At 66.2% G+C, this 228335-nt stretch carries 199 protein-coding genes, 5 tRNA genes and 2 riboswitches (2 of these 206 only partly in view); of the genes, 98 read left to right on the top strand and 106 right to left on the bottom strand.

Translation table 11 applies throughout. The features are described from left to right. The 3 genes from ABIE04_RS01540 to gyrA all read left to right on the top strand — a co-directional run. On the top strand, window positions 1–882 hold the 3' portion of the coding sequence (locus tag ABIE04_RS01540; RefSeq protein ID WP_354546832.1) for a class III poly(R)-hydroxyalkanoic acid synthase subunit PhaC. 186 nt of this gene lie to the left of the window's left edge; the window shows 882 of its 1068 coding nt (coding positions 187–1068); the start codon falls outside the window, past its left edge; the stop codon is at window positions 880–882. 63 nt (window positions 883–945) lie between these two features. Beyond that, the gene (gene mtnA, locus ABIE04_RS01535) at window positions 946–1965 is read left to right on the top strand and encodes an S-methyl-5-thioribose-1-phosphate isomerase (protein ID WP_354546831.1); all 1020 of its coding nucleotides are present in this window, start codon (window positions 946–948) and stop codon (window positions 1963–1965) included. Between the two features lie 323 nt (window positions 1966–2288). Continuing rightward, window positions 2289–4904: a DNA gyrase subunit A gene (gene gyrA / locus ABIE04_RS01530; RefSeq protein WP_354546830.1), complete on the top strand. Its 2616-nt coding sequence runs from the start codon at window positions 2289–2291 to the stop codon at window positions 4902–4904. A gap of 69 nt (window positions 4905–4973) precedes the next feature. Here the strand turns inward: gyrA and ABIE04_RS01525 are convergent, their stop codons facing one another. Then, window positions 4974–5456 (bottom strand): peroxiredoxin, encoded by a 483-nt coding sequence (locus ABIE04_RS01525; protein ID WP_354546829.1) that lies wholly within the window; start codon window positions 5454–5456, stop codon window positions 4974–4976. Between the two features lie 136 nt (window positions 5457–5592). Here ABIE04_RS01525 and ABIE04_RS01520 point away from each other — a divergent pair, with 136 nt between their 5' ends. Together ABIE04_RS01520 and ABIE04_RS01515 are read left to right on the top strand one after the other, a co-directional pair. After that, on the top strand, window positions 5593–6045 hold the full coding sequence (locus tag ABIE04_RS01520; RefSeq protein ID WP_354546828.1) for an Hsp20/alpha crystallin family protein: 453 nt from the start codon (window positions 5593–5595) through the stop codon (window positions 6043–6045). Between the two features lie 75 nt (window positions 6046–6120). Next, entirely contained in the window at window positions 6121–7017 is an 897-nt protein-coding gene (locus ABIE04_RS01515; protein WP_354546827.1) for a DnaJ C-terminal domain-containing protein, read from the top strand. A gap of 79 nt (window positions 7018–7096) precedes the next feature. Here the strand turns inward: ABIE04_RS01515 and pilH are convergent, their stop codons facing one another. The 8 genes from pilH to ABIE04_RS01475 all read right to left on the bottom strand — a co-directional run bounded on the left by pilH (window position 7097) and on the right by ABIE04_RS01475 (window position 17378). Further along, window positions 7097–7462, bottom strand: coding sequence for a twitching motility response regulator PilH (gene pilH / locus ABIE04_RS01510; RefSeq protein ID WP_354546826.1), 366 nt, complete (start codon window positions 7460–7462; stop codon window positions 7097–7099). Window positions 7463–7531: 69 nt separating this feature from the next. Continuing rightward, complete coding sequence (locus ABIE04_RS01505) at window positions 7532–8530, bottom strand: YhdH/YhfP family quinone oxidoreductase (protein WP_354546825.1); 999 nt, start codon at window positions 8528–8530, stop codon at window positions 7532–7534. Between the two features lie 22 nt (window positions 8531–8552). Continuing rightward, complete coding sequence (locus tag ABIE04_RS01500; protein ID WP_354546824.1) at window positions 8553–9149, bottom strand: TIGR00730 family Rossman fold protein; 597 nt, start codon at window positions 9147–9149, stop codon at window positions 8553–8555. A gap of 153 nt (window positions 9150–9302) precedes the next feature. Then, window positions 9303–10727: a dihydrolipoyl dehydrogenase gene (gene lpdA, locus ABIE04_RS01495; protein WP_354546823.1), complete on the bottom strand. Its 1425-nt coding sequence runs from the start codon at window positions 10725–10727 to the stop codon at window positions 9303–9305. 144 nt (window positions 10728–10871) lie between these two features. Continuing rightward, a complete protein-coding gene (sucB, locus tag ABIE04_RS01490) occupies window positions 10872–12080 on the bottom strand; it encodes a dihydrolipoyllysine-residue succinyltransferase (RefSeq protein ID WP_354546822.1) in 1209 nt (402 codons plus the stop codon). Window positions 12081–12087: 7 nt separating this feature from the next. Then, window positions 12088–14928, bottom strand: coding sequence for a 2-oxoglutarate dehydrogenase E1 component (locus tag ABIE04_RS01485; protein WP_354546821.1), 2841 nt, complete (start codon window positions 14926–14928; stop codon window positions 12088–12090). A 306-nt stretch (window positions 14929–15234) separates the two neighbouring features. Beyond that, window positions 15235–16185: a GNAT family N-acetyltransferase gene (locus ABIE04_RS01480; protein ID WP_354546820.1), complete on the bottom strand. Its 951-nt coding sequence runs from the start codon at window positions 16183–16185 to the stop codon at window positions 15235–15237. After that, window positions 16182–17378 carry a cupin domain-containing protein gene (locus tag ABIE04_RS01475; protein WP_354546819.1) on the bottom strand — a complete coding sequence of 399 codons (1197 nt, stop codon included), beginning with the start codon at window positions 17376–17378 and terminating at the stop codon, window positions 16182–16184. The genes ABIE04_RS01480 and ABIE04_RS01475 overlap by 4 nt, the downstream gene beginning before the upstream one ends. Window positions 17379–17581: 203 nt before the next feature. On the opposite strand from ABIE04_RS01475, the gene ABIE04_RS01470 reads away from it, so the two are divergent. The 4 genes from ABIE04_RS01470 (at window position 17582) to ABIE04_RS01455 (ending at window position 23685) form a co-directional block, all read left to right on the top strand. Further along, a complete protein-coding gene (locus ABIE04_RS01470; protein WP_354546818.1) occupies window positions 17582–19387 on the top strand; it encodes an assimilatory sulfite reductase (NADPH) flavoprotein subunit in 1806 nt (601 codons plus the stop codon). An 84-nt stretch (window positions 19388–19471) separates the two neighbouring features. Next, a complete protein-coding gene (cysI, locus tag ABIE04_RS01465; RefSeq protein WP_354546817.1) occupies window positions 19472–21154 on the top strand; it encodes an assimilatory sulfite reductase (NADPH) hemoprotein subunit in 1683 nt (560 codons plus the stop codon). Continuing rightward, window positions 21151–21873 (top strand): phosphoadenylyl-sulfate reductase, encoded by a 723-nt coding sequence (locus ABIE04_RS01460; RefSeq protein ID WP_354546816.1) that lies wholly within the window; start codon window positions 21151–21153, stop codon window positions 21871–21873. The genes cysI and ABIE04_RS01460 overlap by 4 nt, the downstream gene beginning before the upstream one ends. A gap of 54 nt (window positions 21874–21927) precedes the next feature. Continuing rightward, window positions 21928–23685 carry a bifunctional sulfate adenylyltransferase/adenylylsulfate kinase gene (locus ABIE04_RS01455; protein ID WP_354546815.1) on the top strand — a complete coding sequence of 586 codons (1758 nt, stop codon included), beginning with the start codon at window positions 21928–21930 and terminating at the stop codon, window positions 23683–23685. On the opposite strand, the gene ABIE04_RS01450 is transcribed toward ABIE04_RS01455, so the two are convergent. Beyond that, window positions 23653–24687 (bottom strand): LysR substrate-binding domain-containing protein, encoded by a 1035-nt coding sequence (locus ABIE04_RS01450; protein ID WP_354549746.1) that lies wholly within the window; start codon window positions 24685–24687, stop codon window positions 23653–23655. The genes ABIE04_RS01455 and ABIE04_RS01450 overlap by 33 nt on opposite strands. Before the next feature lie 322 nt (window positions 24688–25009). Between ABIE04_RS01450 and cysG the strand changes: the two genes are divergently transcribed. Next, on the top strand, window positions 25010–26479 hold the full coding sequence (cysG, locus tag ABIE04_RS01445) for a siroheme synthase CysG (RefSeq protein ID WP_354546814.1): 1470 nt from the start codon (window positions 25010–25012) through the stop codon (window positions 26477–26479). A 69-nt stretch (window positions 26480–26548) separates the two neighbouring features. Further along, entirely contained in the window at window positions 26549–27487 is a 939-nt protein-coding gene (gene cysK / locus ABIE04_RS01440; protein ID WP_354546813.1) for a cysteine synthase A, read from the top strand. Between the two features lie 37 nt (window positions 27488–27524). On the opposite strand, the gene ABIE04_RS01435 is transcribed toward cysK, so the two are convergent. After that, window positions 27525–27923, bottom strand: a complete 399-nt coding sequence (locus tag ABIE04_RS01435) for a winged helix-turn-helix transcriptional regulator (RefSeq protein WP_354546812.1) — start codon at window positions 27921–27923, stop codon at window positions 27525–27527. A 186-nt stretch (window positions 27924–28109) separates the two neighbouring features. On the opposite strand from ABIE04_RS01435, the gene gstA reads away from it, so the two are divergent. Next, the gene (gene gstA, locus ABIE04_RS01430) at window positions 28110–28727 is read left to right on the top strand and encodes a glutathione transferase GstA (protein ID WP_354546811.1); all 618 of its coding nucleotides are present in this window, start codon (window positions 28110–28112) and stop codon (window positions 28725–28727) included. A gap of 202 nt (window positions 28728–28929) precedes the next feature. Here gstA and ABIE04_RS01425 read toward each other — a convergent pair whose 3' ends face one another. Together ABIE04_RS01425 and purB are read right to left on the bottom strand one after the other, a co-directional pair. Next, window positions 28930–29730 (bottom strand): methyltransferase domain-containing protein, encoded by an 801-nt coding sequence (locus ABIE04_RS01425; RefSeq protein WP_354546810.1) that lies wholly within the window; start codon window positions 29728–29730, stop codon window positions 28930–28932. 199 nt (window positions 29731–29929) lie between these two features. Beyond that, window positions 29930–31297, bottom strand: coding sequence for an adenylosuccinate lyase (purB, locus tag ABIE04_RS01420; protein WP_354546809.1), 1368 nt, complete (start codon window positions 31295–31297; stop codon window positions 29930–29932). 159 nt (window positions 31298–31456) lie between these two features. On the opposite strand from purB, the gene ABIE04_RS01415 reads away from it, so the two are divergent. Further along, window positions 31457–32836, top strand: coding sequence for a class II fumarate hydratase (locus tag ABIE04_RS01415; RefSeq protein WP_354546808.1), 1380 nt, complete (start codon window positions 31457–31459; stop codon window positions 32834–32836). A gap of 48 nt (window positions 32837–32884) precedes the next feature. Here the strand turns inward: ABIE04_RS01415 and ABIE04_RS01410 are convergent, their stop codons facing one another. Genes ABIE04_RS01410 through ABIE04_RS01390 form a run of 5 tightly spaced genes read right to left on the bottom strand, consistent with a single transcriptional unit; the run spans window position 32885 to window position 36153 of the window. Further along, the gene (locus tag ABIE04_RS01410) at window positions 32885–33589 is read right to left on the bottom strand and encodes a hypothetical protein (RefSeq protein WP_354546807.1); all 705 of its coding nucleotides are present in this window, start codon (window positions 33587–33589) and stop codon (window positions 32885–32887) included. A gap of 32 nt (window positions 33590–33621) precedes the next feature. Next, window positions 33622–34584 (bottom strand): hypothetical protein, encoded by a 963-nt coding sequence (locus ABIE04_RS01405; RefSeq protein ID WP_354546806.1) that lies wholly within the window; start codon window positions 34582–34584, stop codon window positions 33622–33624. Continuing rightward, complete coding sequence (locus ABIE04_RS01400; RefSeq protein WP_354546805.1) at window positions 34581–35438, bottom strand: ABC transporter ATP-binding protein; 858 nt, start codon at window positions 35436–35438, stop codon at window positions 34581–34583. Before ABIE04_RS01400 ends, ABIE04_RS01405 begins: the two co-directional genes overlap by 4 nt. Then, window positions 35435–35809, bottom strand: coding sequence for a GntR family transcriptional regulator (locus ABIE04_RS01395; RefSeq protein WP_354546804.1), 375 nt, complete (start codon window positions 35807–35809; stop codon window positions 35435–35437). Before ABIE04_RS01395 ends, ABIE04_RS01400 begins: the two co-directional genes overlap by 4 nt. Before the next feature lie 2 nt (window positions 35810–35811). Then, complete coding sequence (locus tag ABIE04_RS01390) at window positions 35812–36153, bottom strand: hypothetical protein (protein ID WP_354546803.1); 342 nt, start codon at window positions 36151–36153, stop codon at window positions 35812–35814. Between the two features lie 204 nt (window positions 36154–36357). Between ABIE04_RS01390 and ABIE04_RS01385 the strand changes: the two genes are divergently transcribed. Next, window positions 36358–37143 carry an SDR family NAD(P)-dependent oxidoreductase gene (locus ABIE04_RS01385; RefSeq protein WP_354546802.1) on the top strand — a complete coding sequence of 262 codons (786 nt, stop codon included), beginning with the start codon at window positions 36358–36360 and terminating at the stop codon, window positions 37141–37143. 55 nt (window positions 37144–37198) lie between these two features. Here ABIE04_RS01385 and ABIE04_RS01380 read toward each other — a convergent pair whose 3' ends face one another. Then, window positions 37199–38866: an amidohydrolase gene (locus ABIE04_RS01380; RefSeq protein ID WP_354546801.1), complete on the bottom strand. Its 1668-nt coding sequence runs from the start codon at window positions 38864–38866 to the stop codon at window positions 37199–37201. A gap of 142 nt (window positions 38867–39008) precedes the next feature. Then, window positions 39009–39593, bottom strand: coding sequence for an FMN-dependent NADH-azoreductase (locus tag ABIE04_RS01375; protein ID WP_354546800.1), 585 nt, complete (start codon window positions 39591–39593; stop codon window positions 39009–39011). A 111-nt stretch (window positions 39594–39704) separates the two neighbouring features. On the opposite strand from ABIE04_RS01375, the gene ABIE04_RS01370 reads away from it, so the two are divergent. The 3 genes from ABIE04_RS01370 to ABIE04_RS01360 all read left to right on the top strand — a co-directional run bounded on the left by ABIE04_RS01370 (window position 39705) and on the right by ABIE04_RS01360 (window position 42686). After that, the gene (locus ABIE04_RS01370; protein WP_354546799.1) at window positions 39705–40679 is read left to right on the top strand and encodes a LysR substrate-binding domain-containing protein; all 975 of its coding nucleotides are present in this window, start codon (window positions 39705–39707) and stop codon (window positions 40677–40679) included. 61 nt (window positions 40680–40740) lie between these two features. Further along, the gene (locus tag ABIE04_RS01365) at window positions 40741–41883 is read left to right on the top strand and encodes a pyridoxal phosphate-dependent aminotransferase (protein WP_354549744.1); all 1143 of its coding nucleotides are present in this window, start codon (window positions 40741–40743) and stop codon (window positions 41881–41883) included. A gap of 2 nt (window positions 41884–41885) precedes the next feature. After that, complete coding sequence (locus tag ABIE04_RS01360) at window positions 41886–42686, top strand: amidohydrolase (RefSeq protein ID WP_354546798.1); 801 nt, start codon at window positions 41886–41888, stop codon at window positions 42684–42686. 69 nt (window positions 42687–42755) lie between these two features. Here ABIE04_RS01360 and arsC read toward each other — a convergent pair whose 3' ends face one another. From arsC to ABIE04_RS01340, 4 genes are read right to left on the bottom strand one after another with little or no spacing between them, the layout of a single operon-like run. Continuing rightward, window positions 42756–43100 (bottom strand): arsenate reductase (glutaredoxin), encoded by a 345-nt coding sequence (arsC, locus tag ABIE04_RS01355; protein WP_354546797.1) that lies wholly within the window; start codon window positions 43098–43100, stop codon window positions 42756–42758. A gap of 33 nt (window positions 43101–43133) precedes the next feature. Next, window positions 43134–44663 carry a pseudouridine synthase gene (locus ABIE04_RS01350; protein WP_354546796.1) on the bottom strand — a complete coding sequence of 510 codons (1530 nt, stop codon included), beginning with the start codon at window positions 44661–44663 and terminating at the stop codon, window positions 43134–43136. Next, the gene (gene scpB, locus ABIE04_RS01345) at window positions 44660–45523 is read right to left on the bottom strand and encodes an SMC-Scp complex subunit ScpB (protein WP_354546795.1); all 864 of its coding nucleotides are present in this window, start codon (window positions 45521–45523) and stop codon (window positions 44660–44662) included. The genes ABIE04_RS01350 and scpB overlap by 4 nt, the downstream gene beginning before the upstream one ends. Window positions 45524–45573: 50 nt before the next feature. Then, complete coding sequence (locus ABIE04_RS01340; protein ID WP_354546794.1) at window positions 45574–46506, bottom strand: segregation and condensation protein A; 933 nt, start codon at window positions 46504–46506, stop codon at window positions 45574–45576. Window positions 46507–47394: 888 nt separating this feature from the next. Here ABIE04_RS01340 and ABIE04_RS01335 point away from each other — a divergent pair. Further along, complete coding sequence (locus ABIE04_RS01335) at window positions 47395–47760, top strand: PilZ domain-containing protein (protein ID WP_354549742.1); 366 nt, start codon at window positions 47395–47397, stop codon at window positions 47758–47760. Between the two features lie 57 nt (window positions 47761–47817). On the opposite strand, the gene ABIE04_RS01330 is transcribed toward ABIE04_RS01335, so the two are convergent. Next, window positions 47818–49503: a long-chain-fatty-acid--CoA ligase gene (locus ABIE04_RS01330; protein ID WP_354546793.1), complete on the bottom strand. Its 1686-nt coding sequence runs from the start codon at window positions 49501–49503 to the stop codon at window positions 47818–47820. A gap of 143 nt (window positions 49504–49646) precedes the next feature. Here ABIE04_RS01330 and ABIE04_RS01325 point away from each other — a divergent pair, with 143 nt between their 5' ends. Then, on the top strand, window positions 49647–50093 hold the full coding sequence (locus tag ABIE04_RS01325) for a hypothetical protein (RefSeq protein ID WP_354546792.1): 447 nt from the start codon (window positions 49647–49649) through the stop codon (window positions 50091–50093). A 76-nt stretch (window positions 50094–50169) separates the two neighbouring features. Here ABIE04_RS01325 and acnA read toward each other — a convergent pair whose 3' ends face one another. Then, window positions 50170–52911 (bottom strand): aconitate hydratase AcnA, encoded by a 2742-nt coding sequence (gene acnA / locus ABIE04_RS01320; protein ID WP_354546791.1) that lies wholly within the window; start codon window positions 52909–52911, stop codon window positions 50170–50172. A 255-nt stretch (window positions 52912–53166) separates the two neighbouring features. On the opposite strand from acnA, the gene ABIE04_RS01315 reads away from it, so the two are divergent. Continuing rightward, entirely contained in the window at window positions 53167–54117 is a 951-nt protein-coding gene (locus ABIE04_RS01315; RefSeq protein WP_354546790.1) for a LysR family transcriptional regulator, read from the top strand. A gap of 53 nt (window positions 54118–54170) precedes the next feature. On the opposite strand, the gene typA is transcribed toward ABIE04_RS01315, so the two are convergent. Both typA and ABIE04_RS01305 read right to left on the bottom strand, forming a co-directional pair. Continuing rightward, window positions 54171–55997, bottom strand: coding sequence for a translational GTPase TypA (gene typA / locus ABIE04_RS01310; protein WP_354546789.1), 1827 nt, complete (start codon window positions 55995–55997; stop codon window positions 54171–54173). Window positions 55998–56148: 151 nt separating this feature from the next. Beyond that, a complete protein-coding gene (locus ABIE04_RS01305) occupies window positions 56149–57546 on the bottom strand; it encodes a GntP family permease (protein ID WP_354546788.1) in 1398 nt (465 codons plus the stop codon). A 154-nt stretch (window positions 57547–57700) separates the two neighbouring features. On the opposite strand from ABIE04_RS01305, the gene ABIE04_RS01300 reads away from it, so the two are divergent. The 3 genes from ABIE04_RS01300 (at window position 57701) to ABIE04_RS01290 (ending at window position 64571) form a co-directional block, all read left to right on the top strand. Continuing rightward, window positions 57701–59986, top strand: coding sequence for a TonB-dependent receptor (locus tag ABIE04_RS01300; protein ID WP_354546787.1), 2286 nt, complete (start codon window positions 57701–57703; stop codon window positions 59984–59986). A gap of 75 nt (window positions 59987–60061) precedes the next feature. After that, complete coding sequence (locus ABIE04_RS01295; RefSeq protein WP_354546786.1) at window positions 60062–61099, top strand: extracellular catalytic domain type 2 short-chain-length polyhydroxyalkanoate depolymerase; 1038 nt, start codon at window positions 60062–60064, stop codon at window positions 61097–61099. Between the two features lie 163 nt (window positions 61100–61262). Next, window positions 61263–64571 (top strand): hybrid sensor histidine kinase/response regulator, encoded by a 3309-nt coding sequence (locus ABIE04_RS01290; protein ID WP_354546785.1) that lies wholly within the window; start codon window positions 61263–61265, stop codon window positions 64569–64571. Between the two features lie 39 nt (window positions 64572–64610). Here the strand turns inward: ABIE04_RS01290 and ABIE04_RS01285 are convergent, their stop codons facing one another. After that, window positions 64611–65270: a response regulator transcription factor gene (locus ABIE04_RS01285; RefSeq protein WP_354546784.1), complete on the bottom strand. Its 660-nt coding sequence runs from the start codon at window positions 65268–65270 to the stop codon at window positions 64611–64613. A 197-nt stretch (window positions 65271–65467) separates the two neighbouring features. On the opposite strand from ABIE04_RS01285, the gene ABIE04_RS01280 reads away from it, so the two are divergent. The 3 genes from ABIE04_RS01280 to ABIE04_RS01270 all read left to right on the top strand — a co-directional run bounded on the left by ABIE04_RS01280 (window position 65468) and on the right by ABIE04_RS01270 (window position 68393). Beyond that, a complete protein-coding gene (locus tag ABIE04_RS01280; protein WP_354546783.1) occupies window positions 65468–67213 on the top strand; it encodes a 3-hydroxybutyrate oligomer hydrolase family protein in 1746 nt (581 codons plus the stop codon). 77 nt (window positions 67214–67290) lie between these two features. Then, window positions 67291–67800, top strand: a complete 510-nt coding sequence (locus ABIE04_RS01275) for a peptidylprolyl isomerase (protein ID WP_354546782.1) — start codon at window positions 67291–67293, stop codon at window positions 67798–67800. Between the two features lie 164 nt (window positions 67801–67964). Then, window positions 67965–68393, top strand: coding sequence for a YidB family protein (locus tag ABIE04_RS01270; RefSeq protein ID WP_354546781.1), 429 nt, complete (start codon window positions 67965–67967; stop codon window positions 68391–68393). A 39-nt stretch (window positions 68394–68432) separates the two neighbouring features. On the opposite strand, the gene ABIE04_RS01265 is transcribed toward ABIE04_RS01270, so the two are convergent. Next, a complete protein-coding gene (locus tag ABIE04_RS01265; protein WP_354546780.1) occupies window positions 68433–68687 on the bottom strand; it encodes a GlsB/YeaQ/YmgE family stress response membrane protein in 255 nt (84 codons plus the stop codon). A gap of 159 nt (window positions 68688–68846) precedes the next feature. Between ABIE04_RS01265 and ABIE04_RS01260 the strand changes: the two genes are divergently transcribed. The 3 genes from ABIE04_RS01260 (at window position 68847) to prpE (ending at window position 73170) form a co-directional block, all read left to right on the top strand. Further along, complete coding sequence (locus ABIE04_RS01260) at window positions 68847–70046, top strand: aminotransferase class I/II-fold pyridoxal phosphate-dependent enzyme (RefSeq protein ID WP_354546779.1); 1200 nt, start codon at window positions 68847–68849, stop codon at window positions 70044–70046. Window positions 70047–70112: 66 nt separating this feature from the next. After that, window positions 70113–71096: a malate dehydrogenase gene (locus tag ABIE04_RS01255; protein WP_354546778.1), complete on the top strand. Its 984-nt coding sequence runs from the start codon at window positions 70113–70115 to the stop codon at window positions 71094–71096. Between the two features lie 178 nt (window positions 71097–71274). Beyond that, window positions 71275–73170 (top strand): propionate--CoA ligase, encoded by a 1896-nt coding sequence (prpE, locus tag ABIE04_RS01250; protein ID WP_354546777.1) that lies wholly within the window; start codon window positions 71275–71277, stop codon window positions 73168–73170. Between the two features lie 71 nt (window positions 73171–73241). On the opposite strand, the gene ahpF is transcribed toward prpE, so the two are convergent. From ahpF to ABIE04_RS01235, 3 genes are all read right to left on the bottom strand, one after another. Then, on the bottom strand, window positions 73242–74837 hold the full coding sequence (ahpF, locus tag ABIE04_RS01245; protein ID WP_354546776.1) for an alkyl hydroperoxide reductase subunit F: 1596 nt from the start codon (window positions 74835–74837) through the stop codon (window positions 73242–73244). A 132-nt stretch (window positions 74838–74969) separates the two neighbouring features. Continuing rightward, window positions 74970–75533, bottom strand: coding sequence for an alkyl hydroperoxide reductase subunit C (gene ahpC / locus ABIE04_RS01240; protein ID WP_354546775.1), 564 nt, complete (start codon window positions 75531–75533; stop codon window positions 74970–74972). Between the two features lie 180 nt (window positions 75534–75713). Further along, the gene (locus tag ABIE04_RS01235) at window positions 75714–77027 is read right to left on the bottom strand and encodes a dicarboxylate/amino acid:cation symporter (RefSeq protein ID WP_354546774.1); all 1314 of its coding nucleotides are present in this window, start codon (window positions 77025–77027) and stop codon (window positions 75714–75716) included. Between the two features lie 163 nt (window positions 77028–77190). Here ABIE04_RS01235 and prpB point away from each other — a divergent pair, with 163 nt between their 5' ends. From prpB to ABIE04_RS01200, 7 genes are all read left to right on the top strand, one after another. After that, window positions 77191–78075, top strand: a complete 885-nt coding sequence (prpB, locus tag ABIE04_RS01230) for a methylisocitrate lyase (RefSeq protein ID WP_354546773.1) — start codon at window positions 77191–77193, stop codon at window positions 78073–78075. A gap of 79 nt (window positions 78076–78154) precedes the next feature. Then, on the top strand, window positions 78155–79300 hold the full coding sequence (gene prpC, locus ABIE04_RS01225) for a bifunctional 2-methylcitrate synthase/citrate synthase (RefSeq protein ID WP_354546772.1): 1146 nt from the start codon (window positions 78155–78157) through the stop codon (window positions 79298–79300). Window positions 79301–79733: 433 nt separating this feature from the next. Continuing rightward, a complete protein-coding gene (locus ABIE04_RS01220) occupies window positions 79734–80693 on the top strand; it encodes a hypothetical protein (protein WP_354546771.1) in 960 nt (319 codons plus the stop codon). A 130-nt stretch (window positions 80694–80823) separates the two neighbouring features. Continuing rightward, window positions 80824–81210, top strand: coding sequence for a hypothetical protein (locus ABIE04_RS01215; RefSeq protein WP_354546770.1), 387 nt, complete (start codon window positions 80824–80826; stop codon window positions 81208–81210). Beyond that, window positions 81207–81914 (top strand): C39 family peptidase, encoded by a 708-nt coding sequence (locus ABIE04_RS01210; RefSeq protein WP_354546769.1) that lies wholly within the window; start codon window positions 81207–81209, stop codon window positions 81912–81914. The genes ABIE04_RS01215 and ABIE04_RS01210 overlap by 4 nt, the downstream gene beginning before the upstream one ends. An 8-nt stretch (window positions 81915–81922) precedes the next feature. Then, window positions 81923–82441 (top strand): hypothetical protein, encoded by a 519-nt coding sequence (locus tag ABIE04_RS01205; protein WP_354546768.1) that lies wholly within the window; start codon window positions 81923–81925, stop codon window positions 82439–82441. A 64-nt stretch (window positions 82442–82505) separates the two neighbouring features. After that, complete coding sequence (locus ABIE04_RS01200; RefSeq protein WP_354546767.1) at window positions 82506–83897, top strand: autotransporter outer membrane beta-barrel domain-containing protein; 1392 nt, start codon at window positions 82506–82508, stop codon at window positions 83895–83897. Between the two features lie 57 nt (window positions 83898–83954). Here ABIE04_RS01200 and ABIE04_RS01195 read toward each other — a convergent pair whose 3' ends face one another. Further along, the gene (locus tag ABIE04_RS01195) at window positions 83955–84641 is read right to left on the bottom strand and encodes a TerC family protein (RefSeq protein ID WP_354546766.1); all 687 of its coding nucleotides are present in this window, start codon (window positions 84639–84641) and stop codon (window positions 83955–83957) included. 284 nt (window positions 84642–84925) lie between these two features. Here ABIE04_RS01195 and ABIE04_RS01190 point away from each other — a divergent pair, with 284 nt between their 5' ends. From ABIE04_RS01190 to ABIE04_RS01180, 3 genes are all read left to right on the top strand, one after another. Continuing rightward, window positions 84926–86377 carry a bifunctional 2-methylcitrate dehydratase/aconitate hydratase gene (locus ABIE04_RS01190; RefSeq protein WP_354546765.1) on the top strand — a complete coding sequence of 484 codons (1452 nt, stop codon included), beginning with the start codon at window positions 84926–84928 and terminating at the stop codon, window positions 86375–86377. 351 nt (window positions 86378–86728) lie between these two features. Next, window positions 86729–87838: an OmpA family protein gene (locus tag ABIE04_RS01185; RefSeq protein WP_354546764.1), complete on the top strand. Its 1110-nt coding sequence runs from the start codon at window positions 86729–86731 to the stop codon at window positions 87836–87838. 124 nt (window positions 87839–87962) lie between these two features. Further along, a complete protein-coding gene (locus tag ABIE04_RS01180) occupies window positions 87963–88736 on the top strand; it encodes a pseudouridine synthase (protein WP_354546763.1) in 774 nt (257 codons plus the stop codon). A 6-nt stretch (window positions 88737–88742) separates the two neighbouring features. Here the strand turns inward: ABIE04_RS01180 and kbl are convergent, their stop codons facing one another. The 3 genes from kbl to tdh form a co-directional block, all read right to left on the bottom strand. Then, a complete protein-coding gene (kbl, locus tag ABIE04_RS01175; protein WP_354546762.1) occupies window positions 88743–89942 on the bottom strand; it encodes a glycine C-acetyltransferase in 1200 nt (399 codons plus the stop codon). Between the two features lie 79 nt (window positions 89943–90021). Next, window positions 90022–93645 carry a DUF748 domain-containing protein gene (locus ABIE04_RS01170; protein ID WP_354546761.1) on the bottom strand — a complete coding sequence of 1208 codons (3624 nt, stop codon included), beginning with the start codon at window positions 93643–93645 and terminating at the stop codon, window positions 90022–90024. Between the two features lie 185 nt (window positions 93646–93830). Next, window positions 93831–94865, bottom strand: coding sequence for an L-threonine 3-dehydrogenase (tdh, locus tag ABIE04_RS01165; protein ID WP_200935589.1), 1035 nt, complete (start codon window positions 94863–94865; stop codon window positions 93831–93833). 152 nt (window positions 94866–95017) lie between these two features. Here tdh and ABIE04_RS01160 point away from each other — a divergent pair, with 152 nt between their 5' ends. From ABIE04_RS01160 to ABIE04_RS01120, 9 genes are all read left to right on the top strand, one after another. Beyond that, entirely contained in the window at window positions 95018–97177 is a 2160-nt protein-coding gene (locus tag ABIE04_RS01160) for a S46 family peptidase (protein ID WP_354546760.1), read from the top strand. 117 nt (window positions 97178–97294) lie between these two features. Next, complete coding sequence (locus ABIE04_RS01155) at window positions 97295–99457, top strand: S46 family peptidase (RefSeq protein ID WP_354546759.1); 2163 nt, start codon at window positions 97295–97297, stop codon at window positions 99455–99457. Window positions 99458–99825: 368 nt separating this feature from the next. After that, window positions 99826–100794 carry a tRNA (adenosine(37)-N6)-dimethylallyltransferase MiaA gene (gene miaA / locus ABIE04_RS01150; protein ID WP_354546758.1) on the top strand — a complete coding sequence of 323 codons (969 nt, stop codon included), beginning with the start codon at window positions 99826–99828 and terminating at the stop codon, window positions 100792–100794. 132 nt (window positions 100795–100926) lie between these two features. Next, the gene (hfq, locus tag ABIE04_RS01145; RefSeq protein ID WP_343851191.1) at window positions 100927–101214 is read left to right on the top strand and encodes an RNA chaperone Hfq; all 288 of its coding nucleotides are present in this window, start codon (window positions 100927–100929) and stop codon (window positions 101212–101214) included. Between the two features lie 56 nt (window positions 101215–101270). Then, a complete protein-coding gene (hflX, locus tag ABIE04_RS01140; protein WP_354546757.1) occupies window positions 101271–102572 on the top strand; it encodes a ribosome rescue GTPase HflX in 1302 nt (433 codons plus the stop codon). 180 nt (window positions 102573–102752) lie between these two features. Further along, window positions 102753–103823, top strand: coding sequence for an FtsH protease activity modulator HflK (gene hflK, locus ABIE04_RS01135; protein ID WP_354546756.1), 1071 nt, complete (start codon window positions 102753–102755; stop codon window positions 103821–103823). Beyond that, a complete protein-coding gene (gene hflC / locus ABIE04_RS01130; protein WP_354549740.1) occupies window positions 103823–104689 on the top strand; it encodes a protease modulator HflC in 867 nt (288 codons plus the stop codon). The genes hflK and hflC overlap by 1 nt, the downstream gene beginning before the upstream one ends. 10 nt (window positions 104690–104699) lie before the next feature. Beyond that, window positions 104700–104882 carry a DUF2065 domain-containing protein gene (locus ABIE04_RS01125; RefSeq protein ID WP_354546755.1) on the top strand — a complete coding sequence of 61 codons (183 nt, stop codon included), beginning with the start codon at window positions 104700–104702 and terminating at the stop codon, window positions 104880–104882. Between the two features lie 48 nt (window positions 104883–104930). After that, window positions 104931–106223 (top strand): adenylosuccinate synthase, encoded by a 1293-nt coding sequence (locus ABIE04_RS01120; protein ID WP_354546754.1) that lies wholly within the window; start codon window positions 104931–104933, stop codon window positions 106221–106223. Window positions 106224–106307: 84 nt separating this feature from the next. Here the strand turns inward: ABIE04_RS01120 and ABIE04_RS01115 are convergent, their stop codons facing one another. Further along, a complete protein-coding gene (locus ABIE04_RS01115) occupies window positions 106308–106820 on the bottom strand; it encodes a winged helix-turn-helix transcriptional regulator (protein ID WP_354546753.1) in 513 nt (170 codons plus the stop codon). Between the two features lie 145 nt (window positions 106821–106965). Here ABIE04_RS01115 and ABIE04_RS01110 point away from each other — a divergent pair, with 145 nt between their 5' ends. Next, window positions 106966–108246: a D-amino acid dehydrogenase gene (locus ABIE04_RS01110; protein WP_354546752.1), complete on the top strand. Its 1281-nt coding sequence runs from the start codon at window positions 106966–106968 to the stop codon at window positions 108244–108246. After that, a complete protein-coding gene (alr, locus tag ABIE04_RS01105; RefSeq protein ID WP_354546751.1) occupies window positions 108246–109319 on the top strand; it encodes an alanine racemase in 1074 nt (357 codons plus the stop codon). The genes ABIE04_RS01110 and alr overlap by 1 nt, the downstream gene beginning before the upstream one ends. Before the next feature lie 98 nt (window positions 109320–109417). Here alr and ABIE04_RS01100 read toward each other — a convergent pair whose 3' ends face one another. Both ABIE04_RS01100 and ABIE04_RS01095 read right to left on the bottom strand, forming a co-directional pair. Further along, entirely contained in the window at window positions 109418–110464 is a 1047-nt protein-coding gene (locus ABIE04_RS01100) for a hypothetical protein (protein ID WP_354546750.1), read from the bottom strand. A gap of 106 nt (window positions 110465–110570) precedes the next feature. Continuing rightward, window positions 110571–111818 carry a S8 family serine peptidase gene (locus ABIE04_RS01095; RefSeq protein WP_354546749.1) on the bottom strand — a complete coding sequence of 416 codons (1248 nt, stop codon included), beginning with the start codon at window positions 111816–111818 and terminating at the stop codon, window positions 110571–110573. Between the two features lie 120 nt (window positions 111819–111938). On the opposite strand from ABIE04_RS01095, the gene ABIE04_RS01090 reads away from it, so the two are divergent. From ABIE04_RS01090 to ABIE04_RS01080, 3 genes are all read left to right on the top strand, one after another. After that, entirely contained in the window at window positions 111939–112430 is a 492-nt protein-coding gene (locus tag ABIE04_RS01090; protein WP_214554567.1) for an RNA polymerase sigma factor, read from the top strand. Continuing rightward, a complete protein-coding gene (locus ABIE04_RS01085; protein WP_354546748.1) occupies window positions 112427–113188 on the top strand; it encodes an anti-sigma factor family protein in 762 nt (253 codons plus the stop codon). The genes ABIE04_RS01090 and ABIE04_RS01085 overlap by 4 nt, the downstream gene beginning before the upstream one ends. 191 nt (window positions 113189–113379) lie before the next feature. Beyond that, window positions 113380–113646, top strand: coding sequence for a hypothetical protein (locus ABIE04_RS01080; protein WP_354546747.1), 267 nt, complete (start codon window positions 113380–113382; stop codon window positions 113644–113646). Between the two features lie 23 nt (window positions 113647–113669). Here the strand turns inward: ABIE04_RS01080 and ABIE04_RS01075 are convergent, their stop codons facing one another. Both ABIE04_RS01075 and ABIE04_RS01070 read right to left on the bottom strand, forming a co-directional pair. Then, window positions 113670–114854, bottom strand: coding sequence for an eCIS core domain-containing protein (locus tag ABIE04_RS01075; RefSeq protein ID WP_354546746.1), 1185 nt, complete (start codon window positions 114852–114854; stop codon window positions 113670–113672). A gap of 102 nt (window positions 114855–114956) precedes the next feature. Continuing rightward, a complete protein-coding gene (locus tag ABIE04_RS01070) occupies window positions 114957–116405 on the bottom strand; it encodes an adenylate/guanylate cyclase domain-containing protein (RefSeq protein ID WP_354546745.1) in 1449 nt (482 codons plus the stop codon). 251 nt (window positions 116406–116656) lie between these two features. Between ABIE04_RS01070 and ABIE04_RS01065 the strand changes: the two genes are divergently transcribed. Further along, window positions 116657–119314, top strand: a complete 2658-nt coding sequence (locus tag ABIE04_RS01065; protein WP_354549738.1) for a M1 family metallopeptidase — start codon at window positions 116657–116659, stop codon at window positions 119312–119314. 140 nt (window positions 119315–119454) lie between these two features. Continuing rightward, window positions 119455–120393 (top strand): GGDEF domain-containing protein, encoded by a 939-nt coding sequence (locus ABIE04_RS01060; RefSeq protein WP_354546744.1) that lies wholly within the window; start codon window positions 119455–119457, stop codon window positions 120391–120393. A 56-nt stretch (window positions 120394–120449) separates the two neighbouring features. Here ABIE04_RS01060 and gcvP read toward each other — a convergent pair whose 3' ends face one another. Beyond that, entirely contained in the window at window positions 120450–123317 is a 2868-nt protein-coding gene (gcvP, locus tag ABIE04_RS01055) for an aminomethyl-transferring glycine dehydrogenase (RefSeq protein WP_354546743.1), read from the bottom strand. Window positions 123318–123362: 45 nt separating this feature from the next. Continuing rightward, a riboswitch (glycine riboswitch) is annotated at window positions 123363–123451 on the bottom strand. A gap of 1 nt (window position 123452) precedes the next feature. Further along, a riboswitch (glycine riboswitch) is annotated at window positions 123453–123553 on the bottom strand. 112 nt (window positions 123554–123665) lie between these two features. Between gcvP and ABIE04_RS01050 the strand changes: the two genes are divergently transcribed. Continuing rightward, a complete protein-coding gene (locus ABIE04_RS01050; protein ID WP_354546742.1) occupies window positions 123666–124073 on the top strand; it encodes a VOC family protein in 408 nt (135 codons plus the stop codon). A 194-nt stretch (window positions 124074–124267) separates the two neighbouring features. On the opposite strand, the gene ABIE04_RS01045 is transcribed toward ABIE04_RS01050, so the two are convergent. Then, window positions 124268–124354: transfer RNA gene (locus ABIE04_RS01045), tRNA-Leu, on the bottom strand. Window positions 124355–124611: 257 nt separating this feature from the next. Between ABIE04_RS01045 and rnr the strand changes: the two genes are divergently transcribed. The 4 genes from rnr to sugE all read left to right on the top strand — a co-directional run bounded on the left by rnr (window position 124612) and on the right by sugE (window position 128584). Beyond that, window positions 124612–127179, top strand: coding sequence for a ribonuclease R (gene rnr, locus ABIE04_RS01040; RefSeq protein ID WP_354546741.1), 2568 nt, complete (start codon window positions 124612–124614; stop codon window positions 127177–127179). Next, window positions 127176–127922, top strand: coding sequence for a 23S rRNA (guanosine(2251)-2'-O)-methyltransferase RlmB (gene rlmB / locus ABIE04_RS01035; protein ID WP_354546740.1), 747 nt, complete (start codon window positions 127176–127178; stop codon window positions 127920–127922). The genes rnr and rlmB overlap by 4 nt, the downstream gene beginning before the upstream one ends. Next, entirely contained in the window at window positions 127919–128188 is a 270-nt protein-coding gene (locus ABIE04_RS01030) for a CBU_0592 family membrane protein (RefSeq protein WP_354546739.1), read from the top strand. The genes rlmB and ABIE04_RS01030 overlap by 4 nt, the downstream gene beginning before the upstream one ends. 78 nt (window positions 128189–128266) lie before the next feature. After that, window positions 128267–128584 carry a quaternary ammonium compound efflux SMR transporter SugE gene (gene sugE / locus ABIE04_RS01025; protein WP_354546738.1) on the top strand — a complete coding sequence of 106 codons (318 nt, stop codon included), beginning with the start codon at window positions 128267–128269 and terminating at the stop codon, window positions 128582–128584. Between the two features lie 17 nt (window positions 128585–128601). On the opposite strand, the gene phoU is transcribed toward sugE, so the two are convergent. From phoU to rnt, 6 genes are all read right to left on the bottom strand, one after another. Next, entirely contained in the window at window positions 128602–129324 is a 723-nt protein-coding gene (gene phoU / locus ABIE04_RS01020; RefSeq protein WP_354546737.1) for a phosphate signaling complex protein PhoU, read from the bottom strand. Between the two features lie 169 nt (window positions 129325–129493). Next, window positions 129494–130303, bottom strand: a complete 810-nt coding sequence (gene pstB, locus ABIE04_RS01015) for a phosphate ABC transporter ATP-binding protein PstB (protein WP_354546736.1) — start codon at window positions 130301–130303, stop codon at window positions 129494–129496. Continuing rightward, window positions 130296–131162, bottom strand: a complete 867-nt coding sequence (pstA, locus tag ABIE04_RS01010; protein WP_354546735.1) for a phosphate ABC transporter permease PstA — start codon at window positions 131160–131162, stop codon at window positions 130296–130298. Before pstA ends, pstB begins: the two co-directional genes overlap by 8 nt. Then, window positions 131162–132181 carry a phosphate ABC transporter permease subunit PstC gene (pstC, locus tag ABIE04_RS01005; protein ID WP_354546734.1) on the bottom strand — a complete coding sequence of 340 codons (1020 nt, stop codon included), beginning with the start codon at window positions 132179–132181 and terminating at the stop codon, window positions 131162–131164. Before pstC ends, pstA begins: the two co-directional genes overlap by 1 nt. 75 nt (window positions 132182–132256) lie before the next feature. Next, complete coding sequence (gene pstS / locus ABIE04_RS01000) at window positions 132257–133288, bottom strand: phosphate ABC transporter substrate-binding protein PstS (protein ID WP_354549736.1); 1032 nt, start codon at window positions 133286–133288, stop codon at window positions 132257–132259. Window positions 133289–133482: 194 nt separating this feature from the next. Continuing rightward, window positions 133483–134142, bottom strand: a complete 660-nt coding sequence (gene rnt / locus ABIE04_RS00995; protein WP_354546733.1) for a ribonuclease T — start codon at window positions 134140–134142, stop codon at window positions 133483–133485. A gap of 196 nt (window positions 134143–134338) precedes the next feature. On the opposite strand from rnt, the gene ABIE04_RS00990 reads away from it, so the two are divergent. Further along, entirely contained in the window at window positions 134339–135595 is a 1257-nt protein-coding gene (locus tag ABIE04_RS00990) for a porin (protein ID WP_354546732.1), read from the top strand. 121 nt (window positions 135596–135716) lie between these two features. Here ABIE04_RS00990 and hflD read toward each other — a convergent pair whose 3' ends face one another. From hflD to ABIE04_RS00975, 3 genes are read right to left on the bottom strand one after another with little or no spacing between them, the layout of a single operon-like run. After that, the gene (gene hflD / locus ABIE04_RS00985) at window positions 135717–136340 is read right to left on the bottom strand and encodes a high frequency lysogenization protein HflD (RefSeq protein ID WP_354546731.1); all 624 of its coding nucleotides are present in this window, start codon (window positions 136338–136340) and stop codon (window positions 135717–135719) included. Window positions 136341–136350: 10 nt separating this feature from the next. Then, on the bottom strand, window positions 136351–137499 hold the full coding sequence (gene mnmA / locus ABIE04_RS00980) for a tRNA 2-thiouridine(34) synthase MnmA (RefSeq protein WP_354546730.1): 1149 nt from the start codon (window positions 137497–137499) through the stop codon (window positions 136351–136353). Next, window positions 137496–137981, bottom strand: coding sequence for an NUDIX hydrolase (locus ABIE04_RS00975; RefSeq protein WP_354546729.1), 486 nt, complete (start codon window positions 137979–137981; stop codon window positions 137496–137498). The genes mnmA and ABIE04_RS00975 overlap by 4 nt, the downstream gene beginning before the upstream one ends. Before the next feature lie 123 nt (window positions 137982–138104). Between ABIE04_RS00975 and clpS the strand changes: the two genes are divergently transcribed. After that, a complete protein-coding gene (gene clpS / locus ABIE04_RS00970; RefSeq protein WP_056385807.1) occupies window positions 138105–138431 on the top strand; it encodes an ATP-dependent Clp protease adapter ClpS in 327 nt (108 codons plus the stop codon). 66 nt (window positions 138432–138497) lie between these two features. After that, complete coding sequence (gene clpA / locus ABIE04_RS00965; RefSeq protein WP_354546728.1) at window positions 138498–140768, top strand: ATP-dependent Clp protease ATP-binding subunit ClpA; 2271 nt, start codon at window positions 138498–138500, stop codon at window positions 140766–140768. A 115-nt stretch (window positions 140769–140883) separates the two neighbouring features. Here the strand turns inward: clpA and infA are convergent, their stop codons facing one another. Beyond that, a complete protein-coding gene (gene infA, locus ABIE04_RS00960) occupies window positions 140884–141102 on the bottom strand; it encodes a translation initiation factor IF-1 (RefSeq protein WP_007508585.1) in 219 nt (72 codons plus the stop codon). A 107-nt stretch (window positions 141103–141209) separates the two neighbouring features. Continuing rightward, complete coding sequence (locus ABIE04_RS00955; RefSeq protein WP_354546727.1) at window positions 141210–141485, bottom strand: polyhydroxyalkanoic acid system family protein; 276 nt, start codon at window positions 141483–141485, stop codon at window positions 141210–141212. A gap of 81 nt (window positions 141486–141566) precedes the next feature. On the opposite strand from ABIE04_RS00955, the gene ABIE04_RS00950 reads away from it, so the two are divergent. From ABIE04_RS00950 to ABIE04_RS00905, 10 genes are all read left to right on the top strand, one after another. Beyond that, the gene (locus ABIE04_RS00950) at window positions 141567–142334 is read left to right on the top strand and encodes an FHA domain-containing protein (RefSeq protein ID WP_354546726.1); all 768 of its coding nucleotides are present in this window, start codon (window positions 141567–141569) and stop codon (window positions 142332–142334) included. A 106-nt stretch (window positions 142335–142440) separates the two neighbouring features. After that, window positions 142441–143526, top strand: coding sequence for a 3-phosphoserine/phosphohydroxythreonine transaminase (serC, locus tag ABIE04_RS00945; protein WP_354546725.1), 1086 nt, complete (start codon window positions 142441–142443; stop codon window positions 143524–143526). Window positions 143527–143601: 75 nt separating this feature from the next. Continuing rightward, window positions 143602–144690: a prephenate dehydratase gene (pheA, locus tag ABIE04_RS00940; protein ID WP_354546724.1), complete on the top strand. Its 1089-nt coding sequence runs from the start codon at window positions 143602–143604 to the stop codon at window positions 144688–144690. Further along, entirely contained in the window at window positions 144687–145997 is a 1311-nt protein-coding gene (gene aroA, locus ABIE04_RS00935; protein ID WP_354546723.1) for a 3-phosphoshikimate 1-carboxyvinyltransferase, read from the top strand. Before pheA ends, aroA begins: the two co-directional genes overlap by 4 nt. A gap of 62 nt (window positions 145998–146059) precedes the next feature. Further along, window positions 146060–146839 (top strand): 3-deoxy-manno-octulosonate cytidylyltransferase, encoded by a 780-nt coding sequence (kdsB, locus tag ABIE04_RS00930; protein ID WP_354546722.1) that lies wholly within the window; start codon window positions 146060–146062, stop codon window positions 146837–146839. 38 nt (window positions 146840–146877) lie between these two features. Continuing rightward, window positions 146878–148719 carry an excinuclease ABC subunit UvrC gene (gene uvrC, locus ABIE04_RS00925; RefSeq protein WP_354546721.1) on the top strand — a complete coding sequence of 614 codons (1842 nt, stop codon included), beginning with the start codon at window positions 146878–146880 and terminating at the stop codon, window positions 148717–148719. Window positions 148720–148791: 72 nt separating this feature from the next. Then, window positions 148792–149403, top strand: a complete 612-nt coding sequence (gene pgsA / locus ABIE04_RS00920; RefSeq protein WP_354546720.1) for a CDP-diacylglycerol--glycerol-3-phosphate 3-phosphatidyltransferase — start codon at window positions 148792–148794, stop codon at window positions 149401–149403. A 71-nt stretch (window positions 149404–149474) separates the two neighbouring features. Then, window positions 149475–149550 (top strand) — tRNA-Gly (locus tag ABIE04_RS00915). 145 nt (window positions 149551–149695) lie between these two features. After that, a tRNA-Gly gene (locus ABIE04_RS00910) sits at window positions 149696–149771 on the top strand. A gap of 84 nt (window positions 149772–149855) precedes the next feature. Then, window positions 149856–149929 (top strand) — tRNA-Cys (locus ABIE04_RS00905). Window positions 149930–149987: 58 nt separating this feature from the next. Here the strand turns inward: ABIE04_RS00905 and ABIE04_RS00900 are convergent. After that, the gene (locus ABIE04_RS00900; RefSeq protein WP_354546719.1) at window positions 149988–152129 is read right to left on the bottom strand and encodes a putative bifunctional diguanylate cyclase/phosphodiesterase; all 2142 of its coding nucleotides are present in this window, start codon (window positions 152127–152129) and stop codon (window positions 149988–149990) included. 232 nt (window positions 152130–152361) lie between these two features. On the opposite strand from ABIE04_RS00900, the gene ABIE04_RS00895 reads away from it, so the two are divergent. Beyond that, the gene (locus ABIE04_RS00895) at window positions 152362–152748 is read left to right on the top strand and encodes an HU family DNA-binding protein (protein WP_354546718.1); all 387 of its coding nucleotides are present in this window, start codon (window positions 152362–152364) and stop codon (window positions 152746–152748) included. Between the two features lie 75 nt (window positions 152749–152823). On the opposite strand, the gene ABIE04_RS00890 is transcribed toward ABIE04_RS00895, so the two are convergent. The 5 genes from ABIE04_RS00890 to ABIE04_RS00870 form a co-directional block, all read right to left on the bottom strand. After that, window positions 152824–152910 (bottom strand) — tRNA-Leu (locus ABIE04_RS00890). Window positions 152911–152995: 85 nt separating this feature from the next. Continuing rightward, complete coding sequence (locus ABIE04_RS00885) at window positions 152996–154231, bottom strand: TraB/GumN family protein (protein WP_354546717.1); 1236 nt, start codon at window positions 154229–154231, stop codon at window positions 152996–152998. Between the two features lie 77 nt (window positions 154232–154308). Further along, entirely contained in the window at window positions 154309–155199 is an 891-nt protein-coding gene (locus tag ABIE04_RS00880; RefSeq protein WP_354546716.1) for a carbon-nitrogen hydrolase, read from the bottom strand. A 57-nt stretch (window positions 155200–155256) separates the two neighbouring features. Beyond that, window positions 155257–156306 (bottom strand): agmatine deiminase family protein, encoded by a 1050-nt coding sequence (locus tag ABIE04_RS00875; protein ID WP_354546715.1) that lies wholly within the window; start codon window positions 156304–156306, stop codon window positions 155257–155259. 107 nt (window positions 156307–156413) lie between these two features. After that, window positions 156414–156779: a hypothetical protein gene (locus tag ABIE04_RS00870; protein WP_354546714.1), complete on the bottom strand. Its 366-nt coding sequence runs from the start codon at window positions 156777–156779 to the stop codon at window positions 156414–156416. Window positions 156780–156982: 203 nt separating this feature from the next. Between ABIE04_RS00870 and ABIE04_RS00865 the strand changes: the two genes are divergently transcribed. The 4 genes from ABIE04_RS00865 (at window position 156983) to ABIE04_RS00850 (ending at window position 161984) form a co-directional block, all read left to right on the top strand. After that, window positions 156983–158917 carry an ABC-F family ATP-binding cassette domain-containing protein gene (locus ABIE04_RS00865; RefSeq protein ID WP_354546713.1) on the top strand — a complete coding sequence of 645 codons (1935 nt, stop codon included), beginning with the start codon at window positions 156983–156985 and terminating at the stop codon, window positions 158915–158917. Between the two features lie 2 nt (window positions 158918–158919). Then, window positions 158920–159840, top strand: a complete 921-nt coding sequence (locus ABIE04_RS00860; protein WP_354546712.1) for a phosphoglycerate mutase — start codon at window positions 158920–158922, stop codon at window positions 159838–159840. Further along, on the top strand, window positions 159837–161549 hold the full coding sequence (gene recJ, locus ABIE04_RS00855) for a single-stranded-DNA-specific exonuclease RecJ (protein WP_354546711.1): 1713 nt from the start codon (window positions 159837–159839) through the stop codon (window positions 161547–161549). The genes ABIE04_RS00860 and recJ overlap by 4 nt, the downstream gene beginning before the upstream one ends. Window positions 161550–161615: 66 nt before the next feature. After that, window positions 161616–161984: an STAS/SEC14 domain-containing protein gene (locus tag ABIE04_RS00850; protein ID WP_354546710.1), complete on the top strand. Its 369-nt coding sequence runs from the start codon at window positions 161616–161618 to the stop codon at window positions 161982–161984. Between the two features lie 6 nt (window positions 161985–161990). On the opposite strand, the gene ABIE04_RS00845 is transcribed toward ABIE04_RS00850, so the two are convergent. The 4 genes from ABIE04_RS00845 to ABIE04_RS00830 all read right to left on the bottom strand — a co-directional run bounded on the left by ABIE04_RS00845 (window position 161991) and on the right by ABIE04_RS00830 (window position 166777). Beyond that, the gene (locus ABIE04_RS00845; protein WP_354546709.1) at window positions 161991–164486 is read right to left on the bottom strand and encodes a PEP/pyruvate-binding domain-containing protein; all 2496 of its coding nucleotides are present in this window, start codon (window positions 164484–164486) and stop codon (window positions 161991–161993) included. After that, a complete protein-coding gene (locus ABIE04_RS00840; RefSeq protein WP_354546708.1) occupies window positions 164483–165346 on the bottom strand; it encodes a phosphatase PAP2 family protein in 864 nt (287 codons plus the stop codon). Before ABIE04_RS00840 ends, ABIE04_RS00845 begins: the two co-directional genes overlap by 4 nt. Further along, on the bottom strand, window positions 165343–166446 hold the full coding sequence (locus ABIE04_RS00835; RefSeq protein ID WP_354546707.1) for a 1-acyl-sn-glycerol-3-phosphate acyltransferase: 1104 nt from the start codon (window positions 166444–166446) through the stop codon (window positions 165343–165345). Before ABIE04_RS00835 ends, ABIE04_RS00840 begins: the two co-directional genes overlap by 4 nt. Window positions 166447–166543: 97 nt before the next feature. After that, on the bottom strand, window positions 166544–166777 hold the full coding sequence (locus ABIE04_RS00830) for a hypothetical protein (RefSeq protein WP_354546706.1): 234 nt from the start codon (window positions 166775–166777) through the stop codon (window positions 166544–166546). On the opposite strand from ABIE04_RS00830, the gene asnB reads away from it, so the two are divergent. Next, window positions 166776–168443, top strand: coding sequence for an asparagine synthase B (gene asnB / locus ABIE04_RS00825; RefSeq protein WP_354546705.1), 1668 nt, complete (start codon window positions 166776–166778; stop codon window positions 168441–168443). The two genes, ABIE04_RS00830 and asnB, sit on opposite strands and share 2 nt — an antisense overlap. Window positions 168444–168447: 4 nt before the next feature. Here the strand turns inward: asnB and chrA are convergent, their stop codons facing one another. Beyond that, window positions 168448–169647, bottom strand: a complete 1200-nt coding sequence (gene chrA / locus ABIE04_RS00820) for a chromate efflux transporter (protein ID WP_354546704.1) — start codon at window positions 169645–169647, stop codon at window positions 168448–168450. After that, entirely contained in the window at window positions 169644–171125 is a 1482-nt protein-coding gene (locus tag ABIE04_RS00815) for a multicopper oxidase family protein (protein ID WP_354546703.1), read from the bottom strand. The genes chrA and ABIE04_RS00815 overlap by 4 nt, the downstream gene beginning before the upstream one ends. 105 nt (window positions 171126–171230) lie before the next feature. Between ABIE04_RS00815 and prfB the strand changes: the two genes are divergently transcribed. The 7 genes from prfB to zipA all read left to right on the top strand — a co-directional run bounded on the left by prfB (window position 171231) and on the right by zipA (window position 179573). Continuing rightward, a protein-coding gene (prfB, locus tag ABIE04_RS00810) for a peptide chain release factor 2 (protein WP_354546702.1) occupies window positions 171231–172356 on the top strand; the annotation gives its coding sequence in 2 pieces (ribosomal slippage) (window positions 171231–171305 and window positions 171307–172356; 1125 coding nt in all). A gap of 42 nt (window positions 172357–172398) precedes the next feature. Beyond that, window positions 172399–172725: a hypothetical protein gene (locus tag ABIE04_RS00805; protein ID WP_354546701.1), complete on the top strand. Its 327-nt coding sequence runs from the start codon at window positions 172399–172401 to the stop codon at window positions 172723–172725. Between the two features lie 118 nt (window positions 172726–172843). Further along, a complete protein-coding gene (lysS, locus tag ABIE04_RS00800; RefSeq protein ID WP_354546700.1) occupies window positions 172844–174367 on the top strand; it encodes a lysine--tRNA ligase in 1524 nt (507 codons plus the stop codon). Between the two features lie 3 nt (window positions 174368–174370). Further along, window positions 174371–174670, top strand: coding sequence for a YciI family protein (locus ABIE04_RS00795; protein ID WP_354546699.1), 300 nt, complete (start codon window positions 174371–174373; stop codon window positions 174668–174670). Continuing rightward, on the top strand, window positions 174667–174924 hold the full coding sequence (locus ABIE04_RS00790) for a BolA family protein (RefSeq protein ID WP_354546698.1): 258 nt from the start codon (window positions 174667–174669) through the stop codon (window positions 174922–174924). Before ABIE04_RS00795 ends, ABIE04_RS00790 begins: the two co-directional genes overlap by 4 nt. 142 nt (window positions 174925–175066) lie before the next feature. Then, window positions 175067–178576: a chromosome segregation protein SMC gene (gene smc / locus ABIE04_RS00785; protein ID WP_354546697.1), complete on the top strand. Its 3510-nt coding sequence runs from the start codon at window positions 175067–175069 to the stop codon at window positions 178574–178576. A 10-nt stretch (window positions 178577–178586) separates the two neighbouring features. Next, a complete protein-coding gene (zipA, locus tag ABIE04_RS00780) occupies window positions 178587–179573 on the top strand; it encodes a cell division protein ZipA (protein WP_354546696.1) in 987 nt (328 codons plus the stop codon). A gap of 25 nt (window positions 179574–179598) precedes the next feature. Here the strand turns inward: zipA and msrA are convergent, their stop codons facing one another. From msrA to ABIE04_RS00765, 3 genes are read right to left on the bottom strand one after another with little or no spacing between them, the layout of a single operon-like run. Continuing rightward, on the bottom strand, window positions 179599–180108 hold the full coding sequence (gene msrA, locus ABIE04_RS00775; RefSeq protein WP_354546695.1) for a peptide-methionine (S)-S-oxide reductase MsrA: 510 nt from the start codon (window positions 180106–180108) through the stop codon (window positions 179599–179601). Continuing rightward, on the bottom strand, window positions 180105–180554 hold the full coding sequence (gene msrB, locus ABIE04_RS00770) for a peptide-methionine (R)-S-oxide reductase MsrB (protein WP_354549734.1): 450 nt from the start codon (window positions 180552–180554) through the stop codon (window positions 180105–180107). Before msrB ends, msrA begins: the two co-directional genes overlap by 4 nt. 58 nt (window positions 180555–180612) lie before the next feature. Continuing rightward, window positions 180613–180843: a helix-turn-helix domain-containing protein gene (locus ABIE04_RS00765; RefSeq protein WP_354546694.1), complete on the bottom strand. Its 231-nt coding sequence runs from the start codon at window positions 180841–180843 to the stop codon at window positions 180613–180615. A 105-nt stretch (window positions 180844–180948) separates the two neighbouring features. On the opposite strand from ABIE04_RS00765, the gene ABIE04_RS00760 reads away from it, so the two are divergent. Continuing rightward, window positions 180949–181242, top strand: a complete 294-nt coding sequence (locus ABIE04_RS00760; RefSeq protein ID WP_354546693.1) for a hypothetical protein — start codon at window positions 180949–180951, stop codon at window positions 181240–181242. Between the two features lie 36 nt (window positions 181243–181278). Here ABIE04_RS00760 and ABIE04_RS00755 read toward each other — a convergent pair whose 3' ends face one another. The 4 genes from ABIE04_RS00755 to ABIE04_RS00740 all read right to left on the bottom strand — a co-directional run bounded on the left by ABIE04_RS00755 (window position 181279) and on the right by ABIE04_RS00740 (window position 184055). Next, complete coding sequence (locus ABIE04_RS00755) at window positions 181279–181683, bottom strand: hypothetical protein (protein WP_354546692.1); 405 nt, start codon at window positions 181681–181683, stop codon at window positions 181279–181281. A gap of 183 nt (window positions 181684–181866) precedes the next feature. After that, entirely contained in the window at window positions 181867–183159 is a 1293-nt protein-coding gene (locus ABIE04_RS00750; RefSeq protein ID WP_354546691.1) for a zonular occludens toxin domain-containing protein, read from the bottom strand. Between the two features lie 4 nt (window positions 183160–183163). Continuing rightward, window positions 183164–183757, bottom strand: coding sequence for a hypothetical protein (locus ABIE04_RS00745; RefSeq protein ID WP_354546690.1), 594 nt, complete (start codon window positions 183755–183757; stop codon window positions 183164–183166). A gap of 7 nt (window positions 183758–183764) precedes the next feature. Then, the gene (locus ABIE04_RS00740) at window positions 183765–184055 is read right to left on the bottom strand and encodes a hypothetical protein (protein ID WP_354546689.1); all 291 of its coding nucleotides are present in this window, start codon (window positions 184053–184055) and stop codon (window positions 183765–183767) included. 37 nt (window positions 184056–184092) lie between these two features. On the opposite strand from ABIE04_RS00740, the gene ABIE04_RS00735 reads away from it, so the two are divergent. Then, entirely contained in the window at window positions 184093–184569 is a 477-nt protein-coding gene (locus tag ABIE04_RS00735; protein ID WP_354546688.1) for a hypothetical protein, read from the top strand. A gap of 383 nt (window positions 184570–184952) precedes the next feature. Here the strand turns inward: ABIE04_RS00735 and ABIE04_RS00730 are convergent, their stop codons facing one another. The 12 genes from ABIE04_RS00730 to ABIE04_RS00675 all read right to left on the bottom strand — a co-directional run bounded on the left by ABIE04_RS00730 (window position 184953) and on the right by ABIE04_RS00675 (window position 193522). Then, entirely contained in the window at window positions 184953–185477 is a 525-nt protein-coding gene (locus tag ABIE04_RS00730) for a hypothetical protein (protein ID WP_354546687.1), read from the bottom strand. A 63-nt stretch (window positions 185478–185540) separates the two neighbouring features. Then, the gene (locus ABIE04_RS17740; protein ID WP_436410346.1) at window positions 185541–185753 is read right to left on the bottom strand and encodes a hypothetical protein; all 213 of its coding nucleotides are present in this window, start codon (window positions 185751–185753) and stop codon (window positions 185541–185543) included. Window positions 185754–185786: 33 nt separating this feature from the next. Continuing rightward, window positions 185787–186038, bottom strand: coding sequence for a hypothetical protein (locus tag ABIE04_RS00720; protein WP_354546686.1), 252 nt, complete (start codon window positions 186036–186038; stop codon window positions 185787–185789). Window positions 186039–186071: 33 nt separating this feature from the next. Next, complete coding sequence (locus ABIE04_RS00715) at window positions 186072–186353, bottom strand: hypothetical protein (protein ID WP_354546685.1); 282 nt, start codon at window positions 186351–186353, stop codon at window positions 186072–186074. Next, the gene (locus ABIE04_RS00710) at window positions 186350–187177 is read right to left on the bottom strand and encodes a rolling circle replication-associated protein (RefSeq protein ID WP_354546684.1); all 828 of its coding nucleotides are present in this window, start codon (window positions 187175–187177) and stop codon (window positions 186350–186352) included. Before ABIE04_RS00710 ends, ABIE04_RS00715 begins: the two co-directional genes overlap by 4 nt. Continuing rightward, a complete protein-coding gene (locus ABIE04_RS00705) occupies window positions 187170–187439 on the bottom strand; it encodes a hypothetical protein (protein WP_354546683.1) in 270 nt (89 codons plus the stop codon). Before ABIE04_RS00705 ends, ABIE04_RS00710 begins: the two co-directional genes overlap by 8 nt. Then, window positions 187432–187620 carry a hypothetical protein gene (locus tag ABIE04_RS00700; RefSeq protein ID WP_354546682.1) on the bottom strand — a complete coding sequence of 63 codons (189 nt, stop codon included), beginning with the start codon at window positions 187618–187620 and terminating at the stop codon, window positions 187432–187434. Before ABIE04_RS00700 ends, ABIE04_RS00705 begins: the two co-directional genes overlap by 8 nt. After that, window positions 187607–187894 carry a hypothetical protein gene (locus ABIE04_RS00695; RefSeq protein WP_354546681.1) on the bottom strand — a complete coding sequence of 96 codons (288 nt, stop codon included), beginning with the start codon at window positions 187892–187894 and terminating at the stop codon, window positions 187607–187609. Before ABIE04_RS00695 ends, ABIE04_RS00700 begins: the two co-directional genes overlap by 14 nt. 309 nt (window positions 187895–188203) lie before the next feature. Beyond that, the gene (locus ABIE04_RS00690) at window positions 188204–188389 is read right to left on the bottom strand and encodes a hypothetical protein (protein ID WP_354546680.1); all 186 of its coding nucleotides are present in this window, start codon (window positions 188387–188389) and stop codon (window positions 188204–188206) included. Window positions 188390–189839: 1450 nt separating this feature from the next. After that, complete coding sequence (locus ABIE04_RS00685; RefSeq protein WP_354546679.1) at window positions 189840–191807, bottom strand: M61 family metallopeptidase; 1968 nt, start codon at window positions 191805–191807, stop codon at window positions 189840–189842. Window positions 191808–192169: 362 nt separating this feature from the next. After that, on the bottom strand, window positions 192170–192559 hold the full coding sequence (locus tag ABIE04_RS00680; RefSeq protein WP_354546678.1) for a DoxX family protein: 390 nt from the start codon (window positions 192557–192559) through the stop codon (window positions 192170–192172). A gap of 90 nt (window positions 192560–192649) precedes the next feature. Beyond that, entirely contained in the window at window positions 192650–193522 is an 873-nt protein-coding gene (locus ABIE04_RS00675) for an NmrA family NAD(P)-binding protein (protein WP_354546677.1), read from the bottom strand. Window positions 193523–193837: 315 nt separating this feature from the next. Here ABIE04_RS00675 and ABIE04_RS00670 point away from each other — a divergent pair, with 315 nt between their 5' ends. Beyond that, window positions 193838–194296: a winged helix-turn-helix transcriptional regulator gene (locus ABIE04_RS00670; RefSeq protein ID WP_354546676.1), complete on the top strand. Its 459-nt coding sequence runs from the start codon at window positions 193838–193840 to the stop codon at window positions 194294–194296. Between the two features lie 233 nt (window positions 194297–194529). Here the strand turns inward: ABIE04_RS00670 and ABIE04_RS00665 are convergent, their stop codons facing one another. The 4 genes from ABIE04_RS00665 to ABIE04_RS00650 form a co-directional block, all read right to left on the bottom strand. Next, window positions 194530–196398 (bottom strand): glycoside hydrolase family 2 protein, encoded by a 1869-nt coding sequence (locus tag ABIE04_RS00665; RefSeq protein WP_354546675.1) that lies wholly within the window; start codon window positions 196396–196398, stop codon window positions 194530–194532. A 95-nt stretch (window positions 196399–196493) separates the two neighbouring features. Further along, a complete protein-coding gene (locus ABIE04_RS00660; RefSeq protein ID WP_354546674.1) occupies window positions 196494–198794 on the bottom strand; it encodes a GH92 family glycosyl hydrolase in 2301 nt (766 codons plus the stop codon). Between the two features lie 252 nt (window positions 198795–199046). Further along, window positions 199047–202241, bottom strand: coding sequence for a TonB-dependent receptor (locus ABIE04_RS00655; RefSeq protein ID WP_354546673.1), 3195 nt, complete (start codon window positions 202239–202241; stop codon window positions 199047–199049). Window positions 202242–203261: 1020 nt separating this feature from the next. Then, on the bottom strand, window positions 203262–204407 hold the full coding sequence (locus ABIE04_RS00650; RefSeq protein ID WP_354546672.1) for a carboxylate-amine ligase: 1146 nt from the start codon (window positions 204405–204407) through the stop codon (window positions 203262–203264). 162 nt (window positions 204408–204569) lie between these two features. On the opposite strand from ABIE04_RS00650, the gene ABIE04_RS00645 reads away from it, so the two are divergent. Beyond that, window positions 204570–205442, top strand: a complete 873-nt coding sequence (locus ABIE04_RS00645) for a DUF72 domain-containing protein (RefSeq protein ID WP_354546671.1) — start codon at window positions 204570–204572, stop codon at window positions 205440–205442. Here ABIE04_RS00645 and ABIE04_RS00640 read toward each other — a convergent pair. Together ABIE04_RS00640 and ABIE04_RS00635 are read right to left on the bottom strand one after the other, a co-directional pair. Continuing rightward, window positions 205419–205715 carry a hypothetical protein gene (locus tag ABIE04_RS00640; protein WP_354549859.1) on the bottom strand — a complete coding sequence of 99 codons (297 nt, stop codon included), beginning with the start codon at window positions 205713–205715 and terminating at the stop codon, window positions 205419–205421. The genes ABIE04_RS00645 and ABIE04_RS00640 overlap by 24 nt on opposite strands. Window positions 205716–206201: 486 nt before the next feature. After that, window positions 206202–206699 carry a hypothetical protein gene (locus ABIE04_RS00635; protein WP_354546670.1) on the bottom strand — a complete coding sequence of 166 codons (498 nt, stop codon included), beginning with the start codon at window positions 206697–206699 and terminating at the stop codon, window positions 206202–206204. Between the two features lie 218 nt (window positions 206700–206917). Between ABIE04_RS00635 and ABIE04_RS00630 the strand changes: the two genes are divergently transcribed. Further along, on the top strand, window positions 206918–207367 hold the full coding sequence (locus tag ABIE04_RS00630) for a PA2169 family four-helix-bundle protein (protein ID WP_354546669.1): 450 nt from the start codon (window positions 206918–206920) through the stop codon (window positions 207365–207367). 137 nt (window positions 207368–207504) lie between these two features. On the opposite strand, the gene ABIE04_RS00625 is transcribed toward ABIE04_RS00630, so the two are convergent. Continuing rightward, entirely contained in the window at window positions 207505–208443 is a 939-nt protein-coding gene (locus ABIE04_RS00625) for a Ku protein (protein ID WP_354546668.1), read from the bottom strand. A gap of 28 nt (window positions 208444–208471) precedes the next feature. Beyond that, window positions 208472–208963, bottom strand: coding sequence for a DUF6496 domain-containing protein (locus ABIE04_RS00620; protein ID WP_354546667.1), 492 nt, complete (start codon window positions 208961–208963; stop codon window positions 208472–208474). A gap of 153 nt (window positions 208964–209116) precedes the next feature. Between ABIE04_RS00620 and ABIE04_RS00615 the strand changes: the two genes are divergently transcribed. From ABIE04_RS00615 to ABIE04_RS00605, 3 genes are all read left to right on the top strand, one after another. Next, the gene (locus tag ABIE04_RS00615) at window positions 209117–210106 is read left to right on the top strand and encodes an SDR family oxidoreductase (RefSeq protein WP_354549731.1); all 990 of its coding nucleotides are present in this window, start codon (window positions 209117–209119) and stop codon (window positions 210104–210106) included. Window positions 210107–210145: 39 nt separating this feature from the next. Beyond that, window positions 210146–212692, top strand: coding sequence for a DNA ligase D (gene ligD / locus ABIE04_RS00610; protein WP_354546666.1), 2547 nt, complete (start codon window positions 210146–210148; stop codon window positions 212690–212692). Between the two features lie 109 nt (window positions 212693–212801). Further along, complete coding sequence (locus tag ABIE04_RS00605) at window positions 212802–213953, top strand: mechanosensitive ion channel family protein (RefSeq protein WP_354546665.1); 1152 nt, start codon at window positions 212802–212804, stop codon at window positions 213951–213953. A gap of 90 nt (window positions 213954–214043) precedes the next feature. On the opposite strand, the gene ABIE04_RS00600 is transcribed toward ABIE04_RS00605, so the two are convergent. Continuing rightward, window positions 214044–214226 (bottom strand): hypothetical protein, encoded by a 183-nt coding sequence (locus ABIE04_RS00600; RefSeq protein WP_354546664.1) that lies wholly within the window; start codon window positions 214224–214226, stop codon window positions 214044–214046. 251 nt (window positions 214227–214477) lie between these two features. On the opposite strand from ABIE04_RS00600, the gene ABIE04_RS00595 reads away from it, so the two are divergent. Continuing rightward, a complete protein-coding gene (locus ABIE04_RS00595) occupies window positions 214478–215002 on the top strand; it encodes a VOC family protein (RefSeq protein WP_354546663.1) in 525 nt (174 codons plus the stop codon). Window positions 215003–215005: 3 nt separating this feature from the next. On the opposite strand, the gene tadA is transcribed toward ABIE04_RS00595, so the two are convergent. The 4 genes from tadA to folD all read right to left on the bottom strand — a co-directional run bounded on the left by tadA (window position 215006) and on the right by folD (window position 219701). Continuing rightward, the gene (gene tadA / locus ABIE04_RS00590) at window positions 215006–215494 is read right to left on the bottom strand and encodes a tRNA adenosine(34) deaminase TadA (RefSeq protein WP_354546662.1); all 489 of its coding nucleotides are present in this window, start codon (window positions 215492–215494) and stop codon (window positions 215006–215008) included. A 78-nt stretch (window positions 215495–215572) separates the two neighbouring features. After that, window positions 215573–217150, bottom strand: a complete 1578-nt coding sequence (gene guaA, locus ABIE04_RS00585; protein ID WP_354546661.1) for a glutamine-hydrolyzing GMP synthase — start codon at window positions 217148–217150, stop codon at window positions 215573–215575. A 131-nt stretch (window positions 217151–217281) separates the two neighbouring features. Beyond that, entirely contained in the window at window positions 217282–218739 is a 1458-nt protein-coding gene (guaB, locus tag ABIE04_RS00580) for an IMP dehydrogenase (RefSeq protein ID WP_354546660.1), read from the bottom strand. Between the two features lie 92 nt (window positions 218740–218831). Further along, window positions 218832–219701, bottom strand: a complete 870-nt coding sequence (gene folD, locus ABIE04_RS00575; protein ID WP_354546659.1) for a bifunctional methylenetetrahydrofolate dehydrogenase/methenyltetrahydrofolate cyclohydrolase FolD — start codon at window positions 219699–219701, stop codon at window positions 218832–218834. A gap of 67 nt (window positions 219702–219768) precedes the next feature. Between folD and ABIE04_RS00570 the strand changes: the two genes are divergently transcribed. Beyond that, window positions 219769–220338: a GNAT family N-acetyltransferase gene (locus tag ABIE04_RS00570; protein WP_354546658.1), complete on the top strand. Its 570-nt coding sequence runs from the start codon at window positions 219769–219771 to the stop codon at window positions 220336–220338. A 45-nt stretch (window positions 220339–220383) separates the two neighbouring features. On the opposite strand, the gene der is transcribed toward ABIE04_RS00570, so the two are convergent. From der to ndk, 7 genes are all read right to left on the bottom strand, one after another. Next, on the bottom strand, window positions 220384–221787 hold the full coding sequence (der, locus tag ABIE04_RS00565) for a ribosome biogenesis GTPase Der (protein WP_354546657.1): 1404 nt from the start codon (window positions 221785–221787) through the stop codon (window positions 220384–220386). Window positions 221788–221809: 22 nt separating this feature from the next. Next, complete coding sequence (gene bamB, locus ABIE04_RS00560; RefSeq protein ID WP_354546656.1) at window positions 221810–223006, bottom strand: outer membrane protein assembly factor BamB; 1197 nt, start codon at window positions 223004–223006, stop codon at window positions 221810–221812. Continuing rightward, complete coding sequence (locus ABIE04_RS00555) at window positions 223003–223653, bottom strand: YfgM family protein (RefSeq protein WP_354546655.1); 651 nt, start codon at window positions 223651–223653, stop codon at window positions 223003–223005. The genes bamB and ABIE04_RS00555 overlap by 4 nt, the downstream gene beginning before the upstream one ends. Window positions 223654–223807: 154 nt before the next feature. Next, window positions 223808–224800: a helix-turn-helix domain-containing protein gene (locus ABIE04_RS00550; RefSeq protein ID WP_354546654.1), complete on the bottom strand. Its 993-nt coding sequence runs from the start codon at window positions 224798–224800 to the stop codon at window positions 223808–223810. Next, on the bottom strand, window positions 224797–225585 hold the full coding sequence (gene pilW / locus ABIE04_RS00545) for a type IV pilus biogenesis/stability protein PilW (RefSeq protein WP_354546653.1): 789 nt from the start codon (window positions 225583–225585) through the stop codon (window positions 224797–224799). The genes ABIE04_RS00550 and pilW overlap by 4 nt, the downstream gene beginning before the upstream one ends. Next, window positions 225575–226708 (bottom strand): 23S rRNA (adenine(2503)-C(2))-methyltransferase RlmN, encoded by a 1134-nt coding sequence (rlmN, locus tag ABIE04_RS00540; protein ID WP_354546652.1) that lies wholly within the window; start codon window positions 226706–226708, stop codon window positions 225575–225577. The genes pilW and rlmN overlap by 11 nt, the downstream gene beginning before the upstream one ends. 27 nt (window positions 226709–226735) lie before the next feature. Beyond that, a complete protein-coding gene (gene ndk / locus ABIE04_RS00535) occupies window positions 226736–227161 on the bottom strand; it encodes a nucleoside-diphosphate kinase (RefSeq protein ID WP_214554453.1) in 426 nt (141 codons plus the stop codon). Between the two features lie 189 nt (window positions 227162–227350). On the opposite strand from ndk, the gene ABIE04_RS00530 reads away from it, so the two are divergent. After that, on the top strand, window positions 227351–228016 hold the full coding sequence (locus ABIE04_RS00530; RefSeq protein WP_436410345.1) for a TetR/AcrR family transcriptional regulator: 666 nt from the start codon (window positions 227351–227353) through the stop codon (window positions 228014–228016). 40 nt (window positions 228017–228056) lie between these two features. Then, a protein-coding gene (locus ABIE04_RS00525; RefSeq protein ID WP_354546650.1) for a 3-hydroxyacyl-CoA dehydrogenase/enoyl-CoA hydratase family protein crosses the window boundary here: on the top strand, window positions 228057–228335 show its 5' end (the start). The gene runs 2109 nt beyond the window's last position; 279 of the gene's 2388 nt are visible here — the first part of the coding sequence; the start codon lies at window positions 228057–228059; the stop codon falls past the right edge of the window.

The raw sequence follows: 228335 nt of genomic DNA, 5'->3' as shown, positions 1-228335 counted from the left end.
ACCACCTCGAAGACCCCGCTGCTGATCGTCTACGCGCTGGTCAACACGGTGTGGATGACCGACCTGCAGGCCGACCGTTCGATGGTGCGCAACCTGCTCGAGCAGGGCGAGGATGTCTACCTGATCGACTGGGGCTACCCCGACGGCGCCGACCGTTGGCTGACCCTGGACGACTACATCAACGGCTACCTCGACCGCTGCGTCGACGTGGTACGCGAACGCCACGGTCTCGACGCGATCAACCTGCTCGGCATCTGCCAGGGCGGCGCGTTCTCGCTGTGCTACACCGCGCTGCATCCGGACAAGGTGAAGAACCTGATCACCATGGTCACCCCGGTGGATTTCCATACGCCGGACAACATGCTGTCGCACTGGTGCCGCAGCATGGACGTGGACCTGTTTGTCGACACCATGGGCAACATTCCTGCCGGGCTGATGAACTACGTCTATCTCACGCTCAAGCCGCTGCGGCTGAACCAGCAGAAGTACATCGGCATGGTCGACATCCTCGACAACCCGGCCGAGCTGGAAAATTTCCTGCGCATGGAGCGCTGGATCTTCGATTCGCCGGACCAGGCCGGCGAGGCATTCCGCCAGTTCATCAAGGATTTCTACCAGGGCAACAAGCTGGTCAGGGGCACGCTCGAGATCGGTGGCCGGCCGGTGGACCTTGGCATGATCGCCCAGCCGGTGCTGAATATTTTCGCCGAGCAGGATCACCTGGTGCCGCCGGATGCCTCGCGTGCGCTGGGCAAGCATGTTGGCACCACCGACTACACCCAGCTTGCGTTCAAGGGCGGCCACATCGGCATCTACGTATCCGGCCGTGCCCAGCGCGAGGTGCCGCCGGCGATCCATCAGTGGTTGCGCCAGCGCGCATAACAGCGCACTGGCATGCGCTCGCCTGTTGTGTGAAATACATGCATGGCAGGCGATAATGAATAAATGAGCGCACCCATCGAAACCCACGATTCCATCCGCGCCGTGCAATGGCAGGGCGATCACCTGCGCCTGCTCGATCAGCGTCTCCTGCCGAATGCGGAACGCTGGATCGATTGCCGCGATGCGGCCCAGGTGACCCAGGCGATCCGCGACCTCGCCGTGCGCGGCGCACCGGCGATCGGCATTGCCGCGGCGTGGGGCGTGGCGATGGCCGCGCAGCAGGGCACACCGCTGGAGCCGGTGCTGACGACGTTGCGCGCGGCGCGGCCCACCGCAGTGAACCTGATGTGGGCGCTGGATCGGATGAAGAAGCGCATCGCGGCCGGCGCCGACGCCGACGCGCTGCTGCGTGAAGCGCAGGCGATCCAGGACGAAGACCTGGCCGCGAACCGCCGCATGGGCGAGCTGGGTGCCGCGTTGATCGCCCCCGGCTCGGGCGTGCTGACCCACTGCAACACCGGCTCGCTGGCTACCGCCGGCTACGGCACCGCGTTGGGCGTGATCCGTGCCGGCGTCGCGGCGGAGCGCATCGCGCGGGTCTACGCCGGCGAGACCCGGCCATGGCAGCAAGGTGCCCGGTTGACCATGTGGGAGCTGGTGCGCGACGGCATCCCGGCCCAGCTGATCGCCGACTCCGCCGCGGCGCACCTGATGAAATCCGGTGCCGTGCAATGGGTGATCGTGGGCGCCGACCGCATCGCCGCGAATGGCGATACCGCGAACAAGATCGGCACCTACCAGCTGGCGATCGCGGCGAAGTACCACGGCGTGAAGTTCATGGTGGTGGCGCCGTCCTCCACCGTCGACATGGCCACCGGCAGCGGCGAGGAAATCGAGATCGAGTTGCGCGATCCGGCCGAGTTGCTCAGCACCGCCGGCCACCGTACCGTGGTCGAGGGGGCGCAGGCGTGGAACCCCGTGTTCGACGTGGCGCCGGCGGAACTGATCGATGCGATCGTCACCGAGCGTGGCGTGATCGAGCGACCGAACAGCATCGCCATGCAGGCAATGTTTGGATGCTGAAACTGTCGCGTTTTTGCGGCCGGTGGCGCGCCTGGCCTGCTGGTCGACATGCAGATTCTGATGAGCTTTCCGGGGCTGCGCCGGTAGTCGGCGCTGGCCGTGGCGCCGGTTCGGCGACTGCAGCGCTGGTCAATTTTTCGACAGCCCGCGGAATGCTTTTCGAACGCTCCGGGACGGTTGCGTAAGTTATTGATTTTTAATAGTTAAATCCTGTCTTTTTGATGCCGTTCGTGATACACTCACGGGGTTGATTTCGGGTCGCTTGCGCACGCGCTTGAGGCGCGGTGCCAGCGTCCTTTTTTCGTTATCAGGGAAGCCGATTGATGGCAGAGCTCGCCAAAGAAGTGATTCGCGTCAACATCGAAGACGAGATGCGCCAGAGCTATCTCGATTACGCCATGAGCGTGATCGTGGGCCGCGCCCTCCCGGATGTCCGTGATGGCCTGAAACCCGTGCACCGCCGCGTATTGTTCGCGATGAACGAGTTGGGCAATGCATGGAACAAGCCGTACAAGAAGTCGGCCCGCGTGGTCGGTGACGTGATCGGTAAATACCATCCGCATGGCGACCAGTCGGTCTACGACGCGATCGTGCGCATGGCCCAGCCGTTCTCGCTGCGCTACATGCTGGTCGACGGCCAGGGCAACTTCGGTTCGGTCGATGGCGACAATGCTGCCGCGATGCGTTACACCGAGGTGCGCATGTCGCGCCTCACCCACGAGATGCTGGCCGACATCGACAAGGAAACCGTCGACTTCGGTTTCAACTACGACGAAAGCGAGCGCGAACCGCTGGTGCTTCCCGCCCGCGTACCCAGTCTGCTGATCAACGGCTCCGCCGGCATCGCAGTGGGCATGGCCACCAACATCCCACCGCACAATCTCAACGAGGTGATTGCGGCGACGATGGCATTGATCGACGAGCCGTCGTTGTCGATCGACGATCTGATGCACTACATCCCGGGGCCGGATTTTCCGACCTACGGCATCATCAACGGCTCGTCCGGCATCATCGAGGCGTATCGCACCGGCCGCGGCCGCATCCTGGTGCGCGCGAAGGCCGAGGTCGAGACCGAGAAGAACGGTCGCGAGACGATCATCGTCCACGAGTTGCCGTACCAGGTGAACAAGGCGCGGCTGATCGAGAAGATCGCCGAGCTGGTCAAGGAAAAGAAGCTCGAAGGCATCAGCGAACTGCGTGACGAGTCCGACAAGGACGGCATGCGCATCGTCATCGAGATCCGCAAGGATGCGATGGGCGACGTGGTGCTGAACAACCTGTTCCAGCAAACCCAGCTGCAGGTCACCTTCGGCATCAACATGGTGGCGCTGCTGGATGGCCAGCCGAAGCTGCTGAACCTCAAGGACATCCTCGAGGCATTCATCCGCCATCGTCGCGAAGTGGTCACCCGCCGCACGATCTTCGAACTGCGCAAAGCACGCGCCCGCGCGCATATCCTCGAGGGCCTGACGGTCGCGCTGGCCAACATCGACGAGATGATCGAGCTGATCAAGACCTCGTCGTCGCCGGCCGAGGCGCGCGAGCGCATGACGGCGCGGCGCTGGGAAGCGGGCCTGGTGCGTGCGCTGCTTTCGGCCACGGGTGCCGAGGCATCGCGACCGGAAGAGATGGATCCGCGCGATGGCCTGAAGGCCGACGGCTACCAGTTGTCCGAGGCGCAGGCACTGGAAATCCTGGCGATGCGGCTGCACCGCCTGACCGGGCTGGAGCAGGAGAAGCTTTCCGACGAATACCGGCAGATCCTGGAGACCATCCGCGGCCTGATCGAGATCCTGGAGAACCCCGACCGTTTGCTGGAAGTGATCCGCGAGGAACTGGAGGCGGTCAAGGCCGAGTTCGGCGATGCTCGCCGCACCGAGATCCAGCATTCGCAGGAAGACCTCAACGTACTCGACCTGATCGCGCCGGAAGACGTCGTGGTCACGCTGTCGCATACGGGCTACATCAAGCGCCAGCCGGCCAGCACGTACCGCGCGCAGAAGCGCGGCGGCAAGGGGCGTTCGGCCTCGGCGCTGAAGGACGAGGACGTTGTCGAGCAGTTGTGGGTGGTCAATACGCACGACACCCTGCTGACCTTCACCAGCACCGGCCGCGTCTACTGGCTCAAGGCCTACCAGATGCCGGAAGCGGGCCCCGGCGCGCGCGGCAAGCCGATCATCAACCTGCTGCCGCTGGGCGAGGGCGAGAAGGTGCAGGCGGTGCTGCCGGTGCGCGAATACACCGACGATCGCTTCGTGTTCTTCGCGACGAGGCACGGCACGGTCAAGAAGACCCCGCTGACCGAGTTCGCGTTCCAGCTGCAGAAGGGCAAGCTGGCGATCAAGCTGCATGACGGCGACGCGCTGGTCAACGTCGAAATGACCGACGGCAACAGCGATATCCTACTGTTCGCCTCCAACGGCAAGGTCAATCGTTTCGACGAGAACACCGTGCGCTCAATGGGCCGCACCGCCGCCGGCGTGCGCGGCATGAAGCTGGCCAAGGACGCCCATGTGGTATCGCTGATCGTGGCCGCCGAGGGTGACATCCTCACCGCGACCGAGCGTGGCTACGGCAAGCGTACCCAACTGGTCGAGTTCACCAAGAAGGGCCGCGGTACCCAAGGCGTGATCGGCATCCAGTGCTCCGAGCGCAATGGCGCGCTGGTCGGTGCCGTGCAGGTCACCGAGGCGCACGAGCTGATGCTGATCTCCGACCAGGGCACCCTGGTGCGCACGCGCGTGGCGGAAGTCTCGCAGCTCGGCCGCAACACCCAGGGCGTCACCCTGATCCGCTTGCCCGCCGACGAAACCCTGGTCAGCGTGATGCGGCTGGAGGCCGAAGAGGACAACGGCGAGGATGCCGGCGTCGTCGACGCCGATGCACCGGCCGGTGACGACGGTTCCAGTGAGGTCGAGCCGGCAGGCACCGACGAGTGAGCCTGATACACGTTTGAATCGAAAAACCCCGGCGATGCCGGGGTTTTTCGTTGCCGGACCCGGATCGCCTCAGTGGGCGATGGCCGCCAGCATCGCCTCGGCACTGGAAAGGCGCAGCTCGCCGGGTGCCTCGACCTGCAGCAGGCGCACCACGCCGTCTTCCGCGTACAGCGCAAAGCGGCGCGTGCGCAGGCCCATGCCGAAGGCGGTGCCGTCCAGCTCCAGTCCCAGCGCGCGGGTGAAGCTCGCGTTGCCGTCGGCCAGCATCAGCAGGCCTGCGGGGACCTTCTGCGAAGCAGCCCAGGCCTGCATCACGTAACCGTCGTTGACCGCCAGGCACATCACGCTGATGCCGCGTTGCTGGAACTCGGCGAAGTGCGCCGAATAGCCGGGCAGGTGCTTGTTCGAGCAGGTCGGGGTGAATGCGCCAGGTACGCCGAACAGCAGCGCTTTTCGTCCGGCGAACAAGGCGGCGGACTGGGCTGGGCGGATGTCGCCGTCGATGACCTGGATGGTGGTATCGGGAATCGTGTCGCCGGGCTGGATGCTCATGCGGGTCTCGGAATGGGGAGGGGCTCCGCCATGCTAATCGCGCGGCGCTGGGCTGTCGCCTTGAATCGTCCGCCGCAGCACCTATTTTCTCGGGCAGGCGGTGATTGACCGCAAGTCCAACCCGAGGAGGCATACGATGAATCTGGTTCGTCATGGTATCTGGAACACGGGCAACACCCTGCCCGAGGAAATCCGGCAGGCGTTCGACCGCTTCCTGCAGCCGGAGGATGGCGACGCGTCCAACGTCGTCACCAGTCAGTGGGCGCCGCGCGTGGACATCCGCGAGGACGAGCAGCGCTTCGTGATCCTGGCCGACATTCCCGGCGTGGATCCGGCGCAGATCGAGGTGAGCATGGACAAGGGCATCCTCACCATCAAGGGTGAGCGCGAGACAGGCAATGCCGAGCAGAACGGCAAGTTCACGCGGGTCGAGCGCGCCCGCGGCGCGTTCCATCGCCGCTTCGCACTGCCCGACAGTGCCGATGCCGAAGGCGTTACCGCGAACGGCAAGTTCGGCGTGCTGGAGATCGTGATACCGAAGAAGGCCCAGGCAACGCCGCGACGCATTACCATCAACGCGAGCCACTGAGGCAAGGCGGGCTGCGAGGTACCCCGCGGCGGAGTCGATCCGCCGCGGGTTTTTGCGTGAGTCGGGGAGTGGCAGGTGGAATTCAAAGACTATTACGAGATCCTGGGTGTGAAGCCCGATGCGAGCGAGGCCGAGATCAAGGCGGCGTATCGCAAGCTGGCGCGCAAATACCATCCGGACAAGAACAAGGAAGCCGGCGCCGAGGAGAGGTTCAAGGCGGTCAACGAGGCCAACGAAGTACTCAAGGACGCCGAGAAGCGGCGTTCGTATGACCAGTTGCGCGCCGGCGGCTATCGGCAGGGCGAGCAGTTCCGCCCGCCGCCGGGCTGGCAGGGACAGCAGGGCTTTGGCGGCGGCGACGATGGCGACTTCAGCGATTTCTTCGAGAGCCTGTTCGGCCGCGGTGCGGCCGGCGGCCCTCGGGGCCAGCCGCGGCCGCGTCGCGGTCGCGACGTGCAGGCCTCGGTGCAGATCGACCTGCAGACGGCGTTCGACGGCGGCCGCACGCGGCTGGCGATGCACGACCCGGCCGGCGGCGAGCGCGTGCTGGAAGTGAAGATCCCGGCCGGGATACAGCCGGGCCAGGTGATCCGCCTGTCCGGCCAGGGACAGGCCGGCATGGCCGGCGGACCGAACGGCGATCTGCTGCTGGAAGTGGGTATCCGCGAGGATGCGCGCTTCCGCCTGGACGGCCGCAACGTGGTGCATGTGTTGCCGATCACGCCGTGGGAGGCGGCACTGGGCGCCACCGTGCCGGTGCCGACGTTGGCCGGTACGGTCGACCTGCGCGTTCCGGCCGGCTCGCAGTCGGGGCGCAAGCTTCGGCTGAAGGGGCGTGGCATGCCAGGCGCAAATCCGGGCGACCAGCTGGTGGAGCTGTCGATCCGTGCGCCGGCGGCCGACAACGACAGTCAGCGGGCCGCCTACGAGGCATTGCACAAGGAGTTCGGGGACTTCGACCCGCGCCGCTGAGTCGCCGCGGCCGGTGCAAACGAAAACGGCGCCTGCGGGCGCCGTTTTTTGCGAAGCTGAGAACCTGGGTCGGCAACGATCAGCCCGGCAGGAATTCCTGCAGCGCCTTGACCAGTTCCTCTTCCTTGATCGGCTTCGTCACATAGGCCTTGGCGCCCTGGCGCATGCCCCAGACCTTGTCGGTTTCCTGATCCTTGGTGGTCACCAGGATGATCGGGATATGCGCCGTTTCGGCGTTCTTGCTGATCGTGCGGGTGGCCTGGAAGCCGTTGAGGTTGGGCATCACCACATCCATCAGGATCAGGTCGGGCATTTCCTGCTTGGCCACTTCCACGCCGGCGGCGCCGTCTTCGGCCGAGAGGGTTTCATGCCCGAGTTTTTCGACGATCCGCTTGATACCCAGCAATTGCGACGGGGAGTCGTCGACGATCAGGATGCGTGCCATAAGGTGTTAGTCCCCTGCGAGTTTCGTTGATTCTAAGCCGTGGTGATGGTACTTCCAAGCGCGGTTTCGTCAAACCGTGCCTTCGATGCGCACCAGTGTGCGCCCGAACGAGTCGCCAGCGAGCATACGCGCAAACACGCCGGGCAGTTCGTCGAGGCCCGCTTCACGCGTGGCGATGCGATCCAGGTGCTTGGGTTTCCAGTCGTTGGCGAGGTGCCGCCAGATGCGGTCGCGGAGATCGCGCGCGGTGCCGGCCGAGGCGATCCCGAGCAGGCTGGCGCCGCGGATGATGAACGGCATCACCGTGCTGTCGAAGGCGATGCCGCCGGCGTTGCCGCAGATCGCCACGTTGCCGTACGGATGAATCAGCGGCAGCAGGCCGCTCAGCATGGCGCCGCCGACGTTGTCCAGCGCGCCGCCGAAGCGGGCCGAGTCCATCGGCTTGCCGCTGAAGGCGAGCTGGTGGCGGTCGATGCACTCGCTGGCGCCAAGGCTGCGCAGGACATCGAAGTGATCGGCCTTGCCGCTGATGGCGTGCACTTCGTAGCCGGCACGGCTGAAGATGTCGATCGCCAGCATGCCGACGCCACCGCTGGCGCCGGTCACCGCGATCGGCCCCAGTGCCGGCCTCTGCCGGTTGTCCTGCATGCGCAGCAGGGCCAGCGCGGCGGTGAATCCGGCGGTGCCGATGATCATGCTGTCGCGCAGGCTCAGGCCCGCCGGCAGCGGGATCGTCCAGCGCGCGTCGAGGCGCGCGTATTCACCGTAGCCGCCGTCGCGCGTTTCGGACAGGCCGCTGCCGGTGCACAGCACCGCGTCGCCTTCCCTGAATGCGGGATCGGTCGAGGCGACCACGTGACCGGCCACGTCGATGCCGCCATTGAGCGGGTAGGTGCGCAGGATGCGGCCCTTGCCGGTGCCGGCCAGCGCATCCTTATAGTTGACCGAGGAGTACGCAACCTTGATCAGCACTTCGCCGGGCGACAGTGCGCCGGTATGCATGGTCTCGATGCCGGCGCGGTAGCCGGCGTCGTCATTGTGGATGCGGAACGCGCGGAAGCTGGTCATCTCGATGTCCCTCGGCGGTCGTTCAGGCGCTGACGCTGCTGGTGTCGATCCACTTGGGAATGTAGCTGCCCTGGTAGGCCTGCATCCAGTCGAACAGGGTGGGCATGTCGTCGCCGAACCAGATGCTGTCGCGCTGCTCGGGACGCACGAAGTTCTCCTCGACCATGTGCTCCATCATCGTGCGCAGGTCGCGGTAGTAGCCGCGCACGTCGAGGAAGGCGCAGGGATAGCGGTGCAGGCCCAGTTGCGCCCAGGTCAGCATCTCGAACATCTCGTCCATCGTGCCGAAGCCGCCGGGCAGGGCCACGAAGGCGTCGGACAGTTCGTACATGCGCGTCTTGCGCTGGTGCATGGTCTCGACCACGACCAGCTCGCTCAGGCCAGGATGGGCCACCTCGAGTTCCACCAGTTGGCGCGGGATCACCCCGACCACCTTGCCGCCGCCGGCGAGCACCGCGTCGGCCACCACGCCCATCAGGCCGACCTTGCCGCCGCCGTAGACCAGCGCGATGCCGCGCCGGGCCATTTCCGTACCGAAGGCGCGTGCCTGCTCGGCGTACTCGGGATGCCTGCCGCTGCTGGAGCCGCAGTAGACGCAGATGGCGGTAGGTTGGGGCATGGGCTTACCTGAGTGGAGAGTGGAGAGGAGTGAGAAAAGAGTGTGCGCTTGCATGCTCTCTCTCGTTTCTCACTCCTCTCCATTCGTTTCTTTCAAAGAAAACGGCCCGCCTGTGTTGCCACGAGCGGGCCGTCGCCAACCGGCTTGCGCCGGTCAATTGCCCTTGTGGATGGCGCGCTTGTCGACCGACAACGCGGCCTCATGCACGGCTTCGGAGAGCGTCGGGTGAGCGTGGACGATGCGCGCCAGATCCTCGGACGAGCCCTTGAACTCCATCGCCACCACGCACTCTGCGATGAGCTCGGATACGCCCGGTCCGACCATGTGCACGCCGAGGATGCGGTCGGTTTCGGCGTGCGCGATCATCTTCACTTGGCCGACGGCCTCGTTCATCGCGACGGCGCGGCCGATCGCGGCGAACGGGAAGCTGCCGACCTTGTACGGCACGCCCTCGTCCTTCAGCTGCTTCTCGGTCTTGCCGGCCCAGGCGATTTCCGGCTCGGTGTAGATCACCCACGGCACGGTGTCGAGGTTGACGTGGCCGGCCTTGCCGGCGATCCACTCGGCCACCGCCACGCCTTCCTCGGAACCCTTGTGCGCCAGCATGGGGCCGCGCACGGCGTCGCCGATCGCCCACACACCGTCGACGCCGGTGTGGTTGTGCTCGTCGACCACGATGCGGCCACGCTCGTCCAGCTTCACGCCGGTGTCCTCGGCCAGCAGGCCGGTCGTATAGGCGCGGCGGCCCACGGCGACCAGCAGCTTATCGACGACGAGTTCATGCGCACCGTCCTTGTCCTCGTAGGTGAGGGCAACTTCCTTCTTCTTGATCTCGGCCTTGGTCAGCTTGGCACCGAGCTTGATGGTCAGGCCCTGCTTGGCGAACTCACGGGCGGCTACCTTGGCCACGTCGGCATCGGCGACGGAGAGGAAATCCGGCAGCGCTTCGAGGATGGTGACGTCGGCGCCGAGGCGTTTCCACACGCTGCCGAGCTCCAGGCCGATCACGCCGGCTCCGATCACGCCGAGGCGTTTGGGCACTTCGGCGAGGTCGAGCGCGCCGGCGTTGTCGAGGATCATCTTGTTGTCGAACTTCGCGAACGGCAGCTCGATCGGCACCGAGCCGGAGGCGAGGATCACGTTGGTCGCGCTGATCGTCTGCTTGGTGCCGTCGGGGCCGGTGATCTCGACGCTGTTGCCTTTCAGCAGCTTGCCGGTACCGAAGTACGGCGTGACCTTGTTCGCCTTGAACAGCTGGGCCACGCCGCCGGTGAACTGCTTGACGATCTTGTCCTTGCGGCCGATGAAGGTCGGCACGTCGATCTTCGCGTTGTCGGCCGTGATGCCGTGCACGCCGAAGTTGTGCGTGAGATTGTGGAACTGGCGCGAGGAATCCAGCAGCGCCTTGGACGGGATGCAGCCCACGTTGAGGCAGGTGCCGCCGAGCGCCTGCTTGCCGTCCTTGCCGGCGAACGCGTCGACGCAGGCGGTCTTCAGACCCAGCTGTGCGGCGCGGATCGCGGCCACATAGCCGGCCGGGCCGGCGCCGATGACGATGACATCGTATTTTTCGCTCATGGTTTTTCTCTTTGCTTTTTTTCTTCTCCCGTCGGGAGAAGGTGGCGCGAAGCGCCGGATGAGGGTTCGGGTGTGGTGTGAAGTGTTCGACGCAACCGAACCCTCACCCCAACCCCTCTCCCGGCGGGAGAGGGGCTCAAGCGTTTACAGGCCCAGCAACATCCGCTGCGGATTCTCCAGCTGGTTCTTGATGTCGACCAGGAACAGCACCGCGTCCTTGCCGTCGATGATGCGGTGGTCGTAGCTGAGCGCGATGTACATCATCGGCGCGGCGACGATCTGGCCGTTCTCGACGATGGGGCGTTCCTTGATCGTGTGCATGCCCAGGATCGCGCTCTGCGGCGGGTTCACGATCGGGGTGGAGAGCAACGATCCGAAAGTCCCACCATTCGTGATGGTGAACGTGCCGCCCTGCAGGTCGTCCAGCGACAGCTTGTTCGCGCGCGCCTTGACGGCGTAGTCGGCGATGCCCTTCTCGACATCGGCGAAGCTCATGTCCTGCACGTCGCGCAGCACCGGCGTGACCAGGCCCTTGTCGGTGGACACCGCGATCGAGATGTCCTGGTAGCCGTGGTAGATCACGTCGTTGCCGTCGACCGACGCGTTGACGAACGGATAGCGCTTCAGCGCCTCGGCGGCGGCCTTGACGAAGAAGCTCATGAAGCCGAGCTTGATGCCGTGCTCCTTCTGGAACGCTTCGCCCAGCGTCTTGCGCATCTTCGTGACTTCGCTCAGGTTCACTTCGTTGAACGAGGTGAGCATGGCGATCGAGTTCTTCGACTGCATCAGGCGCTCGGCGATGCGCGCACGCATGCGGGTCATCGGCACGCGCTCTTCCGGACGCGAACCCGGGGTCGGCTTCGCTGCCGGCGCTGCAGCGGCGGCTGGGGCGCTGCCGCCCTTGCCGTAGTTGACCAGGTCTTCCTTGGTCACGCGGCCGTCGCGGCCGGTGCCGGCGACCTTGGACGGGTCGATCTTCTCTTCGGTGGCGACGCGCAGGCCGGCCGGCGAGAGGTCCTCGGTGCCCTTGGCGGCGGCCTTCGGCGCGGCCGTCGCGGACGCGGCGGGGGCAGGTGCGGGCGCTGCAGCGGCCGGTGCCGGTGCCGCAGCTGCGGCGCCTTCCTCGATGATCGCGATGATCTGCTCGCTGTTCACCGTGTCGCCGACCTGGTGCTTGATCTCCTTCAGCACGCCGTCGACCGGCGAGGGCACTTCCAGCACCACCTTGTCGGTTTCGAGGTCGACCAGATTCTCGTCGCGCTTCACCGCGTCGCCGGCCTTCTTGTGCCAGCTGGCGATGGTGGCGTCGGAGACGGACTCGGGCAGGACGGGGACTTTGAGTTCGATGGACATGCTTGTCTTACTCCGCGGAGTGGTCGGTGCCGACCGGCGCGCTGAGCGCCTGTTCGACGAGTGCTGCCTGTTCGGCGACGTGGGTATTGTGGTGGCCGGCGGCCGGCGCCGGCGAGCGTGCGCGTCCCGCGTACGAGAGACTGTGCTTGCTGCCGATGCAGGCCTGCAGGTGGTGACGGATCTGGAACCAGGCACCCTGGTTCATCGGTTCTTCCTGGCACCAGATCACTTCCTTCGCGGAAGGATACTTGTCCAGTTCGGCGCTGACTTCGGCGCGCGGGAACGGGTACAGCTGCTCGACGCGCACGATCGCCACGTCGGCCAGCCCGCGCTTCTCGGCTTCCTCCAGCAGGTCGTAGTAGACCTTGCCGGAGCACAGCACGACGCGCTTGACCTTCTTCGCCGCCAGCTCGCGATGCTCGCCGATCACCAGCTGGAAGCTGCCGTTGGCCAGCTCGTCGAGCGTGGACACCGCCAGCTTGTGGCGCAGCAGCGATTTCGGCGTCATCACGATCAGCGGCTTGCGCGCGGCGCGCAGCATCTGCCGGCGGATCATGTGGAAATCCTGCGCCGGCGTGGTCGGCACGCAGACCTGCATGTTGTCCATCGCGCACAGCTGCAGGAAGCGTTCGAGGCGCGCGGAGGAGTGCTCCGGACCCTGGCCCTCGTAGCCGTGCGGCAACAGCAGCACCAGGCCGCACAGGCGGTTCCACTTCGCTTCGCCGGAACTGATGAACTGGTCGATCACCACCTGCGCGCCGTTTGCGAAGTCGCCGAACTGGGCCTCCCAGATGTTGAGCGTATCGGGGTCGGTGGTGGAGTGGCCGTACTCGAACGCCATCACCGCCTCTTCGCTGAGCAGCGAGTCGATCACCTCGACATCGGCGCCCGCGCGCACGGTGGCCAGCGGCATGTACGTGTGGCCGTCCTTCTGATCATGCAGTACCGCATGGCGGTGGAAGAACGTGCCGCGGCCGGAATCCTGCCCGACCAGGCGCATGTCGTAGCCGCCGTCGACGAGGGTGGCGTAGGCCAGGTTCTCGGCGAAGCCCCAGTCGGACGGCAGCTCGCCCGCGGCCATCTTGCGGCGATCGTCGTAGATCTTCGCCACGCGCGCCTGCAGGGTGAGGTCGGCCGGCAGGGTGAGGATCTGGCCGGAGAGTTCCTGCAGCTTCTGTTTCGGCACCGTGGTGTCGGTTGGCGCAGACAGCTTGCCGCCGAGGAAACGGGCCCAGTCGACGTGGCCGTCGCGGACCGGCGCGGTGTCCAGCTCGGTCATCGGCGCGCCGGCTTCCAGGCGATCGCGGTAGGCCTCGAACTGCTTCTGTGCGTCGCCATCGGCCAGCACGCCTTCCTTCACCAGCTGCTGCTGATACAGGTCGCGCGCGGTCGGGCGCTTGCGGATGATCTGGTACATCACCGGCTGCGTGGCGGCCGGCTCGTCGGCCTCGTTGTGGCCGTGGCGGCGGTAGCAGACCAGGTCGATCACCACGTCCTTGCGGAACGTCTTGCGGAATTCATACGCAAGCCGGGTCACCAGGATCACCGCCTCCGGATCGTCGCCGTTCACGTGCAGCACCGGCGCATTGACCATCTTGGCCAGGTCGGTGCAGTACATGGTGGAACGGGCGTCCTGCGGATTGGAGGTGGTGAAGCCGACCTGGTTGTTGATGACGATGTGCAGGCTGCCGCCGATCTTGAAGCCGCGCGCCTGCGACATGTTGAACAGTTCCATGTTCACGCCCTGGCCGGCCAGCGCGGCGTCGCCGTGGATCAGCACGGCCATCGACTGCGTGTGCATCGTGTCGCGGCGGCGGGTCTGGCGCGCGTGCACCGAGCCGGTGACCACCGGGTTGACGATCTCCAGGTGCGATGGGTTGAACGCCAGCGCCACGTGCACGCCGCCCTTGGGCGTCTTCACGTCGGCGGAAAAGCCCATGTGGTACTTCACGTCGCCGGAGTGCGCCGGGTCGTCGGGATGCTCGAACTTGCCCTCGAACTCGTCGAACAGGGTCTTCGGCGGCTTGCCCAGGATGTTGACCAGCACGTTAAGGCGGCCACGATGGGCCATGCCGATCACCAGCTCCTTGATGCCGTTGTCGCCGGCGGCGCGCACCACGTCGTCGATCATCGGGATCAGGCTGTCGCCGCCTTCCAGCGAGAAGCGCTTCTGGCCCACGTATTTCGTGTGGAGGTAGCGCTCCAGGCCCTCGGCGGCGGTGAGGCCGTCCAGCACGCGCTGCTTGCCGGCCTTGTCCAGGCCGCTCTGGCCGGCGGCCTGCTCGAGCCGGCTGTAGATCCAGTTGCGCTGCTCGTGGTTGCTGATGTGCATGAACTCGGCGCCGATCGTGCTGGCGTAGGTCTTCTGCAGGCGGCTCAGCAGCTCGCGCAGTTTCAGGCGCTGGCCGCCGCCGGCGTAGTTGCCGGTGTCGAATTCGGTGTCCAGGTCGGCGTCGGAGAGGCCGTGGAAGGCGAGGCCGAGATCCGGCGCCGGCATCTTCTCGGTCAGGCCGAGCGGGTCGAGCTCGGCGGCGAGGTGGCCGCGCGAACGGTAGGCGGTGAGCAGGCGCAGCACGCCGGCCTGCTTGCGCGCGTGCTCGTCGCTCATCGGCACGGTGGCGACGCCGTTGTGGCGCTGCTTCTGTGCGGCCTCGATACGCGCAATGGCCGCGGTGTGGGAGACGTCTCCCGACTCGCGGCCCTTGAAGGTTGCAAAGTAATTGGCCCATTCGGCAGGTACTGCCGAGGTATCGGCCAGCCAGGCGTCGTAGAGCGATTCGACGTAATCGGCGTTGCCGCCAGCGAGTTGGGAGGATTCGAAGAACTCGCGGATCAGGTTTGTAGTCACGTCACCACCGGCAGGGAAGGGATGCTTGCAGCGATCCGTGTGACCTTTGAAGTCGCGGTTTCCGGTCGGTTTTCAAGCCCGACAGGCCGTTTGTACGGATGGCTGGGGAGAATCCGGACAATTATAGCCTTTGCCTGCTGCGACGCGGCAACCCGCGACCCGGCTGGAATGCCCCTTTGGCCGGTCCATCCGACGATGGTCTAACGGGCATTTCGTCCCAGGCCGCGGGTTTCATGCGCTTTTGTCCTGACCGTGGGCAAATGGGTGGCGCGGATGCCGGGCCAGCCAGTGTTCAGCTGGTGTCGACTAAATGCCCAGCGCCTGCAGTTCGCTGGCCGGTTCGGCGCGCTCCCACACCTCGTCGAAGTGCTGCTGCAGCGGCGCCTGGCTGGCGCGGTCGTGGCGGGCGGCGCGGCCCTGGGCGCGATCCGCCTCGGGCAGGAACAGATAGCCGCCGGCGTCGTTGAGCAGGTAGGCCGAGATGTAGGCCAGGTCGGCCTCCTCCACCGGCGTGCGGATCTGGATCGCACTGGACAGGCGCTGCGCCAGCGCGACCAGCCGATGGTCGTTGCGCAGCGCGGCGGCCGGGTCGTGCAGCAGGACGCGGATCTGCGCGCCGCGGCCGGAGATCGCGATGCGCCGCAGTTCGGCCAGCTCTTCCGCGCTGGCGTAGTTGTCGTTGCCCAGCAGCGGCAGATAGATCGACAGCCGGTGCCGCGCGTCGCCCAGCAGTTGCCGGCGCGCTTCGGCCGTCTCGCCGCGCGTGCCGGCGGGCAGCACGCCGAGGTCGCGCAGCGGCTTCGTTTCGTCGGTATCCGCGAGCAGGCCCAGACGCATCGCCCGGTGCGGCAGGCCGGCGTCCTCGAACTCCTCGCCGTACGCGACGAAATCCTCGCGCTCGTAGAAGCCGATGGCGCTGACCTGGGCGTCCAGCGCCACTTCCGGCCAGCCCTGCGCGCGGGCACGGGCGACCAGTTCGCGCAACAACGCCGCGCCGACGCCGCGACTGCGCCACTCCCGCAGCACGGCCATGCGGCCGATCTTGTGCGCCGGCGTGAGCCGGCCGCAACCGATCGGCCGGCCGGCGTCGTCGCGCGCCAGCACGTGCCAGCAATCCCCATCGAGCCCGTCGCGCTCGCGCTGCTCGGGCACGCCCTGTTCCTGGATGAACACGGTGCCGCGCAGGTCGAGCAGGGCGGTGCGCTGGTCCTCGCGTGACCAGTCGGCGATCTCGACGTGGAAGTCCTGCAGCTTCATCGGCGTCGGCGTGACTTGCGTGGCAGCAGGTGGCCGTCGTTGACCAGGGCCAGCAGCAGGTCGCGTTCGACGGCGTCGAGCTTGCGGTCGACGGTGAGTGCGCGCTGCTCGCACAACTGCTGTGCCAGCGCGGGCGTGGCAGGGTAGGCGTGGCCGCTGGCGTACAGCGTGCAGGCGGACTTGCCGCGGCTCCACGCCAGCCGCGACCAGGGGTGGCGCAGCAACTGCGCGCCGGCGTCGAGCTGTTTGGCCAGCGCGGCCTCGCCCAGCGGTTTTTCCAGCGGCGCCGGTGTCTGCGCGTTGCGGTAGCGCGTGATGAAGCGGCCGAACCAGTCGTGCAGCATGTCGTCGCGCAGGGCGGCGGCGAACGGCAGCGCGTCCTTCAGGCGCTCGATCGCGGCGCGGTCGATCTCGCCGGTGGCGGTGGCCGGCTTCAGGTCCGGGTCGGCGTAGCGCAATTCTTCGGGCAGGTGCTCGGCGATGAAGTCGGCCAGGTCGCCGGTCAGCTCGGCCTGCGACGGCGCGCGCATGCCGATTGAGAACGTCATGCACGGGCCGCCGAACGCCACGCCATCGTGCGGCACGCCCGGCGGCAGGTACAGCATGTCGCCCGGTTCCAGCAGCCATTCGTGGGTCGGCTCGAAGTGCACCAGCTGCTTGAGTTCGACGTCGTGGCGGAATGCCTTCGGCGCCAGCGGATCGTCGCTGATCGCCCAGTGGCGCTGGCCCAGGCCCTGCAGCAGGAACACGTCGTACTGGTCGACATGGGCGCCGACGCCGCCACCGGGCTCGGCGTAGGAGACCATCACGTCGTCCACGCGCCAGCTCGGCAGGAAGCCGAAGTGCTGCAGCAGGCCGGCGACGTCCGCGTCCCACTTGTCGACATCCTGCACCAGCAGGGTCCAGTGGCTGTCCGGGGTCTTGGCGAAGTCGGCTTCGCTCAGCGGGCCGGGGTTGACGTGCCAGCGGTCTCGTTTCTCGTCGTGCACGATCAGCCGGGCCAGCGCGGCCGGTTCGCAGGCCAGGCCGGCCAGATCGTCCGGCTGCAGCGGCGGCTGAAAGCCGGGGAAGGCGCTGCGGATCAGCAACGGGCGCTTCTGCCAGTAGTCGCGCAGGAAACGGGCGGGCGACATGCCCAGCGGCTGCCTGGCGGAGCCGCGGACTTCGATCGGAAAGGGGGCTGGTTTGGTCATCCGCGCATTGTAGCCGCGCCAGGTGGCGGCGGTGTCGACAGACGAGCCTTGCCGCGGTGGTCGGGCCGGCCGGGACGTCGACCCACGCCGGCAGCCGGAACATAAGGCGGCGGCATAAGCACATGCCGACAGATCCTTTCCCATGTGGCGCGTTAAAAAATAATTTGGACGTCAAACCGTATAGACGTCCAAACGGAGATAACGTGAATTCTGTCGTTGCAACGGACCTTTCCGCGACTGCGCCAGGCGCGGAGAAGCTTGCCAGGCTGGCCCGGGACCTGGAGGGGTTGACCGCGGCGCAGCTGTACTGGGTCGCCGCCTGGAGTGCGGCGCAGGCCGGGCAGGCGCAGCGAAGCGGCCCGGTGGCCGCGGCGCCGGCGGGCAAGGTGGCCGAGCGTCTGAGCATCGTCTACGGTAGCCAGACCGGCAACGCGAAGCGCGTCGCCGCGCAACTGGCCAGTCGCAGCGAAGCGGCCGGCCTGCCGGTGCGGCTGCTGCGTGCCGATGCTTACCCGCAGCGCGAGCTGGCGCAGGAGCGCCACCTGTTGCTGGTGATCAGCACCCAGGGCGACGGCGAGCCGCCGGACGATGCACGCGGCCTGTTCGAGTTCATCACCGGCAAGCGTGCGCCGAAGCTGCCGGCGTTGCAGTTCGCCGTGCTGGGCCTGGGCGATTCCAGCTATCCGCAGTTCTGCACGATCGGGCGCCGGCTCGATGCGCGGCTGGCCGAACTGGGCGCCACCCGCTTCAGCGCATTCGGCGAAGCGGACGTGGAGATCGAGGCGGTCGCGACGCCGTGGACGGAGCAGGCGCTGGATCGGGTCCGCGAATTGTTGAAGCAGGTCGGCCCGCCGGCGCGGGCAACGCCGTTGCATGCCGTGCCGAGCCGCAGTGCGTATTCCCGCGAGCAGCCGTTCGCCGCCACCGTGCTGGCCAACCAACGCATCGTCGGGCGCGACAGCGGGCGCGACGTGCGCCACGTCGAGTTGTCGCTGGAAGGCTCCGGCCTGCATTACCAGCCCGGCGATGCGCTGGGCGTATGGCCGCGCAACCCGCCGGCGCTGGTCGGGCAGTGGCTGGAGGTTCTGCAGCTGGACGGCGCGCAGGAGGTGGCCCACCAGGGCCGCACGCTGCCACTGCGGCAATGGCTGGATCGCGAGCGCGAGATCACCCGGCTGCACCGCGGCTTCATCGCTGCGTTGGCGGCCGCCGGTGGCCACGATGCGCTGGCCCGGCTGCTGCAGCCGGAACAGTCGACGCAGCTCGCCGCCATGCTGGCCGACGACCAGCCGATCGACCTGCTGCGCCGCTACCCGGCGGCATGGCGGCCCGAGGCCATGCTGGCCGCGCTGCGGCCGCTGGCGCCGCGGCTGTATTCGATTGCCTCCAGCCCGAAGGCGGTGGGCGAGGAAGTGCACCTGACGGTGGCCGTGGTCGACTACGAGGCGCACGGCAGCGCGCATTGGGGTGCGGCGTCGAGCTTGCTGGCCGCGACCGCCGAAGACGGTCGGTTGCCGGTGTTCATCGAGCCGAACGAACGCTTTCGCCTGCCCGCCGACGACTCGCGCGACATCATCATGATCGGCCCGGGCACCGGCGTGGCGCCGTTCCGTGCGTTCGTGCAGGAGCGCCGCGAGAGCGCCGCCACGGGCCGCAACTGGCTGTTCTTCGGCAACCGCCATTTCGCCAGCGACTTCCTCTATCAGGTGGAGTGGCAGCAGGCGCTGCAGGACGGCTCGCTGCACCGGCTGGACCTGGCGTTCTCGAGAGACTCCGAGCAAAAAACCTACATACAGCAGCGCCTGCGCGAGCGGGGCGCCGAACTGCACGCGTGGCTGGAAGGCGGCGCACACATCTATGTCTGCGGCGATTCAAAACACATGGCGCGCGATGTCCACGCCACCTTGGTCGACGTGATCGCAGCCCACGGCGGCCACTCTGCCGAGGCGGCGCAAGCCTGGCTCGGCGAACTCCTGCAGCAGGGCCGCTACGCCCGCGACGTGTACTGACCTTCATTCCTGCGTTCGTCCGTGAACGCGAAAGTCAAGAAGCGGCCATCCCTGGCCGCACTTTCAGAGAAAGCAATTATCCCCATGACCTCTCATCTCGAACACGTCAAGGCGGCCAGCCGCTTCCTGCGCGGCGGCATCGCCGAAGGCCTGGCCGATCCGGTCACCGGCGCGATCGGCGACGACGACACCAAGCTGCTGAAGTTCCACGGCAGCTACCAGCAGGACGACCGCGACCTGCGCGAGGAGCGCCGCCGGCAGAAACTGGAGCCGGCCTACGCCTTCATGCTGCGCGCACGCCTGCCCGGCGGCGTGGTGACGCCAGCGCAGTGGCTGGTGTTCGACCGCATCGCCCGCGACTACGCCAGTGGTTCGCTGCGCATCACCACGCGGCAGACGTTCCAGTGGCACGGCATCATCAAGCGCCGGCTCAAACCCACCATCGCGGCGATCCATGAGGCGCTGGCCACGACCGTCGCTGCCTGCGGCGACGTGGTGCGCAACGTGGTCAGCACGGCGAACCCGGTCGAGTCGGCCGCGCATGCCGAGGCGTATGCCTGGGCCGCCCGCCTGTCCGCCGAACTGGCGCCGAAGACCCGTGCCTACCACGAGATCTGGCTGGACGGCGAGAAGCTTGTCGCTGAGGACGTCGAATCGCTGTATGGCGCCACCTACCTGCCGCGCAAGTTCAAGATCGGCCTGGCGATCCCGCCGCTCAACGACATCGACGTGTTCGCGCAGGACCTGGGCTTGGTCGCGATCATCGAGCAGGGCGAACTGCGCGGTTTCAACATCGCCGTCGGCGGCGGCATGGGCGCCACCCACGGCGACCCCAGCACCTATCCGCGGCTGGCCAGCGTGATCGGCTTCGTGACGCCGGAGCAACTGTTCGGCGTGGCAGAGACGGTGATCGCCGTGCAGCGCGACTGGGGCGATCGCGCCGAACGCCAACACGCGCGGCTGAAGTACACGCTCGACCATCGCGGTCTGGATGTGTTCAAGGCGGAGCTGGAATCGCGCCTCGGCTACACGCTGGCACCGGCGCGCGACTACCACTTCGAACACAACGGCGACCGTTACGGCTGGGTCGAGGGCCACGACCGTCGTTGGCATCTCACCCTGCATATCGAATCCGGCCGGCTCGCCGACGTGGGCGAGCGGCGCTGGCTCAGCGGCTTGCGCGAGCTGGCCGGGGTACATGCCGGCGACTTCCGCCTGACCTGCAACCAGAACGTGATCGTGGCGAACGTCGCCGCGCCCGATCGCGGGCGCATCGACGCGATCGTGCGCGAGTACGGGCTGGACGGCTACACGAGACAGAGCGCGATCCGCCGCCACGCGATTGCCTGCGTCGCGCTGCCCACCTGCGGCCTGGCGATGGCCGAAAGCGAGCGTTACCTGCCGTCATTGCTGCCGAAGCTCGAGGCGCGGCTCCAGCACCATGGCCTGGCTGACGCGCCGATGCTGCTGCGCCTATCCGGTTGCCCGAACGGCTGCTCGCGGCCGTACCTGGGCGAGATCGCCCTGGTCGGGCGCGGACCGGGTCGTTACGACCTGCGCCTCGGCGCGGACTTCAGCGGCCAGCGGCTGAATCAGGTGTATCGCGAGAACGTGGACGAGGCGGCGATCCTTGCCGCACTCGACCCGCTGTTCGCGCGATACGCCGCCGAACGTGCGGACGGCGAGGGCTTCGGCGATTTCCTGCTGCGCGCCGGCATCCTCGCGCCGCTGCCGTCGCGGCGCATTCCCGCCGAGCTGGTTGCATGAGCGCGGCGCTGCTCGAACAGGCGCCGCACGAGCCGCAGGCGCTGGCCGAGTTGAACGCCATGCTGGCCCGGCTCACCGCCGAACGCCGGGTGGCCTGGGCGCTGGAACACGTCGCCGGCGAGCACGTGTTGTCGTCCAGCTTCGGCGCGCAATCGGCGGTATCGCTGCACCTGGTGACACGCCAGCGGCCGTCATTGCCGGTGGTGTTGATCGACACCGGCTACCTGTTTCCCGAGACCTACCGCTTTGTCGACGAGTTGACCGAACGCCTCGCGCTGAACCTCAAGGTGTATCGCGCGCCGCTCAGCCCGGCCTGGATGGAAGCGCGCCATGGACGACTGTGGGAGCAGGGCGTGGCCGGGCTAGATCGCTATAACCGGTTGCGCAAGGTCGAGCCGATGCAGCGTGCGCTGGCCGAGCTGGATGCGGTGGGTTGGCTCGCCGGCCTGCGCCGCGGGCAGTCGCGCAGCCGTGCCGCGATCGAGTTCGCCGAGCACCGCGGCGGTCGCTGGAAGTTCCATCCGCTGGCCGACTGGAACGATCGCGACGTCGGCCATTACCTCGCACGCCATGGCCTGCCGTACCACCCGCTGTGGCAGCAAGGCTACGTCTCGATCGGCGACAGCCATACCAGCCGGCGCTGGGAGCCGGGCATGGACGCCGAGGACACCCGCTTCTTCGGGCTCAAACGCGAATGCGGACTGCACAGCATCGCGTAGCCCAACGGCCATCGCGCCGCGATGGCTTTCTCCCCCGACCGGACTACCGACACCATGAGTCACACCGCACTTGCTCCGAACCATGACCTTGCCGCCGACGACGCCCTGATTGCTCCGCACGGCGGGGTGCTGAAGGAACTTTATCTGCCGCCCGCCGAAGCCGAGGCGCTCAAGCTGCGCAGCGCCCGGCTGCCCGGCGTGGACCTCGATACGCGCCAGCTGTGCGACCTGGAGTTGCTGCTGAGCGGTGCGTTCTCGCCGCTGGAAGGTTTCCTCGGCCGCCGCGACTACGATCGCGTGGTGGAAGAACTGCGCCTCGCCGACGGCACACTGTGGCCGATCCCGATCACCCTGGACGTGGACGAGGATTTCGCCGCGCAGCTGTCCACCGGCAGCGAGGTCGCCCTGCGCGACAGCCAGGGTGTGCCGCTGGCGGTACTGGAAGTGCACGATGTCTATTGGCCGGACCGCCTGCACGAGGCGAAGCGCGTGTTCGGCAGCACCGACCGCCTGCACCCCGGCGTGGCCGAACTGCTCGATCGCACCAAGCCGGTGGCGCTGGGCGGCCGCGTGCGCGGCATCCAGCGGCCGGCGCACTACGATTTCGGCGAACTGCGCGATACGCCGCGCAGCCTGCGCGAATGGTTCGCGGCGAACGGCTGGAGCCGCATCGTGGCGTTCCAGACGCGCAACCCGATGCACCGCGCGCACCGCGAACTGACCCTGCGCGCGGCGCAGCAGGTCGGCGCCAAGCTGCTGATCCAGCCGTCGGTGGGACGCACCAAGCCGGGTGACGTCGACCACTACACCCGCGTGCGCTGCATCCGCGCGCTGCTGCCGCAGTACCCGGCCGACAGCGTGAAGCTGTCGCTGCTGCCGCTGGCGATGCGCATGGGCGGCCCGCGCGAGGCGCTATGGCACGCGATCATCCGCAAGAATTACGGCGCCAGCCATTTCATCGTGGGCCGCGATCATGCCGGCCCCGGCAAGGATTCGCACGGCCAGCCGTTCTACGGCCCGTTCGAGGCGCAGCAGTTGCTGGAAAGGCACCAGGACGAGCTGGGCATCCGGATCGTGCCATTCCCGGCGATGGTGTACGCGGCGAACCGCGACGCCTATCTGCCGTCGACCGAGGTGACCGCGGAAGACGAGGTGCGCGACATCTCCGGCACCCAGCTGCGCCGGCATCTGCACGAGGGCAGCGAGATCCCGGCCTGGTACAGCTTTCCCGACGTGGTGAAGATCCTGCGCGAGCGCCACCCGGTGCACGCGCCACGCGGCTTCGCGCTGTTCTTCACCGGACTGTCCGGCGCCGGCAAGTCGACCATCGCGCAGGCGGTGATCGCGCAGCTGCTGGAACACACCAGCCGCCCGGTGACCGTGCTGGACGGCGACGAAGTGCGCAAGCACCTGTCGCGCGGCCTCGGCTTTTCGCGCGAGGACCGCGCCGCCAACGTCACCCGCATCGGCTACGTCGCCAGCGAGATCGTGCGCCACGGCGGCATCGCGGTGTGCGCGCCGATCGCGCCGTATGCCGACGCCCGCGCGGAGTCCCGCGCGCTGGTCGAGGCGCATGGCGACTTCATCGAAGTCCACGTCGCCACCTCGCTCGAAGTGTGCGAGGCGCGCGACCGCAAGGGGCTCTACGCGCAGGCGCGCGCCGGCAAGATCGCCCGGTTCACCGGCATCAGCGATCCGTACGAGGTGCCCGAGCAGCCGGAACTTCGCATCGACGGCGATGCCGCCGAGCCGGTCGTGCTGGCTCGGCAGGTGCTGGCGCTATTGCGTAACCGCGGCCTGATCGACGGCTGAGACGGTGGCGCGGCGGTCAGGCTGCGTGACGACCGGGCGCTCCCGCCAGTGCGGCACTGCCGACCACTCGACCGGCGCCGTGTCGGCGGCGAGCGCGCGTACTACGTCGCGGCGGTCCAGGTGCGGCGCGAACTGCGCGATGAACTCCAGCACGTACTCGCGCAGCACGCTTTCCCGGCGCAGCACGATCCAGGTCGTGCATTGCGGAAACAGGTGGTCGGCCGCCAGCGCCTGCAGGTCGGTATCGCCGTCCAGCATCGCCATCTCGGCCAGCACGCCGATGCCGAGGCCGGTGCGCACGTAGGTCTTGATCAGGTCGGCGTCGCCGGCCGTCATCGCGATCTGCGGGCGCAGGCCGGCCGCCTCGAACGCGCGGCGCAGCGACGAGTCGGCCTTCAGCGAGGAGTCGTAGCTGACCAGCGGCAGCGTGGCCAGTTCGTCGAGCGAGGGCGGCTGTCCCTTCGCCGCCAGCGGATGCTCTTGCGGCGTCACGATCACCCGGTGCCAGCGATAAGCCGGCAGCGCGATGCCGACGGACGGCGGCGCACCGGCGCTGCTGATCACCGCAAGGTCGACGCGGCCGGCCTCCAACTGCGCCAGCACTTCGCCGTCGCGGCCCGGCTGCAGGTGCACGCTGACCTGCGGGTAGCTCTGGCTCAGCGCGCCGATCGCGGCGGGCAGGGCGAAGCGCGCCTGGGTGTGGGTGGTGGCGATGCGCAGCTCGCCGCGCGCCTCGTTGCGCAGGTTGGCGGCGATCGAGCGGATGTTGGCCGCCTCGGCGAGGATCGTGCGGGCGCGTTCCAGCACGTGCCGGCCGGCGTGGGTCACCGCGTCGAGGCTCTTGCCCTTGCGCACGAACAGCTGGAAGCCCAGCTCGTCCTCAAGCTGGCGCAGCTGCTTGCTCAGGCCGGGCTGGGTGGCGTGGACGCGCTCGGCGGCCAGCGTGATGTTGAGGCCGGAGTCGGCGATGGCAATCAGGTAGCGCAACTGGATCAAGGTCATGGCGATGGTCTCGTGGGCAGTCGGGATCGCGGGATCGGGGCGCGGACGGAACACGGATACATCGCATGGAATGCACCGGCATCGTGCATGGTGCATGGGCGCAGGCGGCCAGCTGGACGCTGCGGACGGATTCCTTGTGGTCTGGATGTGCATGCATGATCAGACGTCTATACGTCCATTTGATAAAATGGTCAAGCGTGGCGTCGTCCGGCATGGGTTATGCCGGTGCGGCATATGCACGGCCATACAAGTCATTTGTCGCGCCGGCATTGGCTGCGTAGCGTGGTTTCATCTCCCCCGTACGCGAAACGGCCTCGCCCGAATGAAGCTCTATCCGTTGTTTGCCGACCTGTCCCGCCGCGCCGTGCTGGTGGTGGGCGGCGGCGCGGTGGCCGAGCGGAAAGTGGCGGCCTTGCTTGGTGCGCAGGCGCAGGTCACGGTGAACGCGCCCACGCTCACGCCGCAGCTGCTGCGCTGGGCGGCGGCGGGGCGCATCGCGCATCGCCGCGATGCGTTCCAGGAGGCCTGGCTGGAGCGGGTCTGGCTGGTGGTGGCGGCGACTTCCGACGCCGAATTGAACCGGCTGATCGCCACGTTCGCCGAGCTGCGGCGGGTCTTCGTCAACGTGGTCGACGATGCAGCCCTGTCGAGCTTCCATGTACCTGCGGTGGTGGACCGCGCGCCGCTGACCATTGCGATCTCCAGCGGCGGCGAGGCGCCGATGCTGGCGCGGCTGCTGCGCGAACGATTGGAGACGCTGCTGGACCATTCGCTGGGCGCGCTGGCCACGCTGGCGGCGCGCCTGCGCCGGCGCATCCGCCTGCGCCATCCGGACCTCGCGGCACGGCGGCGCTTCTACGAGAGCCTGTTCACCGGTCCGGTGGCGACCTTGCTGCGCCAGGGCCGGCCGGATGAGGCGCGGCAGGTGGCGGAACACGCGCTGGCCGCGGCGCCGGCGCTATCGGCAGGCTCGGTGGTACTGGTGGGTGCCGGCCCCGGCGATCCGGGCCTGCTGACCTTGCGTGCGCTGCGTGCGCTGAACGAGGCCGACGTGATCCTGCACGACCGGCTGGTCAGCGCCGGGGTGCTGGAACTGGCGCGGCGCGACGCCGAACGCATCGAGGTCGGCAAGCAGGCGGGCCACCACCACACCACCCAGGACGGCATCCATGCGCTTTTGTTGCAGCATGCGCAGGCAGGGCGGCGGGTGGTGCGGCTGAAAGGCGGCGACCCGTTCGTGTTCGGCCGTGGCGGCGAGGAACTGGAGTTCCTGCGCACCCATGGCATTCCCTACGAAGTGGTGCCCGGCATCACCGCGGCGGTGGCCTGCGCGGCCTATGCCGGCGTGCCGCTGACCCATCGCGACCACGCGCAGTCGGTGCGTTTCGTCACCGCGCACTGCCAGTCCTCGCGCGACACCCTGGACTGGGCGGCGCTGGCGCAGGAGCGGCAGACGCTGGCGGTCTACATGGGCGTCGCCGAGCTGGGCGTGCTGCAGGCGCAGTTGATCGGGCACGGCCGGGCGGCGTCGACGCCGTTCGCGCTGGTCGAGAACGGCTCGTGCGCGGAGCAGCGGGTGATCACCGGCAGCCTGGCCAACCTGGCCGAGCGCGCGGCGTTCCACGCGGTGCGCTCCCCGGCGCTGCTGATCCTGGGCGAGGTGGCGGCGCTGGCACCGTCGCTGGCCTGGTTCGGAGAGCCGCCGCTGGGGGCCACGGTGCACGACATCCGTACGCCGCAGGCGGAAAATCCGGCGGCACCCGACGTGCTGACGGCGGTCCACCGCGCCTGACGAAAATCTTTACCTGGGCGGGCGCATGATCGCGCGACGGTTTTTCCCCCACGCCTGCCGGAGCGCCTCATGATCCACGACAGTATTCTCGACACCATCGGCAACACGCCGATCATTAAGCTTCACCGCCTCGCCCCGAAGCACGTCGAACTCTACGTGAAGGTGGAGGCGTTCAACCCGGCCGGTTCGGTGAAGGACCGGCTCGCCCTGGCGATCATCCTGGACGCCGAGCAGCGCGGCACGCTGAAGCCCGGCCAGACCGTGATCGAGGCCACCTCGGGCAACACCGGCGTGGCGCTGGCCGCGATCTGCGCGGCGCGCGGCTACCCCTTCGTGGCGGTGATGTCGGATACGTTCTCGCTCGAGCGGCGCAAGCTGATCCGCGCCTACGGCGGCAAAGTGCTGCTGACGCCGGGCGCCGCACGCGGCAGCGGCATGGTGGCGAAGGCGGTGGAGCTGGCGCAGAAGCATGGCTGGTTCTTCACCAACCAGTTCGAAAACCCTGCCAATCCGGCGTATCACCGGCAGACCACCGCGCCGGAAATCCTGCGCGACTTCGCCGGCCGCCGGCTGGATTACTTCGTCACCGGCTGGGGCACCGGCGGCACGCTGACCGGTGTCGGCGAGGTGCTCAAGGTGGCGCGTCCGGAAGTGCAGATCATCGCCAGCGAGCCGACCGGCGCGGCGCTGCTCTCCGGCAAGGAATGGCAGCCGCACAAGATCCAGGGCTGGACGCCGGATTTCGTGCCGGCCGTGCTCAACCGCGAGGTGGTCGATCGGATCGTGTTGATCGACGACGTACTGGCCCGCGACACCTCGCGCGAGCTGGCGCAGCAGGAAGGCATCTTCACCGGCATCTCCTCCGGCGCCACCCTGGCTGCCGCCGTACAGGTGGCGGCCGATGCGCCGCCGGGCTCGGTGCTGCTGGCGATGCTGCCGGATACCGGCGAGCGCTACCTGTCGACCTTCCTGTTCGAGGGCGTCAACGAGGGCTCGGACGAAGTCTGAGCGGGGCAACGGGCCGGTCGCCGCAGGCGGCGGCCGGTCACGACTGTTTCGCGCGTTGGCGGGCGGTTCCGGATGCGCGTTTCGACGCACCCGCTTCCCATTCCGCGATCAGCTTCTTGCCCACGCTGGCCAGTGCCTGGATCGCCGGCAGCAGTTCGCGGCCGAGCGGCGTGAGTGCGTACTCGGCCGACGGCGGCGAGGTAGCCAGCACGCGCCGCGTCACCAGCCCGCGCGATTCCAGCTCGCGCAGCCGCGCGCTCAGCACGCGCGCGGAGATGCGTGGGATGTCGTGGCGCAACTCGCCGAAACGGCGCGGTTCGGCGCTCAGGAACCAGACCACGTTCGGCGCCCACGCGCCGCGCAACAGCGCCAGGCTTTCGGTGAGCGGGCAGGCCGGCGGTGCAGCGACCTTGCTCTTGCGTACGGGCAGGCCCATCGGAATTCCATCGGGAGAGTTCGGTAACCGGGCGGATACTACATTTTTCCGCTAACCAAAGGTTAGGTGGTATCCATAAGTAACCATGATGGCTAGGATGCCACCATCGTTGCGGTGCACGCAGGCAGTCGCTTCGCGTGTGGCCGCGGCGGTGGTCTTCCCCACGTCCCCATCACGGAGAAACTCATGAAACTCTATTACTCGTCGGGCGCCTGCTCGCTGTCGCCGCACATCGTGGCGCTGGAAGCCGGCATCGCGCTGCCGCTGGAAAAGGTCGACGGCAAGGCCAAGCGCACCGAGGGCGGTGCGGATTTCTGGCAGATCAACCCGAAGGGCTACGTGCCGGCGCTGGCGCTGGACAATGGCGAACTGCTGACCGAAGGCCCGGCGATCGTGCAGTACCTGGCCGACCTCAAGCCTGAAAGCAACCTGGCACCGACCAACGGCACGCTGGCGCGCTACCGCCTGCAGGAAATGCTGGGCTACATCAACTCCGAGATCCACAAGACCTACAGCCCGCTGTTCAAGCCGGATACGCCGGAACCCACCCGCGCCGAGCGCAAGGCATACCTGCTCAAGCGCTACCAGTTGATCGAAGACGTGCTGGCAAAGCAGCCGTGGCTGCTCGGCGACCATTTCACCGCGGCCGACGCCTACCTGTTCACCGTCACCAACTGGGCGAAACACGTCGATCTGGACCTGTCCGGCTTCCCGGCGTTGCTGGCCTTCCAGAAGCGCGTGGCCGAGCGGCCGGCGGTGCAGAAGGCGATGCAGGAGGAAGGGTTGATCAAGGCGGCTGCCTGATCGGTCGCCGCTCAAACGCAAACGGCCGGCATCGCGAGGTGCCGGCCGTTTGCGTTTGATGAGGTGGGACAGGTTGCGCGGGTGAGCTTTTTGCGAGCAGGGCCGGGTTCACGGTCAGCGCAAGCCTTCTGTTATGCAGTGAGTGAACCTGAGCAGATGACCCGCGACACCTCGCGTCCGCTGGCACAGCAGAAAGGTATCTTCACCGGTATCGTGGCTTGCGTCCGCGAACAGAAATCATCGGTGGCTGCGAGAGATCCAGCACACCCGCTCGCACGTTCGCGAGGTGCTGCTCGATTTCGTCATCGGTGGCTATGCCATGGCTCAGCAGATCGTTTCGAATCATCGCTATCGTGGCAATTTCCAATGGCGCGCATTCCGGTAAGGTGATCGGGAAATAAGCCTCGGCCGCGATGTCTTCCATACCCGCGCTGCGGAACATTCGCGGCAGCTTTCGGCCGAAGGACAAATCAGCTCCCCGGTTCGACAGCAGCGCCCTGAATCCCACCCTGATCCTGTTGGCCAGCTCTTGCTCGGGGCCGTAGGCGTCAATGCAGCTCAAAGGCTGGAGCGCAGGATCGGCGTCCTCGATCACCAGCCAGCCGCCGGGCTTCAGTGCGGAAATCATGTTACGGAATGCGCGTTCCCGCTCGGGAACGTGGACCAGGACCAGCCGGGCATGCACCAGATCAAATAATTCACCGGGCGGAGCATCGCGCGCTACGTCATGGTTGCGTACTTCCACGTTTGGGGACGTCGCCTCCTTCGTCCAGGAGGCGTCGATGTCAGTTGCCAGTACGTGGCCGGCATGTCCAACGCGCTTCGCGATCATTCGGACGAGTGCAGGTCCTCCAGCGCCCACTTCCCAGCAGCGCCATCCATCAGCCATGCCGCAAGCATCGAACTGCCGAAGCGTGACCGGGTCGAACAGGGCGGACAGCGAGGCGAAGCGCTGAGCCGCCTCTGCCTTCCGATTTTCCAGGAGGTAGTCAGTGTCGGACATCAATTCCTCCGATCCCATCGCGTTGACAAGGACTTGCCAGATGGTTGCTGTGGTGCTGAGGCGCGAGGATGACCTTTGCATATCCCACAAATCGAGGCGCGATCTTTATAACCCCGGAAGTGCGGGAATAAACCGCATGGTCAGCGCATACACGCATCCTCGCCGCTGGGGCGACAGTGCACCAGGCGAGCAACCGCGCTCAGATGTCCTTCGCCAGCCCCTCAGCCAAGCCGATGTAGCCGCTCGGCGTCAGCTCCAGCAACCGCTGCTTCGCCTCGGCCGGCAGGTCGAGGCTGCCGATGAATTCGCGCATGGATTCGCGCGTAATGCCATGCCCACGAGTCAGCGCCTTGAGCTGTTCGTACGGCTGCGGCAGGCCGTAGCGGCGCATCACGGTCTGCACGGCTTCGGCCAGCACTTCCCAGCTGGCGTCGAGGTCGGCGGCGATGCGTTCGGCGTTGACGTTGAGTTTGCCCAGGCCTTTCTTCAGCGATTCCAGCGCGACCAGGGTGTGGCCGAAGGCGGTGCCCAGTGCGCGCAGCACGGTGGAGTCGGTGAGGTCGCGCTGCCAGCGGCTGATCGGCAGCTTCTCGGCGAAATGACCAAGCAAGGCGTTGGCGAGGCCGAAGTTGCCTTCGGCATTTTCGAAGTCGATCGGGTTGACCTTGTGCGGCATGGTCGAGGAGCCCACTTCGCCGGCCTTCAGGGTCTGCTTGAAGTAGCCCAGCGAGATGTAGCCCCAGATGTCGCGGGCCAGGTCGATCAGGATGATGTTGGCGCGGCGCACGGCGTCGCAGTATTCGGCCACACCGTCGTGCGGCTCGATCTGGGTGGTGTAGGCGTTGAAGTCGAGGCCGAGGCTTTCCACGAAGCGTTGCGAGAACGCGCGCCAGTCGACTTCCGGGTAGGTGATGGAATGGGCGTTGTAGTTGCCCACCGCGCCGTTGATCTTGCCGGAGATTTCCACCGCGGCGAGCTGCCGGCGCTGGCGTTCCAGTCGCGCCACCACGTTGGCGATTTCCTTGCCCAGCGTGCTGGGCGAAGCGGTCTGGCCATGCGTGCGCGACAGCAGCGGCAGGGCGGCGTTGGCGTGCGCGATCTCGCGCAGTTGGGCGATCACCTCGTCCAGCTGCGGCAGCAGCACCTGGCTGCGCGCGTCGCGCAGCATCAGCGCGTAGGACAGGTTGTTGATGTCCTCGCTGGTGCAGGCGAAGTGCACGAATTCCTTCGCCTGGGCCAGGCCGGCGTCGGCGCCGATCTTTTCCTTGATGAAGTACTCGACCGCCTTGACGTCGTGGTTGGTGGTGGCCTCGATCGCCTTGATCCGTTCGCCGTCGGCCTCGCTGAAATCATCCGCGATGGCCTTCAACGTGGCGACCTGGCTGGCGTGGAAGGGCTGCAGCTCGGCGATCTTCGGCTCGGCGGCCAGCGCGAGCAGCCATTCGATCTCCACCTGCACGCGGCGATGCATCAGGCCGAACTCACTGAAGATCGGGCGCAGCGCCTCGACCTTGCTGGCATAGCGGCCGTCCAGCGGCGACAGGGCGGTGAGGGCATGGGAGGACATCGAGGGTTTCCGGCAGGGCAGGGAAACGCGCATTCTACAACCTGCGCGCTGACTGTCGGCCCGGCCGGCGCCGGCCCGGACTCTTGATATGGTGCGAATCATTCCTATCGTGGAGTGGCACTCCATCCCCGACCTTCCCCCTGACTCCAAGGACCGAGCATGACCACGTTCCGCATCGAACACGACAGCATGGGCGAGTTGAAAGTCCCCGCCGACGCGCTGTATGGCGCGCAGACCCAGCGCGCGATCGACAACTTCCCGATCTCAGGCCTGCACCTGCCGCGCCCGTTCATCCGGGCGCTGGGGCTGATCAAGGCCGCTGCGGCCGAGGTCAATCTGGCGATGGGGCACCTGAAGAAGAACCAAGCCGCGGCGATCCGCAAGGCGGCGCTGGCGGTGGCGGGCGGCCAGTACGACGCGCAGTTCCCGATCGACATCTTCCAGACCGGCTCGGGCACCAGCACCAACATGAATGCGAACGAGGTGATCGCGCACCTGGCGGTGCAAGGCGGCGCCAAGGTGCATCCGAACGATCACGTCAATTACGGGCAGAGCTCGAACGACGTGATCCCCACCGCGATCCACGTCAGCGCCACGCTGACCGCCAGCGAGCAGTTGCTGCCGGCGCTGAAGCACCTGAAGAAAGCCATCGACAAGCGCGCGCGTGAACTGCGCAATACGCCGAAGACCGGCCGCACCCACCTGATGGACGCGATGCCGATCACCTTCGGGCAGGAGTTGTCCGGCTGGTCGGCGCAGATCGGTTCCGCCATCGAACGGATCGGGGATGCCTTGAAGCGCATGCGCCGGCTGCCGCAGGGCGGCACGGCGGTGGGCACCGGCATCAACGCCGATCCGAAGTTCGGCCCGGCGATGGCGGCGCAGCTGAAGAAGCTGACCGGGGTGAAGTTCGAGTCGGCGCCGAATTATTTCGAGGGCATGGCCGCGCAGGACGCCGCGGTGGAGTTGTCCGGTGCGCTGAAAACACTGGCGGTGGCGCTGATGAAGATCGCCAACGACCTGCGCTGGATGAATTCGGGCCCCCTGGCCGGCCTGGGCGAGATCGAACTGCCGGCGTTGCAGCCGGGTTCGTCGATCATGCCGGGCAAGGTCAATCCGGTGATCCCCGAGGCCGTGGCGATGGTCGCCGCGCAGGTGATCGGCAACGACGCCTCGATCACCATCGCCGGCCAGTCCGGCAACTTCCAGCTCAACGTGATGCTGCCGCTGATCGCGCACAACCTGCTGCAGTCGATCGGGATCCTGGCCAACGTCAGCGTGCTGCTGGCCGACAAATCCATCGCCGGCTTCAAGGTCAACAAGGCGCGGGTGAATCAGGCGCTGGCGATGAACCCGATCCTGGTCACCGCACTGAACCCGGTGATCGGCTACGAGAAGGGCGCGGCCACCGCCAAGCTGGCGTACAAGCAGCACCGGCCGATCATGGAGGTGGCGCTGGAAACCACCGGGCTGTCGAAGGATGAATTGAAGAAGTTGCTCGACCCGATGGCGCTGACCCGCGGCGGCATCCACGGTTGACCTTGAAAGACGTCCTGCAGGCGCCCGCGAGCGGGCGCCTGCCTCGGGTCAGTCGGAGAATACGGCGAAGCCTTTCTTGCCGTCCTTGTCTTTCATGTCCCTGCCGCAATCATCAATGTCCTCCTGGGTCATCGTGGCGTAGGGCCTGAATGCGGGCAGGGCGGCGGCCAGCTTCTGCTGCGAGGTGAGCAGGCCGGGCATGCGCTTGCACAGTTGCATGGCGGCGGCCTGGATCTGGTCGGTCTGCGGCTTGATGCTCGCCTCGATCTCCTTGTCGCTCTTGCCGGTGAACGCGCCCCAGATCGCCTGCTTCGCTGCCGTGACGCCGATGTCCGCACCGCTTGCGCCGATGTCCATGCCGGCCTCGGCGATGCCGATGATCTGCTGGCGGTAATCCACCAGCATGGCGTGCTGTTCCGGCGTGGCCGATACCGGCTTGCCTGCGATCACCAGCTCGCCTTGCGGGGTGATCACTGCCTTGGGCCGGGAGTCGTCGTGGTGGCGCGGACCGTTGCCGATGTGGACGCCACCCACGTCGATGTCCTGGGTAACCAGTTCCTTCTTGGCCTGCTCGATGCCCTTGCGGACCTCGGAGGCGATCATCGAGGAAGAGGTCTGCTCGCGAACTTCCTTTGCGGCCTGGGCCATGTCGCTGGCGGCGCCCGGTTGGGTGGTGTCCTGGCCGGATTGGCTGCAGGCGGCCAGCGGCAGCAGCAGGAGCAAGGCGAGTGCGCTGAAAGTGACGGGTTTCATGAATGTTCTCCTTTCTCGAGTTCGGCCGGAAGTCAGCTGTCGTCGCGCCAGCGGCGGAACCAGACTGCACCGGCGAGCAGGCCCAGGCCGACCACCACACCGATCCACAGGTTGGCGGACGCCAGCAGCTGGTAGGTGTTGGTCAGATCCATGAAGCTCAGGTCGGAATTGCCGGCGACATGATGTGTGATGGATGTTTCGTCTGCCAGACTACCGGTGATGGGAAACACGCTGAGCAAGCTGCGCTGCACGATATTTTTCCAGAACCAAACGGTGGGCAGATCGAACAGTCCCATCAGGCCGAACCAGCTGACCACCAGACCGGTAGCCACCGGCAACGCCACCGCCCACAGGAACGGCTTGTTGCGACTCCAAGCCGAGCAAAGCAGCAGCCAGCCCGCCGAGGGCAACGCCAGCAGGGCATACAGCGGGATGTAACCGATCAGGTTGAGCATCACGCGGAACGGGTGCGCCAGCACCAGCAGGTGCCACACATTCACGCCGTGGAACGACAGCGTCGTCGCTACGATCAGTAACTGCAGCATGCCGACGACAATACCCACGACGACGGCGATGATCGGTGCCAGAACAGTCGCGCTGACCACCTTGGACAACACGGTACTGGTATCCGAAATTGGCAGGGACTTCCAGAACAGGATGCTGCGGTCGCGACGGTCATCGTACAGTGCGCCGAGGTAATAGAAGAACACCACGAAACCGAGTACCACCGCGATCAGCATCGTTGCAGAAAACATCGCGATGTCCATGGTCAGAGCGACTCTGCTCATGTCGCCGGCGTCCATCTGCGTTCCGACCCTATGTAAAACGCTGCTGGCGCCAAAGTCGAAGCCATGTCGCGCGCCGACGACCTCGGCGGTGATGATGCCCATGATATTCAGCAGCAGGAACACGCCGCCGGTGATGATGGGTGCCCAGAAGAAGCCGCCCCGGTGTTCCCAGAATTCGCGCTTCACCAGCCAGTAGAAGGTTTTCATGCGTAGGTTCCCTTCATGGTGGCGACGAACAGGTCGCTGATGGAGGGCCGGCGGGTTTCGCCCAGTTCCTCCAGCACCGCGCGGTTCGCGCCGTCAAACAGAAAAATGCTCTTGCCGAAGACCTGCCGCTCGTCCAGCGGCTTCAGTGCGCGGGCCGCGTCGGCCCTGTCGGCGCCGACCATCACCTCGATGAAGCGATCGCCGACCGCGTCCATGTCGGCATCCAGCACGATCTTGCCGTCGCGGATGAACATCAGGTCGGTGAGGATGTGCTCGACTTCCTCCACTTGATGCGTGGTGACGATGATCGTCTTGTTCTCGTCGAAGTAGTCTTCCAGCAGGTTCTGGTAGAACTGCTTGCGGTAGAGGATGTCCAGGCCCAGGGTGGGTTCGTCCAGGATCAGCAGCTTGGCGTCGATGGCCATCACCAGCGCCAGGTGCAGCTGCACGATCATGCCCTTGGACATCTGCCGCACGCGCTGGTCGGGCTGCAGCTTGGTGCGGGCCAGGAACGCCTCGCACTTGGCGCGATCGAAGCGCGGGTGCACGTTGGCGACGAAGTCCACCGCCTGGCGCACCTTGATCCAGCGCGGCAGCACGGCCACGTCGGCGATGAAGCACACCTCGCCCATCAGCTTGTCACGCTGTTTGCGCGGGTCGAAGCCCAGCACGTTCAGCTCGCCGGTGAAGTCGGTGAGGCCCAGGATCGCCTTCAGCGCGGTGGTCTTGCCGGCACCGTTGGGGCCGATCAGGCCGACGATGCGGCCGGGTTCGATCCGGAAACTGGCGTTGTCCAGTGCCAGCGCCGACTTGTATCGCTTGGTCAGGCCACTGGCCGTGATCACCGCGCTCATGATTTCTCCTCCTTGTCGGTGCCGGCTTCGCGCAGCAGCGTCTTCAGATCCAGTCCCAGCCGCTGCAGCCGGGCAAACAGTACCGGCCACTCTTCGCGCAAGAACCGCTCGCGTTCGGATTTCAGCAGCGCTTCGCGAGCGCCTTCGATGACGAACATGCCCAGACCCCTCCGTTTTTCCACCAGTTGTTCGTCGACCAGTTCCTGGTACGCCTTCGACACGGTCAGCGGATTGATTTGGTAGTCCGCAGCCACCTGGCGTACCGACGGCAGCGGGTCGCCCTCGTTCAAGGCGCCGTCCAGGATCATCGCCACCACGCGTTGCTGCAGCTGGCGATAGATCGGGACGCTGTCGTTCCAGGTAATGGTCATATTTATTCCTTGCTGATGCGGCCGAACTTGTTGCCAAACGAATAGTAGGGCATGACCAACTGCGACCCGAGCAGGCTGAACTGCTCCGTGTCGCTGGCGCCGTCCAGGTGCCCGATGGCCGGGATCGTGGCGACGCCCGCGACGCCGATGTCGTTCAGCAGGGCAGCGGTGCGCATTTCGGCGGCGCTGGGTCGAACCTGGACCGGGGCCAGGTCGATGACGGGGGTGGCGCTGGTCTTGCTGGCCGGGGCCGGCTGGCTGTCGACGTTGTAGTTGACGGCGCTCAGGCTGGCGAAGGTGAACAGGACGGCGGCGACGCTGGCGATCAGGTTCTGCGCTTTCATGACGGGCCTCCTTAGTGACCTCGTTGAGTGGTGTTGTAGTGAACTATAACACTGAACTTTGAGCCGTCAATAGGCCAAATGCGATTTCGCAACATGACTGATGGCCTATATGCCTGGACGGCGGCCCGCCCGTTGCCCGCCGTCATCCCGCGGTATTCGGCGAACATGGTTCAATGCGCCGATATCAGTCACGCGGAGGCAGGCATGGATCTCGAATTGCTCGACCGGGTCGTGGTGGTCACCGGCGCCAGCAAGGGCATCGGCCTGGCCTGTGCGATCGCGTTTGCATGCGAAGGGGCGAAGGTGGTCGGCGTTTCGCGCGATCCGGCGAACCTGCGCGCCGCGCAGCAGCAGCTCGAGTCGCTCGGCCTGGCGATGGCGGTGCAGCCAGCCGACCTGAAGGACAGCGTGGCGGCACAACGGGTCGTGGAGCGCATCGAGCACGACCATGGTCCGGTCGACGTGCTGGTCAACTGCGCCGGAGCCGCGCGCCGTGCGCCGCCGGATGAGCTGGATGTCGCCGCGATGCAGGCGGCGATGCAGGCGAAGTACTTCAGCTACATGCACGTGATCGACCCGGTGATCCGTCGCATGAGTGCGCGCGGCCGCGGCAGCATCGTCAACGTGATCGGGCAGGGCGGACGCCAGGCCAATCCGCAGCATATCGGTGGCGGTGCGGCGAATGCCGCCCTGATGCTGGCCACCGTGGGCTATGCGAATGCCTATGCCGGCAAGGGCGTGCGGGTGAATGCGATCAATCCCGGCATCACCCGCACCGGTCGGGTCGATGAGGGTCTGGATGCGGCGGTCCGCGCCAGCGGGCGACCGCGCGAGGAACTGCTGGCCGCACAGCTCGCCGACATTCCGCTGGGCCGCATGGCCGAACCGGCGGAGATCGCCGACGTGGCGGTTTTCCTGGCCTCGGCACGCGCCAGCTATGTCACTGGCGCCATCATCCCGATGGACGGCGGCAAGACTTCGACGATCTGATCAGCAACGCAAAGGCCGGCCTCGCAGCCGGCCTTTGCGCGTGCGATTCATCCGATCAATCCTGCGCGGCGTAGACCTGCTTGCCGCCGACCCAGGTCTGCAACACCTTCGTGTTCCAGATCTTGCTCGCGGGGTCCTTGAAGATATCGTGGTCGATCAGGATGAAGTCGGCCCACTTGCCCGGCTCCAGCGTGCCCAGGGTATTTTCCGCATGCTCCGCGTAGGCCGCGTCGAGGGTGAACGCGCGCAATGCCTCGGCCGGCGTCATGTCCTGGTCCGGGTACCAGCCGCCCGGCGGCTGGCCGGCGTGATCCTCGCGGGTGATCGCTGAGTACAGGCCGTAGAACGGGTTCGGCGATTCCACCGGGAAATCCGAGCCGCCGGCGACGATCGTTCCCTGCTTGAGGAAGCGCTGCCAGGCGTAGGCACCCTTGATCCGCTCGTGGCCGATGCGGTCTTCCGCCATGTTCATGTCGGAGGTGGCATGGGTCGGCTGCATCGAGGCGATCAGCTGCAGCGGCACGAAGCGCGGGATGTCCTTGAGCGAGACGATCTGCGCATGCTCGACCCGGTTGCGCCGCGCGATGCCGTCGGGATGGGTCTTGTAGGCCGCTGCGTAGCTGTCCAGCACCTCGCGATTGGCGTGGTCGCCGATCGCATGGACGGCGACCTGGTAGCCCTTGCCCAGCGCCTTGCCGATCTCCGCGGTCAGCTCCGCAGGTTTCAGGAACAGCAGGCCGCGGTTGTGCGGGTCGTCGGAGTAGGGCGCGAGCATCGCAGCGCCGCGGCTGCCCAGCGCGCCGTCGGCGAACAGCTTGACCGCGCGTACCGTGAGGAAGTCATTGCCATAACCGATCAGCGGGCCATCCTTGCTGATCGTGTCGAAGTCATCGCCGGTGCCCCGGATCATCGCGTAGATGCGCGCAGTCAGCTTGTGCTGGTCGGCGTACTGCCGATACAGCTCGTAGTTGGCTAGGTCGATGCCGGCATCGCCGACGCCGGTGAGGCCGACGCTGGCCATCTCGGCCAGCGCGGTATCCAGCGCGGCGGCCTTCTGCTGCGGGGTCGGCGGCGGGACTTTCGCATCGATCAGCGCGGTGGCGCCGTCGACGAAGACACCGGTCGGGTTGCCGCCGGCATCGCGTTCGATGCGCCCGCCGTTGGGGTCCTTGCTGGCCTTGTCGACCCCGGCCAGCTTGATGGCGGCGCTGTTGGCCCAGCCGGCGTGGCCGTCGACGCGACTCAGCCAGACCGGGCGGTCGGCAACCGCAGTGTCGAGTTCCTTCGCGGTGGGGAAGCGGCCCAGCTTCCAGATTTCCTGGTTCCAGCCGCTGCCGAGGATCCATTTCGCCTCGGGGTGCGCCGCGGCATACGCCTTCACCTTCGCCAGCGCCTCGTCCAGCGACTTCGTGCCGGCAAGGTCGACGTTGTTGCGTGCGTAGCCGAGTTCCAGCACGTGGCCGTGGGCGTCGATCAGGCCGGGCAGCAGGGTCTTGCCGTGGCCATCGATCACCTTGGCGTCGCCGGCGCGGCTGGCCAGTTCGGCATGGCTGCCGGTGGCGATCACCTTACCCTGGTCGACCAGCAGCGCCTGGAAATGCTGCAGCTTGCCGTGGCTGTCCAGCGTGTAGCCGTTGACGTTGTCGACCAGCAGGTCGGCGGCCTGCACGGCCGGCGCCAGCGCCAGCAGGGCGAGCAGGGAGAGGCGTAGCGAGCGTTTCATGCACGGATTCCTGTGACGGATGAATCCGCAGTGTGTCGGTCCGCGCGCGGTTTTTCCAGCAGGGCGGTCACGGCTCGCCCGCCGCGTGACGGCAAACGCCCTCTTCGGCAGGAAGAGGGGCGTTTGCCTGGCGGCAGGGGGATCAGGCGGCCTTGGCGACCAGCGTCCCGATCGTGCTGCGCGCGGACTTCAGCGCCGCAGCCTTCTGCTCGTCGCCGATCGCGATGCCTTCGGCCCGCACGAACTCGACGTCGTGGATGCCGATGAAGGCAAACGCCGCACGCAAGTAGGGTTCCTGGAAATCCATCGCGGCGGCAGGCGTGTCCTTGCCGTAGAAGCCGCCGCGGCTGGAGGCGACGATCACCCGCTTGCCGCCGGCCAGGCCTTCGGGGCCGTTCGCCGTGTAGCGGAAAGTCTTGCCGGCAACCAGGATGCGGTCGAGCCACGCCTTGAGCTGGCTGGAGATGGCGAAGTTGTACATCGGCGCGCCGATCACCACCACGTCGGCGGCAAGGAACTCTTCCAGCATCTCCGTACTCAGCACGGCGGCGGGGTCGCTGGCGTCGGCCACCGGGGTCCAGTGCGGCAGCGGCTGTGCGGCCAGGTCGTGATAACGGATGGCGAGATTGGGCGTGGCGCGCTTCAGCTCGGCTACGATGTCGGCGGTCAGCTGGCGCGACACCGAATAACCACCCAGCGCGCTGGAATCGATATGCAAGAGTTTCATGAGAGCTTTCCTGGTCAGGCCAACATTTGGCGATGGAATCAGGATATATTTGAAACAATGCGTCGATAAGATGGCAGTTATCGGACTTATCGTTCTTTAATGGAAACGATCATGGCAGTATTGAGCGGTGCCCTGCAGGACCTCAACGATCTGTACTTCTTTGCGGCGGTGGTCGAGCACGGCGGTTTTTCCGCGGCCGGCCGCGCGCTGGGCGTACCGAAGTCGCGCCTGAGCAAGCGCGTGGCCCAGTTGGAGGAACGGCTGGGTGTGCGCCTGCTGCAGCGGACCACGAGGCGCTTTGTGGTGACCGAAGTGGGCGAGCGCTTCTACGCGCATTGCCGCGCCGTGCTGGAAGAGGCGCAGGCGGCGCAGGACGCGGTGGACGAATTGCGCGCGGAGCCGCGCGGCGTGGTGCGCTTGAGTTGCCCGGTGTCGCTGACGCAGACGGTTATGGCGTACGTGCTGCCGGATTTTCTCGCGCTGTACCCGAAGATGCAGGTGCGCGTGCTGTCCAGCGACCGCCGGGTCGACGTGATCGGCGAGGGCTACGATCTGGCGATCCGCGTGCGCAGCAAGCTGGACACGGATGCAAACCTGGTGATCCGTACATTCGGCCAGTCGCGTACCAAGCTGGTGGCCAGCCCCGCCTTGCTGAAGGCCCAGGGCCGTCCGGTCATGCCGGAGGAACTGGCCAAACTGCCCGCGCTGTCGATGCGCGAGCACGAAGGCGCGCAAGTGTGGGAACTGATCGGTGCGAACGGCGAGCAGGTCAATGTCGAGGTACAGGCGCGCCTGATCACCGGCGACTTCGCGGTGCTGCTGGAGGCGGCCCGCCGCGGCATGGGCGTGGCGCTGCTGCCGGAGTTCGTCTGCGCGCCGGCGATCACCCGCGGCGAGCTCGAGGTGGTGCTGCCGGAGTGGAGCGTGCCTGAGGGCACCATGCATTTCGTCTATCCCAGCCGGCGCGGCATGCTGCCCGGCGTACGCGCCCTGGTCGACTTCCTGGCCGAGCGGCTGCCGGCAACGACCTTGCTGAAGCATGAGCAGTGCAAGCAGCGCCCGCTGGCTGAACTTCCGCCGGCGTGATGCACATGGTGGCCCCGATGCAGTACGCTGCCGGGTTTACGGACATTTATACGGCCAAATGATGATCGCTACCAAGCTCCCCAAAGTCGGTACCACCATCTTCAGTGTGATGAGCCAGCTCGCGCTGGAGCACAAGGCGGTCAACCTGGGCCAGGGATTCCCGGACTTCGAGCCGCCGCAGGGGCTGCGCGACGCGCTGAACCGCGCCATGAACGAAGGCCGCAACCAGTACGCGCCGATGCACGGCATCGCGGCCCTGCGCGAGCAGATCGTGCTGAAGACCGAAAAGCTGTACGGCCGCAGGCTCAACGTCGATACCGACATCACGCTCACCTCCGGCGCCACCGAGGCGATCTTCGCGGCGATCGCCGCGACGGTGCGCGCGGGCGAGGAGGTGATCGTGTTCGATCCGGCCTACGACTGCTACGAGCCGGCCATCGAACTGCAGGGCGCGCGGGCGGTGCACATCCCGCTGACCGTGCCGGCGTTCGCGATCGACTGGCAGCGTGTGCGTGATGCAGTGACGCCGAAGACGCGCATGATCATGATCAACAGCCCGCACAACCCGTCCGGCGCGGTGCTGTCGTCGGCCGACCTGGAAGAGCTGGCAGCGATCGTGCGCGATACCGATATCGTGGTGTTGTCGGACGAAGTGTACGAACACATCGTCTACGACGGTGCGCAGCACGAGAGCGTGCTGCGCCACCCGGAGCTGGCCGGGCGCAGCATCGTGATCTCCTCGTTCGGCAAGACCTATCACTGCACCGGCTGGAAAGTGGGTTATGCGGTGGCACCGGCCGCGCTGACCGCGGAGTTCCGCAAGGTGCACCAGTACCTCACGTTCTGCACCTTCCACCCCGCGCAGGTGGCGTTCGCCGAATTCATGGCCAGCACGCCGCAGCACTACCTGGAATTGCCGGCGTTCTACCAGGCCAAGCGCGACCGCTTCCGCGCGCTGCTGGCGCCGTCGCGCCTCAAGCTGCTCGACGTGCCGGGCGGTTACTTCCAGCTCGTCGACTATTCGGCCATCCGCGACGAGGACGATCTGGCGTTCAGCAAGTGGCTGGTCGAACACGCCGGCGTGGCGGCGATTCCGTTGTCGCCGTTTTATGAGCGCGCGCCGGATACGCGCCTGCTGCGGCTGTGCTTCGCCAAGAGCGACGCCACGATGGAAGCGGCGGCGGAGCGGCTATGCCGGCTCTGACCATGCAAACACTAAGGGTCTCGCTGGTGCAGGGCGCCACCCGCTGGCACGACGCACCGGCCAATCGCGACTACTACGGCGCGCTGGTGCGCCAGGCCATCGGCAGCGATCTGATCGTGCTTCCGGAGACCTTCCTGTCCGGCTTCAGCAACGACATCCAGGCCAGCGCCGACACCATGGACGGCGAGGGCGTGGCCTGGCTGCGCGCGCTGGCGATCGAGGCGGGTGCGGTGATCTGCGGCAGCCTGGCGATCCGCGAGAATGGCGTCGTCTACAACCGCCTGCTGTGGGTGCGGCCGGACGGCAGCTTCGAGCAGTACGACAAGCGCCACCTGTTCCGCATGGCCGGCGAGCACACCCGCTACGGCAGCGGCAGCCAGCGCCTGATCGTGGAGCTGAAGGGTTGGCGCATCCTGCCGCAGGTCTGCTACGACCTGCGCTTCCCGGTGTGGCTGCGCAATCGCCGGCTGGCTTCGGCGAATGGCGGCATGGATTACGACCTGGCGCTGTTCGTGGCGAACTGGCCGGCGCCGCGCCGGCAACCCTGGCGCACGTTGCTGCGTGCACGGGCGATCGAGAACCTCAGCTACGTGGTCGGGGTGAACCGGGTTGGCGTGGACGGCAACGAGATTCCCTATGCCGGCGACAGCGCGGTGATCGGCCCGGTCGGCGAGCCGCTGGTGGAACTGGGCACGCAGGAGCAGGTGGTGACGGTCACGCTGGATCCGGCACCGCTGCTGGCGCATCGTGAACGCTTTCCGGCGTGGATGGATGCCGACACGTTCTCGCTCGATCCGGGTTGATCCATGCTTCATCGTGGACAACAAAAAGCCGCCTCATGGGCGGCTTTTTGTTGGAGAACCCATGCCAGCTCAGAGTATCGCCAGCACCGCTTCCGGCGGTCGGCCGAGCGCGGCCTTGCCATTGGCCACGACGATCGGACGTTCGATCAGCTTCGGATGCGCCACCATGGCGGCGATCAGGGCGTCATCATCAAGTGCCGGGTCATCCAGTCCGAGTGACTGATATTCCGCTTCGCCGGTACGCAACAGTTCGCGCGCCGTCATGCCCAGCTGCTTCAGCAACACGGCCAGTTCGGTCGCGCTCGGCGGCGTGTCGAGGTAGTTGACCACCTCGACTTCGCCGCCGTGTTCCTCCAGCAGCGCCAGCGTGGCGCGCGACTTGGAGCAGCGGTTGTTGTGGTAGATGCGCACCATCGTTCCGTCACTCTCCAATGGTCAGGCCGGGGCTCAGCGATTGCCCGAACGGTTGCCGCCGCGGCCCGGCGGCCGGCCGCCGGCCGGGCCGCCATGACGGGCGCCGCCTTGCGGGCGGTTGCCGCCCTGGCCCTGCGGTCGGCCGCCGGGGCGATTGCCACTCTGGCCCTGACCCTGCGGCCGCGCCGGGTTGCCATGTGCGCGATTACCCTGGGCCTGGCCCTGTGGGCGAGCGCCACGATTGCCCGGTGCACGGTTGCCGCCCAGGCCGGGGCCACGCGACTCGCCAGCAAAGCCGCTGTACGGACTGCCGGCAGGACGGCCTTCGCCGCCGCCACTGCGTGCGCCGAACGGCTTGCCGCCCGCCGGACGACGGTTGCCGGCCGCGCCACCGGCGTTGCCGCGCGGTGCGCCGGGACGACTGCTGCCGTCGCGACTTTCACCGGCGAACCACGTGCGCACCGATGGCAGCTCCTGGCCTGGTGCCACGCGCCGACCCTTGCCGCCGGACCTGCCTGCCGCTGCGCCACGTTCGGGGCGGGCCAGGTTGCCGTTGACTTCCTTGCCGTCGCGACGCGGCGGCTTGCGGCCGCGAGTGGGTTCTTCGCGGATGCGGTCGTAGGCGCGCAGTTCGCGCGCCTCGTCCTGGCCGCCGGTCCAGGCGGTGCTGCTGCCGCGCTCGGGGCGGTATTCGGTGACGCTGCGATTGGCGCGACGCTGGTGCAGCACCGGGCTCAGCGTCAGCACCGGTTGCGGCACGCCGAGGCCGGTGGTCTGGCGCAGTTGCTTGACGCTTTCCGCGTCGAGCGCTTCGCATTCGCCGCGGCGCAGGTTGCGCGGCAGCTCGATCTTGCCGTAGCGGATGCGCTTGAGGCGGCTGACTAGGAAGCCCTGCGAGTCCCACAGGCGGCGCACTTCGCGGTTGCGGCCTTCGCGGATCACCACGCGGAACCAGCTATGGCTGCCGCCGCGGCTGATCACGGCGATCTCGTCGAAGCGGGCGGGGCCGTCTTCCAGCTCCACACCGGCCTTCAGCCGTTCGATGATCTCGTCTGGCACTTCGCCATGCACGCGGCACAGGTATTCGCGCTCCAGGCCGCTCTTCGGGTGCATCAGCGCGTTGGCCAGTTCGCCGTCGGTGGTCAGCAGCAGCAGGCCGGTGGTGTTGATGTCGAGCCGGCCCACGGCGACCCAGCGCGCGCCTTTCAGGCGCGGCAGCTGTTCGAACACGGTGGGGCGGCCTTCCGGGTCGTCGCGAGTGGTCAGCACGCCCTCGGGCTTGTGGTAGACCAGCACTTCGGTGTCGTCGCGGCTGTCGGTGGCGACGACGAACTGCTTGCCGTCCATGACCACGCGGTCGCCGGCCTTCACGCTCATGCCGATTTCGGCGGGTGCGCCATTCAGTTCGACTTCACCGGACTGGATGCGCTGCTCGAGCATGCGGCGCGAGCCGAGGCCGGCGTTGGCCAGCACCTTGTGCAGGCGCTCTTCCAGGGCGGGGGCGTCGCTGTCGGCACGCGGTTCGCGCTTCAGGGATAAAACGGATTTTTGCGGCGCATTCATGCGCGGTACTCCTCGGGATCTTGCTCGGCGGTGTCGGGTTCGACGTCCGCGGCGGGGTTCGCTGCCTCGTCGGCAGTGGCAATCGGGTGATCGACGGATGGGCTCGTGTCGGAGCCGGGTTCGTCGGACTCGGATGAAGCGGCTGGCGCGTCGGCGTCGGCCGTGGTGTCGTCAGCATCTGCGGTGTCCGCGGATGCGTGGTGTTCGGTATCGGTATCGCTGCTGTCGGCTTCGTGTTCCAGTTCGGCTGCTGCGTCCGCGTCCGGGTCGATCGACAGGTCGCGCACGATGCGGGCGGGCAGGGGATCCGGCTCGAAGCGCATCTGCGGGTCTTCCATGTCGCGGATTTCCGACAGCGGCGGCAGCTGGTCCAGCGATTTCAGGTTGAAGTAGTCGAGAAAGGCGCGGGTGGTGCCGAACAGCGCCGGCTTGCCGGGTACGTCGCGGTAGCCGACGACGCGGATCCATTCGCGCTCCTCCATCGTCTTGATGATGTTGGAGGACACCACCACGCCACGGATCTGCTCGATCTCGGGGCGGGTGATCGGCTGGCGGTAGGCGATCAGCGCCAGCGTTTCCAGCAGCGCGCGCGAATAACGGCTGGGCCGCTCGGTCCACATCCGCGAGATCCACGGGTGCACGTCCTGACGCACCTGGTAACGGAAGCCGGAAGCCACTTCCTTCAGCTCGATGCCGCGGCCGCTGCAGTCCCCGGCCAGCGCCTCGAGCGCCTTGGCGATCTGCTCGCGATTGACGTCGTCGGCCTCGCCGAACAGCTCGCCCAGCTGCTGCACGGTCATCGGCTGGGTGGAGGCCAGCAGGGCGGCCTCGATGATGGGTTTGAGTTGCTCGATCTGCATAACCTTGGGTTCGGATGCCGGTTTGATCGGTACCGCTCAGTGGATGTCGTTCATTCGCCGGACGATTCGATCAGTGCCGATTCGCCCGCTTGTGCGTCGTCCGCCGGTGCGTCGACGAGTTCCTCGGCGTGGCTCACCTTCGCTTTTACGTATATCGGCGCCAATGGCTCTTCCTGGACGATCTCGATCAGCATTTCCTTGGCCAGCTCCAGCATCGCCAGGAACGTCACCACGATGCCGAGGCGGCCTTCGCTGATGTCGAACAGGCTCTCGAAGCGGTGGAAGCTGCTGTCGTCGAGCCGGCTCAGCAGTTCGCCCATGCGCTGGCGCACGCTGAGCGCCTCGCGCTTGATTGCGTGATGCCCGAACAGTTCGGCCCGGTGCATCACGTCCTTCAGTGCCAGCAGCAGCTCGGTCAGCTCCAGCGGCGGCGGCAACTTGATCACGTTGCGTTCGCCCACGTCGGCATGCACCACCACGCTGTCGCGCTCCAGCCGGGGCATGGCCTCGATGTCCTCGGCGGCACGCTTGAACCGCTCGTACTCCTGCAAGCGCCGTACCAGTTCGGCACGGGGATCCTCTTCCAGCCCTTCCTCGACCGGGGGGCGCGGCAGCAGCAACCGCGACTTGATCTCGGCCAGGATCGCGGCCATCAGCAGGTATTCGGCGGCCAGCTCCAGCCGCATCACGTCCCGCATCAACTCGATGTAGGTCATGTACTGCCGGGTGATCTCGGCGACCGGGATATCCAGGATGTCCAGGTTCTGCCGGCGGATCAGGTACAGCAGCAGGTCCAACGGACCCTCGAACGATTCCAGGATGACCTCGAGCGCGTCCGGCGGGATGTACAGATCCTGCGGCATCTGCAGCATCGGCTGACCGCGCACGATGGCCAGCGGCATTTCCTGCTGTTGAGGTACCGACGCAAACGCGTCCTGCGGTGCGGTAACCAGGCTCTGTGGCTCGACGGGCTCAGTGCTCATCAATACATGTCATGGGGCCGTCTTCAGCGGCTGGCAGTGCGTTCAACATGATCGGAGTCATTCACAAGCCGACACGGCATGGGATGTCCGTACTCGGAACACGGCGGTGAGGCGGCATTCCCGGGGTACTGCGTTCTTCACACTTGTTCGAGGCGCGGCGGACGCCATCATCACGACGGGCATGACGAAGCCACTCGGTGGTGGTTCGGTCAGGCAGGTCGCCAGCGACCATCGCGCGCCACTGCGGGTTGTCAGCCACGGCAACGACGCCAAGCCAGGGAGGGCGGGAAACGACGCCACCGGCTGTTCACTGGTCGGTTCGAGAGCGATCGAATGGACGCCAAGGGTGCCGGAAGTGCTCGGCAAACATTTTCCATGGAGCCACGCGTGGGTCAAGAGTAGCGGTTAGCCGGCACCAAGTCCAGCGCGGGCCAACCGATGCTTCCGCGGTTGGCGGCGGTGACGATCCGGTGCGCCTGCCTGTTTCGCGCCGGTATTCTCGACGGGCACAATACGCGGATTGTGCCCGAAGAAATCGATGCGTCCGGTACGGAAAGGGCGGCATGTGACCTAATGTGTCGAAATGAGCCGGGCCGGCGTCAGCGTCGCGTTCGTCGACCATGGACGCAGTGATGGACGATGTCCTGAGGGCGCGAGCGTGGTGCGGACTCCGGCCGAACCCGGATCCCCATGCGGTCGGGTGCGATGGCAGCGCCACCCGATGAGGCGGCTGGGCGGGATGGCATGACGATTGCTTGGAAGCGATTGACAATCCCGACCGACGCGGCGCAACGGCGTTGTCAGCGAAGGATGCGGCAGAAAGATTTCAGGATGACGTTGAACACAGCGCTCTTGCCGGGCGCAAGCGCAAAACAGGTGGTGGAACCGATGGCGATCGACAAAAACGGGCAGGATGGCAGTGGACCGGAGCAGTTGCGTCCGGCGCGCATGCAGATCGAGACGACGGTGCTGATGAGCAGCAACGGCGAGTCGCATCCGACCGAGCTGGTGGATATCTCGGCTACCGGCGCGCTGCTGCGCCGCCCGTTGGGCTGGTCGGGACATGTCGGGCAGAGCTGGGTGCTCGACATGATCTTCGGGAACAACCTGCATATCCACCTCGAGGCCGTGGTGGCGCGCATCTCCGATCATCACATCGGTTTTTCGTACAGCCGCATTCCCGAGGACAAGCAGGTGCCGCTGTGGAACTTGCTGGGCGGTTATGCCGACATCCTGGAATACTGGAAGGACTGACCATCGCCCACAGGAAAACGCCCGCATCATGCGGGCGTTTCCGTTGGCGGGAAGCACTCAGGCGGCGGGCTTGTTCTCGTCGCGCAATTCGCGGCGCAGGATCTTGCCCACGTTGCTCTTCGGCAAGCTGTCGCGGAACTCGATCAGCTTGGGCCGCTTGTAGCCGGTGAGGTTCTCGCGGCAGAACTGCTTGAGCGCCTCCTCGGTGAGGTTCGGGTCCTTGCGCACCACGAACAGCTTCACCACCTCGCCGGAATGCTCGTCGGGCACGCCGACCGCCGCCACCTCGAGTACGCCGGGGTGTGCCATCACCGCATCCTCGACCTCATTCGGGTACACGTTGAAACCGGACACCAGGATCATGTCCTTCTTGCGGTCGACGATGTAGAAGTAGCCGTTCGCGTCCATCTTCGCGATGTCGCCGGTATGCAGCCAGCCGTCGGCGCCGAGCACCTTGGCGGTCTCGTCCGGGCGGTTCCAGTAGCCCTTCATCACCTGCGGGCCATGCACCATCAGTTCGCCGACCTCGCCGACGGGTAGCGGCGTGCCGTCCTCCGACCAGATCGCCACATTGGTGGACGGCACCGGCAGGCCGATCGAGCCGTTGTATTCCTTGAGGTCGAGCGGGTTGATGCACACCGCCGGCGAGGTCTCGGTGAGGCCATAGGCTTCGGCCAGGGTGCAGCCGGTGATCTTCTTCCAGCGTTCGGCCACGGCACGCTGCACCGCCATGCCGCCGCCCAGGGTCAGGTGCAGCTTCGAGAAATCCAGTTCGGAAAAACCGGGCGTGTTGAGCAGGCCGTTGAACAGCGTGTTGACGCCGGTCAGCGCGGTGAAGCCAGACTTGCGCAGTTCCTTGACGAAGCCGGGCATGTCGCGCGGGTTGGTGATCAGCCAGTTGAGCCCGCCCAGGCGCATGAACACCAGGCCGTTCGCGGTCAGCGAGAAGATGTGGTACAGCGGCAGCGCGGTGATGATCACCTCTTCGCCCGGCTTGACCAGGTCGGTGCCGATCCAGGCCGCGGCCTGCAGCATGTTCGCCACCATGTTGCCGTGGGTCAGCATCGCGCCCTTGGCCACGCCGGTGGTGCCGCCGGTGTATTGCAGGAAGGCGATGTCGTCGTGGGTCAGCGTCACTGGCTGCAACGGATGCGCCGCGCCGCGCGCCAGCGCGTCGCGGAAGCGCACGGCTTGCGGCAGATCGAGCGCGGGCACCATCTTCTTCACGTGCTTCAGCACGAAGTTGATCAGCGGGCCCTTGGGGAAGCCGAGCAGATCGCCGATGCCGGTGGTGATGACGTGCTGCACCTGGGTCTCGGCCACCACGTGCTGCAAGGTGCCGGCGAAGTTGTCCAGTACCACGATCGCCCGGGCGCCGGCGTCTTCGAGCTGGTGCTTGAGTTCGCGCGCGGTGTACATCGGGTTGGTGTTGACCACCACCAGGCCGGCCCGCAGCGCGCCGAACAGGGCGATCGGGTACTGCAATACGTTCGGCATCATGATCGCGATGCGATCGCCCTTGCCGAGCTTGAGCACGCCGGTGAGGTAGCCGGCGAACTGGCGGCTCATCGCATCGATCTGGCCGTAGCTGAGCTGGCGGCCGAAACTGGCAAACGCCGGGCGGTCGCTGAAGCGGGTGAACGCCTCCTCCAGCACCGCCGGTACCGAAGCATACTGACTGACGTCGATCTGTTCGGGTACGCCGGCTGGATAGTTCTCCAGCCAGGGACGTTCATTGCTCATGCTCTGGTTCCCTGTTTTTTGTCGATGACGATGGATCAGATGATGGAATCAGATGGCGTCAGCATCCATCATGGGCCATGTGCCAATGGATTGGAGCATACGCCCGCGTATAGTGGCAAGCCGCACTGCAGCGAGTTCCGTCGATGATTGCACCGAGAAAAACCGTCTGCCTGTTGATCGCTCTCGCGCTGTTGTCGCTGGCGCTGTCGGCCTGCCGGCGCACACCGGACGAAGAGCAGGTGCGCGCAGCCATCGCGTCGATCGCGCAGGCGGCTGAAGCGGGTTCGGCCGGCGATGTGGGCGCCCCGCTGAGCGAGGACTTCGACGGCAATGCGGGGCAACTGGACCGGCGTGGACTGACCGGCATGATCCGGCTGCTGTCGCTGCGCGGCGAGCACGTCGGCGTGACCATGGGGCCGGTATCGATCGAGCCTCGTGGCGAACGGATGGTGGCGACCTTCACGGTCACGCTGACCAGCGGCGGCCGCCTGCTGCCCGACCAGTTGGGCCTGTACCAGGTCGAATCCGCGTGGCGCAAGGAAGATGGCGAATGGCGCTGCTACACGGCCAGCTGGAAACATTCGCTGTAACGATTCGCTGGAGCCCCTCACCGAAAACCGCCCCGGAGTCCGGGGCGGTTTTTCGTTGCAGGAGTCACGCCGAAATTCAGGCGGCCTTCTTGCCGGCCAGCTGACGCAGCACGTACTGCAGGATGCCGCCGTGACGGAAGAACTCGCGCTCTTTCGGGGTCAGCAGCATCACGTTCACGCCGAACTGCTTGCTGCTGCCATCGGCGGCGGTGGCAGTCACGGTGGCGCTCTTCGAGTTACCGTTGTCGAGGCCGGTAATATCGAACGCCTCGTTGCCGGTCAGGCCCAGCGATTTTGCATTCTCGCCATCCTTGAACGTGCACGGCAGCACGCCCATGCCAACCAGGTTGGAGCGGTGGATGCGCTCGAAGCTTTCGGCGATCACCGCCTTGATGCCCAGCAGCAGGGTGCCCTTGGCGGCCCAGTCACGCGAGGAACCGGTGCCGTATTCCTTGCCGGCAAAGACCACCAGCGGGGTCTTCTCTTCCTTGTACTTCATCGCCGCGTCGTAGATCGACATCTGTTCGCCGCTGGGGATGTGGCGGGTGAAGCCGCCTTCCACGCCGTCCAGCAACTGGTTCTTGATGCGGATGTTGGCGAACGTGCCGCGCACCATCACGTCGTCGTTGCCGCGGCGCGAGCCGTAGGAGTTGAAGTCGATCGGCTGCACGCCGCGCGAGATCAGGAAACGCCCGGCCGGGGAATCCTTCTTGATCGCGCCCGCCGGCGAGATGTGGTCGGTGGTGATCGAGTCGCCGAACAGGCCCAGGCAGCGTGCGGCGTGGATGTCCTCGACCGGGGTCAGCGCCATGGTCATGCCGTCGAAGTAGGGCGGGTTCTTGATGTAGGTGGAGGCTTCGTCCCACGCATACAGGTCGCCATCCGGCGAGTCGATCGAACTCCAGCGCTCGTCGCCCTTGAACACGTCGGCGTAGTTCTTGCGGAACATGTCCGAGGTGACCGCGCCCGCCATCAGGTCGCTGATTTCCTGGTTGGTCGGCCAGATGTCCTTGAGGTAGACATCCTTGCCGTCGGCGCCCTTGCCCAGTGGATCGGTGCTCAGGTTGATGTCGAGCGAACCGGCCAGCGCATAGGCGACCACCAGCGGCGGCGAAGCCAGGTAGTTCATCTTCACTTCGGCGTGCACGCGGCCCTCGAAGTTGCGGTTGCCGGAGATCACTGCGCCGACGGTGAGGTCGCCGTCGCTGATCGCCTTGCTGATTTCCTGCGGCAGCGGGCCGGAGTTGCCGATGCAGGTAGTGCAGCCGTAGCCGACCAGGTAGAAGCCGAGCTTGTCCAGCTCGGTCAGCAGGCCGGTCTTTTCGAGGTAGTCGGTGACCACCTTGGAGCCCGGTGCCAGCGAGGTCTTCACCCACGGCTTGGACTTCAGGCCCTTGGCGGCGGCCTTCTTCGCCACCAGGCCGGCAGCCAGCATCACCGCGGGGTTCGAGGTATTGGTGCACGAGGTGATCGCGGCGATGACCACGGAACCGTCATGGACATCGAATTCCTCGCCGTTGCGCAGCACGTGCTGGCCGGGTGACTTCGCGCTTTTTTCGCGGCCGACGGCGGTACCGCCGCCCTCGTTGGCGAAACGCGCCTCGGCACCGTTGCGGTTGACCGTGGTGGCGCCGAGATTCTCGTGGAAATTCTGTTGCACGTCGGTGAGCAGCACGCGATCCTGCGGGCGCTTCGGGCCGGCCATCGACGGTTTCACGTCGGCCAGGTTCAGCTCCAGCGTGGTGGTGAATTCGGCGTGCGCGCTGTTTTCGTCGTGCCACAGGCCCTGCGCCTTGGCATACGCCTCGACCAGCGCGACCTGCTCGTCGCTGCGGCCGGACAGGCGCAGGTACTTCAGCGATTCGGCGTCGATCGGGAAGATGCCGCAGGTGGCGCCGTATTCCGGTGCCATGTTGCCGATGGTGGCACGGTCGGCCAGCGGCAGATGCTGCAGGCCCGGGCCGAAGAACTCGACGAACTTGCCGACCACGCCCTGCTTGCGCAGCATCTGGGTGACGGTGAGCACGAGGTCGGTGGCAGTGGCGCCTTCCGGCAGACGGCCGGACAGCTTGAAGCCCACCACCTGCGGAATCAGCATGGAGGAGGGCTGGCCGAGCATGGCCGCCTCGGCCTCGATGCCGCCCACGCCCCAGCCCAGCACGCCCAGGCCGTTGATCATGGTGGTGTGGGAGTCGGTGCCGAACACGGTATCCGGATACGCCCACAGCTGGCCGTCGACTTCGCTGCCCATGACCACGCGGGCCAGGTGCTCCAGGTTCACCTGGTGCACGATGCCGGTGCGCGGCGGCACCACCTTGAAGTCGCTCAACGCTTTCTGGCCCCAGCGCAGGAAGCTGTAGCGGGCCTGGTTGCGCTTGAATTCGATCTCGACGTTGCGCTCCAGCGCGTCAGGCGTACCGAACACGTCCACCTGCACCGAGTGGTCGATGACCAGTTCCGCCGGCGACAGCGGGTTGATCAGGGTGGGGTCGCCGCCCAGCGCCTTCATCGCGTCGCGCATCGCGGCCAGGTCGACCACGCAGGGCACGCCGGTGAAGTCCTGCAGCAGCACGCGCGCCGGCATGAAGGCGATTTCGGTATCCGGTTCCTTCTTCGCGTCCCACGTGGCGACCGCTTCGATTTCCTTCGCGGTGACGTCGATGCCGTCTTCGTGGCGCAGCAGGTTTTCCAGCAGGATCTTCATCGAGTACGGCAGCCGCTTCAGGTCGAAGCGCTGGCCCAGCTTGGTCAGGCTGGCAAAGGCGTATTGCTTGCCGTTGACCTCGAGGGTGTCGCGTGCGGAAAAGGTGTCTTTCATGATGCTGCTCCTGGCTGATCCTGCGGCTGGGATGATCGAACGATGGCGATGGGGAGGTCGCCGGCCCGGCAAAAACGCAATTATCGCCCAAACCCTGCGCGGCCGCGAACCGGTCCGCCGCCGTGATGGGCGGTGCGCATGGCTTGCGGGCGCCTGCCGGGTCGCGCCGGCGGGTACACTGCGCCAACGCTCGTGGCCTGACTTCACCACACAGGATGGGCCCGATGACCACCGCACGCAAACGCCTTTGATGACATGCAGCATTCGATGATTTCGATGGGCCTGGCCGCCGTCTCGCTGCGCGATCTCGCGCTGGTGCAGGCGGTGCATCGCCACGGCAGTTTCAACAGCGCGGCGCGGGCGATGCACATCAGCCCGTCCGGGTTGTCGCATCAGGTGCAGAAGGTCGAGCAGGCATTGGGCGCGCCGCTGTTCGAACGTGGCGGCCGGAAGATCGTGCCGACCGCCGGCGGCCAGCGGTTGCTGCAGCAGATCGACGCGGTGCTGGCTTCGGCCGAACATTTGCAGCAGGTCGCCCGTGCCGGCGAAGTCGCCTTCGGCGGCGAGCTGCGGCTGGGCGTGCCGGCTTCGCTGGGTCCGTACCTGTTGCCGCACCTGATCGCGCCGTTCCCGCAGCATTTCCCGGGCGCGCGGCTGGGCATTTCCGAGGGCAAGCCACGCGGCTTGTTGCGCCGCTTGAGCGAAGGCGAGCTCGATGCGGTGCTGGCGCCGCCGGCAGCGACGGTCAGCGGTATCGCCTCGCGCCCGCTGTTCTTCGAGCCATGGGAACTGATGCTGCGCGCCGACCATCCGCTGGCCGGCCAGGACAGCATCGCGCTGGACCAGCTCGACCCGGCCGAGGCCACACTGATGGCCGAGAGCCACGCCGATGGCCTGCACTGCGAGGGTAACGAGCACGGCCACGTGCAGGACGTCAGCCTGGAAAGCCTGGCCGCCCTGGTCAGCCTGCGCGGCGGCTACGCGCTGGTGCCCGCGCTGGCGCACGAGCGGCTGGCATCGATGCCGAACGTCGCGCTGGCCAGGCTGAAAGGGCCGGCATCGGGCCGCGAGATCGCGCTGTACTGGCGCGACGCCTCGCCCTGGCACGACGACCTGCAGGCGTTCGCCGAGCTGCTGCGCAAGCTGGCGCGGCAGCGGCCGGGGTTGCGCGTGATGGGCGCGAAAGCGAAGGCTGCGTCGGCCTGACAGCAGAAGGCCGCCTTGCGGCGGCCTTCCGTTTCATCACACGAGGCGACGACTCAACCGCGCGAGGCGCGCTTGCGGTCGTTCTCGGTGAGGTGCTTCTTGCGCAGGCGGATTTCCTTCGGGGTGACCTCGACCAGTTCGTCGTCGTCGATGAAGTCCAGCGCCTGCTCCAGCGAGAACTTGATCGCCGGGGTCAGCTGGATCGCATCGTCCTTGCCCGAGGCGCGCATGTTGGTCAGCGGCTTGGGCTTGATCACGTTGACGGTGAGGTCGTTGTCCTTGGCGTGGATGCCGACCAGCTGGCCTTCATACACGTTGTCGCCCTCGGCCGCGAACAGCTTGCCGCGATCCTGCAGCGGCCCCAGCGAATACGCGGGGGTGGTGCCGCCGGCGTTGGCGATCATCACGCCGTTGAGGCGCTTGGCGATCTGGCCTTCTTCCTTCGGACCGTAGTGGTCGAACACGTGGAACAGCAGGCCCGAGCCCTGGGTCAGGGTCTTGAACTGGTTCTGGAAGCCGATCAGGCCACGCGCCGGAATCTCGTAATCCAGGCGCACGCGACCCTTGCCGTCGGACTCCATGTTCTTCAGCTGGCCCTTGCGCACGCCGAGCCTTTCCATCACGGCGCCCTGGTGGACTTCCTCCACGTCGACCACCAGTTGCTCGATCGGCTCCATCTTCTGGCCGTCGATCTCCTTGATGATCACTTCCGGACGCGATACGGCCAGTTCGTAGCCTTCGCGGCGCATGTTCTCGATCAGCACCGACAGATGCAGTTCGCCGCGGCCGGAGACCAGGAACTTGTCGGCGTCGGAGCCTTGCTCGACCTTCAGCGCCACGTTGTGCACCTGCTCGCGATCCAGACGCTCACGCAGCTGGCGGCTGGTCAGGAACTTGCCGCCGGACAGATCCTTGTTGCCGGCGAACGGCGAGTTGTTGACCTGGAAGGTCATCGAGATCGTCGGCTCGTCCACGGTCAGCGCGGGCAACGCCTCGGGCGTATCCAGCGCGCAGACGGTGTCCGAGATGGTCAGGTCGGCGATACCCGAGATCGCGACGATGTCGCCGGCCTCGGCGCTGTCCTGCTCGATCCGCTCCAGGCCGAGAAAGCCCAGCACCTGCATTACCTTGCCCTGGCGCTTCTTGCCATGGCGATCGATCACGGCGACCGGCATGCCCTTCTTCAGGACGCCGCGCTGGATGCGGCCGATGCCGATCACGCCGACGAAGCTGTTGTAGTCGAGCTGGCTGATGCGCATCTGGAACGGGCCATCCGGATCCACGTCCGGCTTGCTCACGTGCTGCATGATCGCTTCGTACAGCGGGGTCATGTCGCCTTCGCGCACGTCGTCGTTGAGGCCGGCGTAGCCGTTCAGCGCCGAGGCGTAGACGATCGGGAAGTCCATCTGCTCCGGCGTGGCGCCCAGGCGGTCGAACAGATCCCACACCTGCTCGACCACCCACTCGGGGCGGGCGCCCGGGCGGTCGACCTTGTTGATCACCACGATCGGCTTGAAGCCCATCGCGAACGCCTTCTGCGTCACGAAGCGGGTCTGCGGCATCGGGCCGTCCATCGCGTCGACCAGGATCAGCACCGAGTCGACCATCGACAGCACGCGCTCCACCTCGCCGCCGAAGTCGGCGTGTCCCGGCGTGTCGACGATGTTGATGCGGTTGCCCCGCCAGGTGATGGCGGTGTTCTTGGCCAGGATGGTGATGCCGCGTTCCTTTTCCTGGTCATTCGAGTCCATCACGCGCTCGGCCAGCACGGTGCGCTCGTTGAGCGTGCCGGACTGCTTGAGCAGGCAATCGACGAGGGTGGTCTTGCCGTGGTCGACGTGGGCGACGATGGCGATGTTGCGCAATTTTTCGATGGACATGGGATCGACTCGGGCGGCTCGGTGGCCGTCACGCAGGTTTTTGAAGGGCGAATTAACCGATTATACGGACTTGCGTGACAACTTGCCCGTCATTTCGATCGCCCGTTCATCCGGCCTCACGGCCGCGGTCTGCGGGATGCCGTCGGCGCGGCTACACCACGCCGAGGAAATAGTACGCCGCGATCACCACCAGCACAGCCAGGGTCTTGATCACGGTGATGGCGAAGATGTCCTTGTAGGACTGCCGGTGGGTCAGCCCGGTCACCGCCAGCAGGGTGATCACCGCGCCGTTGTGCGGCAGCGTGTCCATGCCGCCGGAGGCCATTGCGGCGACCCGGTGCAGCACTTCCATCGGGATGCCGGCGGCGTTCGCGTTGGCGATGAAGGTTTCGGCCATCGCGCCCAGGGCGATGCTCATGCCGCCGGAAGCCGAGCCGGTGATGCCGGCCAGCGCGGTGACGGTGATCGCCTCGTTGAGCAGCGGGTTCGGGATCGTGTGCAGCGCATCGGCGACCAGCTTGAAGCCGGGCAGGGCGGCGATCACCGCGCCGAAACCGTATTCCGAGGCGGTATTCATCGAGGCCAGCAGCGCACCGCCGACCGCGGCCTGGCTGCCGGCGGCCAGCTGCCGGGTCACCGCACGCCAGGCGCACGCCAGCACGCACAGGATGCCGACCAGCAGCGCGCCCTCGACCGCCCAGATCGCGGCAACCTTGGAGACTTCCTGCACCACCGGCTTGGCGTTGCCGACCACGCTGGGCAGGAACGACTGCGTTTCGCCGTAGATGCGCGGGATCAGGTCGGTGAACAGCTTGTTGCACACGCCCACCAGTACCAGCGGCAGCAGCGCGACCAGCGGATGCGCCAGCTTGCCGCCTTCGAACGGAGCCGGCTCGTTGACCAGGTTGTCGCCATAGCCTTCGCCGGCCGCGGCGGCCTTGCGCCGGCGCCAGTCCAGGTAAGTCAGGCCGACGACCAGGATGAACACCGCGCCGATCGTGCCCAGCCACGGTGCCGCCCAGGTAGTGGTGCCGAAGAACGCGGTCGGGATGATGTTCTGGATCTGCGGCGTGCCCGGCAGCGAATCCATGGTGAAGGTGAACGCGCCCAGCGCGATGGTGCCGGGGATCAATCGCTTCGGGATGCCGGACTGGCGGAACAGCTCGGCGGCGAACGGGTACACCGCGAATACCACCACGAACAGCGACACGCCGCCGTAGGTCAGCAGCGCGCATACCAGCACGATCGACAGGATTGCCCGGCTGCGCCCGACCAGGCCGATGGTCGCCGCCACGATGGCCTTGGAGAAGCCCGACAGCTCGATCAGCTTGCCGAACACCGCGCCCAGCATGAACACCGGGAAGTACAGCTTGAGGAAGCCGACCATCTTGTCCATGAACAGGCCGGTGAACATCGGCGCCACCAGCGCCGGCTCGGTCAGCAGCACCGCGCCCAGCGCGGCGATCGGCGCGAACAGGATGACGCTGTAGCCGCGATAGGCCGCGAACATCAGGAAGCACAGCGCAGCCAGCACGATCAGAAACGCCATCCGTGAATCTCCCACCACGACTTGGCGTCGAGTATCCCGGACGCCAGATGCAGGCGGCACTGTACGAAGGTACAAGTGCCGCCGGCGCATGGCGCCGCCTACTCTCCCCTCATCAGCATCCGCGCGAGCGATGCATTCACTGCAAGGGGACGTCATGAAACGCACGCATCTGAGTTCGGCGATCGGTCTGGTTCTGGGGCTGGCATTCATCGCGCCGCTGCACGCGCAGCAGGCGGGCGAAGACGCCGGTGCCAAGCCGACGGCAGCGAAACAGGCCGAGGCCAAACAGCTGGAGGAGGTGACGGTCAGTGCGCGGCGTCGCGACGAATCGCTGGAGAAGGTGCCGGTCGCGATCACCGCGTTCAGCGGCGAGGACATGAAGGACCTGCAGGCGAACAGCGTCGACGGCCTGCAGGGCGCGGTGCCGAACATGAACATCGTGCAGGGCCGCGGCTCGTCCTCGGCGGTGAACATCTTCATCCGCGGCATCGGCCAGCCGGATGCGCTGCAGACGTTCGATCCGGGCGTGGGCATGTACGTCGACGACGTCTACTACTCGCGCATCCAGGGCGGGCTGATCAGCCTGTTCGACGTCGAGCGCGTCGAAGTGCTGCGCGGCCCGCAGGGCACGCTGTACGGCAAGAACTCCACCGGCGGCGCGGTCAAGGTGGTGACGAAGAACCCGGGCGACAGCACCGAGGGTTCGGTCGAGGCCGGCTTCGGCAACTACGGCCGGCGCGAGGGCAAGTTCTATCTCGGCGGTCCGCTGGGCGGCGCATGGTCGGCCTCGATCGCCGGCGCGGTGACCCAGACCGACGGCTACGTCACCGATCCGTCCACCGGTCACAAGTACAACGACGAGGACACCAAGTCCGTGCGCGGCAAGCTGCGCTACCACCCGTCGGAAAACTTCGACGCGGTGCTCAGCCTCGACTACACCAAACAGGACACCGGGTTGACCCTGGGCCAGCCGGTCTCCGTGCTGAAACGCACCGACCTGGTGTTCGGCTCGGTGCCGCTGTACACCCCCGATCCGGACCAGAAGTACGACTTCAGGACGCGCACCTCGTTCGGTCCGGACAAGGGCCAGAAGCTCGAGCACAAGGGCGCCGCGCTGAACCTCGGCTGGAAGCTGTCCGACCGGTGGAACCTCAGGAGCATCAGCGCCTTCCGCAAGCTCGACAGCCGTTCCTACATCGACATCGACGCCTCGCAGTTCGAGCTGGGCGACGTGCTGGTCGATTTCCATCAGAAGCAGGCGAGCCAGGAACTGCAGCTGCAGTACGACAACGGCAGCAACCTGCAGGCGGTGTATGGCCTGTACTGGCTGCGCGAAACCGTGCCGTCGCACCAGGAGGCCTATGCCAGTGACCTGTTCGCCCTGGCCGGCACGCCGATCACCTTCCTGCGCACCATCGACGACGACCTCACCACCACCACCTACGCCGGCTTCGCGCACGTGAACTGGGAGTTCGTGCCGAGCTGGACGCTGGCCGCCGGCGTGCGCTACAGCAGCGACCACAAGGACTACGACCGCACCACCAGCACGTTCTGGGGCGCGCCGTTCAGCGCGATCAACGAGACCGTGGCGTTCGGCGCGAGCAAGCGCTGGAATGCGTGGACGCCCACGCTCAGCCTGCAGAAGCAGCTCGATCCGCAGACCATGCTCTACGCCTCGGCCAGCCGCGGCTTCAAGTCCGGTGGCTTCAACGGCCGCGCCAACACCGCCGCCGAAACGAAGAGCGCCGAGTACAACCCCGAGTACGTGTGGACCTACGAGCTGGGCATGAAGTGGCGCTCGGCCGACAACAAGCTGCAGGCGAACCTGGCCGCGTTCCACAGCGACTACACCGACTTCCAGGCACGCGTGTCCGAGGTGCAGAACCCGGGCTCGATCACCCCGACCTTCGCGTTCCCGGTGATCAACGCGGCCAAGCTGAAGATGGACGGCATCGAGTTCGAAGGCGCCGCCGTGCTGGGGCAGGGCACCCGCCTGTCGGCCCAGGTCGGCTACATGGATGCGCGCTACGCCAAGTTCGTCGACCACCGTCTCGATCCCAGCGACCCGCTGTACAACCCGGAGCTGCACAAGCACGTGCCGTTCTCGCCGACCTGGACATCGCGGGTTGCGGCCACGCAGGCTTTCGACCTGGGCGACGGCAGCGCCATCACCATCGGCGCGGACTGGTCGTACCGCAGCGAGACCTGGCTGAGCGTGGACAACTACGAAGCGCTGAGCCAGAAGGCCTACTCGGTGACCGGCCTGTTCGGCATCTACGATTCCGCCGACGGCCACTGGCAATTCCGTGCCGGCGTGCGCAATCTCGGCGACAAGGTCTACAAGACCGACGGCCAGGAGTTCTCCAGCGTAGGCAACATCCGCACAGCGTATTACGGCATGCCGCGCAACTGGTACGCCAACGTGCGCTACAACTTCTGATGCACGGCTTCTGCCGGGCGGGCATGGCCCACCCGGCATGACGCCTGGACTGGAATGACCAAACGGAGCGGACCGATGAACACCCGATGGGTAACCCGCCTGCTGTGGCTGGCCCTGCTGGCCAGCGCCGGCAGCGCCTGCGCGAAAGACGCCGGTCCGAGCCTGCCCGGATTGAAAATCGATCCGGCGCGCACCGCCGTGGTCGGTCTCTCGTCCGGCGCATACATGGCTGCGCAGATGCAATTGGCGTATCCGGAACTGTTCCCGAATGCGGCCCTGGTCGCCGGCGGCCCGTACAGCTGTGCCGGCGGTCAGCTGCCGGTTGCCCTGGGCAGTTGCATGAAGGGCGAGCCCGCGCCGGATGTCGGCGCGCTGGTGGCCAGCGCCACGAAGCGTTCCGCGGCCGGCGAAATCGGCGCGTTGAAGGATCTTGCCCACGCCCGTGTCTATCTGCTGCACGGCAAGGATGACGCACTGGTGGCACCGGCGGTGGCGGAGGCCGGCGCCCATTTCTACGAGCAATTGCGCGATGGCACGCCAGCCCTGAAGAACATGCAGGTGCACGACGACGGCCAGCGCGCGTTCGCGCACAACCTGCCGGTGGCCGGCAGCGGCGACGACTGCGACAAGTCGGTGGCGCCGTACCTCGGCCACTGCGGCTTCGACGCCGCCGGCGAGATCTTTGCGCAGATGTTCGGCAAGCCGGCGCGTGCGGCGACCCGGGCGCGCGGCGAGCTGCGCACGTTCGGCCAGGATGCGCTGCGCCCCGACGGCGCCGATGCCTTCATGGCCGGTACCGGCTACGTCTACCTGCCGCCGGATTGCCTCGCGGGCAAGCCGTGCGGCGTGATGGTCGCGTTCCACGGCTGCAAGCAGAATGCCGACGCCGTGGGCAAGGCCTTCGTCGAGGACGCCGGCTTCAACCGCTGGGCCGACGTCTACGACGTGACGGTGCTATATCCTCAGACCCGCGCAAGTTTCGCGCCCTTGAATCCGCAAGCATGCTGGGACTGGTGGGGATATTCCGGAGCCGACTACGACAGCCGCCACGGTGTGCAGTTGCGCTGGGTGGTGAACGCCGTGCGCGCGCTGGGGCTGCCGGCGGGGCATTGATGGCCGCTTCTGCGCCTCCTCCTGCTGACTGGGGGAGGTTGGGGGGAGGGGGTTGCGCCGGCTGGCGTGAAGATCAAGAGCACCTCTCACCTGCAGGACTCCCTTGCGGTCGCCCGGCCCTCCGCTGCAAGCGGGGGAGGAAGTACGGCCCATGGAGTCCGGCATGCTGAGCGCAGGCGTCATCGCGTTTGCCGCATTGTGCTGGCTCGCCCTGCTGTTCGGCGTGGCCCTGCTCGGCGAGCGCCGCCCGCAACTGTTCGAGAAACGCTGGGCGATCGTGTACGCGCTGTCGCTGGCGATCCACTGCACCTCATGGACGTTCTACGGCACGGTGACCCAGGCCAGCCGTTCGGGTTGGTGGCTGCCGCCGACGTTCGTCGGGGCGATTCTGATGTACCTGTTCGCGCTGAAGTTCCTCGGCCGGCTGGTGCAACTGGTGCGCGAATACAACGCCGGTTCGCTGGCCGACCTGATCGCGGTGCGGCTGGGGCGGCATTCCGGGCTGGCGGCGCTGGTCACCGCGGTGGTGGTGATCGGCATCGTGCCGTACATCGCATTGCAGCTGAAGGCGGTGGCGATGAGCTACGGCATCCTCAGCCACGGCCAGCTGGCGGAATCCAACCCGTGGCAGGACAGCGCGCTGTACGTGGCGTTGCTGATGGCGCTGTTCGCGATGCTGTTCGGCACGCGGCGCGCGTCGACCATGGCGCACAACCGCGGGCTGGTGCTGGCGATGGCGTTCGAGTCGCTGTTCAAGCTCGGTGCGATGCTGGCGCTGGGCACCTTGCTGTTCACCGCGTTGCCTGCGGGCTTGCCGGTCAACGTGCCGCCGCCACCGGACAGCGGTGGCTTCCCGGCATTGATCCTGCTCGGCGCACTGGCGATGTTCACCATGCCGCACCAGTTCTACGCCGGCATCGTGGAATGCCGCGACGACGGGCAGCTGCGCACCGCGCGCTGGCTGTTCCCGCTGTACCTGCTGCTGATCTCGCTGCCGATCCTGCCGCTGGCGCGGTTGGGCGATGCGTGGCTGGGAGCGAGCGGGGTGTCGTCGGACATGTACGTGCTGGCGTTGCCGCTGGCACGCGGCGAGCATGGCCTGGCCTTGATCGCGTTTCTCGGTGGCCTGAGCGCGGCCACCAGCATGGTGGTGATCGCCACGCTGGCGTTGAGCCTGATGGTGGTCAACCATTTCATCGCGCCGTTGCGCGTGCGCGCCGGTTGGGGGCGCGACGAGCATGGCGACCTGCGCGGTGAACTGCTGAACCACCGGCGCGTGGCGATCCTGGTGCTGATCCTGCTGGCGTGGGCGTACAGCCGCGTGCTGGCGCGCAACGAGGTGCTGGCCGATATCGGCGCGATCTCGTTCTCCGCGCTGGCCGGGCTTACCCCGGCGTTGCTGGCGGCGGTGTACCGGCCGCAGCTGGGTTCGCGTGCGGTGATGGCCGGGCTTGCCGCCGGCACGCTGGTGTGGGTCTACGCGGTGCTGCCGACCCTGTTGCCGGTCGCACCGGCGTGGCTGCACGGCGGTCCGTTCGGCCTGCATTGGCTGGCGCCGGATGGCCTGCTCGGGCTGGGCAACTGGAACCGGCTGGGCCGTGCCGTGGTGGTGAGCCTGCTGGTGAATATCGTGGTGATGCTGGCGGTGGCCGGTTCGCGTTTTGGTCGGGCGGCACGCGCGGTCAGCGTGGGCGATGTCGGCTTGGTCGAGCTGCGTGCGCTGGCGATGCGTTTCCTGCCGTCGGAGCGGGTCGAGCACCTGTTTGCCAGCGCACCCACCGTGGGGCCCGCCGGCAGTGCGCGCGTGGCCGAGGTCGAGCACGAACTGGCTGCGGTGATCGGCGCCGCCTCGGCGCGATTGCTGTTGGAGGTGGTGCATCGGCAGGGCCGCGACGACCTGGACACCGTGGTAGCGATCGTCGGCGAGGCGGCGCAGGACCTGCGCTTCAACCAGCGCGTGCTGGAGGCGGCTCTGGAGAACATGAGCCAGGGCATCTGCGTGGTCGATGCCGAATTGCACCTGGTCGCCTGGAACACGCCGTACGCGCAGTTGTTCGACTACCCGCCCGAGCTGCTGCAGGTAGGCCGCCCGGTGGCCGAGCTGACCCGCCACAACATCGACGCCGGCATGCTCGGCCCCGGTGAAGTGGACGCGCGCGTGCAGCGCCGGCTGGCGCACATGCGCGCCGGCACGCGGCATCTGTCCGAGCGGCGTTTCCCCGGCGGCATCATCGTCGAGATCCGCGGCAACCCGATGCCCGGCGGCGGCTTCGTGGCCACCTTCACCGACGTCACCGCGTTCCGTCAGGCCGAGGCGGCGCTCAAGCGCGTCAACGAGACGCTGGAACTTCGCGTGGAAGAACGCACCCGCGAACTCGCCGCGGCCTCGGCCGAGGCGCAGGCCGCGAACGAGGCCAAGAGCCGCTTCCTCGCCGCGGTCACCCACGACCTGATGCAGCCGCTGCACGCGGCGCAGCTGTTTGCCCATGCGCTCACCGAACACGGCGGCGATGCTGCCACCGCACAGCACCTCAACGGCGCGCTGGCCGCCACCGAAGGCCTGCTCACCGGCCTGCTCGACGTGGCCCGGCTCGAAGGCGGCCGCCTGCATCCGCAGCCGCGCGCGTTCGCACTGGCCGACGTGCTCGATCCGCTGGCCGCCGAATTCCGCGCCATCGCGCTCGACCGCGGCGTGCGGCTGGACGTGGTGGGCACGCATGCCTGGGCGCACTCCGATCCGCAACTGCTGCGCCGGGTGCTGCAGAACTTTCTGTCGAATGCATTGCGTTATGCCGAACACGGTCGCGTGCTGCTCGGCGTGCGCCGCGCCGGTCAGCAAATACGCGTGGAAGTGTGGGATACCGGGCCAGGTATCGCACCGGGCGAGCAGCAGCTGATCTTCCAGGAATTCCGCCGCGGCAGCGCCGCGGGCGGGCAGGGGCTCGGGCTAGGTCTGTCGATCGCACAACGCATGGCCGATTTGCTCGGTCATCCGCTCGGACTGCGCTCATGGCCGGGGCACGGCAGCGTGTTCGACCTCAGCGTGCCGAGGGCGCGCGCTGCAATACGACTGCCGCCTGTCGCGGACGCGCAGCAGTCACTGCCGGCCGGTCGTGCGCTGGTACTGGACAACGAGCCGGCCGCACTTGCTGCACTAAGCAGCTTGCTCGTGAGTTGGGGCTGGCACGTGCATGCCGCACGCAATGCCGAGCAGGCGCTGGCGGCACCGTGGCGGCCGGATCTGCATATTCTCGATTTTCATCTCGACGGCGGGCAGACCGGTTTTGATGTGTGGCTTCAGCTACGCGAACTGCATGCTGATGTGCCGACCGTGATGCTCACTGCGGATCGTGATGGTGAGCTACGCCAACGTTTGCTGGAGGCGGGGATAGGTGTGCTTTACAAGCCGCTGAAGCCGCTGGCGCTACGGCAGGTGTTGCAGCGCGTGGCGACCGGCGCGATGCGTGTGTAGTGCGGCGGTACAACGAAATCGGAGTTGATCGAAGCGTGCCTACAGCGTCCGTCCTGGTTCCCCCAACTCCAGCGACTTCAACAACATCCCCGCCTGCGTGCGGTTCCTCACCCGCAGCTTCTCGAAGATCGCCGTGGCATGCGCCTTCACCGTGCGTTCCTGGATGCCCAGGCGGTCGGCGATCTGCTTGTTGAGCAGGCCTTCGGCGAGCAGGGCGAGTACGCGCGACTGCTGTTCGGTGAGGCGGGCCAGGCGGCTGGCCAGATCGGTGTCGGCGGGGTCGGCGGGCAGGGCGGCGACGGCATCGGCGAGGGTGGGCGGCAGCCAGCTGCCGCAGTCGAGCACGCTGCGGATCGCCGCGCCGATCTCGGCAGGGCTGGCGCTCTTGGGAATGAAGCCGGCGGCGCCGTGGTCGAGCACGCGGCGCACGATGCGCGGTTCGTCGTGGGCCGACACCACCAGCACGGCCACGCCGGGATGCTGGCCGCGCAACGCGGCGAGCCCCGACAACCCCTGGCTGCCGGGCATGTGCAGGTCGAGCAGGACCAGGTCGATATCCGGCTCGGCGGCCAGCGCGTCGAGTACGCCTGGTAGGTCGGCCGCTTCGCGCATGCTGCAGTCGCCGAGGTTTTCGCTGGCGGCCAGGCGCAGTGCGGCGCGGAACAGCGGATGGTCGTCGGCGATCAGCAGGGTGGTCATCCCGCCGAAGTTAGCGGGCCGCGGCGGCCACGTCGAGTTCGGCGCATGGACTTTCGTACGATGGCGGCCGGCGATGCGCTTGTTATGGTGGCTGGATGAAGAAATCCGCCTGCCATTCGATGCTGCTGTTCTTGTCCGCGCTGGCATCCGTCATGCTGTCGGCCTGTGCCGGCAACATGACGAGGAAGGACTCTGCCATGCGTGAGGTCGATTACGGCGACGTGCAGGTGACCGAGCATCGTGGTCACGATGATCTGCTGAGCGCAGGTTTGGGCCTGGCGGGCCTGGCCGGTTTGCCATCGCCGTTCGCTAACCCGCTGGATCCCGGTGCGCAGGAACTGCGCCGGCGCGCGATCCAGACCAGTTGGAAAGGTATCGCCGACCTCGGCCCGCTCGGCGGCTACGGCACGGTGTACGGCGGCGTGCCGGATGTACCGGGCCGCGAATACCAGGCATTCGCGCGCATTCCCGGTGCGCGTTCGCCGCATCGCGTGCTGTTGCAACTGCCGGACAACTTCGACAGGCAGAAGCGTTGCCTGGTGGTGACGGCCTCGTCCGGCTCGCGCGGCATCTATGGCGCGATCTCGCTGGCCGGCGCGTGGGGCCTGCCACACGGCTGCGCGGTGGCGTACACCGACAAGGGCACCGGTGCCGGTTATTTCGACTACGCCGACGACAGCGGCGTGGCGCTGGACGGTCGCCGCGCGAAACGCGGCGAAGCGGAGCTGGAATTCCAGCCATCGCCGGCGCCACCCACCGGGGGTCTCGCGATCAAGCACCTGCATTCGGGCGACAACCCGGAGGCCGACTGGGGCCAGCACGTGATCCAGGCGGCGCAGTTCGGGCTGGCCATGCTCGACCGCGCGTTCCCCGCCGAGGCGCCGTTCACGCCGCAGAACACGAAGATCATCGCTGTCGGCATCTCCAATGGCGGCGGTGCCGTGCTGCAGGCGGCGGGACGGGATCAGGAACACTTCTTCGCCGGCGTGGTGGCGCTGGAACCGAACGTGCACGTGCAGGATCGCGGTCGCGCGCTGTATGACTACGCCACCGAGGCGGCGATCTGGTTGCCATGTGCGCTGAGCGCCGACTATTTCGCTGCGGCTCCGCTGGCGCGGGGGCCGCGCGGCGTGCCGCTGCCGACATGGCCGATCCGCTGTGCCAGCCTGCGCGCACAGGGCAAGCTCGGCGGCAATACCACGGCCGCGCAGGCGGAGCAGGCGCGGCAATACCTGCACGCGCGGGGCTGGACCGATGAGGCGATGAGCACGGCCGCCAGCACAACCGCGTTCGACCTGTGGCGGGTGATCGCCGCGGGTTACGCCTCGGCCTACCTGCGTCGCGGCGCCACCGACATGCCGTGCGGCTTTCACTACGCGGCGATCGGCGTGGGCGGGTTGCCGGGCCTGGCCGATCCAGTCACACGGGCGACCTGGTGGGCGGATGGTTCGGGCATTCCACCCGGCAATGGCATCGGCCTGTTCGGCGGCGTGAATGTCTCGTCCGATCCCACTCTGATCGGCAGCGAATGCCTGCGCGCACTGTGGACCGGCGACGACCACGAATCGCAAGCCTTGCACGCTTCGGTGGCCGCCACCGCGGCGCGCTTGCCGCGCAGGGACCTGCCGTTGTGGGTGTTGCATGGCGCCGGCGACGGCCTGTTGCCCACCGCGTTCAGCTCCGAGCCGTACGTGGCGTGGCTGCGTGATGAAGGGCGCCGGCCGATCTACTGGAAGGTGCCGCACGCGCAGCACTTCGACGCCTTCCTGGCCTTGCCCGGCTTCGGCGAGCACCACGTGCCGCTGCTGCCGTATGGCTATGCGGCGCTGGACCGGTTGTGGGCGTACCTGTACGAAGGCGCGGCATGGCCGCTCGACGCACCGGTGCCGGCCGCGCAGCCGCGTGGCGCTGGCCCGCTGCAGCGCGCAGCGCTGGGTCTGTAGCATGGTGCTGGGTTATCCTTGACCATCCTCGTGCCGGCGCCCCGGCGCGAAGCAGCTTTCAAACCCAAGGATTTGCGATGACCATCAACGTCACCTTCACCACCAACCGCGGCCCGATCCACCTGCGTCTGCATGAAGACAAGGCGCCGGTCACGGTCGCCAGCTTCGTCAACCTGGCTCGGCGCGGCTACTACGATGGGCTGTCGTTCCATCGCGTGATCGCCGACTTCATGATCCAGGGCGGTTGCCCCGAGGGCAGCGGTCGCGGCGGCCCGGGCTACAAATTCGAGGACGAGTTCAACCCGTCGCTGCGCCACGACAAGCCCGGTGTGCTGTCGATGGCGAATGCGGGTCCGCGCACGAATGGCAGCCAGTTCTTCATCACCCACGGCGCGACGCCGTGGCTGGACGGCAAGCACAGCGTGTTCGGCGAAGTGGTCGATGCGGCCGACATGGACGTGGTCAACGCGATCCAGCAGGGCGACACGATCGAGAAGGTCACCGTGGACGGCGACGTCGATGCGCTGCTGGCGGCGCAGGCCGACCGTGTGGCGGAATGGAATGCGGTGCTCGACCAGCGCGGCTGAGCCGGGCGCCATCGTGTCACTGGAAACCGCCGGCCAGCAGCCGGCGGTTTTTTTGTGGTCTTTCCCCGGTGCGGCCTTCACGAAATGTTGCCATGGCGGATTCCGTGGCGACTTATGATCGGCTGGCTACGCGCTTGATTCATCACCATCCAGGGAGAACGATCATGTCATTTCTCAACGATCTGCTCGGTGGCCAAGGGCAGGGACAGCAGGCGGGTACCGGTTCGCTGATTGCCGTCGCGGGGCAGCTGATCGAGAAGGCGGGCGGTGTGCAGGGCCTGGTCAGCATGCTGCAGCAGCATGGGCTGGGCGGTGCCGTGCAGTCGTGGGTCGGCACGGGTGCGAACCAGCCGGTGTCGGGCGACCAGTTGGGCCAGGCGCTGCAGAACGGCGGCATGGGTTCCCTGCTGCAGGAGGCTGCAGGCAAGCTGGGTGTGGACCCGAATGTCCTGCTGGGCGGGTTGTCGCAGGTGCTGCCGCATGCGGTCGACCACATGACGCCGGACGGCCAGGTGCCGGGACAGGCGCAGGGGCAGGCCAGCGGCTTCGACCTGGGCATGCTCGAAGGGCTGGCCGGCAAGCTGCTCGGCTGAAGATCGTCCCGGTGGAGCAGGGCTCCACCGGGACGGCGGTCAGGCCGACTTGCGCTTGACCAGGTGATACAGCAGCAGCAACACGATCGCGCCGATCACCGAGGCGATGAAACCGGCGGACTGCCCTTCCTGGTACCAGCCGAACACGTTCTGGCCGACCCAGGTGGCCAGCAGCGAACCGGCGATGCCGATGATGGCGGTGATGATGAAGCCGCCCGGGTCCTTGCCCGGCATCAGCAGCTTGGCCACCAGGCCGACGACCAGTCCGATCACGAATACCCAAAGCCAGTGCATGCGGATCTCCTTCGCTGGTGAGGTCTCACGGTACCCGTCGCGGGCGCGCCCATCATGCCCGGATCGCGTCGCTGTGGCGTGTAGAGCCGGCAGCCAGCGCCGGGTCCGGGCGGCGTGATAAAATGGACGCCTTTGCTTCCTCCCCTGCGTGAGATACCCATGCCCCAGCTCGCCCAGCGTGTCGGCCGCGCCAAACCCAGCGCGATCATGGTGATTGCCGAGAAGGCGAAGCAGCTCAAGGCTGCCGGCCGCGACATCATCAGCTTCTCCATCGGTGTACCGAACTTCCTGCCCGGCGAGCATGTGTATGCCGCCGCGCGCGAGTCGCTGTCGCACGACTCCGGCCAGTACGGCAGCAACCGCGGCGCCGAAGTGTTGCTGGATGCGTTCCTCAAACACATCGAGGCGCTGGGCTTCTCCGGCTATACGCGGACGAACCTGTCGATCGGCATCGGCGCCAAGCACGTGCTGTACAACCTGGCCGAAGCACTGCTGGACGAGGGCGATGAGATCTGTTTCGCCGCGCCGTACTGGACCACCTACCGCGACATCGCCGATATCGTGGGCGCGAAGGTCAACGTGATGCATTGCGGGCCGGAGCAGAACTACAAACTGACCCCGACCCAGCTCGACGCGGCGCTGGCGCGCAAGCCGAGGGTGTTTCTGTTCAACAACCCGTCCAATCCCACCGGCATGGTCTACACCGCCGGGGAGATCGCCGCGCTGGCCGACGTGCTGGTGAAGCACCCGGATACCTGGGTGATCACCGACGACATCTACAACTCGATGGTGTTCGACGGCATCGGCTACCACAACTTCGTGTTCGCCAGGCCCGAGTTGCGCGATCGGGTGATCTTCGTCGACTCGGTGTCCAAGACCTACGGCATGCCGGGCTGGCGCGTGGGCCTGATCGCCGGCCCCGAGGTGGTGGCCAAGGCGGTGACCACGCTCAACTCCAACCACATCACCAGCTTGCCGGAAGTGATCACCGCGGCGGCGGTGGCGGCGTTCAGCGGCCCGCAGGAGGTCCCGCGCGCCAGGTGCGCGGAGTTCGCCGGCAAGCGCGACATCGTGGTTGCCGCGCTCGGTGCGATTCCCGGCGTGGCCTGTCCGCGGCCGCAGGGTGCGTTCTATGCGTTCCCCGACATTTCCGTGGCGTTCGGCAAGAGCCACCACGGCACGAAGATCAACAACGACGTGGAGTTCTGCGCTGCGTTGCTGGAAGCCAAGGGCGTGGCTTGCGTGCCTGGTTCCGCGTTCGGCGAGCCGCGCGCGATGCGCATTTCCTACACCTGCCCGACTGCACAACTGCAACCGGGCCTGGCGCGCATCGCCGAATTCTTCGCCGAACTGAACTGACCAATTCCCTGCGGGGCGTCCCGTGCGCTCCGCATAAATGAAATACCCAAGAAGGAGTCATCGTCCATGAAAGCCCCCGTTCGAGTTGCCGTCACCGGCGCCGCCGGCCAGATCGGTTATGCCTTGCTGTTCCGCATCGCCGCCGGCGACATGCTGGGTCCGGATCAGCCGGTGATCCTGCACCTGCTGGAAATCACCCCGGCGCTGCCGTCGCTGCAGGGTGTGGTGATGGAGCTGAACGACTGCGCGTTTCCGACCCTGGCCGGCGTGGTCGCCACCGACGACGCGAACGTCGCGTTCAAGGACGTCGACTACGCGCTGCTGGTCGGCGCCCGCCCGCGCGGCCCGGGCATGGAGCGCAAGGACCTGCTGGAGGCGAACGGCGCAATCTTCGGCCCGCAGGGCAAGGCCCTGAACGCGCATGCCAAGCGTGACGTGAAGGTGCTGGTGGTCGGCAACCCGGCCAACACCAATGCGCTGATCGCCCAGCAGAACGCGCCGGACCTGGATCCGAAGTGCTTCACCGCGATGGTTCGCCTCGACCACAACCGCGCGTTGTCGCAGCTGGCCGAGAAGACCGGCAGCCACACCACCGACATCAAGAAGATGACGATCTGGGGCAACCACAGCTCGACCCAGTACCCGGACATCCACCATGCCACCGTCAACGGCAAGGCGGCGATGTCGCTGATCGACCAGGCCTGGTACGAGAACGACTTCATCCCGACCGTGCAGCAGCGCGGCGCGGCGATCATCAAGGCGCGCGGTGCCTCGTCGGCGGCTTCGGCTGCTTCTGCCGCCATCGACCACATGCGCTACTGGGCACAGGGCACCACCGAGGGCGACTGGGTCTCGATGGGCATCCCATCCGACGGTTCCTACGGCATCGCCCCGGGCGTGATCTACGGCTACCCGGTGACCGTGAAGAACGGCAAGTACGAGATCGTGCAGGGCCTGGCGATCAACGACTTCTCGCGCGCCCGCATGGACGCCACCGACAAGGAGCTGCGCGAAGAGCGCGCCGGCGTCGAGCACCTGTTCGCGAAGTAACGCCAGGAAGGCGTCATCCCGTGCAGTACGGGGATGTCGTTGATAAGGGATCCAGCGACTCGAAACAGGCCGGCCTTGCCGGCCTGTTTTCATTCGCACATACGCCGAAAGTCGAGTGCCGTGCCGCACCGTGTCTGGTCTAGGCTTGGGTTGCCCCCACAAGCCTGATGGAGCGCGTATGCAGTACGAGGAGTTCTACCGGCAGTCGATCGACGAGCCGGAGCAGTTCTGGGCCGAGCAGGCGCGGCTGATCCACTGGCATAAGCCGCCGCGGCAGATTCTCGACCAGTCGAATCCGCCGTTCCGGCGCTGGTTCGTCGGCGGCACCACCAACCTCTGCTACAACGCGGTCGACCGCCATCTGGCCGAGCGCGCCGAACAGCTGGCGCTGGTGGCGGTTTCCAGCGAGACCGGCGTCACCCGCGAGTTCACCTACCGTCAGCTGCACCGCGAGGTGAACGCGTTCGCCGCCGTGTTGCAGTCGCTGGGTGTAGGCAAGGGCGATCGCGTGGTGATCTACCTGCCGAACATCGCCGAGGCGGTGTTCGCCATGCTGGCTTGCGCGCGCATCGGCGCGATCCATTCGGTGGTGTTCGGCGGTTTCGCCGCGCACAACCTGGCGCTGCGCATCGACGACGCGCAGCCGAAGCTGCTGATCGCCGCCGATGCCGGCATGCGCGTCGGCAAGGTGATCCCGTACAAGCCGCTGGTCGACGCGGCGCTGGACGAGGCCTCGGCGCCGCCGCCGCACGTGCTGATCGTCGATCGCAAACTCGATCCGCAGATGACCTGCCGGGCCGGGCGCGACCTCGACTACGCCGAATTGCGCATGCAGCACGAGGGCGCCGAGGTGCCGGTGGCCTGGCTGGAGTCGAATGAGCCAAGCTATTTGCTGTACACCTCCGGCACCACCGGCAAGCCGAAGGGCGTGCAGCGCGACGTGGGCGGTTATGCGGTGGCGATGGCGCTGTCGATCCGTTATGTGTTCGACATCGCGCCGGGGCAGGTGATGTTCGCCACCTCGGACGTGGGCTGGGCGGTGGGGCATTCCTACAATGTCTACGGCCCGCTGATCGGCGGCGCCACCTCCTTGCTGTACGAAGGGCTGCCGACGCGGCCGGATGCGGGCATCTGGTGGCAGCTGTGCGAGCAGTACGGCGTGCGCACGATGTTTTCCTCGCCCACGGCGATCCGCGTGCTGAAGAAGCAGGACGAGAGCTGGCTGAAGAAGTACGACCTGTCGAAGCTGAAATGGCTGTTCCTCGCCGGCGAGCCGCTGGACGAGCCGACCGCGCAGTGGATCACCGATGCGCTCGGCGTGCCGGCGATCGACAACTACTGGCAGACCGAGACCGGCTGGCCGGCGATCACCCTGATGCCGGGGCTGGAATTGAAGACGGTGAAGTTCGGCTCGCCCGGCCTGCCGGCGCCGGGCTACCGGATGAAGGTGATCGACGAGAACACCGGCAAGGAAGTCGCGGCGGGGACCAAGGGCGTGCTGGTATTCCAGCCGCCGCTGCCGCCGGGTTGCCTGACGACCGTGTGGCGCGACGACGACCGCTACGTGCACAGCTACTTCAGCCACTTCAAGGAGCTGCTGTACAGCTCGCTGGACTGGGCGGTTCGCGACGGCGACGGCTACACGTTCGTGCTTGGCCGCACCGACGACGTGATCAACGTGTCCGGTCATCGCCTGGGCACGCGCGAGATCGAGGAGTCGGTGGCCAGCCACCCGGCGGTGGCCGAGGCGGCGGTGATCGGCGTGAAGGACGAGCTGAAGGGGCAAGTGCCGATCGTGTTCGCCACGCTGAAGCAGGATGCGGGTGACGGCGCCGGCGACGTGGCGCGGGCGATGCAGCAGCGCGTGGTCGATCAACTCGGCGGGGTGGCGAAGCCGGCACGCATCTACGTGGTGAACACCTTGCCGAAGACCCGCTCCGGCAAGCTGCTGCGCCGCTCGCTGCAGGCGCTGGCGGAGCACCGCGATCCGGGGGATCTGTCCACGCTGGATGATCCGGGGGCGCTGGACGATATCCGCCGTGCGCTGGAGCGCGGGCCCGACCAGGGCAGCTGAAGGGAACCATCAGGCAAACGGGGCGGCCGAAGCCGTCCCGTTTGTTTTTCTGCCCGGATGATCTCCGGCGATCAGGCCGCCACTGCTTCCTTTTCCGCCTTCGTGGCTACCACCGGGCTGCGGATCAGGTGGTCGAACGCGCTCAGCGCAGCGGTGGAGCCGGCGCCCATCGCGATCACGATCTGCTTGTACGGCACCGTGGTGGCGTCGCCAGCGGCGAACACGCCGGGCAGCGAGGTCTGGCCGCGCTCGTCGATGACGATCTCGCCGCGTGGCGACAGTTCCAGCGTGCCCTTCAGCCACTCGGTGTTCGGCAGCAGGCCGATCTGCACGAAGATGCCTTCCAGTTCGAGGCTGTGCATCACGCCGTCGACGCGGTCCTTGTAGACCAGGCCGGTAACCTTCTGACCGTCGCCCAGCACCTCGGTGCTCTGCGCACTGACGATGATGTCGACATTGGGCAAGCTGCGCAGCTTGCGTTGCAGGACTTCGTCCGCGCGCAGCTTCCCGTCGAACTCGACCAGGGTGACGTGGCTGACGATGCCGGCCAGGTCGATCGCCGCCTCCGCGCCGGAGTTGCCGCCACCGATCACCGCCACGCGCTTGCCCTTGAACAGCGGGCCGTCGCAGTGCGGGCAGTAGGCCACGCCCTTGTTGCGATACTCGTCTTCGCCGGGCACGCCCATCTGCCGCCAACGGGCGCCGGTGGAAAGGATCACGGTTTTCGACTTCAGCGTGGCGCCGTTGGCCAGTTCGATTTCGATCAGCCCGCCCGGCTCGCCGGCCGGCACCAGTTTCTCGGCGCGTTGCAGGTTCATGATGTCGACGTCGTATTCCTTGACGTGCTGCTCCAGCGCTGCACCCATCTTCGGACCGTCGGTGGCCGAGACCGAGATGAAGTTCTCGATCGCCATGGTGTCCAGCACCTGGCCACCGAAACGCTCGGCCGCCACGCCGGTGCGGATCCCTTTGCGTGCGGCGTAGATGGCGGCGGCTGCGCCGGCCGGGCCGCCGCCGACCACGAGCACGTCGAACGCGTCCCTGGCCTTGATCTTTTCCGCTTCACGGGCGCTGGCGCCGGTGTCGATTTTTGCCAGGATCTGCTCCAGGCTCATGCGGCCCTGGTCGAACACTTCGCCGTTGAGGTAGACGGTCGGCACCGACATCACCTGGCGCGCCTCGACCTCGTCCTGGTACAGCGCACCGTCGATGGCGACGTGCCGGATCTTCGGGTTCAGCACGCTCATCAGGTTCAGCGCCTGCACCACGTCGGGGCAGTTCTGGCAGGACAGCGAGAAATAGGTCTCGAAACGGTAGTCACCGTCGAGATTCTTCACCTGCTCGATCACATCCGCCGCGGTCTTGGACGGATGGCCGCCGACCTGCAGCAGGGCGAGCACGAGCGAGGTGAATTCATGGCCCAGCGGAATGCCGGCGAAGCGCACGCCGATGTCGGTGCCGACGCGGTTGATCGCAAACGAGGGCTTGCGCTTGTCGTCGTCGCGGCGAACCAGGGTGATCTGGCCGGACAGCGAGGCGATCTCCTCCAGCAGCTCGTTCAGTTCGGCGGACTTGGCGCTGTCATCCAGGGACGCAACGATCTCGATCGGCTGCGTGACCTTTTCCAGATAGGCCTTCAACTGGGTTTTGAGATTGGCATCCAACATGACGGACTCCGTGGGTTTCTTGGGGTGTGCGTGGCGAGCACCCGGGCGGAGCCGGGCGTCGCTTTGTACGATATTTCGGTAGAGCGGACCCGGAAGAACTCCGGGTCCGTGGCGCTTTCGCGCGGGGATGAATCAGATCTTGCCGACCAGGTCCAGCGACGGCGCCAGAGTCTTCTCGCCTTCCTTCCACTTGGCCGGGCAGACTTCGCCCGGATGGGCGGCGACGTACTGCGCTGCCTTCACCTTGCGCAACAGTTCCTTGGCATCGCGGCCGATGCCGCCGGCCGTGATCTCGACGATCTGGATCTTGCCCGCCGGATCGATCACGAAGGTGCCGCGATCGGCGATGCCGGCGTCTTCAATCAGCACCTCGAAATTCTTCGAGATCTGATGGGTCGGATCGCCGACCATGGTGTAGTTGATCTTCTTCACCGCATCGGAGGTGTCGTGCCAGGCCTTGTGCGCGAAATGGGTATCGGTGGAGACTGAGTAGATCTCGACGCCCAGCTTCTGGAATTCGGCGTAATTGTCGGCCAGGTCCTCCAGCTCCGTCGGGCAGACGAAGGTGAAGTCGGCGGGGTAGAAGAACACGACGGACCACTTGCCCTTCAGGTCGGCGTCGGTGACTTCGATGAACTGGCCGGCCTTGAGGGCCTGGGCCTTGAACGGTTTCACTTCGGTATTGATCAGGGACATCTTTGCTTGCTTCCCGTGGTGGTTGAAGAATGAAACAGATGTTACGGCCCCCGACACGATTAATCTAATTGATTGTTGGCATCGGTTCGATTGGCTGCAACTATCATGTGATAGTCCAACATGTGAGGTCGGGCGGGGCAGCTTCAAGCCCCCGCCGATCGGCCGCGTCGGTGCGGGGAGCTACGGAGCCGCGAGGCGGTCGCGCAACTGGTAGTCGACCACCGTGGCGGTGATGATGTCGCTGCCCACGTTCACCGTGGTGCGCATCATGTCGAGGATGCGGTCGACGCCGATGATGATGCCGATGCCTTCCGGCGGAATGCCGAACGTCGCCAGCAGGCCGGCAATCATCGGCAGCGAGCCACCCGGTATGCCGGCGACTGCGACCGCGCTGAGCACCGACAACAGCATCAGGATGGCCTGGTGGCTCAGGGTGAGTTCCACGCCGAACGCCTGCGCCACGAACAGCACCACGCAGCCTTCGAACAGGGCGGTGCCGCTCATGTTCATGGTCGCGCCCAGCGGCAGCACGAAGCCGGCCGTGCTGGGAGCGAGCTTCAATTCGTCATGCGCCACCGCCAGCGAGGCGGGCAGGCAGGCGTTGCTGGAACTGGTCGAGAACGCGGTGATCAGCAGCGGCCGGATCTGCCGGAAATAGGCCAGCGGCGAGCGCCCGGCGAGAAAGCGCAGCCACAACGACATGGTGCCGAACAGGTGCAGCGCCAACGCCACGGCGCAGCCGACCACGAACACCGACAACGCCAGCAGCACATCCACGCCGACCTTGACGATCACGCTGTAGATCATCGCCGGTACCGCATAGGGAGCCAGTTCCAGCGCGAAGCCGACGATCTTCGTCATCAGGTCGGTGATCGTGTCCAGCGCCATTTGCACCCGCTTGCGCTCCTTCTCGCGCAACTGGGTGGCGGCGGCACCGACCAGGATCGCGAACAGGATCAACGGCAGCACGTCGCCCAGCGTGTCGCGGCTAGGGCCGGCCACGGCGCCGACCAGGTTGCGCGGCATGAACATCTCCACCAGCGTGCCGAAGCTCATGCTGGGCTGGGCCGCCTTCTTGTCGATCGACTGCTGCGCGCTGCTGCCGTATTCCTGCATCAGCTGCGTGCGCGCCTGTTCGTCCAGGTGGTGACCCGGCTGCACCGTGTTCATCATCACCAGGCCGATCGCCACGGCGATGCCCATGTTGAGGAAGAACAGCAGGAAGGTCCGCCCGGCCAACGGACCGAGTCGATCCAGTCGGCCGAGCTGGGCCACGCCGGAGGCCAGCGAAGTGAACACCAGCGGGATCACCACGAAGAACAGCATGCGCAGGAAGATCTGCCCGAACGGATCGAACACCGCGGCGGAGATCTTTTGCATCAGCGCCAGCGTGGGCGGATGCCACTGGCCGATGCCCAGCGTGGCCACGGCAGCGACCACGCCGATCACGAGGCCCCAGAGGATGCGTTTTGCGAGAGGAGTCGATGTGCTCATTCGGTTGAATGTACGGGGCCACGGCGGATTCGTCACGCAGGAATTTTCGAGCTGCGGCGGGCCCGGCCGGACCGTGCTTTTGCGACCGCGGCGGAGGTGCCGAAAGGTCCAATCCCGGCAACAAGCCGCCGTAGGCTAAAATAGGCGCTTTGACGGAGTCGACATGACACAGCCAGCATCCCCGGGCGCACGTTTCCGCGCGGAACTTGCCGCCGAACAGCCGTTGCAGATCATGGGCGCAATCACCGCCTACGCCGGCCTGATGGCCAAACGCGTCGGCTACAAGGCGCTGTACCTGTCCGGCGGCGGTGTCGCCGCCAATTCGCTGGGCGTGCCGGACCTGGGCATCAGCACGATGGAAGACGTGCTCACCGACGCGCGCCGCATCGTGGACGCCACCGGACTGCCGCTGCTGGTCGACATCGACACCGGCTGGGGCGGGGCATTCAACATCGCACGCACGATCCGCTCCTTCATCGGCGTCGGCGTGGCTGCGGTGCACATGGAGGACCAGGTCGGCCAGAAGCGCTGCGGCCATCGTCCGGGCAAGGAAGTGGTGCCGAAGGAGGAGATGGTCGATCGGGTCAAGACGGCGGTGGATGCACGCACCGATCCGGGCTTCGTGATCATGGCGCGCACCGACGCGGCTGCCGTCGAGGGGGTCGACTCGGCGATCGAGCGCGCCTGCGCCTATGTCGAGGCAGGCGCCGACATGATCTTCCCCGAGGCGATGAAGACGCTGGACGATTACCGCAAGTTCAAGGCCGCGGTGAAGGTGCCGGTCCTGGCCAACCTTACCGAATTCGGCTCCACCCCGTTCTTCACCACCGACGAATTGCGCGAAGCCGGCGTGGACATCGCGCTGTACTGCTGCGGCGCCTATCGCGCGATGAACAAGGCCGCGCTCCATTTCTACGAGACCGTGCGCCGCGAAGGCACGCAGAAGAACATCATCGACACCTTGCAGACGCGCGAGGAGTTGTACGACTTCCTCGGCTACCACGCCTACGAGGACAAGCTCGACATGCTGTTCTCGAAGCAAAGCTGACCACCCGCCTTGTCATCGTGAAGGAGCCCGCTTGCGGGCTCCTACCAAGAAAGAAAAACCTGCACCCTGGAGATTTCCGATGAGCGAGCAAGTCCTTCCCAAGGCCAAGAAATCCGTCGCCCTGTCCGGCGTGGCCGCGGGCAATACCGCGCTGTGCACGGTCGGCCGCAGCGGCAACGACCTGCATTACCGCGGTTACGACATCCACGACCTGGCCGCCAAGGGCTGTTTCGAGGAGGTGGCCTACCTGCTGGTGCATGGCGTGCTGCCGAACTGGACCGAGCTGAACAACTACCGTGCGCGGCTGAAGCGCCTGCGCGGCCTTCCGGCGCCGGTCAAGGCCGCGATGGAGCTGCTGCCGGCCGCCACCCATCCCATGGACGTGCTGCGTACCGGCTGCTCGGTGCTGGGCACCGTGCTGCCGGAGAAGGACGACCACAACGTCACCGGCGCGCGCGACATCGCCGACCGCCTGATGGCCAGCTTCGGCTCGATGCTGCTGTACTGGTACCACTTCAGCCACAACGGCAAGCGCATCGAGACGCAGACCGACGACGACTCGATCGCCGCGCACTTCCTGCACCTGCTGCATGGCAAAAAGCCGAGCGACCTGCACGCGCAGGCGCTGGACAAGTCGCTGGTGCTGTACGCCGAGCACGAGTTCAATGCCTCGACCTTCGCCGCCCGCGTCATCGCCGGCACCGGTTCGGACATCTACTCGGCGATCACCGGCGCCATCGGCGCGCTGCGCGGCCCGAAGCACGGCGGCGCGAACGAGGTGGCGATGGAGATCATCGCGCGCTACCGCAGCGCGAACGACGCGGAAGCCGACATCCGTGCCCGGGTCGAGCGCAAGGAAATCATCATCGGCTTCGGCCACCCGGTTTACACCGTGTCCGACCCGCGTAACGAGATCATCAAGGAAATCTCGCGCAAGCTGTGCACCGACGGCGGCAACCCGACCCTGTTCGACGTGTCCGAACGGATCGAGAAGGTGATGGGCGAGGTCAAGAAGATGTTCCCGAATCTCGACTGGTACTCGGCCAGCGCGTACCACATGATGGGTGTGCCCACCGCAATGTTCACGCCGCTGTTCGTGATTGCGCGCACCTCCGGCTGGAGCGCGCACGTGATCGAGCAGCGCGAGGACGGCAAGATCATTCGCCCCAGCGCGAACTACACCGGCCCGGAAGATCAGGCCTACGTGCCGATCGACAAGCGCTAGGCAGACGTTTTTTCCGATACGGAAGGGAGCCGCGAGGCTCCCTTTTCGTGTCAGCGAGGTGAAGATTGCTTGAACCGAAACTGACTCGTGGAACGGTCCGTTTCGACCCCGGTGCGCGAAGGGCTTCCCGCTGTATCACTCCTGTTACAGGTGTAAGCACCTTGTTTCCCATCCGTTCATGTAGCTAACCGTGCTGCAGTGCGGTTTACCGGTCCGACGGCGGCAACGGCTGTTGCAGGGGCGAATCGGGTTGCCGTGTCATGGTATGAACCAAGTTGCAGTTCACTGGCAGGTTTGTCGGCCAGTGGACTGATTTTCCGTGGAATCATGCCAGTTCGGATGAAATTCACCCGCTGGCTCAAAAATTGCCTTGAGGTGTTTGCTGCAAAGCGAGCAAAAACAGGGGGTCACCGCATCGTTCGGGAGAACAAACATGCGAAAGACTCTTTTAATGACAGCGATATGCATTGGCTTGGGATTCACGCTTCCCGCTCTGGCCGACGACACCCAGACCGGCGGGGCCGGAGCGACTGCGCAACGGAACTCCACAGCCACCCAGACCAACGACAGTTCGACCGACAGTTCCACCCATTCGCGTCAGCGCAACAACAACGGTGATTCCTACGCCAATGGACAGGGCAGCTCAGCCGCCAACAACGGCGGCACGGCGAGTTCGTCGATAGCGTCCTCGTTCAACACCAACAAGGCGATCGCGATCAGTCGCCTCGACGGTGTGGTGACCGACATCCGCGCGCATGACATCGGCAACGTCGCGCGGAATACCGGCAACGCCAATGGCGGCAGGGGTGGCTCTGGCGGCGACGGCTCTGGCGGCTGGGCCTCTGGCGGCCGCGGTGGCTCGGGCGGTGATGGCGGGAACGCCCGCTCGCGCAGCGGTTATGCCGGCGGCTCGGGTGCCGACAGCGGCTATGTCGGCGCACTCAGTGGCGCGGAAGGCGGCGACTCGAATGGCGACAACTACGCCAATGCACGGGCCCGCTCGCGCGGGGCGTCCAGTACCGGAGGAACGGCGACTGGCGGCAATGGCACCTGGGCCGGCGGAGCGGGCACCGGTGGTGCGGCGACCGCAAGCAGCGGCGCGGCGACCTCGACCGGTGGCAGCAGCGGTGCGGCGGACAGCACCGGTGGCATGGGCGGAGCCGGCGGAAGCGGTGCGTCCGCGACCGGTGGTGAAGGCCTCGCCGGTGCCGGTGGAACCGGTGGTGCGGGCGGTTCGAATATGGTGGATGCCGGCACATTCGACATGTCCAACCACATGGACGGCGCAGCCGCGGCGGCGGCAGGCGTCACGGTCATGGCGCAGAACAGCGGCGTCGGTTCGCTGGTCCAGCAGAGCGTGAACGTCCAGGCCAACCTCAACATTGGTCCATGACCGAAGCCTTGCGCGGTGGGGCGCCTGGCGCTCCACCGTGCTTCCCGAGCAGAGCGTTTCGGGTGCCAATGCGGTCGGCGTTCGCGGATGCCCCGTCGTACGCGGCCGTCATGGAGACAGGAGAAGCACCATGCGAACAGTCAATCCCATGTCGTGGGCCACGATGTTGCTACTTGGCGCGTTGACGTGGAGTGCGGCGGCGACACAGCCGGGCACCCGGGTTCCGGTAACCACCGCGGCGGCGCCTTCCGCCCAGCCTGCCTGGCTCGATGGATGGGGCCGCAGCGCGGACAGCAGGACTCTGGCGATGTCCAGTGGCGGCAACGAGGTCAGCGAAACCATCATCTTGAACGGCACGGTGGCGAACAACACTGTCGACCATGTGGTGACCGGATCGAACGCGATCGGCAACGGCGCTTTCAACGGCGCCGCCGGCGTGCCGATGGTGATCCAGAACACCGGCAACGGCGTATTGATCCAGAACGCCACCATCCTCAACGTGCAGTTCCAGCCATGACCGGCTGCTTGCGCGATGTGTACTGGCTGGCCCCGGCGTTCGTCGTCGGGCTGCTGCTGGCTTCGGCGCCGCTGGCGGCCTCGTCGGTCGCGCTGCCCGGCGTGCAGGGTGGCAGTTATGGCCTGCACCTGACCAGCCTGAAGGAAATCCGTTACCGCAACACGATCCGCCAGAAATACGATTTCAGCTGCGGCTCGGCAGCCGTGGCAACCCTGCTCACCTACCAGTACGGCTACCCGGTGGACGAGCAGCAGGCGTTTGCGCAGATGTATGCGCACGGCAACCAGCCAAAGATCAACCGGGAAGGTTTTTCGCTGCTCGACATCAAGCGTTTCCTGCAGGCCAACGGTTTCGAAGCCGATGGTTTCCAGGTGCCGCTGGACAAGCTGCAGGAAGAAGGGCTGCCTGCGATCGTGCTGATCGACGAAAGGGGCTACCACCATTTCGTGGTGATCAAGGGCCTGCGCGCGGGCCGCGTCCTGCTGGGCGATCCCGCCCGCGGCACGCGTTCGATTCCGCGCGCGCAGTTCGAGGCGGCGTGGAAGAACCGCCTGGTGTTCGTGGTCCACAACCGGCGTGCCCTGGCGATATTCAACAGCCGCGACGACTGGCGCGCCGCGCCAATGGCCCCCATCCATTCCGTCATCGACCGTACCGGGCTGGGCAATATCACGCTGCCCAAGCGTGGTCCGGGGGACATCTGAGTGCCGTCATGAATCCTGCCCGGATCAAGTTTTCCTGCTTCCGCGCGCTGGCCGGCCTGGCGCTGATGGTCGGCGTTGCGCAGGCGCAGGAGCCGCCGATGGCGCCGACGCACTGGCCGGCTGCCGTGAGCGAGCATCGCCTCGACGCGGTCCGCGGCGGGTTCGATTTCGGCCACGGGTTGCTGGCGTCCTTCGGCATCGAGCGCGCGGTCTACATCAACGGCAACCTGGTCACCAGCAGCAGCGTGCAGGTGCCGGACATCGGCCGGATGACGCCCGACCAAGCCACGGCCCTGGCTGCCGCCACGGGCACGGTCAACGTGATCCAGAACGGCGCGGGCAACAGCGTCGATACGTCTGCGTTCAACCAGGTGGCGGCTGCGACGGTGATCCAGAACAGCCTCGACAACCAGGACATCCGCAGCCTGACCACGATCAATGCCGCGGTGAACAGCCAAGTCGCCTTCCGCAGCCTGAACCTGCAGCAAAGCCTGCAGGCCGGCCTGATCGGATCGCTCGGGCACTGACCCGGGCATGACGCAAACAGGCCTGCACCACCCTCGGACGCCATCCGATCAGCGAGGAAACGCGATGTTCCGCAAATCATGGCGAAGCAGATGCTCGACCGGTTGCGCGGGATTGCTGCTGCTCGGCGGCGTGGCCAGTGCGCAGGATGCGCCGCCCGAAGCGCCGCCACCGGCGAGTTCGGCCGAACTGTCGGCGGTGATCCGCCAGAGCATGCGCGAGCAGGACGCGCGCATCGCCGCGATGCGCGACCAGCTCGCTGCCCAGAATGCACAGATCGAGGCCATGAAGCGCGAGCTTGCGTCGCAGCAGGCGGATTACCGCACACTGCGGCGAGCGGTCGGACTCGACACGCTCGAGCAGCAGCGGGCCGGCAACATCCGTGCGGGCGGTCCGGGCGCCAGCGCGCTGCCGATGCCGGCGGGCGACATGCCCGCCGATGCCGTGCCCGCGGAGCAGACGCCGGACCGCACGGTTGGGCAGGCGCCGGAGCGCGACGAGCGGCCGCCGGCCGTGGCGCCGATCTTCAACCAGCCGGGCGTGCTGACCCCGCGCGGCAAGCTGGTGGTGGAGCCTTCCTATCAATTCGGTTACTCGTCGGCGGATCGGGTCGCCCTGATCGGCTACACGGTGATCCCGGCGATCCTGATCGGCCTGATCGACGCGCGCCAGGTCAAGACGACCACGCAAACCGGCGCGGTCGCGTTGCGCTACGGACTCAGCAACCGGCTGGAGATGGAACTGCGGATACCGTATGTCTACGGCCACACCGACACGATCAGCCGCGAGATCTTCACCGGCAGCGCCACCGACAAGGTGTTCACCTCCAGCGGCCACGGCATCGGCGACATCGAGGCCACCGCCCGTTACCAGCTCAACGACGGCGGCGCGGACCGGCCTTACTACGTGGGCTGGCTGCGCTTCAAGTCGCGCACCGGCAGGGATCCGTTCGAAGTCACCACCGATTGCGTCAACCGCTGCGTGCAGAACGCAACCGGCACCGGGCTGCCACTGCAGTTGCCGACCGGTTCGGGTTTCTATTCGCTGCAGCCTGGCGTTACCTGGTTGTACCCGTCCGACCCGGTGGTGTTCTTCGGCAACCTCAGTTACCTGCACAACTTCCCGCGCCACAACGTCAGCCGCACTGTGCTGCTCGGCGGCAAGGAACCGCTGGGCACGGTGCGGGTGGGCGACATTGCCGATGTCAGCATCGGCATGGGCCTGGCGCTGAACGACAAGGCGTCGATCAGCATTGGCTACGACCAGAGCTTCATCGGCATCACCAAGCAGAACGGCAAGACCGTGCCCGGGTCGGCCAAGAGCGTGCTGGGTACCTTGCTGATCGGCGGCTCCTACCGCTTCAGCGACAAGCGCAGCATGAATTTCGCGCTCGGTGTCGGGGTGACCCGCGACACGCCCGACGCCACCGTGACGGTCAGGGTGCCGATGATGTACTAGCGTGCCGGAGACTTTCGACGAGCATGGCCGGACCCCGCCTCGTCGTGCGTCTTGGTCTCAGTCAGCGGACAGCTTCAGGCGCTGCCGTCGCCGCTGCAGCAGCCAGCCGCCGCCGCAGATGGCGATCACTGCCAGTGCGTCCAGGCCGTACTTCGCCCAGCTGTGCGCGTCGAACCAGCCGCTGACCAGATGGTCGTGGGCGATCATGCGCCCGGCCGTGATCGCAATCGCAGCGGCGCCGATGTACATGATGATGGGAAAGCGATCGATCAGCTTCAGGATCAGGGTCGAGCCCCAGACCACCAGCGGCACGCTGATGAGCAGGCCCAGGATGACCAGAAGCAGATGTCCCTTCGATGCGCCGGCGATGGCCAGCACGTTGTCCAGGCCCATCAGTGCGTCGGCGGCGATGATCGTGCGCAGCGCGCTCCAGAACGTATTGCCGGCCTTGATATTGGGCCCTTCGTCGTCGCCGTGGTTCAGCAGCTTCCAGGCGATCGGCAGCAGCAGCACGCCGCCGGCCAGCATCAATCCCGGCAGCTTGAGCAGGTAGACGACGACGGCAGTGAGCGCGAAGCGAACCGCGACGGCACCGAACGTGCCCCAGAACACCGCCTTCTTCTGCAGTTCCTTGGGCAGGCGGCTGGCGGCCATGGCGATGACGATGGCGTTGTCGCCAGCCAGCACGAGGTCGAGCAGGATGATGGCCAGCAGGCCGGAGAGAAAGTCGGGACCGAATTCCATGCAGGTTTCCATGCGCGTCTGAGAATGCAGCGGGCACGGGCGCGCGCGGCCCGTGACCACCGCAAAAGTCTCGTTCGCAAGATAACTGCCGGATGACCGGAGCGAAGCCTCGCTCGTGTTGACGATCACCGCACCGGGGCAGATGAGCCTGCCGCGGGAACTACTCCCTTTTGGGTGAGCGGCGATTGTCGGCGGGCGGCATGGTCGCGGTCAAGCGACGCACAGGGCATCCTTGCCGTCGCAGTCGGCTAAAATGGCGGTTTTCCCTGCCGCGAGATTCCGTCATGAGTGCGCACGACATCCGTTCCGCCGTCCGTCCCGATCCCGACCGGCCGTTGGTCGACATCGCCGACTACGTCGTCGACTACCAGATCGATTCGAAGGAGGCCTACGACACCGCGCGCTACATGTTGCTGGACTCCCTCGGCACCGCGATGCTGGCGATGAAGTTCCCCGAGTGCGTGAAGCACCTCGGCCCGCTGGTGCCGGGCGCCACGCTGCCGGGCGGCGCGCGCGTGCCGGGTACCAGTCATGAACTGGATCCGGTGCAGGCCGCGTTCGCGATCGGTACGCAGATCCGCTGGCTCGACTTCAACGACACCTGGCTGGCGGCCGAGTGGGGCCACCCCTCGGACAACCTCGGCAGCATCCTGGCGGTGGGCGATTACCTCAGCCGCAAGGCGGAACGCGAAGGTGGCCAGCCGCTGACCGTGCGCGACGTGTTGGGCTATGCGATCAAGGCGCACGAAATCCAGGGTTGTTATGCGCTGCTGAACAGCTTCAACCGGGTCGGCCAGGACCATGTGATCCTGGTGCGGCTGGCATCCACCGCCGTCGCCACCGCGATGCTCGGCGGCAGCAAGGAGCAGATCACCACCGCCGTGTCGCACAGCTGGATCGACAACGGCGCTCTGCGCACCTATCGCCACGCGCCGAACACCGGTCCGCGCAAGAGCTGGGCCGCCGGCGATGCTTGCCGCCGCGCGGTGACCCACGCCATCAATGCGGTATATCGCGGCGTGGTCGGCTATCCGTCGGCCCTGTCGGCAAAGACCTGGGGCTTCTACGACGTGGCGTTCAAGGGCAAGCCGTTCGAGTTCGAGCGTCCGTTCGGCAGCTACGTGATGGAGAACGTGCTGTTCAAGATCAGCTACCCGGCCGAGTTCCACGCGCAGACCGCGGTGGAGTGCGCGATGCAGCTGCATGGCGAAGTGGCGGACAGGCTCGACCAGATCGAGAAGATCGTCATCGAGACGCAGGAAGCCGGCTGCCGCATCATCGACAAGACCGGCCCGCTGGCGAACTACGCCGACCGCGACCACTGCATCCAGTACATGGTGGCCGTGCCGCTGATCTTCGGCCGGCTGGTGGCCAGCGACTACAACGACGATGTGGCCGCCGATCCCCGCATCGACGCGCTGCGCGACAAGATGACGGTTATCGAGAACCCGCAGTTCACGCGCGACTACTTCGACCCCGCCAAGCGCTATATCGGCAATTCGGTGCAGGTGTTCTTCAAGGACGGCAGCAGCAGCGAGAAAGTTTCGATCGATTATCCGATCGGCCATCGCAAGCGCCGCGCCGAAGGCATCCCGGTGCTGCTGCAGAAGTTCGAGGCGGCCATGCGCGACCATTTGCCGGCGCATCAGGTCAAGGCAATCATGGCTGCAGTGAAGGATTCGGCGAAGCTGGACGCGATGCCGCTCAATCACTTCCTGGGGCTCTTCACATTGTAAAGACGATGTGAGTGGAAGATTAAGCCTGGACGGAGACCGCCATAGGCTGCGCCCGGCCGACCGTTTGCCGTTCTCTCTGACAAACAACGCTGCATGCCAGACCGGGATGGGATTTGAAAGATGCATGCAGTCTGCGGGCTAATGAACTTTCCTGAACGAAGCCTCACCAGCAAATGGCTCCATTGTTGTTGAAATGCTCTCTGCTTAACGATTTTGCTACAATCCCCGCCGCTTGTCGCATAAACGCCAAGCAGGGGCTGTAAATGCTCTGAATGACGTAGTTCAGTTCTGACGCGCGACTTCCGGTTGGGGTTGAACGGACGCGAAACCTAATAAATGAGGAGACACCTGATGAAACGTAAGGGCTTGTATTTTCTGATTGCGCTGGCCCTGGGCGGCGTAGGTGCCGTTCATGCGCAGGACACGACTGCTCCCGCAACCACCGAGTCGGCCACCTCGTCCTATGACGGGCGCTGGTATATCGCACCGACCGTGGGTGGTTATTACAACGACACCGACCGCAATACCAATAGCCGCCAGTTCTATTACGGCCTGGGTGTGGGTCGCTTCATTTCGCCGAATGCATCGCTTGACTTGTTCATCGATCGCACCAAGCGCGATACCGACGCCGGTGGTAGCTGGGCCAACAACAGTGTCGGTGCCGCGGTGCGTTTCTATGCGGGTGATTGGAACGCCTGGCGTCCGTACCTGCTGGCTGGCGTGATGGGTAGTAACCATCACAGCAGCGGTGACAGCGGCTGGTCCCCGGCGGCCGAGCTGGGCGGCGGCATCTCCAAGACGGTCACCGACAGCTCCGACGTGCGTATCGAAGCTGGTTACCGCTATGACTGGGACAACAAGACCCAGCCGGAAATGGACGGCTATGGCGACTGGTTCCTGGGCTTCAGCATCGTGTCGCGTTTCGGCGCTCCGGCGGCGGCTCCGGCTCCGGTCGCGGCGACCCCGCCGCCGGCTGATTGCTCGACGATGGACAGCGATGGCGACAGCGTCAACGACTGCGACGACAAGTGCCCGGGCACGGCTGCCGGCACGATCGTGGGTCCGGACGGCTGCCCGCAGAAGGTCGTGATCGACCTGCGCGGCGTGAACTTCAAGTTCGATCGCCCGAAGAAGGGCGAGACCGACATCTCGAAGTCGCTGGCCGAGCCGAGCGCTGATTCGATCGCCGTGCTGAACCAGGCTGTCGATACCCTGCAGCGTTACCCGCAGGTGCACGTGACGGTTGCCGGTTACACCGACTCGAAGGGTACCGACGAGTACAACCAGAGCCTGTCCGAGCGTCGTGCCTCGATCGTCTACAACTACCTGACCAGCCATGGCATCGATGCCAGCCGTCTGGAAGGCCCGATCGGTCACGGTGAAAGCAACCCGATCGGCGACAACGAGACCGATGCCGGTCGCGCGCAGAACCGTCGTACGGAGCTGCAGGTTCAGCAGTAATCGAACCGTGACAACGCAGTAACGAAAAAACCCGGCTTCGGCCGGGTTTTTTTTTGCCTGTCAGTTGCCGGCGCAGGGCGGCATCTTCTTGTCGCACCGTGGTCCCGACCTATACGCTGGTGCAATGCCTCGCCCACCTGCTCCTCGCTCCGTCCGTTTCTCCACATCCGCGCAATCGCCACGGCATGGGTTGGCCCGCGTGTTGTCCAAACTGGGCACCTGCTCGCGCAGCCAGGCCGAACAGTGGATCCGCGCCGGCCGCGTCAGCCTGGACGGACGCGTGGTGCGTGATCCGTATCACCCGACCTTGATCGATCGGCAGCAGGTTGCCGTCGATGGCCAGCCGGTGAAGCCGGCCGAGTGCGTCTATGTCGCCTTCAACAAGCCACGAGGCCTCGTGGTCAGCGCGGCCGACGAGCATGGCCGCGCGACGGTCTACACTGCGCTGGCTGCCGCCGGCCTGCCTTGGCTGGGGCCGGTCGGTCGGCTGGACAAGGCCAGCGAAGGCCTGCTGTTGTTGAGCAACGACACCACTTGGGCGGCTGGCATTACCGACCCGGCCATGCATCTGGACAAGACCTACCACGTACAGGTGGCCGGCCAGCCGGATGCAGCAGCACTGGCCGCGATGCTGGTGGGTATCGACGATGCCGGTGATTTGCTGAAAGCGCGCCGGGTCACGTTGTTGCGCGCGGGCGAGAAGAATGCCTGGCTTGAGGTGGTGCTGGACGAAGGCCGCAACCGGCATATCCGCCGGTTGCTGGCTGCCCTGGGTTTCGACGTGCTGCGGCTGATCCGGGTGTCCATCGGGCCGCTTGCGCTGGGCGAACTGGCGAAAGGGCAGTGGCGACAGCTGAGTGCGGACGAAGTGGAAGCGCTCGACGCCCGCAAAGGTTGAGTGCCGTCAGCCGCCGATCACACCCAGCTTCCGGCCCACCTTGGTGAACGCGGTAATCGCCCGGTCGAGATGCTCGCGGGTATGCGCCGCGCTCATCTGCGTGCGGATGCGCGCCTGACCCTGCGGCACCACGGGGTAGAAGAAGCCGGTGACGTAGATGCCTTCCTCCAGCAGGGCGGCGGCCATCGCCTGCGCCTTCGGTGCGTCGTAGATCATCACCGGCACGATCGGGTGCACGCCCGGCTTGATGTCGAAGCCGGCGGCGGTCATCTGCTCGCGGAAGTAGCGCGTGTTTTCCTTGAGCCTGTCGCGCAGGTCGCCGGCGCTGGCCAGCATGTCGAACACCTTGATCGCGGCGGCGACCACGTGCGGCGGCAGCGAGTTGGAGAACAGGTACGGGCGCGAGCGTTGGCGCAGTAGCTCGATCACTTCCTTGCGGCCGGTGGTGAACCCGCCCAGCGCGCCACCGAGCGCCTTGCCCAGCGTGCCGGTGAAGATGTCGATCTTGTCCATCACGCCGTTGACCTCGGCCGAACCGCGGCCGCTGTCGCCGAGGAAGCCGGTGCAATGGCATTCGTCGATGTGCACCATGGCGTTGTACTTCGCTGCCAGTGCGGTGATCTGGTCGAGCTTGGCGATGAAGCCGTCCATCGAGAACGCGCCATCGCTGCTGATCAGCTTGGTGCGCGCGCCGGCCGCGTCGGCCGCCTGCAGCTGCTTCTCCAGGTCCGCCATGTCGCTGTTGGCGTAGCGGAAGCGCTTGGCCTTGCACAGGCGGATGCCGTCGATGATCGAGGCGTGGTTGAGCGCGTCGGAGATCACCGCGTCTTCCTCGCCCAGCAGCGGTTCGAACAGGCCGCCGTTGGCGTCGAAGCAGGCGGCGTAGAGGATGGTGTCCTCGGTGCCGAAGAACGCGGCGATCTTCGCTTCCAGCTGCTTGTGCAGGTCCTGCGTGCCGCAGATGAAACGCACGCTGGCCATGCCGAAGCCGTGCGTGTCCAGCGCGTCCTTGGCAGCCTGGATCACCTCTGGATGGTCGGCCAGTCCCAGGTAGTTGTTGGCGCAGAAGTTCAGCACCCTGCGGCCGCCTTCCAGCTCGATCTCGGCGGACTGCGGCGAGGTGATGATGCGCTCGGCCTTGAACAGGCCTTGTTCGCGGATGGCGTCGAGTTCGCTGGCGTAGCGCGCCTTGGCTGAGTAGCTCATGGGGAATTCCGGCCGTTGGACAAAGCGCCATTGTAGGACGCCAGCCGATCGCTGCGCATGCGGTCGTGCTGCGCGGTGATCAGTGCAGGCCGAAATCCGCGCGCGTGCTCTTGCCCTTGTCATTGATGCCCGAGGCGTCGAGCCTGGGCGACTTGATCGCGATCCGCTTGTCGTCCAGCTTGCCGTGCAGCCAGTCCTGCACGGCGGCGGCGCGGCGCTCGGCCAGCGCGCGCATCGCGGCGGCGTCCGTGTTCACGTGGGTTTCCAGCAGGCTGCGCATCTCGTCCGGCTCCAGCGACTTGCTGAGGCCGAGGACATTCTTCGGTTTCTCGAAGTCGGCGTGCCGGTAAGCGCGACGGAGATAGCGCTCGTGTTCATCCGGCGTCACCGTCACCTCGGCCAGCGTCGTTGCCGAGGCGTCCGTGGCGATCTTGTCGCCCGATTCCTTGGCCAGCTTCTCGCGGCGGATCTGGTCATCCACGGTCACCTTGCGCAAGCCGGCTTCGTCCAGCGACGGATCCACGCGGCCGCTGATGTCCAGGGTGAGCGCGGGCTTGCGGCTGAGCATCTGCACGATCTGGCCGAGGCGATCCTTGGCGGGTCCACTCAGCACCGCCGAACCCGGCGCAAACTCGACGTAACCGAGATCCTCGTGGCTGCCGCCGAATGCCGAGGCAAGCAGGCGGAACGGCGCGGTGGCCGCCTTGGCGATGAGGTTGCCGAACGCGCGCATGATCATGCCGCCGAGGCTGAACTGCGGATCGTCCAGCGAGCCGGACACCGGCACGTTCACGTCGATATTGCCCTCGGTATCCTTCAGCAGGGCCACCGCCAGCTTCACCGGCAGGTGCGACACGCCGGGACTATTCATGCGCTCGCCGAAGGTCAGCTGGGTGATGAAGATGTGGTTGTCCGCGTTGAGCTTGCCCTGGTCCAGCAGGTAGTGCACGTCGGCGGTCAGCCGGCCCTTGGTGATGGGGTAGCCGGTGTACTTGCCGGAGTAGGCGCTGAGCCGTGTCAGCTCGACGTCGGTCGCCTTGCCCTTGATGTCGAGGAAGGCCACCGGCAGCAGCGGGTTGATGCTGCCGCTGATGTCCACCGGCGAGGCATCGTCCAGTTTCGCCTGCCCCACGAGTTCGGCGGGCGGTTCGCCGGCGGTGGTGCCGAACGCGCCGATCCTGCCGGTGAGGCTGGTGAGGTTGGCGGTGTAGTTCGGCTTGATGAAGTTGTCGGTGTAGTTGAGCTGGCCGTTGGCCAGGGTAACCTCGCCGATACGGATGTCCGCGGCGGGCGCCGTGGGTGCGCTGGGCGCCGGCTGCGGCGCCGCCGGTGTGTTGTTCGCGGCGCGGGTCACCGATACCGGCGCCTGTTCGCCGTTGGCGATCACGTCCGACAGGTTCAGGCGTCCGTTGCTGTTGACGATGACGCGCGCGTAGAACGCATCCAGCACCAGCCCGCCCAGATGCACGCGCGGCGTGCCATGACCGTAGCGCAGGTCGATGCGCGAACCGCTCAACGAACGCCAGCGCATGAAGTCGTCGCCGGTGAGCTTGTCCTGCATGCGCACGCGCTCGAATGCGGCGTTGCCCGTGTAGTCGAAGCGGGGCTCAGTGTGGCGGCCGTCGTAATGCAGCTTGCCGTCGCTGCTGAGGCGGGCGCTGGTGACGTCCACGTTCAACGGCACGCTGGCATAGGGCACGAAGCCGGCGATGTCCAGCCGCTTGGTGGTCAGCTGCAGGTCGGCCACCGCGGGCAGCGGCTGCAGCGTGCCGGCGGTGGCGAAGCTGCCCTTGCCGATACGGCCTTCCAGCTTGACCCGGCGCGGCTGGTCGAGCTTGTCGCCGAGTTCTTCGATATTGCCGTTGAGCGCCTCGATGAGCAGCGATGTCGGTTTGGCACCATCGATGCTGCGATCGGTGAGACGCAGCGAACCCTGTTCGAGGCTGAGGCGGGCGATGCTCCAGCGCCAGGCCGGGCCTTCGTCATTGCTGGCAGGTGCGGCATGCTTGCTGGCGAACAGGCTGGTCAGGTTGATCCGGTCGTCGCGCTTACGCACGGCGTCGACCTGCAGGCCGTTCACCGTGACCTTGTCCAGTTGCGCGTTGCGGGTAGCCAGGTCGAGGCGGGTGATGCCGGCATCCAGCTTGTGCCAGGCCACCGGTGCAGCCAGCCCCCTGGCCTGCGGCTCCAGCGCGAAGTCGCTGATGCCGAGTCGGGCCGGCTCGATGTGGACATTGAATGCCTTGCCCCAGTCCAGTCGCAGCTGGCCACTGGCGTCGAGCTTGCCTTTCGCGATGCGTGCCGCGGTGGCGGATGCGGCCAGCGCCTGCAGCGGCACGAGAGCCACCTGTTTCAGTTCGATCGCACCGGCATAGCGGCTGGCGGCGAGGTCGACATCGCCCCGCGCGCTGAGGCTGCCGCCGGCAAGCTGGCTGGCCAGATCGAGTTTGCCGGGTGGTCCGGCGAGCGTGCCCAGGCCGAGCAGACTGCCATGCAGTCGGGTCAGCTGCAGCTTGGCCTGATTGGCGTCGGCGTAGGTGAGCGCGCTGTCCTGCAGCGTGAGCGCGGCGATGCGCAGGTCGGTCGGCGGCGCCTTGTCGTCGGCCTTGGCCGGAGGCGGCATGAGCGTATCGAAGTTGCTGTGGCCGCCGGCATGCTGTGTGTAGAACAGCGCGGCGCGTTCCAGTTGCATTGCGCCGAGGTGGTAGCGCGAGGCCAGCGGTTGCACGTCGGTCAGTTCGATGTTGCCGTGTCCCAGCCTGGCGATGGCCTCGCCGCGACTGCTGTCGAGCGCGAAGTCGTCCAGTTGCAGGTTGCCGGTGAGCTGCAACTGCGGCGTCGGCTGCGCCTGCACGAAGTGCAGGGACAACTTGCCGCTGAGCAGGCCCTTGGGAATCGCCACCGGCATCGCCGCCGGCACATAGCCCAGGTAGCGCGGCAGGTCGAGCCGGTCGAGCTGGAAGCCGATGGTCGATTCGCGGTCGCTGGCGAACGGCTTGGTCTGGCCGTCGATGCGCAACGCGCTGCCGTCCACCGTCATGGCCAGCAGCGGCTGCACGAAAATGTCGGTGGAGCTGGGCAGGTTGGCCAGGAACGGGATGCCCAGTTCGAGCTTCTCGATGTGGTGCTGCGCGCCCAGCAGGCGGTCGTCGAAGCGGATGTCGCCGCCGTGGACGCTGATGTTGGAGAGCGAGAAACGCGCCGGCTGGCTGTCCGGCGAAGACGGCTTCGCGGTGAAGCGCTCGACCAGGTCGGTGAAGTTGAAACGCCGGTCCTTGCCCCGCGCGATGGCGATACGCGGCTGATCGAGCCGCAGTTCGTCCAGCACCGGGGCCAGGCGGAACAGCGAGCCCCACGACGCGTTGAGCGTGAGCTGGTCGATGTCGACGAACGGAGTCCGGCCGTCCGCCTCGGGCAGGTGCAGCTTGCCGACCCGCAGGTCCAGCGTGAACGGATTGAAGCGCACCTGCCCGAGACTCAGCGGCCGTCCCAGCATCTCCGCGGAATGGTTCTGCAGGTAGTTGCGCAGCAGCGGCGGGGCGGCAAGGAAGCCGAGCAGGGCGTAGACCAGCAGCACGGCTGCGAGGATCGCGGCGATACGGCGGGCGCGGGACGAGTGACTCAGCTGCTGTGCACGCGTGCGTGCGGAACCCCAGGATGCACGCAAGGACGCGCGCAGCCGCGACAAGCTCGACCCGGACATACCGACTCCCTGGAGATGCTGAATGGCTTGGTTCGACCCGCTCCGCCTTCATGGCGGATGGGCTGGTGACAGAATCTACCGCGACCGGGCTTAACGCGGGAACACCGCTCGCGATCTTCAGGCAGGTCGCGAGCGGTCAGGGTCAGTGGTTCGGGTCGTGCAACGACTGGACGTCGCCTCGTGGCTCAATGCCAGGAACAGACGACCTTGCCGCAGGTGCCGGCATCCATCAGGTCGAAGCCCTTCTGGAAGTCGTCGATATGGATCTGGTGGGTCAGCACCTTCTGCAGCGGGAAGCCGGTCAGCACCATCTGGGTCATCTTGTACCAGGTCTCGTACATGCGCCGGCCATAGATGCCCTGCAGGGTGAGGCCCTTGAAGATCACCCGGTCCCAGTCGATACCGGCGCCCTTGGGCTGGATGCCGAGCAGGGCGATCTTGCCGCCGTGGTACATGCAGTCGAGCATGTCGTTGAACGCGCGCGGGTTGCCGCTCATTTCCAGGCCCACGTCGAAGCCCTCCATGTGCAGGTCCTTCATCACGTCCTTGAGCGACTGGTTGGTGACGTTGACCACGCGGGTGGCTCCCATGTCGGCGGCCAGCTTCAGGCGATAGTCGTTGACGTCGGTGACCACCACGTTGCGCGCACCCACGTGCTTGGCGATGCCGGCGGCGATGATGCCGATCGGGCCGGCGCCGGTGATCAGCACGTCTTCGCCGATCATGTCGAATTCCAGCGCGCAGTGCGCGGCGTTGCCGTACGGGTCGAAGAACGCGGCCAGCTCGGACGGGATCTGGTCCGGGATCGGCCACAGGTTCGAGGCCGGCATGGTCATGTACTCGGCGAATGCGCCGTTGCGGTTCACGCCGATGCCGATCGTGTTCGGGCACAGGTGCTGGCGGCCGGCGCGGCAGTTGCGGCAATGGCCGCAGACGATGTGCCCTTCGGCGGAGACGCGGTCGCCGATCTTGTAGCCGGTCACGCCCGGGCCGATCTCCGCGATGCGGCCGACAAATTCGTGGCCGATGGTCAGGCCGGGCTTGATCGTGCGCTGGCTCCACTCGTCCCACTTGTAGATGTGCAGGTCGGTGCCGCAGATCGCGGTCTTCTCGATCTTGATCAATACCTCGTTCGGGCCGACCTGCGGCAGCGGCACTTCTTCCATCCAGATGCCCTGTTCGGGCTTGCGCTTGACCAGGGCTTTCATCGTCTGCGGCATGGGGAATCCATCGGTTGGCCCGCGGGGAGGGCGGGGAAACGGAGATTATAGAACGCGACCGTCGGCAACGGTTTTCGGGCCGGCACCTTGCCGGGGGCGCCTCGGCAAACTATGGTCGCAAGTTTATGCGATTGCTCACGAGGACGGGTTCGATGCGATTGAAGAGGATGCTGTGGTCCACCGCGGTGGCGATGTCGTTGAGCCCGCTGGCACAGGCGGACGAGGGCATGTGGATGCCGTCGCAGTTACCGTCGATCGGCCAGCAGCTGAAGGCCGCCGGCTACCGGGGCGATTCCGCCGCGCTGGCCGACTTGACCCGGCCGCCGCTCAGCGCGGTGGTCAAGGTCGGCGGCGCCACCGGCGCCTTCGTCAGCGACCAGGGCCTGGTGCTGACCAACCACCACGTCGCGTTCGGGGTGATCCAGTACAACAGCAACGCGCAGCGCAACCTGATCGAGCAGGGCTACGTGGCGGCCAGCCGCAGCGAGGAGCTGCCGGCCAACCCGGACTTCCGCCTGCGCGTCACGGTCGGCTTCGACCAGGTTACCGACCAGGTGCTGGCCAACGCCCGCGGCAAGACCGGCCGCGCCTACTACGGCGCGGTGGATGCGGCGGGCAAGGCGCTGGTCGCCGCGTGCGAGCGCGAAGCCGGCATGCGCTGCAGCGTCGTCAACATGTTCTACGGCCGCGATTTCTACCTGGTGAAGCAACTGGAGCTGCGCGATGTGCGGCTGGTCTACGCGCCGCCGCGCGCGATCGGCAACTACGGCGACGAGGTGGACAACTTCATGTGGCCGCGCCACAGCGGCGACTTCACCGTGCTGCGCGCCTACGTCGGGCCGGACGGCAAGCCGGCGGATTACTCGAAGAACAACAAGCCCTACACGCCGCCCGCGCATCTGCAGATCGCCCGCGAAGGCGTCAACGCCGGCGATTACGTGATGCTGGCCGGCTATCCCGGCACCACCTACCGCCATCGCAGCGCCGCCGAGTTCGCCGACCAGGTGCAGTGGCGCCTGCCCACGGCGGTGGCGGCAATGAAGCAGTTGCAGGACGTGATCGAGGATGCAGGCGAAAAAGATGCCCAGGCGAAGATCCGCTACGCCTCGCAGCTGCAATCGCTGAAGAACAATATCAAGCGCTTCAGCGGCGAGCTGGAAGGCCTCAAGCGCAGCGATGCGGTCGCCGTGCGGCAAAAGGACGAAGCGGCGATGCTGGCCTGGCTGGACAAGCAGGCCACGGCGAAGGCGCTGCGCCCGCAGATTGACGCGGCGATGACGCTGATTGCCGATGGCAAAGCCACGCGCGAGCGCGACCTGCTGCTCGGCCTGATCCAGTCACAGACCCAGCTGATGCGCTCGGCGCTGCGCCTGCAGCGGTTGGCGCACGAACGCGCCAAGCCCGACGCCGAGCGCGAGGACGGCTACCAGCAACGCGACGAGGAGCTGATCGCCGGCGGCCTGCGCCAGGTCCAGCGCCGCTACGATCCGGCGGTCGAGAAGCGCTTGCTGGGCGCGTTGCTGGCCCGTTACCAGCAATTGCCCGCCGCGCAACACGTGGCGGAGTTCGATGCTGCGCTCGGCCGCACCCCAGCCGAGCTGACAGCCACGCTGGATCGCGTCTACGCCGCCACCAAACTGGGCGACGAAGCGCAGCGCCTGCACTGGATGGACGCCGACGCCGCGGCGCTGGCCACGGCCGACGACAGCCTGCTGCAACTGGCCGCGAAGCTGCAGCCCGCACTGCTGCGCATCGACGACGAACGCAAGGCGCGCGAGGGCGACTTGCTGCGGCTGCGCCCGGCTTACATGCAGGCATTGATCGCCTATCGCGAACAGCAGGGCCGCGCGGTGTATCCGGATGCGAACTCCACCCTGCGCGTGAGCTACGGCAAGGTCACCCCGCTGAAGGCACGCGACGCGGTGGGCTACGAGCCGCTGACCAGCACCGCCGGCATCGTCGAGAAGAACACCGGCATCGCGCCGTTCGATGCGCCGAAGCCGCTGCTGGACGCGATCGCCAAAGCCGACTACGCCGGCTACCTGGATCCGAAGTCCGGCGTGATGCCGGTGAACTTCCTCAGTAACCTCGACACCACCGGCGGCAACTCCGGCTCGCCGGTGCTGAATGCGAAGGGCGAACTGGTCGGCCTCAACTTCGACAGCAACTGGGAAGCGGTCAGCGCCAGCTGGATGTTCGACCCGCGCTACAAGCGCGCGATCCACGTCGACATGCGCTACATGCGCTGGTTGATGGACAAGGTCTACCCGGCGCCGCAACTGCTGAAGGAATTGGGCGTGCCGGCGCGCTGAATGTCGCAGGCATGACTTGCGGCATATGCCGCGGTCGTCCGGGTCGGGCATAAGTCGTAAGTTATTGCGTCACCCTTTTGCCCGCTTTCGCGGGCAGATTTTCATCAGGAGATTCCCGTGCGCCGTCTATTGCTCGCTGCCGCCGTATCCATCGGCCTCATCTCGTCCGCCCACGCCGTCGAAGGCATGTGGCAGCCCGCCCAACTGCCGGGCATCGCCGCCACGCTGCAGCAGCATGGCTTGAAGCTCGATCCGAAGACGCTGACCGACCTCACCGCCTACCCGATGGGTGCGATCGTCAGCCTGGGCGGTTGCACCGCCTCGTTCGTCTCGCCGGAAGGCCTGGTGGTGAGCAACCACCACTGCGTCTACGGCGCGCTGCAGCTGAACTCCACCCCGGAGAACAACCTGATCGAGAAGGGCTTCCTGGCGAAGACCCAGGCGGATGAGCTCTCTGCCGGCCCGTCCTCGCGGATCTTCGTCACCGAGGAAATCCGCGACGTCACCAAGGCGATCACCGCGAAGCTCAATGACGGCATGAGCGGCGCCGAGCGCTACAAGGCGATTGAGCTGGCGATCAAGGAGCAGGTCAAGGCCTGCGAGAGCGAAGGCTACCGCTGCGATGTCTACACCTTCCACGGTGGCTACAGCTACCAGCTGATCAAGCAGCTGGAAATCAAGGACGTGCGCCTGGTCTACGCGCCGCCGGAGTCGATCGGCAAGTTCGGTGGCGACGTCGACAACTGGATGTGGCCGCGCCACACCGGCGACTTCGGCTACCTGCGCGCCTACGTCTCGAAGGACGGCAAGTCGGCTGCCTTCTCGAAGGACAATGTGCCGTACCGGCCGAAGCACGTGCTCAAGGTGAATCCGCAGGGCGTGGAGCAGGGCGACTACGTGATGGTGGTCGGCTACCCGGGCCGCACCAACCGCTACCGCCTCGCCAACGAGGTGCAGAGCTCGATCGACTGGGTCTATCCGACCCAGATCAAGGTGTACGAGGACACGTTGAACATCATCAACACAGCCGGCAAGGCCGATCCCAAGGTGGCGGTGAAATACGCCAGCATGGTCGCCGGCCTCAACAACTACCTGAAGAACTTCGGCGGCCAGCTCGAAGGCCTGCATCGCGCCGACGCGGTCACGGTGAAGCGGGGGCAGGAAGCGCAGCTCGAAGCCTGGCTGAAGCAGCAGGGCGGCGCCGAAAACACCGCGCTGGCCGCCGACATCGGCAAGCTGCGCCAGCAGATTGCCGCCGACCAGGCCAATCGCGAGCGTGACCTGGCCATCGGCCTGGTGAGCCGCGCCTCGCTGTTCAGCACGGCGGTCCGGCTGACCCACCTGGCGAAGGAACGGCCCAAGGCCGACCTCGACCGGGACGCCGGCTACCAGCAGCGCGATTGGGTGCGCATCGAAGGCGGCCTGAAGCAGATGGATCGCCGCTACGATCCGGGCGTCGACCAGCAGTTCATGGTCTACGGCTTGAAGCGTTACGTGGCGTTGCCACAGACACAGCGACTGCCCGCACTGGACGCGTGGCTCGATGGTGCGAAGACCGAGGCCCAGCTGAAGCAGAAGGTCGCCGCGTTGTACGCCGGCAGCAAGCTCGGCAACGTCGATGAGCGCATGAAATGGTTCGACGCCGACAGCAAGGCGATCGACGCCAGCAGCGACAGCATGCTCAAGCTCGCCCGCGCAGTGCAGCCGCAGCTGAAGACGCTGGAAGACCAGGCCGACGCCCGCGATGGCGAGCTGAGCAAGCTGCGTCCGCGTTACATGCAGGCAATGATCGCGTGGAAGGACTCGCAGAAGCTGCCGGTCTACCCGGATGCGAACAGCTCGCTGCGCGTCACCTTCGGCAACGTGCAGGGCGTGGCGCCGCGCGACGGCGTCAGCTACGCGCCGTTCACCACCGCGCAGGGCATCGTCGAGAAGGACACCGGCGTGGAGCCGTTCAATTCGCCGAAGGCCGAACTGGCTGCGATCAAGGCCAAGGCGTTCGACGGCTACGCCTCGCCGAAGCAGGGCACGCTGCCGGTCAACTTCCTCGCCGACCTGGACATCACCGGCGGCAACTCCGGCTCGCCGGCGATGGACGCGAACGGCCAACTGGTCGGCCTGGCGTTCGACGGCAACTGGGAGTCGGTCAGCGGCGACTGGCTGTTCAACCCGCAGCTCAACCGCTCGATCCAGGTCGACGTGCGCTACATGCTGTGGGTGATGCACCACCTCGACCACGCCGACAACCTGCTGAAGGAAATGGGCGTGCCGGCGAAGTAAGCCGCTCGTTCGCGCAAGCATCGGGGCCCGCGTCGTCGACGCGGGCCCTTTCTGCGTCTGCCGTTCAGAACATCCGCTCGCGCAGCGAACGGTAGACCAGTGCGAAGACGACGCTGATCACGATGCAGACGGCATACCAGAACTCGTAGTTGTCCTTGTGCCAAAGCGGTGTGTACACGGCAGTTCTCCTTCGGCCCTCCCCCTGACACGTCTGAAGCATCGGTGATGCCATCGGCGCGGATGCCCCGGCAAGCGGCTGGCGGCCTCATCCGCAGCGGCAGGACCGATGCGCGGCGCGGCGCAAGCTGTCGCAGCCGTGATACAGCTTGTATCGAGGTGAAACGGCATCGCCCTGCTTACAATGCGCCATGCCTGTCGACCGCCGCCCCCTCGCCATCTTCCTGATGGGCCCCACCGCCTCCGGCAAGACCGCGCTGGCATGCGGGCTGAGCGAGCAGTTTCCGCTTGACCTGGTCAGCGTCGATTCGGCGCTGGTCTACCGCGGCATGGACATCGGCACGGCGAAGCCCGATTCGGCGACGCTGGCGCGCCATCCGCATGCGCTGGTCGATATCCGTGATCCCGGTCAGCCGTATTCGGCGGCGGATTTCTGCGCCGACGCGCTGCCGGTGATGCAGCGGATCAGCGCGCAGCGCAGGGTACCGCTGCTGGTCGGCGGCACCGGGCTGTACTTCCGCGCGTTGCAGCAGGGGCTGTCCGACTTGCCGGAAGCCGACCCGGCCACCCGCGCGCGGCTGGCCGCCGAAGCGCAGCAACTTGGCTGGCCGGCCATGCACGCGCGACTGGCGGTTCTTGATCCGGCCGCCGCCAGCCGGATCGGCTGCAACGACGTGCAGCGCCTGCAGCGTGCACTGGAAGTGATCGAACTGACCGGCCGGCCGCTGTCCGAATTGCAGCGCGGCGGGGCGGCGGCGCGCTTTCCGTGGCGGGTGCTCAAACTGGCCCTGCTGCCGACCGACCGGCGCGTGCTGCACGAACGCATCGCCCGCCGTTTCGACGCCATGCTGGCGGAGGGTTTCCTGGATGAAGTGCGCGCGCTGCGGGCGCGCGGTGACCTGCACGCCGACCTGCCGGCGATTCGTGCGGTCGGCTACCGCCAGGCGTGGGAGCACCTGGACGGCCTGACCGATCCGCCCGAATTTCGCGACCGCGCCATCTACGCCACCCGCCAGCTGGCCAAGCGGCAGATCACTTGGCTGCGCAGCGACTACGGCACCCGCCTGTTCGACCCGGACCAGCCCGGTCTGGCTACCCGCGCCGCGGCGGCCGTACAGCTGTTTCTGGACGGTCCGGGCGGGCCAGCGTCGCCAGCGTGACCCAGTGCACTTGCGCGGCGCAAAAATCTTCTTTCATCAAGTATTTGAAAGCAGCTAACATCCCAGCATGTTGGGCCGGGGCGCCGTCGGCGTTTTTTCTCCGGTCTGTCCGTGGCAAGGGGAGAACAAGAAATGTCCAAGGGGCAGTCGTTGCAGGATCCGTTTCTGAATGCATTGCGGCGCGAACGCGTGCCGGTAGCCATCTATCTGGTCAACGGCATCAAGTTGCAGGGGACGGTCGAGTCGTTCGACCAGTTTGTGGTGTTGCTGCGCAACCAGGTGAGCCAGATGGTCTACAAGCACGCCATCTCCACCGTGGTACCGAGCCGCAACGTACGTATAGGCAATGGCCACGACGGCCATGATGGCCACGACCATCAGTCCGACGCGCCGGCCACATCCGCCGACGCGGACGCTTGATAGAGGCGCGGTTCGCCCGCATGAAGTGGGTCTGCTCCTGAGGATCACACCCACTAGTGTTCGATAGACAAAAGAAAGGCGATCGCGCCGTCCTGGTCCTGCCGCATTCCCGCGGCGAAGGCGATACAGCACGTCGCGCCGAGGAATTCGCCGAACTGGTGAAATCCGCCGGGGCCGAAGTGCTGGGCGTGATCAGCGCCCGCGTCGAAGATCCCAACCCGCGCTACTACATCGGCACCGGCAAGGCGGACGAGGTGGCCGAGGCGGCGCGTGCGCTGGAGGCGGATCTGGTGCTGGTCGACCACGTGCTGACCCCGGTGCAGGAACGCAACCTGGAAAAACACCTCGGCATCCGCGTGGTCGATCGTGCCGGCCTGATCCTGGACATTTTTGCCCAGCGCGCCCGTTCGCACGAAGGCAAGCTGGAAGTGGAGCTGGCCCAGCTCAAGCACCTGGCCACCCGGCTGGTGCGCGGCTGGACCCATCTGGACGCCCAGCGCGGCGGTGCCATCGGCAACCGCGGTCCCGGCGAAACCCAGCTGGAAACCGACCGTCGCCTGCTCGGCGAGCGGGTCAAGATGCTCAGCAAGCGGCTGGAGAAGGTGCAGACCCAGCGCGTCCAGCAACGCCGCGCGCGGCTGCGCAATACGGTGCCGCGCGTCGCCTTGGTCGGCTACACCAACGCCGGCAAGTCGACCTTGTTCAATGCGTTGACCACGGGCGACGTCTACGCTGCGGACCTGCTGTTCGCCACGCTCGATCCCACCGTGCGCAAGCTGGAAGGCTTGAGCTGCGGTCCGGCCGTGCTGGCCGATACCGTCGGCTTCATCCGCGAGCTGCCGCATGACCTGGTCGCCGCGTTCCGCGCCACCCTGGCCGAGGCGCGCGACGCCGACCTGCTGCTGCACGTCAGCGACGCCGCCGACGAGGAGCGCGATCGCCTGCACCGCGTGGTCGACAAGGTGCTGGAGGAAATCGACGCCGGCGACGTGCCGCAGCTGCGCGTGATGAACAAGATCGACCTGGCGGGCGCCGAGCCTCGGATCGAACGTGACGGCGCCGGCAAACCGGTGCGGGTGTGGCTGTCCGCCGCCACCGGTGTCGGGCTGGATCTGCTGCGCCAGGCGCTGGGCGAACTGCTCGGCGGCGAGCGGGTGCAATCGGCGTTGCAGTTGCCGTTGTCGGCCGGGCGCCTGCATGCGCGGTTGAAGGCCGCCGGTGTGATCACCGGAGAGACGGTGGACGAGCACGGCTGGCAGCTGCGCATCGACGCGCCGCGCAGCGTGATCGCCCCGATCAGCGGTGGCGACCCGGCCGAGACCCAATTGCTCCGTCAGTTGCTGGCCGTGGCGGAATGACGCCGGCACACCACGCGCGGCATCAGCTGCGCTCTGCTAGAATCCCTCGTGTTTGCGCGGCCCCGAAAGGCGGCCGGCGCGGCACCCCGACAGCTTTGGCTGAATCTCATGTGTAACCCGGTGCAGCGCGTGTTCCGGCCGTGGTTGCCGGCCTCCCGACGACCCCTAGGAGACTGACTCGTGGCATGGAATGAACCCGGCAACAACGGGCAACGTGATCCGTGGAACAGGAAGCGCCAGGGCGGTAAGTCGCCGCTGGACGACTTGCTCAACAACGCCAGGAATCGCCTGGGCAAGATGGGGCAGGGGCCCGGCAGCATCCTCACCGGCGTGGCGGTGGTACTGGTGGTCGGCCTGCTGTTCAGCAGCTACACCATCATCGGCGCACGCCAGGCCGGCGTGGTGCTGCGCTTCGGCGAGTATTCGCGCACCTTGCCGCCGGGCTTCCACCTGAAGCTGCCGCAGCCGATCGAGTCGGTCACCAAGGTCGAGGCCACGCGGATCCGCTCGGTCACCGACAAGGTGGCGATGCTGACCAAGGACGAGAACATCATCACGATCGACTTCACCGTGCAGTACCAGGTGGACGATTCGCGCAAGTACCTGTTCTCGCTGAACGATCCGGACGGCACCATCGGTGCCGCCGCCGAGGCCGCCGTGCGCTCGGCGATCGGCAGCAGCGATATGGACCAGATCCTGTCCGCCGCCGGCGCCAGCCTGGTCGCCCAGGCGCAGGAAACCCTGCAGAAGACCCTGGACACCTACGACTCCGGCCTGCGTGTCACCGAAGTCAGTTTCCAGAACGTGGCGCCGCCGAACGAGGTGAGGGACGCGTTCGACGACGTCAACAACGCCCGCGAAGACAAGCAGAGCATCGAGAACGCCGCCCTGGCCTACGCCAGCAAGGTGGTGCCGGTGGCACGTGGCGATGCCGCGCGCATCGCCGCCGAGGCGGCCGGCTACAAGGCCGAGCGCGTGGCCCGGGCCACCGGTGACGCCGCCCGCTTCGAATTGCTGCTGAAGCAGTACAAGGCTGCGCCGGAAGTGACCCGCAAGCGGCTGTGGCTGGAAACGATGGAACAGGTGATGGCGAAGAACCCCAAGGTGATCGACGGCTCCAACGGCCGCAACATCATCAACCTGCCGGCGCTGCAGGGCTCGCCGACCGCGGCGCAGCCTGAGGCGGGCACGACCGGTGCGGTGGTGTCACCGCCGACCGGCAATGCGGCCGACAAGGGGGCGCAGCCATGATGAAGATCAGTTCCATCGTCATCGCGATCCTGGTGGTCCTGCTCGGCCTCAACAGCATGTTCGTGGTCAGCGAAGGGCACAGCGCGCTGCTGCTGCAGTTCGGCCGCATCGTCCACACCGACTACCAGCCGGGCCTGCATTTCAAGCTGCCGGTGATTCAGCAGGTGATGCACTTCGACAAGCGCATCCTGTCGCTGGACGCGCCGCCGGAGCGCTATTTCACCTCCGAGAAGAAGAGCGTCAACGTCGACTTCTACGTGAAGTGGCGCGTCGCCGACAACGCCGCGTATTACCGCGCCACCGGCGGCGACCAGCTGCAGGCGGCACAGCGGCTGACCCCGATCGTGAAGGATGCGCTGCGCTTCGAGTTCAACGCGCGCACCTTGCCCGACCTGATCTCCGGCGGGCGCAAGGACATCACCGAACGCGTGCGCGCGCAGACCGATGCCTCGGCGCGCAAGAACCTCGGCATCGCCGTGGTCGACGTGCGCATCAAGCGCATCGACCTGCCGAACGAGGTCAGCGAATCGGTGTACAAGCGCATGCGCGCCGAGCGCCTGCAGCTGGCCAACGAACTGCGCTTCACCGGTCAGGAATCGGCCGAGACGATCCAGGCCGACGCCGATCGCCAGGGCCAGGTGCTGCGCGCCGATGCCCAGCGCGACGCGGCCAAGGTGAAGGGCGAGGGCGACGCGGAAGCGGCTGCCATCTATGCGCAGGCGTACACCCAGGATCCGGAGTTCTTCACGTTCTACCGCAGCCTGGCCGCCTACCGCACCTCGTTCGAGGACGGCAAGGGCGTGCTGATCATGAAGCCCGACGACGAGTTCCTGCGCTACTTCGAACAACCCGCGCAGAAACGCTGAGTCGACCCCGATGCACCAGCTGACAGCCGCACTGTGCCTGATGCTGGTGATCGAAGGCCTGCTGCTGTTTGCGGCACCGCAAGGCTGGCAGGCGATGGTGCGCGAGGCGCTGAAACTGCCGCCGCGCACCTTGCGGCTGTTCGGCGCCGGTGCGATGGTGACCGGCCTGGTGCTGTTGCAGTTTTTTCATTGATACGTGTGGTCCCGCCGACGGGACGCCACAAACCTGAGCGAGAAGATTATGGGCAAGTCAGTAGTCATTCTGGGTGCGCAGTGGGGCGACGAAGGCAAGGGCAAGATCGTCGACCTGCTGACCGAGCGGGTCAGCGCGGTGGCGCGCTTCCAGGGCGGCCACAATGCCGGCCACACCCTGGTGATCAAGGGCAAGAAGACCGTCCTGCACCTGATCCCCTCGGGCATCCTGCGCGAAGACGCGCTGTGCCTGATCGGCAATGGCGTGGTGCTGTCGCCGGCCGCGCTGATGACCGAGATCGCCGAGCTCGAAGCGAACGGCGTCGAGGTGCGTTCGCGCGTCAAGATCAGCCCGGCCACGCCGCTGATCATGCCGTACCACATCGCGGTGGATAAGGCGCGCGAAATTGCCGCCGGTGGCAAGGCGATCGGCACCACCGGCCGCGGCATCGGCCCGGCGTATGAGGACAAGGTCGCCCGCCGCAGCGTGCGCGTGGCCGACCTGATGTACCCGCACGAGCTGCCGGCGCTGCTGAAGACCGCCGTCGAGTACCACAACTTCATCCTCACCCAGTGGCTGAAGGCCGAGCCGGTCGATTACGACGCCGTGCTGAAGGACGCGCTGGCCTGGGGCGAGTACATCCGCCCGCTGGTCGACGACGTCGCCACCATCCTGCACGACGTGCGCCGCGACGGCGGCAACATCCTGTACGAAGGCGCGCAGGGCGCGCTGCTCGACATCGACCACGGCACCTATCCGTACGTCACCTCGTCCAACACCACCATCGGCGGCGCGCTCGCCGGCACCGGCGTGGGCGTGGGCGACATCGACTACGTGCTGGGCATCTGCAAGGCCTACGCCACCCGCGTCGGCAGCGGTCCGTTCCCGACCGAGCTCAACGACGACATGGGCGAGCTGCTACGCAAGAAGGGCAACGAGTTCGGCGCCAGCACCGGCCGCCCGCGCCGCTGCGGCTGGATCGACCTGGTCGCGCTGAAGCGCGCCACCCAGATCAACGGCATCAACGGCCTGGCCATCACCAAGCTCGACGTGCTCGATGGCCTGGACACGGTCAAGGTGTGCATCGCCTACGAATACCGGGGCAAGCGCCGCGAACTGGCGCCGCTCGATGCGGACGGCTGGGACGAGTGCAAGCCGGTCTACCTGGAATTCCCCGGCTGGCAGGAATCCACCGCCGGCATCCGCGACTGGAACCAGCTGCCGCCCGCCGCCCGCGCCTATCTGCGTGCGGTCGAGGAACTCTCCGGCTGCCGCCTGGCCCTGGTCGCCACCGGCGCGGACCGCGACGACACCATCGTGCTGGACGATCCGTTCGCCTGATCGCCCATCACACCGTTGCGTCACGCCGACAGACCCCGCCACGCGGGGTTTGTCCGTTCTGGCCGATGGATCGATTTCCCGCAACTATCCTGCGGCGTCGCCTTCGCTGCGCCCGCCGCGCTCGCCCACTGGCAGGCTGAGCGTTTCCTTGACCTCTTCCATCACGATGTAGCTCTTCGAATCGCGCACGTTCGGCAAGGTCAGCAAGGTGTTGCCGAGCAGCTTGCGGTACGAGGCCATGCCGGAGATGCGCGCCTTGATCAGGTAATCGAACGCGCCCGAGACGAGGTGGCACTCCAGCACGTTGGGCAGGCGCAGCGCGGCGTTGCGGAATTCCTCGAAGATGTTGCCCGACTTGTAGGCCAGGCTGATCTCCACGAACACCAGCAGGCCGGCGCCGACCAGGTGCGGGTCGAGCCGCGCGTGGTAGCCGGTGATCACGCCGTCGCGTTCCAGCCGGCGCACGCGCTCGGTGCACGGCGTGGTGGACAGCCCGACCCGCTCGCCCAGCTCGGTAAACGATATGCGCCCCTCGTCCTGCAACACCCGGAGGATTTTCCGGTCGATTTTGTCGAATTCCCGCTTCTTTACCGCCATGGGTTCACCAAGGATTGCCAATCTGGCAGTGATTTTACCCGTCATTCTTCCCAAAGACAGAAAATAAGATTGGTCGACCGTTCCTATACTTGTCGGGATCATTCCTGCGGTTGGCCCGCAGGCCGACTGATGGAAGGGGAGCGAGATGCGGGTACTGATATTGGGCAGTGGCGTGATCGGAACATGCAGCGCGTGGTACCTGGCGCAGGCCGGTTTCGAGGTGACCGTGGTGGATCGCGAAAGCGCGCCGGCACGCGAAACCAGCTTCGCCAACGCCGGCCAGATCTCGCCCGGTTACGCTTCGCCGTGGGCCGCCCCCGGCGTGCCGCTGAAGGCGCTGAAGTGGTTGTTCATGCGCCACGCACCGCTGGCGATCCGCCCCGGCCTCGACCCGCAGCAATACCTGTGGCTGCTGCAGATGCTGCGCAACTGCACCGCCAGCCGCTACGCCATCAACAAGGCGCGCATGGTGCGCCTGTCCGAATACAGCCGCGACTGCATGGACGAATTGCGCGCCGTGACCGGGCTGGATTACGAAGGCCGCCAGCTCGGCACCGTGCAGTTGTTCCGCACCCAGGCACAGCTCGACGACGCGGCCAAGGACATCGCCGTGCTCAAACAGTACGGCGTGCCCTACGAACTGCTCGACCGCGCCGGCATCGTGCGGGTGGAGCCGGCGCTGGCCGCAGTGGTCGACCAGCTCAGCGGCGCGTTGCGCCTGCCGAACGACCAGACCGGCGATTGCGAGCTGTTCACGCGCCGGCTCGCCGCGCGGGCACAGGAAGCCGGTGTCGAGTTCCGCTTTGGCGCCACCGTGGAAAAACTCGAACACGACGGCAGCCGCCTCACCGGCGTGCGCATCGACGGCAAGCTCGAACATGCCGACCGTTACGTGCTGGCGCTGGGCAGCTACACACCGCAGCTGCTGGCGCCGCTGGGCATGCGCCTGCCGGTGTATCCGCTGAAGGGCTACTCGCTGACCCTGCCGATCACCGATCCGGCGATGGCGCCCACCTCGACCATCCTCGACGAAACCTACAAGGTGGCGGTAACCCGTTTCGACCAGCGCATCCGCGTCGGTGGCATGGCTGAAGTCTCCGGCTTCGACCTGTCGCTGTCGCCGCGCCGCCGCGCCACCCTGGAAAAAGTGGTCAGCGATCTGTACCCGCATGGTGGCGACCTGAGCCGCTCCACCTTCTGGACCGGCCTGCGCCCGGCCACTCCGGACGGCACGCCGGTGGTCGGCGCCACCCGGCTGGACAACCTCTACCTCAACACCGGCCACGGCACCCTCGGCTGGACCATGGCCTGCGGTTCCGGCCGCTATCTGGCCGACCTGATCGCGGGGCGCAAGCCGCAGATCAGCAGCGAGGGCCTGGACATCTCGCGCTACAGTACGCGCCCGACCGCGGGAGTCCCTGCCTGATGCGCCCGGCACGTGCCCTGATCGACCTGGCCGCACTACGCCACAACTACCGCCTGGCACGCGAGCTGGGCGGACGCAAGGCGCTGGCCGTGGTCAAGGCCGATGCCTACGGGCACGGTGCCGTGCGCTGTGCGCAGGCACTGGAAAGCGAAGCCGACGGTTTCGGGGTGGCCTGCATCGAGGAGGCACTGGAACTGCGCGAGGCCGGCATCCGCGCCCCGATCCTGTTGCTGGAAGGTTTCTTCGAGGCCGACGAACTGGCGCTGATCGACGCCCACGACCTGTGGTGCGTGGTGCAGGCCCAGTGGCAGATCGACGCGATCGAGCGCGCGCGCCCGGCCAAGCCGTTCACGCTCTGGCTGAAGCTCGATTCCGGCATGCACCGGCTCGGCCTCGCCGCGGCGGACTACCGCGCCAGCCTGCAGCGCCTGCAGGCCCTGCCGCAGGTGCGCGAGGTGGTGGCGATGACCCACTTCGCCCGCGCCGACGAACTCGACTGCGCCCGCACCGATGAGCAAGGCGCGCTGTTCCACCAGGTGTGCGACGAACTGCGTTTACCCACCAGCCTCAGCAATTCCCCCGCGCTGCTCGGCTGGCCCAGCGCGCAAGGCGAGTGGGCGCGGCCGGGCCTGATGCTGTACGGCGCCACGCCGTTCGCCGGTCCACATCCGGTCGCCGACCGCCTGCAGCCGGTGATGACGGTGACCTCGAAGGTGATCGGCGTGCGCGAGCTGGCGGCGGGCGAACCGATCGGTTACGGCGCACGTTTCATCACCTCGCGTCCCAGCCGCATCGGCGTCGTCGCGATGGGCTATGCCGACGGCTACCCGCAATTCGCCCCCAACGGCACCCCGGTCGCCATCGACGGCCGGCCCGGCGCGCTGGTCGGCCGCGTGTCGATGGACATGCTCACCGTCGACCTCACCGACCATCCCGCCGCCGGCCTCGGCAGCGAGGTCGAACTGTGGGGCAGGCAGGTGCCGGTCAGCGAACTGGCGTTGCACAGCGAGAACAGCGCCTACCAACTGCTGTGCGGCCTGAAACGCGTGCCGCGCAGCTACGTCGGCGAATGAGGTATTTCCCCCAAGTGGGGGAATGAGTAGAGCTTCTGATCTTCAGAACGAAAGAGCCCCCGCAAGCGGGGGCTCCAGGTTTCTACGTCGCTGCTGGCTCAGTGCTGTTGCGCGTTCGCACTGGCGCCGGCATCGCCGTCGGCTTGCGCCGAGGTGGAGATGCCGTCGCGCGCCGAACCGTGGGCACGGGCCTGGCCGCCGGCGCGGCCGCTGGCGTTGGCCGAGCCGTTGGCGCCAGACGTCGAGCCGGCGTTGGCGTTCGTGTTGCCGTTGGCTGCACCGGAGCCCGACAGGTCGATCGACTTGTCACCGGCGCCGCGCACGGCGTTGGACGTCGGTGGCAGCAGGCCCGGTTGCGTGGTCGCTGCGTTACCCGACGGCCGGCTCGCGGCGTTCGCGCCGGCCGAGGTTGCCTGTGACGCGCTGCCGGCCGCGTCCGTGCCGAGGGAGCCGGCGGCATCGGCCGACTGCGTGCCGGTGGCGGTGGCCTGGCGGGCGGCGCTCAGGCCGGCATTGGCCGAGCCCTCGGCCGCACCTTCGGCGTTCGCGGACGCGTTGCCGGCTGCGCTCCGTGCGCGGTTGAGCGCGCCCTGGGTGTAGCGTTTGGCCGTCGAGACGGCTGAACGCGACTGGCCGACGGCCTGGTCCGCGGTGCCGGCTACGGTATCGCGCGCGCTGGAGGCATCGACCGCACCGGCCGCGGGCGTGCCCAGTGCTCCCGCGCCATCCAGTGCAGCGTTGTTGCTGCCGTTGCCTGCGTTGGCACCGACTGCACCGGTGAGGCCGGCGGCGGAGTCAGCGGCTGCCTGGCCGTTCACCTGGCGGGTGGCCTGGGCAGCCGTACCCGTTGCCGAAGCGGCGGTTGCGGCGGCACGCTGGCGCAGGCGTTCCGCGCGCCGCTCGACCGCACGCTGGTTGATGTCCGGGGTATTGAGATTGCCCATGCCGCGTGCGGAGCCGTCGATCCGGCCGCCGACCTGGCCCATCGTGGCATCGATGGGACCGCGCAGGCCGCCGGTGATGCCGCCGCCGAGTGCGCCGCCACCCAGCACCTGGGCGTGGGCCGGGGCCATCGTGGCCAGGGCAAGGGCGCTGGCGAGCAGGGCGATGTTGAGCGTCTTGTTGTTGAGAGTCGTGTTGCGCATGTGAGGACCTCCTGCCTGCGGCCGATCCGCGGCTTCCGAGGTCCTGTACGTTCGCGCCGGAAAGATCCTTCCACGCCAGCGGGCTGCAGTTGGGTGGTGTTCAGATTCAGGGCGACAACAAGCCATAGCCGCAGCGCGGGTCGCGGCCCACGGCGTCGGGGCGGCGGGCTTCGCCGATCAGGCGTTGCTGCACTTGCGTCGCGGCTCCTGCGCGGGGCGCGTCCAGCAGTTGCGCGGCTTTTCGCGCCACGATCGGCGCCGCGAATGAGGTGCCGCGCAGTGCGTTGCGGCCGCTGCCGATCACGCCCGACGCACAGAAGTCCACCTGGTCGCCGCTGCCGGATTCGGGCAGCACGCGGTCGCGCGCGTCGACGCCGCTGACGCCGATCACGTCCGGGTACGCCGCCGGAAACAGCGGCGGTGCCGCGGGCCCATCATTGCCGACCGCGCTGACCAGCACGTGGCCGCGCGCGATCATCGCCTGCACCGCACGCGCGAGCACCGGGTTGTCGGGGCCGACCAGGCTGATGTTGACCACCGCCACGCGCTCGCGCGCCATCCATGCGAGCGCGTCCACGAGGTTCGAGGTGGCGCCGCCGACTGCATCGCCGCACCACAGGTCGGCGGCATACAGCGTGTCCGGATCGCCGGCGACGAGGCGGGCAGCGACCGCGGTGCCGTGCCGCGACGGATTCGCCGTCTTGCAGCCATGCTGTTCGATGCGCGCATGTGCCAGCGCGGGGTCGGCCGGATCGACGCCGCCATCGACCAGCCCCACGCGTTGCCCGGGTGTGCTGGAAGACGGCGTCGCCGAGGTCGTGGCGCCGGCCACGTCGCCATCGCCTGCGGGCAGGTAGAGATGCTGGTAGGTGAATGCCGCGTCCGGCGCGGCCTGTCGCAGGGCGCGCATGGCCCTGGCCGTGCTGCGCCCGCGGGTGTCGTGCAGCACCACGAAATCCAGACCCAGCGTCGCGTCCGTCGACGCCTCGCGATCCACTACGAAACCCTGCGCCTGCACGGCATCGCGCTGTGCCGCCGACAGCCCCATGGCGAGGAACTCGCCGCGCAGGATCGGTGCGCCGTGGGGATCGACCCCGACGCGCCGGGGTTCCCTGCGCAGCAAAGTATCGATCTGCAATTTCCGCGTGATGGCCAGCGGCCCGCGCAGCAGGTCGTCGACGCTGCGCAAGGGCGAGGCCGGAACGACGGCGGGCAGGTTCGTGCCGGGCACCTGCAGGTTCGGCAGGCCCTGCACCGGCCCGAGTACCTGCGCCCGCGCAGGGGTCGCGCCGGCCACGGCAAACGCGATGGCCAGCAGCGGAACGAACAGGGCAGGCGGGCGGTGCAGCGGCATGACCAGGGCCTCGGGAGCAACGGGGCCGGATGCTAGCATGGGCCTGCTTTACGCCCTCGAACTGCGCCGATGCGCGCGAGGGAAGGAATCCTCCCCTCCGGACGTAATGGAAGGTGATGCGTGAATTCGAGCGACGCCGTGCGCGAAGGACTGATCCCGCTGTTGCCGCGCCTGCGCCGTCTGGCGCGGGCGCTGGCAGGGCAGGTCGCCGACGCCGACGATCTGGTGCAGATCGTGCTGGAACGCGCGTTGGCCCGTGCCGCGCAGTGGCGGCCGGATGCCGCGCTGGACAAGTGGGTGTTCGCGATCGCGCGCAACGCCTGGCGGGACGAGTTGCGTGCACGCGGCCGGTCGCAGCATTTGTTCGCGCCCGAGGAGGCTGGTGAGATGGCTGCCGACCGTGCCAGCGCACAGCCCGCGCAGCAGCTGGAATTGGCGATGGCGCTGGCGGCGTTGCCGCCGGACCATCGCGAAGTGGTGGCCCTGGTGCTGGTCGAGGGCATGTCGTACGGCGAGGCCGCCGAGCTGCTGGAGGTGCCGGTGGGCACCGTCACCAGCCGCCTGGCCCGCGCCCGCGCCACCTTGCAGGCCCATCTTGGGAAAGACACATGAATCCGATCGACGACGACATCTTGCAGGCTTACGTGGACGGCGAACTCGACGCGCCGAGTGCCGCACGGGTCGAGGCCGCGCTGGCGCACGACGCCGTGCTCGCCCACCGCGTGCAGCAGGCGCGCGCCGTGCGCGCGCGGCTGCGCGCCGCGTTCGATCCGGTGCTCGATGAGCCGGTGCCGGCGCGTTTGTCCGCTTTGCTGCAGCCGCGACCGGCGCAGGCAGCGACACCGACCTCGCCGCTCGTCATGCCGGCGGCCGGGCATGGCAAGGGTACGACCCGCCGCCGCGCGACCCGTCGCTGGTTTGTGCCGGGCGCTGCGCTGGCCGCGTCGGTGGCGCTGCTCGCCGTGGCCTTGTGGTGGTGGCAGCCCGGTGGCGATCTGATACGCATGCAGGGCGGCCAGTCATTCGCCGCGGGTGCCTTGACTCATGCGCTCGATCAGGCACTGGCGAGCGAACCGAAGGCGAATGCCCCGGTCGCCATCGGTTTGAGTTTCCGCAGTACCGACGGGCGCATCTGCCGCACCTTCGTGTTGCGCGCCCCGCCGGCGCGAGCCGGCCTTGCCTGCCATGAAAGTGCAGGCTGGGCGCTGCCCGTGCTCAGTGCGGTGACCCCGCCGGAAGGCGGCGGCGAACTGCGCCAGGCAGCGAGTGCCTTGCCGCCCGCGGTGCAGGCCGCGGTCGACGCGCGTTTGCGCGGCAATGTCTTCGATGCACAGCAGGAGCGCGCAGCGCGCGATGCCGGCTGGCGCTAGGCGCGGCGTGTCGTCAGACGCCGTCCCTGCTGCCGGACAACGAGTCCTGAGCAGGACGTTGACTCGCACTTCGCATCGGCGCCGCTACCGTCAGGGCAAACGGCCCGATATGTCGGGTTGCATCCTGCCGACAGCCGGCATCGCCGAAAGCCATCGAATGGCCGCCACATCCCGCCTGGAGGAACCGTCCCATGTCCGATGAAAATGCGAAGACGCCGGCCGACTACATCGTCGATACGGTGGCGCAGCTCAAGGAGATGCGGCATTACTCGAAGAACAACGTGGAAGCGCTGACGGCGGCATGGCTGCTGTTCGACGGCGAATTGTCCAAACTCAAGCAGGCGGAGAAGCTCGCCGACCTGATGGATCGCCAGGGACAACTGCACGAGGCGCTGGAAACGGTGATCGCCGATCTGGAAGAGGTGCTGGCGAAGATGCAGCCGGAACCGGAGGCGTAAGTCCCGGTGCAGCGGCGGTGCCGTCAAAGCGTGGCTTTCGGCGCCTTGGGATCGCGCTTCTTCAGCGTATCGGGCGCCTTCGGCCCGGCGGCTACGTCGACGGCGTAATGCTCGTAGGAGTAGGCGTTGTCCTCGGGGTGCAGGGTGGGGTAGCTCTTGTCCTTGACGTCGGTGTCGCCGCAGCCGCCGAGGTTGTGGATGACTTCATGCAGCAGGATGGCGCCGGCGTCCTTGCAGGTTTCCGAGCCGAATTGCGGATAGACGGTGATCTTGCTGCCGGGGCATTCGGCTTCGGCGCAGGGGTCGAGGATCTGGCCGCCCTCCGATGCCTTCACGTCCTTCGGGGCGCAGGTATAGATTTTCGAGGCCGCTTCGCCCTGGGCACGCTTGAAGCGGTCCTTGACGATGTCCAGGTCGCTCGATGACAGGCTTCCGAAGTGTTTGTTCATGGCGGTGCCTTCCCAGCTCATCGGGAATTCGCGGTTCAGTGCGACCAGTGCGCGTGCGGCGAGTTCGCTTGCGCGCTTGATCGCCGACTCGACCAGTTTCTTGCGGTCGTCGTTGCAGCCCTTGAAGTTCGCCGGCGCGGCCGTGTCCTTGTCTGCCGGTTTGGACTTGTCGTCCTTGCGCTGCAAGCGGGTGCCCTGCGCCTGCTGCACGACGTGGGTCAGTTCGTGCGCCAGCAGGTGGCGACCTTCGCGCGTGTGCGGAGCGTAGCGCCCGGCGGCGAACACCACGTTGTGGCCGACGGTATAGGCCTGCGCATCGACGTCACGCGCGGATTGCCGCGCCATTGCGTCGGTATGCACGCGGACGGTGGAGAAGTCGTGGCCGAAGCGTTCCTCCATGGGTTGGCGCACGTCCGCCGGCAGTGGGGCCCCCGCGCCGGCGAGGGCGTGGCCGACGCTGTCGGGGACTTCTGTGCTGGCGGCATGGCCGCTGGCGTACCGCTGGATGGCCGGCGCCGCGATGCCGCGGGCAGACGTGGGGCCGCTCATCACCCGGTCGGCGACGCGGTCGGCTTCCCGTTCGAGTGCATCGTGGACGGGTCCGGTGGCGAACTGGCGTTGTTTCCTTGCGCACGCGCTGCATTCGGCTTCACCGTGGCTGTGCGTGCCGCAGCTGCATTTGCGCTGCAGCCGGACGGCCCTGGGCGGCGGCGCGAAAGCGGATCGTTGGGCAACGGTGACGGGTGCGTAATCGCTCATGGCGGTACCCCTCGGTTGACTGCCGCAGCATAACGCTGGCGGGGTCGTGGGGAGTGAAGATGCAGTGGTATTGCGCGACGGGGTCTGTCCATCGCGGGACGGCTACGGCGCTTGCGCGTACGGGGGCTGGTGGAATTCCATGGCGGCGAGCCGGAACAGCTCGGGCGTCACCTCGAAATACCGATGGCCGGCGAGGCTGGGCGATTGCCGGGCGGTATCGGACGACCAGCTATCGAAGGCGGTCAGCGCGGCGACGTAATGCTCGTCGATCTGCTTCAGCGCTTTGCCCATGTTGTCGTCGACCAGCATCACGTCGCGGTCGCGCGGTGCAAAGGTGACCATCTTGGCCGAACGGTTGACGCACTGGCCCATCGCCGTAGGCGTCTGGAATTGTTGCGGTCCCATATTGGTCGATACCACCGGGCCCAGCGCGATGGTGATGCGCAGCTTCACCGCCTCGGCGACGTCGGCCGCCAGGCCTTGCCAGCGCTGGGCCTTGAACGCCTTGAACCCACCGAGCAGCTCGGCGGCGGCGCAGATCGCCCGCAACACCGGGTTGCTCATCGGCACATGGCTGTCAAAGCCGACGTAATGAAAGCGGATCAGCGTTCCGTCGCCATTGAATTTTTCGACGATGCCGGAAAACGGGCCGATCCGCTTGTAGATGTTCTGGCTGAAGCGGTTGATCAGGCGCGCCGCGTCAATCAGCGGCAGCTCATCGAACAATGCCGACGATTGGGTAAGGTCTACATACATGATCACCGCGTTCTCGAGGTTCAGTTCGTCCTGCAGCCCGAGCACACGCATGGTCTCGGGGTTGGACTGGAAATAATGCAGCGTGCCCGCCATGCCGGCGTCGCTGGTTTCCTGCAGGGTTTCGAGCAGTTGCCTGCGGTCGTTGCTCTGGAAACCATGCTCGTCGAGGCCGTAGGCGTTGCCCGGCAGGGTCTTGTTGAAGACCTGCACGATGCCGATCTGCCGGCCCTGCCAGCGCACCGGCGACACCAGCGTGTGCATCGGCACGAAGCCGGACTGCTTGTCGTATGAAGCGACGTGGCGGACGTTGGCCTGCAGGTTGTTGCTGCCGATCAAGGCGGCCTTGTCCCAGCATTCGCCGACGATGGTCCAGCTCTCGACCAGTTTCATCTTGAGGATGGCGGCAGTGGCGCCGGGATCCATGTTCCAGGCGGCGACAAAGGCGAAGCTGCGCGGCGATGCGGTCTTTTCGTCGCCGGCATTGAACACCGGGATATAGAGCGACGCGGCCTGCGCACGCAGGGTGCCGGCCAGGCTCTCGATCATTTCGGTGAGTTGCGCGCGCAGCCGGATCAAGTCGCGGTGGCCGGGGACGCTGTCTTCCTCGGCGCTCTTGACGCGCGATTGCACCTTCAGCAGATCGGCCTCCAAGCGGGTGATCTCGGCTTCCTTGATCTTCAGCTCGGTGTCTTTGCCGGTCACGACCTTGTCGTGATAGAGCTTGGCCAGCGTGGCGATGCCGCAGGCGCCGAGGAAGGCGCCGGCGATCTTGGCATATTCGATCCATTCGATCACGGTGCCTCCCGCGAAATCTTCTGGCGGCTCGCGACGGCCTGGGTGATGCGGCCGCGCGTGCCACGGAATATAGCGCGATTGCCTGTCGTCGACCGACCGCGGTTCATCCGGCTGGCATGCGCGATCCCGGGCATGACTTCCGGCCGTGTCCGGCGGTGGCTCGGGGCTTCACTATCGTGCAGGGGAGGGCCGGCGGTCCTGCCCATGGCTGGCCGAACCCACTCCCCACGATCCACATGGAAGAATTCTCAATGCGCAGTACGTTGCTGGTTTCCGCGATTGCCCTGGCGCTTGCCGGTGTTTCGATGACGGCCATGGCCGAAACGCCCGCTGCCGCGCCCACCGCGGATCTCGCCACCACCCAGTTGCCGCGCACGGTGGTGCCCAGCCACTACGACGTGGCGGTGGTGCCGCATGCGGACAAGCTGAGTTTCGACGGCAAGGTCACGATTACTGTCGATGTGCTGCAGCCGACCACCAGCATCACGCTGAACGCGATCGACATGGCGTTCTCTTCGGTGCACCTCATGCCGACACGGCTGCGGATGGTGATAGCCGATCCCAAGGTGTCGGTGGACGCGCAGGCGCAAACCGCCACCTTCACCTTCGATCGCGCGCTGCCCCCGGGCAACTACAAGCTGGCGATGAGCTACACCGGCAGGATCGGCACCCAGGCCACCGGCCTGTTCGCGATCGACTACGACACCAAGGCGGGCAAGCAGCGCGCGCTTTACACCCAGTTCGAGAATTCCGACGCGCGCCGCTTCATTCCGTCATGGGACGAGCCGGCGTACAAGGCCACGTTCGATCTCGAAGTGACCGTGCCCAAGGGCGAGATGGCGGTGAGCAACATGCCGACGGCGTCGACCACCGACCTCGGCAACGGCCTGGTCCGCGTGCGTTTCCAGCCATCGCCGAAGATGTCCACCTACCTGCTGTTCTTCGGCCTGGGCGAGTTCGATCGCGCCACCACCATGACCGACGGCACCGAGATCGGCGTGATCACGCAGAAGGGGCTGGCATCGCAGGCCGGCTTCGCGCTGGAGTCGTCCTCGGCCGTGCTGCGCGAATACAACGACTACTTCGGCGTGCCGTACCCGCTGCCGAAACTGGACAACATCGCCTCGCCGGGGCGCAGCCAGTTCTTCTCGGCGATGGAGAACTGGGGCGCGATCTATACCTTCGAATACGCGCTGCTGCTGAACCCCACCATTTCGACCCAGGCCGACAAGCAGGCGGTCTTCAACACCGCCGCGCACGAGATGGCGCACCAGTGGTTTGGCGACCTAGTGACGATGCGCTGGTGGGACGACCTGTGGCTGAACGAGGGCTTCGCCTCGTGGATGGCCGCGCGCACCACCGAGAAGCTGCACCCGGAATGGAATACCGCGCTGGATGCAGTGGGCACGCGCGAGTCGGCGATGTCGCAGGACGCGGCGGTGACCACGCATCCGGTGGTGCAGCACGTGGAGACGGTGGAACAGGCCAGCCAGGCGTTCGACTCGATCACCTATTCCAAGGGCGAGGCGGTGATCCGCATGCTGGAAGGCTACGTGGGCGCCGACACCTGGCGCGCCGGCGTGCGCAACTACATCAAGGCGCACGCCTACGGCAACACCCAGTCCGACGACCTGTGGCGCGAGGTGCAGGCGGTGGCGGGCAAGCCGATCACCGCGATCGCGCACGACTTCACCCTGCAGCCGGGCATCCCGCTGATCCGTGTGGACGCCGCCGCATGCAGCGGCGGCCGGACCACGCTGAAACTGAGCCAGGGCGAGTTCACCAAGGACCGCCCGCACAAGAAGCCGTTGAGCTGGCACGTGCCGGTGATCGCGCAGGGCATCGGCGGCGCGCCGGCGAGCACCCTGGTGACCGACGGCAAGGCCACCCTGACGGTGCCGGGCTGCGCCCCGGTGATCGTGAATGCGGGGCAGAGCGGCTACTACCGCACGCTGTACACGCCGGCCCAGTTCGCCGCGATCAAGGGCGCGTTCGCCAAGCTCGCACCGATCGACCAGCTCGGCCTGATGAGCGACACCTGGGCGCTGGGCATGGCGGGCCTGCAGAATGCATCCACCTACCTGGACCTGGTCCAGGTCGCCCCGGCCGATGCCGACCCGCAGATCTGGGGCGAGATCGCCGACACCCTCGGCGGCCTGGACAACTACTACCGCGGCGATACCGCACGCCAGGCGCGCTTCCGCGCGTTCGCGGTGAAGCGGCTGGCGCCGGTGTTCGCACGCATCGGCTGGGAAGCGAAGCCGGGCGAGAGCGACCCGGTGGCGATCCTGCGCACGCAGTTGATCGGCGCGCTGGGCAACCTGGGCGACACCGGCGTCATCAACGAGGCGCGCCGCCGCTTCGCGGCACAGGAGCATGACCCGAAGGCCGTGCCCGCGGCGTTGCGCAAGACCATCTTCGCGATCGTGGCCAGGCACGCCGACGCCGCCACCTGGGACCGGTTGCATGCGATGGCGAAGGCGGAGAAGACGCCGCTGATCAAGGACCAGCTGTACTCGCTGCTGTCCTATGCCGACGATGACGCGCTGGCCCGGCGCGCGCTGGATCTGGCCGTCACCGACGAGCCGGGGGCGACCAACAGCGCCGGCATGATCGGTATCGCTGCCTACCAGCACCCCGAGATGGCGTTCGACTTCGCGCTGGCGCATCGCGCCAAGGTGGACACGCTGGTCGACTCGACGTCCCGCAGCCGCTACTACCCGCGCCTGGGTGGCGCCTCGTTCGACCCGGCGATGATCGGCAAGATCAAGGCCTACGCCGACGCTTACATTGCCGCCGGCTCGCGCCGGGCCGCCGACGCCGCGGTCGCGAACATCAAGTACCGCATGATGATCCGCAACGAACGGCTGCCGGCGATCGACGCCTGGCTGGCCAAGAACGGCGACTGAGCCGGCACACGGGCTGTCCGGCGGAGGGCGCTCGGTGCTGTGGAGTTTGCGCGCGGGATGGGGCCTGGCATGTGGCCTGATATATTTTGCGCAGGCCATGGCCTGCGCTGCGCAGACAGAAACATCCGGGGGGCGGCAAGATGGTGGATATCGACAATCGGATGGCGCCCGGCAGCGCCGTCTACAAGACGCTGCTGGAGTCGACCAAGGCGATCCCGTGGAAGATCGACTGGGACAGCAAGCAGTTCGCCTATATCGGGCCGCAGATCGAGGCGCTGCTGGGTTGGGCGCCGTCGAGCTGGGAGAGCGTGGGCGACTGGGCCAGCCGCATGCATCCGGCGGACCGCGAGTGGGTGGTGGATTTCTGCGTGGCGCAGTCGCAGGCGGGGGTGGATCATGAGGCCGACTACCGCGCGCTGACCCGCGACGGCCGCTACGTGTGGATCCGCGACGTGGTGCACGTGGTGCGCAACCCCGACGGCACGGTCGACTCGCTGGTCGGCTTCATGTTCGACATCAGCGAGCGCAAGCGCACCGAGCAGCAGCTGATCAGCCTGCAGAAGGAGATGGAGGAGCTTTCCTTCCGTGACGGCCTGACCGGCGTCGCCAACCGGCGGCGCTTCGACGCGATCATCGAGCTCGAATGGAGCAACGCGCGGCGCAACCGGCAGCCGCTGTCGATGCTCATGATGGATATCGACTATTTCAAGCAGTACAACGACCGCTACGGCCACCTGGAAGGCGACGCCTGCTTGAAGCACGTGGCGCGCATCCTGAATTCGGCCGCGACGCGCGCACGCGACCTGCTGGCCCGCTTCGGCGGCGAGGAGTTCGTGCTGGTGCTGCCGGAAACCGACGAGGCCGCCGCAGGCAAGTTGGCCGAACGCTGCCGCAGCTTGATCCTGGCCGAGCAGATCCCGCACGAACCCTCCCCGATCGGCCCCATGCTGACGATCAGCATCGGTGCGGGCACCTTGATTTCCGGCCACGACGACGAACTGCGGCCGTTCATCGACGCGGTGGACAAGCGCCTGTACCAGGCCAAGCAGCAGGGCCGGAACCGTATCGTGGCCGGATGAAAAAAAGGCCCCGCATGCGGGGCCTTTTGCTGTTCTGTACGAATCGGCGAAGCGGTTTACGCCTCGGCTTCTTCCTTGTACGCATCCACCGGGATGCAGGCGCACATGATGTTCTTGTCGCCGTAGACGTTGTCGACGCGGGCCACCGGCGGCCAGTACTTCTGCAGCTTCAGGCTGGCCAGCGGGAAGGCGGCCAGTTCGCGCGGGTAGGCGTGGGTCCACTCGCTGGCGCTGACCATGGTGGCGGTGTGCGGGGCGTTCTTCAGCGGGTTGTCCTCGCGGTCCAGCTTGCCTTCCTCGACCGCGCGGATCTCGTCGCGGATCTGGATCATCGCATCGATGAAGCGGTCCAGTTCGGCCCGCGATTCGCTCTCGGTCGGTTCGACCATCAAGGTGCCGGACACCGGGAAGCTCAGCGTCGGCGCGTGGAAGCCGAAGTCGATCAGCCGCTTCGCCACGTCTTCGGCACCGATGCCGGTGGCGTCCTTGAGCGGACGCAGGTCGAGGATGCACTCGTGCGCGACCAGGCCGTTGCGGCCGGTATAGAGGGTCGGATAGTGCGGCTCCAGGCGTTTGGCGATGTAGTTCGCGTTGAGCAGGGCGACCTGGGTCGCCTTGCGCAGGCCCTGCTGGCCCATCATCGTGATGTACATCCAGCTGATCGGCAGGATGCTGGCGCTGCCGAAGCTGGCGGCTGACACCATGCCAACCGGGCTTTCCTCACCGAACTTCCTCGGCAGGAAGGGTTCCAGGTGCGACTTCACCGCGCATGGGCCGACGCCCGGGCCGCCGCCGCCGTGCGGAATGCAGAAGGTCTTGTGCAGGTTCAGGTGCGACACGTCCGAGCCCCACTTGCCGGGCTTGGCCACGCCGACCAGCGCGTTCATGTTGGCGCCGTCGGTATACACCTGGCCGCCGTGCTGGTGGACGATGTCGCAGATCGCGACGATGTCTTCCTCGAACACGCCATGCGTGGACGGGTAGGTGATCATCAGCGCGGCGAGACGGTCGGAATACTTCTCCGCGGCGCGGCGGATGTCGTCCACGTCGACATTGCCGTTGGCGTCGCACTTGGTCACCACCACGGTCATGCCGCACAGGTGCGCAGAGGCCGGGTTGGTGCCGTGGGCGGACTCGGGGATCAGGCAGATGTCGCGGTGATCTTCGCCGCGTGAGCGGTGGTAGGCGCGGATCGCCAGCAGGCCGGCGTACTCGCCCTGCGCGCCGGAGTTCGGCTGCAGGCTCACCGCGTCGTAGCCGGTGCACTCGACCAGCATCGCTTCCAGGCCGTCGATCAGTTCCTTGTAGCCGGCGGTCTGCGTCGCCGGCGCCAGCGGATGGATGTTGCCGAACTCCGGCCAGGTCACCGGGATCATCTCGGCGGTGGCGTTGAGCTTCATGGTGCAGCTGCCCAGCGGGATCATCGTGCGATCCATCGCCAGATCCTTGTCGGCCAGCGCGCGCATGTAGCGCAGCAGTTCGTGCTCGCTGTGATGCGTGTTGAACACCGGGTGGGTGAGGAAGGCGCTCTGGCGCAGCAGCGTGCGTGGCAGCGCGTCGTGGACTTCGGCGTCGAGCGCGTCGATGTCGGCTTCGGCGCCGAACAGGCCCGCCAGTGCGACGACATCGGCACGGGTGGTGGTCTCGTCCAGGCTGATGCCGAGGCTGTTGGCGTCCAGCTCGCGCAGGTTCACGCCGGCAGCGCGGGCCTTGGCGTGGACGGTGGCGGCATCGATGCCGGTGACGTGCAGCGTATCGAAGAAATCGCCGCCCACCTTCACTCCGGCCCGACGCAGCGCGACGGTCAGGATCACGGCGAGGCGATGCGTGCGGCGCGCGATGCGGGTGAGGCCTTCCGGGCCATGGTAGACGGCGTACATGCTCGCCATCACCGCCAGCAGCACCTGCGCGGTGCAGATGTTGGAGGTGGCCTTCTCGCGGCGGATGTGCTGCTCGCGCGTCTGCAGGGTGAGGCGGTAGGCCGCCTTGCCTTCGGTGTCGATCGACACGCCGATCAGGCGGCCCGGCATCGAGCGTTTGTACGCATCGCGGCAGGCCATGAAGGCGGCGTGCGGGCCGCCGAAGCCGAACGGCACGCCGAAGCGCTGCGAGTTGCCCACCACGATGTCCGCACCCCATTCGCCGGGCGCGGCGATCAGGGTCAGCGCGAGCAGGTCGGTGGCGACCGCGACCAGGCCGCCGCGTGCGTGCACGGCGTCGGCGATCGCCCGGTAATCGTTGATGCTGCCGAAGGTGTCCGGGTACTGCAGCAGCACGCCGAACGCCTCGGTGCCGGCCGCATCGCCGTCGGCACCGACCACCAGCTCGATGCCCAGCGGCTCGGCGCGCGTGCGCACCACTTCCAGCGTTTGCGGGTGCACGCCGTTCGACACGAAGAACACGTTCGACTTCGACTTGCACGAGCGCTTGGCCAGGGTCATCGCCTCGGCCACGGCGGTGGCTTCGTCCAGCAGCGAGGCGTTGGCGATCTCCATCCCGGTAAGGTCGGCGCACATCGTCTGGAAGTTGATCAGCGCCTCCATGCGGCCTTGCGAAATTTCCGCCTGGTACGGCGTGTACGCGGTGTACCAGGCCGGGTTCTCCAGGATGTTGCGCAGGATGACGTTCGGCGTGAGGGTGCCGTAATAGCCCTGGCCGATGAAGCTGCGAAACACCTGGTTGCGGTCGGCGATCATGCGGATCTTGGCCAGCGCTTCCTCTTCGGTGATCGCCTCCGGCAACGCCAGCGGCGCGGCGGACTTGATCGAGCCGGGAACGATGGCGTCGGTCATCGACTCCAGCGAATCGTGGCCGATCACGCGCAGCATCTGCGCGATCTCCGCATCGTCCGGACCGATGTGGCGTTCGATGAACGCGCCGTGGTGTTCGAGGTCACGCAGGGAAGGAGTGGGGTTGTGGCTCATGAGTGGGCATCCGAAGACTCGCGTGCCGTGCCGCACGCGGGGCGCCCCTCTGTCCTTTTGCCTGAGAGTTTGGAAGCGTGGTGCCTGCGCTTCGTGCCCCTTCGGCGCCGGATTCAACCGGTCTCTCCAGAGTGTTCGCACATGATGGTATGGGAGCCTGAGCGATTACGGGCGTTGCGTCTTCGGCAGCGGCACGAGCCCGGTCAAGGGCCGCCCGCTTCTCCCACCATGCGTTTACCGCGGCGATTATACAGGGCGGGCGGCGCGTGTTGCGGCCCGCCGGGGTGTGGTTCAGAAACCTCCCGCGTTATGCTCGGACACCCCATTCCCTGACCCGCCGGAGCTTCCATGATCCGTATCGGTGAAATCGACCATGTGGTGTTGCGCGCCATCGACGTCGCGGCCATGCAACGCTTCTACTGCGAGGTGCTCGGCTGCCGCGAGGAACGCCGGCAGGACGAGATCGGCCTGGTGCAGCTGCGCGCCGGCGCCTCGCTGATCGATCTGGTATCCATCGACGGCAAGCTGGGCCGCCACGGCGGCGCCGCACCGGGCAGGGAAGGTCACAACATGGACCACCTTTGCCTGCGCGTGGAGGATTACGACGAGGCGGCGATCCTGGCGCACCTGAAGGCGCATGGCGTGCGCGTCGGCGAGCTGGGCATGCGCTACGGCGCGAAGGGCGAAGGGCCGTCGATCTATCTGTACGACCCGCAGGGCAACATGATCGAGCTGAAAGGGCCGGCGGTCGCTTGATAAAGGCCGCCTTGAGGGCGGCCTTCCTGACTTTAATCAAACCCGGAAAAGACGAAGGTTGGCTTGAGGGGTGGCCTTCCTGACTTTAATCAAACCCGGAAAAGACGAAGGTTGGCTTGAGGGGTGGCCTTCCTGACTTTAATCAAACCCGGAAAAGACGAAGGCCGCCTTGAGAGGCGGCCTTCGTTTACAATTGGTGCCCAGGAGAGGACTCGAACCTCCACGGAGTTGCCCCCGCTAGCACCTGAAGCTAGTGCGTCTACCAATTCCGCCACCTGGGCAGGTGTCACGTCGCTCGGTGAGCTGCGTGAGCCGCGTAATTTAGGCATCTGCCGGCGGCTTGTCAACACTTTTCACATCCATTCGCTGCGACGTGGCATTCTCCGCGGCGCAAACATCACAAGGACCTTGAGTGACCAGAAAAACTCCCCCCCATTCCGGCAATCCCCAGGACTCGCGTTCCGCAAAGAAGCCCGCCAAACGGGCGCCGCGAGCCGCCGCTGCACCCGACAAGCGCAACAAGGCTGCCGCAGGCGCCGTGCGCGATCCCCATGCCAGTCGCGAGGCGCAGCGTTATGCGCGCCCGATTCCCAGCCGCGAGGCGATCCTCGACCTGCTCGAGCAGCGCGGCGAATTGCTGACCGAGGCGCGCATCGCCGAGGCACTGGATATCCATGATGAAACCGACCTCGAGGCGCTGCGCAAACGACTCGCCGCGATGGTGCGCGACGGCCAGCTGCTGCTGGGCCGGCGCGGCGGCTACGCGCCGACGCAGAAACTCGACCTGATCGCCGGCGTGGTGCTGGCCAATGCCGAGGGCTATGGCTTCCTGCGTCCGGACGAGGGCGGCGACGACCTGTACCTGTCGCCGCAGCAGATGCGCGCGGTGATGCACGGCGACCGCGTGCTGGCCAGCGTGGTCGGCATCGACCGCCGCGGGCGCCGGCAGGGTGCGATCGCCGAAGTGCTGCAGCGGCGTTCGCCGCGGCTGGTCGGCCGGGTGGTGATCGACGATGGCGTGACCCTGGTGACGCCGGACGACCGCCGCCTGAACCAGGACGTGATGATCAAGCCCGGCCGCGAGCTGGGAGCCCGTTCCGGCCAGATCGTGGTGGCCGAGATCACCGACCCGCCGACCTCGCAGCGCGGCCCGATCGGCGAGATCCGCGCGGTGCTGGGCGAACGCCTGCAGCCGTCGCTGGTGGTGGAAATGGCGATCGCCAGCCACGACCTGCCGCACGAATGGCCGCCTGAGGTGCTGCGCGATGCGGCGCAGGTGGAATCGGTGGTGACCGCCGCCGAGCGCGAGGGTCGCACTGATATCCGCCAGCTGCCGCTGGTGACGATCGACGGCGCCGACGCGCGCGACTTCGACGACGCGGTATATGCCGAGCCCAAGCGCGGCGGCGGCTGGCGCCTGATCGTGGCGATCGCCGACGTCTCGCATTACGTGCAGGTCGGCAACGCGCTGGATCGCGAGGCGTACGAGCGCAGCACCTCGACCTACTTCCCCGGTTTCGTGGTGCCGATGCTGCCGGAGACCTTGTCCAACGGTATTTGCTCACTGAACCCGAACGTCGAGCGGCTGTGCATGGTCTGCGACATGCTGGTCGACGCCGAAGGCAACGTGGCCAAGTCGAAATTCTACGATGCGGTGATGCTGTCGCACGCGCGGCTCACCTACGACAAGGTGTGGCAGGCCGTGGGCCTGCGCGAGAAGGATGCGCGCCACGAGGTGGCCGACGTGCTGCGGCAGCTGGAGAACCTGCACGCGCTGTACAAGGCGATGGCGGCGCAGCGCAAGCGCCGCGGTGCGATCGACTTCGAGACGCCGGAGGTGAAGTTCCGCCTCGACCAGACCGGCGGCGTCGAATCGATGGGCGCTACCGAGCGCAACGACGCGCACAAGCTGATCGAGGAATGCATGATCGCCGCCAACGTGCAGGCGGCGCTGTTCCTGGAGAAGAAGAAGATCCCCGCGCTGTTCCGCGCGCACGAGCCGCCGCCGGCGGAGAAGTACGAGGACCTGCAGCAGTTCCTGCGCGAGTTCAAGCTGCGCATGCCACCGGTCGAGGAAGTGACGCCGGCGGATTTCGCCGAGATCCTGCGCATGGTGCACGACCGCCCCGAGCGCGAGCTGATCCAGAACGTGCTGCTGCGCTCGCAGAGCATGGCTGCCTATCAGCCCGACAACCGCGGCCACTTCGGCCTGTCGCTGCAGGCGTATGCGCATTTCACCTCGCCGATCCGCCGTTATCCGGATCTGCTGGTGCATCGTGCGATCCGTTTCGCGCTGACCGGCCGCAAGCCGACCGACTACACCTACACGCCCGCCGAAATGGCGGCGATGGCGATTCACTGCTCGCAGCGCGAGCGCCGTGCCGAGGAAGCCGAGCGCGACGTGGACGAGCGCTTCAAGTGCGCGTGGATGGAAAAGCACATCGGCAGCGAGTTCGACGGCGTGGTCACCGGTGTCACCTCGTTCGGCCTGTTCGTGGAACTGGACGAGTCGAAGGTGTCCGGCCTGGTGCACATCAGCCAGCTGGTCAACGACTACTACCACTTCGACGCGATCCGCAAACTGCTGAAGGGCGAGCGCACCGGCGCGCAGTTCCGCCTCGGCGACCATGTGCGCATCCAGGTGCTGCGCGCCAGCCTGGAGGATCGCAAGATCGACTTCCGCCTGGTTTCGCCGCGCACGTCGGCCCCGGCGCCGGCGGGCAGCGGCAAGGCGTATGACTATGCTGCCGCGGGCGAGCGCTATTCGCTGCCGAAGAAGGCCGCCGCCACGACCAAGGCACCGGGCATGTTCGATCGCGCTGCCAAGGCGATCGGCCGCGCCTTCGGCCGCAAGGAGGCCGAGGTTGCCGCACCGGCGCCGGCCCCGCGCAAGGCCGCGGCGAGCGATAATCCGCCGCCGCGTGCACAGCCGCCGGCAGCGCGCCAGCATGCCGGCGGCCAGCATCAGGGCCGCAGGGTCGAGCCGTCGTCCGACCGTCGCCCGCGCAAGGGCGGTTCCGCCAAACGCGGGCCGGCCCCGGCTGCCGCCCCGCCGGCGCCGAAGAAGCACGGCGGCCGCAAACCGAAACCGAAAGGCAAGCCATGAGCGAGAGCTGGATCGTCGGGATCAACCCGGTCGAAGGTGCATTGAGCAACGACGCCGAGCGCGTGCGCGAAGTGCTGGTCGAGAACGGCCAACGCAATGCCCGCGTGCTGGATCTGGCCGAGCGCGCGAAGAAGCTGAAGATCCCGGTGCAGCATCGCCCGCGCGACGAGCTGGACAAGCTGGCCGGCGAGGCACGCCACCAGGGCGTGGCGGCGCGTTACGAGGCGGCGCCGGCGGCGCATGAGAGCGACCTGGCCGCTCTGCTGGAGCGCGACGGCAGCGACACCCTGGTGCTGGTGCTCGACGGTGTCACCGACCCGCACAACCTTGGCGCCTGCCTGCGCAGCGCGGCGGCGGCGAAAGTCACCGCGGTGATCGTGCCGAAGGACCGCGCGGTGGGGCTGACCCCGGTGGTGCGCCGCGCGTCGGCCGGCGGCGCCGATAGGGTGCCGTTGATCGCGGTGACCAACCTGGCGCGCACGCTGCGCGAATTGAAGGATGCCGGCGTGTGGATCACCGGCCTGGCCGGCGACACGGACACCACAGTCTACGGCGTCGACTTCAGGGGGCCGGTGGCGCTGGTGCTGGGCAGCGAAGGCGAGGGCCTGCGCCGGCTCACCCGCGAGCTGTGCGATTTCGTGGCGAAGATCCCGATGCCGGGCACGATGGAAAGCCTCAATGTCTCCGTCGCCACCGGCGTGGTGCTGTTCGAGGCGTTGCGCCAGCGGAGCGCGAAACGATGAGCTTCTTCTGGTACGACTGGGCCGGTTACCTCGGCGTGGCGCTGGTGCTGCTGGCGTTTTTCCTGCTGCAGGAGCGCAAGCTGCAGGGCAGCGGTCTGGTCTACCAGTTGATGAACGTGCTGGGTGCGATCGGCGTGATGCTGTCGCTGGGTTTCGGCAGCTTCAACCTGTCGGCGTTCATCATGCAGGTAGCCTGGCTGCTGATCGGCAGCTACGGCATCGTGCGCGGCATCAAGCGACGCCGCGAGACGCGCGAGCTGCCGTAATTGCTCGCCGGCGCGGGGACGACTCCGCGCACTTTCCCATCGCGGGGACGGCCCTGCAGCAAACCGAGGAGCGTCATCATGGCGTGGATCTATCTGCTGCTGGCCGGCTTGTTCGAAATCGTGTGGGCCATCGGTCTCAAGTACACCGACGGCTTCAGCCGGCTCTGGCCCAGCGTTGGCACGCTGGCGGCCATGGCGGCCAGCATTGTGTTGCTGGCGATGGCGGTGAAGACGCTGCCGATCGGCACCGCGTATGCGATCTGGACCGGCATCGGCGCGGTCGGCGCGGTGGCGCTGGGCATCGTGCTGTTCGGCGATCCGGCCACGCTGCCGCGGCTGCTGTGCGTTGCGCTGATCCTGGTAGGTATCGTGGGCCTCAAGCTCACGGCGAGCTAGCGGGAACCGGCGAACGCCTACTCGCCGAGCTTGGTGATTTCCGGGCTCGAGGTGAGGTCGCGCTTGCTGCGTTGCTTGTCCAGCGGCTCGCCGGTGACCTGGAACCACACGTTCTCGGCGATGTTGGTGGCGTGGTCGCCGATGCGCTCGATGTTCTTGGCCATGAACAGCAGGTGGGTGCACGGGGTGATGTTGCGCGGGTCTTCCATCATGTAGGTGAGCAGCTGGCGGAAGTAGCCGGTATAGGCCTCGTCCAGCACCACGTCGTCCTTCCACACCTGGTAGGCGCGCTCGACGTCGCGATCGCGGTAGGCCGCCAGCACCTCGCGTACTTCGCCGGCGGCCAGCTTGGCCAGCTGGTGCAGGCCGCCGACCGGCGCCACCGGCGCCACCATCGACAGCGGGATCGAGCGCTTCGCGACGTTGGCGGCGTAGTCGCCGATGCGTTCGATGTCCGAGGCGATGCGCAGCGCGGCATACACGTTGCGCAGGTCGCCGGCCATCGGCGCGCGCAGCGCCAGCAGGCGCACCACGTCGTGGCCGATTTCCTGTTCCAGCTGGTCGATCGCGTCGTCGTTGCCGACCACGCGCTGGGCAGCGCGCTCGTCGCGGCGTTCCAGCACGTCGATGGCGGCTTCCAGCTGGGTCACCGATAGCTCGCCCATGCGCACGATTTCGCCGGTGAGGCGGGTCAGCTCGCTGTCGTAGCTCTTGATGATGTGGTCAGTGCCGGTGTTCATGTGCTGCCTCATGTCTTGTTTCCTTCTCCCCTCGGGAGAAGGTGCCCCGCAGGGGCGGATGAGGGTGCGGGCGGAGCGAAGCGTCGAGGCTTCGCCCGTACCCTCACCCCAACCCCTCTCACCCATAAAGGGACTCCCTATGGTCGCCGCGGGAGAGGGAAGTTATTTATCAGCCGAAGCGCCCGGTGATGTAATCCTCGGTCTGCTTCTTGCCCGGCTTGGTGAAGATCTTCTCGGTCTGGTCGAACTCGATCAGCTCGCCCAGGTACATGAAGGCGGTGAGGTCGGAGACGCGCGCCGCCTGCTGCATGTTGTGGGTAACGATGACGATGGTGAACTGGCTTTTCAACTCTTCCACCAATTGCTCGATGCGGCCGGTGGCGATCGGGTCGAGCGCCGAGGTCGGTTCATCCAGCAGCAGCACTTCCGGCCGCAGCGCGATCGCGCGGGCGATGCACAGGCGCTGCTGCTGGCCGCCGGAAAGGCCAAGCGCGTTCTGCTTGAGCTTGTCCTTCACCTCGTCCCACAACGCGGCGCTGCGCAGCGCCTGCTCCACGCGGCCTTCCATGTCCGGCTTAGACAGCTTCTCGTGGTGGCGGATGCCGTAGGCGACGTTCTCGAAGATCGTCATCGGGAACGGTACCGGCTTCTGGAACACCATGCCGACCTTGCTGCGCAGGCGGTTCAGCGAATAGCCGGGGTCCAGGATGTTCTCGCCGTCCAGTTCGATCGAGCCCTTCGCTTCCAGCTTCGGGTAGATCGCGTAGATGCGGTTGAAGATGCGCAACAGGGTCGACTTGCCGCAGCCGGACGGACCGATGATCGCGGTGACCTGCTTCTCCGGGATATCCATGCTGATGCCTTTCAGCGCCTGGAAACCGTTGTAGTAGAAGTGCAGGTCGCGCACGACGAGCTTCGGAGCGACAGCCGCCGCTGCCGCCACCGGTGCCGGGTTCGTGGCGAGGGCGGAATCAGTCATGGGACACCTTGGTGCGGGAAAGGATCAGGCGGGAGGCCAGGCTCAGCAGCAGCACGAACATGGTGATCACGAACGCGCCGGCCCAGGCCAGGGCGTGCATCGCGTCGCCCGGATCGTTGGCGTACTGGTAGATGATCTGCGGCAGGCTGGACATCTTGTCCATCGGGTTGATCGCCATGTAGTTGTTGCCGAACGAGGTGAACAGCAACGGTGCGGTCTCGCCGCTGATCCGTGCCAGCGCCAGCAGCACGCCGGTGATGATGCCCGAGCGCGCGGCGCGGATCAGGATCTGCAGGGTCAGCTTCCACTGCGGCACGCCGAGCGACAACGCCGCCTCGCGCAGGGTGGACGGCACCAGCCGCAACATCTCGTCGGTGGTGCGCACGATCACCGGCAGCGCGATCAGCGCCAGCGCCACGCCGCCGGCGAAACCGGAGAACGTGGTGGAACCGTGGGTGAGCGCGGTGCTCGGCAGCACGATGATGGTGTAGACGAACAGGCCCATCACGATCGACGGCGCCGACAGCAGGATGTCGTTGAGGAAGCGGATCGACTCGCCCAGCCGGGTGCGGTTCGCGTACTCGGCCAGCCAGGTGCCGGCCAGCACGCCGATCGGCGTGGCGATGCCGATGCCGATGAAGTTGATCACCAGGCTGCCGACCATGGAGTTGAGCAGGCCGCCGTCTTCGCCATAGGCGGTCACCTTGGTGAACAGCTTTAGGTCCAGCGCGCTGATGCCCTGGCGCAGGGTTTCCCACAGGATCCAGGCCAGGAACGCCAGGCCAATCAGGGTGGCCAGCGTGCTCAGCACCATCGCCAGCGCGTTGGTGATGCGGCGGCGCAGGTAGGGCGAATTCATCAGCGACCCTCCTTGCTGGCCAGCCGGCGCAACATCAATCGCGCAATCAGCAACACGAAGAAGGTGACCACGAACAGCAGGAAGGCCAGCGCCATCAGCGCGGATTTCTGCAGGCCGGCCGCCTCGCTGAACTGGTTCGCGATGGTCGAGGCGATCGAGGCGCCGGGATCGAGCAGCGAGGCCGACAGGTGCATGGCGTTGCCGAGCACGAAAGTCACCGCCATGGTCTCACCCAGCGCGCGGCCGAGGCCGAGGAAGATGCCGCCGATCACGGCCGAGCGGGTGTACGGCAGCACGATGTCCCACGACACCTCCCAGGTGCTGGAGCCCAGCGCATAGGCCGACTCCTTCAGCCGGGTCGGCACGGTCTGGAACACCTCGCGCATCACCGAGGAGATGAACGGGATGATCATGATCGCCAGCACGATGCCGGCGACCAGGATGCTGGCGCCGAACGGGTAGTCGCTGCCGAACAGCTTGCCGACGAACGGCACGTGTTCGGCCACCCACGATAGCTTGCCGTCGTCGGGCTTGTTGCCGAGGTTGCTGGTCAACCACGGCTTGATGTGATCGGCAAAGAACGGGGCGAAGATGAACAAGCCCCACATGCCGTAGATGATCGAAGGAATGCCGGCCAGCAGCTCGATCGCCGAGGCCACCGGCGTGCGCAGCCAGGCAGGTGCGACTTCGGAAAGGTAGACCGCGATGCCGAAGCTGATCGGTACCGCGATCAACAGCGCGATGAACGAGGTAACGACCGTGCCGTAGACCGGCACCATGGCGCCATAGACGTCGTTGCCCGGGTCCCACTCCGAGCTGACCAGGAAGTGCCAGCCGAACGTGCCGAACGCGTCGCGGCCGCCCCACAGCGTGGCGCCGGCGGCACCGAGCAGGGACGCCAGCACGATCAGCGCACAGCCCTTCAACACCCAGCGGAACAGCCGCTCGTGGCGGGCATCGCGACGGCTGCGCTGTTCCAGGATGTCGGTGGTTGAGATGGCCGTTTCGATCGCTGGCATGGTGGTCCAGTGGTGCGGGATGGAAACTCGCACTCCCCCGCCGACCGAGCCGGCGGGGGAGTGCGCTTTACTGCATCAATGCTTGAACTCGGACGCCCAGTACGCCTCGATCTGGCTGACCAGCGTTGTCGGCAGCGGCACGTAGTCCAGTTCGCTGGCGGCCTGCTGGCCCTGCTCCAGGGCGGACTTGAAGAAGTCGAACGCGACCTTGCTGTTGCCGGCATTCTTCGGCGACTTGTACATGATCACCCAAGTGGTGGCGGTGATCGGCCACGCCTGGTCGCCCGGTGCATTGGTCATGATCAGGTTGAAGTCCTTGGCGCTGGCCCAGTCGGCCGTCGCGGCGGCGGCGGCGAAGCTGGCGGCGGTCGGCGAAACGACGTTGCCGGCGGCGTTCTTCAGGTCGACCCAGCTGATCTTGTTCTTCACCGCATAGGCGTATTCGACGTAGCCGATCGAGCCCTTGATCTGGCGCACGTACTGCGAGACGCCTTCATTGCCCTTGCCGCCCACGCCGGTCGGCCATTCCACGGCCGTGCCGAACTTCACCTTGGTCGCCCATTCGTTGCTGACCTTGGACAGGTAGTTGGTGAAGTTGAACGAGGTGCCCGAGCCGTCCGAGCGATGCACCACGGTGATCTTGCCGGCCGGCAGGCTGAGGCCGGCGTTCAGCGCGGCGATCTTCGGATCGTTCCAGTGGGTGATCTTGCCCAGGAAGATGTCGGCGAGGGTGGTGCCGTCCAGCTTGATCTGGCCCGCCTGCACGCCGGCGATGTTGACCACCGGCACGATGCCGCCGACCACGATCGGGAACTGGCCCAGGCCGTACTTCTGCAGGTCCTCGGCCTTCATCGGCGCGTCGGAGGCGCCGAAGTCGATGGTGCCTTCCTTGATCTGCGCGATACCCGCGCCGGAACCGACCGACTGGTAGTTGAGGTGGTGGCCGGTCTTCTCCGCGTACGCGGCCGACCATTTGGACATGACCGGGTAGACGAAGCTGGAGCCGGCGCCGGTGATGTCGGTGGCGTGCGCGGCCACACCGAAGGTCGAGGCCACGGCAAGCGTGGCGACGGCGGCGAAGCGAAGCGGGAGTTTGTTGATGGTCAACACGGTAGCTCCTTGGAGGGAAGTCGGATGCGACCCCGCCATTTCAGGCTTTTCGTGTTGCCATTGGATGAAATGAATGTTTCAGCTGTATGACAAACTGTCATATGGCCACTTTGCGGCAGGGCGGGCAGTGCCCGCCGCTTTGCCGCTCCCGGGTCAAAAGCCGGCGGGCGGTGCCCGCCCTACGACTGGGATCAGGCCGCGTCGAGCCCGCTGTGGGCCTGCTCGAACAGTTCCAGCTGACGCCAGCGGTTGATCACGCTGCAGAACAGTTCGGCGGTGCGCTCGGCGTCATACACCGCCGAATGCGCCTCGCGGCTGTCGAACGCATGGCCAGCGGCCAGCACCGCCTTGCTCAGCACGGTCTGGCCGTAGGCGAGGCCGCCAAGGCTGACCGTATCGAAACAGCTGAACGGGTGGAAGGGATTGCGCTTGTGACCGCAGCGGCGCACCGCCTGGTTCAGGAAGCCCAGATCGAACGCGGCGTTGTGACCGACCAGGATCGCCCGCTGGCAGCCGGCCTCGCGCACCGCCTCGCGCACCACCTGGAAGACATGGTCCAGCGCCTGGCGCTCGGCCAGTGCGCCGCGCAGCGGGTTGGTCGGGTCGATGCCGGTGATCTCTAGCGAACGCGGGTCCAGGTTCGCACCGGGGAACGGTTCCACATGCGTGGACACGGTGGCCTGCAACTTCAGGTAGCCGCCTTCGTCCATCGCCAACGGCACCGCGGCGATTTCCAGCAGGGCGTCATGTTCGGCATCGAAGCCGCCGGTTTCCACGTCGACCACCACGGGCAGGAAGCCGCGAAACCGCTCGGCCATGCGCGGCGCGATGCTGTTGCTGAGAATATCCATCGGCGAAGCATATCAGCCGCGTCACGCGGCGTGAGATGCGACACTTCCGCGGCTTGGCGAATGCGCTGTCTTGAATATGTCATCAAAGCGGCACCCAACCGTAAAAATCCTCCGGCAGACTTGTTAACCAATCGCTAGCCAGCCATCGGATCGACGGGGCGATCGAGATGCTTTCCATCCACTTGCGGAGAATCACATGCGTTCCAAATTGATTGCGGTGGCGATTGCCGCCGGCCTTGGCCTGACCAGTTTTGCCGCCTCCGCGGCACCGGCGCAGAACAGGACGGCCGCCGCCAGCAGCAGCGAAGTCGAGCAGCTGAAGGCGCAACTGGCCGCGCTGCAGGCCAAGGTGGAGGAACTGGAGCAGCGTACCGACGCACAGTCCGACATCAACGTCAGCACCGGCCAGGCGGTGGAGAAGGCCACCAACGTGACCACGGCCAGCGACAAGAAGCTCGCCGCGCTGGAGAAGGCGGTCAACAACACCACGCTGTCGGGCAAGATGTTCTTCGACTTCACCAGCATCGACGACAAGAACAGCGACAAGGGCAAGAGCGACAAGTCCGGCATCGGCCTGGACGTGAAGCGCTTCTACCTCGGCGTCGACCACAAGTTCAACGACATCTGGTCGGCCAACCTCACCACCGATTTCAACTATGCCAGCAGCGACGGCCAGACCAGCGTGTTCGTCAAGAAGGCCTACGTGCAGGGCAAGTTCGACCAGGCCGCGGTGTTCCGCATCGGTTCGAGCGACATGCCGTGGATCCCGTTCGTCGAGAAGTACTACGGTTTCCGCTACGTCGAGAACACCATCACCGATCGCCTGAAGTACGGCAACTCGGCCGACTGGGGCCTGCACCTGGGCGGTGACATCGGCGCCAGCAAGTCGCTCAACTATGCGGTGTCGGTGGTCAACGGCAACGGCTACAAGAACCCGGGCCGCAGCAAGGGCGTGGACTTCGAAGGCCGCGTGGGCTTCGTGCCGTTCGAGAACATGGTGGTGGGGATCGGCGGCTACAGCGGCCACCGCGGCCAGGAGACCGAGAACATCGACGCGGTGCATACCGCCGAGCGCGGCGACTTCATGGTGGCCTATGCCAGCAAGGACTTCCGCCTCGGTGCCGAGTACTTCACCGCGAAGAACTGGAACAACGTGCTCAGCCCGCTCGCCGACAAGGCCGATGGTTACTCGGTCTGGGGCAGCGTAGCGGTGGCCGACGACGTGAACCTGTTCGCCCGCTACGACAGCTCCAAGCTCAGCAAGAGCCTGGATCGCGAGGCCAAGGACACCTATTACAACGCCGGTATCGAGTACCAGGTGACCAAGGGCTTCAAGCTGGCCGGCGTGTGGAAGCACGGCAAGGTCGACAAGTCGGTCGCCACCCCGGTGCCGCCGCACGTGCAGAACACCAAGACCAACGAGATCGGCGTGTTCGGCGAAGTGTCATTCTGATGCAATGCGCAGGCGGCATGCTGCCTGCGCGGAATGAGTGACAGACGGTCTATCGCAACGGAGTTCCACCCATGGACGGAAAACGGCGGGCATCAGCCCGCCGTTTGCTTTTCCGCCGCCGTCAGCGGTTGTCCAGCGTAGCTCCGGTCAGCAGGCCGCGGGCCAGCATGCTGCACTGGCGCCGGTACAGCAGCAGTTGCCACTGGCGCCCGCCGAGTTGCCGCCACAGCACTGCCGAGCGCACTGCGGCAAGCAGGTTGGTGCGTACCTTTTCCACGACATTGGCCTGCTGCAGTTGCTGCGGGTTGCCGCTGACCATCACGCGCGGCTTGAGGATCGACAGGGTGGACGCGTAGACCTCGGCCAGCCGGCTGTTGACCTGGCTGGAATCCTGACCGAAATGCTCGACCTGCCGCTGCGCGGCAACGATGCCATGCTGCAGTTTGTCGAGCAGGTCCGCGCGCGCCGACAGGCTGCGCTCCAGCCGCATCACGGTCACCGTCATGCGCGTCACCGACATGTCGGGGGTGCTTTCGTCCAGCTGTGCGATCAGGGTACGCAGGCCGAGCCTTACGTTCGAGATGTTGCCGTACACGCCGACCACCGAAGGCGCATCGATGCGGAACACGCTGGCCACGCTGGCCTCCATCGCGGCTTCGTCGCAGCGCCCTTCGTTGGCCAGCTGCTGCGCCAGCGCACAAGCCTGGAACAGGCCGGCGAGGGCGATCACGCGCTCTTCAGTCATGGAAAAAGTTTCAAACACGGGATGCCGATTCTCTTGCTGGGGATGTGGAGGATGGAGCGAATGCCGGCAGCAGGCCGCCGTAAGGTGCATCGGTGGCGGCGATCACCGCGCCGCCGAGACAGACTTCGCCATCGTAGAGGACCACCGACTGTCCGGGGGTGACGGCGCGCTGGGGTTCGTGGAAGCGTACCTCAAGGCCGCTGTCGGTCATGCTGACCGTGCAGGCCTGGTCGGCCTGGCGGTAACGGGTGCGCGCGGTGCAGCGGAACTGCGCGGCAGGCGCGGCAGCGTCGACCCAGGTGGGTGTCTCCGATTGCAGCCGCTGCGAGTACAGCCAGTGGTTCTCGCCGCCCTGGGCGACGTACAGCACGTTCGCCGCCACGTCCTTGCCGACCACGTACCAGGCCTCGCCGCTGGCGCCGTGGCGACCGCCGATGCCCAGCCCGTTGCGCTGGCCCAGGGTGTAGTACATCACGCCCTGGTGTTCGCCGATCAGCTCGCCGTCGGGGGTGCGCATCTCGCCGGGACGAGCCGGAATGTACTGCGACAGGAAGCCGCGGAAATCGCGTTCGCCGATGAAGCAGATGCCGGTGGAATCCTTCTTCGCATGGGTCGGCAGGGCCGCCGCGCGGGCCATCTCGCGCACGCGCGGCTTCTCGATCCCGCCCAGCGGGAACAGCGTGGCGGCCAGTTGCTGCTGGCCCAGCGCGTGCAGGAAGTAGCTCTGGTCCTTGGCCGCGTCCACCGCGCGCAGCAGCCGGTAGCGGCCATCCTTGCAGTCGACGCGGGCATAGTGGCCGGTGGCGATCTTGTCGGCGCCCAGGGCATGGGCTTCGTCGAGGAAGGTCTTGAACTTGATCTCGCGATTGCACAGCACGTCGGGGTTCGGCGTGCGCCCGGCGCGGTATTCGGCGAGGAAGTGCTCGAAAACGCCGTCCCAGTATTCGGCGGCGAAGTTGCGCGCATGGAACGGGATGCCGAGCCGGCCGCACACGGCCACGGCGTCCTTGCGATCGGCGTCGGTGGTGCAGGGACCGCTGCGGTCGTCCTCTTCCCAGTTCTGCATGAACAGGCCTTCGACCTGGTAGCCGGCCTGTTGCAGCAGCAGCGCGGCGACCGAGGAGTCGACGCCGCCGGAAATGCCCAGCATCACCTTCATGGCGTGCCGCCTTCAGGTAGATGACTCAGAATATCCAGCGGCAGCCGCTGTCCGCCCAGCCACAGGTCGATGCTCTGCAGGATCATCGGGCTGCGCAGGCGATCGCCCAGCGCGGCGATCTCGGTGCGGGTGAGCCATAGGGCGCGGCGGATGTCGGTATCCAGCGGACGATCCGGGTCGTGGCTCAGCGCACGGGCGGCGAAGCTGAAGCGGACCACCGCGTCGCCGTGCTCGGTGCTGCGCCACTGGTGCACGCCGATCAGGTGCCGCAGTTCCACCGTCCAGCCGGTTTCCTCCAGCGTTTCGCGCAGGGCCGCCGCAGCGAGGCTTTCGCCGTCGTCCAGGTGGCCGGCCGGCTGGTTGTAGACAAGCCGGCCGTTGACCTCTTCTTCCACCATCAGATACCGCTCGCCATCGGCCACCACGCAGGCGACGGTGACGTGCGGGCGCCAGATCTCGGCGGGAGTGGTGGAATCGGCCATGGTGCGGTGGGCGGGGGCTGGAAAAGCCGCCATTGTGCCATCACCTCCCTTGTCACACCGTTGCGGGAGTGGAAGCGGCACCGCGGCGTATACTTCGGATCAGAGATCACACCCCAAGAAACCATGGCCCACGAACCCGAACATGAGCAAGACAGCGGCCGCGGCCTGGCGCTGGAAACCGCGAAGCCCGAGGTGGCGCGACCACCGCTGTTCCAGGTGCTGCTGCTGAACGACGACTTTACCCCGATGGACTTCGTCGTCGAGGTGTTGCGCACCTTCTTCAACCTGGACCAGGAGCAGGCGGTGCAGGTGATGTTGCACGTACACACCCGCGGGCGGGGCGTCTGCGGCGTTTTTACCCGCGAAGTGGCCGAAACCAAGGTAACCCACGTCAACGAATATTCACGTTCCCATCAGCACCCGTTGTTGTGCACTATGGAAAAGCTCTGAGCGACCCCATTTTGTGCCCATTGCGGCGTTGAAGGCCGCTCACAATGCAAAGCGGAGACGATCCGAATGTTCAGCAAGGATCTGGAAGTCACCATCGGCCATTGCTACAAGCAGGCCCGCGAACAGCGCCATGAATTCATGACGGTAGAGCACCTGCTGCTCGCGCTGACCGAAAACCAGTCGGCGCTGGGGGCCTTGCGCGCCTGCGGCGTGGACCTGCCGCGGCTGTCGGCCGACCTGGAACGCATCATCAACGAGACCGTGCCGGTGCTGCCGCCCGGCGACGAGCGCGATACGCAACCCACGCTGGGCTTCCAGCGCGTGCTGCAGCGCGCGGTGTATCACGTGCAATCCTCCGGCCGGAAGGAAGTCACCGGCGCGAACGTGCTGGTGGCGATCTTCGGCGAGAAGGATTCGCACGCGGTGTATTTCATGCACCAGCAGGAAATCACCCGGCTCGACGTGGTCAATTACATTTCGCACGGCATCGCCAAGATCGGCGACGAGTCCGCCGCGGGCGTGTCCGGCGGCGAGCGTGAAGGCGAGGAGGGCGGCGAGCCGAAGGGCAACCCGTTGCACGAGTTCGCCAGCAACCTCAACGAGCTGGCGCTGGAAGGCAAGATCGACCCGCTGATCGGCCGCACCGACGAGATCGAGCGCACCATCCAGGTGCTGTGCCGCCGGCGCAAGAACAACCCGCTGTACGTGGGCGAGGCGGGCGTGGGCAAGACCGCGCTCGCCGAAGGCCTGGCCAAGCGCATCGTCGATGGCGAAGTGCCCGAGGTGCTGGAGGACGCCACGATTTGGTCGCTGGACCTCGGCGCGCTGGTGGCCGGCACCAAGTACCGCGGCGACTTCGAGAAGCGCCTGAAGGGCGTGATCGCGCAACTGAAGAAGCAACCCGGCGCGATCCTGTTCATCGACGAGATCCACACCATCATCGGCGCCGGCTCGGCCTCGGGCGGCACCATGGACGCGTCGAACCTGATCAAGCCGATGCTGGCTTCCGGCGAGCTGCGCTGCATCGGTTCGACCACGTTCCAGGAATACCGCGGCGTGTTCGAGAAGGACCGCGCGCTGGCCCGCCGTTTCCAGAAGATCGACGTGGTCGAGCCGACCGTGGCCGACAGCATCGAGATCCTCAAGGGCCTGCGCTCGCGCTTCGAGGAACACCACCACGTGGCGTATACCAACGAGGCGCTGAAGGCGGCGGTGGACCTGTCGGTGAAACACATCCCCGACCGGCTGCTGCCGGACAAGGCGATCGACGTGATCGACGAGGCGGGTGCGCGCCAGCGGCTGCTGCCGCTGGATCAGCGCACCGGCAAGGTTGACGTGGGCGAGGTCGAGTACATCGTGGCCAAGATGGCGCGGATTCCGGCGAAGCAGGTGTCGGCGTCCGATCGCGACGTGCTGCGCAACCTCGAGCGCAACCTGAAGATGGTGGTGTTCGGCCAGGACCCGGCGATCGAGGCGCTGGCCGCGTCGATCAAGATGGCCCGCTCGGGCCTGGCCGACCCGTCCAAGCCGATCGGCTGCTTCCTGCTGGCCGGTCCCACCGGTGTGGGCAAGACCGAGGTGACCAAGCAGCTGGCGATGCAGCTAGGCATCGAGATGATCCGCTTCGACATGTCCGAGTACATGGAAAGCCACTCGGTGTCGCGGCTGGTCGGCGCGCCCCCGGGCTACGTCGGTTTCGACCAGGGTGGCCTGCTGACCGAGGCGGTGACCAAGCATCCGCACGCGGTGCTGCTGCTGGATGAGATCGAGAAGGCGCACCCGGACGTGTTCAACATCCTGCTGCAGGTGATGGACCGCGGCGTGCTGACCGACACCAACGGCCGCGAGGCGAACTTCAAGAACGTGGTGGTGGTGATGACCACCAACGCGGGTGCGGCGATCGCCGCGCGGCGCAGCATGGGCTTCGTCGAGCAGAAGCACGAGTCGGACGCGATGGAAGTGATCCGCCGCATCTTCACGCCGGAGTTCCGCAACCGGCTGGACGCGATCATCCAGTTCGCCGCGCTCGACTTCGAGCACATCCTGCGCGTGGTCGACAAGTTCCTGATCGAGCTGGAAAGCCAGTTGACCGAGAAGCGGGTGAGCCTGGACGTGGACGCCGATGCCCGCCGCTGGCTGGCCGAGCACGGCTTCGACCCGCAGATGGGCGCACGGCCAATGGCGCGGGTGATCCAGGAGAAGGTGAAGCGCGCGCTGGCCGACGAGTTGCTGTTCGGCAAGCTGGCCGAGGGTGGCGTGGTCCGCCTGAGCGTGGTGGATGGCGAGTTGAAGGTCGACTGCAAGGCGGCCGAGAAGCTGCCGGCCGTGGTCGAATAAGCCGAACGCCGGGCAAAGCAAAGGCGGCGCATTGCGCCGCCTTTGTCATGTCTGGCACCACCATCCCGTGTGTGGAGCGCTGCGCGCAGGCGCGACAGCCCCCACGCCGCCGCACTTACTTCATGCGGTACGTGATGCGTCCCTTGCTCAGGTCGTACGGGGTCATTTCGATCTTGACCTTGTCGCCGGTAAGGATGCGGATGTAGTGCTTGCGCATGCGGCCGGAGATGTGGGCGATGATCACGTGCCCGTTCTCCAGTTGCACACGAAACATGGTGTTCGGCAAGGTCTCCTGGACCGTGCCTTCCATTTCGATGACGTCGTCTTTGGCCATGTGTTCCGGGGTTCACGCACAGCCGTCATGGCTGCGTAAGCCGACGATTATGCCACGGATGCGTGTTTGGTTAAAGAATCATCACCACGGGCTCGACCAGCCCGCGGTCAGGTGAAATGCTCGTCCAGCTTGCGCCGGATTTCCTGCTCGACCATGCCTTTCAGCGGCGCCAGCATCAGACCCAGTTCGGCCTTGACCTGGATCGCGTCGCTGCCGACGGCGATCGAGCCGCTGACGCCGGGGCGGGAAAACAGCAAGGTGTCGTCCTGCCAGCGCCCGTCCATGCCGAATTTCTCGCGCATGCGCGCGGCAACCTGGTCGACCACGGCGCGGGCTTCGGCGATCGACAACTGGTGCGGGCGGCGGATATCGATCTTGGGCATGGCAGGTTCCGGGCTAAAGGCCTCATCTTAATGCCATGTGGCCGCATGCTAGAGTTTCGCGGTCCATCGACCGGTTCATTCATGCGTATCGAATTTCCCAATGCGGCCCGTGAGGATTTCCATTGGGCGCAGACGCAGTTGCGCATCGGCAGCGCGCCCGACAACGACCTGGTGCTGGCTGCCAGCCAGGCGGCGCCGCATCACTTGCGCATCCAGCAGGATCGCCGCGGCTGGGTGCTGCAGGTGCTGCCGTCGGCCGACCGCATCCACGTCAACGCGCGGCCGGTGCGCGAACGCGCCTTGTTGCGCGCCGGCGACGTGGTCAGCGTGGGCGACTGCCGTTTGTTGCTGCGTGCCGACGAGGACCCAGCCCGGCGCCCGCCGCTGAACGTATCCGAACAGGGACGCTGCACGGTGGCCTTGCGTGCCGTGGCCGGCCCGCTCTCCGGACGGGTGCTGCCGTTGCAGGACAGTCTGACGTTCGGTCCGCACGGCGACTGCCCGCTGGAGCTGCCGCAGGGCGACATCGTGGCGCTGCGGATCTTCTGGGAGGGCGGCCAGCTATGGCTGGAAACCACCCAGTCGTGCGAACGCCACCCGCTGCGGGTCAACGGCGTGGCGGTGCAGAAGCTGGCCTTGCAGCCCGGCGACCAGCTCGGCGTGGCGATGCACCGCTTCGTGGTCGACGGGCCGGGCATGGAGCCAGAGCCGGAAATCGTGATGGCCGAACCGTTGCCGCCACAGCTGCCGGAAGACGCTGCCGGCCCGAGCGGCGAAGTGTGGTGGCTGATCGTCACCGCCGCCGTGCTGGCTCTGGGCATCGCACTGGTGCTGCTGATCCGTTTCTGAGGGCACGCGCTGAGGGCACGCGCCGAGGGCACGCGCCGAGGGTTGACCGCGCCATGCTGCGCCGCGCCATAATGCGCTGAATACCTTCGACAGGATGCAGCCGCACGTGAGCAGAGTCTGGAATTTCAGCGCCGGCCCGGCGGCGCTGCCGCAGGCGGTACTCGAACGCGCCCAGCGCGACATGCTGGACTGGAACGGCAGCGGCGCCTCGGTGATGGAGCAGTCCCACCGCGGCAAGCGCTTCATCGCGATGGCTGCCCAGGCAGAAGCCGACCTGCGCGAGTTGATGCAGGTCCCGGCCGACTACGCCGTGCTGTTCCTGCAAGGCGGCGCCACCCAGCACTTCGCGCAGATCCCGATGAACCTGGCCGGCGAGGGCGACAGCGCCGACTACATCGTGAGCGGGCACTGGAGCGCGAAGGCGGCCAGCGAAGCCAAACCCTATGTGCGGGTGAACGTGGCGGCCAGCGGCGAAGCGGACGACTACCTGAAGCTGCCGCCGCGCGACAGCTGGCAGCTCGACCCGAACGCCGCCTACGTGCACTACACGCCGAACGAGACGATCCACGGCGTGGAGTTCCACGGGGTGCCCGAGGTCGGCGCGGCGCCGCTGGTGGCGGACATGTCCTCGAACATCCTGTCCGAACCGCTGGACGTCGGCCGTTTCGGGCTGATCTACGCAGGTGCGCAGAAGAACATCGGTCCGTCCGGCCTGGTGCTGATGATCATCCGCCGCGACCTGCTGCAGCGGGCCGGTCGGCCGATGGCGCGGATCTTCCGCTACGCCGAACACGCCGCCGCCGATTCGATGCTCAATACGCCGAACACCTGGGGCTGGTACGTGGCCGGGCTGACCTTCGAGTGGCTCAAGGCGCAGGGCGGGCTGGGCGCGATGGCCGAGCGCAACCGAGCCAAGGCCGAGCTGCTGTACCGGGCCATCGACGGTTCCGGCGGCTATTACCGCAACCCGATCGAGCTGTCCGCACGCTCGCGCATGAATGTGCGCTTCACCTTGCACGACGCTGCGCTGGACGCCGCGTTCCTGCAGGAGTCCGAGGCGGCCGGCCTGCTGGCGCTGAAGGGCCACAAGGCGCTCGGCGGCATGCGCGCCTCGCTGTACAACGCTGTGCCGCCGGAGGCCGTCGAGGCGCTGGTGGCGTTCATGCGGGATTTCGCGCAGCGGCACGGCTGAGCGGGCAATGACGGAATTTTTCAGGCAAGATGCCGCTTCATCATTTGGACTTCTATCCATCCAGGCGGCCAAAGCATGACCGATCCGAAAACACCGTTGAGCGAGATGCGCGAACGCATCGACAGTATCGACCGGCAGATCCAGCAGCTGATCTCCGAACGCGCGAACCACGCGCGGACGGTGGCGAAGGTGAAGGGGGAGGGGCTTTCCGCGATCGACTATTACCGTCCCGAGCGCGAGGCCCACGTGCTGCGCATGGTGGTGGACCGCAACCAGGGCCCGCTGTCCGACGCCGAGATGGTGCGGCTGTTCCGCGAGATCATGTCGTCCTGCCTCGCGCAGGAGGATCCGCTGAAGATCGGCTTCCTGGGGCCGGAAGGCACCTTCAGCGAGCAGGCCGTGCGCAAGCATTTCGGCCATGCCGCCTACGGGCTGCCGCTGGGCAGCATCGAGGAAGTGTTCCAGGAAGTCGCCGCCGGGCATGCCGACTTCGGCGTGGTGCCGGTGGAGAACTCCGGCCAGGGCATGATCCAGGTCACCCTGGACATGTTCCTCACCTCCGAGGCGACCATCTGCGGTGAAGTGGAGTTGCGCGTGCACCAGTGCCTGCACTCGCTGACCGGCCAACTGGAGGACGTGCGCCGTGTCTACGCGCACGCGCAGTCGCTGCAGCAGTGCAAGACCTGGCTGCGCATCAACCTGCCCGACGTGGAATGCGTCGCGGTGGGCAGCAATGCCGAAGCCGCCCGACTGGCCCGGCACGCCGACGACGCGGCGGCGATCGCCGGCGAAACGGCGGGCAAGGTCTACGGCCTGAAGACCGTGGCCAAGGGCATCGAGGATCGCGCCGACAACACCACGCGCTTCCTGGTGATCGGCCGTTCGCTGTTCCCGCCGTCGGGCAACGACCGCACCTCGCTGCTGATCACCGTCAACGACAAGCCGGGTGCGTTGTACGACGTGCTCAGCCCGTTCGCGAAGCACGGCATCAGCCTGAACCGCATCGAGTCGCGGCCGGCGCATACCGGCAAGTGGCAATACGCGTTCTTCATCGACGTCTCCGGCCATATCGACGGCGAGGCGTTGCAGGCGGCGGTGCACGACATCGGCGCATCGGCCGCCACCATCCGCGTGCTGGGCTCCTACCCGGTGGCCTTGCCTTGAACGCTCGCCTGGACTGGAGCAGCCGGCCGGGTCGGCCGCTGCACGGCAGCGTGCGCGTTCCCGGCGACAAGTCGGTCTCGCATCGCGCGCTGATGCTGGCCGCGATCGCCGAGGGAGAGTCGCGCATCCGCGGCTTCCTCGAAGGCGAGGACACCCGCGCCACCGCCGCCGTGCTGGCGCAGCTCGGCGTGCGCATCGACACACCGTCGGCCGGCGAGCGCGTGGTGCATGGCGTGGGCCTGCACGGCCTGCGCGGCGCGGCGCAATCGCTGGATTGCGGCAATGCCGGCACCGGCATGCGCCTGCTGACCGGCCTGCTGGCCGGGCAGTCGTTCGACAGCATCCTGGTCGGCGACGCCTCGCTGTCGAAACGGCCGATGCGCCGGGTGACCGATCCGCTGGACCTGATGGGCGCGCGCATCGACACGCATGACGGCCTGCCGCCGCTGCACGTGCATGGCGGCCAGCTGCTGCAAGGCATCCGCTACGAACTGCCGGTGGCCAGCGCACAGGTGAAGTCCGCGCTGCTGCTGGCCGGCCTGTACGCCGCCGGTGAAACCGAAGTCATCGAACCGCACCCGACCCGCGACTACACCGAGCGCATGCTGGCCGCGTTCGGCTGGCCGATCGCGTTCGCACCGGGCCGCGCGAAACTCGAGGGCGGCCACGCGCTGCATGCCACCGACGTCGAGGTGCCGGCCGATTTTTCCTCGGCCGCATTCTTCCTGGTCGCCGCCAGCATCGTGCCGGGCTCCGAATTGCGCCTGCCGGCCGTGGGCCTCAACCCGCGCCGCACCGGCCTGCTGCAGGCGCTGCGCCTGATGGGTGCGGACATCACGGTCGAGCAGGAGCGCGAGGCTGGCGGCGAGCCGGTGGGCGATCTCGTGGTGCGCCACGCGCCGCTGCATGGCGTCGAGCTGCCCGAGGCGCTGGTGCCGGACATGATCGACGAGTTTCCCGCGCTGTTTATCGCCGCCGCGGTGGCCAGCGGCACGACGGTCATCCGCGGCGCGGCCGAATTGCGGGTGAAGGAATCCGACCGCATCGCCACGATGGCCAGCGGCCTGCGCACGCTCGGCGCGGCGATCGAGGAAACACCGGACGGCGCGATCATCCATGGCGGCCGGCTCGGCGGCGGCACGGTGGAAAGCCATCTCGACCATCGCATCGCGATGAGTTTCGCGGTGGCCGGACTGGTCGCCACCGATCCGGTGCGGGTCAATGACTGCAGTCATGTCGCCACGTCGTTTCCCGGCTTCCTGGAGCTGGCCAACGGCTGCGGCTTCGCGCTGCGCGGCGCGGGCTGAACTGTTCGCGCCGTGCATGTATCGTTGCGGCAAGGCTTGCCTCCTGGTTGAAGATCGTCCTCATGTCCAATGTCGTACCTCCATTCATCGTCGCCATTCCCGCCCGTTACGGCTCGACCCGCCTGCCGGCCAAGCCGCTGCGCGCGATCGACGGCGTGCCGATGGTGGTGCGCGTGGCACAGCGCGCCCTGCAGGCCGGCGCCAGCCAGGTGGTGGTGGCGGTGGATGACCCGCGCATCGCCGATGCACTGGCCGGGCAGCACGGCGTGGACGTCTGCATGACCCGCAACGATCACGCCTCGGGCAGCGACCGCCTGGCCGAGTGCGCGCAGCACTATGGCTGGGCCGACGACAGCATCGTGGTGAACCTGCAGGGCGACGAACCGTTTGCGCCCGCCGCCGGCATCCGCGCGGTGGCACAGGCACTGGCCGGCGACGACGCGCCGATGGCGACCCTGGCCACGCCGATCATCGACGCCGAGGAACTGTTCGACCCGAACGTGGTGAAGCTGGTGCGTGCCGCCGACGGCCGCGCGCTGTATTTCAGCCGGGCGCCGTTGCCGTGGGCGCGCGATGCGTTCGCCGCCGACCGCAACGCGCTGCCATCCGGCTCGCCGTTCCTGCGGCACATCGGCATCTATGCGTACCGGGCCGGCTTCCTGGACCGCTACAGCCGTTTGCCGCGTACCCCGCTGGAACAGACCGAATCGCTGGAGCAGCTGCGCGTGCTGGAGCACGGCCACGCGATCGCGGTGCGGCTGACTCCGGAGCCGTTCCCGCCGGGCATCGACACCGAAACCGACCTGGAGCGCGCGGAGCTGTGGTTGCGCACGCAGCATTGAGCCACATCTGCATGGGTCATCGCCACTAGAATGATCCCATGCAGTCCGCACAACCGCCCCCCTTCGACGGCAAGGCCTTCGTCCGTACGCTGACTTCCTCGCCTGGCGTCTATCGTCATTTCGACGCGGCCGGCGAGCTGCTCTACGTGGGCAAGGCCGGCAATCTCAAGAAGCGCGTCGGCAGCTATTTCCTGAAGCCGCGGATGGAGCCGCGCATCGCGGCGATGGTGGCGCAGATCGCCCGCGTCGAGATCACCGTGACGCGCACCGAGGGCGAGGCGCTGCTGCTGGAATCGCAGCTGATCAAGTCGCTGAAGCCGCGCTACAACATCCTGCTGCGCGACGACAAGAGCTACCCGTACATCTACCTGTCCGGCGGCGAGGACTACCCGCGGCTGGCCTTCCATCGCGGCGCGAAGAACCTGCCGGGACGCTATTTCGGGCCGTATCCGAGCACTTACGCGGTGCGCGAAAGCCTCAGCCTGATGCAGAAGCTGTTCAAGGTGCGCCAGTGCGAGGACAGCTACTTCCGCAACCGCACGCGGCCCTGCCTGCAGTACCAGATCGGTCGCTGCAGCGCGCCCTGCGTGGGGCTGATCAGCGTGGAGGATTACCGCAACGACGTACGCCATGCGGAAATGTTCCTGGAAGGGCGCAGCAACGCGGTGATCGACGAGCTGGCCGAGGCGATGGAGCAGGCCAGCAAGGCGCTGCAGTTCGAACGTGCGGCGAAACTGCGCGACCAGGTGGCCGCCCTGCGCCAGTTGCAGGCGCAGCACCACGTGCAGGGGGCCAGCGCCGACATGGACGTGATCGCCTGCCGCATCGAGGCGGGCATGGCCTGCGTCAGCGTGCTGTTCTTCCGCAACGGCATCAGCCTGGGCACGCGCGATTTCTTTCCGCGGCTGCCGCTGGATGCCGAGCCCGCCGACGTGCTGACGCAGTTCATCGCGCAGTACTACCTGGACCGGCCGGTGCCGCGCGAGCTGATCCTGGGCGAGCCGCTGGCCGACCAGGAGATCCTGGCCGAGCTGCTCGGCCAGCACGCCGGCCATGCGGTGGAGCTGAAGTCCAGCGTGCGCGGCGAGCGCGCACAGTTCCTGCAGATGGCCGAGCGCAACGCGCAGGCCTCGCTGACCGCGCGGCTGGCCAGCCGGCAGACCCTGGGCACGCGTTTCGACGACTTGCAGAAGGTGCTCGGGCTGGCGGCGCCGCCGCGGCGCATCGAGTGCTTCGACATCAGCCACACGATGGGCGAGCTGACCGTCGCCTCGTGCGTGGTGTTCGGGCCGGAAGGCCCGGAGAAATCGCACTACCGCCGCTTCAACATCGCCGGCATCACGCCGGGCGACGACTACGCGGCGATGCACCAGGCGTTGACTCGGCGCTTCCGCAAGGTGGCCGAAGGCGAGGGCGCCCGCCCCGACATCCTGCTGATCGACGGCGGCAGCGGCCAGGTGGCGCAGGCGCTGGACGTGCTGAGGGAACTCGGCGTCGACGGCATCGAAGTGGTCGGCGTGGCGAAGGGCCCGGGCCGGCGCGCCGGCGAGGAAACCTTGGTGCTGGCGCGGATCGAGGCGGGAAATCCCGGGCGCGAGCTGCATCCGGGTTCGTCATCGCCGGCCTTGCATCTGGTCGCGGCGGTGCGCGACGAGGCGCATCGCTTCGCGATCAGCGGCCATCGCAAGCGGCGCGAGAAAGCGCGCGAACGCAGCGTGCTGGAGGACGTGCCAGGCATCGGTGCGCGCCGGCGTTCGGCGCTGCTGAAGGCGTTCGGCGGCATGCAGGGCCTGGAGCGCGCCGGCGTCGAGGAACTGATGCAGGTGAAGGGCATCGACCGCGGCCTGGCCGGGCGCATCTACGCCAGCCTGCATGGCTGAACATCGGCGAACGCCTTCACTCGGCAGTGGCGCGCCGGCATGCGAAACTGGCGCAAATCACTGGAACGAACCATGCACATCAACCTGCCGACCTGGCTGACCCTCTTCCGCGTTGCTCTGCTGCCGGTCATGGTGGTGGTGTTCTACCTGCCGTTTCCGGGCCACAACATCACCGCGGCGATCGTGTTCGTGCTGGCTGCGGTCACCGACTGGCTCGACGGTTATCTCGCGCGGCGGATGAACCTCACTTCGGCATTCGGCGCGTTCCTCGATCCGGTCGCCGACAAGCTGATGGTGGCGGTGACCTTGTTCCTGCTGGTCGAATCGCATCGCGGCGGCTGGCCGGGTGTCCTGATGGCGGTGACCGCGGCGGTGATCGTGGGACGCGAAATCAGCGTGTCCGCGCTGCGCGAGTGGATGGCCGAGATCGGCATGCGCGCCACCGTCAAGGTCGCCTTCATCGGCAAGTTGAAGACGGTGATGCAGATGGTCGCCCTGGTGGTGCTGATCGTGCAGCACGAGAAAGCCGCCGAAGCGCTGCGCCTGTACCACATTGGCGAAGCCTTGCTGGTGATCGCCGGCGTGCTCACGATCTGGTCGGGCCTGTACTACCTGCGCGCCGCCTGGCCGATCCTGAGCAGCGGTACGCCGGGGCAGTCATCCGCGGGCAGCGACGATATCTGATTGGCGGGGCATGTCCCGATCGATACGGGCTTGACGATCCGCTTTCACGTATTAGAATGCGCGGCTCCAATGCGGGAATAGCTCAGTTGGTAGAGCACGACCTTGCCAAGGTCGGGGTCGCGAGTTCGAGTCTCGTTTCCCGCTCCAGTTTGCAGACAAGGCCCCGATCCGTTCGGGGCCTTGTCGTTTCAGCGGTGCACAGGGTCGGTGCAGGGCGCGGGAATCCGGATCGAAAAGCGCTGTCGCAGCTATTCACAAGGGACCGCGTTCTGCTATCATTCGCGGCTCCGATGCGGGAATAGCTCAGTTGGTAGAGCACGACCTTGCCAAGGTCGGGGTCGCGAGTTCGAGTCTCGTTTCCCGCTCCAGTTTCAATGCAGAACCTCGGCTTTCCGGGGTTTTGTTTTTTAGAGGCAACCTGCGATCATCATGGTCGCGCTTCACGAAGCAATGGCCTGGTGGCAGAGTGGTCATGCAGCGGACTGCAAATCCGCGTACGCCGGTTCGATTCCGACCTAGGCCTCCATTGCGCAACGGGCTGCCAGCCAGCCCCGAAAACCCGCCGACGGCGGGTTTTTTGTCGCCTAGAAATCGGAGATGACGGCGACCTCGCTGGCCGTTGCATGCCGGGTCATCCAACGCTGAAAATCGTCTGCGGTCAGCGGCAGGCTGATGAAATAGCCTTGCACGATGTCGCAGCCGAGCGTTTCCAGCATGATTCTCTGTTGCCGGGTCTCGACGCCTTCGGCGATCGTGGTCATGCCGAGGCGCCTGCCGATGTCGACGATGAAACCTGCCAGCGGATCGGTGATGGCCGGCTGCAGCGCACTGATGAAGGTGCGGTCGATCTTCAGCTCGTCCAGCGGCAATTGCTGCAGGTAGGCCAGCGACGAGTAGCCGGTGCCGAAATCATCCAGCGCCAGCCGAAAGCCGATGGCGGAAAGCTGGTGCAGCGTACGCAGCGCCGTATCGAAGTCGTTGAGCAGGGCGCTCTCGGTCAACTCGAGGGTCAGTGCGGATGGCTCGATGCCGGCCGCCTTCACCTGTGCCTCGATGTTCGGCACGAATTGCGGGTGGGCGATCTGCCAGGGGCTGACGTTGACCGCGATGCGTCCGCCGAAATCCATGCCGAGCCGGCGCCATTCCCGGACATGGTTGCAGACCTCGGCGATCACCCAGGCGCCCAGGGCATGGATCAGGCCGGTTTCCTCGGCCACCGGGATGAACGTGGCCGGTGACACTTCGCCCAGCCTAGGGTGCTTCCAGCGCAGCAAGGCCTCCGCGCCCACCGGTCTTCCGCGCATGTCGACCTGCGGCTGGAAGCGCAACGAGAATTCCTGGCGCTCCAGTGCCGTGCGCAGGCCGCGTTCCAGTTCCAGGCGGGCGTCCGCGTCGCGTTGCATATGCGGCAGGAACAGCCGTGCCGCATTGCGCCCAGCGGATTTGGCGCGGTACAGCGCGATATCGGCGCAACGGATGATGTCGGCCGCCCCCGCATCCAGGTTCGGGAATACCGCCACGCCGATACTCGCACCGATGCCCAGCACCCGGCTGTCGATCGCCAGCGGTGTCGCCAGCCGTTCAAGCATACGCTCGGCGACCTGCATGGCCCGCGTGGCCGCGGTGTCGGCATCCTCGTCAAGGGTGCCGAGCAGCACCACGAATTCGTCGCCGCCGAGCCGGGCCACGGTGGATGCGCTGGGCGCCGCGGCGAGCAGGCTGTCGGCGATGGTCTCCAGCACGCGGTCGCCGGCATGATGGCCAAGCGAGTCGTTGATGGTCTTGAAGTTGTCCAGGTCGATCATCAGCACGGCGCCATACTGATCGGACTGCGCCGCATCCGCGAGCAGGTCGGCCAGGATGTACAGCGCGCGCAGGCGATTGGGCAGGCCGGTCAGGGCATCGTGGTAGGCGGCATGGCGCAGGTCGAGTTCGGCTTCGCGGCGGATCTCGGCTTCGGCACGGAGCTCGCTGGCGGTGCGCTCGAGCTGCAGTGCGTGCGAGTGCATCTGGCTGGCCAGCAGCAGGCTCATCAGCAGCACGAATGACAGGAACGCGAAGGCGTCGATCGACGGGTAGGGCTTGCCCAGCGTGTTGACCACGATGGCGCCCCACAGCAAGGCCAGGAACTGGATCAGCAGGCAGACGCCGAGCATGGCGCCGCGCAGGCGCTGCCCGTCGCGGTATTGTCGTGCCGCGCGATACATCGCCCACAGGAAGATGGCATAGCTGAGCCAGCGAAACGCATGACCCCATGCCGAGGGAGTGCCTTCGAGGGTGTACAGCGCTTCTCCCCATGGCAACACCGTCGGAGCGGCTTCGTGCAGGGTGGTATCGAGCATGCTGTACGGCGAGTGCAGGTTGATCCAGAACAGCCACAGCGACAGCGCGCACACGGTTCCGAGCAGGTAGCGGTCGACCGGTCTGCCGGTGTAGCCGCCGACAAACAGCATCAGCGCGGGGAGTGCGAGCACGGCCGCGGCGCACAGGATGCGCAGCGCCAGGATCGCCAGCGCCGGGCTGTCGGCAGCGTCCATCACGGCGTTCGAGCAGGCCAGCGTGGCGATGCACAGGCACAGCACGGCAAAGGCCAGATGCGTGGGGTCGCGCCGTTGGCGCACACCGATCACCAGAAACTGCACGCCTGCCCCGAATGCCACGGCTGCGGTCGCCAGCAGGGCCGCGGTGAAGTAGCCGAAGTTGAGGTGGTTTGCTAGATCCTGCATCCGCCATCCTCTTCCACGGCATCCTGACCTGTGCGCCACGTGGCCGATAGCGTACGCCAAGCCTGGCGGAATGCGGAATAGCGGGTGCCGCCGGTTGTCTTGCTGAAGATTTTGCGACCGGGAAACGTTTTTTGTCGTCCGACCCGTTGGCGGCACCGCTGAATTCCCCTACATTCAGCGTGCCGTGAGGCAATGCAACCAATCCATCACCACGTAGACGAGGGGGAAATTCATGGCAAAGACGCAGAAAGCAGCGGCCAAGAGCAAGCCGGCACCGAAGGCGAAAGCTGCACCGGCCGCTCCGAAGCCGATCAAGGAAGCGCTGAACAAGTCCACCCTGGTGGCGCACATCGTGGAAGCCAGCGGCGTGGTCGCCAAGGATGTTCGCGCCGTGCTCGCCGCGCTGGAAGGCGCGGTCGCCGGTTCGGTGCACAAGAAGGGCGCCGGTTCGTTCCAGTTGCCCGGCCTGCTGAAGATCACCGCGGTGAGCGTGCCGGCCAAGCCGAAGCGCAAGGGCATCAACCCGTTCACCAAGGAAGAGCAGTGGTTCGCCGCCAAGCCGGCGTCGGTCAAGGTCAAGATCCGCCCGCTGAAGAAGCTGAAGGACGCGGCGGCCTGATCCAGGCAAGGCGTCATCGTGGAGTGCGGCGACATTCGCCGCACTCCATCGTTTGATCGGGCATCAAGCGGTCGTTGGTGCCCGGGGCGGGGATCGAACCCGCATGGCCTTGCGGCCGAGGGATTTTAAGTCCCTTGCGTATACCAGTTTCGCCACCCGGGCCGGATATCGAAATGCGTTTGCAGGGAGCCTGCAGGCGGCGCGCATCGTAGCATGCGCTTCGCGGCCGCTCGTCACGCAGCCGTGGTCAGAGCAGGCTCTTGAAGATGTGGATGCCGGCGCTGTACTCGCCGATGATCGTGCCCACGCTGACCAGGAAAAAATTCAGCAAGGTGCGCGCGACACGGTTCTTCCACCAGCCGCTCCAGTGCACGATGTCGTCGCGCAAGGTGTCGAAATCGGCCACCCGCGGGCGGCGCACCCAGGCTTCGGCCATCGCGCTGATGCCGCCGGCCGGAATGCCGGGGCGAAACGGCTTGATCGGCGCGGCGATGAAGGCGGCGAGGATGCTGAGCGGATGGGCTCCGGCGGCCACGGCGCCGAGCGCGGCGAAACCGCCGGTGAACAACACCCAGTCGCGCAATGCCTGCGTGCCCAGTGCGGTGTTCTGGTGGAACGCCCAGGCGATCGCGGCGAACACCAGCAGCACCAGGGTAGCGGCCAACCATTTCGGCCAGCGTGCCTTCGGCGGCAAGATGGCCAGTTCGGCGACCTTGCTGGCGGGATCGCCCTGCTGTTCGCGCAGCAGCGTGCACAACCCCTTGAGATGGCCGGCGCCGATCACCACCAGCACGCGGCGGTTTTCCACCATGGTCGGGCGGGCCGCTTCCTCGCGCAGGCGTGCGGCCATGAACGCATCGCGTTCGCCGATCAGGCTGTCGTAAAGCGGCTTCGAGCCGCTGGCGAATTCGCTGAACGCGCTTTCCAGCAGGTCGCCCTGTTTCAGTTTCTCGATCTCGCCCTGTTCGATGTCCTCGCGGTCGAACACGCTGGCCAGCAGGCCGCCGAGCAGACCGAAGCGCTGCCAGAAACCCACGCTGCGCCAGGCGCGCTTGAGCGTGGTGCCGACTTCGCGGTCGATCAGCCACAACGGCAGGCCGCGTTGCTCGGCGCCGTCCATCGCCGCTTTCATCTCGGCGCCTGGCTGGATGCCGGACTGGTCGGCCAGGCGCTTCTGGAACGTCGACAGCACCAGGCTGGCGGCGACCATGCCGGCCTTGCCCTGGCGGATCACCTTGAACAGGTCCAGCTGCCTGAACGCTTCCGGATCGCGCATGCTCTGCGCGCGGCTGTCGCACAGTTCCACCGCCACGGCATCGAAGTGTTCGCTTGCCAGCAGGGCATCGACCGCTTCCATGCTGCTGCGCGAGACGTGCGCGGTACCCAGCACCACGTATTCCACGCCGTCGCGCTGCACGCGCTCGATCGGCTGGCCCTGCAAGGCGGCAGGCGACGCGGTGATTTCGGTTTCGGGAACACTCATGCGATCAGCAGGCCGGTCGTGGGGGGAATCCAAGCATGGGGATGACGGCCATGCGGAACAAGCAATGGAGCGAGGCTTCAGTCACGGAAGCGCTTGAGCAGGTCGGCATACGCGTCGATGCGCCGGTCGCGCAGGAATGGCCAGATCCGCCGCACATGCTCGCTGCGCGCCAGGTCGACCTCGGCCACCAGCAGTTCGCGTGCATCGGTGCCGGCCTGGGCCAGGAACTCGCCCTGCGGACCGGCGACGAAGCTCGATCCCCAGAACTGGATGCCGGCGCCCACGCTCGAGGGATCGGCTTCGAAGCCGGTGCGGTTGCATGACAGCAACGGCAGGCCGTTGGCTACGGCGTGGCCACGCTGCACGGTGATCCACGCGTCGCGCTGGCGATCCTTCTCGGCCTGCTCGTCGTTCGGGTCCCAGCCGATCGCAGTGGGGTAGAGCAGCAGTTCGGCGCCGGCCAGCGCCATCAGGCGTGCCGCCTCCGGATACCACTGGTCCCAGCACACCAGCACGCCGAGGCGGCCGACCGAAGTGTCGATCGGCTCGAAGCCGAGGTCGCCCGGGGTGAAGTAGAACTTCTCATAGAACGCCGGGTCGTCCGGGATGTGCATCTTGCGGTAGGTGCCGGCGATGGCCGCCGAGCGATCGAACACCACCGCGGTGTTGTGGTACAGGCCGGCGGCGCGGCGCTCGAACAACGAGGCGACGACGACCAGCTTCAACTCCTCGGCCAGCTTGCCGATGCGCGCGGTGCCCGGGCCGGGAATGCTCTCGGCCTGGTCGAAGATCTCCACCGACTCGTGCTGGCAGAAGTACGGGCCGTTGTGCAACTCCTGCAGCAGCACCAGCTCGGCGCCGGCCGCGGCGGCCTTGCGCAGGCCGGCTTCGATCGCGTCCAGGTTGGCGTCGCGGCTGCCGCGGTCGGTTTCCTGCAGCAGCGCGACCTTGAGGGTCTTGCGGGTCATCGGCGTAAATCCTCGGCGTGTCGCCAGGCGTAGACCGTACAGTTTAGCCGATGCGGCTCAGGCCAGCCCGGCGGGCAGCTGCATGGTGATGCAGTGCAGGCTGCCGTTCTGCCAGATCAGCGGGCGGCACGGTACCTGCACGATCTCGCGGCCGGGGTGAGCGCTGCCGATGATGCGTGCGGCCTCGTCATCCGCCTTGTCGCCGTAGGCGGGTACCAGCACGGCGCCGTTGACGATCAGGTAGTTCGCATAGGACGCGGCAAGCCGGCGGCCTTCGTCGATGACCGGTTGTGCCCATGGCAGCGGATACAGCCGGTACGGGCGGCCATCGGCGGTGCGCAGCGCCGCCAACTCGGCGGCCATCCGCTGCAGTTCGCCGTGATGCGGGTCGCCGGGATCGTCGCAAGCCTGGAACACGATGCGCTCGCCCGGGGCGAAGCGGGCGAGCGTGTCGATGTGCGCGTCGGTGTCGTCGCCTTCGAGGTAGCCGTAGTCCAGCCACAGCACGCGCTTGGCGTGCAGGCTGTCGCGCAGGATCGCGCTCATCTCCTCGCGCGATTGTTCCGGATGCCGCTGCGCCAGGCAGCGCCAGGTGGTGAGCACGCTGCCTTCGCCGTCGCTTTCGATGCCACCGCCCTCCAGCGCCCAGTCGACGCGCTTGTGGGCGGCCTCGCCGAAGACGCCGGCGTCGACCAGACCGGCGACGAGCGCATCGTCCTGCTCGGCGCCGAACTTGCCGCCCCAGCCGGTGAAGCGGAAGTCGGTGAGCTGGAAATATCGTCGAGAATCGGCGGCCGCGCCGCCCATCAGGGTGATCGGGCCGGAGTCGCGCAGCCAGGTGTCGTCGTACGGCAGTTCGACGAAACGGATCTTCGCGAGATCCACGCCGGCATCACGCAGTTGCGACTGCGCATGGGCTTTCAGCGCGGCATCGGCCACCACGATGATCAGCTGCTGGAACCGCGTCACCGCTGCCGCCAGCGCCACGTAGGTGGTTTCCACCGCGGCCAGGCGTTCGGCCCAGTCGGTGCCGGCATGCGGCCAGGCGATCAGTACGGCGGCCTGCGGTTCCCATTCCGCCGGCAGGCGCAAGGAGTGGTCGGTCATGCGGGGCGATCTCGTGCGGGTGAGGGCCGCAAATTGTACGACGCGGTGGCCGCGCACACGAACGACGCGGCCCGTGTCGCCACGGGCCGCGTCGGTGGGAAGTCAGCTCAGTTGACGGCCGCCGGATTGGTATTGTTGCCGGCCGGCGTGTTCAGCACCGCATGGATCACGTGGCTGTGCTCGAAATACACGATGAAGTTCGAGTACTCCCAGCGGTTGATCTGCGGGTGCTTCTTCGTGTCGCCGCCGCGCGGCGACAGCTTGCGCTGCGGCGCACCCCAGGTTTTCTCGACCTGGGCCATGCTCAGCCCGCGGGGGGGCAGGTTCATGTCCTTTTCCTGCTGTACGCGATGGATCAGCAGGCTGTCGCCATGCTCCGTCCGCGATTGCGCCGCGCTGGCCGGCTGTGGCGCAGCAAGGCCGGCAGCGGCCAGCATGATGACGATCGGCAAACTGCTCGTGAACTTGACCATGGCTCCCCTCTCCATACAAGGCTGTATGCGGCGTCGTTGTAGCAGAACCGCTTGTGCTGCGCCATGCCGATGGCCGCCGATTGCGATGGGTTCGGCATTCGTCATCGCGCGGCAGCGCCAGCCGGTTCGCCGAGAATAGCGCCATCGCCGCTATTATGGGCGGCTGCGGGCGACTGCCTGCCCAGTTCCGATCCAGGCTTTCCATGATTTCCTTTCGACATTTCGCCTTGCGCCGCGGCAGCCGGCTGCTGCTTTCCGACATCGACCTGGTGATCCAGAGCGGTTGGCGGCTGGGCGTGATCGGCCGCAACGGCTGCGGCAAATCCAGCCTGTTCGCTGCCCTGCAGGGCAGCCTGGAGAGCGATGCCGGCGATCTCGACATGCCGGCCAAGCTGCGGCTGGCCTCGGTGGCGCAGGAAACCCCGGCGCTGTCGGACGCGGCGATCGACTACGTGCTGGGCGGCGACGAGGAACTGGCCGCCGCCATGCGCGACGAGGCTGACGCCGGCGATCGTGGCGACATGGAGGCGATGGCGAAGGCGCATCACCGTATCGAGGAACTGAACGGCTACGACGGCCGCGCCCGTGCCGGCCGCCTGCTGCATGGCCTGGGTTTCCCGCCGGAAACGCACGAGCGCGCGGTGAAGGAATTCTCCGGCGGCTGGCGTGGACGGCTGAACCTGGCGCGCGCGCTGATGTGCCCGTCCGACCTGCTGCTGCTGGATGAGCCGACCAACCATCTCGATCTCGACGCCGTGCTGTGGCTGGAAGAGTGGCTGCGCCGCTACCAGGGCACCTTGCTGATCATCTCGCACGACCGCGAATTCCTCGACGGCGTGATCACCCACACGCTGCATCTCAACGACGGCAAGGCCAAGCTGTACACCGGCAATTACAGCGCGTTCGAACGCCTGCGCGCCGAGCAGTTGCGCCAGCAGCAGATTTCGCACGAACGCGAGCAGGCCGAGCGCGCGCACCTGCAGTCCTTCGTCGACCGCTTCAAGGCCAAGGCCAGCAAGGCCAAGCAGGCGCAGTCGCGGATGAAGCGGCTGGAGAAGCTGGCCGGCACCGAGGCGGTGCGTGCCGAACGCCCCTTCAGCTTCCAGTTCCCTGCGCCCGGGCGACTGCCCGATTCGATGCTGCAACTGGAGGACATCACAGCAGGCTACCTGGCCGATCCGTCCACGCACGCGAACGAGGTGGCGAACATCGTGCTGGCCGACGTGCGCTTCAGCATCGAGGCGGGCGAACGGATCGGCCTGCTCGGCCCGAACGGCGCCGGCAAGTCCACCCTGGTCAAGACCCTGGTCGGCGAACTCGAACCGTTCAGCGGCGAGCGCAAGGCGCACAAGGACCTGAAGATCGGCTACTTCGCCCAGCACACGGTGGAAAGCCTGCGCGAAGGCGCCAGCCCGCTCGATCATCTGCAGGACAAGGCGCCTGGCGTGGCGAACCAGGTCATGCGCGATTTCCTCGGCACCTGGAATTTCGCCGGCGACCGCGCGTTCGAGTCGGTCGATGGTTTCTCCGGCGGCGAGCGTGCGCGCCTGGCGCTGGCGCTGATCGCGTGGGACAAGCCGAACCTGCTGCTGCTCGACGAGCCGACCAACCATCTGGATCTGGACATGCGCGAGGCGCTGGCCGATGCGCTGGCCGACTTCGACGGCGCGCTGGTGCTGGTCTCGCACGACCGCCATCTGCTCGGCATGGTCTGCGACAGCTTCTGGCGCGTCGCCGACGGCGTGGTGGAAAGCTTCGACGGCGACCTGGACGACTATGCGCGCTGGCTGAAAACGCGCGGCGCCGCCAGCAAGAAGGCAGCGAAGACCGTGGCGGCGGCCAAGCCGGTGGTGGTCAAGGTAGTACCAGAAGCCACGCCCGAGGAGCGCCGCCGCCAGGCAGCTGCGCAGCGCGAGAACGAGAAGTCCGCGCGTCAGCGGGTGAAGAAGATCGAGACCCGCACCGCCACGATCGACACCGAACTGGCCGCACTGGAAACCCAGCTGGCCGACCCCGCCACCTACAACGGTCCGACCAGCGAGATGATGCGGCTGAGTCAGCGCCAGACCGAACTGCGCCGCGAGAAGGAAGCGCTGGAAACCGAGTGGCTGGCACTGGTCGAACAACTGGAAGCCTAGACATGCCGACGCCGGAGCAATCGTTGCAACTATGGCTGCCCGCGCTGGCGCATTTCGAACCGGCCCACCCGCTGCGCGAATGGCTGCCCCGTGCCGATCGTTTGCCGGATGGCGGCGTCGGCTATCTGGGCGGCCTCGGCGATCACTTCCCCGGCGTCGGCGCCGACGTGCCTGCGGCGGCGATCACCCGCGAGTTTCTCGCCGGCGATGCGGCGGATGGCACCTGGCTGTCAGCCGATCCGGCTTGGGTGCAGCCCGACATGAACGGCGTGCGCCTGCTGGCTTGCGGCCAGATGCAGCTGGGCATGGACGAGGCGCAGGCGCTGGCCGAGCCGCTGCGACCGGTGTTCGACGAGGCCGGCATGCGACTGGAGATTTCCACCCCGGATCATTGGCACCTGCGTCTGCCGGGCGATACGCCGCTGCCCGGTTTCGCCGCGCCCGAGCAGGCGCTGGGCGAGGATCTGGCGCAGCATCTGCCGCAGGGCTCGGAAGGACGCCGCTGGCGGGTCTTGCTCAATGACGTCCAGGTACTGCTGCACCAGCATCCGCTGAATGCCAGGCGGCAGGCGCGTGGACAGGCGCCGGTCAACAGCCTGTGGCTGTGGGGCGGCGGTCGCCTGCCGGATGCGTTGCCCGGCAAGGTGCTGGGCGTGGTCGGCGACGACCTGCTGCTGCGCGCGCTGGCCGCACGCGCCGGCATCGCCCAGCAGTCGCGCACGGCCGACGCGGTTGCTGCCGGCGGGGCAGGCTGGCTGATCGATCTGCAGGATCTGCCGGCGCACGAGATCGCCTCGCGCTGGTGGTCGACGTTGCTGTCGCTGCTTGACCGCCAGTCCGTCGTGCTGCACTTCGCCAGCGGCGAACGCTGGCGGCACCAGCCGTGGCATCGCTGGCGCTTCTGGCGCGGGGCAGGGCGTTGAGCGTGCTGCAACTGCGCCGGCGCGAGAGCAAGGGCGTGCCGCACGGCTGGCCGGCCTCGGTGCATCCGGTGCTGCAGCAGGTCTACGCCGCGCGCGGCGTGCTGGAACCGGGCCAGGTCGAACACCGGCTGGCGCGGATGCTGTCGCCGCAATTGCTGGGCGGCATGGCGCAGGCGGTGGAACTGCTGGCCGAGGCGATCCGCGACGACTGGTCGATCCTGATCGCCGGCGACTACGACTGCGACGGCGCCACCGGCACCGCGGTGGCCATGCGCGGCCTGCGCCTGCTCGGCGCGCGGCGGGTGAGCTACGCCATTCCGAATCGCTTCGTGCATGGCTACGGCTTGAGCCCGGCGCTGGTCGCCTCGCTGCAGCCGACGCCGCAGCTGATCGTCACGGTCGACAACGGCGTGGCCAGCATCGCCGGCGTGGCCGCGGCGAAGGCGCGCGGCATCCGCGTGATCGTCACCGACCATCACCTGCCTGGCGAGCAATTGCCGGCGTGCGATGCGATGGTCAATCCGAACCTGGCTGGCGACCCGTTCCCGAGCAAGATGCTGGCCGGCGTGGGCGTGATGTTCTACCTGCTGCTGGCCTTGCGCGCGAGGTTGTACGAAGAGGGCGCGTTTGGCGACACGAAGCCGGATCTGTCGTCGTTGCTCGATCTAGTCGCGCTGGGTACGGTGGCCGACCTGGTACCGCTGGATTTCAACAATCGCGTGCTGGTCGAAGCCGGCCTGCAGCGCATGCGCGGCGGTCGTGCCTGCGCCGGCATCACCGCGTTGGTCGAGGCCGGCAAGCGCAGCGTGGCGACGCTGTGTTCCACCGACCTGGCTTTCACCGTCGGGCCCCGGCTGAATGCGGCGGGACGGCTGGAGGACATGCGCCTGGGCGTGGAATGCCTGCTCACCGACGACGTGGCGCAGGCGCGCCGCTACGCCGAGCAGCTCGACGCGATCAACCGCGAGCGCCGCGACCTGCAGGCGTCGATGGTGGCCGAGGCCGAAGTGATGGCCGCCGGCCTGACCCACACCGATGCGGTGGGCGTGGCGCTGTACGAGCCCTCGTGGCACGCCGGCGTGGTCGGTCTGGTCGCCTCGAAACTGAAGGAGCGGCTGCACCGGCCGGTGATCGCGTTCGCCCCCGCCAGCGAGGACGACACCGACCATTTGCGCGGCTCGGCGCGCTCGATTCCCGGCTTCCACATCCGCGATGCGCTGGCCGCGATCGACGCGCGCCAACCCGGCCTGATCGAGCGTTTCGGCGGCCACGCGATGGCCGCGGGGCTGAGCCTGAAGACCGGCGACTACGCGCGCTTCGCCGCCGCCTTCGACGCGATTGCGCGCGAGCTGATCGACGCCGAGCGCCTGCAAGCGGTGCTGTACACCGATGGCGAGTTGCCGGCCGGTACCGCCACGCTGGCGCTGGCTCGCCAGCTGCGCGAGGCCGGACCGTGGGGACAGGCGTTCCCCGAGCCGCTGTTCGACAACCTGTTCGAGTGCGCCGGCTGGAAGGTGATGGGCGAGCGCCACCTGCGTCTGCAACTGCGCGATCCGCGCGATGGCGCGCCGCATGACGCGGTGATGTTCAACGCGTATCACGGCCAGCCGCCACCGCCACGGCTGCGTGCGGCCTACGAGCTGACCATCAACGACTGGCAGGGCCGTGAGACGCCGCGTCTGCTAGTGCGGCATATCGAACCGGCCTGATGCCCTTGCGCGTTTTTCACGCGGCCTGCTCCAGACTGGCGGTCAACTCACCCATGGAGAACGCCCGTGATCTCACTGATCGAAGGACTGCCGTCCGGCACGCTGGGTTTTCGCGCCCATGGCCAGGTCACGGCAGCAGATTACGAAAACGTCATCGTGCCGGACGTGGAGGCGGCGTTCGCGCTGAACCGCAAGCTGCGCCTGCTGTATGTCACCGCCGATGACTTCACCGGCTTCGACCCCCGCGCGATATGGGACGACGCCAAGCTGGGCATGCGTCATTTCAGCGGCTGGGATCGCGTCGCGCTGGTCACCGACGTGCCTTGGTTGCGCGGCACCGCGACGGCATTCAGCTTTGCCATCCCGGCGCAGTTCCGCCTGTTCCACGGCGCGGAAATCGAAGAAGCCACCCGCTGGATCACCGCGACGAGCTGAGCCGCCTCAAAGTATCTGCACCGTGCCGTTGCGCCCGTCGATGCGCACGCGCTGCCCGTTGCCGAGTAGGCGCATCACGTGGCGCACGCTCATCACCGCCGGCAGGCCCAGTTCGCGTGCGGTCACCGCGCCGTGCGAGAGCGGGCCGCCGCTTTCGGTGATCACGCCGCCGGCCTGGTAGAACAGCGGCGTCCACGCCGGGTTGGTGGTGCGCGCAACCAGGATCGCATCCTTCGGGAAGTGCGGGAAATCCTCTGGGCTGCGCACCATGAACACTTCGCCTTCGACGATGCCGGGGCTGCCGCCCAAGCCCTTGAGCACGTTCGTGCCGTCCACCTCGACCGGCTCCGCCTCGCCGAAGATCCAGTCCGGCGTGCGTCCGCAGGCGGCCTGATAGCCAGCCTTGTGCTGCGCGGCGGCTGGCGTGACCGTGGCCAATTCGCCGCTGCGCAGGGCACGGTCGAGTATCGCCAGCGGCACGAAATAGACGTCCATCGGATCGCCCAGCACGCCACGCTCGACCAACTGCGCGCCGATCGCCTTCAGGCCGCGCCGGAACGGCAGGTGCAGGCGGGTGGTCTGGTAGTGCTCGAGGTCGTCCAGCGCGGTGTACGCGCGGGCCAGCCGGATCACCTCGTGCACCAGGTAGCGCAATTCCTCCGGTGCATGGCTGAGCACATTGTGTTCCATCGCCGCCTGCGCGGCCTTCTGGCGGAGTTCGGCGGCGGCGCGATCCTCGTTGGGCCGATCGACCAGCATCTTCAACTGGTCCAGCACGATTTGCGGTGCCTCGACCCAGGTTGGATGGTAGGCATCGAAATCCAGCTCGCGGTGGCCGTGGCGGGCGAGGAAGCGCTGGAACTCGACCTGGAAGGCGGGGTATTGCGCCAGCTCGTCCAGCAGTTCGACGCTGGGGCCGCTGCGCAGCCGCGCATGCAGGGCGGCATCCATGCGCGCCAGCCGCGACAGCGACCACAGTTCGGCATTGACCTGGCCGGTCTTGGTGTCGGTCACCGCCAGCAACTGGTCGAACACCTGCTGCGCCTGTTCGGCCGGCAGCGCCAGTTGCAGCATCTGCTGCAGGCCCACATACAGCGTGCGCTGGGTCAGCGAGATGGCGATGTTCGGCAGGAAATAGCTGGCGCCGAGCGCGTTGATGCGCAGCACGTAATCCCACAGCTCGTTCAACGGACGGCCGTCCAGCGGTTCGCGCATCAGCGCGCCGATACCGATCAGGTAGGTGTCCAGGTCGCGCATCCAGCGCACCGGCAGTTCCTGCACCCAGGCGAACTGCGCGGCGATCTGCGGCAGCGCGGCGCGGATGCTTTCCACGTCCTTGAGCAGGCGCGTGGGCGTGCGCCCGCTGTACAGCTCGACCGCATTCTGGTTGCCGTAGATGTAGTAGTCGCGCATGGCGAACCATTTGTCGCCGAACGGTGGCAGGCCCATCAGCTTGAAGCTGTGGTTGAGCGAGGCGTGGAAACCGGCTTCGCACAGGTCCCAGGTCAGCGGGGTGACCGGGGTGGGAAAGCGTTCGGCCGATTCGTCGCGGGTCCAGCGCGGCGGGATGCGTGTCACGGCGCGGGATTGCAGCAGGTACAGTTTGCCGTCCTGCCAGGCCCATTCGATGTCCTGCGGGAAGCCGAAGTGCTGCTCGGCCGCCAGCGCGAGCTGCGCCACGGCACGGCGTTGGTCGGCGTCGAGGGCGGGGGAGTTCGCCTGTTCCGCAGGCAATGCCACCTGGCGGGTGCCGTTCGCGGCAGCGGTCACCAGCGCGTGCGACTTCTCAGCGATCACCGCCTCGACTTCGGCCAGGTCGCTGCGCTGCAGCCGGTACTCGTCGACCGGCTCCTCGCCGCCGACCACGGTTTCGCCGAGCCCGAACGCGGCGTTGATCAGCACCTGGTCCAGCGCGCCGCGCACCGGGTCGATCGAGAACGCCACGCCGGCCGCCTCGCGTTCGCCCACCTGCACCATCTTCTGCACCACCACGGCCATCGCCGCGTCCAGGTGATCCAGCCCCATCCGCTCCCGATACGGCAGCACATGCGCGTTCCACAGCGAGGCGTAGCAGCGGCGGATCGCATCGACGGCGGCGTCGGCGCCGCGGATGCCGAGCAAGGTGTCGTGCTGGCCGGCGAACGCGGCGCCGGGCAGGTCCTCCAGGGTGCCGGACGAGCGCACCGCCACCGGCGTGTCGGCCAGTCCGAGCACGCCCATCTTCGCAGCCAGTTCATCGCGCAGCGAGGACGGCAACGGCTGTGCCAACAGCAGGGTCTGGATGCGTTCGCTGCGTGCGGCGTGGTCGAGCGCAGCGTCGTCCAGCACGGCACGGATCGTGTCGCGCAACGGTGCCACGAAGGTGCGGTAAGCCTCGCTGCCGACCACGATCCCGGGCGGCACCGGCAGATGCTGCGCGGCCCGTGCCAGGTTCGCGCCCTTGCCACCGCTGATGGCATGTTCGGCCGCTTGCGGATCGGTGAATGCGAACAACTGGCTCATGCCTGACCTTCCTTGCAGTAGCGTTGAACGAGGGTAAGCACGACAGTGGCGAGAGCGATTCCGCACAACACGTCGATGCCGTAGTGATAGCGCAGATAGAGCGTGGCGACGACCAGCGCCAGGATGATCGGCGCCAGCAATAACGCAATGCGCCGGTAGCCGCCCAGCGCGAAGAAGCCCAGTACGTACACGCCGATACCGCTGTGCAGGCTGGGAAATACATCCATGCCGGTGATGCCGGCCTTGACCACGCCGGCCAGCAAGGCTGTCATCGCGCCGCCGTGCACCGGGTAGGGGAAGGTTTCGGGAAAGGCGATATACGGCCCGCCGGCCGGCACCAGCATGTAACCGGCGAAGCCGACCAGATACATCGAGGTCAGCCCGAAAAAGAACGTCGCAGCTTCGCGGCTGCGATGGCGCACGCTGAACGCGATCGCCGGCAGCAGCACCACGAAATAGAACAGAAAATAGCCGCCGCTGAGCAGTTCCGACAGCCATGGCCGCTCCCATCCCAGCAGGTGCTCCGGCAGGCTCAGACCACCCCACAGGTGCCGGTCCAGCGCCAGCAGCGCGGCATCGGCGGTGTGCGTGATGAACACGTCGCGGATCGCTTTGAACAACGGGAAGATCAGCCAGCAGGCAACAAATTGCAGCGTACCTTTCCAGCTTGAGCGGGAGCTGGCAGGCGGTGCCAGAGTGACGAAGATCAGCGCACACCACGCGATGCCGCCAAGCACGCTGCTGACCTGCAAGGTCCGGTCTCCCAATTGCCATGCGCCGATGCTTCCCAGCACCAGGATCAACAGCAGTTCGGCCACGAAGGCGTAGCCGACCCAGCGTTCCAGTCGTGTCATCGTCATTGCGCATTCCTGTGCATTACGTTTGGCCAGCGCCACCAACCCAGTGCGGCCGCGCACCACAGCGCAAGCATCGGCAGCGGCCAGCCGTAAGTCGCCAACAGCAGGCACGGCAGCCACAACAGTGCTGCAACCAGGCCACCGGCCATGCGGAAAAAACTGACCGTATTGCGTGCATCGGCCTTGCCGCCGGCGATTCGCCCGATCAACAGCACCGGTGCGGCCAGCAGCACGAAGGCGGCCACGCCGAGCCAATCCAACGGCCATGCGCGCATCGGTTGGCTCGGTAGTGCGGTCGGTAACGGCTGGTGTGTTTGCAGATGCTGCTGCGCGTCGATGAAAGCTTGCGCATAGGATCCGCCGCTCGCTGCCACAGTCGTCGCATGCGCTTCGGCGACAGCAAGGCCGGCGGGATCGGGGCAGTTCACTGATACCGCATCAAGGGCCTCGGCGATCGCCTGATGAATCCGCCATTCCCAGTCGCGGTCCGTTTCCTCGCCGGCTCGCGTCGGCAGTTCCAGCGGAGCGCCAACCAGGATTTCGACATCGGAGCGGAACTGGTCCGGTGCCCGATAGTGCAAACCCAGCGGCACCAGTTCCAGCGACGCTCCTTCGGCCAACATGGTCCGGGCGATGCGCGCAGCACCGCGCTGATAGGGCAGTGGTCGATGGCTCCATTCGCTGCTGCCTTCAGGGAAAATCAGCAGATCGCCGCCCGCACGCAGCTGCGCGCAACCCGCGTCCACGGGGTTGGCGAACGTGGCGCGTCGAATCCCGTATCGCTGGCGATCCTTCTCACGTACCACCGCAATGCCGTCGAACATCCAGCGTAGCAGCGGGTGTTGCAGCAGCTGCACCGACACCAGTCCCTGCACGCCGGGGAAGGCCCGCAGCACCGTATAGCCGTCGATCGCGCCGTTGCGATGGCTGCTGACGATCAGCCGGCCGCCGCGCGGCTGTGCCGGGTGCTGACGTGCGCCGACGATGTGGACGTGGCGGAAATAGAAGCCGCGCAACAGCCGGGCCAGCAGGCGCACCGACCATCGCAGTGGGCGACCGCCGGGCGGGATCGGCTCCCCCTGCTCGGCGGATCGAGCGGACATCCTTGTTTCGTCATGGCTCATTCGCGGCAATGTAGCGGCAAGCACGAGGCTGCGTCATCTCGCGCCGCATGCACTTGCGGGCGACGGGCGAATCTGTTCAAGTCCGCCCATGCATTCCGTTGTCGCCAGCTTCCCGAAACCCACTGCGCTTTCCGCGCAGGGCTTCATGTTGGCCGGCAACAACAATAATTGCGCGAACAATAACGCCAACCGTTGGCGGGCCCGCGCGTAGCAGCAAGTTTTCATTGAATACGCGACGAAGGCCCGCCCAGTGCGGGCCTTCGTCGTTTCTGCGTCTGTGTTTTTGATCAACGATGAGGGGAATGGTCATGTGTTCGATCTTCGGAATGTTCGACCTGCAGCCGGGCGACGACCTGGCGGCGCTGCGCCGGCAGGCGCTGGAACTGTCGCAGCGCCAGCGTCATCGCGGGCCGGACTGGAGCGGGGTGTTCGTCGACGCCGGGGTGATCCTGGTGCACGAGCGGCTGGCCATCGTCGACCCGGCCAGCGGCGCGCAGCCGCTGCGTTCGCGCGACGGCGCGCTGGCGTTGGCGGTGAACGGCGAGATCTACAACCACCGCGAGCTGCGCGCGGCCAGCACGTACGACTTCACCACCGGCTCGGATTGCGAGGTGATCAACGCGCTGTACCGCGAGCAGGGCAGTGACTTCGTGGGCAGGCTCAACGGCATCTTCGCGTTCGCGTTGTGGGACGGCGAGGCGCAGCGTTACCTGATCGCGCGCGACCCGATCGGCGTCTGCCCGCTGTACTGGGGACACGATGCGCAAGGCCGCCTGTGCGTGGCCTCGGAGATGAAGGCGCTGGTCGGCGTGTGCGCTGACGTGGCGCCGTTCCCTCCAGGTCATGTCTACGACAGCGCCAGCGGCGAACTGCGCAGCTACTACGCCAGGCCATGGCGCGACTACGCCGCCACGCGCGGCCATGACGTGGCCGCGCCGGCCTTGCGCAAGGCGTTCGAACAGGCCGTGCATCGCCAGCTGATGACCGACGTGCCGTATGGCGTGCTGCTCTCCGGCGGGCTGGATTCGTCGCTGGTCGCCGCCTGCGCCGCGCAGTTCGCGCGCGAGCGGGTCGAGGACGACGACCGCAGCGAGGCCTGGTGGCCGCGCCTGCATTCGTTCGCGATCGGGCTGGACGGCTCACCCGACCTGGCCGCTGCGCAGGTCGCCGCCGAGGCGCTGGGCACCGTGCATCACGGCTTCGTCTACACCTTTTGGGAAGGGCTGGACGCGCTGCCCGAGGTGATCCGCCACATCGAGACCTACGACGTCACCACCATCCGTGCCGCCACGCCGATGTACCTGCTGGCGCGGCGGATCAAGGCGATGGGCGTGAAGATGGTGCTATCGGGCGAAGGCAGCGACGAGATCTTCGGCGGCTACCTGTACTTCCACAAGGCGCCGTCGGCCGAGGCGTTCCACGAGGAAACCGTGCGCAAGCTCGACGCGCTGCACAGCTACGACTGCCTGCGCGCGAACAAGGCGATGATGGCCTGGGGCGTGGAGGCGCGCGTGCCGTTCCTCGACCTGGAGTTCATCGACGTGGCGATGGGCCTCGATGCCGCGCACAAGATGGCGGGGCGGGGCCGCATCGAGAAAGCGGTACTGCGCGAAGCGTTCAACGGCGCGCTGCCGGATTCGATCCTGTGGCGGCAGAAGGAGCAGTTCAGCGACGGCGTCGGCTACGGCTGGATCGACGGGCTGAAGGCGCACGCGGAGCAGGCGGTCAGCGACCGCGAGTTCGCCGCGGCCGCGGCGCGCTATCCGTTCAACACGCCGGCGACCAAGGAGGCGTACTTCTACCGGCGCATCTTCGAGCAACACTTCCCCGGCGAGGCCTGCGCCGCGACCGTGCCCGGCGGCAAGTCGATCGCCTGCTCCTCGCCGGCGGCGCTGGCGTGGGATCCGGCGTTCGCGAACGCGGCCGATCCGTCGGGCCGGGCGGTCAAGGGGGTGCACGACCACGCGCTGGCCTGAGCCTTCAGAACGGTACCGTGAGCAGGGACGCCATCACGCACCATCCGACGATGGCAAGTGCCGGCCAGCGTGCCCAGGCGAGCAGGGCGAAGGCGCTCAGCGCGATTGCGGCATCGAGCGGGCGATGCACGGCACTGATCCACACCGGGTCGTAAAGCGCGGCGGCGAGCAGGCCGACCACGGCGGCGTTGACGCCGGCCAGCACGCGTGCGGCGTCATTCCGCGCGGCGAGCGCCTGCCAGAACGGCAAGGCGGCGGAAACCAGCAGCAGCCCCGGCAGAAAGATCGCCAGCAGACAGACCGTGGCGCCGAGTGCGCCGCTGTGGCCGATACCGATACGTTCGCCAAGGAATGCCGCGAGGCTGAACATCGGGCCGGGTACCGCCTGGGCTGCACCGTAGCCGGCGAGGAAGCTGTTGCCATCGAGCCAGCCCGGATCGACCACGGTCTGTTTCAGCAAGGGCAGCACCACGTGACCGCCGCCGAACACCAGCGCGCCGGCACGGTAGAACCCCGCCGTCACCTGGGCCCATGGTGGCGCACCGGACCACGGCACCAGCGAGAGCAGCAACAGGACGGCAAACACGGCCAGCAGCGCGATGCCGCCACGACGTCCATGCTGCAGAACCAGGCGGTCGCCCGGGCGCGCCGTGACCGTGCGGCACAGCCACGGGCCCAGCGCCGCACCGAGGGCGACCACCAGCAATTGCATCCATGCGTTGCCGCCGATCGCGATCAGCAGGGCGGCAAGCGCGGCGAGCAGCAGGCGCGGCAGGTCCGGCGTGAGCCGGCGCGCCATGCCGAGCAGGCCCTGGGCGACCACTGCCACGGCGACCAGTTTCAACCCGTGAATCGCCGCCTGGCCCGGCGCGCCGGACATGCGCGCACTCAGCGCGGCGAAGGCAAACATCAGCAGGGCCGAGGGCAGCGTGAAGCCGACGAAAGCGGCAAGGCCACCCCATCCGCCGGCCCGCAGCAAGCCGATGGAAAAGCCCAGCTGGCTGCTCGCCGGCCCCGGCAGGAACTGGCACAACGCCAGCATCTGGCCGAAGCGCTCGTCATCCAGCCAGCGTCGCCGTTCGACAAACTCGCGATGGAAATAGCCCAGATGCGCGATCGGCCCGCCGAACGAGGACACGCCCAGCCTGAGAAATGCGGTCAACACCTCCCAGGCGGAGCCACCCGGCGCGGTCACGTTGCTCATGCGCAATCGAACAGCGCCATGAAGCCGAAGTCCATGTGCAGTTGCATGTGACAGTGGAGCAGCGACAGCCCGCGCTGGTCGGCGGTGAAATCGACGTCCATGCTCTGGTAGCCACCCAGCATCGCCACGTCCTTCATCACGCCGGCGACGGGCCGGCCGGCGATGCGGGTGATCTCGAAGCTGTGCCGGTGCAGGTGCATCGGGTGGATGTCGTCGCTGGCGTTGTGCATGCGCAGCCGGTAGCGCTTGCCGTACTGCAGCCGGAAAGCCGGCTGCATCGCCTGCATGTCGAACGGCTGGCCGTTGACCGTCCACTGGTTGAAGCCGTGGAGAGCCGCGTTGCGTTTGGCGAAGGTCAGCTCGAGTGTCTCGTCTGGAGTGGCAGGCGATGGCGCATCCGGCGAGGCGAAGCGGCGATAGTCCCACTGGAACGGTGGCGGCTTGATCCATTGCGGCTTGCCGCCGTAGCCGGCGTACTCGACCACGATGCCCATGCCGCGGTTGCGGTCGTCATCGGCCAGGTCGCCGAGTATCCACACGCCCGGGTGCATCATCTCGACGATGGCCGAAATGCGCTCGGCGGTGCCCAGCCACAACACCGGCACCGTCGCCGGATGCGGTACCGGATTGCCGTCCAGCGCCACCACCGTGAACGTGTGGCCGGGCAGGGCGAGGCTGCGGATCTCGGTGGCGCTGCCGTTGATGATGTGCAGCAACACGCGCTCGCCGGCGCGCACGCGGATCGGTTCGCCGTGGCCCAGCATGCGGCCGTTGATCGAGAACGTCTGGTAGCCGACTTCATACCCGTGCGGCGCGCCACCGGCCAGCGAGGCCTTCATCGTCTTTTCGCCGCGCCGCTGCAGGGCCGGGTCGCGTTCATCCGGCCGCAGGAAGTCCATCGCCATGTCGCCGCCCTTGCTGAAGAACGGATCGAATTCCTTCAGCGTCAGGAACACCTCGCGGTCCCAGGCGCCGGACTCCTGCTGCGGCTCGATATACACGGGGCCGACCAGGCCGCTGTACTGGCCGAGGTCGAGATCGGCCCCGGCATGCAGATGCGTGTGGTAAAAACGCAGCCCTGCCGGCCCGGGCATGAAGGCGATCCGGCGCATGCCGTGGGCCGGAATGTACGGGGTGCCTTCTTCGGCAGCGCCATCCACCGCGGTGGGCAGGGATTGCCCGTGCCAGTGCAGTTGCTCCGGCGTGTCGGTGTCGTTGTGGATGTCCACCACCACCGGCCGGCCTTGTTTCAGCCGCAGCAGCGGCCCGGGAAACCGGCCGTTGTAGGTGCGGGTGGAAACGATGTGATCGGGCGCCAGCTCCACCAGGCTGCGGCCGATGCGCAGCGTGTAGTCGGCATGGCCATGCGATTCGGCTGGCCGCAGCGCCAGCGCATCACCGGCCTGGAGCAGCTCCGGCATGGCGCCGGCCAAGGCCAGTCCACCCAGTTTCAGGAACTCTCGACGGTCGATCGGCATGGCGAGCCCCGTTCGGAGGTAGGCGCCGCCAGTGTAGTGTGTCGTGCAACGAAGGCGGCGTCTCCTCTGGTATTCTTGCGAGCTTGCATCCCGGACCGCCAACACATGATCGAGACCAATCCCATCCATGCGCAGATCGCCGACCTTCGTGGCCGGGTCGAGTCGCTTAGGGGGTATCTTTGACTACGCTACGAAAAGCGAACGTCTGGAAGAAGTAACCCGCGAACTGGAAATTCCCACCGTGTGGGACGACCCGGCGCGCGCGCAGGAACTGGGCCGCGAACGCGCCCGCCTGCACACCATCGTCCACGGCATCGACACGCTGACCACCGGGCTGAATGACGCCGGCGACCTGCTGGAAATGGCGATCGCCGACGGCGACGACGACACCGCGCAATCGGTGACCGACGACCTGACCAAACTCGAGGCGCAGGTCGGCAAGCTGGAGTTCCAGCGCATGTTCTCCGGCAAGATGGACGCGATGAATGCGTTCGTCGACATCCAGGCCGGCGCCGGCGGCACCGAGGCGCAGGACTGGGCCGAGATGCTGCTGCGCATGTACCTGCGCTGGTGCGAATCGCGCGGCTGGAAGACCGAGTTGATGGAAGTCAGCGGCGGCGACGTGGCCGGGATCAAGTCCGCCACGTTCCGCGTGGAAGGCGATTATGCCTACGGCTGGCTGAAGACCGAGATCGGCGTGCATCGGCTGGTGCGCAAGAGCCCGTTCGATTCGGACAACCGCCGGCATACCAGCTTCACCTCGGTGTTCGTGTCGCCCGAAGTCGATGACGACATCGACATCGAGATCAATCCGGCCGACCTGCGCACCGACGTCTACCGTTCGTCCGGCGCCGGCGGCCAGCACGTCAACAAGACCGAGTCGGCGGTGCGCATCACGCACATCCCGACCAATACCGTGGTGGCTTGCCAGACCGGCCGCAGCCAGCACCAGAATCGCGACACCGCGATGAAGATGCTGGCTGCCAAGCTGTACGAGCTGGAAATCCAGAAGCGCAATGCCGAGAAGGACGCGCTGGAAGCGACCAAATCCGACATCGGCTGGGGCAGCCAGATTCGCAACTACGTGCTGGATCAGAGCCGCATCAAGGATCTGCGCACCGGCATCGAGCGTTCGGACACCCAGAAGGTGCTGGATGGCGATCTCGACGAGTTCATCGAAGCCAGCCTGAAATCCGGCCTCGAGGCCGGCGCCAAGCGCATCGACGCGTGACGCCCGATTCCTTCCGCTCCGTTCACTGACGAGGCAGCCCGCATGAACAGCAAGAAGATCTGCGCCATCCTGATCGCCTCTGCCGCGCTGGCCGCGTTCGGCGCGGCAGCGCAGTCGCAGCAAGGCAGCGCCGGCCAGGGCATCAAGCAGGATGCCAAGGCCGTCGGCCACGGTGTCGCCGACGGCGCCCGCGATGTCGGCCACGCCACCAAGCACGTCGCCAAGAAGGTCGGCCACGGTGCCAAGGAAGCCGGTACCGGCATCGGCCATGGCGCCAAGAAAGCCGGCATCGCCATCGGCCACGGTGCGCGCGAAGGCTGGGACGCGACGAAGCATGCCGCAAAGCAGGTGTTCGGCAAGGACGATTGATACGCGATGCCGCCGCGGAGAGGCGCCGGTACGCATCGGTTTGGCAAGCAGACGATAGACGAAGAGGCGTCCGCCGACCGGCGCGAGCGCAGGCAGCATTGGGATCCCCATGAGTGAAATGACCGACACCCCTCCCATCGACGAGAACAAGCCTGACGTCAATCGGCTGGTCGCCGAGCGCCGCGAGAAACTGAAGGCGCTGCGCGGGCAGGGCATCGCATTCCCGAATGACTTCAAGGTCGACAGCTTTGCCGGCGACCTGCAGGCCGAGTTCGCCGACAGGGACGTGCATACGGCCGAAGCCGTCGAGGCCGCCGCGCGCCGGGTGAAGGTGGCCGGGCGCATCGTGTTGAAACGCGTGCAGGGCAAGGTCAGCTTCGTGCAACTGCAGGATTTCAGCGGACGCATCCAGCTGTTCATCCACCAGGGCACCGTCGGCGAAGCCTACGAGGCGTTCAAGGGCTGGGACGTGGGCGACATCGTGGGCGCCGAAGGCGTGCTGATGCGGACCAAGACCGGCGAGCTTTCCGTCCGGGTCGACAACCTGCGCCTGCTGACCAAGAGCCTGCGCCCGCTGCCGGACAAGTTCCACGGCCTGGCCGACGTGGAGCAGCGCTACCGCCAGCGCTACGTCGACCTGATCGTCACCGAGGAAGCGCGCCGCACCTTCATGCTGCGCTCGAAGATCATCGGCTACATGCGCCAATGGCTGGAAGCGCCTGCACGACGCTTCATGGAAGTGGAGACGCCGATGATGCACATCATCCCCGGTGGCGCCACGGCCAAGCCTTTCGTCACCCATCACAACGCGCTGGATCTGGACCTGTACCTGCGCGTGGCGCCGGAGCTTTATCTCAAGCGTCTGGTCGTCGGCGGCTTCGACCGCGTCTACGAAATCAACCGCAACTTCCGCAACGAGGGCGTGTCGACCCGGCACAATCCCGAGTTCACCATGCTGGAGCTGTACCAGGCCTACGCGACCTACCACGAGATCATGGATCTCACCGAGGCGGTGATCCGCGACACGGCGCAGGCCGTGCTGGGTACCACGCAGCTGGAATGGGACGGTGCCGCGATCGACCTCGGCCCGGCGTTCCGCCGCTGGCGCATGGAAGACGCCGTGCTGGAGCACAACCCCGAGATCCGGCGCGAGGAACTGCGCGATCGCGAGGCGATGGCCGTGCACGCCAGGCGTCTCGGCGCGCAGGTCAAGCCCGGTTACGGGTGGGGCAAGCTGTTGCTGGAGATCTTCGAGAAGACCGTCGAGCACACCCTGGTCCAGCCCACCTTCATCACCGACCATCCGGTCGAGGTGTCGCCGCTGGCGCGCGAGAGCGATGCCGACAAGGGCATCACCGACCGCTTCGAGCTGTTCGTCAACGGCAAGGAACTGGCCAACGGCTTCTCCGAGTTGAACGACCCGGAAGACCAGGCCGCACGCTTCCAGGCCCAGGTCGACGCCAAGGACGCCGGCGACGACGAGGCGATGCACTTCGACGCCGACTACATCCGCGCGCTGGAAGTGGGCCTGCCGCCTACCGGCGGCCTTGGCATCGGCATCGACCGCCTGGTGATGCTGCTGACCGGTTCGGCCTCGATCCGCGACGTGCTGCTGTTCCCCTACATGCGCCCGGAGGCCTGAATCATGTGGTACGCGATCATCGGCACCGACAACACCCCTTCGCTGGAAGCGCGAAAATCTGCGCGGCCGGCGCACATGGCCCGCTTGCAGCAGTTGCAGGACGAGGGCCGCATGCTGCTGGCCGGCCCGTTCCCCGCGATCGACGCGGAGGATCCGGGCCCGGCGGGTTTCACCGGCAGCCTGATCGTGGCCGAGTTCCCCTCGCTGGCCGAAGCGCAGGCTTGGGCCAAGGCCGATCCGTACCTCGCCGCCGGCGTCTACCGCGAAACCACCGTCAAGCCGTTTCGCAAAGTGCTGCCGTGAACACGGGGCAACCCGTCATCGCCCAGATCCGCGAACGCCTGCAGGCCGCGTTCGCGCCGACCGAGCTGGAGGTGCTGGACGAGGGCCACAAGCACGCCGGCCACGCGGGGGAGGGCAAGGGCCACTTCCACGTGCGCATCGTCAGCGCCGCCTTTGCCGGCCAGTCGCCGATCAAGCGTCACCGGATGATCTATGCGGCACTCGACGGGCTGATGGACAACGGCATCCATGCCCTGTCGATCGACGCAAAGTAAAATTTCAATAGATAACAATAATATAAATTGCATTATTCAAGTAGTACAGCACACAGGAATGCATTGCAGCGCCGCCCCGCGTTTGGCACAGTGCCTTGTCGCCCGGCCGCGCGGGCATTACCGATGACCCATTGATGACCGCATGCGCCTGACCACGATCAAACTCGCCGGTTTCAAGTCCTTCGTGGACCCGACCACCCTGCACTTGCCGAGCAACATGATCGGCGTCGTCGGCCCGAACGGCTGCGGCAAATCCAACATCATCGATGCGATCCGCTGGGTGATGGGCGAGAGCGCGGCCAGCCGTCTGCGCGGCGATTCGCTGACCGACGTGATCTTCTCCGGCTCCAACACGCGCAAGCCGGTGGGGCAGGCCACGGTCGAGCTGATCTTCGACAACGCCGACGGCTCGATCCAGGGCGAGTACGGCCAGTACGCCGAGATCTCGGTGAAGCGCCAGGTCACCCGCGACGGCCAGTCCGCCTACTTCCTCAACGGCGCGCGCTGCCGTCGGCGCGACATCACCGACCTGTTCCTCGGCACCGGCCTGGGCCCGCGCAGCTACTCGATCATCGAGCAGGGCATGATCAGCCAGATCATCGAGGCGCACCCGGAAGAGCTGCGCACGCACCTGGAGGAGGCCGCCGGCATCTCCAAGTACAAGGAGCGCCGCAAGGAGACCGAGAGCCGCATCAAGGCCACCCGCGAGAATCTCGACCGCGTGCGCGACGTGCGCGACGAGGTGGACAAGCAGCTCGAACATCTGAACCGCCAGGCCCGCGCCGCCGAGCGCTGGAAGGCCTTGAAGGAAGAGCAGACGCGCAAGGAAGCCGAGCTGCGCGCGCTGGAGTACCGCGGCCTGAAGAGCCAGCACGACGGCGAGGGCGAAGGCCTGTCCGCCGCCGAGATCGAGATCGAGAAGCAGTTGGCCGGCCAGCGCCAGATCGAGGCCCAGCTGGAAAGCGTGCGCGAACGCCACACCGACGCGAGCGAGCACCTGAATGCCGTGCAGGCCGAGGTGTACAAGGTCGGCGCTGAGATTGCCCGGGTCGAGCAGCAGGTTCGCTACAACAAGGAAACCGCCGACCGGCTGCAGCGCGCCCATGGCGACGCCGAACGCGAGCATGCCGAACTGGCCGCGCACATCGCCGCCGACCGGGAACAGGGCGAGGCACTGCGCCTGGCGCTGGCCGAAGGCGAACCGAAACTCGAAGCCCTACAGCAGTTGCAGGACGACACCGCCGAAGCCCAGCGCAGCACCGAGGCGAAACTGGCCGACTGGCAGCAGCGCTGGGACAGCCACACCCGCAACGCCGGCGAATCCAACCGCGCGGCCGAGGTGGAACGCACCAAGCTCAACTACCTCGACCGCCAGGCGATCGACCTGGCGCGCCGGCGCGAAGCGCTGGAAGCGGAGCAGAAGGCCACCGACGTGGCCTCCCTGGACGCTGCCGGCCAGCAGCTGATCGACGAGCACGACACCCAGCGCGAACGCGTGGAAACCTTGGGCAGCCTGCTCGATCAGCACAAGTCCAGCCACGAAAAAGTGCTGGAGGAAGAGCGCCAGGTGCAGTCGGCGCTGAACGAGGCACGTCAGCAGTTGCAGGCGGCGCGCGGTCGGCACGCCTCGCTGGAGGCGTTGCAGCACGCCGCGTTGGGCCAGGAAGAAAGCGCCGCCAGCAGCTGGCTGGCGCGATTGGGGCTGGACCGCTCGCGCCGCCTCGGTGAATCGCTGCAGGTCGAAGCGGGTTGGGAAACCGCAGTGGAAACCGCGCTGAGCGGCTTCCTCGACAGCGTGCTGGTGGATGGTTCGCATGCACTCGCCGCCGAATTCAGTGCTCTGGACAACGCCGACGTGGCGCTGCTCGACGCCGCCGACGGTGGTGCCAACACCGCCGGCACGCTGGCCGCCCACGTGCGTGGGCCGGCTGCGGCGCTGGCGATCCTCGGCCATGTGCTGACCGCCGAATCCCTCGATGAAGCGCATCAGCGTGTGGCCGCGCTGTCGGCACTGGCGCCGTACCAGTCGGTGATCACCCGCAGCGGCGAATGGCTGGGTCCGGGCTGGGCGCGCGTGCGCCGTGCGCAGGGCAGCCAGGTCGGCGTGTTGGCGCGCGAGCGCGAGCTGCGCCTGCTGGTCGAGCAGGTCGCCACGCTGGAAGCGCAACTGGAGGAAGCCAGCGAGCGGCTCGATGCGCTGCGTACCAGCAAGTTCGAGGCCGAGCGCGCGCGCGACGACGCGCAGCGCGAGTTGTACAACGCGCATCGCCGCCAGTCCGAACTGGCCGGCCAGTTGCAAAGCCATCGCGGCAAGCTGGAGACTGCGCGCGCCCGCGCCGAGAAGGTCACCGGCGAGCTGGCCGACCTGGCTACGCAGATCGACGAACTGCAGAAGCAGACCCGCGAGGCGCGTGCCCGGCTGGACGAATCGGTCGGCCTGATGGGCGACCAGGAAGACCAGCGCCGCGAGCTGGAAAACGAACGCCGCACGCTGCTTGAGGCGCGCGAGGAAGCGCGCATGAATGCGCGCGAAGCCGCCGAGCAGTCGCATGCGCTGGCCTTGGCGCTGGAGTCGAAGCGCTCTTCGCTGAGCTCGCTGGAACAGGCGCTGGGCCGCATGGACGCCCAGTTGCGCCAGATCGAGGCGCGCCGCAACGAGATCACCGAACAGCTCGCCGCCGGCTCCGACCCGATCGCCGAACTCGAGGCCGAACGGCAGGCCTACCTGGACCAGCGCCTGCTGGTCGACAAGCAACTGGTCGAGGCGCGTCGCGCCCTGGAAGACTGCGACATCGAATTCCGCAAGCTCGAACAGCAGCGGCATCTGGCGGAGCAGGGCCTGGCCAGCCTGCGCGAGAGCCTGTCCGAAAAGCGCCTCGCCGCCCAGGCGCTGCAACTGCGCGCCGAGCAGCTGGCAGCGGCGATCGCCGCGTCCGGCCTGGAACTGGAAACCCTGCTGGCCGAACTGGCCGAGGACATCGACGCGGACCAGTGGCGCCAGCAGCTCAACGACATCGGCCAGAAAATCGCACGGATCGAGCCGGTGAACCTCGCCGCGATCCAGGAACACGCCGAGCAGAGCGAGCGCAAGACCTACCTGGACAACCAGCTGGCCGACCTGGTCAGTGCGATGGAGACGCTGGAAGGCGCGATCAAGAAGATCGACCGCGAGACCCGCCAGCGCTTCAAGGAAACCTTCGACAAGGTCAACGCCGGCGTGCAGGAGCTGTTCCCGCGCCTGTTCGGCGGCGGCCATGCCTACCTGGAACTGACCGGCGACGACCTGCTCAACACCGGCGTGTCGATCATGGCGCGGCCGCCGGGCAAGCGCGTGTCAAACATCACCTTGCTGTCCGGCGGCGAGAAGGCGCTGACTGCGGTAGCGCTGGTGTTCGCGATCTTCAGCCTCAATCCCGCGCCGTTCTGCCTGCTCGACGAGGTGGACGCGCCGCTGGACGAAGCGAACGTGGGACGTTTCTCCAGCATGGTGCGCGAGATGAGCGAAAAGGTGCAGTTCATCTTCATCAGCCACAACAAGGCCACCATGGAAGCGGCCACCCAACTGTGCGGCGTGACCATGCGCGAGCCGGGCGTGTCGCGACTGGTGCAGGTGGACCTGGCCGAAGCGGCTAAACTGGCAGGAGCTGCCTGAGGAACCCATGATGACGCTGCAACCCGTGCTTGCCCTTGCCTGGAACCCCGCCGTCGGCATTCCGCTGCTGATTGTCGGCGTCATCGTGCTCGCGCTGATCTGGTTGTTCGGCCAGCCAAAGAAGGAGCAGGGCAGGCGCAGGGTCGTGTCGGACCAGCATGCCGGCGAGCGTCGCGAACCGACTCTGGGCGAGCCGGGTGACGATCCGGTCTCGAGCGATCTCTTCACCGGCGGTGGTGCAGGTCCGCAGCAGGGCGAGCTGGAGATTGGCCTGCGCGAGGAACTCGAACGGCTGGGCGCCACGCTGTCCGGCGAACGTGCCAAGCCCCCGGTGACCGCTGCACCCAAGGCCAAGCCAAGGCAGCAGCCCAAGCTGGCCGATCATGTCGCTTCGATCATCGACGCCTTGCGCGCACCCAGCTCCAGCGAGCCGGCGGCCGCTGATATCCCGCCCGCGGCGGAGGAAACGCCTGCGCCGGCGACGCCGGCAACTGCCGCAACGAGCGGTACGCCGCCGCGCTCCGATCTTGGCCGGCGTCCGCCCCAGTTGCCGGTGGAGCGCATCGTCACGCTGTTCGTGGTGGCACGCGACGGAGGGCGCTTCCATGGCCCGGATCTGGTCGTGGCCGCCGAGAAAGCCGGCCTGGAATTCGGCGACATGGGCATCTACCACCGCCTGGTCGACGGCAAACGCGAGCTGGGACCGATCTTCAGCGTCGCCAACATGCTCAAGCCGGGGAATTTCGACCTGGCGCGGCTGGATGCCTTGCGCACGCCCGGCGTGAGCTTCTTCATGACCTTGCCGGCACCGTTGCCCGCGCTGGATGCCTGGGACGCCATGCTGCCCACGGCGCAGCGCCTCGCCGAATTGCTGGATGGTCAGGTGCTCGATGAAGAGCGCAACGCGCTCGGGCGCCAGCGCATTGCCCACATCCGCGATCAGCTGCGCGGCTGGGACCGCGACCACGAAGGCAAGGAAATCATCTTCGGCCGCTGAGCCTTCCCGCGCTGGCTTGCCGCCGTCAACCGGCGGCGTGGCGGCGGGGCAGTTTCCAGCCGGGCCGGATGAAGTGGCAGGTGTAACCGTCGGGGTAGTGTTCGAGGTAGTCCTGGTGCTCGGGCTCGGCCTCCCAGAAATCGCCGACGGGCGCCACCTCGGTCACCACCTTGCCGGGCCACAGGCCCGAGGCATCCACGTCGGCGATGGTGTCCTCCGCGATTCGTTTCTGCTCCTCCGACGCGTAGAAGATCGCCGAGCGATACGAACTGCCGCGGTCGTTGCCCTGGCGATTCAGCGTGGACGGGTCGTGGATCTGGAAGAAGAATTCCAGCAGCGCGCGATAGCTGATCCGTGCGGGGTCGAACACGATCTCGATCGCCTCCGCGTGGCTGCCATGGTTGCGATAGGTTGCGTTCGGCACGTCGCCGCCGCTGTAGCCGACGCGGGTCGAGACGACGCCGTCCTGGCGGCGAATCAGGTCCTGCATGCCCCAGAAGCAGCCGCCAGCCAGGACGGCGCGTTCGGTCGTCATCGCACGTCCTCCACCTGGTCCAGATAGGCGCCATAGCCTTCGGCTTCCATATCGTCGCGATGGACGAAGCGCAACGAGGCCGAGTTGATGCAGTAGCGCAATCCGCCGCGATCGGCCGGGCCATCGGGGAAAACGTGGCCGAGATGGCTGTCGCCATGCATTGAGCGCACCTCGGTGCGGATCATGCCGTGCGAGGCGTCGCGCCGTTCGTTGATGTGGGCCGGCTCGATCGGCCGGGTGAAGCTCGGCCAGCCGCAGCCCGATTCGAATTTGTCGGATGAGGCAAACAACGGCTCACCCGACACGATGTCGACGTAAATGCCCGGTTCCTTGTTGTGCAGGTATTCGCCGGTGCCGGGACGTTCCGTGCCGTTCTGCTGGGTCACCCGATGCTGCTCGGGGCTGAGACGCGACAATGCATCGGGGTTTCTGGCGTAGCGGGACATGTCGGGCCTCCCTTGGTTCGTTTCAGTCTGCATGAAGATGGCTGTCGCCGCGCCCAAATCAAGCCCGGTATGCACCTAGGTCGCCACAACGCAACAGGCGCAGCAGCCGTACGGTAGACCATGGCACACGGTGGCGACCGGTTTCCCAATGCCGCACCGTATGCAGCGAAACTCCGAGGTACGCGGCGCAGGCCTTGCGGCTCAGGGCGCAACTGTGGCGCAATTCAAGAAAGTCCGCGGGGGAGATGTACCAGCGGCGTACGGGGCGGCGTTTGGTCGTGTTCTTCATCAGGTTCTGTAATTTTACATAATATACATTATGCGAAATTAGCAATTGCGCTTATCCTTGCCCTCGCGGCATATGCCGCATGGGAATCCAAGGAAAAAGAAAGACATGCGCGGATTTTGGAGCGTTAAGAACTGGCGTCTGGATGGCGACGCCCTGCTGATGCCGAACGGCCAGCACCTGCCGCTGAAACACGTCCTACAGTGGCGACGTGACCTGATCGAAGGAAACGCCGACCTGACAGGCAAATGGTCAGGCTGGCGAATCAGGCAGCAATGGTTGATTCCGCCAGGTGGAACCATGAGACGCGGACGGATCGCCCAGCATGTACTGGCACACGATATCCGCATGCACGAATGGTCATCGCAAGAAATCAGCCAACGGCAACTAAAACTGTTCTGACAGATCGGGCGAGCCGCACGAACCGGACCGCCCGATCTACTTCAGCAGAAGACCCCGAGAATCACACCGCACAGGACGGCCACCGACCCCCACGGCCTGCCGGTACGAAGAACCATCGACCAGGAACACAAAGCCGCCGTGGCACTCCTCGCCGGGCATGAGCGGCGGACCGGACGAAGGAGGCGCGGAGCGAGCCGCCAGAACGACCGCAGGGGCTTGCACAATGGCAACAGCGGAAGAAACCGGCGTATCAAGCTCGCGGGCATGCTGAAAGATGTAGCGATACATTGGCAACGTGGCCAGCACCAACACCGCCGCAATGGCGTAATACGTCCCTGCCCGCATGATTCCCCCGAATCGACCATCCACACCGGCAGCATACCGCACGCACAGACAAGCACGGCAGGCGACATCGCGCAGCGCTTTGCGGGTGACTGTCATCGGTCAGCCAAAGCACTGAAAAGCAGGTTTAGCGGGAAAAGGTTTGTACCTGCGGGATCACTGGCGAGGAAGTGCGGGCAGGATTGGCCACACATTCCAGATGGACTACTCCCCTGCCCTTAGAGACGCGCTCCCGCGCTCGGCCCGTTGGGCCAAAGAGCTGGCCAAGACGACACCTGCCCGCTATCTACCAGCCCAGCTACTTGCACCCGGACCCTGAACGAGTTCGGGAGGCGTGTACACGTCAGGGATAGCCCGTTTATGCCACTGGGTGGACTCAGGCGCCTGCGCGACAGTACTACCCCGCCCCTGATCCACCTGCGCCACCGGATCGCCAGCAGGAGGCACGGCAGGCACGTCCAGCGGCCATGCCGTGACCACCATCGAAGACTTGCCCGCCGACAACGTAACGCCGTAGCCATGCACCGACACCGAGACGCCCAGCTCGCGCAACTGATCGAGCGTCAGACGGTCGAGGACCGCACCGGCATCCTGGCGCCACTCCACCACGCCAGCCACCGGACGGCCCGGCATGGTGACCGTACCGGCCAGCCGCGCGCGCGCTTTGTCCGACAGGTCGAACACGTACGCCTGCCCGTCTTTCAACTCGGCGTGCGACTTGTGCGCCAACGCCTCCACCGACGCACCCGCATGCGGCAACACCTGCCCGGTATCCAGGGAAGCGACAGCAGGCGAGCGTGACACAGGCGCAGGCGGCGCCGACTTCGCCAGCCCCGAGTCAGGCCCAAAAAACGATGTGAACTGGTAGACAGCCAACGCGACCAAGGGAACAACAAAAATGGCGTACTTGAAAATCTTGCGCCAGACCGTAGTGCCGCCAGCCTTGTAAACCGAAACGTTGCTTGAACCCTTTGCATACCCCCGATAAAGCGGAAAAATCGCCGGATCGTAGGAGAACGTTTCAACACCGATTTTTTCGAACTTCTCAGGCGCGAGCGAGTGATACCGCGTGACGTTGTACTTGCCATCCATGCCGACCGCCGTCAGCTTCTGGAAACTGTTCTTGCGCTCGATCCGACCACGCACCGACGAATGAAGGCGCTTGTAAAACTGGGTCATCAACACCACGTCGCCGCCGTTCTGGCCGATCAACGCGAAGAATTCTTCAATCGCCGGATTGATCGCCTCACGACTCGCAACGTAGAAGCCATGGCACTCATCGATCACGCACAACGAGTCCTGCAAGTGCGGCGGAATCTTCCAATCGCCGTCCTCATTCTGGACGGCCAAAAACTTGCCGCGCACCTCTTTGCTTGTGAGGTGCACCAGGCGCTCATCCAACGTCGCCGTGTCCATCTTCAGATAGTCGGCAATCGCTTGCCGCTTGTCCGCTTCGTCCAGGCCATTGAGCCGCGCGTAGACCGTCCGGCCCGCCGTTAGAGCCGGAAGAATGTGATTTTTCATCACGTCATACGACTTGCCCGAGCGCGGAATTCCCTCATTGAAAACAATCACAGGATCACCACTGGAAAAGGGTCAGGAACTTGCGCAGCAGCCGGAAGGCGTAGCCCGCCCCGATCAGCGCCAGCGCGGCAGGAATTTGCAACTTGGCCATGAAGAACCCCGCGATAGGACCGGCCTGCCCAAGAAGGTTGCCCATGGAGTTATTGGCAATCCAGTCAGGAACAGGGATCGACGCAATCGCCAGCGCCACCACGCCAAGCACGGACGCAAAGGCATACGTCACCAGGTCCTTGAAGAACTGCGCAATCGCGGCGAAGAAGGTATTGAACGCGTACGACAACCAACCCGTAATACGCGACAGCCAGCCGGTCCCCGTAGTCTGCGCGGGCATCCCGGTAACCTTGCCAAAGCCACGACCGAGCGAGCCAAGCGGCGCCGTCGTCAGCGTGCCGGAACCCGTCAAGCAAGTCTGCTGGGTGCTGCCCTTCACCGTGACGCAGGTCGAACCGTTGGAACCAATGGAACCGTCAGAGCAGACGATCACGCCGGACACCAGCGAGCAGCCCGTAGGGATCGTGCCATCAGCCCGGGCCGCAGGCGCGTACGTCACAGCGCCCAGGCCAAACAGACCCAGCAGCACGACGAACACGGATACCTCAATAGATCGCAATACGGAACGCACTGAACGCCCCCACGGCAAGCACCATGTAACCAGCGAGCGCCAACAGCGCCAGCATCCCGTCCGCACAGAAGAAATCGAAACTGAACCCGGCCTGCCCCCAGTACTTGTTGCCAGGAATGTGCCACGTAGGGCATGCGCCGCCGATCCCCGACGCGCTGAAGAAACCGGACGCAGACGACATGATGGGAGAGGCAGACACCTGGGCCTTGAAGTCGCCATACACACTCGCCGGAGTGTCCGTGCCCGGCGTGTACATCTGGCCCATATTTCCGTCCGCATTCCCCACATCGCAGGCACCGCCCGTGCACTTGGTGGCGGTCGAGGATGCCGAAGCCGGCGTGTCGGTACGCGTGGAGGAAGTGCCCGTCGTTACGCCGGTCGAATTGCCCGACCCCGTGCCGGAACCATCGCCCGTGGTCGTCGTCGTGCTGGTGCTGGTCGTCGTGCTGCTGCTGGACGATGCCGGATTGTGCGTAGTGCTTGCCGTGTTGGTCGAGTTATTAGCACTGGACGAAGAAGAAGCAGGAGCTAAAACGGGACCTGGACTGGACGTAACACACTTGCCGCTGATCGGATCACAGAAGGTTTTAGAGCCGTCCGCATTTACCGTCTCGGTCGCTTTCGCAGGAACCACACCGAGCTTAGGCGTACCTTGGGCCGGGCAAGAATTGCCGGTAAGCATTTGCGCGCCCGAATTAGGTCCGCCCAGAACAAAGGACATCTCGCATTGTGTCGTGCCGGACGTACACGCCTCACCCGTCAGCGAGGATTGCGTGTAATTCGTACCAGGAGCAACAATCTGGCCAGCAGTGCAACCGTTAGGCGGGACATAAACATACGGAAAGCCGGTCGCGTCGTGACATGCCCCCGACGCTTGACACGCAACAGCCACATATAGGCCTGATCCGTTCGCCTGCAAACCACGGTCTTCGCAGCGCTTAGTAGGATAAGCGGTCAACGTCGGAAGATATGCGGCGCACGATGCAGCAGCACCAGCCCGATCAGCAGCCGAAGCGGTACGAGGAAACGAAAGGCAACCCGCAAGACAAATAAGCAGCGCGAACGCAAAACGTAAACCCGCAAAACGACTAGTCATGGTTGAATCCCGCAGCTGCCGCCCAAGCACAAAGCGCACCGAGGAACCCGCAAAAAAGATTCATGATCACAACCGGCCCCCATCTTCGCGGCGACGTTCCTCAGCCCACTCGAATTCGTCCCATTCATCTTCCGTCCATTCCGACATGGGCTTCTCTTCGGGGTCGGGCGCTTCCAGGAGAAGCGGTTCATCGTCCTGCTCATCGAGCGGCGTATCGTCCTCGCAGTCCAACTCCAAAACGTCATCATCATCAGGGTCTAGCGCGTCCGCAGAGAACTCCGCGTCAGGCGCCGATGCATTTGCATCACGACCACGCGCCGCCCAAAAATTATCGTCCCATTCCATGGTTCCCGGCTCGCCACCCACAGGCGCACCGCCAAAGAACCCGGCGACTTTGCGAACGATGAAGACGACGAACAGCACGCCCGCGAGAATCACCGCCACCGCGATCAGCGAGCCGATTACCGGCGCCTTGTCAATCAAAGAAAACGCGTCCTGCCCGGCCTGATTGGCCGTATACGTGCCCGAGCAAGGACCGCCCGAGACGGAGGCACCGCCGATACCGCAAGGTGGCAATTGTTGATCTGGCATAGCCGTCCATCCCGCTGAAAAAGTAACGGGCGAGGAAGTCCCCCGCCCGTTGGTGTCACACGATCAGCCGAAGAAGCGCGCCACTTTCTTGGTGGCCCACTTGGCGAAGCCGACGCCGGCGAGGATCACACCCGCACCCACCAACGCCGTGATGGCCGTGCTGCTGTCCAGACCCGTCAGGATGGACGAGAAGTCCGGACCGATGGCGAACGCGTTCACCGAAACCACCGCCGCACCGGCCAGCAGGGATGCCACCAAGGTCTTTGCCTTGTTCATAAAATCACCTTTTGATTGATCGACCAAAATTGGTCATTTGTCATCGAACATCGAAACAACGGCCCCAACGCAACGCGCAGCCAGATACATCACCATCACCAGGCCCCACGCTCCGAAGAACCACCCCAGCGCCTGGTCAGAAGTCGGGGCCGAAAAAGCGTCCTGGACTACCTGATAAACGCCGTATTCGCTCCCCGACACCAGCACGTAACCCGTGCACTCGCCCACGGTCTGACCCGTCGGGGTCAGGGTTCCGTCAGCATTAAGCACTACGCATTGAGCCATGAGAACAAATCCTTTCAGCCGTATAGACGGCTATTACTTGGAAGCCTGCGGAACCTGCTGCGGCTTGTTGATCTGCGGCAGCGGCACCAGCACCGCCCGGCTCATGGTCAGACGGCCATTGGTGACGGCGAACGATTCCGGCGCGAGCGTGTATTCACCCGGAGCAAGCTGCTTGCCCGGATCAAGCGTGAGCTGAAACGCAGTCGGCAGACCGTCGATTTCCAGCACCGCCCACTGCTTGATACGCTGGCGCGTGACGCCTTCCCAGGTGGACTCGAACGGCTCCACGGCTTTGTTGAGTACGTTGATTTTCATGCTGCTAACTCCGTTGGTTGTTGATCGATCCGATAAGCCCACACTTGCCCGCCAGCGCCCACCACCACGCGCCACGGAGACGGCAAGAACTCCCCCGTGAATTTGTCCATGTACCCGCCCGACACCTTGCGAATGTCCGCCCGGCCCGTCAGTGCGTCGCGTACCCACATCGGCGCCTGCCAATAGCGAACGTGCCGCCGCCCTTCTGGCTGCAAACCGCCGTGACCACACATCCGCGCACCACGCGGGTAATTCCGCGCCTGATCCGCCGTCGTCTTGCTGGCGTACTTCGTGATGTAGCCAATCGGCGACTGAGCCGTAACGATGTTGGTCATACCGTGCGGCCACCAACCCTGCGCATCGGCGTGCGGCAGGAACTTGCCTTTCGGGAGCCACACCACGACGTGGTAATGCAGCGCGCCTCGCTTCTGAAGCTCAGCAACCCACACGTAACGCAGACGGACACGACGTCGAGCGCACCACTCACGCATGGCTTTCCGAAACGCTGAAAAATGCCCCGGTTCCCAGCCGTCAACGTCCGCATAGGTCAGCGTGATGAATTTCTTGTTCCACAGGCCCGCATTGCGTTCGGTATGCGCGTCGAAATGCAGCAAGCGGGCAGCGTGACCAACAGCGGTCTTCATACGCTTAATGCGCGATGCTTCCCGGTTCACTACCAACCGTTCGCGAAGCGGCCGCTTTTCCTGCCCTACGTTCCCCTTCGTGTCACTTGTTGCATTAGTGATAAACCCCAGGGCCAGCGGCTCCGCGTCGCTTCGCTCCGCGGAGGCGCTGGCCCTGCTGAACTGGCAAATATCACCCATGCCATTTACTCCGGGCGATATCCAGAAACGGCGCACTGATCGCGGCGTCCTGCTGGTTGCGGGTAGCCCAATACAGGCGCGTATGACGCACGTCGAGCGCGTCAGCGGCATCGAGCATGTGAAACACGCCGTCATTGCAAATCGCACCGTTGGCGAAGCCTGCCGGGTACAGATCGAACGCTTCGACACCCATGCCAGCAGGCGGATCACGAGGCGCCGGGTACCCAAGCGGCGGGTACTTGCCGAGATAAAGCCTATTCATCGGAACCAGCCATGTCCGCAGCGGTTTCGAGGTTGTCCGCCAGCGAGTCAGCCGTAATCGACAGCACGAAATGCAACGCCTGCTGACCATGCGACTCGGCGCGATCACTCAGCGCGCGCAGACACGCCAGAACACGACTGGTCTCGGCCATCAACACCGGCCCGGTTTCACCCGTCAACATGAGGACACTCCAAACCGACCCGTTGAAGGGCCAGATGAATGAAGGAATACGACTGTTCGGATTGAGCGAACGGCACCGGCCTGCCCTGCTGGGCGAGCCATTCACGATGGATCGAATGTGCGTCCCACTTCGTCAGCTCGCGACGCAGCGAAAGCGGCACTTCACCGCCCGCTTTGCAGATCATCGATATGGCCGTCCGAATGCCATTTCGCATGCCCTCGGCATAGACCATGCCCGCGTCAGCTTCGACGGTCGTGGACTGGCGCGCGGTCACTGCTCGCCCCGATGCGCGATCCACAAAACCACGCGCGTCACTTGGCGCCCGAACTCACGCAAGCCGAGGAAGAACACGTAGACAGCCAGGAGAGACAGAACGACTTGCATCACGACCCCCACACCGTGCGGTCATACGCACGCGACCAGCGCCGCCAGGTGCGGCAGCGGCGACGAAGGAAAAGGAGAACGCCACGACCGGATAGCGCGCCGACCAACGCACCGAAGTAGCAAGCGCAGAAGGAACCGACGAGGCCGGCGAGCCACAATGCACGAATAACCTGCACAACCTGATCGACTGTGACGGTACTCATGCCCGTGCACCGAGCATCAGATCAGCCGCGCGTTCCAACATCGGCGCGCGTTGAGCAGCGACCAATTGAGCCAACCGGAACGCAGACAGCGCCGCGTCCTGTTGCGCGTGCGACCGATGCTCTTTGCGCATGGCCTGGTCAATCCGCTGTTCCTCAGCGGTCATAGGCTGGGTGTGCCTCATACCACGCTCCCGACGTTGGCGAGGGCGGCGCGCCACCGCTCCCATTTCACAAGGGGTACGTGGTAAGGGGTGAGGCCGCTACTCGCTCCGTTGTATGCAGCGATTTGCGCGCTGATTTCGATCAGCTCCGCCACGGCGGCGTGCACGTCATACGACAGAGCGTCGCTGTCGCAGGCCGCTCGAATCTTAGCCAGCACATCCATCGACCCGCTCACAGCGGCAGCCCCGGACAGACCATGGAACGTTCCGCCGCCCTGCCCTTGCCGTACCGCAGGGGAACAGACGACAAAGCCAAGCGATGTGCGGTCGCAGGGCGGCGGAAACTCGGGGAAATCGGGTAGCCAGTGCAACCGGCCAAATTCGACCGTAGACGAGCATTGAGCTTGGCGAGCCGGTAAACCACGACTACGAGCCAGAACAGCGCGAGGAGGAACGGGATTGCGGCGAGAACGTACATTTGAAGCCCCTGTCACGTCGAGAACCGCTCGACATGGGGCGCATGTATAGTAGTCCTCGACACCGCATGTCAAGGAGTACTCGACGTGAACGCAACAATTAAATTGCTTGACAAGTACCGTGAATCGTGCTCGCTAGCGTCAGACAACGCCGTTGCAATCAAGCTCGGGCTAAGCCGTTCGACGGTAAGCCTATGGCGTGGCGCGAAGGGCCACCCGGAAGCCGACAGTGTAGAAAAAATGTGCAGCGCCATCGGCGAGCCGCTACGCCAGTGGCTACCCCTAATCGAAGCGGAACGCGCCCGATCCCCCGCTGTCAGAAAGGTGTGGCTTCGACTTGCGCAAGCCGCAGCCGGGTTCGCAATGATCTACCTGTTTAGCCGTCTAGACGTCCATACGGCAGGCGAGAACTTAGCATTTTTGCCGCTGGCGTTTATACATTATGCGAAATTACAGAAGGTGCGCCGGTGCCTCTGGCTGATCTCCCCTGGGGGTTTTGACTCCCGTAGCTAGGTCCTGTTGCACGTACCGATTTATCCTCAACCAACGCGCTACCTCTACTCAAATGGCGCGGACAATCATCCGCATGTTGCAACTGCTGCGCTCAAATATCCCCAGTATCCACAACGGTTGTGACTCCCGTAGCTAGGTCTGACCACAAGCGGCAGATGGACTGCGCCAGTCCGGCATCTAGGCATGTACCAATGTCACCAACTGCGCCATCAAATGCATCAGTGATTTGTAGAATCGGCAGCTGCTTCTGCGCAGCGAAGGCGGAGACTCTGTGAAGAGGCAGGTGGAGGCCAGTGGCTTTGCCGGCATTGCCGACGCCAGAACCACAAGCGGCTTGGGTTCACACGAGTGAACGTGCCGCAATCAAAACCGGAGAACTCCCCTGCCCGGCATGTCTTCGCCGATCGCCTTCACGTTCAACTCGATGGGTCGCAGAAACAGACCTGGATGTCGATCGCCGTCGACTCAACCTACCCGCTGGCTCAGCGCGCATCGAGCAAACTGGAAAGTCGATCGGGCGTGCCGGGAATGCGCTGCAGCGAGGGATAGTGCAGGGTTCCCCGATAGGTCAACGAAGCCGTCCGGATTCGACCATCATTAATGAAAGTGAGCGTTATCGGCACATCTCCGGCTCGCTTCACGGCAGCGTTGATGGCGGCTAGGGAGAAAGGATTGCCATCGACGGCCTTGATCCTGGTGCCGGGAGCGATGCCGGCCCTGAACGCCGGGCCTTCCCATACGACCGAGCTGGCCACGCCGTCCGGCTGTACCTGAAGCCCGATCGAATAGTCGAGATTGCTGACGCCGGCATCCGCTTCATCCTGGCGAAACGTTTCGCTTGGCGTGTCGGTGTAGACAAGCTGCCAGCCTGCACGCGCCAGCCCGGCCGTCGCCTCGGCATCGTCGTGGGTGTCAAGATGGCGTTGCAGAAAGTTGGTCCAGTCGTTCGCCGCGACGGCGTTGAGCACAGCGCAGATGTCCTGGAAGGTATACGTGGAAATGACGCCTTGCTCCCCCCTGGCCGAAAAAAAGCGCTGGGCGAAGTCGTCGAGGCTGCGCTTGCCGTGGCTCAACTGGCGCAGGCGCGCGTCCACGTCGAGCCACAACAACACGCCTTCGGGGTAGTAGTCCTCCCGGCGCTGCCAATCGCGCCACGCCACGTGATGCCCGGCCATGTAGGAAGCGTCATTCGCGCTGTCCGCAAGGGTTTTCCAGGCCCTGCCCCGGCGATGGGCGACGAGCGCCGCATCGAGGGCCAGCTTGTCCAGAATCTGCTGGCGCGAGCGCAAGCCGGCGCGGGCAGCGAGTACGCGCCCCCAGAACTCCGTTTGCCCTTCATAAACCCAGAGCAGGCTGCCGTCGACGGGCGTATTGAAATCGGCTGACCACAGGCCCGCAGGCTGACGGCTGCGGCCATTCCAGGCATGCACCAGTTCGTGTGCGATCAGGTCCTTGTTGTTGAGCTGGGCAGCGCTGTCGGTGAAATAGTCGGCCGGCATGTTGTTCTCGCCCTCCTCGAGGTGTTCGATGCCGCCCCCTGGCGACAATTCATCGCTCAGCGACAGCAACGCATCGTAGTGGCGGTACGGAGCGGCTCCGAAGACCTTGAGGGTTTGTGCAACGAGCAACCTGAGTTTGGATAGATCGCTCTGGGCGACCACGAGGTCCGATGGCGCGTCGGCGAGCACGTCGAGCCGGACCGGCGCAGCCGTTTCCGTCGAAAGCATGAATTGGCGCCGGTAGCGACCCGCATAGACTGGTGCGTCGACCAGCTTGTCCAGCGTGGTGCGCGAGAAGGTAAACAGGGGGCCGTCATGGCGTCCGGTCGTGAGCGCAGTAAAGACCTGCATGCCTGGCGCCAGCGTGACCGAGGCATCCACCGGGATATCGCGCACATACCAGCCCGCGGGATAAAGCAGCAATCGCTGCCACTGCACGTCAACCATGTCAGTCCGCAACAGTGCGGCACGCTGCGGGGCAAGAAACTGGAAATCGAGGGCAATCGTTTGCGCGCCGTTCGGCACATTGATGCGGAAGGAATGACTATGGGTCGGATCACGATGCCAAGCCGTTCGATGCCCATCGATGTGCACGACCAGTCCGGTGAGTTCGATCGCCGATACAGTCGGTGCATGGCTGCCCGTCTCCCACTGGGGATAAAGCAGGACCATGTCGCCCGGGTGCTGCACCGGGATCGTCTCGTGCATGACGAAGATCTGGTGATCCGTGTCCGTGGCGGTGACGGCCAAAGTCATTGCACCGTGGAACGGTTGGTCGCGAGGTGGAGGAAGCGACGCCAGGGGTGCAACGGCCATGGGCCCGGTGGAGGCGAGCGTCGTGTTCGGCCAAGACGATCCAGCCAACATCAATAAGGCGATCGCCAGCACAACCGGTGCCCGAGCGGGATGTGCGACACGATGTGGCTTCGCGCCAGTCACGATTCTCTGCATGGCCTTCCATCTCGGGTTGCAGTGCTGGGTGGGACCAAGGAATTGTGATTTCAAACGATCCTACCTTCGGGCAGCTTTCACACGGCGACCAACAGTCGCTGATCGGCCAGGAAGGGACGGTCACCGGCCTGCCGGTGGATACTTGCTCGTCCAATCGTCTATACGAAGCCGAGGGCCATAACCCCACCATCAACAGATAGATCGACACCTGTTACATATGCCGAGTCAGCCGAAGCAAGGAAGAGCGCGGCACCTGCGAACGTTCGCCCCATGGATCGGAGCGCCGCCTTGCTTGCTGCGTATACCGAGTTGTTGGGCATCGCCATCGCGTCCCGGGCAGTCTGGTTGAAGACCGCCACGATCTATATGTCCGGGTGCCGGCTGTACTGATCGATCGCTGGTGGCGCCACCCGCTTGCGCCAACTCATCCAGCCGACCACAAGTGCCAATGTCGCCGCGACGAGTGGCGGCACAGCGTGCCCGTACTCGCCGTGAAGGATGACGGTCGCGAGAGCGGCAAGCATGACGGTGCAGCCGAGCGCCGAACCTAACAGGCGACTCGGTGCCCGGAAAAGCAGAATGGCAGTAGTGAGTTCCAGTGACCCGGTCACGAAATGGAACCAGCGCGGATACCCCCACTTCAGGTATTCCTGGTAGATGGATTCCGGGGCGAAGATGTTGCTGAGTGAACCCACGACGAAGAAAGCGGCAAGAGCCAAGGGTAAAACTTGGCGCCAGGAGATTCTGGACATTGGCACGACCTCAGATGATGAGTTTGCTGCCGATGGGACGCGACCTTCGGGGTAGACTCCGAAAGCCGCATCGACGGCTGATCCGCGGACCTATGCTGTAGCGGCCTTCTGCGCCGCCGCGAAGACATCGCGGGCAGATGTCGCACCTGGGACGTGCTCTGTACCTTCGATGCCGAGGTCCATCCCTCCCGCGTTGACGGCCTCATACATCGCTTCGGCCGGGCCAGACTGGCCTTTCGGAATGCCGAACTGCTCGAATGCACCCGGCCAATCGGCCCGCGGCACGGCAACGGCTTTAACGTCGAGCTTCATCACTTCACCCAATTGCGCCGCGACTTCATCCGCGCTCACCATCGATCCGAGTTCGATGGCCCGATGCCCCGACCATGCCGGTCCGCTCAGAAGCGTTGCGATCTCGGCACCGATGTCGTCAGTGGCGACCATGGTCGATTTCCGATTTGTCGGGTTGTAGAAGACGGGCAGCGCGCCACCCTGGGCGACGTGCAAGCCGTAAAGGAAGTTTTCATAAAAACCGCCGGCTCGCACGTAGGCGATCGGCAATGTCAGGTTGCGAAAGCCCTGCTCCAGAAGCGACAGAGCCGTGATCAGTCCCATCCCGCTGGTTCGGTTCGCGCCCATCGACGAAAGCGCGACGACCCGCGGCACCGGCGCCTTGGTGAGCGCCTCGACATAGTTCGCGATGACACCCTTGGCTTCCTTGAAATTCGGCCCGGGGGCCCAGATGGGAGGCAACATGAGAAACGCGCCGTCGACGCTCTCGAGCGCCCGCTGGATGGCGGCCGCATCGTTCCAGTCTCCGGCGACCAGTTCGACGCCCTGCTCCGCCCAGCTTGCCGCCTTCGCGGGGTCTCGGACCAGCGCGCGCACCTTCTTGCCTTGCGCCAGCAGATGTCTTGCCGTCGCGCCGCCAACTTTTCCCGTAATTCCCATCACTAAAAACATGAGCGTTCTCCTGAATCTTTCGGATTTCTGTACGTGAGTAAGGGCCAACTAACAGGCAGGAATTCCTACCGATAGCGTTAGAGGTATGTGTGATCCAAAGCCATAACCCTGCTCAATCGTCAGACGGCGAGGCCGCTCCGAGCGCGATCCGCCTGTATGCCGGAGCCAGTGACGAGAAAGCGGGCGGGAACAGATGGGGACACGGAGACTCGGTGGGCGGGAGACGTGTTGCTTGGGGTAGGTCTACTATAGAGACCGCTGCCGCGCGCTGTAAGGAGGCAGTTTTTTGTAACCAGCGATCTCGAGGAATTCCGCATGAGCAACGCATCGAGGGCAATCGAAAGATTCAGCCGATATCCGTTGGGCGAGTCCCAGTCCGTCCACTGCCCAGTGCGCGACGTGCTCGACCGTATCGGCGACAAATGGAGCATGCTCATGATCATGGCTCTCGCGATGCGACCGCACCGCTTCAGCGAGCTTCACCGCGCTGTCAATGACATTTCCAAGCGCATGCTCACCCAGACCTTGCGCGATCTGGAGCGCGATGGACTGATCACCCGCCATGTCTTCCCGACCAAGCCGCCGGGCGTTGAATATCGGTTGGCCCCGCTGGGCCACTCGTTGCTGGAACCGATGGCTGGCCTCATCGATTGGGCGGATCGTTGCCATGGCGACATCCATGCTGCACGCGCCCGCTTCGATGGCACGCCCGGCGATGCCGCACGTCAGGCTTTTTCTACTCGATCGAAGGTGAGCACCAACCGGCAAGGGTGATCCACTCAAACCGGCACGTTGTTCGCTCCCTACCAGCACTCATCGCTGAAGACAGGGCTTCCGGAAAGCAGGCGTTCGCGACCGCCTAAGCAAAGAGACGTAATCACCATGCCCGGCGTCCACCTTTAGTCGAGTGCGGCCCGCAACATGAAGGTCCGGCATGAGATGCCGTCGTGTACGGCGCGCGAGCTATCGGATGATCGGTAACCTCATCGAACCGCCACGCGCCGGCCTCAGGGTTGCCCGCCTGCGCGTGTCGTCGCCTCATTGATCGCGCGGACCTTGGCTTCGTCCACCTTCTCGATCTTGCGGTCGTAGGTGAACAGGCCGTTGTGCTCGCCCTCGACATCGGTGATCTGGGTGTAGACGCTTCCGGACATGCCCTTGGCCACGCCTTGGTCGCGCAGCACCGTGGTATTGGCGACGTAGCCGGCGGTCAACGCTGCGCGGTCCTTCACTGCGCCGTAGGGGTTGATCGGCGTGTTGGGCCAGATATGGCCGGGAATATCCAGGGTCAGGCCGCCGTGCTCGCCGTCGATGGCGGCGCGTTCCGCATCCGGGCTGGGCAGGCCGGGGCCCTGGTACTCATGCACGTCATAGACGTCGCCGGCGTGCGGATCGCCCTTGGTGTCGCAGCAGTTGGCGCCGCTGCGCGCATCGACCAGGCGCGAAGGGTCGAGTTGCTTGATCTGCGCGGCCAGCTCGGCGGCGGCCGGAATGCTCCACTGGCCCCAGCCCTCGTTGAACGGGATCCAGCCGATGATCGAGGTTTCGCCCGCAAGCTGGTCGACGATGGCCGAGACGTCGGCGCGGAAGCTGGCCTTGTCGGCGGCGCTGAGCTTGTCGTTGCGCCCGGTCGGCAGCGCCGGCATGTCCTGCCATACCATCAGGCCGATGCGGTCGGCCCAGTAATACCAACGCGCCGGCTCCACCTTGATGTGCTTGCGGATGGTGTTGAAGCCCAGGTCCTTGGTCTTCTGTATGTCGAACTTGAGCGCCGCGTCGGTGGGCGCGGTGTAGATGCCATCCGGCCAGTAGCCCTGGTCCAGCGTGGCCAGCAAGAAGGTCGGCTTGCCGTTCAGCACGATGCGGTTACGCCCGCCGACCTTCTCGACGGCGATGGTGCGCAGGCCGGCATAGCTGGTCACCTCGTCGCGTTGATCGCCCTGCATGAGCGTGGCCTTGAAGGTGTACAGGAACGGATCCTTCGGGCTCCACAGGCGCGGATGCGCGATGGCCAGATGCAGCGGTTGGCCGGCCGGTCCGCTCGCCTCGCCCACCGCCTTGCCATCCGCGTAGGCGGTGACATGCAGCGTGGCGCCCTCGCCGCGACCGTCCAGCTTCGAAGTGACGGTGAAGGCGTCTCGGCTGCGTGCCGGGGTGAAGTTCAGTTGCGCCAGGCTGGTGGCCGGCACCGGTTCCAGCCACACCGATTGCCAGATCCCCGAGGCCGCGGTGTAGAAGATGCCTTCGGGTTTCAGACGCTGCTTGCCGACCATCACGTTGGCGCCGTCCACCGGTGCATGCACGGCAACGATGATCTCCTGCGGGCCGTGAGGGCGAAGCGCCGGCGTGATGTCTGCGCTGAAGGACGTATAGCCGCCGGCATGGCGTGCCACCTGCGTGCCGTTGACGTATACCGTGGCGTCGTGGTCCACCGCGCCGAAATTCAGTCGCACGTGCTGGCCATGCGCGGTGAAGGCAGCCGGGATATCCACCAGCCGGCGGTAGAACATGAAGTCCGCATGCTTTTGCACGCCCGAGAGCACCGACTCGATCGGATACGGCACCAGCACCTGCCCCTTCAGCGTCTGGCCGAACGGCGGCTTGCCCTGCCCGCCATCCGGCGCGTATTGCCACAGCCCGTTGAGGCTCATCCATTGCGGATGCTCCAGGGACGGGCGCGCCAGCTGCGGGCGCGGGTACTCGGGCAACGCGTTGCGGGGCGACACCTCGGCCGTCCACGGCGTCGCCAAGGGTGCCACCTTGCCGTTCCAGACGGCTGCCTGCTCTGGCGCCGCCATCGCTATCGAGGCGAAGCTCATCGCCATGGCCACGCCTATCAAGATGCCGGCGCCACCTACCCTGCTGTTTCCCGTCATTCGCCCTTCCTCATCAGACGTTCCCTGCGCTTGCCCATTCCCGGAGAGGAACGTTGCATGCGCCTGGAGCTGGCCGCATCGCGGTACTCCGGTGATTACTGCTGATGCACCGACATCGATGGCGGCGCGTCGTGCGGGTCCGCACCCCAGGCTTTGTTTGGCTCGGGCCCCATCGTGAGCACCAACGTGGCGCCGTTCGCGATGTCCGCGTGGCTGAACCAGGGCTTGGTCCACCGCTTGCCGTTGAGCATGGCGGACTGGATGTACACGTTCCGGGCCGAGTTGTTGCGCGCGATGATCTCGAAGACTTTGCCGTTGCCCATGTGCAGGCGGACCCGGTCGAAGATCGGACTGCCGAGGATGTAGTCAGGGCTCGAAGGATCGACCGGGTAGAAGCCCATCGCGCTGAGCACATACCACGAAGAGGTGGAACCCTGGTCGTCCATGCCAGGGAATCCGTAGCCGCTGGCGTCGCTGCCGTACAACTCTGCGAGGATGCGGCGTGTCAGCGCCTGCGTCTTCCAGGGCTGACCGCTCCATGCATAGAGATAGGCCGCCTGCTGGTCCGGCTGGTTGCCCTGGACGTACTGGCCAATCATCCCGGTGCAGTCGCGGCAAATGCCTTTGGGCTGGTAGGGCGTGGAAAAGAAGGCGTCGAGCTTGGCGTTGAACGCGGCGCGCCCGCCTAGCAGGTCGATCAGGCCCTGCACGTCGTGCGGCACCAGCCACAGCGTGGACCAGCCCGAGGCCTCCTTCATCATGAAGTTGTAGTAGGGCTCGCCCGGGTCGAACGGCGCGATCCACTGGCCATCGGCGGTCTTGCCACGCATGAAGCCGGTCGACGGATCGAACACGTTGCGGTAGCTGGCGGCGCGGCGCAGGAACATCCGAGCGTCGTCCGCCTTGCCGAGCCGGCGGGCAACGTCGGCCAGCGCGTGATCGTCCCAGGCATATTCGAGCGTGGTGGCGACGCCTGCCTTGCCGCCGGCATAGGGCGGACTGGGATTGCCGGGCGGGACGATGTCGGCGATCCAGCCGTTCTTCGCGTACTCGTCCAGGTAATGGCGTGGACCCTTGGGATCGGTCGCGTTCTTGCGCAGGTAGGTGTACGCGCCAGCGTAGTCGAACGGAATGCCCCGCTGCCACGCGCCGTCGTAGAGCAACACCGCATGGTCGCCATGGAACGAGGTGTTCATGTAGCCGCGCTCGCGCGCCATGTCGAGCTCGGAGCGCATGATGTCCTGCACCACCTGCGGTTCGAGCAGCATCAACAGCACGATCTGGTTGCGGCCGGTGTCCCAGAACGGCACCGGCCCGTAGCGGTCGTGCTCGGCCACGCGCACCTGGCCGTTGCTGTCGGTGAAGCGTTCGCCCTTGCGTGCGACCAGCCGCGGGCTGGCGAACGACTGGAACAGGGTGGAGTAGAACAGCATGCGCTGCTTCGGCGTGCCGCCTGTCACTTCGACGCGGTCGAACAACCGCGTCCAGGACGCGCGCGCCTGGTTGTGCACGCGCTCGAAGTCGCCGTCCGGGTCCTCGGCGCGCAGCCGCTGTTCCGCTTCCTCGGCGCTGTGGCCGTGGGCGATCCTCACCAGCACCTGCTCGCCGGCCTTTGTGTCGAACGTGACGTAGGCGCCCGCGTAGCTGCCGGACACGATGCGCCGCTCGGCCTGCACGTCCTTGTCGCCGAGGCCCCAGTCTTCGCTGCCCCGGCTCGCGCGGAAGGTGCCGAAGGCAACGAACGGCCGCGAGAACTCGGCGACGAACCAGGGACCGTCCGTGTCGTTCTCCCGCGGCTTGTCCGCGGCGACGCCGCGGATCGTGCGGTCGCCGACCACCTCCACGTGGCCGCCCTGGCGGCGCAGGTTGACGATGACGTTCGAGCGGTGGCTTGCCGGGAAAGTGAAGCGCATCAGGCTGGTGCGCTGCGTCGCCGTCAGTTCGACGCGGGTGTGGAACGTGTCCAGGTTCACCGAGTAGTAGCCGGGGGAAGCCTTCTCGTGCGCCTTGTCGTAGTACGACGGCGTGTAGGCCGGCGGCACGGTCCAGTCGCCCACCACGGGCATGACCATCGGCTCGGCGTTGCCGCCGTAGGTCGAACCGCCACCTCCGGTGAAGCCGATCATCGTCGGATTGGTGTAGTAGTAGGGCGTGCCGACGCCCATGGGGTAGCTAAGATCGAGGTTGACGTTGACCGGCGCCGCCTCGGTTGCACTGTGCGGCAGGCGCGCGCCCGGCGAGGTGAGGCCCGAGTACAGCAACTCGCCCGGAGGCGGCGCGTTGCCGATCAGTGCCTGCCGGTCCAGCGGCGCGGTGCCGACCCGCGGGTCGGCCGCGTCGACGGCATGCATCCCACGCTGCGGCGCGTCGACGACCTGGGCATGGACCACATCCATGCTACCCAGCGCGAGGACCGCCAGTGCAGTCGTCAGGAACCTGGGGCGGTTCCGGTTCGACGATGCGCCACGGCGGGAGCGTGCGTCAGATGTTTCCATGGTGTTTTCCCATGTGAGGTGAAGGCGCACCCTCCGCCGTGCGGGACCCGATGCACGGCGATCGAGGACGACCGTAGTTCGGGCGGCTGTCATTCTTTTTCCGGGCCTACCCATCGCGGGCCAGGAGTGAACCCGACCCTAGGGTGTCCTTGCCTAATCGTCAGCGCCGAACTTGTACGTGACGCCCAGGTAGTACTGGCGTCCGGCATATTCGAGTTGGTTTAGCCGTGCCGTCGTGTCGCTACCCAGGTACGAGCGGGGCATGGCGCGTGTCAGGTTGATGACCGATGCGGTCAGCATCAGGTGCTTGTTGAATTCGTAATCGCCGTTCAGGTCGACCTGGTGATAGGGCCGCGTATAGATGGGCAGGCCTGCCGCGAGCCCCTGCATGGTCCGGCCGATCCAGTTGCTGGTGGCGCGCAGCAACAGCCCGTTCTTTTCATAGAACAACGACACGTTTGCCGCGTACTTGGCGCTGCCGATCAGTTCCGACTTGCCGACCTGCGTGTCACCGAGCGAAACCGGGGTCTCGTTGGTCTTGTTGAGCGTGTAGTTGGCTATATAACCGAAACCCGATTTGAAGGTGTGCTGGGTGTACAGCTCCACGCCCTTGGAGGTGCCCGAGCGGCCGTTGGCGTTGGTGCTGTACTGCAGGAAGTTCTCTTCGGCGCCGCCGACGTTCACCGTGATGTTGTTGACGGTGACCGGTACGACGAAGTTCTTCACCTTCTTCTGGAACAGATCCAGGCCGACGACCGATTCGGGTGCGTAGTACCACTCGCCCGCCAGGTCGAACTGGGTGGCCGTGAACGGCTTCAGGTCCGGGTTGGCGCCGCTGCCGTACCAGCCCGGCGGGGGCGCGCCGAACTGCTTGCGGTCGTCGTAGTACGCCTGGGTGTTGTTGGTGAGGCTGCCCAGCTGGGCCAGATCGGTGTAGTTGGCGCGGGCCAGCGCCTGCGAGCCGGCGGCGCGCAGCACGAAATCCTCCGCGAAGGTCCACGCGACATTGAAGCTGGGCAGGAGCTTGTTGTAGCGCTTGCTGGTGGAGGCATTGGAGAACGTCTCCACCACCGACTGCTCGCGCGGCAGGTACTGGAAGTCGCCCGGCGCGCACGGCCCGCCGCCGGCATTCACGCCGCTGGCCGGGCAGATCAGGATGTTGCCTGCCGCATCGTGGTAGTACACCGCGTTGTTGGTGGTGATCTGGTTGGCGACCGTGAGGTCCTGCTTCGTGCTGACGAAGCGCAGGCCCACGTTGCCGCGCAGCGCGCCCGTGTCGAAGTTCGCCTGGACGTAGGCCGCCGAGATTTTCTCGTCGATGGAGGACTTGTCCTCGGGGCGGTTGTAGATCACCCGGTCGTAGGTCGCATTGAGGTAGTTGTAGTAGGCCGGGTAGTTGATCGCCGGGAAGATGCTGTCGTTGTAGGCCTCGTTGCTGCCGTCGAGCATGCTCGGCAGGAGGAAGTCCGCGGGCAGCTGGCCGGCCGTCGGATCGCAGGTCTGGAACTGCAGCGTGGTGCCCTTGCAGTACCAGCGCACTTCATTGCTCTGCTGCTCGGCGTGGCCGTCGCGGTACTTGACGCCGAACTGCAGCGATTGCATCCAGCCGTCGTCGAAGGCCCAGGTGAAGTCCGCCTGGGCGAAGTTCTGCGAGTTGTCGGTATTGACCATGTTGGAGCCGGTCGAGCCGAGGTCCACCTGCCCCGCGCCGGCGAGCATGTTTTTCAGCACGTCGGGCGAGGCGGTGATGGTGGGCTTGCCGTTCAGCGTCCACGCGGCGCCGTTGCTGCCGTCCACCCACTGGCCGTTGACGAAGTTGCGCGGCTTGGCGGCCATGCCCAGCTCGATCGACGGGCCGCCCGTCGCCCAGGTGCGGCCGACGTTGAACGATCCGCTCAGGTTGCCGCCGTTGTCCCACTCGCCCTGGATGTTCAAGGTCTGCGAGGTGGCCTTTTCGACGGAGTAGTTGCCGTTGAGCCACGGGATCTCCGTGGAGCAGACGTCCACCGCCTGGCGCTGCGCGCCGGTGCTGGGGTTCGTCGTCGAATTGCAGCCCTGGCCCGCAGGCGGGAGCACATAGTTCGCGCCGGTGACGACGGTCCCCGACGGATCGAAGGTCAGGCCGTTGGGCGCGAGCAGCCGGCCCTGCTGGTCGTCAAAGTTGTTGTTGCTGGGCAGGCCCCATTCGGGAATCTCCAGGGTGTTGGTGATCTGGGACTGCTCCCGTTGGAAGCGGAAGTAGTTGCCCGTCAGCAGCAGATGATCGATGGGCTTGAATTGCACCGTGACCTGGGCGCCCTTGGTCTTCAGGTCCAACTGGTTCTGGCTGGTGGAGAACTGCTGCGGCATCCAGTAGCCCGAATACTGATTGCCGGCCTGGTCGACCACGCCGTTCCCCCACAGGTCGATGTTCGAAGCGACGCTGCTGTCGTACGGCTGACCGTGCACGTTGACCGGCGGTTGGGCACACGTCGTGCTGTCGGAGCAGTTGTCCGCCCACCAGTGCCAGCTCGACGCGTTGGCCGTGTAGTCGACGTCCCGGCGCTTCTGGTAGGTGCCCGCGACCAGGATGCCGAAGGTTTCGTCCTTGTTCTTCCACGACCACAGCGCCGAGGCCTGGGGCGTGATCCTGCTGCTGTTGTCGGAGCCCGCACCGGTCAACGACACGAAGCCGTCGTTCGCCTTCATCTCCAGCGGGCGGCGCGTGCGCAGGTCCACGTTGCCGCCGATGCCGCCCTCGTCCAGGCGCGCTTCCAGGCTCTTGTAGAGCTTGATGTCCGAGAACATGTTGGCCGGCATCAGCGTGTAGTTGAACGAGCGGGTCAGGCCGGCCGAAGTGTCGGCCGAAGCCACGTAGTTGCCGTTCAATTCCGTCAGCGTCAGCTCGGGCGCGAGGCCACGGATGCTGACCGTCTTGCCTTCGCCGGATTCGCGGGTGATGACCACGCCGGGTACGTGCGCCAGCGCATCGGCGATGTTCTTGGCGGGGAACTGCGCGATGTTCTGCGCGTTGATCACCTCGACGATGGAGTTGGAATCGCGCTTGTCCTGGATGTTCTGGTTGACCGACTGGCGAAAGCTCGTGACGACGATCGTTTGGAGCGTCGTGGGATTGGCTGCGTTCCTGTTTTTCTCCTTATTGGCTTTCTTGGCCTTGTCGTCCTCCTGCGCCTTTGCACTATCGGACGTCGGCGCCGACGCCGGTGTTGTCGCTGAGGTTGCAGCAGGCTCAGATGTTTGTGCAAAGGCGACCGTGGATATTCCCAGGCAGCCGCCAACCGACAAGGTCGCCAAGGCGAGTGCGGCGTACAACGGATTGCGCGTAAACACGTGTGGCAGGTAAGTCATTGGTCGATTCCCCATACTTGGTGGGCGCCGTTCAGGAGCCGGCGCGGTGACCCCGTTTGATCACTGCTGCGATGCGCGATTTATTGCTTCAGGCATCCTTCTTCCTCTCAATTTGGATCGATCTAAAATTTTGGTAGCCCATACGGGCACTCGACTCGTCAACGGTGGAAGTTTTAAAGCCCCGGATGCGCTGCTGCGAAAGTCCGGGTCTGTCGCCAAAGCGGCACGCCGCCGCATGCCCCGGCGCAGCCGGAGCCAGACAAATGGGTGAGGTCGGAGCCGCGAACGCGCGCGTTGTAGTGATGGTGGCAGCGGTCCAGCCCTACCCCATGATCCGTACGGAGAATGCGGTGGCAGCCATCATCCCAGTTGCTGGCAACGGCCCCCGCGAGCGCCGGCACGCATGCTGGGCATGGGCTTGTCATCACGGGAATACGGACGGTTTCTGGTTTCATGCGGCGCTTCCCATTGCTTTCAACCGATCTGGCGGAAAGCAGGACATCCGGGCGGCACCGACGTGCGCGTCCCTAGCCCCTCCCCACCTCACTTCCAAGTCATTTCAGATCCTTCGCGGCAGCGAGATGCCCTGAATCACTCCTGACTTGGATCGATCTATATCCCCTGGGGCAATTAACACGCCGAAAACGCAAGGTGTCACGCTGCGACGCAAAAAAAACGGTGGCGAGATGGGGTTCTGTGCCGTCTAGATCGTCAAATGCGGACAGTGCCCGCCATGGTCCAGGCTGTGCGAAAACTCAGGGGATCGACGCTGACGAGCACGAATTTCAACCTTTTTGCCGTCCGTGGCGCAATCCGAGTGTCTGAACATCTGCTCACTGCCCGGAATGCCGAACTCTCGCGAGCAAACGGCCAGCCTGGTGCACTCTGCTCACCACCGGCGCCCTCTTCCGTCACCTCGCAACATCGCTCGATGTCGCGCGCATCGCGGATCAGGTGCAGCGCACTGTCCAGCGCCACGCGGCCACGCGTACCTATCAGAAAATGGGTGGTGTGTCGGTCTCACGCTACTGAAGCGGGAACGCTGGTTTCAGCCAGCCAGTCAACCACCGCGCGCAGCGCATCGGCATTGTTCGACCCTGTATCCCGCAAGTGGCGATACAGAGCCAGTTGCTCATGCGCGCTGCTGCCGCGGGCGAGGATCGTGCCGAGGTGCCGCAGCGATTCCTCGCAACCGAACTGGTGCGCGTCTTCCGATACCAGCTGGATCGCGGCGTCCAGCACGCGAGCGCACTCGATCGCCTCGCCAGTGTGTTCGTCGATGAAACGCGCGTCGAGGCCGAAGCGCTTCGCGCGCCAGCGATTCTCGTCGATTATCCGGCGCGTCAAGGCGGTTCGAGCCATGCCAAGTTCGGGCCTGCGCACATGGGCACGAACCAGGCAACGGAACAGTGCGGCCAACGCGAGAGCGTCATCGAGATGGGTGCAGGCGTCGGCGATGCGCAGCTCGAGCGTGGGATAGTGTTGTGCGGGACGGATTGCCCACCACAGGAAGCTCGCGTCCTTGATGGCATCGACTCTTTTGAGCAGTTCGCAAAAGGTCTGGTATTCGGCCTCGTCAGCAAAGAAGTCCGGTATGCCGGCGCGAGGCCATTCGTCATAGGCGGACTGGCGATAGCTGAGCAGCCCCGTGCATCGGCGGTTCCAGAAAGGCGACGAGGTCGACAGCGCAAGGAACAATGGAAGCCATGGCATGAGGCGATTCATCAACGCGACGCGATCGACATTCGCCGGTGGCGCAACGTGCACGTGCAGGCCACACAGCAGATTCCGGCGTCCAACCATCTGGAAATCATCGATGATGCGTGCGTAGCGCGATTTGTCCGTGTGCGATTGATGATGCCAGGCGCTTAGCGGATGCGTGCCGGCCGCGACGAGCCTTAAACCGGCGGCATCAGCGACTTCGGCGACGCCACGACGCAGCCGCTGCATCTCCATATGTGCTGTCGCCACGTGGTCGAATACGGGCGAGCAGATCTCGATCTGGGATTGCAGCAATTCGTGGTCGACATAGGCGCCGAAGCGTTGTCGACACAGCTTCAAGAATCCCTTGGGCACGCGCGATGGAGCGCGACGCGTCTTGCGACTGACCAGGAAGAACTCTTCCTCCAAGCCGAACGTGTAGGCGTTGAAAGGCTCTGCAGTCATCTTGAGTTCCGATGCTGACGAAGCGTCAGCATCATGCACGGCAAATGAGGATTCCGTTAGCAGGGATAGCGAACGGACGGAGGGGTTATCTCCCTTTTCATCGCGGAATGACGGTCGGCGCTGTAGCGTCGTTCATGACTCATGGCGCTCGCGGAACCTTCCATGGCCAAACTGCGCATCGGCATCTCCGGCTGGCGTTATCCCCCGTGGCGAGGCAAGTTCTATCCGAAAGACCTTCCGCAACGACTGGAACTGCACTACGCCTCGCGACAGCTGGATACCATCGAGATCAATGGCTCTTTCTACTCGCTGCAGCGCCCCGGCAGCTGGCGAAGCTGGTACCGCGACACGCCGCGCGGCTTTGTCTTCGCCGTGAAGGCACCGCGCTTCATCACCCACGTGCGCAGGCTGCGTGAGGTGGAAAAGCCGCTGGCGAATTTCCTTGCCTCCGGCGTGCTGGAGCTGCGGGAGAAACTTGGACCCATGCTCTGGCAGTTCCCGCCCAATCTGAAATATGACGACGAGCTGTTTGATGCATTTCTCTCGCTGTTGCCAAGAGACAGCGAGAGGGCGGCTTCCATGGCCAGGCGACATGACGGCCACATCAAGCACGTCGGCGAGATGCCGGCGGACCGGAAACGCCGCCTGCGCCACGCCATTGAAGTGCGCCATGAGAGTTTCGACGATGCAGACTTCATCCGCCTGCTGCGCCGGCATCGCGTCGGGCTGGTGGTTTCCGATGCGGCGTCGAAATGGCCGAAGCTGCAGGATGTGACCGCCGGTTTCGTATACATGCGCCTGCATGGCGACAAGGCCTTGTATGCGAGCGGCTATAGCGACACCGCACTGGATGACTGGGCACGACGGATTCACATGTGGATGAGGGGAAAGCAACCGCGCGATCCACGCCATCGCGCCAGCCGCCTTCGGCCTCCTGCGCGCAAATCGCGCGACGTCTACTGTTACTTCGACAATGACGTCAAGGTGAAGGCACCTTTCGATGCGATGGAATTACGCGCCAGGCTGCAATCGTGATCTGCTGGCCGGCGTTGCCGCGCGAGGAAAATCCACGCGGCAAACATCTCCCATGCACACCCTTCCGTCAGAACCATTCACTCGCCGACTCGGCATCTTGGCCGGAATGAACGGAGATACGGGATCGCTTGCCGGAAAGGTCTCTTCCAGAGCCTCGTCCTGATTCCTGCTTTCCCTGTCCTTGCGCTGTTGACGCGCCTTTGCGGTCTCCGGCTCGCCGGGAAGGTCTCTGTGGTCGGGGTGCTCAGGATCTTTGCGGTCGTGGTGGGACATGGGGTTCTCCGGCTTGCCGTTGGCCTGTGCCTGCAGCGTGCGGGCTTCCGCGTTAAGTCCTGATATGCATTCCGTCCAGATCCTGGTCGGATTTCGTTCCGTGGCCGGGCGCAGTCGCTTCTTCAACGGCCGCGTTGACACTTCGCATGCATCTTCTTCAATGCGGTTCCGGCAAAGTTTCGACCATCGGTCTGTCCACCCGCCCGATCACCATCCGACTCACCCATGGGAGCTATTGAATGAACACGACCGCCCTCCCGCGCTGTGCCCACCCCGCCTGCACCTGTACGGTTCCCGTCGGCGATGCCTATTGCAGCGAACACTGCCGCAAACGCGTGGAATCGCCGACGTCCAGCGAGCCCGAAGGCTGCCAATGCGGCCACCCGGAGTGCGACGCCGTGCGGGCCGAGGCCGAGAGGATGAAACGATCACGCTGAGCTGGCATCAACGCTGGTCCTGAGGTGAATGGCTTTCGCGTGGTCGTGGTCAGGAAATGGCTGTGGGGGCGTCGAAGGGCAGCGGCGTCGCGCCCATGGCAAGCAGTGCCGCATCAGCGGCAGCCAGCGTCGCTCCGTCGCCATCGACGACAACCAATACATGACCGGCGGCGATCTCGGCCTCGAACTTGCGCCGTACCGGGCTGGGTTCGGCGGTGCCGGTAAGCATGCCCACCCAGCCTCCCACCGCGGCACCGGCGATGGCCATGGCGGCAGCGCCAGCAAGAGTGAGGCCCAGTGGGGGTACCGAGATCGCGGCCAAGCCCACCAGCAGACCGCTGCCACCGCCTGCCAGCATGCCCTTCATGCCGCCACGGCCGAAGTCGTCGTGGGCGTCCTGTCGATCGTCGGGAATCTGATGGTTCTCGATGTCGCGTCGTGCGACCAGGGAAATGCTGTCGTCGGACAGGCCAGCCTGACGCAACGCCATGACGGCGGATTCGGCGGCATCCATATCGTGGGTGCTGAATACATGTCGTGTCTTCATGTCGGCTTCTCCTGCGATGAAGGCCTCCCGATTTTCGTGGCGATGTGGTGACCAGTGCGTGAGTAGACGGGACCGCCGTCGCTGCGACACCAGCATGCAGTTCGCTTGAACAAAAACGTGCCGCGGCCATAACGCGCGATGTCGTTTCCTGTATGCCGCGTGGAAGCAACTCCCCTGGACCCAGGCACGGGTCATCCATGAGCCCAAGGAGCACCAGGATGAAAAACACTCACGACATCAAGACCCTCAACAACCTGATCGAAACCACACTGGACAGTGCGAACGGCTACGCCGAGGCAGCCAAGGATGCCAAGAGCCCGCAGCTCGTTTCACTGTTCAATGAGCGTTCGTCCGAGCGCAAGGAGGTGGCATCCACCTTGCAGAAGTGCGTGCGTTCGCTGGGCGGAAAACCCGAGGACGAAGGCACCGCGCTGGCCTCGGCGCATCGCATGTTCGTGAACCTGCGCGCCAGCCTCACCTCCAATGACAACAAGGCGGTCGTCGACGAAGTCGAGCGCGGTGAAGATCACCTCAAATCGAAGTTCGAGAGCGCCATGAAGGATGCGGATTTGTCCCCGGAGACCCAGGCATTCATCACCGATGCGTACGTGTCGGTACGCAATGGCCATGACCAGATGAGGGATATCAAGCGGGCGTTCCACGGATGATCCACAGCATTTCCATCGCCGCGCGAGCGGGTGACGCGCGGCGGCCTGCTGCATGCATCTACGGCCGGTTGGCGATGTCCCTCTGGCCCGGTACTGCAGTCAGATAAAGGGCGAAGTGGGCTGAGCGCTGCTCCTGCTCAGCCTGCCTTGCGGGCCGCGGCGCGCTTCGCGGTCTTCTTCGCGGGCGCCCTTTTCTTCTTTGGCGCGGCGGCGGGTTTTTTCCGTGCGGCAGTCTTGCTGGCCGCTTTTTCCGGGGCCTTTTTCGCTGGGGTGCGCTTCTTGCTGGCCAGGCTCTTTTGCAACAGCGACATGAAATCGACCACGTTGGTGGTGGCGTTCTCCGCTACGTCGCTCTCGTTCTCCGGCTCGGGCGAGACCACGCCCTTGGATTTCATGCGCTTCTCGAGCACTTTGCGCAGACGGTCGCGGAACTCGTCGCGGTAGTCCGACGGCGTCCATTCATCGCTCATGGATTCGATCAGCTGCTCGGCCATCTGGATTTCCTTGGCCGATATCCGGTAGTGCGACGCCGTGCCCTCGGGAATCTTATAATCCTCCACGTCGACCAGTTCCTGCGGATAGCGCATCAGCATCAGCATCAGTGCGTTGCCGTGCGGCATCACCGCGGAGAGGTACTCGCGCGTGCGGATCACCACCCGCGCTATGCCTATTCGCTCGGTACGCTTGAGCGTTTCGCGCAACAGCACGTAACCCTTCTCCGCCTTCTTGCCCGGAACTAAAATGTAGGGCTTCTCGAAATATTCCGGCCCGATCGAGTTCGCATCGACGAAGGCTTTCACGTCGACCACCTCCCGTCCCTCGGAAGCAGCCGATTTGATGTCCCCCGGTTCCAGCACGATGTAGCTGCCCTTGGCGTATTCGAAGGCCTTGACGATCTCCTTCCAGGGCACTTCCTCACCGGTTTCAGCGTTGACGCGCTCGTAGCGCACAGGCGTGTTGTCGCGGCTGTCCAGCATGCGGAAATGCAGGTCGACGCTGCGTTCGCCGGACATCAGCGAGACCGGCACGTTGAGCAGGCCGAACGAAAGGGTTCCGCTCCAGATGGGACGTGCCATGGCTTGGGTCTCCGGCGACGTTGTTCGATCAGGACGTCTTTCGGGCGCGTGTTCTCGCCGCTTTCTTCGCGGCCGCCGAACGGCCGGCGGCGCCCTTGGTATGCGCTGCCTTCTTGGCCGCCGCCGAGCGCGAACCGGCGGTGCGTTTGGCGGCGCTCTTCTTGGCGTGGGACGACAATGCCGACTTCGATGCCGCCTTGTGGCCTTCCTTCTTCAGCGCCCCGGTGGTTGCCCTCGAACGTTTCGCCGCGGGCTTGTGGTGTTCGTGAGAGGCGGCTTCATCCTGCGCGGCCTTCTTCCGGGTCGACTTGCTGGCGGTCTTGCCGGCAGGCACTTTCACTCCGGCGCGCCTGGCCTTCGACAGGCCGATCGCAATGGCCTGTTTGGTCGAGCGTGCGCCGTGCTTGCCTTCGCGTACGTGTTCGATCTCCTCATGCACATACTCCCCAGCCTGGGTGCTGGGGGCCTTTCCTTCCTTCTTGTCTTTGACCGCTGCGCGGCGTGTGCGATGTTCGGGCATGACAATCTCCGGCAGTGAAGAGGAATGTCGCACACGGACTATTCCAGTTTCGGCGTGGAAGTGCTGTCAAGGTCGCCGTTATCCGCGCTTCACCTGCGACGTACGCATCGTCCGCTAACTTGGCTTGCGTTCCCGATGACGGAGTATTGCAACATGGTTGCAACCAAGCGCACCGCCAAAGCTGCCGGGACCGTCGCACGTCAGCGCGCGATACAGGCGGCTACTGATCGCGATGGGAAACGCGAGGCGAAGACGAAAACGGCACCGTCGAAAAAGCCCGCGGCGAGAACGGACAAGCCCGAAAATCCCCTGCCCGCCCAGCACCTGCAGAAACCGGGCCTCGAACAACAGCTCGATCCCCGTCCGCAATTCCTGGCGCCGAACTATATCGGTAGCGGCAAGCTGGCCGGCATGACCGCGCTGATCACCGGCGGCGATTCCGGCATCGGCCGCGCGGTGGCGGTGCTGTTTGCACGCGAAGGGGCCGACGTGGCCATCGTTTACCTGTGCGAGGACGCCGACGCCGAGGAAACCCGCGATTATGTCGAGGGCGAGGGCCAGCGCTGCCTGCTGATATCGGGCGACGTCAGGGACCCGGCGTTTTGTCGCGATGCCGTGGCAAGGACGGTGAAAGCATTCGGCAAGCTGTCGATCCTGGTCAACAATGCCGCCTTCCAGGAACATGCCGATTCGATCGAGGACATCACCGAAGAGCATTTCGACGAAACCGTGCGCACCAATCTCTACGGCTACTTCCACATGGTCAAGGCCGCCTCGCCGTATTTGGGCAGCGGCTGCTCGATCATCAATACCGGCTCGGAGACCGGCTTGTTCGGCAACGACAAGTTGCTCGATTACTCGATGACCAAGGGTGGCATTCATGCCTTCACCAAGGCACTGGCGTCCAACCTGGTGTCGCGCGGCATCCGGGTGAATGCGGTAGCGCCCGGCCCGGTATGGACACCGCTGAATCCGGCGGACCAGTCGGCGGAGCGGATTCGCGATTTCGGCAAATCGAGCGCCATGGGCCGCCCCGCCCAGCCCGAAGAACTGGCCCCGGCTTATGTCTTCCTCGCCGCTCCATCGTGCGCCAGCTATGTCTCCGGCGCGGTGCTGCCGGTGATGGGCGGCCCCACCAGCTGAACCTCCGGCCGTCATCGGCGACACTGTCGGGTCCATGAGATGAGCAGCCTGCGGGATTACCAGCGCAAACGCGACTTCTCCAGGACACGCGAGCCTGCGGCCAATGACGCCGCGGCGGCGAACCGGCGCGCCATCTTCGTGGTGCAGCTGCATCACGCCAGCCGGAGGCACTTCGACTTTCGCCTGCAGGTGGGCGATGTGCTGAAGAGCTGGGCCGTGCCGAAGGGGCCCAGCTACGACCCCGCGGTGAAGCGGCTGGCGGTCGAAGTCGAGGACCATCCGGTTTCCTACGCGAACTTCGAGGGTGATATCGAGCATGGCTACGGCAAAGGCCATGTCGATCAGTTCGACACCGGCGTGTGGACCACCGAAGGCGACGCCGCGGCCCAGCTGCAGAAGGGCCACCTGCGTTTCGAGCTGTTCGGCAAGCGGCTCAAGGGTGGCTGGCACCTCGTGCGCAGCGGCCGCAAGGAACGCCAGCCGGCGTGGTTCCTGATCAAGGCCAAGGATGCGTTTGCCGGCGATGTCGAGGCCGACGACCTGCTCGATGCGAAGATGGCCCGCAGCACCCGCGCCGCGGCGAAGACGCCCGCAACCAGGGCTGCTGCGAAAAAATCCGTTGCCCGCAAGAAGCCGGTCCCCAGAGCAAGGAAGGCGCCGCGGCTGCGCCTGGCCAGGGCGGCGGCCGCCTTGGAAGGTGCGCGTGCGGCGACCGTCGACAACACCTTCTTCAAACCGGAGTTGGCGCGCCTGCGCGACCATCCACCGGAGGGAAAGCAGTGGCTGCATGAGGTCAAGTGGGACGGCTACCGCATCCTCACCGCGATCGCCGACGGCGAGGTGAAGCTGTGGTCGCGCAACGCCCTGCCCTGGAACGATCGCCTGCCCGACATCGTGCAGTCGCTGGAATCGCTCGGCCTACGCTCCGCCCGTCTCGACGGCGAGCTCGTCGCGCTGGACTCGCGCGGGCACAGCGACTTCAACGGCCTGCAACAGACCTTGTCGGGCGAGGCGCAACTGCCGCTGGTCTACATGCTGTTCGACCTGCCCTATTTCGAGGGCAGCGATCTGTCGCGGGTCGGCCTGCTGCAACGCAAGCAACTGCTGCAGAAGTTGCTTGCGCATGCGCCGAAGCACCTGGCCTTCAGTACCCACGCGATCGGCAACGGTGCAGACGTGTTCCGGATGGCAACCGAGCAGCAACTGGAAGGCATCATTTCCAAGCGCGTCGCTTCGGCCTACCTGCCCGGGCGTGGCGACGACTGGCTCAAGATCAAACGCCTCCAAAGCGACGAATTCGCCGTCGTGGGCTATACGCCGCCCAAGGGCAGCCGCAGCAGTTTCGGATCGCTGCTGCTGGCCAGGCCCGATCCCGAGGTGAAGTCCGGCTGGGTCTACGCCGGGCGCGTGGGTACCGGGTTCTCGAACGAACAACTGCGGTCGCTGGGGAAGTCGATTGCCGACAAGGGCAGCCCCCGGCCCACGGTGGCGCTGGCCGCGATCGACCCTCTCCTGCGCGAGGCGCGCTGGGTCAAGCCTGCCGCGGTGGCCGAGGTGTATTACCGTGGCGTCGGCAACAACCGCTTGTTACGCCAACCGAGCCTGAAGAGCATGCGCATCGACAAGAAAGCCGCGGATCTCGTCGACTCCGACCGCGCCCAGGGCAAGCCCGCCGGCACGCCGCGCAAAAGACCGGTTGCCGCTGCGACCCCGGCGGACATTCGGATCACCCATCCCGAGCGCGTGGTATTTCCCGACGACGGCATCACCAAGCAACAGGTGGCCGACTACTACGCTGCGGTGATGAAGTGGTTTCTTCCGGGCGTGGTAAACCGCCCCACCTCGGTCATTCGCTGCCCCGAAGGCACGGCGAAAGCATGCTTCTTCCAGAAACACATGGTTCCCGGCCTGAAGCATGTCGGCAGCGCAAAATTGAAGGAGGAGTCCGGCGCACAGGCGACCTACATCTATCCGCTGGACGCCACTTCGGTGCTCGAACTGGTGCAGTTCGGCGTGCTGGAATTCCATCCCTGGGGCTCGACCATCGAGCAGCCCGACCGCGCCGACCGCGTCGTGTTCGATCTCGATCCCGGCAGCAACGTAGCCTGGGATCGCGTTGCGGCAGCGGCACGACTGGTGCACCGGCGACTGGCACAACTGGGCCTGGCTTCGTTCCTGCGCACCACCGGCGGCAAGGGCCTGCATGTGGTGGTTCCCCTGAATCCTGGCTGCCCCTGGGCACAGGTGAAGGATTTCGCGCGTGCGTTCGCCAGTACGCTGGCGCAGGCCCATCCGCTGGAATTCATCGCTACCGCCAGCAAGGCACAACGCCACGGCCTGATCTACGTGGATTACCTGCGCAACAGCCGCGGCGCGACCAGCGTGGCGTCGTATTCACTGCGGGCACGCCCCCGCGCGCCGGTCGCCATGCCTCTGCGCTGGAACGAACTGGGCAAGCTGAAAAGCGGCCACGCCTTCGACATCCGTTCCACGCCCCGGCGGCTTGCGCGATTGCGCACCGATCCGTGGGCCGGCATCGATGAGGTACGCCAGGATCTCGACGGGATCGTGAAGAAACTCGGCTGACGACTCCGCAAGCCGGTTCCAGGCGGTGCGAAGGACTGGCATGCCGTCGGCGTGCAGCTGCCATCGGATACCCACGTGCTGTCGACATGCCGGCCGGCAGACTGCCGGCATGGTCGATGCATTTTTTGCACTGTGGATGCACAACGCCTGGGTGCGGCTGGGACTGATGGTGGTCGTCGGCTTGGTGCTGGCGGTCGTACTTCGCGCCGTGGCCTATGCCGTATTGCAACGGTCTGCGGTCGGCCACCCGGTGATCGCGGACATCATGGGCCGGGCCAGCGCGCCGATGGAATGGCTGATCCCGCTGCTGACGCTGACCATGGCCCTGCGCATCTGGCCGCCGGCTGCATCAGCACCGGTAGCCCTGCTCCAGCATCTGCTGCTGATCGCCCTGCTGGCGACAGGCACATGGCTGGCGGTGCGCTGTATCGGCGCGTTCGAGGGCGCGGCGATCCGGCGCTATCCGATGGACGTGGCCGACAACCTGCGTGCGCGCCGTGTGGTGACCCAGGTGCGCGTACTCGGACGCACCGCCGACGTCATCGTGATCGTCATCGGCGCGTCGATCATCCTGTTGACGATTCCAGGCGTGCGGCAGCTCGGCGCCAGCCTGCTCGCCTCGGCCGGCGTGGCTGGCCTGGCGATCGGCCTGGCCGCCAGGCCGGTGTTGAGCAACCTGATCGCCGGGCTGCAGATCGCGCTGACCCAGCCGATCCGGCTGGACGACGTGGTGATCATCGAGGGCGAATGGGGGCGCGTCGAGGAAATCACCGGCAGCTACGTGGTCGTGCGCATCTGGGACGAACGGCGCCTGGTGGTGCCGCTCAACTGGTTCATCGAAAACCCGTTCCAGAACTGGACGCGCCGCAGTTCGCAGCTGGTCGGCGCGGTGTCCCTGATGGTGGACTACCGCATGCCGCTGGCGCCGCTGCGCGAGGAACTGAAGCGCTTGTGCGATGAGGCGCCGGAGTGGGACCGGCGTGTCTGCGTGCTGCAGCTGACCGACGCCAACGAACATGCCATGCAACTGCGTGTGCTGGTGAGTTCCGCCGATTCCGGTCGCAACTGGGATCTGCGCTGCCGCGTGCGCGAGGGTCTCATCGGCTACATCCAGGCCCATCATCCCGAAGCATTGCCGCGCTGGCGCGGCGAGCTCGACAGGAGCCACCCGGCGACGGATGAAGCCTCCATGCCCGCCAGTCCCGAACCCCAGCACGCCCCTTCCCCGGAAGACGGCGGCCCCCGCCGTGGTGGAGCCTGACCTGCACGCATTTGTACGGGGAATCCGCAGGCGCCATCGACATCACGCCCCACCGAGCGTCCGGCGAGTCCATTGCCCGTGGATTGACGTTCAGCGCCTCGCCGCTGAACGGCCCGCGTGCACCTGCTTGATCTGCCGCAACCAGTCGTAGCCGTCCTCGGGCTGCAGGCCGGTGGTACTCGGGTGGCGAGGTGTTGCAGTTCGGCGTGCGGCATGGGCGCCGTCGAACCGGTTACGCGGATATTGCAGCAAATTGTTGAGGTGATGCTTCATTCGGATAGTCCTCGGCGAGGCATGGATGGACCGGACCGGCCAGCCTGGATCTGCAACGCACGCCGGTCTGTTTGCGTGACAAAAGGATCGGGGCGGCGGCGGCGCCGATAAACGGCCGGTGGGCGATCGCTCTGTTCCCGCCTGGAAACGGTGATTGTTCACTCCGGGAAACTCACTGGCCATCAGTCAGGGGTTTTGCCGGGAATGGCCCGTGCCCATGTAGCTGCCCATTGCAATCTGGCTGCCGGATCATGGGCAAATCACTACTGCTGTTTCTTGCTTTCAGCCTGGCCGCGGTCGCGCCATCGGGCGTCCGTGCGGCCACGCTGTACGGCGGCGACTACGCCAGGATCGGCGTGCCGGACCTGGAACAGGCTGTGGCATTCTTCCAGGATGTCCTGGATTGCCGCCTGATTGGCCCGGAATCCGCGGCGGCCGAGGCGACACCGGGCGACGCTTCGCCCTCCCGCCTATTGTCCTGCGACGCCGGATCGGTCGTCGAGCTGTTCGACAATCACGGCGTCTCCCCTTCTCCCGCATCGGGCCGGACCGATCAGCCGCTGCAGTTCGTTTCGGACGACGTGCAGCACGCCAGCGCATGGCTGCGGCATGCAGGCGTTGGCGTCAACGGGTCGCCACACCGACTCACCTCCGGTCCGCTGGCTGGCCGCATGGCGCTTGATTTCGTGTCGCCGTGGGGGCTGCGGCTGCAACTGCTCGGCAACGACGCCAGCGCACCTGCCGGCGGCGCCCTGGCTACGGTCGACGGCGGCTGACGCTCAGCGCCGGGCGCGGAAGAACTCGCGCAGCATGCCGGCGGACTCCTCGGCGAGCAGGCCGCCGGCCACTTCGATGCGGTGGTTGTGGCGGGCATCGATCAAGGTGTCGAACACGCTGCCGGCGGCGCCGGTCTTGGGGTCGGCGGCGGCGTAGACCACGCGGCCAAGGCGGGCATGGATCATCGCCATCGCACACATCGAGCACGGCTCCAGCGTGACGTAGAGCGTGGCGCCGGACAGTCGGTGGTTGGCCACTTTCTCGCCGGCGGCGCGCATGGCCATGATCTCGGCATGGGCAGTCGGGTCATGCAGGGTGATGTTGCGGTTCCAGCCCAGTCCGACGATCTCCCCGTCCTGCACCAGCACGGCCCCCACCGGCACCTCGTTCTCGGCGTCGCGGGCGTGCGCCGCGAGCTGCAGCGCACGCCGCATGTACTGCACATCGGCAGTTGAGAATGTACTTGAGGTTTGGTCTATTTCGTCAGTCATTTCAATTGATTGTGGCTTGAACATGAGAAAGCCGGCAAATTGCCGGCCCTCCCTTGTGCCTGCAAGTGGTTGATTTTGCTATTCCCACTCGATCGTGGCCGGCGGCTTGCCGCTGATGTCATAGACAACGCGAGAAACACCACGCAACTCATTGATAATTCTATTTGAAACTCTGCCGAGAAACTCGTACGGCAAGTGCGCCCAGTGTGCGGTCATGAAGTCGATGGTCTCCACCGCGCGCAGTGCGATCACCCATTCGTAGGCACGTGCGTCACCGACCACGCCGACCGATTTCACCGGCAGGAACACGGCGAACGCCTGGCTGGTCTTGTCGTACAGGTCGGCTTTGCGCAGTTCGTCGATGAAGATCGCGTCGGCCTGGGCCAGCAGTTCGGCGTATTCGCGCTTCACCTCGCCCAGGATGCGCACACCCAGGCCGGGACCGGGGAACGGATGGCGGTAAACCATTGCCCGCGGCAGGCCGAGCTCCACGCCGATCCGGCGCACCTCGTCCTTGAACAGCTCGCGCAGCGGCTCGACCAGCTTCAGCTTCATGTGCGCCGGCAGGCCGCCGACGTTGTGGTGGCTCTTGATGACGTGGGCCTTGCCGGTCTTGCTGCCGGCGGACTCGATCACGTCGGGGTAGATCGTGCCCTGCGCCAGCCACTTCACGTTGCCGCCCGCGGCAATGAGCTTCTCCGACTCTTCGTCGAAGATCTCCACGAACAGGCCGCCGATGATCTTGCGCTTGGCTTCCGGATCGGCCACGCCCGCGAGCGCCCGGAAGTAGCGGTCGGCCGCGTTCACACGGATCACCTTGACGCCCATGTGCTCGGCCATGGTGGCCATCACCTGGTCGCCTTCCTGCCAGCGCAGCAGGCCGGTGTCGACGAACACGCAAGTCAGCCGGTCGCCGATCGCCTTGTGCAGCAACGCGGCGACCACCGAGGAATCGACGCCGCCGGAGAGGCCCAGCAGCACGTGGTCGTCGCCGACCTGTGCGCGCACGCGGGCGATCTGGTCGTCGATGATATTGGCCGCGGTCCACAGCGTCTTGCAGCCGCAGATCCCGGTGATGAAACGCTTCAACAGCGCCCCGCCCTGCTTCGTGTGCGTCACTTCCGGGTGGAACTGCACGCCGTACCAGCGCTTGCTGTCGTTCTCCATCACCGCGACCGGAATGCGGCCCGTGGTACCGGTGACGACGAAGCCCGGCGGCGCTTTCGACACGTGATCGCCGTGACTCATCCACACGTCCAGCTTGTGCTCGCCCGAATGATCGGTGAGGCCGTCGAACAGGCGGCTCGGCGCCACGATGTCCACGCTGGCATGGCCGAATTCGCGGGCGTCGGCTGCTTCCGTGGCACCGCCAAGCTGGGCGGCCAGGGTCTGCATGCCGTAGCAGATGCCGAGGATCGGCACGCCCGAGTCGAATACCTGCTGGGGCGCCTTCGGTGCATCCGTCAGTGTGGTGGACTCGGGACCGCCGGACAGGATGATGCCCTTCGCTTCATACGCAGCGATTTCGGCGGGATCGTGATCCCAGGCCCAGATCTCGCAGTACACGCCCAGCTCACGCACGCGCCGTGCAATCAACTGGGTGTATTGCGCACCGAAGTCGAGGATCAGGATCTTGTCGGAGTGGATATTGGTCATTGCATGGCCGGGAATGGGGAGTCGGAAATGGAAAAGCCGGTTCGCTCGGCACTCGGCGCGTACGGGAAAATCAGGAAGCGGGGAAGTCGTTTTCAACGATTCCCCATTCCCAATTTCCCATTCCCGGCTTGTCAGGAATTCAGCCGGTAATTCGGCGCTTCCTTGGTGATCTGGATATCGTGCGGGTGCGCCTCGGTGACGCCGGCGGAAGTCACCTTGACGAACTGCGCCTTGTGGCGCACGTCCTCGATGGTGGCCGCGCCCAGGTAGCCCATCGACGCGCGCAGGCCACCGATCAGCTGGTGGATGATGTTGCGCAGCGGACCGCGGTACGGCACGCGGCCTTCGATGCCCTCGGGCACCAGCTTGTCGGCGTCCGCCTCGTCCTGGAAGTAGCGATCCTTGGAGCCGAGCTGCATCGCGCCGATCGAGCCCATGCCGCGGTAGCTCTTGTAGGAGCGACCCTGGAACAGTTCGACCTCGCCCGGCGATTCCTCGGTACCGGCGAACATCGAGCCGAGCATCACGGTGGATGCACCGGCGGCCAGTGCTTTCGGGATGTCGCCGGAGTAGCGGATGCCACCATCGGCAATCAGCGGGATCTCGTCCTTCAGCGCGGTGGCGACCATGTCGATCGCGGTGATCTGCGGCACGCCGACGCCGGCAACCACGCGGGTGGTGCAGATCGAGCCGGGGCCAACGCCGACCTTGACCGCGTCCACGCCCACGTCGAGCAGCGCGCGCGCCGCTTCGCCGGTGACGATGTTGCCGGCGATCACCTGCACCTGCGGGTAGTGTTTCTTGACCCAGCCGGCGCGTTCGATCACGCCCTGCGAATGGCCGTGCGCGGTATCCACCACCAGCACGTCGACACCGGCATCGACCAGCGCGGCCACGCGCTGCTCGGTATCGCCGCCGACACCGACGGCGGCACCGACCAGCAGGGCCTCGTGGTGGTCCTTCGCGGCATGCGGGTTGTCGCGCGCCTTCTGGATGTCCTTGACGGTGATCAGCCCGCGCAACTGGAAGGCCTCATTGACCACCAGCACCTTTTCGATGCGGTACTTGTGCAGCAGTTGCAGCACTTCGTCCTGGCTGGCGCCTTCCTGCACCGTCACCAGCTTGTCCTGGCGGGTCATGATGTTGCGCACGGGGTCGTCGTGCTTGCGCTCGAAGCGCAGGTCGCGGCTGGTGACGATGCCGACCAGCTTGCTGCCGTCGACCACCGGCACGCCGGAGATGTTGTGCGCGTGGGTCAGCCGCAGCACTTCACGGATCGAGGTGTCCGGACCCACGGTGATCGGGCTGCGGATCACGCCGGCCTCGAACTTCTTCACCAGGCGTACTTCGGCCGCCTGCTGCTCGGCCGTCATGTTCTTGTGGATGATGCCGATGCCGCCGTTCTGCGCCATGGTGATGGCGAGTCGGGCTTCGGTCACGGTGTCCATCGCGGCGGACACGATCGGGATGTTCAGGCGCAGGTCGCGGGTGAACCGCGTTGACGTGTTCACATCGCGCGGCAACACGATGGAATGGCCCGGAACAAGGTAGACGTCGTCGTAGGTCAGGGCCTCGGCGAGGATGCGCATGCGAAAAGTCCCGCTGCAAAGAGGAGATTATACGCGCCCCGCCGGGATGCTCGCCAGCCGTGCGGCTGAACACCGCGGCACTCCGCGATGGCTCAGGCTACCCGCTGCGGCGCGGTGTGCGCCTCGGCCGCTTCCAGCGTGTTCTCCATCAGCGTGGCCACCGTCATCGGGCCGACGCCGCCGGGCACCGGGGTGATCCAGCTGGCGCGTTCGGCGGCCGGGGCGAATTCCACGTCGCCGACCAGACGGCCGTCGTCGAGCCGGTTGATGCCCACGTCGATCACCACGGCGCCGGGCTTGATCCATTCGCCTTTCACCAGCCCGGCCTTGCCCACGGCGACGATCACGATATCGGCCTGGCGCACGAAGGCTTCCAGGTCGCGGGTGAAACGATGGCAACTGGTAGTGGTGCAGCCGGCGATCATCAGCTCCAGCACCAGCGGCCGGCCCACGTGGTTGGACACGCCGATGACCACCGCGTGCTGCCCGCGCACCGGGCGATCGGTGTGCCCGAGCAGGGTCATCACGCCCTTGGGCGTGCACGGGCGCAGGCCGAAACGGCGCAAGGCCAGGCGCCCCACGTTGATCGCCTGGAAGCCGTCGACGTCCTTGTTCGGGTCGATGCGGTCGACCAGCGCGTCCTCGTCGATATGTGCCGGCAGTGGCGATTGCACCAGAATGCCGTGCACGTCCGGGTCGGCGTTGAGGCGGTCGATCAGGGCGAACAGTTGTTCCTGGGTGGTGTCGGGCGGCAGGTCATAACCGAACGAACGGAAACCCACCTGCTGACAGGCCTTGCGCTTGTTGCGCACGTAGACCGTCGAGGCCGCATCGCTGCCTACCAGCACCACCGCCAGTCCCGGCGCTGGCAGGCCTTGCGCCACCCTCGCGGCGACGCGCAGGCCGACACGCTCCAGCAGTTCCTGTGCGATGCGTTTGCCGTCGAGGATGCGTGCGCTCATGGGAATGCCCGGGTGTAAAGTCGGTCATTATCCGGGCTTGGCCTGATGCGCACAAACGGAACGCCGCATGGGTGCAGACGAGACGATTCCAGCCGCGCTGGAACTGACCGACGGTCGATTGAACTTGCGTCCATGGCAGGACCGCGACGCGGCGGCGCTGTCAGAAGCCGCACTCGAGTCTACGCAAAGCGTTGGCCGCTGGCTGCCGTGGTGCCACGCCGATTACGACCGGCATGCTGCTATGGCCTGGGTGACGCATTGCCAGGCTGGCTGGCGCTCGGGCGAGCACTTTGCCTTTGCGGTTTTCGATGCGGCCTCGGGCGACCTGCTCGGCGGCGTCGGTCTGGGCCAGCGCAATCGGGTTCATCGAAGCGCCAACCTGGGTTACTGGGTGCGCCAGTCACGTCACGGGCAAGGTACCGCGTCGGCCGCGGCTGCCATGGTCGCGCGTTTTGGTTTTGGGCGGCTGGGGCTGATCCGTATCGAGATCGTCGCGCTGCCCGACAACCGGCCGAGCCGACGCACGGCCGAGAAGCTGGGGGCACGCTTCGAGGCGGTCGCCCGTCAGCGCCTGTGGGTACGCGAGCAGGCATGCGATGCGGCGGTGTATGCCCTGATTCCGCAGGACCTGGGCTGACCGACCGTGGATCCGCGCAGCGTGGCCCGGCAGGAATCCGGCGACTCAGCGCGTGCGCTTGATCAGGTCGCTGACCCGGCGCCTGGCCTTGTGCTGCTGTTCCTTGGTCAGCACCTTTTTGCGCCCGGCGTATGGGTTCTCGCCCTCGCGGAAGGCAATCCGGACCGGCGTGCCTTCCAGCTTGTAGCGCTTGCGGAAGAAATTTTCGAGGTAACGCTGGTAGGCCGGCGCGATGTGCTTGGTGCGGGTGCCGTGGATCACGATGGTCGGCGGGTTGGTGCCGCCCGGATGCGCAAAGCGCAGTTTCGGCGCGTGACCGTTCACCAACGGCGGCTGGTAGCTCTCGTACGCCTTTTCCAGCGTCTTGGTGAGGTCGGAAGACACCAGCACCTTGGTCGCCGACGCGTGTGCACGCACCACCGCGCGCATCAGCTCGCGCAGGCCGGAACCGTGCAGCGCGGAGATCTGCACCTGCTTGGCCCAGTCGACGAACACCAGCCGGCGATCCAGCGCGCGGCGGCATTCGTCGCGCTGGTACGGGTCCATGTCGTCCCACTTGTTGATCGCGATCACCAGCGCCCTGCCCTCGTCCATCGCGTAACCGATCAGGGTGAGATCCTGGTCAGCCAGGTTTTCGCGGGCGTCGATCATCACCACCACGACCTGGGCCGCGGCGATCGACTGCAGCGTCTTGATGACGCTGAATTTCTCGACGGCTTCCTCGACCCGCGCCTTGCGCCGGATACCGGCGGTGTCGATCAGCGTGTAGCGTTTGCCGTCGCGCTCCAGCGGTACCCGGATCGGGTCGCGGGTGGTGCCGGCCACGTCGGAAACGATCAGCCGCTCCTCGCCCAGCAGGCGGTTGATCAGGGTCGACTTGCCGGCGTTCGGACGGCCGACGATGGCGACGCGGATGCTGCCGTCCTCGCCTTCCGCCTCGGTGGTGCTTTCCTCGTCGGCTGGCAGCAGCGGCAGCAGGACCCGGATCAGGTCGTCGGTGCCGCGGTTGTGCGCCGCGGACAACGGCAAGGTGGTGCCGATGCCGAATGCGGAGAACTCGGCCAGCACGGCCTGCTCGTCGAGACCGTCGGTCTTGTTGACCACGACGACGATCGGTTTGCCGCTGCGGCGCAGCTCGCCCAGGATCACGTAATCCTGCGGCAGCAGGCCATCGCGGGCATCGACCACGAACACCAGCACGTTCGCTTCCCCGATCGCCAGGCGCACCTGCTTCGCGGTCAGCACGTCCATGGCCTCCTCGACCCCGGACAGGCCGCCGGTATCGACCACCACGAAGGGCCGCTCGCCGCTGCGGCAGACGCCGTAGTGGCGATCGCGGGTGACGCCCGGCATGTCGGCCACCAAGGCGTCGCGGCTGCGCGTCAGCACATTGAAAAGGGTCGATTTACCGACATTCGGACGACCAACCAGTGCGACGACGGGCAACATGATGAGTACTTCGTTCCAGCGATCAGTGCGAGGACAGACGGTAGGCGCCGATACGGCCCTCGACGTCCTCGACGTAAACGGTGTCGCCCACCACCAGCGGCTGGGCGCGGATCGCCTTCTTCGACAGCCGCTCGCGTGCGGCCAGTGCGCCGTCACCGGTCTGCAGCCAGTGCACGTAGCCTTCCAGATCACCGACCACGACGTAGTTGCCCTGCACCGCCGGACCGCTGAGCCAGCGGTACTTCAGCGCGTCGTTCTTCCACATGTCGGCGCCGCCATTCTTGTCGAATGCCCACACCACCGATTCGTCGTTGACGCCGAACACCGCATGGTCGCTGACCGCCAGCGATTCGAAGCTGGAGAACGGATGCGTCCACAGCGGGCGGCCACTGGGGCCGTCGACTGCCGCCAGGTTGCCGTGATAGGCGGCGCCGTAGAGCGTGCTGCCGTCCAGCAGGATGGCGCCGTCGGCGTCATTCAGGCGATCGATCTCGGTGCGGCCTTCGCCGCTGGCCAGTTTCTGTTCCCACAGCTTCGCACCGTTGTCCTGGCGCAGGGCGACGAGCTTGCCGTCGTCGCTGCCGAAGAACAGCACGCCGTTGGCCGCCAGCAGCGAGCCATTGCCGCGCAGGCTGAGCAGCGGCACGGTACCCTGGTCATAGACCCAGCGACGCTGTCCGCTCGCCGCGTCCAGCGCGTAGACGCGGCCATCGCCGGTACGCACGACGACCAGGTCGCCGACGATTACCGGCGACGCCAGCACTTCGCTGCTCACCTCGACATCCCAGCGCGGAGTGCCGTCTTTTGCGTTCACCGCGTAGACGTGGCCGTCCAGCGTGCCGACGGCGAGCAGGTCGCCGCTGACCGCGGGCCCGCCGGCGTACTGGGCGTCCTTGCGTTTCTTGTCGCCCCAGCCGAACCAGCCATGGGTGCGCGAACTCTTCGACCACAGGCTCTTGCCGCCGGCGGCATCAATGGCGACCAGTTTGCCGTCCGTGCTGGCGGCGTAGAGCACGCCGTCGACCACGGTCGGGCGCAAACGCGCGCCGCTGGTGCCCGCACCATCGCCTACGCTGGTGCGCCACAGGCGGGTGACCTGTACGGTGGGCTTGAAATCCTTGGCCAGCGGAGTCGGCGGCTGGACGTTTTCCTTCTTGAACGAATGGCAACCGGCAAGGGCCACCAATGAAGCCAGCGTGATCAGCAAAAATCTTTTCATGCACCCTGCTTCCCGGCCACGGCCAAATCATCGAGTTTCATCTGCAAGGCACCGCGTTGCGGCGCTTCCTCGCCCAACGCCGACAAGGCCGCTTGATAGGCCTTGCGTGCTTCGTCGGAACGTCCAAGCTTGACCAGCACATCACCGCGGAGTTCCTGCGCCAGCCCCTTATAGCTGTCGGCCGGGATGCGATCGAGCGTGGCCAGCGCTTCCTTGCCGTTGTCGCGGGCCAGTTCCACCTGCGCGATGCGCAGCAGCGTCAGCGACTTCAACGCCGGGGCGGTGGCGTGGCTCTCGGCCCATTTCAGCGATGCCTCGGCCTTGTCCAACTGCTTGGCCTGCACCTGCTGCTTGGCGCGCTCGCTGACGGCAAATACGGTGAACGGCGACTTCGCGTAATCCTTCATCAGCTGGTCGGTCAGCTGCGAAGCGGTATCCGGCTTGCCGGACGCCTGCGCGATCTGCATCTGCTGGTAGAGCTGGGAGGCCTGGCCTTCGTTCCGGGCCTGGTGGTTGCGCCACTGCTGCCAACCGAAAATGCCGACCAGGCCAATCACGATGCCGGCGATGATCGACACGCCGTTGTCGCGCAGCCACTTCTGAACCAGCTCGCTCTGTTCGTACTTGTCGTATTCTTCAAATGCCATGCAATCACCATTCAAAAGGCCGCGCGCCCGCAGACGCGTGCACAGGCCGGTGCGGTAAACAAAGGGAAAAGCCGGTCATATCCGCTCGTTGCCGAGCGGACCGAGTGGGCAAGCATAACCGAAATGGGCCGCTCGCAGCGGCGCCGAATGGCGATCAGAAGCTGGTGGCGGAGGCCGTGCCGTCCTGCGTCTGCATGCGGAAACGCGCCACGTTGGCGCGCCGAAAATCGTCCAGGCCGATCGACTTGCCGTCGATGCTGACCTGCGCGCCGCTGGCATTGCCGATGCGCACATCCAGTGGCTGGTCGCTGTGATAGGTCTTGCTGCTGCCGGCCGCGAGCAGGCCGTATTCCAGCCGCGTACCGTCGGCCTGGGTCACTTCGACCCAACTGGCCGCCGAGAGGCTGAGGCTCAGGCTGTGGCCGCTGGTGCCGGTGGACACGACCGGTGCGACCGGCTTGGCCGGCGCCAGGCTGGCGCTTTCCAGGTTCGGGAATGGCGCCATCGAGGCCAGCAGCGGCTGGTCCTGTTCCGGCTGCGGCATGGCCGCAGCGGGCGCCTTCGGGATCGAATCACCAGCCTTCCCGTCGGCAGCTGCCGTGTTGGTGGCAGGCGTTTCCAGCTGGGCCACCGGGGCGGCATCCAGCGGGGCGAGATGGCTGAGGTCGCGATCCAGCGTGCCGCGCACGCCCAGCCAGATCATCGGCACCACGATCACTGCGGTCAGCACGACGTAGGTGGCGGCCGTGGCGTACCGGTCCAGCAGGAAACGCGAATGCGAGATGCCGCCGGTGGCTACCAGCGGCGCTTCGATCTGCTTGATGCGATCGAGTTCGACCTGGATCGATGCCTCGTTGATGCCCAGGTGGCGGCCATACTTGTTGATGTAGCTGCCCAGGTAGATCTTGGAGTCGATGCCATCGTACTGGTCGCGTTCGAGCTGGCGCAGCACCCGGGCAGGCAACTTCAGCGTATGTGCGCAGGCTTCCAGATCCAGGCCTTGGGCTTCACGCGCCGCATGCAGGCGACTGCCGAAACTTACCGTGTGAGGGGTTGTCGACGACACGTCCATGTTGGGCAAATTGATACCGAACAGCCCGGGCTCGCTGGAACCCTGCTCGGTCGATTGAGGTTGCATGGAGGTCATGGGCTGGCAGTTGTGTCTAGGGCGTGCGCCTGCTCCGAGTCCGGGAACTGGCTGAGCAATCGCTTGCTGTAAGTGAGGGCACCTTCCGGGTTGCCCAGTCGGGTTTCGATATCGTGGCCTAGCTTGAGCGACGCGGCAGTCGGCTGGCCCAGCGCATCGAACCGCTGGAGAAAAGCCCTGGCGCGAAATGCATCCTTATTCAGATAAAGCGTATTCGCAAGCTGGAAGAGTGCCTCCGCATTCTTGGGATTTCTTGCGATGGCGTCACGAAAACTCGCTTCGGCCCCTGCAACGTCGTTGGCGCGCAGCTGGCAGACGCCGGCATTGGTCAGCGCCACGTCGGGGGTCTGGTAGAACGGATCGGCGACGGCTTTCTGGAAATACTGGCTCGCCTCGGCGATCTTCCCGGTGTGGCACAGGAAGACGCCGAGATTGTTGTTCGGCGCGCCCTTGGCCGGCTCCAGCGCCACCGCCTTGCGGTAATGCTGCTCGGCTTCGGGCAGCTTGTTGATGCGCTCGTACAGCACCGCGATCACGGTGTGCGCCGGCGCGTAGCTGGGGTCGAACTGCAGCGCCTTGGTCAGCTTTTCCAGCGCCGTCTGCAGGTCGCCGGAGGCCATGTAGCGCTGGCCCAGTTCGGTATGGATCCGGGCGGCATCTTCGGCCTGGTCCGCCTTGCTGGACTGCGGCATGCTCTTGCCCAGCGAACTGCTGTCGGTACGCGTGGTGATGCAGCCGGCCAGTGGCAGCAGCAGGCAGAAGATCAGTACCCGGTCAAATCGCATGCAATGTCCCCTCGTCCTGCCGCTTGCGTATGTCGGCGCTGCGCCGGGTGCGATCGGTGACCTGCCCGGCCAGCTGGCCGCAGGCCGCATCGATGTCGTCGCCGCGGGTACGCCGCAACATGGTCAGCACCCCGGCATTCAGCAGCTGCGTCTGGAACGCGTGGATGTCGTCAGCGTCGGAGCGCTTGAACTGGGTGCCCGGGAAAGGATTGAACGGGATCAGGTTGACCTTGCACGTCGGCAGCTTGCGCATCAGCTTGATCAGCTGGCGGGCGTGCTCGGGCTGGTCGTTGATCCCCTTCATCAAGGTGTATTCGAAGGTGATCGAGGTACGCGGCTTGCGCGCAATCCAGCGCTGGCAGGCGGCCAGCAGCTCGGCGATCGGGTAGCGCTTGTTGATCGGCATCAGCTCGGTGCGCAGCTCGTCGTTGGCCGCGTGCAGCGACACCGCCAGCGACACGTCGATGGCATCCGACAGCTGATCGATCAACGGCACCATGCCGGCGGTGGACAGCGTGACGCGCTTGGCCGCCAGGCCGAAGCCCAGGTCGTCGCGCATCAGGCGCATCGCCTTCAGCACGTTGTCGAAATTCGCCAGCGGCTCACCCATGCCCATCATCACCACGTTGGTGATGCGGCGGTTCTGGTGGGTGACATTGCCCAGGTACTTCGCCGCCACCCATACCTGGCCGATGATTTCGGCGGTGGACAGGTTGCGGTTGAAGCCCTGCGCGCCGGTCGAGCAGAAGCTGCAGTTCAGCGCACAACCGATCTGCGAGGACACGCACAAGGTGCCGCGGGTCGGCTCGGGGATATACACCGTCTCGATCGCGTTGCCGCTGTCCATGCCCAGCAGCCACTTGTGCGTACCGTCGGTGGCCACCTTGTCCAGCAGCGTCTTCGGCGCGCCGATGTAGCAGGCCTCGGTGAGCTTGGCGCGCAGCGCCTTGCCCACGTCGGTCATGTTCTCGAAGTTGTCTTCCAGGTCATGGTAGATCCACTTCATCACCTGCTCGGCGCGATACGGCTTCTCGCCGATCTGCGTGAAGAAATCACGCAAACCCTGACGATCGAAATCGAGCAGATTGACCTGGGCAGGTGGATTGACGACAACCTGGTTCACAACTCATGCCTCACAACATTGGATCGCTCAACGCGAAAGTACGTCCGTCGCGGCGAAGAAGTAAGCAATCTCCACCTTGGCGGTATCCGCTGCATCGGAACCATGCACGGCATTGGCGTCGATGGAGTCGGCGAAGTCGGCGCGGATCGTGCCCGGTGCGGCTTCCTTCGGGTTGGTGGCGCCCATCAGGTCACGATGGGCCAGCACGGCGTTCTCGCCTTCCAGCGCGGTGATCATCACCGGACCCGAGATCATGAACTCGACCAGTGCCTTGAAGAACGGACGCTCGCGATGCACGGCGTAGAAGCCTTCGGCTTCCTGGCGCGACAGCTGCTTCATGCGCGCGGCCACGATCTTCAGGCCGGCCTTCTCGAAACGGGCATAGATTTCGCCGATGACGTTCTTGGCAACGGCGTCGGGCTTGATGATGGAAAGAGTGCGCTCCAGCGCCATACGGGTCTGCTCCGGAAAAAACGGATGGATAGGAAAGGGGTCACGGCCGGCTCCCAGGCCGGCGGAATCGACTAATTCCGACAAAGATTGCGGATTTAGCTCACGAAAGTTTGACAGATTCTAACTCATACGCAAGTCGCCGGGTGTTTGCAACAAACGACTGTTTGACGGCCCCGGAGCTGCCCGCGTATGCTCAAACGATCGTTTGAACCGGCCCGTGGCCGATGGATGGTTCCGCCCGTGAACAGCTCCGGCTCAACCAAGGAACGGATACTCGGCGCCGCCGAGGTCCTGTTCGCCCAGCGTGGCTTCGACGGCGCCTCGCTGCGCCAGCTGACGACCGCCGCCGGGGTCAACCTGGCCGCGGTCAATTACCACTTCGGCTCCAAGGACAAACTGGTCGAGGAAGTGTTTCGGCGCCGGCTGGACGCGCTGAATGAACGCCGACTGGCGGCGCTCGCCAAGGTCGCCGGTGCCGAAGACACCACCCTCGAGGACGTGCTGGAGGCGTTCATCCGCCCCGCCCTGGATCTGTCGCACGACGACAGCGGCGCCTTGTTCATGCGTGTGCTGGCGCGGGCATTCGCCGAGCACGACGACACCCTGCGCCAGTTCCTGTCCGCGAACTACGGCCACGTGATGCGCCAGTTCACCGCCGAATTCGCGCGCCTGCTGCCGCAGCTGAGCAAGGAAGAGCTGTACTGGCGCATCGACCTGGTCACCGGCGCGTTGACCCACGCGATGTCCGGCTTCGGCATGATCCAGCGCAAGAGCGACGTCAGCGAGCACACCCATCGCGAGCAGACCGCGCAGCACCTGATCCGCTTCGCCGTCGCCGGCCTCAGCCATCCCTAGATCTACCTGCCCCACCTTTTGTATCCTCGGAGAAGCCTTAATGACCGCTGCATCCTCACCCACATCAGCGCTGCGCATCCGCAAGGCCGCCGTGCTGGGCGCCGGTGTCATGGGCGCGCAGATCGCCGCGCACCTGACCAACGCCGGCGTCGAAACCGTGTTGTTCGACCTGCCCGCGAAGGAAGGCCCGAAAAGCGGCATCGCGCAGAAGGCCATCGCCAACCTGGCCAAGCTGTCGCCCGCCCCGCTGGCCGACAAGAACCTCGCCGCCGCGATCATCCCGGCCAATTACGACGACGACCTTGACCATCTGAAGGAC

The sequence above is a fragment of the Rhodanobacter soli genome, assembly GCF_040548735.1.
In the GTDB taxonomy this organism is placed as follows: Bacteria; Pseudomonadota; Gammaproteobacteria; order Xanthomonadales; family Rhodanobacteraceae; genus Rhodanobacter; species Rhodanobacter soli_A.
This window is presented reverse-complemented; position numbering and strand designations above follow the sequence as displayed.

Coding starts and splice junctions, on each gene's coding strand:
- mtnA (WP_354546831.1), top strand. CDS start 946: ATGAGCGCACCCATCGAAACCCACGATTCCATCCGCGCCGTGCAATGG.
- gyrA (WP_354546830.1), top strand. CDS start 2,289: ATGGCAGAGCTCGCCAAAGAAGTGATTCGCGTCAACATCGAAGACGAG.
- ABIE04_RS01525 (WP_354546829.1), bottom strand. CDS start 5,456: ATGAGCATCCAGCCCGGCGACACGATTCCCGATACCACCATCCAGGTC.
- ABIE04_RS01520 (WP_354546828.1), top strand. CDS start 5,593: ATGAATCTGGTTCGTCATGGTATCTGGAACACGGGCAACACCCTGCCC.
- pilH (WP_354546826.1), bottom strand. CDS start 7,462: ATGGCACGCATCCTGATCGTCGACGACTCCCCGTCGCAATTGCTGGGT.
- ABIE04_RS01505 (WP_354546825.1), bottom strand. CDS start 8,530: ATGACCAGCTTCCGCGCGTTCCGCATCCACAATGACGACGCCGGCTAC.
- ABIE04_RS01500 (WP_354546824.1), bottom strand. CDS start 9,149: ATGCCCCAACCTACCGCCATCTGCGTCTACTGCGGCTCCAGCAGCGGC.
- lpdA (WP_354546823.1), bottom strand. CDS start 10,727: ATGAGCGAAAAATACGATGTCATCGTCATCGGCGCCGGCCCGGCCGGC.
- sucB (WP_354546822.1), bottom strand. CDS start 12,080: ATGTCCATCGAACTCAAAGTCCCCGTCCTGCCCGAGTCCGTCTCCGAC.
- ABIE04_RS01480 (WP_354546820.1), bottom strand. CDS start 16,185: ATGAAGCTGCAGGACTTCCACGTCGAGATCGCCGACTGGTCACGCGAG.
- ABIE04_RS01475 (WP_354546819.1), bottom strand. CDS start 17,378: ATGACCAAACCAGCCCCCTTTCCGATCGAAGTCCGCGGCTCCGCCAGG.
- cysI (WP_354546817.1), top strand. CDS start 19,472: ATGACCTCTCATCTCGAACACGTCAAGGCGGCCAGCCGCTTCCTGCGC.
- ABIE04_RS01460 (WP_354546816.1), top strand. CDS start 21,151: ATGAGCGCGGCGCTGCTCGAACAGGCGCCGCACGAGCCGCAGGCGCTG.
- ABIE04_RS01455 (WP_354546815.1), top strand. CDS start 21,928: ATGAGTCACACCGCACTTGCTCCGAACCATGACCTTGCCGCCGACGAC.
- ABIE04_RS01450 (WP_354549746.1), bottom strand. CDS start 24,687: ATGACCTTGATCCAGTTGCGCTACCTGATTGCCATCGCCGACTCCGGC.
- cysG (WP_354546814.1), top strand. CDS start 25,010: ATGAAGCTCTATCCGTTGTTTGCCGACCTGTCCCGCCGCGCCGTGCTG.
- cysK (WP_354546813.1), top strand. CDS start 26,549: ATGATCCACGACAGTATTCTCGACACCATCGGCAACACGCCGATCATT.
- ABIE04_RS01435 (WP_354546812.1), bottom strand. CDS start 27,923: ATGGGCCTGCCCGTACGCAAGAGCAAGGTCGCTGCACCGCCGGCCTGC.
- gstA (WP_354546811.1), top strand. CDS start 28,110: ATGAAACTCTATTACTCGTCGGGCGCCTGCTCGCTGTCGCCGCACATC.
- ABIE04_RS01425 (WP_354546810.1), bottom strand. CDS start 29,730: ATGTCCGACACTGACTACCTCCTGGAAAATCGGAAGGCAGAGGCGGCT.
- purB (WP_354546809.1), bottom strand. CDS start 31,297: ATGTCCTCCCATGCCCTCACCGCCCTGTCGCCGCTGGACGGCCGCTAT.
- ABIE04_RS01415 (WP_354546808.1), top strand. CDS start 31,457: ATGACCACGTTCCGCATCGAACACGACAGCATGGGCGAGTTGAAAGTC.
- ABIE04_RS01410 (WP_354546807.1), bottom strand. CDS start 33,589: ATGAAACCCGTCACTTTCAGCGCACTCGCCTTGCTCCTGCTGCTGCCG.
- ABIE04_RS01405 (WP_354546806.1), bottom strand. CDS start 34,584: ATGAAAACCTTCTACTGGCTGGTGAAGCGCGAATTCTGGGAACACCGG.
- ABIE04_RS01400 (WP_354546805.1), bottom strand. CDS start 35,438: ATGAGCGCGGTGATCACGGCCAGTGGCCTGACCAAGCGATACAAGTCG.
- ABIE04_RS01395 (WP_354546804.1), bottom strand. CDS start 35,809: ATGACCATTACCTGGAACGACAGCGTCCCGATCTATCGCCAGCTGCAG.
- ABIE04_RS01390 (WP_354546803.1), bottom strand. CDS start 36,153: ATGAAAGCGCAGAACCTGATCGCCAGCGTCGCCGCCGTCCTGTTCACC.
- ABIE04_RS01385 (WP_354546802.1), top strand. CDS start 36,358: ATGGATCTCGAATTGCTCGACCGGGTCGTGGTGGTCACCGGCGCCAGC.
- ABIE04_RS01380 (WP_354546801.1), bottom strand. CDS start 38,866: ATGAAACGCTCGCTACGCCTCTCCCTGCTCGCCCTGCTGGCGCTGGCG.
- ABIE04_RS01375 (WP_354546800.1), bottom strand. CDS start 39,593: ATGAAACTCTTGCATATCGATTCCAGCGCGCTGGGTGGTTATTCGGTG.
- ABIE04_RS01370 (WP_354546799.1), top strand. CDS start 39,705: ATGGCAGTATTGAGCGGTGCCCTGCAGGACCTCAACGATCTGTACTTC.
- ABIE04_RS01365 (WP_354549744.1), top strand. CDS start 40,741: ATGATCGCTACCAAGCTCCCCAAAGTCGGTACCACCATCTTCAGTGTG.
- ABIE04_RS01360 (WP_354546798.1), top strand. CDS start 41,886: ATGCAAACACTAAGGGTCTCGCTGGTGCAGGGCGCCACCCGCTGGCAC.
- arsC (WP_354546797.1), bottom strand. CDS start 43,100: ATGGTGCGCATCTACCACAACAACCGCTGCTCCAAGTCGCGCGCCACG.
- ABIE04_RS01350 (WP_354546796.1), bottom strand. CDS start 44,663: ATGAATGCGCCGCAAAAATCCGTTTTATCCCTGAAGCGCGAACCGCGT.
- scpB (WP_354546795.1), bottom strand. CDS start 45,523: ATGCAGATCGAGCAACTCAAACCCATCATCGAGGCCGCCCTGCTGGCC.
- ABIE04_RS01340 (WP_354546794.1), bottom strand. CDS start 46,506: ATGAGCACTGAGCCCGTCGAGCCACAGAGCCTGGTTACCGCACCGCAG.
- ABIE04_RS01335 (WP_354549742.1), top strand. CDS start 47,395: ATGGCGATCGACAAAAACGGGCAGGATGGCAGTGGACCGGAGCAGTTG.
- ABIE04_RS01330 (WP_354546793.1), bottom strand. CDS start 49,503: ATGAGCAATGAACGTCCCTGGCTGGAGAACTATCCAGCCGGCGTACCC.
- ABIE04_RS01325 (WP_354546792.1), top strand. CDS start 49,647: ATGATTGCACCGAGAAAAACCGTCTGCCTGTTGATCGCTCTCGCGCTG.
- acnA (WP_354546791.1), bottom strand. CDS start 52,911: ATGAAAGACACCTTTTCCGCACGCGACACCCTCGAGGTCAACGGCAAG.
- ABIE04_RS01315 (WP_354546790.1), top strand. CDS start 53,167: ATGCAGCATTCGATGATTTCGATGGGCCTGGCCGCCGTCTCGCTGCGC.
- typA (WP_354546789.1), bottom strand. CDS start 55,997: ATGTCCATCGAAAAATTGCGCAACATCGCCATCGTCGCCCACGTCGAC.
- ABIE04_RS01305 (WP_354546788.1), bottom strand. CDS start 57,546: ATGGCGTTTCTGATCGTGCTGGCTGCGCTGTGCTTCCTGATGTTCGCG.
- ABIE04_RS01300 (WP_354546787.1), top strand. CDS start 57,701: ATGAAACGCACGCATCTGAGTTCGGCGATCGGTCTGGTTCTGGGGCTG.
- ABIE04_RS01295 (WP_354546786.1), top strand. CDS start 60,062: ATGAACACCCGATGGGTAACCCGCCTGCTGTGGCTGGCCCTGCTGGCC.
- ABIE04_RS01290 (WP_354546785.1), top strand. CDS start 61,263: ATGCTGAGCGCAGGCGTCATCGCGTTTGCCGCATTGTGCTGGCTCGCC.
- ABIE04_RS01285 (WP_354546784.1), bottom strand. CDS start 65,270: ATGACCACCCTGCTGATCGCCGACGACCATCCGCTGTTCCGCGCCGCA.
- ABIE04_RS01280 (WP_354546783.1), top strand. CDS start 65,468: ATGCGTGAGGTCGATTACGGCGACGTGCAGGTGACCGAGCATCGTGGT.
- ABIE04_RS01275 (WP_354546782.1), top strand. CDS start 67,291: ATGACCATCAACGTCACCTTCACCACCAACCGCGGCCCGATCCACCTG.
- ABIE04_RS01270 (WP_354546781.1), top strand. CDS start 67,965: ATGTCATTTCTCAACGATCTGCTCGGTGGCCAAGGGCAGGGACAGCAG.
- ABIE04_RS01265 (WP_354546780.1), bottom strand. CDS start 68,687: ATGCACTGGCTTTGGGTATTCGTGATCGGACTGGTCGTCGGCCTGGTG.
- ABIE04_RS01260 (WP_354546779.1), top strand. CDS start 68,847: ATGCCCCAGCTCGCCCAGCGTGTCGGCCGCGCCAAACCCAGCGCGATC.
- ABIE04_RS01255 (WP_354546778.1), top strand. CDS start 70,113: ATGAAAGCCCCCGTTCGAGTTGCCGTCACCGGCGCCGCCGGCCAGATC.
- prpE (WP_354546777.1), top strand. CDS start 71,275: ATGCAGTACGAGGAGTTCTACCGGCAGTCGATCGACGAGCCGGAGCAG.
- ahpF (WP_354546776.1), bottom strand. CDS start 74,837: ATGTTGGATGCCAATCTCAAAACCCAGTTGAAGGCCTATCTGGAAAAG.
- ahpC (WP_354546775.1), bottom strand. CDS start 75,533: ATGTCCCTGATCAATACCGAAGTGAAACCGTTCAAGGCCCAGGCCCTC.
- ABIE04_RS01235 (WP_354546774.1), bottom strand. CDS start 77,027: ATGAGCACATCGACTCCTCTCGCAAAACGCATCCTCTGGGGCCTCGTG.
- prpB (WP_354546773.1), top strand. CDS start 77,191: ATGACACAGCCAGCATCCCCGGGCGCACGTTTCCGCGCGGAACTTGCC.
- prpC (WP_354546772.1), top strand. CDS start 78,155: ATGAGCGAGCAAGTCCTTCCCAAGGCCAAGAAATCCGTCGCCCTGTCC.
- ABIE04_RS01220 (WP_354546771.1), top strand. CDS start 79,734: ATGCGAAAGACTCTTTTAATGACAGCGATATGCATTGGCTTGGGATTC.
- ABIE04_RS01215 (WP_354546770.1), top strand. CDS start 80,824: ATGCGAACAGTCAATCCCATGTCGTGGGCCACGATGTTGCTACTTGGC.
- ABIE04_RS01210 (WP_354546769.1), top strand. CDS start 81,207: ATGACCGGCTGCTTGCGCGATGTGTACTGGCTGGCCCCGGCGTTCGTC.
- ABIE04_RS01205 (WP_354546768.1), top strand. CDS start 81,923: ATGAATCCTGCCCGGATCAAGTTTTCCTGCTTCCGCGCGCTGGCCGGC.
- ABIE04_RS01200 (WP_354546767.1), top strand. CDS start 82,506: ATGTTCCGCAAATCATGGCGAAGCAGATGCTCGACCGGTTGCGCGGGA.
- ABIE04_RS01195 (WP_354546766.1), bottom strand. CDS start 84,641: ATGGAATTCGGTCCCGACTTTCTCTCCGGCCTGCTGGCCATCATCCTG.
- ABIE04_RS01190 (WP_354546765.1), top strand. CDS start 84,926: ATGAGTGCGCACGACATCCGTTCCGCCGTCCGTCCCGATCCCGACCGG.
- ABIE04_RS01185 (WP_354546764.1), top strand. CDS start 86,729: ATGAAACGTAAGGGCTTGTATTTTCTGATTGCGCTGGCCCTGGGCGGC.
- ABIE04_RS01180 (WP_354546763.1), top strand. CDS start 87,963: ATGCCTCGCCCACCTGCTCCTCGCTCCGTCCGTTTCTCCACATCCGCG.
- kbl (WP_354546762.1), bottom strand. CDS start 89,942: ATGAGCTACTCAGCCAAGGCGCGCTACGCCAGCGAACTCGACGCCATC.
- ABIE04_RS01170 (WP_354546761.1), bottom strand. CDS start 93,645: ATGTCCGGGTCGAGCTTGTCGCGGCTGCGCGCGTCCTTGCGTGCATCC.
- tdh (WP_200935589.1), bottom strand. CDS start 94,865: ATGCCGCAGACGATGAAAGCCCTGGTCAAGCGCAAGCCCGAACAGGGC.
- ABIE04_RS01160 (WP_354546760.1), top strand. CDS start 95,018: ATGCGATTGAAGAGGATGCTGTGGTCCACCGCGGTGGCGATGTCGTTG.
- miaA (WP_354546758.1), top strand. CDS start 99,826: ATGCCTGTCGACCGCCGCCCCCTCGCCATCTTCCTGATGGGCCCCACC.
- hfq (WP_343851191.1), top strand. CDS start 100,927: ATGTCCAAGGGGCAGTCGTTGCAGGATCCGTTTCTGAATGCATTGCGG.
- hflC (WP_354549740.1), top strand. CDS start 103,823: ATGAAGATCAGTTCCATCGTCATCGCGATCCTGGTGGTCCTGCTCGGC.
- ABIE04_RS01125 (WP_354546755.1), top strand. CDS start 104,700: ATGCACCAGCTGACAGCCGCACTGTGCCTGATGCTGGTGATCGAAGGC.
- ABIE04_RS01120 (WP_354546754.1), top strand. CDS start 104,931: ATGGGCAAGTCAGTAGTCATTCTGGGTGCGCAGTGGGGCGACGAAGGC.
- ABIE04_RS01115 (WP_354546753.1), bottom strand. CDS start 106,820: ATGGCGGTAAAGAAGCGGGAATTCGACAAAATCGACCGGAAAATCCTC.
- ABIE04_RS01110 (WP_354546752.1), top strand. CDS start 106,966: ATGCGGGTACTGATATTGGGCAGTGGCGTGATCGGAACATGCAGCGCG.
- alr (WP_354546751.1), top strand. CDS start 108,246: ATGCGCCCGGCACGTGCCCTGATCGACCTGGCCGCACTACGCCACAAC.
- ABIE04_RS01100 (WP_354546750.1), bottom strand. CDS start 110,464: ATGCGCAACACGACTCTCAACAACAAGACGCTCAACATCGCCCTGCTC.
- ABIE04_RS01095 (WP_354546749.1), bottom strand. CDS start 111,818: ATGCCGCTGCACCGCCCGCCTGCCCTGTTCGTTCCGCTGCTGGCCATC.
- ABIE04_RS01085 (WP_354546748.1), top strand. CDS start 112,427: ATGAATCCGATCGACGACGACATCTTGCAGGCTTACGTGGACGGCGAA.
- ABIE04_RS01080 (WP_354546747.1), top strand. CDS start 113,380: ATGTCCGATGAAAATGCGAAGACGCCGGCCGACTACATCGTCGATACG.
- ABIE04_RS01075 (WP_354546746.1), bottom strand. CDS start 114,854: ATGAGCGATTACGCACCCGTCACCGTTGCCCAACGATCCGCTTTCGCG.
- ABIE04_RS01065 (WP_354549738.1), top strand. CDS start 116,657: ATGCGCAGTACGTTGCTGGTTTCCGCGATTGCCCTGGCGCTTGCCGGT.
- ABIE04_RS01060 (WP_354546744.1), top strand. CDS start 119,455: ATGGTGGATATCGACAATCGGATGGCGCCCGGCAGCGCCGTCTACAAG.
- gcvP (WP_354546743.1), bottom strand. CDS start 123,317: ATGAGCCACAACCCCACTCCTTCCCTGCGTGACCTCGAACACCACGGC.
- ABIE04_RS01050 (WP_354546742.1), top strand. CDS start 123,666: ATGATCCGTATCGGTGAAATCGACCATGTGGTGTTGCGCGCCATCGAC.
- rlmB (WP_354546740.1), top strand. CDS start 127,176: ATGAGCGAGAGCTGGATCGTCGGGATCAACCCGGTCGAAGGTGCATTG.
- ABIE04_RS01030 (WP_354546739.1), top strand. CDS start 127,919: ATGAGCTTCTTCTGGTACGACTGGGCCGGTTACCTCGGCGTGGCGCTG.
- sugE (WP_354546738.1), top strand. CDS start 128,267: ATGGCGTGGATCTATCTGCTGCTGGCCGGCTTGTTCGAAATCGTGTGG.
- phoU (WP_354546737.1), bottom strand. CDS start 129,324: ATGAACACCGGCACTGACCACATCATCAAGAGCTACGACAGCGAGCTG.
- pstB (WP_354546736.1), bottom strand. CDS start 130,303: ATGACTGATTCCGCCCTCGCCACGAACCCGGCACCGGTGGCGGCAGCG.
- pstA (WP_354546735.1), bottom strand. CDS start 131,162: ATGAATTCGCCCTACCTGCGCCGCCGCATCACCAACGCGCTGGCGATG.
- pstC (WP_354546734.1), bottom strand. CDS start 132,181: ATGCCAGCGATCGAAACGGCCATCTCAACCACCGACATCCTGGAACAG.
- rnt (WP_354546733.1), bottom strand. CDS start 134,142: ATGGATATTCTCAGCAACAGCATCGCGCCGCGCATGGCCGAGCGGTTT.
- ABIE04_RS00990 (WP_354546732.1), top strand. CDS start 134,339: ATGCGTTCCAAATTGATTGCGGTGGCGATTGCCGCCGGCCTTGGCCTG.
- hflD (WP_354546731.1), bottom strand. CDS start 136,340: ATGACTGAAGAGCGCGTGATCGCCCTCGCCGGCCTGTTCCAGGCTTGT.
- mnmA (WP_354546730.1), bottom strand. CDS start 137,499: ATGAAGGTGATGCTGGGCATTTCCGGCGGCGTCGACTCCTCGGTCGCC.
- ABIE04_RS00975 (WP_354546729.1), bottom strand. CDS start 137,981: ATGGCCGATTCCACCACTCCCGCCGAGATCTGGCGCCCGCACGTCACC.
- clpS (WP_056385807.1), top strand. CDS start 138,105: ATGGCCCACGAACCCGAACATGAGCAAGACAGCGGCCGCGGCCTGGCG.
- clpA (WP_354546728.1), top strand. CDS start 138,498: ATGTTCAGCAAGGATCTGGAAGTCACCATCGGCCATTGCTACAAGCAG.
- infA (WP_007508585.1), bottom strand. CDS start 141,102: ATGGCCAAAGACGACGTCATCGAAATGGAAGGCACGGTCCAGGAGACC.
- ABIE04_RS00955 (WP_354546727.1), bottom strand. CDS start 141,485: ATGCCCAAGATCGATATCCGCCGCCCGCACCAGTTGTCGATCGCCGAA.
- ABIE04_RS00950 (WP_354546726.1), top strand. CDS start 141,567: ATGCGTATCGAATTTCCCAATGCGGCCCGTGAGGATTTCCATTGGGCG.
- pheA (WP_354546724.1), top strand. CDS start 143,602: ATGACCGATCCGAAAACACCGTTGAGCGAGATGCGCGAACGCATCGAC.
- kdsB (WP_354546722.1), top strand. CDS start 146,060: ATGTCCAATGTCGTACCTCCATTCATCGTCGCCATTCCCGCCCGTTAC.
- uvrC (WP_354546721.1), top strand. CDS start 146,878: ATGCAGTCCGCACAACCGCCCCCCTTCGACGGCAAGGCCTTCGTCCGT.
- pgsA (WP_354546720.1), top strand. CDS start 148,792: ATGCACATCAACCTGCCGACCTGGCTGACCCTCTTCCGCGTTGCTCTG.
- ABIE04_RS00900 (WP_354546719.1), bottom strand. CDS start 152,129: ATGCAGGATCTAGCAAACCACCTCAACTTCGGCTACTTCACCGCGGCC.
- ABIE04_RS00895 (WP_354546718.1), top strand. CDS start 152,362: ATGGCAAAGACGCAGAAAGCAGCGGCCAAGAGCAAGCCGGCACCGAAG.
- ABIE04_RS00885 (WP_354546717.1), bottom strand. CDS start 154,231: ATGAGTGTTCCCGAAACCGAAATCACCGCGTCGCCTGCCGCCTTGCAG.
- ABIE04_RS00880 (WP_354546716.1), bottom strand. CDS start 155,199: ATGACCCGCAAGACCCTCAAGGTCGCGCTGCTGCAGGAAACCGACCGC.
- ABIE04_RS00875 (WP_354546715.1), bottom strand. CDS start 156,306: ATGACCGACCACTCCTTGCGCCTGCCGGCGGAATGGGAACCGCAGGCC.
- ABIE04_RS00870 (WP_354546714.1), bottom strand. CDS start 156,779: ATGGTCAAGTTCACGAGCAGTTTGCCGATCGTCATCATGCTGGCCGCT.
- ABIE04_RS00865 (WP_354546713.1), top strand. CDS start 156,983: ATGATTTCCTTTCGACATTTCGCCTTGCGCCGCGGCAGCCGGCTGCTG.
- ABIE04_RS00860 (WP_354546712.1), top strand. CDS start 158,920: ATGCCGACGCCGGAGCAATCGTTGCAACTATGGCTGCCCGCGCTGGCG.
- ABIE04_RS00845 (WP_354546709.1), bottom strand. CDS start 164,486: ATGAGCCAGTTGTTCGCATTCACCGATCCGCAAGCGGCCGAACATGCC.
- ABIE04_RS00840 (WP_354546708.1), bottom strand. CDS start 165,346: ATGACGATGACACGACTGGAACGCTGGGTCGGCTACGCCTTCGTGGCC.
- ABIE04_RS00835 (WP_354546707.1), bottom strand. CDS start 166,446: ATGTCCGCTCGATCCGCCGAGCAGGGGGAGCCGATCCCGCCCGGCGGT.
- asnB (WP_354546705.1), top strand. CDS start 166,776: ATGTGTTCGATCTTCGGAATGTTCGACCTGCAGCCGGGCGACGACCTG.
- ABIE04_RS00830 (WP_354546706.1), bottom strand. CDS start 166,777: ATGACCATTCCCCTCATCGTTGATCAAAAACACAGACGCAGAAACGAC.
- chrA (WP_354546704.1), bottom strand. CDS start 169,647: ATGAGCAACGTGACCGCGCCGGGTGGCTCCGCCTGGGAGGTGTTGACC.
- ABIE04_RS00815 (WP_354546703.1), bottom strand. CDS start 171,125: ATGCCGATCGACCGTCGAGAGTTCCTGAAACTGGGTGGACTGGCCTTG.
- ABIE04_RS00805 (WP_354546701.1), top strand. CDS start 172,399: ATGAACAGCAAGAAGATCTGCGCCATCCTGATCGCCTCTGCCGCGCTG.
- lysS (WP_354546700.1), top strand. CDS start 172,844: ATGACCGACACCCCTCCCATCGACGAGAACAAGCCTGACGTCAATCGG.
- ABIE04_RS00795 (WP_354546699.1), top strand. CDS start 174,371: ATGTGGTACGCGATCATCGGCACCGACAACACCCCTTCGCTGGAAGCG.
- smc (WP_354546697.1), top strand. CDS start 175,067: ATGCGCCTGACCACGATCAAACTCGCCGGTTTCAAGTCCTTCGTGGAC.
- zipA (WP_354546696.1), top strand. CDS start 178,587: ATGACGCTGCAACCCGTGCTTGCCCTTGCCTGGAACCCCGCCGTCGGC.
- msrA (WP_354546695.1), bottom strand. CDS start 180,108: ATGACGACCGAACGCGCCGTCCTGGCTGGCGGCTGCTTCTGGGGCATG.
- msrB (WP_354549734.1), bottom strand. CDS start 180,554: ATGTCCCGCTACGCCAGAAACCCCGATGCATTGTCGCGTCTCAGCCCC.
- ABIE04_RS00765 (WP_354546694.1), bottom strand. CDS start 180,843: ATGAAGAACACGACCAAACGCCGCCCCGTACGCCGCTGGTACATCTCC.
- ABIE04_RS00760 (WP_354546693.1), top strand. CDS start 180,949: ATGCGCGGATTTTGGAGCGTTAAGAACTGGCGTCTGGATGGCGACGCC.
- ABIE04_RS00755 (WP_354546692.1), bottom strand. CDS start 181,683: ATGACAGTCACCCGCAAAGCGCTGCGCGATGTCGCCTGCCGTGCTTGT.
- ABIE04_RS00740 (WP_354546689.1), bottom strand. CDS start 184,055: ATGGGCCAGATGTACACGCCGGGCACGGACACTCCGGCGAGTGTGTAT.
- ABIE04_RS00730 (WP_354546687.1), bottom strand. CDS start 185,477: ATGCCAGATCAACAATTGCCACCTTGCGGTATCGGCGGTGCCTCCGTC.
- ABIE04_RS17740 (WP_436410346.1), bottom strand. CDS start 185,753: ATGAACAAGGCAAAGACCTTGGTGGCATCCCTGCTGGCCGGTGCGGCG.
- ABIE04_RS00720 (WP_354546686.1), bottom strand. CDS start 186,038: ATGGCTCAATGCGTAGTGCTTAATGCTGACGGAACCCTGACCCCGACG.
- ABIE04_RS00715 (WP_354546685.1), bottom strand. CDS start 186,353: ATGAAAATCAACGTACTCAACAAAGCCGTGGAGCCGTTCGAGTCCACC.
- ABIE04_RS00710 (WP_354546684.1), bottom strand. CDS start 187,177: ATGGGTGATATTTGCCAGTTCAGCAGGGCCAGCGCCTCCGCGGAGCGA.
- ABIE04_RS00705 (WP_354546683.1), bottom strand. CDS start 187,439: ATGAATAGGCTTTATCTCGGCAAGTACCCGCCGCTTGGGTACCCGGCG.
- ABIE04_RS00700 (WP_354546682.1), bottom strand. CDS start 187,620: ATGTTGACGGGTGAAACCGGGCCGGTGTTGATGGCCGAGACCAGTCGT.
- ABIE04_RS00690 (WP_354546680.1), bottom strand. CDS start 188,389: ATGAGGCACACCCAGCCTATGACCGCTGAGGAACAGCGGATTGACCAG.
- ABIE04_RS00685 (WP_354546679.1), bottom strand. CDS start 191,807: ATGCAGAGAATCGTGACTGGCGCGAAGCCACATCGTGTCGCACATCCC.
- ABIE04_RS00680 (WP_354546678.1), bottom strand. CDS start 192,559: ATGTCCAGAATCTCCTGGCGCCAAGTTTTACCCTTGGCTCTTGCCGCT.
- ABIE04_RS00675 (WP_354546677.1), bottom strand. CDS start 193,522: ATGTTTTTAGTGATGGGAATTACGGGAAAAGTTGGCGGCGCGACGGCA.
- ABIE04_RS00670 (WP_354546676.1), top strand. CDS start 193,838: ATGAGCAACGCATCGAGGGCAATCGAAAGATTCAGCCGATATCCGTTG.
- ABIE04_RS00665 (WP_354546675.1), bottom strand. CDS start 196,398: ATGACGGGAAACAGCAGGGTAGGTGGCGCCGGCATCTTGATAGGCGTG.
- ABIE04_RS00660 (WP_354546674.1), bottom strand. CDS start 198,794: ATGGATGTGGTCCATGCCCAGGTCGTCGACGCGCCGCAGCGTGGGATG.
- ABIE04_RS00655 (WP_354546673.1), bottom strand. CDS start 202,241: ATGACTTACCTGCCACACGTGTTTACGCGCAATCCGTTGTACGCCGCA.
- ABIE04_RS00650 (WP_354546672.1), bottom strand. CDS start 204,407: ATGACTGCAGAGCCTTTCAACGCCTACACGTTCGGCTTGGAGGAAGAG.
- ABIE04_RS00645 (WP_354546671.1), top strand. CDS start 204,570: ATGGCCAAACTGCGCATCGGCATCTCCGGCTGGCGTTATCCCCCGTGG.
- ABIE04_RS00640 (WP_354549859.1), bottom strand. CDS start 205,715: ATGTCCCACCACGACCGCAAAGATCCTGAGCACCCCGACCACAGAGAC.
- ABIE04_RS00635 (WP_354546670.1), bottom strand. CDS start 206,699: ATGAAGACACGACATGTATTCAGCACCCACGATATGGATGCCGCCGAA.
- ABIE04_RS00630 (WP_354546669.1), top strand. CDS start 206,918: ATGAAAAACACTCACGACATCAAGACCCTCAACAACCTGATCGAAACC.
- ABIE04_RS00625 (WP_354546668.1), bottom strand. CDS start 208,443: ATGGCACGTCCCATCTGGAGCGGAACCCTTTCGTTCGGCCTGCTCAAC.
- ABIE04_RS00620 (WP_354546667.1), bottom strand. CDS start 208,963: ATGCCCGAACATCGCACACGCCGCGCAGCGGTCAAAGACAAGAAGGAA.
- ABIE04_RS00615 (WP_354549731.1), top strand. CDS start 209,117: ATGGTTGCAACCAAGCGCACCGCCAAAGCTGCCGGGACCGTCGCACGT.
- ligD (WP_354546666.1), top strand. CDS start 210,146: ATGAGCAGCCTGCGGGATTACCAGCGCAAACGCGACTTCTCCAGGACA.
- ABIE04_RS00605 (WP_354546665.1), top strand. CDS start 212,802: ATGGTCGATGCATTTTTTGCACTGTGGATGCACAACGCCTGGGTGCGG.
- ABIE04_RS00600 (WP_354546664.1), bottom strand. CDS start 214,226: ATGAAGCATCACCTCAACAATTTGCTGCAATATCCGCGTAACCGGTTC.
- ABIE04_RS00595 (WP_354546663.1), top strand. CDS start 214,478: ATGGGCAAATCACTACTGCTGTTTCTTGCTTTCAGCCTGGCCGCGGTC.
- tadA (WP_354546662.1), bottom strand. CDS start 215,494: ATGACTGACGAAATAGACCAAACCTCAAGTACATTCTCAACTGCCGAT.
- guaA (WP_354546661.1), bottom strand. CDS start 217,150: ATGACCAATATCCACTCCGACAAGATCCTGATCCTCGACTTCGGTGCG.
- guaB (WP_354546660.1), bottom strand. CDS start 218,739: ATGCGCATCCTCGCCGAGGCCCTGACCTACGACGACGTCTACCTTGTT.
- folD (WP_354546659.1), bottom strand. CDS start 219,701: ATGAGCGCACGCATCCTCGACGGCAAACGCATCGCACAGGAACTGCTG.
- ABIE04_RS00570 (WP_354546658.1), top strand. CDS start 219,769: ATGGGTGCAGACGAGACGATTCCAGCCGCGCTGGAACTGACCGACGGT.
- der (WP_354546657.1), bottom strand. CDS start 221,787: ATGTTGCCCGTCGTCGCACTGGTTGGTCGTCCGAATGTCGGTAAATCG.
- bamB (WP_354546656.1), bottom strand. CDS start 223,006: ATGAAAAGATTTTTGCTGATCACGCTGGCTTCATTGGTGGCCCTTGCC.
- ABIE04_RS00555 (WP_354546655.1), bottom strand. CDS start 223,653: ATGGCATTTGAAGAATACGACAAGTACGAACAGAGCGAGCTGGTTCAG.
- ABIE04_RS00550 (WP_354546654.1), bottom strand. CDS start 224,800: ATGACCTCCATGCAACCTCAATCGACCGAGCAGGGTTCCAGCGAGCCC.
- pilW (WP_354546653.1), bottom strand. CDS start 225,585: ATGCGATTTGACCGGGTACTGATCTTCTGCCTGCTGCTGCCACTGGCC.
- ndk (WP_214554453.1), bottom strand. CDS start 227,161: ATGGCGCTGGAGCGCACTCTTTCCATCATCAAGCCCGACGCCGTTGCC.
- ABIE04_RS00530 (WP_436410345.1), top strand. CDS start 227,351: ATGCTCAAACGATCGTTTGAACCGGCCCGTGGCCGATGGATGGTTCCG.